Origin of the sequence: Amycolatopsis taiwanensis DSM 45107 (assembly GCF_000519205.1) — a bacterium.
Classification (GTDB): Bacteria; Actinomycetota; Actinomycetes; order Mycobacteriales; family Pseudonocardiaceae; genus Amycolatopsis_E; species Amycolatopsis_E taiwanensis.
The window spans coordinates 115,344-346,029 of sequence record NZ_JAFB01000003.1; the positions used below are offsets into that span (position 1 = coordinate 115,344).

The 230,686-nt window shown below is 69.6% G+C and carries 213 protein-coding genes, 1 tRNA gene and 2 pseudogenes (1 of these 216 running past the window's edge); 81 read left to right on the forward strand and 135 right to left on the reverse strand.

From position 1 onward, the window contains the following. Positions 1–119: 119 nt before the first annotated feature. Positions 120–1,181 carry an AlbA family DNA-binding domain-containing protein gene (locus A3CU_RS52100; protein WP_156960178.1) on the forward strand — a complete coding sequence of 354 codons (1,062 nt, stop codon included), beginning with the start codon at positions 120–122 and terminating at the stop codon, positions 1,179–1,181. A 238-nt stretch (positions 1,182–1,419) separates the two neighbouring features. On the opposite strand, the gene A3CU_RS50785 is transcribed toward A3CU_RS52100, so the two are convergent. Beyond that, positions 1,420–2,739 (reverse strand): serine/threonine-protein kinase, encoded by a 1,320-nt coding sequence (locus tag A3CU_RS50785; RefSeq protein ID WP_084143014.1) that lies wholly within the window; start codon positions 2,737–2,739, stop codon positions 1,420–1,422. Between the two features lie 418 nt (positions 2,740–3,157). On the opposite strand from A3CU_RS50785, the gene A3CU_RS52105 reads away from it, so the two are divergent. After that, positions 3,158–4,096, forward strand: coding sequence for a hypothetical protein (locus A3CU_RS52105; RefSeq protein ID WP_156960179.1), 939 nt, complete (start codon positions 3,158–3,160; stop codon positions 4,094–4,096). 130 nt (positions 4,097–4,226) lie between these two features. On the opposite strand, the gene A3CU_RS55370 is transcribed toward A3CU_RS52105, so the two are convergent. Next, positions 4,227–4,886 (reverse strand): winged helix-turn-helix domain-containing protein, encoded by a 660-nt coding sequence (locus A3CU_RS55370; protein ID WP_342668876.1) that lies wholly within the window; start codon positions 4,884–4,886, stop codon positions 4,227–4,229. A gap of 425 nt (positions 4,887–5,311) precedes the next feature. Here A3CU_RS55370 and A3CU_RS42915 point away from each other — a divergent pair, with 425 nt between their 5' ends. Then, entirely contained in the window at positions 5,312–6,976 is a 1,665-nt protein-coding gene (locus A3CU_RS42915) for a transcriptional regulator (protein ID WP_156960180.1), read from the forward strand. Here the strand turns inward: A3CU_RS42915 and A3CU_RS0100555 are convergent. From A3CU_RS0100555 to A3CU_RS0100565, 3 genes are all read right to left on the reverse strand, one after another. Beyond that, on the reverse strand, positions 6,965–7,330 hold the full coding sequence (locus A3CU_RS0100555) for a signal peptidase I (RefSeq protein WP_084143015.1): 366 nt from the start codon (positions 7,328–7,330) through the stop codon (positions 6,965–6,967). The genes A3CU_RS42915 and A3CU_RS0100555 overlap by 12 nt on opposite strands. Then, complete coding sequence (locus tag A3CU_RS0100560; protein WP_425388207.1) at positions 7,315–8,781, reverse strand: transcriptional regulator; 1,467 nt, start codon at positions 8,779–8,781, stop codon at positions 7,315–7,317. Before A3CU_RS0100560 ends, A3CU_RS0100555 begins: the two co-directional genes overlap by 16 nt. 237 nt (positions 8,782–9,018) lie before the next feature. Then, positions 9,019–9,402: a major capsid protein gene (locus A3CU_RS0100565; RefSeq protein WP_027940608.1), complete on the reverse strand. Its 384-nt coding sequence runs from the start codon at positions 9,400–9,402 to the stop codon at positions 9,019–9,021. 158 nt (positions 9,403–9,560) lie between these two features. On the opposite strand from A3CU_RS0100565, the gene A3CU_RS42920 reads away from it, so the two are divergent. The 6 genes and pseudogenes from A3CU_RS42920 (at position 9,561) to A3CU_RS50795 (ending at position 15,162) form a co-directional block, all read left to right on the forward strand. Continuing rightward, the gene (locus A3CU_RS42920; RefSeq protein ID WP_169739572.1) at positions 9,561–9,776 is read left to right on the forward strand and encodes a MerR family transcriptional regulator; all 216 of its coding nucleotides are present in this window, start codon (positions 9,561–9,563) and stop codon (positions 9,774–9,776) included. After that, positions 9,773–10,120, forward strand: a complete 348-nt coding sequence (locus tag A3CU_RS0100575; protein WP_027940609.1) for a WhiB family transcriptional regulator — start codon at positions 9,773–9,775, stop codon at positions 10,118–10,120. Before A3CU_RS42920 ends, A3CU_RS0100575 begins: the two co-directional genes overlap by 4 nt. Then, positions 10,117–10,449: a hypothetical protein gene (locus A3CU_RS0100580; RefSeq protein ID WP_027940610.1), complete on the forward strand. Its 333-nt coding sequence runs from the start codon at positions 10,117–10,119 to the stop codon at positions 10,447–10,449. Before A3CU_RS0100575 ends, A3CU_RS0100580 begins: the two co-directional genes overlap by 4 nt. Continuing rightward, positions 10,446–11,084: a hypothetical protein gene (locus tag A3CU_RS42925; protein WP_245616834.1), complete on the forward strand. Its 639-nt coding sequence runs from the start codon at positions 10,446–10,448 to the stop codon at positions 11,082–11,084. The genes A3CU_RS0100580 and A3CU_RS42925 overlap by 4 nt, the downstream gene beginning before the upstream one ends. A 17-nt stretch (positions 11,085–11,101) precedes the next feature. After that, positions 11,102–13,251, forward strand: a pseudogene (locus A3CU_RS42930) (FtsK/SpoIIIE domain-containing protein). Between the two features lie 150 nt (positions 13,252–13,401). After that, positions 13,402–15,162 (forward strand): recombinase family protein, encoded by a 1,761-nt coding sequence (locus tag A3CU_RS50795; RefSeq protein ID WP_027940611.1) that lies wholly within the window; start codon positions 13,402–13,404, stop codon positions 15,160–15,162. On the opposite strand, the gene A3CU_RS0100605 is transcribed toward A3CU_RS50795, so the two are convergent. Further along, positions 15,144–15,227: transfer RNA gene (locus A3CU_RS0100605), tRNA-Leu, on the reverse strand. The genes A3CU_RS50795 and A3CU_RS0100605 overlap by 19 nt on opposite strands. Positions 15,228–15,503: 276 nt before the next feature. Between A3CU_RS0100605 and A3CU_RS0100610 the strand changes: the two genes are divergently transcribed. Both A3CU_RS0100610 and A3CU_RS42935 read left to right on the forward strand, forming a co-directional pair. Next, the gene (locus tag A3CU_RS0100610; RefSeq protein WP_027940612.1) at positions 15,504–16,037 is read left to right on the forward strand and encodes a potassium channel family protein; all 534 of its coding nucleotides are present in this window, start codon (positions 15,504–15,506) and stop codon (positions 16,035–16,037) included. A gap of 419 nt (positions 16,038–16,456) precedes the next feature. Beyond that, positions 16,457–17,107, forward strand: a complete 651-nt coding sequence (locus A3CU_RS42935) for a GNAT family N-acetyltransferase (RefSeq protein WP_052371346.1) — start codon at positions 16,457–16,459, stop codon at positions 17,105–17,107. A gap of 1 nt (position 17,108) precedes the next feature. Here A3CU_RS42935 and A3CU_RS42940 read toward each other — a convergent pair whose 3' ends face one another. Both A3CU_RS42940 and A3CU_RS0100625 read right to left on the reverse strand, forming a co-directional pair. Then, positions 17,109–17,825, reverse strand: a complete 717-nt coding sequence (locus tag A3CU_RS42940) for a helix-turn-helix transcriptional regulator (RefSeq protein WP_245616850.1) — start codon at positions 17,823–17,825, stop codon at positions 17,109–17,111. A 380-nt stretch (positions 17,826–18,205) separates the two neighbouring features. Then, positions 18,206–18,793: a maleylpyruvate isomerase N-terminal domain-containing protein gene (locus A3CU_RS0100625; protein ID WP_027940613.1), complete on the reverse strand. Its 588-nt coding sequence runs from the start codon at positions 18,791–18,793 to the stop codon at positions 18,206–18,208. 258 nt (positions 18,794–19,051) lie between these two features. On the opposite strand from A3CU_RS0100625, the gene A3CU_RS0100630 reads away from it, so the two are divergent. Beyond that, positions 19,052–19,462, forward strand: a complete 411-nt coding sequence (locus A3CU_RS0100630; protein WP_027940614.1) for a CBS domain-containing protein — start codon at positions 19,052–19,054, stop codon at positions 19,460–19,462. Between the two features lie 43 nt (positions 19,463–19,505). On the opposite strand, the gene A3CU_RS0100635 is transcribed toward A3CU_RS0100630, so the two are convergent. Together A3CU_RS0100635 and A3CU_RS42945 are read right to left on the reverse strand one after the other, a co-directional pair. Beyond that, positions 19,506–19,748, reverse strand: a complete 243-nt coding sequence (locus A3CU_RS0100635) for a DUF2630 family protein (protein ID WP_027940615.1) — start codon at positions 19,746–19,748, stop codon at positions 19,506–19,508. Next, a complete protein-coding gene (locus A3CU_RS42945) occupies positions 19,709–21,520 on the reverse strand; it encodes a putative bifunctional diguanylate cyclase/phosphodiesterase (protein WP_052371348.1) in 1,812 nt (603 codons plus the stop codon). Before A3CU_RS42945 ends, A3CU_RS0100635 begins: the two co-directional genes overlap by 40 nt. 266 nt (positions 21,521–21,786) lie before the next feature. Between A3CU_RS42945 and A3CU_RS0100645 the strand changes: the two genes are divergently transcribed. From A3CU_RS0100645 to aspS (A3CU_RS0100700), 13 genes are all read left to right on the forward strand, one after another. Then, positions 21,787–22,461, forward strand: a complete 675-nt coding sequence (locus A3CU_RS0100645) for a DUF998 domain-containing protein (RefSeq protein WP_043840456.1) — start codon at positions 21,787–21,789, stop codon at positions 22,459–22,461. Between the two features lie 82 nt (positions 22,462–22,543). Continuing rightward, complete coding sequence (gene fabG / locus A3CU_RS0100650; RefSeq protein WP_027940617.1) at positions 22,544–23,305, forward strand: 3-oxoacyl-ACP reductase FabG; 762 nt, start codon at positions 22,544–22,546, stop codon at positions 23,303–23,305. A gap of 5 nt (positions 23,306–23,310) precedes the next feature. Continuing rightward, positions 23,311–23,763, forward strand: coding sequence for a MaoC family dehydratase (locus A3CU_RS0100655; protein ID WP_027940618.1), 453 nt, complete (start codon positions 23,311–23,313; stop codon positions 23,761–23,763). 48 nt (positions 23,764–23,811) lie between these two features. After that, the gene (locus A3CU_RS0100660) at positions 23,812–24,906 is read left to right on the forward strand and encodes a phosphotransferase family protein (RefSeq protein WP_027940619.1); all 1,095 of its coding nucleotides are present in this window, start codon (positions 23,812–23,814) and stop codon (positions 24,904–24,906) included. An 11-nt stretch (positions 24,907–24,917) separates the two neighbouring features. Continuing rightward, positions 24,918–26,138, forward strand: coding sequence for an acyl-CoA dehydrogenase family protein (locus tag A3CU_RS0100665; protein ID WP_027940620.1), 1,221 nt, complete (start codon positions 24,918–24,920; stop codon positions 26,136–26,138). Next, on the forward strand, positions 26,135–27,325 hold the full coding sequence (locus A3CU_RS0100670) for an acyl-CoA dehydrogenase family protein (protein WP_027940621.1): 1,191 nt from the start codon (positions 26,135–26,137) through the stop codon (positions 27,323–27,325). Before A3CU_RS0100665 ends, A3CU_RS0100670 begins: the two co-directional genes overlap by 4 nt. Continuing rightward, on the forward strand, positions 27,322–28,416 hold the full coding sequence (locus A3CU_RS0100675; RefSeq protein WP_027940622.1) for an acyl-CoA dehydrogenase family protein: 1,095 nt from the start codon (positions 27,322–27,324) through the stop codon (positions 28,414–28,416). Before A3CU_RS0100670 ends, A3CU_RS0100675 begins: the two co-directional genes overlap by 4 nt. An 80-nt stretch (positions 28,417–28,496) precedes the next feature. After that, on the forward strand, positions 28,497–29,090 hold the full coding sequence (locus A3CU_RS0100680) for a YbaB/EbfC family nucleoid-associated protein (protein WP_027940623.1): 594 nt from the start codon (positions 28,497–28,499) through the stop codon (positions 29,088–29,090). Positions 29,091–29,108: 18 nt separating this feature from the next. Next, positions 29,109–29,438 (forward strand): type VII secretion target, encoded by a 330-nt coding sequence (locus A3CU_RS0100685; RefSeq protein WP_027940624.1) that lies wholly within the window; start codon positions 29,109–29,111, stop codon positions 29,436–29,438. Positions 29,439–30,336: 898 nt separating this feature from the next. Then, positions 30,337–33,048 (forward strand): DUF6531 domain-containing protein, encoded by a 2,712-nt coding sequence (locus A3CU_RS42950; RefSeq protein WP_425388212.1) that lies wholly within the window; start codon positions 30,337–30,339, stop codon positions 33,046–33,048. Between the two features lie 36 nt (positions 33,049–33,084). After that, positions 33,085–34,038 (forward strand): RHS repeat domain-containing protein, encoded by a 954-nt coding sequence (locus A3CU_RS49580; RefSeq protein ID WP_052371350.1) that lies wholly within the window; start codon positions 33,085–33,087, stop codon positions 34,036–34,038. A gap of 8 nt (positions 34,039–34,046) precedes the next feature. Continuing rightward, complete coding sequence (locus tag A3CU_RS0100695) at positions 34,047–34,460, forward strand: hypothetical protein (RefSeq protein ID WP_156960182.1); 414 nt, start codon at positions 34,047–34,049, stop codon at positions 34,458–34,460. Between the two features lie 906 nt (positions 34,461–35,366). Then, positions 35,367–36,671, forward strand: a complete 1,305-nt coding sequence (aspS, locus tag A3CU_RS0100700; RefSeq protein ID WP_027940626.1) for an aspartate--tRNA(Asn) ligase — start codon at positions 35,367–35,369, stop codon at positions 36,669–36,671. A gap of 129 nt (positions 36,672–36,800) precedes the next feature. On the opposite strand, the gene A3CU_RS0100705 is transcribed toward aspS (A3CU_RS0100700), so the two are convergent. Both A3CU_RS0100705 and A3CU_RS0100710 read right to left on the reverse strand, forming a co-directional pair. Next, complete coding sequence (locus A3CU_RS0100705; protein ID WP_027940627.1) at positions 36,801–37,577, reverse strand: SDR family oxidoreductase; 777 nt, start codon at positions 37,575–37,577, stop codon at positions 36,801–36,803. After that, complete coding sequence (locus tag A3CU_RS0100710; RefSeq protein ID WP_027940628.1) at positions 37,574–38,323, reverse strand: SDR family oxidoreductase; 750 nt, start codon at positions 38,321–38,323, stop codon at positions 37,574–37,576. The genes A3CU_RS0100705 and A3CU_RS0100710 overlap by 4 nt, the downstream gene beginning before the upstream one ends. A gap of 114 nt (positions 38,324–38,437) precedes the next feature. Here A3CU_RS0100710 and A3CU_RS0100715 point away from each other — a divergent pair, with 114 nt between their 5' ends. Continuing rightward, the gene (locus tag A3CU_RS0100715; protein WP_084143049.1) at positions 38,438–38,983 is read left to right on the forward strand and encodes a TetR/AcrR family transcriptional regulator; all 546 of its coding nucleotides are present in this window, start codon (positions 38,438–38,440) and stop codon (positions 38,981–38,983) included. Between the two features lie 41 nt (positions 38,984–39,024). Here A3CU_RS0100715 and A3CU_RS42955 read toward each other — a convergent pair whose 3' ends face one another. Next, positions 39,025–39,438 carry an ester cyclase gene (locus tag A3CU_RS42955; RefSeq protein WP_043840458.1) on the reverse strand — a complete coding sequence of 138 codons (414 nt, stop codon included), beginning with the start codon at positions 39,436–39,438 and terminating at the stop codon, positions 39,025–39,027. A 100-nt stretch (positions 39,439–39,538) separates the two neighbouring features. Here A3CU_RS42955 and A3CU_RS0100725 point away from each other — a divergent pair, with 100 nt between their 5' ends. Together A3CU_RS0100725 and A3CU_RS0100730 are read left to right on the forward strand one after the other, a co-directional pair. Further along, the gene (locus tag A3CU_RS0100725; RefSeq protein WP_052371351.1) at positions 39,539–40,129 is read left to right on the forward strand and encodes a TetR/AcrR family transcriptional regulator; all 591 of its coding nucleotides are present in this window, start codon (positions 39,539–39,541) and stop codon (positions 40,127–40,129) included. Between the two features lie 91 nt (positions 40,130–40,220). Further along, positions 40,221–40,676, forward strand: a complete 456-nt coding sequence (locus tag A3CU_RS0100730) for a nucleoside deaminase (RefSeq protein ID WP_027940630.1) — start codon at positions 40,221–40,223, stop codon at positions 40,674–40,676. A gap of 22 nt (positions 40,677–40,698) precedes the next feature. Here the strand turns inward: A3CU_RS0100730 and A3CU_RS0100735 are convergent, their stop codons facing one another. The 8 genes from A3CU_RS0100735 to A3CU_RS0100770 form a co-directional block, all read right to left on the reverse strand. Then, positions 40,699–40,950 (reverse strand): hypothetical protein, encoded by a 252-nt coding sequence (locus A3CU_RS0100735; protein ID WP_027940631.1) that lies wholly within the window; start codon positions 40,948–40,950, stop codon positions 40,699–40,701. A gap of 66 nt (positions 40,951–41,016) precedes the next feature. Further along, positions 41,017–41,685, reverse strand: coding sequence for a TetR/AcrR family transcriptional regulator (locus A3CU_RS42960; protein ID WP_052371387.1), 669 nt, complete (start codon positions 41,683–41,685; stop codon positions 41,017–41,019). A 14-nt stretch (positions 41,686–41,699) separates the two neighbouring features. Beyond that, on the reverse strand, positions 41,700–42,857 hold the full coding sequence (locus A3CU_RS0100745) for an acyl-CoA dehydrogenase family protein (protein ID WP_027940632.1): 1,158 nt from the start codon (positions 42,855–42,857) through the stop codon (positions 41,700–41,702). After that, a complete protein-coding gene (locus A3CU_RS0100750) occupies positions 42,854–44,767 on the reverse strand; it encodes an acetyl/propionyl/methylcrotonyl-CoA carboxylase subunit alpha (RefSeq protein WP_027940633.1) in 1,914 nt (637 codons plus the stop codon). Before A3CU_RS0100750 ends, A3CU_RS0100745 begins: the two co-directional genes overlap by 4 nt. Before the next feature lie 16 nt (positions 44,768–44,783). Then, complete coding sequence (locus A3CU_RS0100755; protein ID WP_211246311.1) at positions 44,784–46,319, reverse strand: acyl-CoA carboxylase subunit beta; 1,536 nt, start codon at positions 46,317–46,319, stop codon at positions 44,784–44,786. A gap of 53 nt (positions 46,320–46,372) precedes the next feature. Then, positions 46,373–47,512, reverse strand: a complete 1,140-nt coding sequence (locus A3CU_RS0100760) for an acyl-CoA dehydrogenase family protein (protein ID WP_027940635.1) — start codon at positions 47,510–47,512, stop codon at positions 46,373–46,375. Continuing rightward, positions 47,509–49,179, reverse strand: coding sequence for an acyclic terpene utilization AtuA family protein (locus A3CU_RS0100765; RefSeq protein WP_027940636.1), 1,671 nt, complete (start codon positions 49,177–49,179; stop codon positions 47,509–47,511). Before A3CU_RS0100765 ends, A3CU_RS0100760 begins: the two co-directional genes overlap by 4 nt. Then, positions 49,176–49,955: a TIGR03084 family metal-binding protein gene (locus A3CU_RS0100770; RefSeq protein ID WP_027940637.1), complete on the reverse strand. Its 780-nt coding sequence runs from the start codon at positions 49,953–49,955 to the stop codon at positions 49,176–49,178. Before A3CU_RS0100770 ends, A3CU_RS0100765 begins: the two co-directional genes overlap by 4 nt. Positions 49,956–50,225: 270 nt before the next feature. Between A3CU_RS0100770 and A3CU_RS0100775 the strand changes: the two genes are divergently transcribed. The 5 genes from A3CU_RS0100775 (at position 50,226) to A3CU_RS0100795 (ending at position 58,334) form a co-directional block, all read left to right on the forward strand. Beyond that, positions 50,226–53,135: a ribonucleoside-diphosphate reductase subunit alpha gene (locus tag A3CU_RS0100775; RefSeq protein WP_027940638.1), complete on the forward strand. Its 2,910-nt coding sequence runs from the start codon at positions 50,226–50,228 to the stop codon at positions 53,133–53,135. A 25-nt stretch (positions 53,136–53,160) separates the two neighbouring features. Further along, positions 53,161–54,234, forward strand: a complete 1,074-nt coding sequence (locus tag A3CU_RS0100780) for a ribonucleotide-diphosphate reductase subunit beta (protein ID WP_027940639.1) — start codon at positions 53,161–53,163, stop codon at positions 54,232–54,234. Between the two features lie 106 nt (positions 54,235–54,340). Next, complete coding sequence (locus A3CU_RS42965; RefSeq protein WP_052371352.1) at positions 54,341–55,786, forward strand: cytochrome P450; 1,446 nt, start codon at positions 54,341–54,343, stop codon at positions 55,784–55,786. Positions 55,787–55,944: 158 nt separating this feature from the next. Next, positions 55,945–57,783 (forward strand): EAL domain-containing protein, encoded by a 1,839-nt coding sequence (locus A3CU_RS0100790; RefSeq protein ID WP_245616835.1) that lies wholly within the window; start codon positions 55,945–55,947, stop codon positions 57,781–57,783. A 95-nt stretch (positions 57,784–57,878) separates the two neighbouring features. After that, positions 57,879–58,334, forward strand: a complete 456-nt coding sequence (locus tag A3CU_RS0100795) for a peroxiredoxin (protein ID WP_027940641.1) — start codon at positions 57,879–57,881, stop codon at positions 58,332–58,334. Between the two features lie 42 nt (positions 58,335–58,376). Here A3CU_RS0100795 and A3CU_RS0100800 read toward each other — a convergent pair whose 3' ends face one another. From A3CU_RS0100800 to A3CU_RS0100830, 7 genes are all read right to left on the reverse strand, one after another. Continuing rightward, entirely contained in the window at positions 58,377–59,006 is a 630-nt protein-coding gene (locus A3CU_RS0100800; RefSeq protein ID WP_027940642.1) for a LysE family translocator, read from the reverse strand. A gap of 182 nt (positions 59,007–59,188) precedes the next feature. Then, complete coding sequence (locus A3CU_RS0100805; RefSeq protein ID WP_027940643.1) at positions 59,189–60,385, reverse strand: LCP family protein; 1,197 nt, start codon at positions 60,383–60,385, stop codon at positions 59,189–59,191. Positions 60,386–60,531: 146 nt separating this feature from the next. Beyond that, positions 60,532–61,458, reverse strand: a complete 927-nt coding sequence (locus A3CU_RS0100810) for an aminoglycoside phosphotransferase family protein (protein ID WP_169739573.1) — start codon at positions 61,456–61,458, stop codon at positions 60,532–60,534. Between the two features lie 135 nt (positions 61,459–61,593). After that, on the reverse strand, positions 61,594–62,280 hold the full coding sequence (locus A3CU_RS0100815) for an MOSC domain-containing protein (protein ID WP_156960183.1): 687 nt from the start codon (positions 62,278–62,280) through the stop codon (positions 61,594–61,596). A gap of 110 nt (positions 62,281–62,390) precedes the next feature. After that, positions 62,391–63,311, reverse strand: coding sequence for a hypothetical protein (locus A3CU_RS0100820; protein WP_211246303.1), 921 nt, complete (start codon positions 63,309–63,311; stop codon positions 62,391–62,393). 415 nt (positions 63,312–63,726) lie between these two features. After that, entirely contained in the window at positions 63,727–64,419 is a 693-nt protein-coding gene (locus tag A3CU_RS0100825; RefSeq protein WP_027940647.1) for a serine aminopeptidase domain-containing protein, read from the reverse strand. A gap of 37 nt (positions 64,420–64,456) precedes the next feature. Continuing rightward, positions 64,457–66,322, reverse strand: a complete 1,866-nt coding sequence (locus A3CU_RS0100830) for an ABC transporter ATP-binding protein (protein ID WP_027940648.1) — start codon at positions 66,320–66,322, stop codon at positions 64,457–64,459. A gap of 147 nt (positions 66,323–66,469) precedes the next feature. Here A3CU_RS0100830 and A3CU_RS0100835 point away from each other — a divergent pair, with 147 nt between their 5' ends. Further along, complete coding sequence (locus A3CU_RS0100835) at positions 66,470–67,726, forward strand: glycosyltransferase 87 family protein (RefSeq protein WP_027940649.1); 1,257 nt, start codon at positions 66,470–66,472, stop codon at positions 67,724–67,726. On the opposite strand, the gene A3CU_RS0100840 is transcribed toward A3CU_RS0100835, so the two are convergent. From A3CU_RS0100840 to A3CU_RS42970, 5 genes are all read right to left on the reverse strand, one after another. After that, positions 67,704–67,913 carry a helix-turn-helix domain-containing protein gene (locus tag A3CU_RS0100840; RefSeq protein WP_005437638.1) on the reverse strand — a complete coding sequence of 70 codons (210 nt, stop codon included), beginning with the start codon at positions 67,911–67,913 and terminating at the stop codon, positions 67,704–67,706. The two genes, A3CU_RS0100835 and A3CU_RS0100840, sit on opposite strands and share 23 nt — an antisense overlap. 320 nt (positions 67,914–68,233) lie before the next feature. Then, positions 68,234–69,862, reverse strand: a complete 1,629-nt coding sequence (locus A3CU_RS0100845; RefSeq protein WP_027940650.1) for an ABC-F family ATP-binding cassette domain-containing protein — start codon at positions 69,860–69,862, stop codon at positions 68,234–68,236. Positions 69,863–70,026: 164 nt separating this feature from the next. After that, entirely contained in the window at positions 70,027–70,686 is a 660-nt protein-coding gene (locus A3CU_RS0100850) for an acVLRF1 family peptidyl-tRNA hydrolase (RefSeq protein ID WP_027940651.1), read from the reverse strand. A gap of 99 nt (positions 70,687–70,785) precedes the next feature. Next, complete coding sequence (locus tag A3CU_RS0100855) at positions 70,786–72,342, reverse strand: deoxyguanosinetriphosphate triphosphohydrolase family protein (protein WP_027940652.1); 1,557 nt, start codon at positions 72,340–72,342, stop codon at positions 70,786–70,788. Positions 72,343–72,469: 127 nt separating this feature from the next. After that, the gene (locus A3CU_RS42970; protein ID WP_084143050.1) at positions 72,470–73,489 is read right to left on the reverse strand and encodes an SDR family NAD(P)-dependent oxidoreductase; all 1,020 of its coding nucleotides are present in this window, start codon (positions 73,487–73,489) and stop codon (positions 72,470–72,472) included. Positions 73,490–73,644: 155 nt separating this feature from the next. Here A3CU_RS42970 and A3CU_RS0100865 point away from each other — a divergent pair, with 155 nt between their 5' ends. The 3 genes from A3CU_RS0100865 (at position 73,645) to A3CU_RS52110 (ending at position 75,403) form a co-directional block, all read left to right on the forward strand. Next, complete coding sequence (locus A3CU_RS0100865; RefSeq protein ID WP_027940653.1) at positions 73,645–74,481, forward strand: LLM class F420-dependent oxidoreductase; 837 nt, start codon at positions 73,645–73,647, stop codon at positions 74,479–74,481. A gap of 99 nt (positions 74,482–74,580) precedes the next feature. Further along, the gene (locus tag A3CU_RS0100870; RefSeq protein WP_027940654.1) at positions 74,581–75,198 is read left to right on the forward strand and encodes a LysE family translocator; all 618 of its coding nucleotides are present in this window, start codon (positions 74,581–74,583) and stop codon (positions 75,196–75,198) included. A gap of 40 nt (positions 75,199–75,238) precedes the next feature. Beyond that, positions 75,239–75,403, forward strand: a complete 165-nt coding sequence (locus A3CU_RS52110) for a hypothetical protein (RefSeq protein ID WP_169739569.1) — start codon at positions 75,239–75,241, stop codon at positions 75,401–75,403. Between the two features lie 143 nt (positions 75,404–75,546). Here the strand turns inward: A3CU_RS52110 and A3CU_RS0100880 are convergent, their stop codons facing one another. From A3CU_RS0100880 to A3CU_RS0100910, 7 genes are all read right to left on the reverse strand, one after another. Then, positions 75,547–75,933 (reverse strand): metal-sulfur cluster assembly factor, encoded by a 387-nt coding sequence (locus tag A3CU_RS0100880; protein WP_027940655.1) that lies wholly within the window; start codon positions 75,931–75,933, stop codon positions 75,547–75,549. A 35-nt stretch (positions 75,934–75,968) separates the two neighbouring features. Beyond that, a complete protein-coding gene (gene sufU / locus A3CU_RS0100885) occupies positions 75,969–76,424 on the reverse strand; it encodes a Fe-S cluster assembly sulfur transfer protein SufU (RefSeq protein ID WP_027940656.1) in 456 nt (151 codons plus the stop codon). After that, a complete protein-coding gene (locus A3CU_RS0100890; protein ID WP_043840460.1) occupies positions 76,421–77,719 on the reverse strand; it encodes a cysteine desulfurase in 1,299 nt (432 codons plus the stop codon). Before A3CU_RS0100890 ends, sufU begins: the two co-directional genes overlap by 4 nt. A 58-nt stretch (positions 77,720–77,777) precedes the next feature. Next, positions 77,778–78,548: a Fe-S cluster assembly ATPase SufC gene (gene sufC / locus A3CU_RS0100895; protein WP_027940658.1), complete on the reverse strand. Its 771-nt coding sequence runs from the start codon at positions 78,546–78,548 to the stop codon at positions 77,778–77,780. Between the two features lie 97 nt (positions 78,549–78,645). Then, complete coding sequence (sufD, locus tag A3CU_RS0100900; protein WP_027940659.1) at positions 78,646–79,812, reverse strand: Fe-S cluster assembly protein SufD; 1,167 nt, start codon at positions 79,810–79,812, stop codon at positions 78,646–78,648. Between the two features lies 1 nt (position 79,813). Beyond that, positions 79,814–81,274, reverse strand: coding sequence for a Fe-S cluster assembly protein SufB (gene sufB, locus A3CU_RS0100905; protein WP_027940660.1), 1,461 nt, complete (start codon positions 81,272–81,274; stop codon positions 79,814–79,816). Further along, a complete protein-coding gene (locus A3CU_RS0100910; protein WP_027940661.1) occupies positions 81,271–82,014 on the reverse strand; it encodes a helix-turn-helix transcriptional regulator in 744 nt (247 codons plus the stop codon). Before A3CU_RS0100910 ends, sufB begins: the two co-directional genes overlap by 4 nt. A 193-nt stretch (positions 82,015–82,207) precedes the next feature. Between A3CU_RS0100910 and mptB the strand changes: the two genes are divergently transcribed. From mptB to hepT, 6 genes are all read left to right on the forward strand, one after another. After that, positions 82,208–83,845, forward strand: coding sequence for a polyprenol phosphomannose-dependent alpha 1,6 mannosyltransferase MptB (mptB, locus tag A3CU_RS0100915; RefSeq protein WP_169739574.1), 1,638 nt, complete (start codon positions 82,208–82,210; stop codon positions 83,843–83,845). An 11-nt stretch (positions 83,846–83,856) separates the two neighbouring features. Continuing rightward, positions 83,857–84,783 (forward strand): ABC transporter ATP-binding protein, encoded by a 927-nt coding sequence (locus A3CU_RS0100920; protein ID WP_027940663.1) that lies wholly within the window; start codon positions 83,857–83,859, stop codon positions 84,781–84,783. A 77-nt stretch (positions 84,784–84,860) separates the two neighbouring features. Then, positions 84,861–85,586: an ABC transporter permease gene (locus A3CU_RS0100925; RefSeq protein WP_052371389.1), complete on the forward strand. Its 726-nt coding sequence runs from the start codon at positions 84,861–84,863 to the stop codon at positions 85,584–85,586. Positions 85,587–85,664: 78 nt separating this feature from the next. Continuing rightward, the gene (locus A3CU_RS0100930) at positions 85,665–86,657 is read left to right on the forward strand and encodes a COX15/CtaA family protein (RefSeq protein WP_027940665.1); all 993 of its coding nucleotides are present in this window, start codon (positions 85,665–85,667) and stop codon (positions 86,655–86,657) included. Between the two features lie 60 nt (positions 86,658–86,717). Then, complete coding sequence (locus A3CU_RS0100935; RefSeq protein WP_156960185.1) at positions 86,718–87,146, forward strand: hypothetical protein; 429 nt, start codon at positions 86,718–86,720, stop codon at positions 87,144–87,146. A 130-nt stretch (positions 87,147–87,276) separates the two neighbouring features. After that, positions 87,277–87,594, forward strand: coding sequence for a type VII toxin-antitoxin system HepT family RNase toxin (gene hepT / locus A3CU_RS49585; RefSeq protein ID WP_156960186.1), 318 nt, complete (start codon positions 87,277–87,279; stop codon positions 87,592–87,594). A 9-nt stretch (positions 87,595–87,603) separates the two neighbouring features. Here the strand turns inward: hepT and A3CU_RS0100945 are convergent, their stop codons facing one another. Next, a complete protein-coding gene (locus A3CU_RS0100945) occupies positions 87,604–87,921 on the reverse strand; it encodes a hypothetical protein (protein WP_027940668.1) in 318 nt (105 codons plus the stop codon). A gap of 171 nt (positions 87,922–88,092) precedes the next feature. On the opposite strand from A3CU_RS0100945, the gene A3CU_RS0100950 reads away from it, so the two are divergent. Together A3CU_RS0100950 and A3CU_RS0100955 are read left to right on the forward strand one after the other, a co-directional pair. Continuing rightward, positions 88,093–89,064 (forward strand): quinone oxidoreductase family protein, encoded by a 972-nt coding sequence (locus A3CU_RS0100950; RefSeq protein ID WP_027940669.1) that lies wholly within the window; start codon positions 88,093–88,095, stop codon positions 89,062–89,064. Between the two features lie 85 nt (positions 89,065–89,149). After that, the gene (locus A3CU_RS0100955; protein WP_027940670.1) at positions 89,150–90,532 is read left to right on the forward strand and encodes a hypothetical protein; all 1,383 of its coding nucleotides are present in this window, start codon (positions 89,150–89,152) and stop codon (positions 90,530–90,532) included. Between the two features lie 105 nt (positions 90,533–90,637). Here the strand turns inward: A3CU_RS0100955 and hpnH are convergent, their stop codons facing one another. The 7 genes from hpnH to A3CU_RS0100990 form a co-directional block, all read right to left on the reverse strand. Next, positions 90,638–91,642: an adenosyl-hopene transferase HpnH gene (gene hpnH, locus A3CU_RS0100960; protein WP_027940671.1), complete on the reverse strand. Its 1,005-nt coding sequence runs from the start codon at positions 91,640–91,642 to the stop codon at positions 90,638–90,640. A gap of 2 nt (positions 91,643–91,644) precedes the next feature. Then, positions 91,645–93,114, reverse strand: coding sequence for a 4-hydroxy-3-methylbut-2-enyl diphosphate reductase (gene ispH / locus A3CU_RS0100965; RefSeq protein ID WP_027940672.1), 1,470 nt, complete (start codon positions 93,112–93,114; stop codon positions 91,645–91,647). 48 nt (positions 93,115–93,162) lie between these two features. Further along, complete coding sequence (gene shc / locus A3CU_RS42980) at positions 93,163–95,085, reverse strand: squalene--hopene cyclase (RefSeq protein WP_043840461.1); 1,923 nt, start codon at positions 95,083–95,085, stop codon at positions 93,163–93,165. A gap of 148 nt (positions 95,086–95,233) precedes the next feature. Further along, positions 95,234–96,247 (reverse strand): polyprenyl synthetase family protein, encoded by a 1,014-nt coding sequence (locus A3CU_RS0100975; protein ID WP_027940673.1) that lies wholly within the window; start codon positions 96,245–96,247, stop codon positions 95,234–95,236. Between the two features lie 67 nt (positions 96,248–96,314). Further along, complete coding sequence (gene hpnE, locus A3CU_RS0100980; RefSeq protein ID WP_027940674.1) at positions 96,315–97,709, reverse strand: hydroxysqualene dehydroxylase HpnE; 1,395 nt, start codon at positions 97,707–97,709, stop codon at positions 96,315–96,317. After that, complete coding sequence (hpnD, locus tag A3CU_RS0100985; protein WP_027940675.1) at positions 97,706–98,572, reverse strand: presqualene diphosphate synthase HpnD; 867 nt, start codon at positions 98,570–98,572, stop codon at positions 97,706–97,708. Before hpnD ends, hpnE begins: the two co-directional genes overlap by 4 nt. After that, positions 98,569–99,411, reverse strand: a complete 843-nt coding sequence (locus tag A3CU_RS0100990; RefSeq protein WP_063628778.1) for a squalene/phytoene synthase family protein — start codon at positions 99,409–99,411, stop codon at positions 98,569–98,571. The genes hpnD and A3CU_RS0100990 overlap by 4 nt, the downstream gene beginning before the upstream one ends. A 137-nt stretch (positions 99,412–99,548) precedes the next feature. Between A3CU_RS0100990 and A3CU_RS0100995 the strand changes: the two genes are divergently transcribed. After that, a complete protein-coding gene (locus A3CU_RS0100995; protein ID WP_245616836.1) occupies positions 99,549–100,847 on the forward strand; it encodes a PucR family transcriptional regulator in 1,299 nt (432 codons plus the stop codon). A gap of 20 nt (positions 100,848–100,867) precedes the next feature. On the opposite strand, the gene A3CU_RS0101000 is transcribed toward A3CU_RS0100995, so the two are convergent. From A3CU_RS0101000 to A3CU_RS0101020, 5 genes are all read right to left on the reverse strand, one after another. Next, positions 100,868–102,133, reverse strand: coding sequence for a wax ester/triacylglycerol synthase domain-containing protein (locus tag A3CU_RS0101000; RefSeq protein ID WP_169739575.1), 1,266 nt, complete (start codon positions 102,131–102,133; stop codon positions 100,868–100,870). Between the two features lie 85 nt (positions 102,134–102,218). Further along, positions 102,219–102,971: an SDR family NAD(P)-dependent oxidoreductase gene (locus A3CU_RS0101005; protein WP_027940679.1), complete on the reverse strand. Its 753-nt coding sequence runs from the start codon at positions 102,969–102,971 to the stop codon at positions 102,219–102,221. 8 nt (positions 102,972–102,979) lie between these two features. Next, positions 102,980–103,564, reverse strand: a complete 585-nt coding sequence (locus A3CU_RS0101010; RefSeq protein ID WP_027940680.1) for an FKBP-type peptidyl-prolyl cis-trans isomerase — start codon at positions 103,562–103,564, stop codon at positions 102,980–102,982. Between the two features lie 32 nt (positions 103,565–103,596). Beyond that, positions 103,597–105,882 carry an ATP-binding domain-containing protein gene (locus A3CU_RS0101015; RefSeq protein ID WP_027940681.1) on the reverse strand — a complete coding sequence of 762 codons (2,286 nt, stop codon included), beginning with the start codon at positions 105,880–105,882 and terminating at the stop codon, positions 103,597–103,599. A gap of 121 nt (positions 105,883–106,003) precedes the next feature. Continuing rightward, entirely contained in the window at positions 106,004–106,966 is a 963-nt protein-coding gene (locus tag A3CU_RS0101020) for a heme o synthase (protein ID WP_027940682.1), read from the reverse strand. A gap of 275 nt (positions 106,967–107,241) precedes the next feature. On the opposite strand from A3CU_RS0101020, the gene tkt reads away from it, so the two are divergent. From tkt to A3CU_RS0101055, 7 genes are all read left to right on the forward strand, one after another. Further along, positions 107,242–109,344: a transketolase gene (gene tkt / locus A3CU_RS0101025; RefSeq protein WP_027940683.1), complete on the forward strand. Its 2,103-nt coding sequence runs from the start codon at positions 107,242–107,244 to the stop codon at positions 109,342–109,344. 14 nt (positions 109,345–109,358) lie between these two features. Beyond that, positions 109,359–110,468: a transaldolase gene (gene tal / locus A3CU_RS0101030; RefSeq protein ID WP_027940684.1), complete on the forward strand. Its 1,110-nt coding sequence runs from the start codon at positions 109,359–109,361 to the stop codon at positions 110,466–110,468. A gap of 5 nt (positions 110,469–110,473) precedes the next feature. Further along, positions 110,474–112,093 carry a glucose-6-phosphate isomerase gene (locus A3CU_RS0101035; protein WP_027940685.1) on the forward strand — a complete coding sequence of 540 codons (1,620 nt, stop codon included), beginning with the start codon at positions 110,474–110,476 and terminating at the stop codon, positions 112,091–112,093. Between the two features lie 34 nt (positions 112,094–112,127). After that, entirely contained in the window at positions 112,128–113,657 is a 1,530-nt protein-coding gene (gene zwf, locus A3CU_RS0101040; RefSeq protein ID WP_027940686.1) for a glucose-6-phosphate dehydrogenase, read from the forward strand. Positions 113,658–113,709: 52 nt separating this feature from the next. Beyond that, entirely contained in the window at positions 113,710–114,714 is a 1,005-nt protein-coding gene (gene opcA, locus A3CU_RS0101045; RefSeq protein ID WP_027940687.1) for a glucose-6-phosphate dehydrogenase assembly protein OpcA, read from the forward strand. A 40-nt stretch (positions 114,715–114,754) separates the two neighbouring features. Continuing rightward, positions 114,755–115,534 carry a 6-phosphogluconolactonase gene (gene pgl / locus A3CU_RS0101050; protein WP_027940688.1) on the forward strand — a complete coding sequence of 260 codons (780 nt, stop codon included), beginning with the start codon at positions 114,755–114,757 and terminating at the stop codon, positions 115,532–115,534. Between the two features lie 278 nt (positions 115,535–115,812). After that, positions 115,813–116,916, forward strand: coding sequence for a sensor histidine kinase (locus A3CU_RS0101055; protein ID WP_425388213.1), 1,104 nt, complete (start codon positions 115,813–115,815; stop codon positions 116,914–116,916). A gap of 196 nt (positions 116,917–117,112) precedes the next feature. Here A3CU_RS0101055 and A3CU_RS0101060 read toward each other — a convergent pair whose 3' ends face one another. The 5 genes from A3CU_RS0101060 to gap form a co-directional block, all read right to left on the reverse strand. Continuing rightward, positions 117,113–117,454 (reverse strand): RNA polymerase-binding protein RbpA, encoded by a 342-nt coding sequence (locus A3CU_RS0101060; RefSeq protein WP_027940690.1) that lies wholly within the window; start codon positions 117,452–117,454, stop codon positions 117,113–117,115. A gap of 53 nt (positions 117,455–117,507) precedes the next feature. Beyond that, positions 117,508–117,738 (reverse strand): preprotein translocase subunit SecG, encoded by a 231-nt coding sequence (gene secG, locus A3CU_RS0101065; protein ID WP_027940691.1) that lies wholly within the window; start codon positions 117,736–117,738, stop codon positions 117,508–117,510. Positions 117,739–117,868: 130 nt separating this feature from the next. Further along, positions 117,869–118,657, reverse strand: coding sequence for a triose-phosphate isomerase (gene tpiA, locus A3CU_RS0101070; protein ID WP_027940692.1), 789 nt, complete (start codon positions 118,655–118,657; stop codon positions 117,869–117,871). A gap of 80 nt (positions 118,658–118,737) precedes the next feature. After that, positions 118,738–119,961 (reverse strand): phosphoglycerate kinase, encoded by a 1,224-nt coding sequence (locus A3CU_RS0101075; RefSeq protein ID WP_027940693.1) that lies wholly within the window; start codon positions 119,959–119,961, stop codon positions 118,738–118,740. A 32-nt stretch (positions 119,962–119,993) separates the two neighbouring features. Continuing rightward, entirely contained in the window at positions 119,994–120,998 is a 1,005-nt protein-coding gene (gene gap / locus A3CU_RS0101080) for a type I glyceraldehyde-3-phosphate dehydrogenase (RefSeq protein WP_027940694.1), read from the reverse strand. Between the two features lie 218 nt (positions 120,999–121,216). On the opposite strand from gap, the gene A3CU_RS0101085 reads away from it, so the two are divergent. Then, a complete protein-coding gene (locus A3CU_RS0101085) occupies positions 121,217–121,861 on the forward strand; it encodes a LysE family translocator (RefSeq protein WP_027940695.1) in 645 nt (214 codons plus the stop codon). A gap of 9 nt (positions 121,862–121,870) precedes the next feature. Here A3CU_RS0101085 and A3CU_RS0101090 read toward each other — a convergent pair whose 3' ends face one another. Beyond that, complete coding sequence (locus A3CU_RS0101090; protein ID WP_027940696.1) at positions 121,871–122,416, reverse strand: dihydrofolate reductase family protein; 546 nt, start codon at positions 122,414–122,416, stop codon at positions 121,871–121,873. A 130-nt stretch (positions 122,417–122,546) separates the two neighbouring features. Continuing rightward, entirely contained in the window at positions 122,547–122,819 is a 273-nt protein-coding gene (locus tag A3CU_RS0101095) for an ArsR/SmtB family transcription factor (RefSeq protein ID WP_245616837.1), read from the reverse strand. A 138-nt stretch (positions 122,820–122,957) separates the two neighbouring features. On the opposite strand from A3CU_RS0101095, the gene A3CU_RS0101100 reads away from it, so the two are divergent. Next, positions 122,958–123,452, forward strand: a complete 495-nt coding sequence (locus A3CU_RS0101100) for a YybH family protein (protein ID WP_027940698.1) — start codon at positions 122,958–122,960, stop codon at positions 123,450–123,452. 161 nt (positions 123,453–123,613) lie between these two features. Beyond that, the gene (locus A3CU_RS50800) at positions 123,614–124,204 is read left to right on the forward strand and encodes a PadR family transcriptional regulator (protein ID WP_084143018.1); all 591 of its coding nucleotides are present in this window, start codon (positions 123,614–123,616) and stop codon (positions 124,202–124,204) included. On the opposite strand, the gene A3CU_RS0101110 is transcribed toward A3CU_RS50800, so the two are convergent. The 4 genes from A3CU_RS0101110 to A3CU_RS0101125 all read right to left on the reverse strand — a co-directional run bounded on the left by A3CU_RS0101110 (position 124,176) and on the right by A3CU_RS0101125 (position 131,717). Beyond that, a complete protein-coding gene (locus A3CU_RS0101110; protein WP_027940699.1) occupies positions 124,176–128,615 on the reverse strand; it encodes a hypothetical protein in 4,440 nt (1,479 codons plus the stop codon). The two genes, A3CU_RS50800 and A3CU_RS0101110, sit on opposite strands and share 29 nt — an antisense overlap. A gap of 24 nt (positions 128,616–128,639) precedes the next feature. Further along, complete coding sequence (locus A3CU_RS0101115; protein WP_027940700.1) at positions 128,640–129,440, reverse strand: hypothetical protein; 801 nt, start codon at positions 129,438–129,440, stop codon at positions 128,640–128,642. 234 nt (positions 129,441–129,674) lie between these two features. Next, a complete protein-coding gene (locus A3CU_RS0101120) occupies positions 129,675–131,150 on the reverse strand; it encodes a hypothetical protein (protein WP_027940701.1) in 1,476 nt (491 codons plus the stop codon). Between the two features lie 153 nt (positions 131,151–131,303). Beyond that, entirely contained in the window at positions 131,304–131,717 is a 414-nt protein-coding gene (locus A3CU_RS0101125) for an OsmC family protein (RefSeq protein WP_027940702.1), read from the reverse strand. Between the two features lie 71 nt (positions 131,718–131,788). Between A3CU_RS0101125 and A3CU_RS0101130 the strand changes: the two genes are divergently transcribed. Next, entirely contained in the window at positions 131,789–132,226 is a 438-nt protein-coding gene (locus A3CU_RS0101130; protein ID WP_027940703.1) for a PPOX class F420-dependent oxidoreductase, read from the forward strand. Positions 132,227–132,328: 102 nt separating this feature from the next. Here A3CU_RS0101130 and A3CU_RS0101135 read toward each other — a convergent pair whose 3' ends face one another. The 8 genes from A3CU_RS0101135 to A3CU_RS0101170 all read right to left on the reverse strand — a co-directional run bounded on the left by A3CU_RS0101135 (position 132,329) and on the right by A3CU_RS0101170 (position 140,648). Continuing rightward, on the reverse strand, positions 132,329–133,294 hold the full coding sequence (locus A3CU_RS0101135; RefSeq protein ID WP_027940704.1) for a glucosyl-3-phosphoglycerate synthase: 966 nt from the start codon (positions 133,292–133,294) through the stop codon (positions 132,329–132,331). 227 nt (positions 133,295–133,521) lie between these two features. Then, positions 133,522–134,508 (reverse strand): DNA-binding protein WhiA, encoded by a 987-nt coding sequence (gene whiA, locus A3CU_RS0101140; RefSeq protein ID WP_027940705.1) that lies wholly within the window; start codon positions 134,506–134,508, stop codon positions 133,522–133,524. Positions 134,509–134,518: 10 nt separating this feature from the next. Then, a complete protein-coding gene (locus A3CU_RS0101145) occupies positions 134,519–135,478 on the reverse strand; it encodes a gluconeogenesis factor YvcK family protein (RefSeq protein WP_027940706.1) in 960 nt (319 codons plus the stop codon). 14 nt (positions 135,479–135,492) lie between these two features. Beyond that, positions 135,493–136,350, reverse strand: coding sequence for an RNase adapter RapZ (rapZ, locus tag A3CU_RS0101150; RefSeq protein ID WP_052371392.1), 858 nt, complete (start codon positions 136,348–136,350; stop codon positions 135,493–135,495). Between the two features lie 182 nt (positions 136,351–136,532). Then, positions 136,533–138,473: an excinuclease ABC subunit UvrC gene (uvrC, locus tag A3CU_RS0101155; protein WP_027940708.1), complete on the reverse strand. Its 1,941-nt coding sequence runs from the start codon at positions 138,471–138,473 to the stop codon at positions 136,533–136,535. Positions 138,474–138,519: 46 nt separating this feature from the next. Then, positions 138,520–138,675, reverse strand: a complete 156-nt coding sequence (locus A3CU_RS52115) for a hypothetical protein (protein ID WP_211246305.1) — start codon at positions 138,673–138,675, stop codon at positions 138,520–138,522. Beyond that, positions 138,675–140,111, reverse strand: a complete 1,437-nt coding sequence (locus tag A3CU_RS42995) for an MFS transporter (RefSeq protein WP_245616838.1) — start codon at positions 140,109–140,111, stop codon at positions 138,675–138,677. The genes A3CU_RS52115 and A3CU_RS42995 overlap by 1 nt, the downstream gene beginning before the upstream one ends. 87 nt (positions 140,112–140,198) lie before the next feature. Continuing rightward, the gene (locus A3CU_RS0101170) at positions 140,199–140,648 is read right to left on the reverse strand and encodes an Rrf2 family transcriptional regulator (protein WP_043840463.1); all 450 of its coding nucleotides are present in this window, start codon (positions 140,646–140,648) and stop codon (positions 140,199–140,201) included. A gap of 203 nt (positions 140,649–140,851) precedes the next feature. Between A3CU_RS0101170 and A3CU_RS0101175 the strand changes: the two genes are divergently transcribed. Continuing rightward, positions 140,852–141,631, forward strand: coding sequence for an exodeoxyribonuclease III (locus A3CU_RS0101175; protein ID WP_027940710.1), 780 nt, complete (start codon positions 140,852–140,854; stop codon positions 141,629–141,631). A 62-nt stretch (positions 141,632–141,693) separates the two neighbouring features. Here the strand turns inward: A3CU_RS0101175 and A3CU_RS0101180 are convergent, their stop codons facing one another. The 8 genes from A3CU_RS0101180 to fmt all read right to left on the reverse strand — a co-directional run bounded on the left by A3CU_RS0101180 (position 141,694) and on the right by fmt (position 148,723). Then, the gene (locus tag A3CU_RS0101180) at positions 141,694–142,470 is read right to left on the reverse strand and encodes an SDR family NAD(P)-dependent oxidoreductase (protein ID WP_027940711.1); all 777 of its coding nucleotides are present in this window, start codon (positions 142,468–142,470) and stop codon (positions 141,694–141,696) included. Further along, positions 142,467–142,859: a PH domain-containing protein gene (locus A3CU_RS0101185; protein WP_084143054.1), complete on the reverse strand. Its 393-nt coding sequence runs from the start codon at positions 142,857–142,859 to the stop codon at positions 142,467–142,469. Before A3CU_RS0101185 ends, A3CU_RS0101180 begins: the two co-directional genes overlap by 4 nt. A 107-nt stretch (positions 142,860–142,966) precedes the next feature. Further along, positions 142,967–143,473: a 6,7-dimethyl-8-ribityllumazine synthase gene (ribH, locus tag A3CU_RS0101190; RefSeq protein ID WP_027940713.1), complete on the reverse strand. Its 507-nt coding sequence runs from the start codon at positions 143,471–143,473 to the stop codon at positions 142,967–142,969. After that, positions 143,470–144,741, reverse strand: coding sequence for a bifunctional 3,4-dihydroxy-2-butanone-4-phosphate synthase/GTP cyclohydrolase II (locus tag A3CU_RS0101195; protein ID WP_027940714.1), 1,272 nt, complete (start codon positions 144,739–144,741; stop codon positions 143,470–143,472). Before A3CU_RS0101195 ends, ribH begins: the two co-directional genes overlap by 4 nt. 91 nt (positions 144,742–144,832) lie before the next feature. Further along, positions 144,833–145,480: a riboflavin synthase gene (locus A3CU_RS0101200; protein WP_027940715.1), complete on the reverse strand. Its 648-nt coding sequence runs from the start codon at positions 145,478–145,480 to the stop codon at positions 144,833–144,835. A gap of 50 nt (positions 145,481–145,530) precedes the next feature. After that, the gene (rpe, locus tag A3CU_RS0101205; RefSeq protein WP_027940716.1) at positions 145,531–146,226 is read right to left on the reverse strand and encodes a ribulose-phosphate 3-epimerase; all 696 of its coding nucleotides are present in this window, start codon (positions 146,224–146,226) and stop codon (positions 145,531–145,533) included. Between the two features lie 149 nt (positions 146,227–146,375). Next, a complete protein-coding gene (locus tag A3CU_RS0101210) occupies positions 146,376–147,794 on the reverse strand; it encodes an RsmB/NOP family class I SAM-dependent RNA methyltransferase (protein WP_027940717.1) in 1,419 nt (472 codons plus the stop codon). After that, positions 147,791–148,723, reverse strand: a complete 933-nt coding sequence (fmt, locus tag A3CU_RS0101215) for a methionyl-tRNA formyltransferase (RefSeq protein WP_027940718.1) — start codon at positions 148,721–148,723, stop codon at positions 147,791–147,793. Before fmt ends, A3CU_RS0101210 begins: the two co-directional genes overlap by 4 nt. 124 nt (positions 148,724–148,847) lie before the next feature. On the opposite strand from fmt, the pseudogene A3CU_RS55525 reads away from it, so the two are divergent. The 6 genes and pseudogenes from A3CU_RS55525 to A3CU_RS0101250 form a co-directional block, all read left to right on the forward strand. After that, positions 148,848–149,436, forward strand: a pseudogene (locus A3CU_RS55525) (transposase family protein); the annotation flags it as partial. A 595-nt stretch (positions 149,437–150,031) separates the two neighbouring features. Continuing rightward, a complete protein-coding gene (locus tag A3CU_RS0101230) occupies positions 150,032–151,357 on the forward strand; it encodes an ABC transporter substrate-binding protein (protein WP_027940720.1) in 1,326 nt (441 codons plus the stop codon). Between the two features lie 18 nt (positions 151,358–151,375). After that, a complete protein-coding gene (locus A3CU_RS0101235) occupies positions 151,376–152,386 on the forward strand; it encodes a carbohydrate ABC transporter permease (RefSeq protein ID WP_027940721.1) in 1,011 nt (336 codons plus the stop codon). Continuing rightward, positions 152,383–153,213 carry a carbohydrate ABC transporter permease gene (locus tag A3CU_RS0101240; protein ID WP_027940722.1) on the forward strand — a complete coding sequence of 277 codons (831 nt, stop codon included), beginning with the start codon at positions 152,383–152,385 and terminating at the stop codon, positions 153,211–153,213. The genes A3CU_RS0101235 and A3CU_RS0101240 overlap by 4 nt, the downstream gene beginning before the upstream one ends. Beyond that, the gene (locus A3CU_RS0101245; RefSeq protein WP_027940723.1) at positions 153,210–154,664 is read left to right on the forward strand and encodes a GH1 family beta-glucosidase; all 1,455 of its coding nucleotides are present in this window, start codon (positions 153,210–153,212) and stop codon (positions 154,662–154,664) included. The genes A3CU_RS0101240 and A3CU_RS0101245 overlap by 4 nt, the downstream gene beginning before the upstream one ends. A gap of 14 nt (positions 154,665–154,678) precedes the next feature. Then, positions 154,679–155,686, forward strand: a complete 1,008-nt coding sequence (locus A3CU_RS0101250; protein WP_027940724.1) for a LacI family DNA-binding transcriptional regulator — start codon at positions 154,679–154,681, stop codon at positions 155,684–155,686. A gap of 148 nt (positions 155,687–155,834) precedes the next feature. Here A3CU_RS0101250 and A3CU_RS0101255 read toward each other — a convergent pair whose 3' ends face one another. The 13 genes from A3CU_RS0101255 to pyrR form a co-directional block, all read right to left on the reverse strand. After that, complete coding sequence (locus A3CU_RS0101255; RefSeq protein ID WP_027940725.1) at positions 155,835–157,919, reverse strand: primosomal protein N'; 2,085 nt, start codon at positions 157,917–157,919, stop codon at positions 155,835–155,837. 76 nt (positions 157,920–157,995) lie between these two features. Beyond that, positions 157,996–159,192, reverse strand: coding sequence for a methionine adenosyltransferase (gene metK, locus A3CU_RS0101260; RefSeq protein ID WP_027940726.1), 1,197 nt, complete (start codon positions 159,190–159,192; stop codon positions 157,996–157,998). 69 nt (positions 159,193–159,261) lie between these two features. Further along, entirely contained in the window at positions 159,262–160,512 is a 1,251-nt protein-coding gene (gene coaBC / locus A3CU_RS0101265) for a bifunctional phosphopantothenoylcysteine decarboxylase/phosphopantothenate--cysteine ligase CoaBC (RefSeq protein WP_245616839.1), read from the reverse strand. Further along, a complete protein-coding gene (gene rpoZ / locus A3CU_RS0101270; RefSeq protein WP_027940728.1) occupies positions 160,505–160,777 on the reverse strand; it encodes a DNA-directed RNA polymerase subunit omega in 273 nt (90 codons plus the stop codon). Before rpoZ ends, coaBC begins: the two co-directional genes overlap by 8 nt. A gap of 16 nt (positions 160,778–160,793) precedes the next feature. Further along, entirely contained in the window at positions 160,794–161,390 is a 597-nt protein-coding gene (gene gmk, locus A3CU_RS43005; RefSeq protein ID WP_043840522.1) for a guanylate kinase, read from the reverse strand. 11 nt (positions 161,391–161,401) lie between these two features. Further along, on the reverse strand, positions 161,402–161,719 hold the full coding sequence (gene mihF, locus A3CU_RS0101280) for an integration host factor, actinobacterial type (protein ID WP_017983071.1): 318 nt from the start codon (positions 161,717–161,719) through the stop codon (positions 161,402–161,404). A gap of 250 nt (positions 161,720–161,969) precedes the next feature. Further along, the gene (gene pyrF / locus A3CU_RS0101285) at positions 161,970–162,791 is read right to left on the reverse strand and encodes an orotidine-5'-phosphate decarboxylase (RefSeq protein WP_043840523.1); all 822 of its coding nucleotides are present in this window, start codon (positions 162,789–162,791) and stop codon (positions 161,970–161,972) included. An 8-nt stretch (positions 162,792–162,799) separates the two neighbouring features. Continuing rightward, a complete protein-coding gene (gene carB / locus A3CU_RS0101290; protein WP_027940730.1) occupies positions 162,800–166,129 on the reverse strand; it encodes a carbamoyl-phosphate synthase large subunit in 3,330 nt (1,109 codons plus the stop codon). After that, on the reverse strand, positions 166,129–167,244 hold the full coding sequence (gene carA, locus A3CU_RS0101295) for a glutamine-hydrolyzing carbamoyl-phosphate synthase small subunit (protein ID WP_027940731.1): 1,116 nt from the start codon (positions 167,242–167,244) through the stop codon (positions 166,129–166,131). Before carA ends, carB begins: the two co-directional genes overlap by 1 nt. Then, positions 167,241–167,735 carry a PH-like domain-containing protein gene (locus A3CU_RS0101300; protein WP_027940732.1) on the reverse strand — a complete coding sequence of 165 codons (495 nt, stop codon included), beginning with the start codon at positions 167,733–167,735 and terminating at the stop codon, positions 167,241–167,243. Before A3CU_RS0101300 ends, carA begins: the two co-directional genes overlap by 4 nt. Before the next feature lie 22 nt (positions 167,736–167,757). Next, entirely contained in the window at positions 167,758–169,056 is a 1,299-nt protein-coding gene (locus A3CU_RS0101305) for a dihydroorotase (RefSeq protein WP_027940733.1), read from the reverse strand. Between the two features lie 26 nt (positions 169,057–169,082). After that, positions 169,083–170,015, reverse strand: a complete 933-nt coding sequence (locus A3CU_RS0101310) for an aspartate carbamoyltransferase catalytic subunit (RefSeq protein WP_027940734.1) — start codon at positions 170,013–170,015, stop codon at positions 169,083–169,085. Further along, positions 170,012–170,599, reverse strand: coding sequence for a bifunctional pyr operon transcriptional regulator/uracil phosphoribosyltransferase PyrR (pyrR, locus tag A3CU_RS0101315; protein WP_027940735.1), 588 nt, complete (start codon positions 170,597–170,599; stop codon positions 170,012–170,014). Before pyrR ends, A3CU_RS0101310 begins: the two co-directional genes overlap by 4 nt. Before the next feature lie 243 nt (positions 170,600–170,842). Here pyrR and bldD point away from each other — a divergent pair, with 243 nt between their 5' ends. Beyond that, the gene (gene bldD, locus A3CU_RS0101320; RefSeq protein WP_020422358.1) at positions 170,843–171,331 is read left to right on the forward strand and encodes a transcriptional regulator BldD; all 489 of its coding nucleotides are present in this window, start codon (positions 170,843–170,845) and stop codon (positions 171,329–171,331) included. A gap of 45 nt (positions 171,332–171,376) precedes the next feature. On the opposite strand, the gene nusB is transcribed toward bldD, so the two are convergent. From nusB to A3CU_RS0101335, 3 genes are all read right to left on the reverse strand, one after another. Further along, positions 171,377–171,793, reverse strand: a complete 417-nt coding sequence (nusB, locus tag A3CU_RS43010) for a transcription antitermination factor NusB (protein ID WP_052371393.1) — start codon at positions 171,791–171,793, stop codon at positions 171,377–171,379. Positions 171,794–171,897: 104 nt separating this feature from the next. Continuing rightward, on the reverse strand, positions 171,898–172,461 hold the full coding sequence (gene efp, locus A3CU_RS0101330; RefSeq protein WP_027940736.1) for an elongation factor P: 564 nt from the start codon (positions 172,459–172,461) through the stop codon (positions 171,898–171,900). A 40-nt stretch (positions 172,462–172,501) separates the two neighbouring features. Next, positions 172,502–173,599: a M24 family metallopeptidase gene (locus tag A3CU_RS0101335; protein ID WP_027940737.1), complete on the reverse strand. Its 1,098-nt coding sequence runs from the start codon at positions 173,597–173,599 to the stop codon at positions 172,502–172,504. Between the two features lie 516 nt (positions 173,600–174,115). On the opposite strand from A3CU_RS0101335, the gene A3CU_RS0101350 reads away from it, so the two are divergent. Then, entirely contained in the window at positions 174,116–174,538 is a 423-nt protein-coding gene (locus A3CU_RS0101350) for a B-4DMT family transporter (protein WP_169739576.1), read from the forward strand. On the opposite strand, the gene A3CU_RS43015 is transcribed toward A3CU_RS0101350, so the two are convergent. Then, positions 174,524–175,573 carry a hypothetical protein gene (locus A3CU_RS43015; protein WP_052371354.1) on the reverse strand — a complete coding sequence of 350 codons (1,050 nt, stop codon included), beginning with the start codon at positions 175,571–175,573 and terminating at the stop codon, positions 174,524–174,526. The two genes, A3CU_RS0101350 and A3CU_RS43015, sit on opposite strands and share 15 nt — an antisense overlap. 77 nt (positions 175,574–175,650) lie before the next feature. Beyond that, positions 175,651–181,368: a WD40 domain-containing protein gene (locus tag A3CU_RS0101360; protein WP_043840465.1), complete on the reverse strand. Its 5,718-nt coding sequence runs from the start codon at positions 181,366–181,368 to the stop codon at positions 175,651–175,653. A gap of 143 nt (positions 181,369–181,511) precedes the next feature. Here A3CU_RS0101360 and A3CU_RS0101365 point away from each other — a divergent pair, with 143 nt between their 5' ends. Beyond that, the gene (locus A3CU_RS0101365) at positions 181,512–182,726 is read left to right on the forward strand and encodes an ArsB/NhaD family transporter (protein ID WP_027940740.1); all 1,215 of its coding nucleotides are present in this window, start codon (positions 181,512–181,514) and stop codon (positions 182,724–182,726) included. Here the strand turns inward: A3CU_RS0101365 and A3CU_RS0101370 are convergent. From A3CU_RS0101370 to A3CU_RS0101425, 12 genes are all read right to left on the reverse strand, one after another. Then, entirely contained in the window at positions 182,715–183,626 is a 912-nt protein-coding gene (locus A3CU_RS0101370) for an inositol monophosphatase family protein (RefSeq protein WP_211246306.1), read from the reverse strand. The two genes, A3CU_RS0101365 and A3CU_RS0101370, sit on opposite strands and share 12 nt — an antisense overlap. Beyond that, positions 183,605–184,288, reverse strand: a complete 684-nt coding sequence (locus A3CU_RS43020; RefSeq protein WP_052371395.1) for a hypothetical protein — start codon at positions 184,286–184,288, stop codon at positions 183,605–183,607. Before A3CU_RS43020 ends, A3CU_RS0101370 begins: the two co-directional genes overlap by 22 nt. Before the next feature lie 8 nt (positions 184,289–184,296). Next, complete coding sequence (locus A3CU_RS0101380) at positions 184,297–185,190, reverse strand: hypothetical protein (protein ID WP_027940742.1); 894 nt, start codon at positions 185,188–185,190, stop codon at positions 184,297–184,299. 109 nt (positions 185,191–185,299) lie between these two features. Beyond that, positions 185,300–186,811 carry a glycoside hydrolase family protein gene (locus A3CU_RS0101385; protein ID WP_245616840.1) on the reverse strand — a complete coding sequence of 504 codons (1,512 nt, stop codon included), beginning with the start codon at positions 186,809–186,811 and terminating at the stop codon, positions 185,300–185,302. A gap of 247 nt (positions 186,812–187,058) precedes the next feature. After that, entirely contained in the window at positions 187,059–187,490 is a 432-nt protein-coding gene (gene aroQ / locus A3CU_RS0101390; RefSeq protein ID WP_027940744.1) for a type II 3-dehydroquinate dehydratase, read from the reverse strand. Then, a complete protein-coding gene (gene aroB, locus A3CU_RS0101395; RefSeq protein ID WP_052371355.1) occupies positions 187,487–188,632 on the reverse strand; it encodes a 3-dehydroquinate synthase in 1,146 nt (381 codons plus the stop codon). Before aroB ends, aroQ begins: the two co-directional genes overlap by 4 nt. Continuing rightward, on the reverse strand, positions 188,629–189,138 hold the full coding sequence (locus A3CU_RS0101400; RefSeq protein WP_027940746.1) for a shikimate kinase: 510 nt from the start codon (positions 189,136–189,138) through the stop codon (positions 188,629–188,631). The genes aroB and A3CU_RS0101400 overlap by 4 nt, the downstream gene beginning before the upstream one ends. Before the next feature lie 92 nt (positions 189,139–189,230). Further along, entirely contained in the window at positions 189,231–190,418 is a 1,188-nt protein-coding gene (gene aroC, locus A3CU_RS0101405; RefSeq protein WP_027940747.1) for a chorismate synthase, read from the reverse strand. Between the two features lie 188 nt (positions 190,419–190,606). Then, a complete protein-coding gene (locus tag A3CU_RS0101410) occupies positions 190,607–191,251 on the reverse strand; it encodes a prepilin peptidase (protein ID WP_027940748.1) in 645 nt (214 codons plus the stop codon). A 179-nt stretch (positions 191,252–191,430) separates the two neighbouring features. Next, a complete protein-coding gene (locus A3CU_RS0101415) occupies positions 191,431–192,069 on the reverse strand; it encodes an anti-sigma factor family protein (protein WP_027940749.1) in 639 nt (212 codons plus the stop codon). Continuing rightward, on the reverse strand, positions 192,066–192,602 hold the full coding sequence (locus tag A3CU_RS0101420) for a sigma-70 family RNA polymerase sigma factor (protein WP_281174073.1): 537 nt from the start codon (positions 192,600–192,602) through the stop codon (positions 192,066–192,068). The genes A3CU_RS0101415 and A3CU_RS0101420 overlap by 4 nt, the downstream gene beginning before the upstream one ends. Before the next feature lie 50 nt (positions 192,603–192,652). After that, the gene (locus tag A3CU_RS0101425; RefSeq protein WP_027940751.1) at positions 192,653–193,054 is read right to left on the reverse strand and encodes a hypothetical protein; all 402 of its coding nucleotides are present in this window, start codon (positions 193,052–193,054) and stop codon (positions 192,653–192,655) included. Positions 193,055–193,171: 117 nt separating this feature from the next. Between A3CU_RS0101425 and A3CU_RS0101430 the strand changes: the two genes are divergently transcribed. Further along, the gene (locus tag A3CU_RS0101430; protein ID WP_027940752.1) at positions 193,172–193,612 is read left to right on the forward strand and encodes a QcrA and Rieske domain-containing protein; all 441 of its coding nucleotides are present in this window, start codon (positions 193,172–193,174) and stop codon (positions 193,610–193,612) included. Between the two features lie 33 nt (positions 193,613–193,645). Here A3CU_RS0101430 and A3CU_RS0101435 read toward each other — a convergent pair whose 3' ends face one another. Together A3CU_RS0101435 and A3CU_RS0101440 are read right to left on the reverse strand one after the other, a co-directional pair. Then, positions 193,646–194,098, reverse strand: a complete 453-nt coding sequence (locus A3CU_RS0101435) for a PTS sugar transporter subunit IIA (protein ID WP_027940753.1) — start codon at positions 194,096–194,098, stop codon at positions 193,646–193,648. Continuing rightward, positions 194,095–194,331, reverse strand: coding sequence for a PTS sugar transporter subunit IIB (locus A3CU_RS0101440; protein ID WP_027940754.1), 237 nt, complete (start codon positions 194,329–194,331; stop codon positions 194,095–194,097). The genes A3CU_RS0101435 and A3CU_RS0101440 overlap by 4 nt, the downstream gene beginning before the upstream one ends. 172 nt (positions 194,332–194,503) lie before the next feature. Here A3CU_RS0101440 and A3CU_RS0101445 point away from each other — a divergent pair, with 172 nt between their 5' ends. The 3 genes from A3CU_RS0101445 to A3CU_RS0101455 all read left to right on the forward strand — a co-directional run bounded on the left by A3CU_RS0101445 (position 194,504) and on the right by A3CU_RS0101455 (position 197,483). Continuing rightward, on the forward strand, positions 194,504–195,277 hold the full coding sequence (locus tag A3CU_RS0101445; RefSeq protein ID WP_027940755.1) for a GntR family transcriptional regulator: 774 nt from the start codon (positions 194,504–194,506) through the stop codon (positions 195,275–195,277). Further along, positions 195,274–196,494 (forward strand): PTS transporter subunit EIIC, encoded by a 1,221-nt coding sequence (locus A3CU_RS0101450; protein ID WP_027940756.1) that lies wholly within the window; start codon positions 195,274–195,276, stop codon positions 196,492–196,494. Before A3CU_RS0101445 ends, A3CU_RS0101450 begins: the two co-directional genes overlap by 4 nt. Before the next feature lie 170 nt (positions 196,495–196,664). After that, positions 196,665–197,483 (forward strand): serine hydrolase domain-containing protein, encoded by an 819-nt coding sequence (locus tag A3CU_RS0101455; RefSeq protein ID WP_027940757.1) that lies wholly within the window; start codon positions 196,665–196,667, stop codon positions 197,481–197,483. Positions 197,484–197,491: 8 nt separating this feature from the next. Here the strand turns inward: A3CU_RS0101455 and A3CU_RS0101460 are convergent, their stop codons facing one another. Further along, entirely contained in the window at positions 197,492–198,433 is a 942-nt protein-coding gene (locus tag A3CU_RS0101460) for a D-2-hydroxyacid dehydrogenase family protein (RefSeq protein WP_027940758.1), read from the reverse strand. A 127-nt stretch (positions 198,434–198,560) separates the two neighbouring features. Between A3CU_RS0101460 and A3CU_RS0101465 the strand changes: the two genes are divergently transcribed. Continuing rightward, the gene (locus tag A3CU_RS0101465) at positions 198,561–199,538 is read left to right on the forward strand and encodes a DUF3048 domain-containing protein (protein WP_027940759.1); all 978 of its coding nucleotides are present in this window, start codon (positions 198,561–198,563) and stop codon (positions 199,536–199,538) included. Between the two features lie 8 nt (positions 199,539–199,546). Here the strand turns inward: A3CU_RS0101465 and A3CU_RS0101470 are convergent, their stop codons facing one another. From A3CU_RS0101470 to fahA, 15 genes are all read right to left on the reverse strand, one after another. Beyond that, complete coding sequence (locus A3CU_RS0101470) at positions 199,547–200,392, reverse strand: shikimate dehydrogenase (protein WP_027940760.1); 846 nt, start codon at positions 200,390–200,392, stop codon at positions 199,547–199,549. Further along, positions 200,382–201,725, reverse strand: coding sequence for an endolytic transglycosylase MltG (gene mltG, locus A3CU_RS43025; protein WP_043840466.1), 1,344 nt, complete (start codon positions 201,723–201,725; stop codon positions 200,382–200,384). Before mltG ends, A3CU_RS0101470 begins: the two co-directional genes overlap by 11 nt. Positions 201,726–202,135: 410 nt before the next feature. Beyond that, entirely contained in the window at positions 202,136–202,630 is a 495-nt protein-coding gene (gene ruvX / locus A3CU_RS0101480) for a Holliday junction resolvase RuvX (protein WP_043840467.1), read from the reverse strand. Between the two features lie 46 nt (positions 202,631–202,676). Further along, positions 202,677–205,337, reverse strand: a complete 2,661-nt coding sequence (gene alaS / locus A3CU_RS0101485) for an alanine--tRNA ligase (RefSeq protein ID WP_027940762.1) — start codon at positions 205,335–205,337, stop codon at positions 202,677–202,679. Between the two features lie 93 nt (positions 205,338–205,430). Further along, positions 205,431–205,733: a hypothetical protein gene (locus A3CU_RS0101490; protein WP_027940763.1), complete on the reverse strand. Its 303-nt coding sequence runs from the start codon at positions 205,731–205,733 to the stop codon at positions 205,431–205,433. Next, positions 205,730–206,140 carry a DUF948 domain-containing protein gene (locus tag A3CU_RS0101495; RefSeq protein ID WP_027940764.1) on the reverse strand — a complete coding sequence of 137 codons (411 nt, stop codon included), beginning with the start codon at positions 206,138–206,140 and terminating at the stop codon, positions 205,730–205,732. Before A3CU_RS0101495 ends, A3CU_RS0101490 begins: the two co-directional genes overlap by 4 nt. A gap of 117 nt (positions 206,141–206,257) precedes the next feature. Beyond that, positions 206,258–207,100, reverse strand: a complete 843-nt coding sequence (locus A3CU_RS0101500) for an NAD(P)-dependent oxidoreductase (RefSeq protein WP_027940765.1) — start codon at positions 207,098–207,100, stop codon at positions 206,258–206,260. 130 nt (positions 207,101–207,230) lie between these two features. Continuing rightward, complete coding sequence (locus A3CU_RS0101505; RefSeq protein WP_027940766.1) at positions 207,231–208,592, reverse strand: replication-associated recombination protein A; 1,362 nt, start codon at positions 208,590–208,592, stop codon at positions 207,231–207,233. A 125-nt stretch (positions 208,593–208,717) separates the two neighbouring features. Next, the gene (locus A3CU_RS0101510; protein WP_027940767.1) at positions 208,718–209,878 is read right to left on the reverse strand and encodes a phosphotransferase; all 1,161 of its coding nucleotides are present in this window, start codon (positions 209,876–209,878) and stop codon (positions 208,718–208,720) included. 70 nt (positions 209,879–209,948) lie between these two features. Next, a complete protein-coding gene (locus A3CU_RS0101515; protein ID WP_027940768.1) occupies positions 209,949–210,890 on the reverse strand; it encodes a DUF389 domain-containing protein in 942 nt (313 codons plus the stop codon). 14 nt (positions 210,891–210,904) lie between these two features. Further along, positions 210,905–212,680, reverse strand: a complete 1,776-nt coding sequence (gene aspS / locus A3CU_RS0101520) for an aspartate--tRNA ligase (RefSeq protein ID WP_027940769.1) — start codon at positions 212,678–212,680, stop codon at positions 210,905–210,907. A gap of 215 nt (positions 212,681–212,895) precedes the next feature. Then, positions 212,896–213,936, reverse strand: coding sequence for an Rv2578c family radical SAM protein (locus A3CU_RS43030; RefSeq protein ID WP_052371356.1), 1,041 nt, complete (start codon positions 213,934–213,936; stop codon positions 212,896–212,898). A 131-nt stretch (positions 213,937–214,067) separates the two neighbouring features. Further along, positions 214,068–215,921, reverse strand: a complete 1,854-nt coding sequence (locus tag A3CU_RS0101530; protein WP_027940770.1) for a Na+/H+ antiporter — start codon at positions 215,919–215,921, stop codon at positions 214,068–214,070. 1 nt (position 215,922) lies between these two features. Beyond that, positions 215,923–216,174 carry a helix-turn-helix domain-containing protein gene (locus A3CU_RS0101535; protein ID WP_027940771.1) on the reverse strand — a complete coding sequence of 84 codons (252 nt, stop codon included), beginning with the start codon at positions 216,172–216,174 and terminating at the stop codon, positions 215,923–215,925. A 169-nt stretch (positions 216,175–216,343) separates the two neighbouring features. After that, positions 216,344–217,531, reverse strand: a complete 1,188-nt coding sequence (gene fahA, locus A3CU_RS0101540) for a fumarylacetoacetase (protein ID WP_027940772.1) — start codon at positions 217,529–217,531, stop codon at positions 216,344–216,346. Positions 217,532–217,836: 305 nt separating this feature from the next. On the opposite strand from fahA, the gene A3CU_RS0101545 reads away from it, so the two are divergent. Beyond that, complete coding sequence (locus A3CU_RS0101545) at positions 217,837–218,376, forward strand: MarR family winged helix-turn-helix transcriptional regulator (RefSeq protein WP_027940773.1); 540 nt, start codon at positions 217,837–217,839, stop codon at positions 218,374–218,376. A 79-nt stretch (positions 218,377–218,455) separates the two neighbouring features. Here A3CU_RS0101545 and A3CU_RS0101550 read toward each other — a convergent pair whose 3' ends face one another. Both A3CU_RS0101550 and A3CU_RS43035 read right to left on the reverse strand, forming a co-directional pair. Further along, a complete protein-coding gene (locus tag A3CU_RS0101550) occupies positions 218,456–218,956 on the reverse strand; it encodes a glutathione peroxidase (protein ID WP_027940774.1) in 501 nt (166 codons plus the stop codon). 125 nt (positions 218,957–219,081) lie between these two features. Next, positions 219,082–219,309, reverse strand: a complete 228-nt coding sequence (locus A3CU_RS43035; RefSeq protein ID WP_043840468.1) for a hypothetical protein — start codon at positions 219,307–219,309, stop codon at positions 219,082–219,084. Between the two features lie 62 nt (positions 219,310–219,371). On the opposite strand from A3CU_RS43035, the gene A3CU_RS0101560 reads away from it, so the two are divergent. Together A3CU_RS0101560 and A3CU_RS43040 are read left to right on the forward strand one after the other, a co-directional pair. After that, on the forward strand, positions 219,372–219,932 hold the full coding sequence (locus A3CU_RS0101560) for a hypothetical protein (protein WP_027940775.1): 561 nt from the start codon (positions 219,372–219,374) through the stop codon (positions 219,930–219,932). Positions 219,933–219,937: 5 nt separating this feature from the next. Next, a complete protein-coding gene (locus A3CU_RS43040) occupies positions 219,938–220,153 on the forward strand; it encodes a hypothetical protein (protein ID WP_156960189.1) in 216 nt (71 codons plus the stop codon). Positions 220,154–220,183: 30 nt separating this feature from the next. On the opposite strand, the gene A3CU_RS50810 is transcribed toward A3CU_RS43040, so the two are convergent. The 4 genes from A3CU_RS50810 to A3CU_RS0101585 all read right to left on the reverse strand — a co-directional run bounded on the left by A3CU_RS50810 (position 220,184) and on the right by A3CU_RS0101585 (position 222,492). Continuing rightward, on the reverse strand, positions 220,184–220,372 hold the full coding sequence (locus tag A3CU_RS50810; RefSeq protein ID WP_084143025.1) for a hypothetical protein: 189 nt from the start codon (positions 220,370–220,372) through the stop codon (positions 220,184–220,186). Positions 220,373–220,430: 58 nt separating this feature from the next. Beyond that, positions 220,431–220,904: a VOC family protein gene (locus tag A3CU_RS0101575; RefSeq protein ID WP_027940776.1), complete on the reverse strand. Its 474-nt coding sequence runs from the start codon at positions 220,902–220,904 to the stop codon at positions 220,431–220,433. Between the two features lie 167 nt (positions 220,905–221,071). Next, positions 221,072–221,830 carry an isocitrate lyase/PEP mutase family protein gene (locus tag A3CU_RS0101580; RefSeq protein ID WP_027940777.1) on the reverse strand — a complete coding sequence of 253 codons (759 nt, stop codon included), beginning with the start codon at positions 221,828–221,830 and terminating at the stop codon, positions 221,072–221,074. Positions 221,831–221,955: 125 nt separating this feature from the next. Further along, positions 221,956–222,492 carry a MarR family winged helix-turn-helix transcriptional regulator gene (locus tag A3CU_RS0101585; RefSeq protein WP_156960190.1) on the reverse strand — a complete coding sequence of 179 codons (537 nt, stop codon included), beginning with the start codon at positions 222,490–222,492 and terminating at the stop codon, positions 221,956–221,958. Between the two features lie 564 nt (positions 222,493–223,056). Here A3CU_RS0101585 and A3CU_RS43045 point away from each other — a divergent pair. The 5 genes from A3CU_RS43045 to A3CU_RS0101610 all read left to right on the forward strand — a co-directional run bounded on the left by A3CU_RS43045 (position 223,057) and on the right by A3CU_RS0101610 (position 228,993). Continuing rightward, positions 223,057–225,384: an MFS transporter gene (locus tag A3CU_RS43045; protein WP_156960200.1), complete on the forward strand. Its 2,328-nt coding sequence runs from the start codon at positions 223,057–223,059 to the stop codon at positions 225,382–225,384. Then, positions 225,381–226,121 carry an MSCRAMM family protein gene (locus A3CU_RS0101595; RefSeq protein ID WP_027940779.1) on the forward strand — a complete coding sequence of 247 codons (741 nt, stop codon included), beginning with the start codon at positions 225,381–225,383 and terminating at the stop codon, positions 226,119–226,121. Before A3CU_RS43045 ends, A3CU_RS0101595 begins: the two co-directional genes overlap by 4 nt. Positions 226,122–226,203: 82 nt before the next feature. Further along, entirely contained in the window at positions 226,204–227,442 is a 1,239-nt protein-coding gene (locus A3CU_RS0101600) for a S1C family serine protease (RefSeq protein ID WP_084143027.1), read from the forward strand. A 142-nt stretch (positions 227,443–227,584) separates the two neighbouring features. Further along, the gene (locus A3CU_RS0101605) at positions 227,585–228,700 is read left to right on the forward strand and encodes a WD40/YVTN/BNR-like repeat-containing protein (RefSeq protein ID WP_027940781.1); all 1,116 of its coding nucleotides are present in this window, start codon (positions 227,585–227,587) and stop codon (positions 228,698–228,700) included. Next, entirely contained in the window at positions 228,697–228,993 is a 297-nt protein-coding gene (locus A3CU_RS0101610; protein WP_027940782.1) for a MoaD/ThiS family protein, read from the forward strand. Before A3CU_RS0101605 ends, A3CU_RS0101610 begins: the two co-directional genes overlap by 4 nt. Before the next feature lie 57 nt (positions 228,994–229,050). Here the strand turns inward: A3CU_RS0101610 and A3CU_RS0101615 are convergent, their stop codons facing one another. Next, entirely contained in the window at positions 229,051–229,542 is a 492-nt protein-coding gene (locus A3CU_RS0101615) for a MarR family winged helix-turn-helix transcriptional regulator (protein WP_245616841.1), read from the reverse strand. 51 nt (positions 229,543–229,593) lie between these two features. On the opposite strand from A3CU_RS0101615, the gene A3CU_RS43050 reads away from it, so the two are divergent. Then, on the forward strand, positions 229,594–230,686 hold the 5' portion of the coding sequence (locus A3CU_RS43050; RefSeq protein WP_052371359.1) for an MFS transporter. It continues 326 nt past the right edge of the window; the window shows 1,093 of its 1,419 coding nt (coding positions 1–1,093); its start codon is at positions 229,594–229,596; its stop codon lies off the right edge, out of view.

Below are 230,686 nucleotides of genomic sequence, written 5' to 3' on the forward strand. Positions count from 1 at the left end.
CCCCTTGAAGCATGAGGGGCGAGCGGTCTTCTAAAGTCGAGCTAGTGGCAGGTAAACGAGTCAGATACAGCGGTCGCTACGCGTCTTTCCATGTCGAGGGCATAGGTGATGCACTCCTCATGGACCGTGGGCATGCGTTCGCTTCCCTTGAAGTTCTCGGCCCTGCAAGCGTTACTTCCTTGCATGCGGCGATGAAGGAGGTCTGTAAGGACTATGACTACAGCAACGATGACGCTCGGTTGCAGGACTTACCGCTATTTGCCGTTACCTGGTCGACTGATAGCACAGCGGAGTTTGACGACGACACGTCCCTGGCCGAACCTGTCAGCCTCTCGCTAATGCGTGACGGCAACTTGTTAGTTGAGTTGTGCGTCGGGGTCGGACCGGCCCCACGGACAGGAGAGGACCGCTGGTCGGAGGGGGCGCGTCTTCTCGACAGTTGGCTTCAGGCGCGTGGTGGGAAGCTGGTCAACTTCGAGCCGGGAGACTTCGGGTTTCGCTGGTACTGGAAGGTTTACTTCTCGGTCCCGCTCCGGGGAAAGACGGTTACCGACGTGCACCTCATTGGAGCTGATGCGATCCGCGTTCTAGAGACGCATGCTGAGGGAGAAGTAACACTGGATTCCCTCCGTGCCCTCCTTCGCAGTGGCCATGCGGAAGCGATCGTAGGTATGCCGGAGGGACAATTACTCGAAGCCAAGCGGCATCTTCACCTCGAAGATGAAAAGAGTCGACTCGAACTTGCCAAGGATGTCTCGGCCATCGCCAATTCGCCTACCGGCGGCCTTCTTGTCGTGGGGCTCGCGACCCGTCGCGAGTCGGGACGAGACGTTGTCTCTACTGTGCACCCGTTTCGCGATACGGGGCAGGCACGGCGGGTACGTTCCGTGCTTGATCGACTTATATACCCACCAATCGACCGTTTGGATGTTTCACTAGTCCCGGCAGGCGGTTCCTACTCGCCAGAAGAACACCTGCTGGTTGTCATCGTTCGGCCCCAGCCTCCCGAGTTGACCCCCTTCATTGTGACCGGCGTCGTAGTCGATCAACGCGTATTTGGTAGTTACATCGGGCTATTCGAAAGGCGAGGTGAAGACACGGTCGCTTCGACAGCGGCATCCATCCATGCAGGGCTGTCTGCTGGCCTCGCGCTACTTCGTGGCCGGCCAGCGCAGCAGTAGAGTCGCCTATTTTCTTGTTTGTGCCATGAGGTTGCTGCCAGGGCCGTCTCCGAAATTGGCGGCCCTGGTACAGTGTGGAGTGACGAGATCACCCATAGTTCCACTGACCTCAGCGAGCGTTGCCGCCGTCGGACCGACTACTGTGATCCATTGGCGATACACCTAACGTCGCGCGAGATCGGCGTGGTGTCCGATATGTTGCGCTCCGTGCCGCCTGTCCCGGAACGGTGGATCGTGGCTACTTATAGGCATTGATGGTATTTCGCACGGCTGGCGGCAACGAAACCGGGACGGCAGATCCAGCCAGAAATGGAATACAGCTAACGTTCTCCGCCATCACGTCAACGGCCGCAGCAACATCAGCGCCCGTCAGTTCAGAGAGCAGCCTCATCAACGCATCACGCACATAAAATCGGTTATGCGAGTTGCCAAGAACTAGCAGTTTTCTAACACACGTAGATTTAGCCTTCAGGTCCCGTAGATGAGGATAGGCGGCTACAAAGAAGTCTGCGATTACATCACAGAATGAGAAGGGGAAATTCCCTTCCGTTACATCGTCAAACAAGTACACCAGCTTGTCGACCGAGTCACTGGCATTGCGCTCCTTCACTGCCTGGAATACTCGACTATTGAAGAGGCTCATTAATTCAAGTAGCAGATGTTCGTCCGAGGAGTTTGCAAGCAAATCTGCATAGAGCTTACTTGCGTCGTCGGAGTGTACGCCCGACTTAATGTTCAGAATATATTGCTCACACGAAAATTTAACGTTTCTGAAGGGATCTGCGTCAACGCCAGACACAAGTGAATTCAACTCGGCCTTCATGCTAGAGACCGAGTAGAAACGTCGGGAGCGATCGTTGTCCGTGGCTTTATCAATAATGTATCTAAACCGCTCCGGGATCGTCATTAGATCTAGATTTGGGAACGGATCATCGCCCGTAAGACAGAAGTAGAATATCTTACCTAGTGCGAAGACATCGGCGGTTTCGCCGATTCGATGAGCGTCCTTAAATTGCTCTGGCGCGGTGTATGCGATCGAGCCAAGACCTGTTCGAGTTCGGGTAATAGTAGTACTCTGAGAGTATTTGTCGAGGCAAAGCCCGAAATCAGCAACTACCCACTGTCCCAGACTAAAAGGGTCGCTTTGCAGAAATAATACATTGGCGGGCTTCAGGTCACGATGGAGGATCCCTTCACTGTGTGCGTACTCGATTGCATCCATAACAGAAAGCATGACCTCGACAGCTACCGACTCTTCAAACTTTCCTATTTCTCGCACTCGCCGATCAAGGGAATATTGGGCCACCGGCATGACATACCACGGCGGCCTCACGGTGAAATTGAACCCAATGACTGGCATTATGCCGCTGTGGATCAGCCTACTTTGAGTCCTCACCTCACGCTCAAAGCGTGAGATATACTCAGCATCGACAGTCGAATTGCCAGTTAGTAGCAGCTTCTTGGCAATGAATAACTTTTGAGATTCTGTCTCTTGTACCCGCCACAGTTCCCCCTGTCCCTCAGTCGTCAAATGCTCGACAAATCGGTACCTCGTCATAGCCTCCCCTAGCAAGGTCGAGCGGTGTCATACCCACGTCGAACCACCGCGCTGGGTCGTTACAACTCACTGCCAGCGTTCGCCGTGCACGCTCGACGCTACCCGATGCCGCCGTGACTTCTCACGGTGCAGCGACTGAACCCGGAAAAGATCTAAAAGGCGAGGTCAGGGCAATTCTGCCGATCCGCTCACCGCCACAACCGAAGTTCGAACCCTCACCTACGACACAGGCGCACCCGAGCATGGGCCTGCGGGCACAGCTACCGTCGATCTGTGCGATGATCAAGGTTGCAAGGCTGGCTCGCGATGCAGGGATGCGCTGTCGCCCTAGTCAAGGTACGAATTTGCGCATAAAGTGCCAAAGCTGTCGACACGGTGGGGAGGCGAACTGATTCGTGTGGTCGGTATAATACGAAGTATGAACCAGTATAATAGCAGTGATGAGTTAGAGGATTTACCTCGATATCTTCAACGTTATCTGAAGACTCGGCATGCTCATATGGTGTTCCAGGGCGAGGAGGAAAAGGCATCGTTTTTGTCTTTTGCATTGGAGCAGCGCCAAGAGGTCGGCCTGCGATATCTTCGCGAAACTGCTGAACGTCTCAAGCTTCGCACCTTTCCCCTAGAAGAGTTACTTGAGACTCTGGGTCGCATTGAGCAGTGTAGCGAGCCGTCTCTTTTGGTTGGAGAGCTTGTCAAGCGAATAGAGGAATGTTCACAGGAAGAGGTTGACAAAATCGCAAATACGCTAATGATCTTGGATACGGGCGATTATACCCCTGCTGGACGGTTAGTGATTGATCGTGCAGTGCAGAGGATTGTCCCGAAGCTCAATTCAGTGTCCAGTCGTGAGCTTGCCGTGAAGCTTGTTGTTAGTAAACGGGTAAATCGCAGGCGGGCTGCGTACAAATTTTTCAGATTGCGGGGACTGGATGACAGATCACGCGCATTGCTTGTGAGTCAGTTAGACCACGATGCTCTGGAAGCCCCTGATCTCGTCGCGTGCGATACAGAATTGGTGCAACAGTTGGGACTGGGGCGAGTGTTGGATATGGCATCGAGTACCTACTACCGTATGCGAGCCATCCAATGCGCCATGGAGTTTCAGCCGCCGAGTGAGATTATGTTAGCTTGTAGTGAATATCCACAGGAGATTGTGTGGGCAGTCTTTGAAAAGCACCAAAAGGAGTATCTACCGTACATGATGAGGTTGCTTGATGAGTATAGATCGGATGCGTACCTTTTGAATAGAATTCTAGGCTGCATCGGTAAGATCGGTGGTAGTGATGAAATTATAGAAGCCCTCGAAACCGTTACTGGAAAGTTGGATAACGCGGTCGGTCTTGAGTGTTCTTAAAGTTCGTAGTGCGTTCTCTCGCTAGAACTAGACTCTGGGACTATGGGTTAGACGTGACCACTCCGGCAGGTGCCCTTACGGAGCATTTCGGCAGAAGTTGCCTCGTCGACGATTCGATTTCGTGGAAAAATCACCGCTCGTAAGGGTTGCGCGTACCTCGCTCGTGTATGGTGAGCACGAAGGTTCCTTTGGAACGAAGCGTGTAAACAAGTCCTTGTCGCCGTAGTTCCTCTGTTGCTCGTCGGGCGGTGGCAAGCGCAACACCATACTCGTCTGCGAGGCGGCGTTCTGCTGGTAGTGGTTTGTTCGGTGGGATTTCGCCTGTGATGATCATGCGCGCGAGGTGGTCGGCAAGCAGTTCGTATCGGTAGCGCAGAGGGTTGCCGTTGGGATCGAACTTGCGTGAGTTCCATCCCTGCGTTCCAGCGGTAGTCAAGTCCGTCGCGGACGCAACTTGACAGTTCGGCTCGGCGGGTGACGAACTGTTGTCGTGCGGCCTGACGTTTTTCGACGGATCGCCATCTTTAATTTGATGGAGAACAGGGCTGCTTTCGGGCTGCAAGAGTTCTTGGTAGTGGATTGGGCGGGACGCCCGGCTTACGCATACCTCGCATGGCATCCCGGTTATCTCGTTGAGGGCTTCGAGATCTATCGGGTTGAAGCGCTTGTTGCACAGGGCAATCACGTGGCCGTTCGCGGCTCGGTGGTGGTGTGCGTCGAAGAGGTGGACCATTCGCTCTCGTTCGCCGACCGTTCCTTGCCGGGGACGGGCCATCACAAGCGTCGTCATCGAAGAAGCTCCCGCGTCGTGGGTGGGTATGGGTGGTGAAGACGGAGATCAGCTTTCCGACGACCGACGGCAGTGGGGATGACATGAGTAGGCCATGGTCGGGCCGTATGGCGGCAGGCCGCGGTGAGGGACGAGACGCGACGGCAGGACCAGGTTCGGAGCGTTCAGCAGTGGGCCGGCGCTGTCCGGCCCGTCCCGCTGTGGCTGATTCGGGACAGGTTGCTTGGGACGGATGAATAGACCACTGACCTGGGAGATCACGCCTCGGTAGAGCATGGGACGACCTACGGGAGGCTGTCCCGTGCGTCCCGTAAATGTGTCCAGGCACCTATACAGCGGACGCTCGTCAGGACGGACAGAGAGTTGGTGTTCTGTCTTTGTCCTCGGCCGCTGGTTCAGTAGGTGACGTGTGACACACTGAAATCATGTCCGTTTCAGCGCGTGAACAGCTCGACCGGCCGACGAGCCACTATCGCACCGTGCTTGAGCAAAAGATCAGGGAGCGGCGGCTGACGCTCGAAGAGTTCGTCGAGTTCGCCGAGGTCTTCGCACGTGAGCATGGGGAGCGCGGCACCTTGAGCCTTCGCCACCTGAAACGGTTGGTTGCGGCTCGCGGGGAGAACGGTGCGCCGTTGGGTCCGCTTCGCCCGGCGACTGCGCGACTGCTCGAAAAGATCTTCGGTCTCGCCGTAGACGATCTTTTGAAGCCTCCTGAGGAGTCCGCCGGGGGGCAGGTCGAGGCCGGGCGAGCTTCGGTAGCACGTCCTGTAGGCCGGTCGAGGGAGGTGGAGAGGGCTCAGCCTGCCGTGGCGCTGGCGTCCGCTTTCGAGTGGTTGGACAAGCGTGCGGGGTGGATTCCGGACACCGCTCGGCGGAAGGTCAGCGCGCGGGCGGCGAAGCTGGACACGGGTAACACGCTCGATCGGCGGGCTCGGCGTGCCCGCGTCGACCGTGGTCAGGTTGCGCGTGCCCTGCTGAACTACTACGGCGATCGGTTACCAGGACACGACCCGTATCGCGTGCGGTGCGACGGTCGACTGATGTCGATGAGTGTGGTCACCCGGCGCGGCTGGCTCGATGTAGCGAGCCCGCTTGATGCCGAGCATGAGCGGTTGGAGTTGGTCAGCACGGAGCACGGTGGCGAGGTGCTTGACGACATCGGGGCGCGGCGGGCCGTGGACCGGCTTGCCGAGGCGGTCGCATTGGGCGTGCGGGTGACCGACTCCCAGGTCTACCGGCTGCTGGAAGTCGGTGTGGAGCATGGCTCACTGTCGGGGGCGCTCGGCGTCGCGCCGTTCATCGAGTACGCGCTGACGGCCGACCTGCTCGAAGGCGAGTTGGTCGATGCATTGGCCACGGTCGGCGAGGCTCGGCGTGACGAGTTGCCGCTACGCGGGCGGTACCTGCCGGATCTGAAGTCGGTTTTCGACGTCTCGGGACGGTTGTGCGCCGGGGGCGCGCTGGCCCTGTGTGCGGTTGCCCGGCCGACTGACCCGTACCGGGGCAAGGCCGATTACGCGATTCTGGTGCAAGAGCGGTCCGGGAGCGTGCTGAACTCGGCGGGGCGGTTGTCGGTGATTCCGAAGGCGTTCCATCAGCCGTTGAAGGATGTTCGCGCGGACGTGTCGATCCGGTCGACGTTGCTGCGGGAGATGGAAGAGGAGTTGTTCGGCCGTAGCGAGGTGGACAGCACGCTCGGCGGGCAGCGCGCGGCGGCGCCGATGCATCCGCATCGATTGTCCGAACCGATGCGGTGGCTGATGGAAGAGCCCGACCGGCTGAGGATCGAGTGCACGGGGTTCGGGCTCAATCTGGTCAGCGGAAACTACGAGTTCGCCGGGCTCATCGTGATCGAGGACGAGGAGTTTTGGCCGCTCTACGGCGGCCACGTCGAGGCCAACTGGGAGTCAGCCGGACTGCGGGTTTACTCCAGTTTGGATCGTGAGCTGACAAACCAGACGATCACGGATGAAACCTGGAGTAACGAAGGGCTTTTCGCGTTGTTGCAAGGGTTTCGACGACTCGCGGAGATCGGCGGGGAGCGCGTTAACCTGCCGGTCGTCGAACTGGATGCCGAGTCATGCCGATGACGGCCACCGGACGGTGATCACGACGGCATCCGTGATCGCTTCCCATGAGTGGTCGATGCCCGGCCCCCACATGACGTAATCGCCTTGCCGCTGCATGGTGACGCTGCCCTCGGTGAGGTCGATCCGGAACGTGCCTTCGACGAGCAGGACGAGAGTCGTCCGCTGGTCGTCGGACGTCCAGTCGGGGCGCTTGTCTCCGGCCGGATGGATGCCCCACTTGACCTCAACATCCTTCGTAGAGCGGACATCCTCGGGCGGGTTGATGAAGTGGCCGACGAGCCACCCGCGCGTGTCTAGGCCGTCGTCTGCGGCGTTGCCGCTGTGCCACTGGGCACCCACTACGAAATCTCCCATTCGATCGAAGGCAGGTTCACCCGGTCCCCGCCGATCCGTTCGAGCCGCCGCAAGCCCTGGAGCAGCGCGAACAGTCCTTCGTTGCTCCACGCTACATCGCTGATCAACTCGGTCAGCAGAGGCCGGTCAAGGGTCGAGTACTGGCGAAGCGTTGAGGACTCCCAGTTGGCCTCGATCACGCCGCCGTACCGCGTCCAGAACTGGTCATCGTCAATGACGATGAGCCCGGGGAACTCGTAGTTGCCGCTGACCAGATTCAGTCCGAACCCTGTGCACTCGATCCTCAGCTGGCCGGGCTCCTCCATGAGCCATCGCATCGGCTCGGACAGGCGGCTCGGGTGCATCGGGTCGGCAACGCGCTGGTCGGACACGGTGTTGTCGATGTCGTCGCGGCCAAACAGCTCTTCTTCCATCTCGCGCCGGAGCGTCGCGCCGATCCGGGCATCCGCGCGATAGTCGGTCAGCGGTTGGTGGAAGCCCTTCGGGATGACGGCCAGTTGGCGCGCGGCGTTGACGACGTGGGCGGAGCGTTCCTGCACCAGGAGCACGTAATCGGCCGGTCCGCGGAACGGGTCGGCCGGGCGGGCGATGGCGCAGAGGGCGAGGGTTCCCCCGGCACAGAGTCGGTTGGAGACGTCGAGGACGGCCGAGACGTCGGGTAAGTGCCGGTCGCGGAGCGGGGACGAGCCGGGTTCGGGGAGCTGGCCGGCGGCGAGGGCGTCGACCAACTCTCCTTCGAGCAGGTCCATGGTCAGCGCGTACGTGATGAAGCGGCTGATGCCGAGGGAACCGCTGATCGTGCCGTGGCCGACGTCGATACCGGTGAGCCGGTACAGCGGCATGTCCACAAGCCGGGTTCCCAGGGCGAGAGTTTCGGCGAGGCGCTGAGCAGCGCGTCCGGCGGCTTGCTCGTCGAGGGTGCGGTCTTGCTCTACGGCGCCAGAAAGCGTGAGGCCGTCGTGACCGGCGATCAGCGGGCAGTCGAGGTCCAGCCATTCGGGCCGCGTGAGGATGCTGGTTACGGTGTCGGGTCCGACGTGGCGGGCGGTGTAGTAGCCGAAACCGTCCGGGCGGTCTGAGTAGTACTGCCGGAGAGCGTCCGCGACTTGGCGTTGATTGACTCGGCTTCGGCGGGCTGCGCGGTCCTTGAGTGCATGCACGTCGAGGCTGGCGAGCCTTGAGGCAACGTCGCGCCGGGCGGTTCCGGCGGGCCAGCCGGTGTGTTTGTCGATCCAATCAAGCGCGGCGCTGATGTTCGGATCAGCGCTGAGCCGCTGTTCGGCGTCGATGGCCTTGGCGTCCTGCGCTGGAGGTTCGGCGTTACCGACGAGCGCGGCGAAACGCTCTTTCACGGCGGCTGGAGCCTGCTCGAAAGTGGTGTCGAGAAGCTGTTGCATCTCGGATTTCGGGCGCAGCGTCGGCTTTTGGTGCCACGCGGCGACGGTGCGCACGCCGATTCCCAGGCGTTCGGCGAAGGATTCGTTACTCAGGCGCAAAGCGGCTTGCAGCGCGCATGCCGTTTCGCCAGTCCAGCCAGTTACCGGATTCATCTCGTCATGGCCTCCGAAACGGCGTTATGCATTGGACCTGCACTAGTCATGCACGCGATGCGCACTGATGATGCATGGGTTCCGACCGGAATTCGCAGTGGAATTGTCGGTATGGAAAAGCTCGGAAAGCACGAGGCGCTACCGCTTCCGGCGGACATGCTCGATCACCGTCGCGAGGTCGGCTTTCAGGTCGTCGAGGCGGTCGGTGATCTCGTCCATGCGGCGTTCGAGAGCGTCCAGCCTGGACCACAGCGTGTCGCCGCGGTCAGTCACTGGCTCGTCCGGCGCCGGCGGCTTACGGCCGTGCAGGACGGCGTCGAGGTGCTGCGGATGCCAACCGAGGGCGACGGACAGGGATTCCAGGGTTCGGGGGCTGCGGCGCCGCTCGATGACGTGGTGCTGGATTTCGCGGACGACGGCCTGCGAGACATTCGAACGCTTGGCAAGCTCGCGCTGAAGCCATCCAAGCTCGTTCACGCGCTCGTTGATGGCCTTGGCGACTGCCGCCCAATCCTCCGACATCCATTCCTCCGCGCTCCGCCTCGCCGACGAGGTTAGCGGTTCCGCTCCATAGCGCGGCACGACGCGGCGGCTTAGCCCTCGCGCTCGACCAAACACCCCCTTCTCGAAGCTGAAATCAACAACCTCTTATTGAAATCAACAAACAAGGGACTTTCACCATGAGTACATCCATGTCCAAAAACAGGCGACCCGCGTACTACACGGTTCGGGAAACGGCCTGGATTCTCGGCATCGAACAGTCGCGCGTCTCCCGCGCGATCCGGCTCGGCGAGCTGCGCGCCGTAGCGCGCAACGGGCGTGTTCTGGTGTCGGGCAACGTGCTTGCGCGGCTTCTCGGCGAGCCGGGCGACAGCGGTTCCGGGGGTGCGCAGTGACCTCGGAAGACATTCGTTTGATCGGCATTGCGTGGCGGTTGGACCGGCTGCGGTGGGTGCCGACCAGAGTGCTCGACCAGATCGTCAAGCGCGACGGGTCGTGCTTCTGGATGTGCTGCGACGGCGAGCCGCCGCAACTGGTCGGCATCGACACGCCGGACCGGGAGTTGGCCGCTCGGTTGTGCGCGGGGTGCCGAGTGCCGGAAGAGTGTCTGGAGCTGGAGTTGCGCACGGCCGGCGAACTGACGGTGGGCGTGTGGGGCGCAATGCCGGAGGACGACCGCCGGGCGCTTTATCCGCACTGGCTGAGGCGTGGCGAGCGCGCTGGAGGGCCGAGGCCATGACCGCAATCAGTTTGACGCCGGTTCAGGTCATGGCTGGTGTGGGTGTGCTGTTCGTCCTGGCGTCCGTGTGGCGGGCCGGTGCTCGTCGGGCAAAGGCGACGGCCGAGGCGGCTCGGTCCGGGGCGCGGATGGTGTCGCTGGCGGGGCGTGTGCTGTTCACGGCGGGACTGATCGTCGGCGTTCAGTGGGTGGTGATCACTCGTGCGGGTGGCGGCTGGCTGCTGCTGGCGGTGCTCGGCGTGCCAGCGCTGTTCGCCTCCTACACCTTGACCCGCGCGTTGACGGTGACCACGTACGACGCGCCCCGTCGCCGGGGTGGTCGCCGATGACCGGGCGAGCTAAGAGCGCGCGGCCGGGTGGGGCCGAGCCCATCGAGCGGGTCGCGGTACAGGTGGATCGGTTGTGCTGGACTGGGATTCTGCTCGGGCTGGCGTTCACGATGACCAATGTCCAGCAGTTCGCGGCGGCTGGCTCCCGACCGTGGTCGCTGCCGTGGTGGGGGGCGTGGCTGCTCGACCCGATGGTGTCGCTGGTGCTGCTGGCGATCCTGCGGGCCGAACAGGTCACCGCCCGGCACGGCGTACGGACCGGCGGGTGGGTGCGTGGCGCGAAGTGGTTCACGCTCGGAGCCACGTACGTCATGAACACATGGGAGGCATACGCCAACCGCTCCCCCGCACTGGTCGTTCTTCACTCGGTGCCGCCGCTGGTCGTGTTTGTCGCTGCCGAGGCGGTGACCGATCTTCGAGACAAACTCGGGGAGGCTGTCTCGGCGGCGTTCACGAACGCACCCGAGACAACTCGGCGAACGTCCTTTTCGGACTACCTCGCCGTGGCGCGTGCGGCCTACACACAGGGCACGACGGTGACGCCGGCTTGGGTGCGTGAGGTGACCGGCTGCTCGCGTGGTTTGTCATCTCGATTGGCCGCTGAGCTGCGGGCCGAGACGGAGGTGCGGCCGTGAACGCTTCTGAAGACGGTGTGAACCCTGCCGTGAACGGTGCGCTTCCGGTAACCGCAACGAGTCGGGATGTCGAGCCAGCCGAACCTGTGTATGACGCCGAACTGGTCGACGATTGGCCGGTGGCTCGGCGGCGGACGTTCCGTCAGAGGCTGGCGCGGTCTTGGCAGCGTTCGAAGTTCGTGCCGGTCGCGTTCAAGACGCGGCAGGCGCTGGAGCAAAGCGTCCGGGATGCGCTCGCGTGGTTGCTGCGGTCACCGTTCGGGTTCATGGGTGCGGTTGGCCGGGGAGTCGTTGTCATGGTTCGCGCGTGGCGTCGGTGGGTGCGAGTGCATGACTACCGGGAGGCGGCCGAGCAGTCCGAGAAACTGGCCGACAAGTTCGTCGAGATTCGCGCCTTGACGCTGTTCCGGTGGAAGGTCAGCGGGGCCGTTGTCGTGACCGTGGCCGCTGTGTTGCTGGTCGCGGATCTCGTGTACGGCGATCTCGTCTTGTGGATCACGGCGGGTGTCGGCTCGGTGGTCCTGGCGGTGGCTGGTCGACGGAAGGACGGCGCACCAGGGCGTAAGGCGGTGCTGGCCGGTCCACGGACACTCACCTGGACCATGGACCCGCAGGTGCTGGTGGACGCGTTCCGGGACGCGAAGCTGATCGGCAAGGACGAAACGCTGCGCCTGGTCGAGCGAGCGGCGCGGATCGGCGACGGGTGGGCGGTCACGGTCGACCTACCGGCGACGCGCAAGGCGGCGGACGTGATCAAGCATCGGGACGCGCTTGCGTCGGCGCTGGCGGTCGGCAACTGATCGTCGAGCGTGTACGCGGCCGAGGCGGTCATGCCGGGCGGGTGTTCCTGTGGGTGGCCGATGAGGACCCGTACGCCGGTCCGCCGTTGCGGACGCCGCTGCTCGATGTCGAGTGGTGGGACGCGTGGCGGCCGGTGCCGTTCGGCCGGGACGCGCGTCAGCGCCGGATCGACCTGCCATTGGTGTGGACCTCACTGCTCGTGGGTGCGATTCCTCGCCAGGGGAAGACGATGGCGGCTCGGCTTGCGGCGGGCGGGCTGATCCTCGATCCACACACGCGGCTGTATGTGTTCGATGGCAAGGGCGGTAAGGACTGGAAGGCCGTCGAGGACGTGGCTCACCGGTTCGTCTGCGGTGACGGCGTGGAGCACGCCGAGGCTGTACGTGACTACCTGGTCGAGTTGGTCGCGGAAGTTCAGGCGCGATACGCGCGCATGGCTGAGCTGGATGACGAAGTGTGTCCGGAGTCGAAGATCACGCCGGCCATCTCGCGCGATCCTGTACTGAACATGCCGATTACGGCAGTGATCATCGACGAGGTTCAGGTCTTTCTGGAGAACCCGACCAAGGTGTTGGTGGGCGGGAAAAAGACCACGCTCGGCGAGTACATTGTGGACCTGCTCGCGTACCTCGCTCGGAAGGGGCCGGCGGCCGGGATAGTGGTCATTCTGGCCACACAACGGCCGGACTCGCAGACGATCCCCTCGCGTCTGCGGTCGGTGCTGGGGTCGCGGTTCGCGTTGCGGGTGATGGACTGGCGGGACTCGAACATCGTGCTCGGCGAGCAGATGAACACCCGGGGATTCGACGCGTCGGCGTTGCTGCCGAACCACAAGGGCGTAGGCATCCTCCGACCGGACGGTGACACGGACGCCGGGGCCGAGTCGCTGGCCATGACGGTGTGGACCTACTACATGGCCAACCCCGATTGGCAAGCGATCTGTGCGCGAGGCCGCGCGCTGCGGGAGGCGGCCGGAACCCTGTCCGGTCACGCGGCCGGCGATGACACGACACGCGCGATCGACTCGGCGGCCGTCGTGAAGGCACTCGGCCCGGGCAGCGGCGACGCTCGGCAGGTGGAACTGCCGGAACCATTGGCGGCCGTGGTGCGGCATCTCGGCGACGGGATCGGCGAACGGGAGTTCGTGCCCACAGCCGAACTGGTCGAGACGCTGGAGATCGAACCGAGCACGTTCGCGCGGCAGATGGGCGAGTTGGGATGTCGCCCGGTCCGCCAATATGTCCCGACCGAGGACGGCGAGGCCCGGCGAGTACGCGGCTACCTCACGGCCGACCTTCGGGCCGCGATCAAGCAGGTAGATGACGAAATCAACAGCACGGCGGACGCGGAGGCCGACCAGCCGTGAGCAGCCAAGACAAGGCAGGCGAGAACATCACCGTTCGCGTCCCGGACGAACTTCCTGTGCTGACAAGGCGCGCGGCCCGCATACTGCTTGACATACTGGTGGAGCTGACCGAGGTCGAGGTCCTGGACGGACCTCAGGAAAGGGGGTCCGATGACTGCTGAAATCAACCGCGATCCGTGGGCGACGCTGGACGATCTGCTCGGCGTCGAGGTGGTCGAGACCGTCGACGCGGGCATCGGGCCGGTCGCGTTCTACGGCCGGTGCTCGACCGAGGACAACCAAGACCCCGAGACCTCGCACGGCTGGCAACTCGGCAACGCGCGCAAGTTCATCGAACCGCTCGGCGGAACAGTCGCGGCCGACTTCTTCGACATCGGTCAGTCCCGCTCGGTGCCGTGGGAACGTCGCTCGGAAGCCTCCCGGCTGCTGGCGGCATTGAAGGACCCGCACCGGGGATGGGATGCCGTCGTGGTCGGTGAGGGGACGCGGTGCTGGTTCGGCAACCAGTTCTCGCTCATCGCGCCGAGGTTCGCAGCGTTCGGGGTGGATCTGTGGGTGCCGGAACTCGGCGGGAAGTTTGACTCGCGGAATCCGTCGCACAAGATGCTGATGAGCGTGCTCGGCGGTATGAGCGAATCGGAGCGTCAGCACGTTCAGGCGCGGGTGCGCGCGGCGATGGATTCGCAGGTGGTGAACGAGGGGCGGCACCAGGGCGGCCGGGCGCCGTACGGCTACAAGGTGGTGGACGGCGGGCCGCACCCGAACCCGCGCAAGGCGGCCGAGGGCTACCGGCTGCGGGTGCTGGCGATCGACGAGCCATCCGCCGAGGTGGTCCGGCGGATCTTCGCCGAGTATCTGACCGGTATGGGTGACCGGGCCATTGCTAACGGGCTGAACCTCGACGGCATTCCGTGCCCGTCGGCTCGACGGCCGGATCAGAATCGGCACCGACTGGCGGACGGGTGGCAGGGCAGCACGGTCCGGGCGATCCTGGACAACCCGCGCTATACCGGCTATGCGATCTTCGGACGATGGACCAAACATGAGACGCTGCTCGACCCCGAGGACGTGGCGGCCGGTCACGTGGTCCGGTTCCGGCGGTCGGCCCCTGACCGGGTGGTGCGGTCGAGGACACAGGCGCATCCCGAAATCATTTCCGTCGAGGACTTCACCGAAGCTCAGTTGCTTCGCCGGTCGAAGGCGGCAGGCGGACTCCGCACGGCGCGCAAGACCGAACGTGGGCGACGGCCGACGAAGCGGACCTACCTCTTTCGAGGTCGCATCCGGTGCGTGGCGTGCGGACGAAAGATGGAGGGCAGCCCACGGGCGCACGGCATGTACTACCGGTGCCCTGCGCGCACTCTCGCTCCCGGATCGGCCGCCCTGGCGGACCATCCGCCCACGGTCTACCTGCGAGAGGACCCGCTGATGGAGGCCGTCAACGCATGGCTCGGTCGGTTGTTCGCTCGCGAGAACGTGGACCAGACGGTGGCCGAACTCGTCGCCTCGCAGGAGGGCGGCCGGATGCCGAGCGGACGCGAGGCCGCGAGAGACCGGCTCGACGCTGCCGAGGCGAAGCTACGACGGTTCCAAGCCGCCATCGAGGCCGGGGTTGATCCGGCGGCACTCGTCGAGGCGATCAACGAGGCACAGGCGCAGCGGGCCGCCGCGCGAGCCGAACTGGACAACGCACCCACACCGAACACAATCAGCGACGCCGAGGTGTACGCCATGATCGACTCGCTCGGTAACGTTGCAGAGGCGCTGGCGAACCCGAAGCGAGAGAGCCTGGAGAACCTCTACACAGCAGTTGACCTGCAAGTTCGCTACGAACACGAAACCCGCGCGGCCGACGTTGTGATCCGTCCGCCAGCGCGGGTGAATAGTGCGCGTGTCCGAGGGGGGACTTGAACCCCCACGCCCTTTACGGGCACTAGCACCTCAAGCTAGCGCGTCTGCCATTCCGCCACTCGGACTTGCTGGGAAACAGGTTAACCCATGCCACCACGCGCCTGCACCGGGGGCCATGATCTGATCGTCACGAGGTTGCGATATAAGACCGCCTTCGGCTGTAGATGACACCCGCCCGGGTCCTCGCTGGCTGACTGAAGCAGCACGGCCGAATTCGGTCACGCTCCGTTACATCAGCAGGTCCGGGCAAGTGAGCACCGCACGACGAGCGAGGCTCGCCCGCCGGCCACTCATCCTGCGTGGGTGGTGCCGGGGAGGACGTCGGCTTCGAACCTGTCCCTGTGGCATCAGGCCCGGACAAGCTCACACCACCACCGGGTGGGCAATTCTTCCTCCTCGCGGTGGTACGGCCACTGGCGACCGTCACCGTCCTGCTCGTGATCTACTACGTGCTGCCGGCCGACCGCCGGCTCGACACGTGGACGCTGGTCCAACTGGTGCTGGAACTCGTGCTGGTGGTGGCGGTCATCGGGTGGCAGGTCCGGCGGATCATGCGGTCCCCCTACCCCGCGATCCAGGGAATCCAGGCCCTTGCCTTCGTGATCCCGCTGTTCCTGGTGATATTCGCCTACGCCTACTACGTCTTGGAACACGAACTGGCGCAGAGCTTCACGAAACCGCTCACCCGGACCGACGCCCTGTACTTCGTCGTGGCCGTGTTCGCCACGGTCGGGTTCGGCGACATCGCCGCGGTGAGCCAGGCCGCGCGCCTCCTGGTGATCATTCAGATGGTCGGTGACCTGCTGCTTCTCGGCGGGGTCCTCCGCGTCATCGTGACCGCGGTGCAGCGCAGCCGGGCGGGGCGGCGTGATTGAGTCCGAGTTTCCTCAGTCGAGTCACACTGGCACCGCGGGCCCAGCATCGTCGTGGAGCCGATGGCCGAGTGCGGTTTGAGTAGATCGAAATGGTCTCGGGGATGAAATCGAGCACCTCGCGAATTTCTCGAACGATTTGGTCACGTCGCGAAAGGTGACTTCGTACACATACCTGAGCAGTGCGGGCGCGGCGGAGCGCGACGATCAACCGGGCGGCACACTGTCTGTCCAATTCGGACGACCTTGACCCGGGTGTTGCCGTCAGTGAGGCGGATCTCACGCTCACCGTGCCACCGCGGCTGCAGCGGCCGAGGCGCACTCGCCACGGATTATGCAGGCTTGCGTCGCCGCGCCCGTCACTCCCCCGCGCGGAGGATTGGGCTGGGCATGCGGAAGCATGCCAACTCATAATCGAACATGTGAGCGGTAATGACGGGCTGTCGGGTTCCCAAGGCGAGTTCGGGCATGCGGTGCCGGTCCGGCCCGCGAGCGGCGACGGAAGTGCCCGGGTCCCCGGCCGGTGCCTGCGCGGGCACCACCTCAGCGTCAGCGGCGCCGGCAACGGCTGGTCCCACTTCTACGATCTGCCCGACGTCACCTGCCGGGTCTGCGCCGCCCTCGGCGACCCCGCAGCGACCTGGTGCCTGATCGATCCGGCCCGGCAGTTCGTCTCGCCGTCCGCACCCGAGCGCGGGCTGGTGCTCGCGGTGATCCCACCGGTCGAGCGCGGCGAACCGGGCCGCATCGAACTCCGCCTGAACGGGCAGGCGGTCGGCGAAGTGCGCCTCGCGGCCTGTGGCCCCTGCCGCCGGGCCGTCATCACCGGGGTCGGCGTCGAGGTCGCCCTTCGCCGGTTGGGCTATGGCCGGGTCCTGGTCGCCGCCGCGCTCGCTCGCGCGCCGCAGGCCCGCTACCGGTGGTCGACCGCCGTCCTGCCCGACACGGTCGAGGCCTGCGCGTTCTGGTCCGCGATCGGGTTTCCCGGCACCGTCGGCAAGCCGCACTTCTGCTCCGACATGCGCCTTCTACAGGGCGATTCCGGCCCGGAGACCGGGATACGCCGTGATTGAGTTACTCACCGTGGCGCGCGAGGCCAACCTCGAAGTCGTCACGGCCCGGGGTGTCCTCGTCGCCCTTGTGCTCGGCTGCAGTGCCAGACGCCGAAGCCTGACGCAGTTCGACACAGCACTCGCCCACCGCCGGGACGAGACACGCATGAACGCTCGACGCCTGAAGGCCGGTCAGCACTCCTCGCAGGAACGCCTGGTTGAGGGCGCACACCAGGTCGGGAGCGCGCTCGGCGAGCGGATGGAACGGGCAGTTACGCAGCCGCAGGCACGTGGAACTCGTGCGGCTGGGTTCGAAGCCGTAGCGGGCCAGGAGCCCTTCCGCGAGGGTGAGTGCGCGTTCGGCGCCGAGCCGTCCCGGCCGGATCCGGTCGCGTTCGGCCTCGCCGGCCAGCGCACCCCGTTCGGTGGCGATGCGGATGGCCGCCGCACGGGCGCTTTCGCTCTGGGCTTCGGCCGCCACGGCATCGACGAGAATCTCGGCCAGCACGTCGTGACGGCGCGCCGGTATCGCCACCTGGATCCCGGCGCCGACCGGCTCGTAGACCTTCGGCCGGCGCCCGACCTTGCGCGGGCCTTCGACGCCGAAGTGACATCGCAGCAACCCGGCGTCGACCAGCTTGTCCAGGTGAAACGCGGCGAGCTTGCGGGAGATCCCCACGGCCGCGGCCGCTTCATCCCGGGTGATCGGCCGCCGGACCGTTCTGGCGAAGCTGTACATCCCCCGCCGGAGCTCATCGTCCAGCACGGCGACGGCCTTGATCGCGTCATCCGGTTCGGCCCCGATGGTCACGGCATCCAGACTATCGCCTGGCGGAATAAGACCAAACTTCGTGAGTCAAATTGATTTCAGGCCCCGGCGCCAGGGTGATGGCCCTGCGCAACCGCCGTAGCCGCGGGCTGTTCGACCGGTTCCCACCCGGCCGACAAAGCCGAGGCGCTGCACCGCTGTGTCCATCCGCTCCGAGCGATCATGCGACTGGTGGCGGAACGCCCCGACGTCTTGGCCGTCCCCAGCACAGCCGCGCCACACTGCCGTCAGCTTGCACCACCTCAGGTTCCGCTAACCGCACCGCAACGCAAGCCACTTCAAGACGGTCTTCAGAGCCAGGGGCCCAGTTCGGGAGCGTGAGCGGCCCGGCCGGTGAGCCAGCGGGCCAGGGCGGGTCCTTCACCGGCGTCCACCCGGCGGGCGACCACGTCCTCGACGAGCGCGTGGAGGAGGTCGCCGGGCAGGTCGCCGAAGTCCACGCCGGCCGCCAGGTCGACGGCATGGACGGCGACCTCGCGGGTACGCATCCACGGGATCTCGGTCGCGGGCACCATCCGGCCCTGCGCGGTCTCCACCTCATGGCGCCATGCCTCGTCCGGCAGGGCGTCGAGGTCACGGGCGAGCGCTTCGGCCGACTCGCGCACCATCGTGCGCAACTCGCTCACCGGCAGCCGGGAGCCCTCCTCGATCTCGGCATTGCGGCGCTCCCGACTCGCGTACATCGGGGTTTTCTCACCGGTCGCGGCCCAGCGGAGGAGCCGCCGCAACGCCTCGGCGTTGTAGTGCACGTGCGCGACCACGTGCCGGCGGGTCCAGCCGGGCAGCGCGCTCGCGGCATCGAAATCCGCGTCGGACAGCCCGTCGACGGTCGCCAGCAGCAGCCGCGTGCCCTGGTCCATCCAGTCTCGGGTTTTCATTTCGCACGCACCCGGTGGTCGACCTTGCCAATACCACCTATCTCGGTGACGGGCCGGAGAGTGAGCACCGTGGAAACATAACGCACCGGGATCGACCGGCCCAACCACGAGATCACTGGTGATCGCCTTCTGCACGAGTTCGCCGCCGCCGAGATCGGCCACGACTTGGCTGCGTCGGGGTAACGGCCGGGTCCTTGGTCCAACTGCCGGAGTCCTTCGGCTCTCGTCCCCCACGATCCGGACCGCGACCATGGAGCGATGCGAGTACGGGACATCATGAGTACCCCGGTCGTCGGCGTCACGGGAGACGCCACGATCGAGGAGGCGGCCGCGCTGATGCTCGGCCGTGGCTTCACCACGGTCCCGGTCTTCAGCGAATCGGGCACGGTGATCGGCATGCTCACCGAGGCCGACCTCGGCCGGTCACGCTTCACCGTCACCCGGGCCGAGGACAGCCCGGACAGCGGGGCGATGTCGGGTGTCACCGCCCGCGCGGTGCGGCAGATCATGCGGCCCTCGACCGTCGTGGTAACCGCCGACTCGGACCTGACGGAGCTGGCCACGATCATGGTCGACGCGCACTTGCGGAGCGTGCCGGTGGTGGACGGTGATCACGTGGTCGGCATCGTGACCTGGCGCGACCTGCTCGCCAGCCTCATGCTCCACTGACCAGGACACCGGCCGAGAGCCGGTGTCCCTACGCTGACGGGCGTCACTGTTGGTAGGACTCGACCTCACGCACCGGACGCGCCTGGGCGGCGGCGGGGTCCTCGCCGAACTCCCGCCGGGCCCGCCGCTGCCGGAGCAGGTCCCAGCACTGGTCGAGATGCTCCTCCAGTTGCCGCATCCGCTCTCGTTCGGTGTCGTCGAGCCCGTCACTGTGCGCGCGCGACCGCAGCCGGTGTTCCTCCGCGATCAACTCGTCGATGTTGGCGATGATGTCGTTGTCGGCCATGCCCCGAATGTAGCTGGCGCGCGACGCGCGCGGTCGCGACTGCGGGTGTCGCCGAACATGCCGCCCAGTGCGTAGTCGACGCCGGCCGCACGCCAGAACCCGGCCTGCTCCTCGGTGTCCACCCCGTCGACGCTCACCCGCATCCCGGCCTGGTGCGCGAGTTCGATCGTCGTCGCCAGCACGCGCATCGTCGCCGATTCCGACGCCGCCTGCCGGGCCGCGATCCGCCGGTCCACCCGGATCCCGTGCACCGGCAGGTCCTCCAGGAACAGCACGTCGCCGACCGCGCCGAAGCCGTGCACGATGGTGCGGACGCCGATTTCGGACAGGACGGTCAGGTTCTCGGCCGTCTCGCCACCCTCCGCCAGCGCCCGGCCGGGGAATCCGAGCACCAGCCGGTTCGGCCGCAGTCCCGAGGAGTCGAGCACGCGCCGGACCAGGCCGACCAGATCCGGATCGGCCGCCTGGCTCCGGGTGAGCGCGACCGACAGGAGCAGCTCGTCGCGCTCGCCCTGGAACCGCTTGCAGGCCGAGGACAGCAGCCAACTGCCCAGGTCGAGGATCAGCCCGGTCGGCTCGGCGAGCGTCAGGCACTCCTCGTGCGACAACCGGCCGCAGCGGGCGTGGTCCCAGGACACCAGGGCCTCGACCGCGGCCCGCCGCCCATCCGCCAGCCACACCACGGGGCGGTAGCCCACCCGGATCTCGCCGGTCTCCAGCGCGCCCGGCATGGACGCCGCGAGCGCGGCCGTCTCGCGGTCCCGCGTGTCCAGTTCCGGATCGGCCAGCAACCACTGCCCGCGCCCCGCGGACTTCGCGCGGCGCAACGTCAATTCGGCGGCGCTCAGCAGTTCGGAGGTGCGGATGCCGGGATCGGGCTGGTGCACGACGCCGACGCTGGCCGAAGTCGCCAGGCCGTGCTCGCCGTCGAGATAGACCGGTTCGGACAGCGCTTCGGTGAGCCGCTCGATCATGGTGGGAACGGCGGGGGTGGCCGGCGTGTTCTCCACCAGGATGCCGAACTCGTCCGCGCCGAGCCGCGCCACGGTCGCTTTCTCTTGCGCCACACCGTTTTTGAGCGCTCGCGCCACATGCTCCAGCAGCCGGTCGCCCAGTTCGTCGCCGTGGCCGCCGGTGATCAGCGAGAAGCCGTCGAGATCGAGTTGGTACAGCGTGATCCCGGTGGTGGGGTCCGCCCGGCGGAGGGCCTTCGCCAGCTCGGCGCGGAACGACAGCCGGTTGGGCAGGCCGGTCAGCGAGTCGTGCAGCGCCTGGTCCGTCAGTTTCCGCCGCAAGAGCGCGACGTCGTTGCCCTCCTCGATGACCGTGCCGACGTGCTCCTCCTCGTGCTGCGCGCCGCCCCGGAGCGCCTCGCTGTACCCGGCCATCATCTCCCCGAGCACCGCGATCACCCGCTCGGCGAGCCGCTCGACGTCGTGCAACTCGTCCTGGTTCAACAGCGCCTTGCCGAGCACCTCCGCCGAGCGGCGGATGCTGTCCCGGCCGACACAGTGCATTTCCACGAGCCTGGCGCCGACGCCCGCCGCGGGCGTGGGGTCGAACGGCTCGCTGCGCACCGCGTCGAACAACCGGTTGACCAGGTGGAGCATGTGCTGTTCGACTTCGGCGTGGGTGAGGGGGAGGTAGGCGGTCGCGTTGATCACGTACGCCCACTCACGAGCGAGGACGAAGCGGCCCCGGCCGGCCTCCGCGGCGGGCGCTGCGACAGCGCACGGGGGCAGCGAGCCGTCGTCCGGTACGGAGGCGGTCATAGCGGAATATCCAGGATCGGGAAAACGGGGCGGGGTCCATTGCCAGAAGCATGGCGTGTTCGCTGCGTAGTCTAATCGTTACAGACGACGGAGCACCATACCTCGGCACGCCGCGTTCTGGCGCATCCCCCACAAGGATTGACGGAGTGTCACCTGTTCGGGTAGACGACGGCCGAGGACGGAAGTTTCGCGCCATGTCCGATCCAATTCGGCCCGGCCTCCCGTTCTTGACGCGGGCCACAAGATCGATCCGTAGGCTCGATCCCATGAACGCGACCGGCACGACCCTCGCTCCGCAGTCCCGATCCCTGAGCGTGCCGGGCGTGATCGGGCTTGGCGCGGTCGGCGCGCTGGCCACCGGGACCGTGCTCATCCTCCTGCTGCACTTCATCCCGCCCACCGACGAGATCAGCCCGGTGCGCCGCACCATCAGCGAGTACGGGCTCACCTCCAGCAAAGGAATCTTCGACACGGCGGTGCTGCTGGTCGCGGTCGGCTCGGCCGTGCTGTTCGCGATGCACCTGGCGCGCCGGGCGCTGTCGGCGATCCCGGCCGTCGCCGGTGGCCTGTGGACGCTCAGCCTGCTGGTGATCGTGGCCTTCCCCAAGACCGACTGGACGGTCGGGCCGAGCGCGGGCGGCACCGTGCACCGGATCGCCAGCATCATCGGGTTCGTGTGCCTGCCCGCCGGGGTCCTGATCGCGTCGAACCGGCTGTTCGCGGGGGCCCCGGCCTGGCGCCGGGCCGCGCGGTCGCTCGGCGGCGTCTCACTGCTGTGGTTCGTGGTCATCGTCGGCGCCATCGTCGCCGCGCTCTTCACCGGCGGGCGGTGGTGGCTGATGATCCCGCTGGGGCTCATCGAGCGGTTGATGGCGCTCACCGAGGTCCTCGCGATCGCGACCCTGGCGGTGCCGTTACTGCGCCGGAATGACCTCCGATGACCTAGCTCACAGCGCGGGGTAGGCTGTTGCCGGTAACTTCCTAAGCGCTCGCTTAGCGCACTCATCGCCGAGGAGGAAGCACGTGACCGACTCCCACTCCCGCGTAGCGATCGTCACCGGTGCCGGCCGGGGCATCGGCGCCGCGATCGCCCGCCGGCTCGCCGGCGACGGGTTCGCCATCGGCCTGCTCGACCTGGACGAGGCGGCCGTCAAACAGGGCGCGGAGGCCATCGTCGCCGGCGGAGGCAAGGCCATCGGGGTCGGCGTGGACGTCAGCAGCACCGAACAGGCCGAAGCCGCGGTGGCCCGGGTGGCCGGCGAACTGGGCCCGCCCACCGTGCTGGTCAACAACGCCGGCATCACCCGGGACAACCTGTTGTTCAAGATGTCCGACCAGGACTGGGACGCGGTGCTGGGGGTGCACCTGCGCGGCTCCTTCGTGATGACCCGCGCGGCCCAGAAGCACATGACCGAGCAGGGCTGGGGCCGCATCGTCAACCTCTCCAGCGTCTCCGCCCTCGGCAACCGCGGCCAGGTCAACTACTCCACCGCGAAGGCCGGCCTGCAGGGCTTCACCAAGACCCTGGCGATCGAGCTGGGCAAGTTCGGGGTGACCGCCAACGCGATCGCGCCGGGCTTCATCGCCACCGACATGACCGCGGCCACGGCCGAACGGATCGGCCTGTCCTTCGAGGACTTCCAGGCCGCCGCCGCCAAGGAGATCCCGGTGCGGCGCGTAGGGCAGCCCGACGACATCGCACACGTGGTGTCGTTCCTGGTGAGCGAGGGCGCCGGGTTCGTCTCCGGCCAGGTCATCTACGTCGCCGGCGGACCGAAGGACTGACCACCATGCGCGTTTTCCCAAGTCTGGACGCCTTCGCCGCCGCGGTGGGGGAACACCTCGGCTACAGCGACTGGCACACGGTCACCCAGGACCAGGTGAACCTCTTCGCCGACGCCACCAACGACCACCAATGGATCCACGTGGACGTGGCGAAGGCCGAGCAGGGTCCCTTCGGCGGGCCGATCGCCCACGGCTTCCTGACCCTGTCGCTGATCCCGGCGCTCGGTATGGAGACCTACCGGGTCGAAGGGCTGTCCATGGGCATCAACTACGGCCTCAACAAGGTGCGCTTCCCGCAGCCGGTGAAGGTCGGCGCGAAGATCCGCGGTGGCGCCCAACTGCTGGAAGTGACCGACGTGCCGGGCGGCAAGCAGAGCGTGGTGCGCTGGACGATCGAGATCGACGGAACGGCGAAGCCGGCCTGCGTGGCGGAGTTCGTCGGCCGCCTGCTCGTCTGAGGCCTCCCATCCCGGCTTCGGGTGTCCCGCAATGATCAGGAGGCCCATGTGAGTTCCGCGGATCCGCCCGGGTTGGACACGGCGCGGCTGCGCGCCTACCTGGACGAGCACGTGCCCGGCCTGGTCGCGGGCCCGCTGGCCGCCGAGGTGGTGGCGGGTGGCCGGTCGAACCTGACCTATCTGGTGCGGGACCCGCACTCGCGGTGGGTCGTGCGCCGCCCGCCGCTGGGGCACGTCCTGCCCACCGCGCACGACATGGCCCGCGAGTACCGGGTGATCAGCGCGCTGGGCCCGACCGCGGTCCCGGTGCCGAAGACCATCCTGCTGTGCCAGGACCCGGACGTGCTCGGCGGTCCGTTCTACGTGATGGAGCACGTGCCGGGCACGCCCTACCGCTCCGAAACCGAGCTCGCCGAGCTGGGTCCGGCGCGGACGAGAGCGATCGCCGAAGCACTCGTCGACACCCTGGTCGAACTGCACGCGGTGGACCCCGGCTCGGTCGGCCTGGCCGATTTCGGGCGCCCGCAAGGGTTTCTGGAGCGGCAGCTGCGCCGGTGGAAGAAGCAGCTGGACGCCTCCCGCAGCCGTGACCTGCCGGGCATCGAGCGGTTGCACGAGCGGCTGGCGGCGGCCCTGCCCGTCTCGGCCGAGGCGACGATCGTGCACGGCGACTACCGCTTGGACAACGTGTTGGTACAGGCCGCCGCTTCACCAGACCAAGCGGCGGCGGATGGCGCAACCACCGAGCGCGCCGGCGCGAAGCCGGCCAAAAGTGAAGTCGAGATCATGGCGGTGCTGGACTGGGAGATGTCCACGCTCGGCGACCCGCTCACCGACCTCGCGCTGCTCATCGCCTACGCCGAGCGCGAACGGATCGACACCGGCGTCTTGCCGAAGGTCAGCTCGGCGCCCGGGTACCCCGGCACGGACGAAGTGATCGACCGCTATGCCCGCGTCTCCGGGCGCGACGTGTCGGCGCTGGCCTGGTACGTCGGGTTCGCGTTCTTCAAGATGGCGGTCATCCTCGAAGGCATCTACTACCGGTTCAGCCAGGGCCAGACCGTCGGCGCCGGTTTCGAAAGAATCGGCGCCGCCGTCGTCCCGATCGTGCGGTTGGGCAACCAGACCCTCAACAACCTCTAACGGAGACGGTTATGGACTTCGCTTTCGACGCTCGCACCGAGGAGCTGCGCGGGCAGCTGCTGGATTTCATGGACGAGCACGTCTACCCGGCCGAACCGGTCTTCGAAGAACAGCTCGCCGAGCGACAGAACCCGTGGACGAGCGTGCCGGTGGTCGAGGAGCTCAAAGCCGAAGCGCGCAAGCGCGGCCTGTGGAACTTCTTCCTTCCGGGCGCCGACGGCGCCGGGCTGACCAACCTCCAGTACGCGCCGCTGGCGGAGATCACCGGCCGCAGCCCCCATCTCGCGCCGGTCGCGCTGAACTGCGCGGCACCGGACACCGGCAACATGGAAGTGCTCGCGATGTTCGGCACCGAGAACCAGCGCAAGCAGTGGCTGAAACCGTTGCTGGACGGGGAGATCCGCTCGGCGTTCGCCATGACCGAGCCCGACGTCGCCTCTTCCGACGCACGCAACATCGCCACCAGCATCCGCCGCGACGGCGACTCATACGTGATCAACGGCCGGAAGTGGTTCATCACCGGCGCGATGAACCCGGACTGCCGGATCTTCATCGTGATGGGCAAGACCGACCCGGACGCCGAGCCGCACCGCCAGCAGAGCATGATCCTGGTACCCCGCGACACGCCCGGCCTCGAGATCAAGCGGGGCATGCGGGTGTTCGGCTACGACGACGGCTTCCACGGCGGCCACGCGGAAGTGATCTTCCACGACGTGCGGGTGCCCGCGGAGAACCTGCTGGCCGAGGAGGGCGCCGGGTTCGCGATCGCACAGGCGCGGCTGGGCCCGGGCCGGATCCACCACTGCATGCGGTTGATCGGCACGGCCGAGCGGGCGATCGAGTTGATGTGCCGCCGGACGCTGGGCCGCAGCACCTTCGGCACGCCGATCGCCGAGCAGGGCGTGGTGCAGGACTGGATCGCCGAGTCGCGGGTGCGTGTCGAACAGCTCCGGCTGCTGGTGCTCAAGACGGCCTGGCTCATGGACACCGTCGGGAACAAGGGCGCACACACCGAGATCCAGGCGATCAAGATCGCCACCCCGGCCGCGGTCGAGTGGATCCTGGACAAGGCGATCCAGGCGCACGGCGCGGGCGGGCTGTCCCAGGACTTCCCGCTGGCGCAGCTGTGGGCGAAGGCGCGCACGCTCCGGTTCGCCGATGGTCCGGACGAGGTGCACAAGCGCTCGCTGGCCCGCCGCGAGCTGAAGAAGTACCGGACGGAGGCCCGATGAACGACACCCTCAGCGAACAAGATCTGCGCGAACGGGTCGCCGCGCTGCTGGCCGCCCACGATCCGGCGGCCACCGACCGGCTGGAGTTCCTGCGCGCCCAGTTCGACGCGGGTCTGGCCTGGGTGCACTATCCGGTCGGGCTCGGCGGGCTCGACGCGCCGCGCGAGCTTCAGTCCGTGGTGAACGCGGCCCTCGCCGCGGCCGGCGCACCGGACAACAACCCGCGCCGGATCGGCATCGGGCTCGGCATGGCCGCGCCCACCATCCTGCGGTTCGGGACGCCGGAACAGCGAAAGCGCTTTCTGCGTCCACTGTGGACCGGCGAGGAGGTGTGGTGTCAGCTGTTCAGTGAGCCGGGTGCCGGATCCGATCTGGCGGCGCTGGGCACGCGGGCGGTGCGTGACGGTGACAGCTGGGTGGTGACCGGGCAAAAGGTGTGGACCTCGGTCGCGCACATCGCGCGGTTCGGCATCCTCGTCACCCGCACCGATCCGGACGTCCCCAAACACCGGGGCATGACCTACTTCATCTGCGACCTGACCGATCCCGGTGTCGAGGTGCGCCCGTTGCGGCAGCTCACCGGCGAGGCGGAGTTCAACGAGGTGTTCCTCAACCAGGCGCGGATACCCGACGCCTACCGGCTCGGCGAGGTCGGGGACGGCTGGCAGGTCGCGCGGACGACGCTGATGAACGAGCGCGTCGCCATCGGCGGCAACGCGATGCCCCGCGAGGGCGGGCTGCTCGGGATCGTCGCGAAGACCTGGCGCGACCATCCCGAACTGCGCACGCCGGACCTGCACGAACGGCTGCTGCAGCAGTGGGTGGAGGCCGAGGCCATGCGCTTGGCCGCGACGCGCCTGCGCCAGCAGCTCGCGGTGGGGCAGCCCGGCCCGGAGGGCTCGGTGATGAAGCTGGCGTTCGCACGGTTGCAGCAGGCGCTGTCCGGGCTGGAGGTCGAACTGGCCGGTGAGGGCGGGTTGCGTTACGACGATTGGACCATGCGCCGCCCGGAAAAGGTCGACATGATCGGCCGCGGGCCCGGATACCGGTACCTGCGGGCGAGGGGCAACTCGATCGAGGGGGGCACGTCCGAGGTGCTGCGGAACATCATCGCCGAGCGGGTGCTCGGGCTGCCCTCGGAACCACGGGTGGACAAGGACATTGCCTGGAAGGACCTCCCAAGATGAGCGATCTGCTGTACTCCGAGGTCGAGGAGGACCTGCGGGCCAGTGTTCGTGACCTCTTCGCCGACCAGGCGCCCGCGGCGGCGGTGCTGGCCCGCACGGAAAGCGACGAACCCTACGACCTGAAGCTGTGGCGCACCCTGGTGGGCGAGCTGGGTGCGGCCGGGCTGGCGGTGCCCGAGCGGCTCGGCGGGCAAGGGGCCTCGGCCCGCGAGGTCGCCGTGGTGATGGAGGAACTGGGGCGTGCCGTGGTCCCCGTGCCGTTTCTCGGCAGCGCGGTGCTGGCCACCTCGGCGTTGCTCGGGGCGGGCGAGGCGGAACTGCTCCCCCGGCTCGCCGCCGGTGAGCTGATCGGCGCGCTGGCGGTGCCGCTGACCACGTCACCCGGCACGGCGTTCGCGTCTTCGGTGCGCGCCAACGACGGTGTCCTCAATGGACGGATCAGCACCGTCGCCGACGCAGCGGTCGCGGACGTTCTGGTGGTTCCCGCATCGGGACCGAACGGTCTTGAACTGTACACAGTGGACGGCGAGGCCGCGGTGGTCACCGAGGTCACTCCGCTGGATCTGACCCGCAGGCTCGCCGACGTCGTGCTCGACGACGTGCCCGCGCGCCTGGTCGCCGGGCCGGACCGCGCGCCCGCCGCACTGGAGGGAGCGCTGACCTTCGGCGCGGGCATGCTCGCTTCGGAGCAACTCGGCGTGGCGCAGTGGTGCCTGGACGAGACCGTCTCCTACGTCAGGCAGCGCTACCAGTTCGGGCGGCCGGTCGGTTCCTTCCAGGCACTCAAGCACCGCCTCGCCGACGTGTACCTGGAATTGGTGGGAGCCCGTGCGGCGGCGCGCTACGCGGCCGACACCCTGGCCACCGGCGACCCCGACGTCCAGATCGCGGTGGCGGTGGCGCAGTCGTCGTGCGCCTCGGTCGCCGTGCACGCGGCCGAGGAGGCGATCCAGCTGCACGGCGGGATCGGCATGACCTGGGAGCATCCCGCGCATCTCTACCTGAAGCGGGCCAAGTCCGGCGAGCTCGCGCTCGGCACCCCCGGGCGGCACCGCGCCCACCTGGCCACGCTGATCGATCTGGCGCCCTGAATCTTGGGGAACCGGAGCGCCTCGCGGTAACGTCTCATTCCTCGAAGTGGTCTGGAAGAGACACGTGAGGACGGCGAACGATGACCGAACCGACGCCCGGCAACGGTGATGACCCGACCGCTCGCGTGGACCGCTGGATGGCCGAGGCGCGCGCGAAGGCCGAGCGGTACCGGTCGATGCAGAGCGCGGTCGGCGGGGTCTCGGTGACCGAGTCGTCGAAGGACGGGCTGGTCTCGGTGACCGTGGATTCGGCGGGGAACGTGACCGACCTGAAGCTTTCTGATCGGGTCCGCGAAATGTCCGGGGCACAGGTCTCCTCGGCGGTGTTGCTGACCCTGCGGCGGGCCCAATCGCGGTTGCCCGAGCAACTGGGCGAAATCATGGCCGCCACGATCGGCGAGGACCAGCAGACGGTCGAGACGATCGTGGGCAACTACCGCGCGAAGTTCCCCGAGCCGGAGGACCCCGACGAGGCGCCGGAGCAGGCCGCCTCGGGCGAGGTGCGGCGGATCGGCGAACTGGAGGAGGCGGAAGAAGCCCCGGCTCCGCCACCGGCGCGGCCCGCTCGCCCGCCGCAACCCGCGCCGCCGGCGGCGTCTTCCCGGCCGGCGCGGCCTCAGCAGGACGATGACGATGACGACTGGGGTGACCAGTCGTTCCTGGTCCGTAAGTAACGCGAGGAGGGGGTCGTCATGACCAGCGCCGGTGGTGGTTACGGGGTTCGTCCCGACGAGTTGGCGACGCACGCGAAGGCGGTGCAGCAGGTCGGGTCCCAGTTGGGGCAGGCCATGTCGGCGGCGAAGCAGGTCACAATGGGGGTGGAGGCTTACGGGTTGATCTGTGGGCCGCTGTTCGTGCCGATGGTGTTGGCGGTGAGCGCGCCGGGCCTGGTGACTCTCGGTCTGGCAGAGCAGGCGATCAACTCGGTCTCGGACGCAGTGACCAAGGCCGCATCCAGCTACGAGCAGGCTGAGCAGGCGCACGCGAAGACGTTGAAGTCGTTCGGCGACGCCCTGGCATGACGCCTCTTGAGTCAACCCGCGGCCATCAAGGTGACCACGGGGCTCGCGCCTCTGTCTCGCTATTGGGGCGGCGGGGCGCCCTTCTCGCAGACCTGACGCGATTCTCTATGCAGCGCCCCATCGACACGATCGCGATCGCGCGCGGACTCGCGAAGGAGCGAGCATGAGCAATCCGTTGGTTGCACAGAAGCAGGACTCGACCACCTGGCATTCGGGCATCAACATTCTCGACGACGCCGCCGGGGTGTATGACGGGGTGCAGTCCGGGTCTTGGATCGAGGGCGGGATCTCGGCCATCGGCGCCGGTATGGACCTGTTGACCATGGCGATGAACCCGGTCGGCACGCTGATCTCCTACGGCCTGAACTGGCTCATCGAACACGTCAAACCGTTGAAAGACGCCCTCGACCACCTCGCCGGGGACGCCGACCAGATCGCCGCCTACTCCCAAACCTGGAAAAACGTCGCCCAAGCGGTCCAGAGCGCGGGCAAAGACCTCGCCGCCACCGTCGAAAAGGACACCGCCAACTGGACCGGCCCGGCCGCCGACACCTACCGCGCCAACCTCAAGAACAAAATCAACCACATCAACGCCGCCTCCACCTGCGCCGAAACCATCTCCACAGTCGTGGAGATCGTCGGCGTNATCACCGGCGCCGTCCGCGGCCTCGTCCGCGACATGGTCACCCAAGCCATCGGCGACTTCATCCAAGACGCCCTCGAAGAAGTCTTCTCCCTCGGCCTCGGCACCCCCGTCGTCGTCGCCCAAGTCGTCGAACAAGTCTCCGCCTGGATGGAAAAGATCGGCGCCACCATCAAAAAACTCATCAACTCGGTCGAAAAACTCCGCCCGATGATGAGCAAACTCGAAGAAATCTTCGCCGCCATCAAAAAAGTCATGAACACCCTCCACGGCCACGGCGGCGAAGAACCCCACCTCCCCGGCGAAAACACCCACGCCTCCTCCGCCCACGACACCCCGACCACGCACAACGGCGACCCCTCGACCTCCCCCGCCCATGACACCTCCACACCAACCGACACCGTCGACGGCCGGCCCGGATCTTCTACGCCGGATAGCGAAGGAAAACCGCTGCGTGACCAGGCGGACGATCCGCACCAGGCGGGTCGTGACCCGGCGGCCAAATCGGAATGTGGCGATCCGGTGGATCCGGCCACCGGCGAGATGTTCACCGTGCAGACCGATCTCGAGCTACCGGGAACGCTCCCCCTGGTGCTGACCCGCGGGCACACCTCGTCCTACCGTTCGGGCCGGTTGTTCGGCCGGTCGTGGGCGTCTACTTTGGACCAACGCGTGGAGGTCACTGGGGAGCGTGTCTACTACGCAGCGCCCGACGGTGTCATCCTGACCTACCCGCTCCCGCCGGCTCCGGACGTCTCGGTGATGCCGATCTCCGGTGCGCGGTGGCCACTGGAGAGAACGCCGGCCGGCGGATACACCATCACGCGACCGCAGGAAGGAATACGCCTTCATTTCGCCGGGGACGGGCCGGTGCTGCCGATCAGCGCGACGACGGACCGCAATGGCAACCGGATCGACTTCGACTACGACTCCGGCGAGCTGATCGGTCTCCGGCACAGCGGCGGTTACCAGGTCCGGGTGACCATGAGCGAGGGTCTGGTCTCCGCGCTGGTGCTGGTGAACCCGGATGGTCCAGATGTCCTGATCAAGAGCTACTCCTACGACGACGCCGGGCGCCTGATCGGGGTGGTGAACTCCTCGGGCCGGGCGACCCGGCTCGACTACGACCCGGCGGGCCGGATCGTCCGGTGGGAAGACCGCAACGGCGAGTGGTACGCCTACGACTACGACTCCGCCGGGCGCGTGGTGCGCACGACCGGCTCGGGCGGCTGTCTCGCCGGAACGTTCGCCTACGAGGAGGATCGCTTCATCACGCGATACACGAACTCGCTGGGCCACACCACGACCTACGAGTTCGACTCCGCCGGCGACCTCGTCCGCGAAACGGATCCGCTCGGCAACGTCGTGCGCCAGGAATGGAACGAGTTCCATCGGATCGTGCAACGCACGGACGCACTCGGCCAGACCGTGCGGATCGGCTATGACGATTTCGGCAACATCACCGAGCTGGTGAAGGCGGACGGTACCCGAATCACCGCCCGATACAACGAACTGCAGTTGCCCATCGTCATCACCGAGCCGGGCGGCGTCATCCGGCGCAACGAATACGACGACCGCGGCAATCTGGTGTCGGTCACCGATCCGCTCGGCGCCGTCACCCGGTTCGTCCGCGACGAGCGGGGCGCGCTGGTGGCGCAGACCGACGCGGCCGGGAACACGACCCGGATCACCCCGAACGCGGCGGGACTGCCGGTGCGGGTCGTCGAGCCTTCCGGTGCGGCCACGACCTACCTGCGCGACCTGTTCGGCAGGACGTCTGTGGTGACAACCGCGGCCGGCGCGACGAGCCGTCTCGAGTGGACGGTCGAAGGCAAGCTGGCGCGCCGGACGAACCCGGACGGCTCGACCGAGCGAGCGGTTTACGATCCCGAGGGCAACGAGGTCCGCCACGTGGATGCGCTCGGCAACGTGACAGTGGTCGAGACCACTCACTTCGACCTGCCCCGGGCCGAGATCCGGCCGGACGGCTCACGCACCGAGATCGTCTACGACACCGAGCTGCGGCCGGTGTCCGTCGTCGATTCGCGCGGGCAGTCCTGGACCTACGACTACGACGCCGCGGGCAGGCTCGTCCGCGAGCAGGACGTCAACGGCCGGACCGTGGAGTACGTCTACGACGCGGCCGGTCGGCCGGTGGAACGCCGAGACAGCGCAGGAGCCGTGAGCCGCTTCGAGTACGACGCGGTGGGCAACCTGGTGCGGCGAAGCTCCGGCGACGAGGTCGCCGAGTTCGCCTACGACCCGATGGGCCGGCTCGTCCGCGCGGCCAACCCGGACGCGGAGCTGACCTACGAGTTCGACGCCGCCGGGCGGGTGCTCGCCGAAACGGTCAACGGGCGCACCATCCATTCGCGCTACGACCTGCTGGGCCGGCGGATCGCACGGCGCACGCCGACCGGCGCCGAGACGGCCTGGACCTACGACGCGTCGCCGCGGCCGGTGTCGCTGCACACGGCCGGCCGGACGATCACCTTCGGCTATGACCCCACGGGCAACGAAACCGAGCGGCTCCTGGACAGCGGCGTCATTCTCGCGCAGGCGTGGGACCTCAACGGGCGACTGGTCTCGCAGACCCTGTCCCGGGTGGCCGGCGCGGGCACCGGCTGGCGGCGACGGATCGTCCAGGACCGCCGCTACCGCTACCGCCCGGACGGCCACGTCACGGCGATCGAGGACCGGCTCGGCGGAAACCAGTTGCTCAGCCTGGACGCGCTGGGCCGGATCACCGAGTCGCGTGGGCCGGCCGGGGTGGAGCGCTACGCCTACGATGCAAGGGGCGCGATCACCGCGGCGGTGTGGCCGGGAGCGGACACCGAGGTGCAGGGCGTGCGGGAGTACCAGGGGTCGCTGGTTCGGCGTGCGGGCAACGTGACCTACGACTACGACGAGCGTGGCCGGGTGGTGATGCGGCGGCGCAAGCGGCTGTCCGCAAAGCCGGATATCTAACGCTACGCCTGGAGCCCGGAGAACCGGCTGGTCGGTGTGGTCACGCCGGACGGGACCCGCTGGCGGTACCGGTACGACCCGCTGGGCCGGCGCATCGCCAAGGAGCGACTCGCCCCCGAGGGCAACGTGGTGGCCACGATCGACTTCGTGTGGGACGGCGCGCAGCTCGCCGAGCAGATCGAGTCGTCGGGCCGGGCGAAGACCTGGACGGCCGCCGGGCTCCAGCCACTCACCCAGACCGAACGGGTGCGAGCCGCTGAAGGTGACCAGGACTGGGTCGACGCGCAGTTCTACGCGATCGTCACCGATCTCGTCGGCACACCGAGGGAGCTCGTCGACTCTTCCGGCGAGCTCGCCTGGCGGGCGCAGCACAGCGTATGGGGCCGGGCGCTCGCCGAGCTGACCGCCACGGCGAACACTCCGCTGCGGGCGCCTGGACAGTATTTCGACGCCGAAACGGGGCTGCACTACAACCTCAACCGGTTCTACGACCCGGACACCGGGCGCTACGCCAGTCCGGACCCGCTCGGCGCCGCGCCCGGTCCGGACCCGCATGCCTACGTGCACAACCCCGTCATCGCGATGGACCCGGCCGGGCTCGCCGAAATGTGCCTCGACAAGTGGAAGGAAAAGGGCCCCGAGGTCGTCGAGGAGCTGGACTGGACGCACGGCGAGAAGGTCGCGAACGGGGTGAAATACAATTTCGAGCGGATGGACCCCGGCAGCAACGAAGCCGCGCACGTGGCCAGCCACAACTTACCCGGGATCGGGCGGGACCCGTACAAGATGGCGGACTACTTCAAGCAGATGGAGGGCCGCGGCCAATACGTCGAGTTCGACCACGCCGGGCAGAAGCCCGGGGTCCGGGTCCACTACGACAACGAAAAACAGGTGATCATCATCGAGAACGACCGGATGGTCCACGGTTACCGGATGAGCCCGGAGGAATGGGCACGGAAGGTCCAGCAAGGCAGGTACCGGGAAGGATGATCTCGCACGTGAGAGTGGTCCAGGCCGAAGTTCCCTCGCTGCAGTTCGTGCTCGGTCAGGCGAGGCTGGTCGGCTCGGCCCTGTCCTTCGTGATGTCCACTGTGGCCGCCAATCCCTCCACAGTGGAGCTCCTACTCGGCGCCGAGCCAGCGGCCGTGCGCGCGTTCGAAGACCGGCTCACCGAGGACATATCGGCCGCGCAACGAGCCCATGACGCCCGCGAATCACGCGAGGCCTCCCGAGTCCGCGTTCCCTTGGCGCAGGCGCATCTCGTGTACACGGCGCTCGTCGTCTCCACGCACCTGACACCGTCCGAGGAGGAGTACAACATCCAGGTCGGCGCCTTCAAGGAGAACGCGCTCGAACTCGCCGCGGGAATCCGGTCGGCCTACGAGAGCCACGGCACCGACTCGGTGACCTAGCGCCGGTATGAACGTCGATCAGAGTCGTTTGCTTGATCCCAGCGAGGTGGCTGGTGGCTTCGCAGCGTGTGGCAAGTGTGTCGTGGCGGGTGGCGACGGCGCCGAGTCCCCGCTCCAGACCGCCGAGTTCCCGCTCCAGACCGCCGTGTCCCCGCTCCAGACCGCTGTGTTCCTGCTCAGGAGCGCGTGTCCCCGGTTCAGGACACGAGTCCGTCGCGCCGTCGGGGGGTGTGACGGTCCTGGCGGCATGTCTCGCAACGTTGCCGGGGTAACCCTGCCTTCGGTACCTGTTGTTCCCAAGCCGGAACTCAAGTGCCTGAACCGGGGACACGCCCGGCTGAACCGAGAACTCGCGTGCCCGAACCGGGAACTCGCGTGCCCGAACCGGGAACTCGCGTGCCTGGACCGGGGACACGGCAGGTGCTGGCGTGTCCCCGGTTCGGGAGGGTGAGTTCTGGGTTTAGGAGGGTGAGTTCTGGGTTTAGGTGGATGAGTTCTGGGTTTGTGGCGAGTTCCGGGGTTCAGGCAAGGACGTCAAGATCAGGCCAGCCCAACCGACTTCGATACAGGCCCCGGCGCCTGTTGCAAACTCGCTTGCGTGGCGGTGCCGGGTCGCTATGCTGCTGGACAACGCGTTGACGGAGACGAGTAGCCGAGGATCGCGCGAGCCGGAGAGAGCCGCCGGCAGCTGAGAAGGCGGCCTCACGCCCTACGGTGAAGACCCTCCCGAGTGCGGGGAGGAACGGCGGCTGGTCCGCCCAATGCCCCGCCGGCCGGCCCCCGTCATCGGACCGTTCAACGAGGCTGCCGCCGGACCGCCCGGCGGCGGTGAAAGTGCGGTGGCACCGCGAGTTCCCCTTCTCGCCCGCACTCCCAAGGGATCGCGCATATCCATCGAGGAGTGTGATGATCTCTCGTGTTCTGGCTGCCGACCTGCCCAAGCATGTCGGCAGTCAGGTGAGAATCGCCGGCTGGGTCCACCGCCGGCGTCAGCTGAAATCCATCGGTTTCGTCGTCATCCGGGACCGTTCCGGGCTGGCCCAGGTCGTGGTGACCGGCCCAGCGTCCGGAACGACCACGGAGAACATGAGCGAGGAAACCGTCGTCGAAGTCCACGGCCTCGTGACCGCCAACGCCCAGGCCCCGGGCGGCGTCGAGATCACCGGGCCGACGTTCACCCCGCTGTCCGACCGGGCGGAGCCAACACCGTTCGGGCTCTACAAACCGCATGTCACCGCCACGCTGCCGACCATTCTCGACAACGCCGGTGTCGCGCTCCGGCATCCCCGGCTACGGGCGCCGTTCGAAGTCGCGGCGGCTTCCGTCGCCGGTTTTCGTCGCACCCTGGACAGGCTCGGCTTCACCGAAATCCACACCCCCAAGATCGTGGGATCGGCCACCGAATCCGGCGCAGGCGTCTTCGGCATCGACTATTTCGGTCAGCGCGCGTATCTGGCCCAGTCGCCACAGTTCTTCAAGCAGGCCCTGGTCGGCGTGTTCGAGCGGGTTTACGAGGTGGGGCCGGTGTTTCGCGCCGAACCACACGACACCGCCCGTCACCTGGCGCAGTACACCAGCTTGGATGCGGAACTCGGCTTCATCACCGACTACCGAGATGTCATGACCGTATTGCGCGAGACGCTCGCGGGCATGATCGCCACAGTCGTCGAACGTGCCGGTGACGTGGTTGATCTGCTCGAATTGGAACTGCCGGAGGTTCCCGCCGAGATTCCCGCGATCGATTTCGCCGAGGCTGGAGAACTTCTGGCCCGCCACACGGAACCGGACCCGCGTGGGGAACCCGATCTCGCACCCGCGCATGAGCGGTGGTTGTCCGCCTGGGCCGCCCGCACCCACGGCTCCGAGTTTCTGTTCGTTACCGGATATCCCATGGCCAAACGCCCGTTCTACACCCATCCGGACCCGGCGAGACCGGGCTGCTCGAACGGTTTCGATCTGCTGTTCCGCGGGTTGGAACTGGTGACCGGCGGGCAACGGTTGCATCGCTACCGCGACTATGTCACCGCTCTCGATGCGCGTGGCGAGCCTCTGGAGTCCTATCAGGACTATCTCTCCGTGTTCGCGCACGGGATGCCACCCCACGGCGGGTTCGCCATCGGCCTCGAACGGTGGACGGCCCGTCTGCTGGGCGTGCCCAACATTCGCCAGACCACACTGTTCCCCCGCGATCTGCACCGGCTCAACCCGTGATCGCTGCCGCACCGGCCGGATCACCGTTCAGGCGGACGTAGCGAGTCGAGGAACAGTTCGGTGTGCTGAGGCACCCGGCGCTGGGCCCGGACGTTCCTTTTGTCCGGGCCCAACTGGCGCCCGCGCCACTCACTCGGCAAGCTCGTCGACCTTGCGTTGCAGTTTGTTCATGCCCGCCAGCCAGCGGTCGGTGTCGGCCGCCCTGGCCGCGTAGTAGCCGGCCACCTCCGGGTGCGGCAGCACCAGGAAACGCCCGTCCGACAGGGCTTTCCACACCTCGTCGGCCACCTGCTCCGGTTCGATCGCGGAGGCGTCCATGATCAGGCGCCCGGCGGCACCGGCCTCGGTGAGCATCCGGGTGCGTACGCCCTGCGGGCAGACTGCCTGCACGGTGATCCCCCGGTGCCGGTAGGTGGCGCTGAGCCACTCCGCGAAGGCGAGCGCCCCGTGCTTGGTCACCGAGTAGGGCGCCGAGCCCAGCGCGGTCAGCAGGCCGGCCGCCGAAACGGTGGCGAGGAAGTGGCCCCGCCCGCGGGCGAGCCAGTCCGGCAGCAGTAGCTTCGCCGCACGCACGTGCGCCATCACGTTGACGTCCCACGCCAGTTCCCAGGCGTCTTCGGCAGCACCCTCGGACGGCGCGACCCCGGCGTTGGCGCAAAACAGGTCGATGGCGCCCAACTCGTCCTTGGCGGTGGCGATCAGCCGCCGCACCCCGGGCTCGGCTGCCGCGTCCCCCACGACCGCCACCCCACCGGTCTCCTCAGCGACCGCGGTGACCGCTTCGGCGTCGAGATCGGCCAGCACCAGCCGAGCTCCCGCTGCCGCGAAGCGGCGGGCCAGTGCGGCGCCGATCCCGCCCCCGCCGCCGGTGATCACCACGCCGGCGCCGGAGGCGTCGAAGCTCACAGGCCACCTCCCAGTGTCGCGCCCCCGTCGAGCACCAGCGTCTGGCCGGTGATCCAGGCGGCATCGCCGGAAAGCAGGAACGCCACCGCACCGGCGACGTCCTCGGGCACGCCGAGCCGCTTGAGCGCGTACCCGGCCGCCACTTCTTCCTCACGGCCCTCGTACAGGGCGGTGGCGAACTTCGTCTTGACCACGGCCGGCGCCACCGCGTTCACCCTGATCTTCGGGCCCAGTTCCGCCGCCAGCTCCTGGGTCAGCCGGATCATCGCGGCCTTGCTGACGCCGTACATGCCGATGCCCGGCGACGCACGCAATCCCGCGACCGACGCCACGTTGACCACCGCGCCGCCGTGCTCGCCCATCCAGGCGTCGCGGGCGAGCCGGGTCCAGGCCAGGGGCGCGAGCACGTTGACCGCGATGATCTTGGCCGCGGCGCCGGGGTCGACGTCGGCGATCGGGCCGTAGACCGGATTGATGCCGGCATTGTTGACGAGCAGGTCCAGGCGGCCGAAGGCCTCCACGGTCCGGGCAACGGCCTCCTGCTGGTGGCCGGGGTCGTCGGCCTTTCCGGCCACCCCGATCACGTCCCCGCCACCCAACTCGTCGACCGCCTCCGCCAGCGGCTCGGGTTTGCGAGCGGTGAGACACACCTTCGCGCCGCGCCGCACCAGCTCACGGGCGATGCTCAGCCCTATGCCCCGGCTCGCCCCGGTGACGATCGCGGCCTGACCCTTCAGCGAGTTCACCCGTTTCTCCTCCTTCGTTGCGCCCGCGGGCTGAGCGCCCGCTTACACTTCGCTCCTGTGACACTGTCCGCCGAACTCTGGCCCGACGTCCAGCCCGACGCCGCCCGGCGGCTGATGCTCGCCGCCGTCGAATCCTTCGCCGAACGGGGCTACCACGCCACCACGACCCGAGACATCGCCAGCGCCGCGGGCATGAGCCCGGCCGCGCTGTACGTCCACTTCCCGTCCAAGGCGGCGCTGCTGTTCGCGATCAGCGAGAGCGGTCACCAGCAGACGTTGACCCTGGTCGAGTCGGTGGCCAAGCGGGACCAGAGCCCGCTGGTGAAGATGCGCAAGATCGTCGAGGACTTCGTCTCCTGGCATGCGCGGCGGCACACCGTGGCACGGGTCGTCCAGTACGAGCTGAAGGCCTTGCCGGAGAAGGAATACGAGGTGATCGCGGGGCTGCGGCGCCGCATCGAGCAGACGGTCCGGGACGTGATCGCCGAGGGTACCGAGCAGGGCGTCTTCACCGTCAGCGACGTCCGCACGGCCGCGCGGGCGGTGCTGTCGCTCGGTGTGGACGTCGCGCGGTGGTACACCGAGCGCAGCGGCAAGACCCCGAAGGCGCTCGGCCACGACTACGCGGAGTTGACCTTGCGCATGCTCGGTGCGGGCTGACTCCACCCGCACAAGCTATCGCCCGCTGGAAACCAGCGCTGTCAGGCGTTTTCACAGACGCCCAACTGGTGCCCAATCGCGGGCGAGTCGACCAAAGCCCAGTGTTCGACGATCTTGCCCTCCCACACGCGGACCATGTCGATGCCGGTGACCTCATAACTCCGCCCGGACGCCGGGTGAGTGCCGCGAACGGTGTAGCGGTTGACGGAGAAATCACCGGAAGCAACGTTGTGCTCGATCGTCGACCGGACGCTGTCATCCAGGTATTCCCACTTCTGTTTCCAGGCAGCCACCCCCTTGTGATCGCCGGAAGTGCCTCCGCGGTGGTCGACGACGTCCGGATCGATGAGCGCCAGCGCCTCCTCCCGCCTGCCTGCACTGAACAACTCGACAACGCGCCGGTGGACCTCGGCCGCACCGGCGACCGACGTGGCAGCTTTCGTCTGTTCTAACATGTGGTGTCTCCGCTATCGACCGGGAACATAACCGGGGAACTCCCCAGTTAACTTGCTCCGGTAGCTTAAACGGGGATGTCCCCGATTACCCAGGAGGGCCATGTCATCGGCCGGTGCCGAGCCCGCACCACACCAAGAACAGCCGCGGCGACCCCGCCGGGCCGACGCGCAGCGCAACTACGAGCGGCTGCTGGCCACCGCCAGGAAGGTCTTCAGCGAGCATGGCGTCGACGCACCTCTCGACGACATCGCCCGCCAGGCCGGGATCGGCAACGCCACGATGTACCGGCATTTCCCGACGCGCCGAGACCTGATCATCGCGGTTTACGCCGATGAGGTGGCCGCGCTCTGCGCCCGGGGCGAAGCCCTGCTCGAAGATGGGTCGCCCGCTGACGCGCTCTTCAGCTGGCTACGTGACTTCATCGCGCACGTGGCCACAAAACGAGCATTGGCGCTGGCCATCCCCAACGATCAGGGCGGGCAGCGCTCGGCTCTGTTCGATCGCTGGCACAGGGCCATGCACACGACCGCGTCAACCTTGCTGACGCGCGCCCGAAGCCGCGGCGCCGTCGATCCCGATCTCGAGGTATCCGACCTGCTCACACTGGCCAACGGCCTCGCCGTGACCAGCAGCGACCCCGATCAAGCCGAGCGCTGCCTGGGAATCCTCCGTCGCGGCATCGCGCCGTGACCAGGGGCATCGTGCCCACGGAGTCCGGCGTCAGCTCACACACGCTTCGGGGAGAACTCACGCGAGGTGCTTCCTGTGACACTGTAGGCGCATGACGAACTTCGACCCCGGCGAGATGCTCGCCGTCGCGCGCGAAGAGGCGCTGACCGGAAAGGCCGAGGGTGGCGTGCCGATCGGCGCGGCACTGTTCACTGTGGACGGCGAACTGCTCGGCCGTGGGCACAACCGGCGGGTGCAGGACGGCGACCCGTCGATGCACGCCGAGACCGCGGCCTTCCGCAACGCCGGGCGGCGACGGCACTATCGGGACACGATCATGGTGACCACACTGTCGCCGTGCTGGTACTGCAGCGGGCTGGTCCGGCAGTTCGGCATCTCGCATGTGGTGATCGGCGAGGCCCGCACCTTCTCCGGCGGCCACGACTGGCTCGCCGAGCACGGGACCGGGATCACCATCGTCGACGACCCGGCCTGCCTTTCGCTCATGACGGAGTTCGTCCGCGAGCACCCCGAACTGTGGTTCGAGGACATCGGCGAAGAGGCGTGACCGGCCGGCTCAGCGGACGGGGCTATGCGGCGGTGACGACCATTAACGCAGCGCGGCCGGCTTCGGTGAGTTCGGCGGGGGCGCGGTCGCCGGGCCGGGACGGACGGATGTAGCCGTCGCGAGCGAGGGCGCGCGCGGTCACCTGATCGCAGCAGGCGACGCCATCGACGAACAGGTCGGGCTCGCAACTGCGAGACATCTGCGCGCGGCCTGCCGCGACCGCCCGGAGCATCGCCATCGCGCGATACGAGAGTTCTTCGTTCGCACCGGACACCGGAATCATCCCCTCGGGAAGAGCTAAAGAGCGTGCACTCTGTTATCGCGCGCTACTCCGTTGGTGTTAACAAACGACGTCGCCGGCTGGTTCCGGTGACTTCGCGTTCATAGGACGCACCGCCCCTCGCCCAGGTTCCGGCAGCGTCGCGCCCAGCACTCGCGCCCACTGCCGGGCGATCCTCCTCCGCCGTCGCGTGTCGTCGGCGAGGAGGTTCGCCAATCCCAGTCCGCGAGCGAGGTCCAATGTGGACTGAACCAGTTCTCGCACTCCGGGATGCGACTCGTCCACGCCGAGCAGGTCGAGCGCGAGCCGGTGCGCCTCGCGGCCCACCCGCGCCTGCAGCGGCATCAGGGTGGCCCGCAGCGCCTCGTCGGTCGAGGCCACCACCCACAGCTGCAGCGCGGCCCGGAACGCCGGACCGGTGTAAAGGTCGAGCAGCATGTCGACCACGTGCTGGATGCGTGTCTCGCCGGGCGGCAGGCCCTCGGCCTGCCGGCGCAACTCGGCCACCTGGAACTCGCCGATGTACTCCACCGCCGCCATCACCAGGTCTTCCCGGGTGCGGAAATGGTGCTGTGCGGCACCTCGCGAAACCCCCGCCCGTTGTGCGACCACCGCGACCGTCGTCCCGTTCCAGCCGAGCTCGCCCAGGGACTCGACGGACGCTTCGACGAGCCGCCGCCGCGTCGTGCGGCTGCGCTCCTGTTGCGGATCGCCGGCCTTGACCGCCATGATCATTCTCCAACTCAGTAAGACTTCGGCAGGCCGAGGGTGTGCTGTGCGACGAAGTTGAGCACCATCTCGCGGCTCACCGGCGCGATCCGGCCCACCCGCACCGCGCCCAGCAGCGCGCCGAGCCCGTACTCGGTGGCCAGCCCGTTCCCACCGTGCACCTGCACCGCCTGGTCGACCGCCCGGATGGCGACCTCGCCTGCCGCGTACTTCGCCATGTTGGCCGCCTCCCCGGCGCCGGCGTCGTCACCGGAGTCGTAGCACGCGGCGGCCTTCTGGGTCATCAGCTTCGCCAGCTCCAGCTCGATCTTCACCTGCGCCAGCGGGTGCGCGAGGCCCTGGTGAGCACCGATCGGCACGCCCCACACGCTGCGCTGCTTGGCGTAGCCGACGGCCTTGTCCAGGGCATAGCGGGCGATACCGAGCGAGAACGAGGCGCCCATGATCCGCTCCGGGTTGAGCCCGGCGAACAGTTGCGCCAGCGCGGCATCCTCCGCACCCACCAGCGCTTCGGCCGGCAGCCGCACATCGTCGAGGAACAGCCCGAACTGCTTGTCCGCCGAGACCAGGTCCATCTCGATCGGCCGGTAGGAGAAACCCGGCGCGTCCGTCGGCACGATGAACAGCGCGGGCTTGAGCCGGCCGGTCCTGGCATCCGTGGTGCGCCCGACGACGAGCACGGCCTCGGCCTGGTCGACGCCCGAGATGAACACCTTGCGCCCGTTGAGGATCCAGTCTCCCCCGTCGCGCGCCGCGGTGGTGGTCAACCGGTGCGAGTTCGATCCCGCGTCGGGTTCGGTGATGGCGAAGGACATCTTCACCTCACCGGTGGCGAACCGGGGCAGCCACCGCTGTTTCTGTTCCGTGGTACCGAACCGCGCGATCACGGTCGCGCAGATCGCCGGGGACACGACCATGAGCAGCATCGGCGTGCCGGCCGCGCAGAACTCCTCACACACCGCCGCCAGGTCGCCGATGCCACCGCCCCCGCCGCCGTACTCCTCCGGCACCGACACACCGAGGTAACCCAGCCGCCCGGCCTCCTGCCACAACTGCGAAGTGTGCCCGCCGCTGCGGGCGACCTTCGCGTAGTACGCGTGACCGTACTTGCGCGCGAGATCGCCGACCGCCGCGCGCAGCGCCACCCGCTCTTCGGGCTCGGTGAAATTCACGGCCGTTCCTCGCTTTCCTCCACCGGACGCACCACGGCGAGCACCGCGCCCACGTCGACCTGCTGCCCCACGGTGACCGGCAGTTCCGCGACCACGCCCCCGGCGGGCGCGGAGACCTTGTGTTCCATCTTCATCGCTTCCAGCCACAGCAACGTGTCCCCGGCCTCGACGCGGTCACCGGCCGCCACCGCCACGCGCAGCACCGTGCCCGGCATGGGCGCGACGAGCGAGCCCGCCGCGAGCGCCGCGCCGGGTTCGGTGAACCGCGGCACCGGAGTCAGCGCGACCGGCCCGACGCACACCAGGCCCGGATAGCGGCCGACTTCGAAGGTGCGACGGACGCCTGCCACCTCCAACACCACTTGGCCGGGACTCGTCTGCACTACCTGGACTTCCGCGTCGAGATCGGGTGCGTTCACCACGACGCCGGAACGCTGGTAGGTGTAGGCGACTTCGTGCTCGACACCGTCCACTGTGTACATTCTGCGCTGCGGCGCCGACCACACGTTGCGCCAGGCCCCCGGGCCGGAACCCCGGTCTGCCGCCGCGTCCGCCAGCGCGGCGACGATCGCGGCCAGCCGCGGATCGCCCAGCGGGCGGGCAAGCGTGTCCAGCCCATGCCGCTCGAAGAACCCGGTGTGGATCTCTCCGGCGCGGAACGCCTTGTGCCGCAACACGTTCACCAGCAGGTCACGGTTGGTGCGCGGGCCATGGATGGTGGCCCCGGCCAGCGCCGTGGCGAGCTTGCGGGCCGCCGTGGCGCGATCCGGCGCCCACGCGATCACCTTGGCCAGCATCGGGTCGTAGTGCACCCCGATCACCGACCCGTCGACGACGCCGCTGTCGACCCGCACGTCACCGGGTACGGAAAACCGGTGCAGCGTCCCGGTCTGCGGCTGCCAGCCGGCGGCCGGGTCCTCGGCGTAGAGGCGCACCTCGATGGCGTGCCCGTTGCTCGCGGGCGGTTCGAGCGGCAGCCGGTTTCCTTCGGCGATCGCCAACTGCAACTCGACCAGATCGACCCCGGTCACGCACTCGGTGACCGGATGCTCGACCTGAAGCCGCGTGTTCATTTCCAGGAAGAAGAACCGGCCGTCGGAGGTGACGAGGAATTCCACGGTGCCCGCACCGACGTAGTCGATCGCCTTGGCCGCCTTGCGCGCCGCCTCGAACAGTTCCTCGCGCAGCCGATGTCCGACGGCCGGCGACGGCGCTTCCTCGATCACCTTCTGGTGCCGCCGCTGGATCGAGCACTCGCGCTCGCCGAGCGCCCACATCGTGCCGTGCCCGTCGGCGACGATCTGCACCTCGATGTGCCGTCCCGTTTCCAGATACCGTTCGCAGAACACGGTCTCGTCGCCGAATGCCGAGGCCGCCTCGGCCCGCGCGCTGTCGACCGCGGCGGCGAGTTCGTCGAACGAGCGGACCACGCGCATCCCGCGCCCGCCACCGCCCGCGGATGCCTTGACCAGCACCGGAAGATCGTCCTCGGTCACCTCGGCCGGGTCCAGTCCGGACAGCACCGGCACCCCGGCGCGGGAGGAGATCCGCTTGGCGGTCACCTTCGACCCCATCGCCTCGATCGACTCCGGCGACGGGCCGACCCAGGTCAGGCCGGCGTCGAGCACCGCGCGGGCGAAGGCCGCGTTCTCGGAGAGGAAGCCGTATCCGGGATGCACGGCGTCCGCCCCGGCCGCGGTGGCCGCCGCGATCAGCGCTTCGATACGCAGGTAGGTCTCGGCCGGGGTGTTCCCCGGCAGCCGGACCGCCGCGTCCGACTCCGCCACGTGGGGCGCCGAGGAGTCCGCGTCCGAGAAGACCGCTACCCGCTCGATGCCCAGCCGCGCGCAGGTCCGGAACACCCGGCGGGCGATCTCGCCCCGGTTCGCCACGAGCAACGTGGAAATCATCGCGTCCCTTCTCCCGTCACGGCCGGAACACGCCGAAGCCGTCGGCGCCCCGTACCGGTCCATTGTGGATCGCGGACAGGCACAGTCCGAGCACCGTCCGGGTGTCACGCGGGTCGATGATGCCGTCGTCGTAGAGCATCCCGGACAGGAACATCGGCATCGACTCGGCCTCGATCTGCTGCTCGACCATGGTCCGCATCGCCGCGTCGGTCTCGTCGTCGTAGGGCTGCCCACGCCCCTCGGCCGCGGCACGGGCCACAATGGACAGCACCCCGGCGAGCTGCTGTGGCCCCATCACCGCCGACTTGGCACTGGGCCAGGAAAACAGGAACCGTGGGCCGTAGGCACGCCCGCACATGCCGTAGTGCCCGGCGCCGTAGGAGGCGCCCATCAGCACCGAGAGGTGCGGCACCTTCGAGTTGGACACCGCGTTGATCATCATGGCCCCGTGCTTGATGATGCCGCCCTGCTCGTACTCCCTGCCCACCATGTAGCCGGTGGTGTTGTGCAAAAACAGCAGCGGCGTGTCGGTGGTGTTGGCCAGCTGGATGAACTGCGTGGCCTTCTGCGACTCCTCACTGAACAGCACGCCGCGCGCGTTGGCGAGGATGCCGATCGGGTAGCCGTGCAGGCTCGCCCAGCCGGTCACCAGGCTCGTGCCGTACAGCGGCTTGAACTCGTCGAATTCGGAGTCGTCCACGATCCGCGCGATCACCTCACGAGGGTCGAACGGGACCTTCAGGTCGCCGGAGACGATGCCGAGCAGGTCCTCGGCGTCGTAGTGCGGTTCGCGGTAGTCCGGCGCCGGGGACGGACCGAGCTTGCGCCAGTTCAGGCGCCGGACGATGCCACGGCCGATCCGGATGGCGTCCGTCTCGTCCGCGGCGAGGTAGTCGGCGAGACCGGAGACCCGGGCGTGCATCTCGGCGCCGCCGAGCGACTCGTCGTCGGCTTCCTCGCCGGTGGCCATCTTCACCAGCGGTGGCCCGCCGAGGAACACCTTCGCCCGTTCCTTGACCATCACCACGTAGTCCGACATGCCCGGCAGGTAGGCGCCGCCGGCCGTCGAATTGCCGAAGACCAGCGCGATGGTGGGCCGCTTCGCCGCCGAGGCCGTGGTCAGGTTGCGGAAGGTCGCCCCGCCCGGGATGAAGATCTCCTTCTGGGTGGGCAGATCCGCCCCGCCCGACTCCACCAGGTTGATCGTCGGCAGGCGGTTCTCGGCGGCGATTTCGGCCGCCCGCAGACCCTTCTTCAGGCTCGACGGGTTGCTCGCGCCGCCCTTCACGGTCGGGTCGTTGGCGACGATCAGGCACTCCACGCCTTCGACCACGCCGATCCCGGTGATCAGGCTGCCGCCGACGTGGTAACCGGTCCCCCAGGCGGCCAGCGGGGACAGCTCCAGGAACGGCGTGTCGGGATCCAGCAGCAGTTCGATGCGCTCGCGGGCCAGAAGCTTGCCGCGCCGCCGGTGCCGCTCGACGTATTTCTCGCCGCCCCCGGCGACCGCCTTGGCCTGCTCGGCCGCCAGCTCGTCGAGCTTGGCCAGCATCGCCTCCCGGTTGGCCGCGAACTCCGGGCTTGCGGTGTCCACAATGGAACGAATCACGACGTGTACCCCAATCGTTTGGCGGCCAGACCGGTGAGGATCTCGTCGGTTCCGCCGCCGATGCCGAGAATCCGGACGTCCCGGTAATGACGCTCCACTTCGGACTCGCGCAGGTAGCCGAGCCCGCCGTGTAGCTGGACCGCCTCGTCGACCACGGTCTTCGCGGTCTCGACCGCGCTGTTCTTGGCAAAACACGCTTCGGTGACCACATCCTCGCCCGCGACGTACCGCTCGGCGACGTGCCTGGTGTACACCCGGACGACGTCGATCGCGCGGGCCAGGTCGGTGAGCTTGTGCTGGACGAGCTGCCGGGAGATCAGCGGGCGGCCGAAAGTGTGGCGCAGGCGGCACCAGGCGACCGCCAGGTCGAGCGCGCGCTGAGCGGTGGCGTAGCCCTGCACTGCCAGCGAGAGCCGTTCGGCGACGAACTGGGTGGCGAGCTGGGCGAATCCGGAATTCTCCGGGCCGACCAGGTTGGCCACCGGCACCCGGACGTCCACGAAGGACAGCTCGGCGGTGTCCGAGCACTGCCAGCCCATCTTCTCCAGCCGTCGGCCCACCGTGAAGCCCGGTGTCCCCCGCTCCACGACCAGCAGCGACAGGCCGTGCGCTCCCGGCCCACCGGTACGAACCGCGGTGGTCACGAAGTCCGCGCGGCTGCCGGAGGTGATGAAGGTCTTCGCGCCGTTGACCACGTAGTGGTCGCCGTCGCGCCGGGCAGTCGTGCTGATCGCGGCTACGTCGGACCCGCCGTCGGGCTCGGTGATCGCGAGCGCGCCGATGAGGTCCCCGTTCAGCGCCGGGCGCACCCACCGATCGATCTGTTCCCGCGCTCCCCCGGCGACGATGTGCGGCAGCGCGATTCCGCCGGTGAAGAGCGCGGCGATCAGACCACCGCTGCCGCCCGCGTGAAGAATTTCCTCGGTCACCGTGACCGCGTCGAGGAAATCGCCCCCGCCGCCGCCGACCTCCTCCGGCAGCGAGACGCCGAGCAGCCCGATCCGGCCCGCCACGCGGTGCAACTCGCGCGGCACGGCACCGGCCCGCTCCCAGTCGTCGAGGTGAGGCAACACCTCGGTCTCGACGAACTTTCGCACGGTCTTGCGCAACTGCCGCCGTTCGGCCGTCTCGATCATCGCGGCACCTCCGCATACCGGGCCCGCAGCCATTCGCCAAGGGCCTTGGCCTGCGGGTCGAACCGCACCTGTGCCGCGACCCCCTCACCCAGCAATCCGGTCACCACGAAGTTGAGCGCACACAGGTTCGGCAGCACGTACCGGGTGACGGGCAGGGACGCGGTTTCCGGCAGCAGGCGGCGGAATTCCACCACGGTCAACGCGTGCACCAGCCACGGCCAGTGCTCAGCGGCGGAGACCCACACCCCGAGGTTGGCGTCCCCGCCCTTGTCGCCGCTGCGCGCGCCGACGATCGTGCCGAGCGGGGCTCGCTGGGTGCGTACCTGCGGCGGCCCAGGCAGCTCCGGTTCGTCCACATCGGATAGTTCCCGGGTTTCCCCGGGCAGGGCGATCGCCACCCGCGAGCCATCCGGCAGCACCGCGACGTGCGGGACATCACGAGCGTCCACAAAGGATGCCGTGAACACGCCGTAGGGCGAAGCGTCCGAGGGTGGCGCGGTCACATGGAATCCGGGATAACTCGACAGCGCCAGCTCGATCGCGGCGCCGCTGAACGCCCGGCCGGCGATCTTCGGGTCGCTGTCCTTGACCGCACAATGGAGCAGCGCGCTGGCCCGCTGCTCGGTGTCGGCGTCCTCGTGGTCAGTGCGGGCCAGCGTCCAGCGGATCTCGGCGGGTGGCCGATCCTTCAGCGACCGTTCCAGTTGCGTCTTCACCAGCGCGGCCTTGGCGTCGATGTCCAGCCCGGTCAGCACGAACGTGGTGGAATTGCGGAACCCGCCGAGCGAGTTGAGGCCGACCTTCACCGCCGGCGGTGGCGGTTCGCCGCGAGTGCCGGTGATCCGGACCCGGTCCGGGCCGTCCTCGGTGAGCGTGATCGTGTCGAACCGCGTGGTGACATCGGGTCCGGCGTAGCGCGGGCCGCCGATTTCATACAGGAGCTGAGCGGTGACCGTGCCGATCGTGACCGCGCCCGCGGTGCCCTCGTGCTTGGTGATCACGCTCGATCCGTCGGCATGCATCTCGGCGATCGGAAACCCGGGAACGCCAACTTCGTGTTCGGTGAAAAACGCGTAATTCCCGCCGGTGGCCTGCGCTCCGCATTCGAGGACGTGCCCGGCCACCACCGCGCCGGCCAGCGCGTCATAGTCGTCCCGCCGCCAGCCGAAGTGCGCGGCGGCCGGTCCGACGACCAGTGAGGCGTCGGTGACCCGGCCGGTCACGACCACGTCGGCGCCCGCGTTCAGGCATTCGACGATGCCCCAGGCACCGAGATAAGCGTTGGCGGTCAACGGTTTTCCGAACCCGAGCTCACCGGCGCGGGGAAGCAGGTCGTCGCCCTCGACGTGCGCCACCGCGACATCGAGACCGAGCCGCTCCGCCAGCGCGCGGATGTCGCCGGCCAGCCCGGCCGGGTTCAGCCCGCCCGCGTTGGCGACGATCCGGACGCCCTTTTCCTTGGCCAGTCCAAGGTTTTCCTCCAGTTGCCGCAGAAACGTCCTGGCATAGCCGCGTTTCGGGTCCTTCAACCGGTCCCGCCCGAGAATCAGCATGGTCAGCTCGGCCAGATAGTCGCCGGTCAGCACGTCGAGCGCGCCGCCGGTCAGCATCTCCCGCACCGCCGAGAACCGGTCCCCATAGAACCCGGACGCATTGCCTATTCTCATGTGAACTGCCCCGGTGCCCGGCCCTTCCCGGGTGACCCGGCGAACGCCTGCGCGATGCCGAGCCATTCCCGCGCGTCCGCACCGGTCGCGGTCAGGTCGGTGTCGGCGAGGTTACGGCGCTGGGTGACCACGAAACAGAAGTCGAGCGCGCTGCCGGTTACCCGCTGCGCCGCGTCCGGCGGCCCCCAGGCCCACACCTCGCCGTCCGGCGCGACCAGTTCGACGCGGAACGGCTCCGGCGGCGGCGTGATCCCGTTGAGACTGAAGGCAAAGTCGCGAGTACGGACGCCGAGCCACGCGACGTGCCGGATGCGTCCAGTCGGGTGCTTGGCTCCGAGCGCGTCGAACACGTCCTGCGCGTGGGCCCAGGTTTCCATCAGCCGTGCGGTCGCCATGGTCACCGCGCCCATTGGGGGTCCATACCACGGAAACTTCTCCCCGGCCGGCGCCGCCGCGAGTGCCGCGGCCAATGCCGCCCGTCCGGCACGCCAGTCGTCCAGCAGTTGCGCACGCGGCTTCACGGCGCCTTCGGCAGCGCCGTTGTCGACGTACTGATCCCCTTCCGTCAGCGCGCGTTTCACCTCGGCGCCGAACTCGTCCGGGGTGCGCACGGCGATCAGCGCCTTCGAGTCGGTCCACGCCAGGTGCGCGATCTGGTGTGCGATCGTCCAGCCCGGTGCCGGGGTCGGCGTCGCCCAGTCAGCATCTGCCACCAACTCTTCGAGGTCCCGGCTCTCCGCCGCCAAGTCGGTCAGGATCGCTCCGACGTCCGCCAATGACATCGCCTCCTCACGCTCTTCGGCGAGCCTGGCACCCGCAGGTGGAAAAATCAAGCACGCTTGATTTTTTCTGTGCACCAAGCCCTAACACATCGACCCGACACGCGACGATATTGGGGTGTGTGCGGACAACGACCCCTAGATGTAGTCTCTGATCACCGGCGGCGCCCAGCGGTGGGAGACCTCGGGGGAGCCGGTGAAGCCTTGCTCCGCGCACGTCGACCAGGGTCGGCGTGCCGATTCAACGCGCCCTTTTTGGAGTGATGCATGTCTGTGCAAACAACGCAGCCGACGACGTCTTCACCACCGTCGGCCATGCGCGTGATCCGACGGGACGGCAGCGTGTCGGCGTTCGACGCCAACAAGATCTCGGTCGCCCTGGCCAAGGCGTTCCTCGCCGTCGAAGGGGACGGCGCCGCGGCGTCGTCGCGGATCCACCACGTGGTCGGCGAGCTGACCACGCAGGTCGAGGCGTCACTGCTGCGGCACGCGAGTGCCGAGGCGGCGTTGCACATCGAGCAGATCCAGGATCTGGTCGAACTGACCCTGATGCGCGGCGGCCATCACAAGGTCGCCCGCGCGTACGTGCTTTACCGGGAGGAACGGGCCAAAGCGCGCGAAGCCGCGCAACCGGCGAAGCGGGACGGCGTGATCCATGTCAAGGATTCCGACGGCACGCTCCAGCCCCTGGACTGGGACCGCGTCGCGCACGTCGTCGGCGAGGCCGTGGCCGGGATCGACGACACCTCGGCCGAGCCCGTGCTGGCCGAAGCCAGGCGCAACCTCTACGACGGCATCAGCTCCGACGAGCTGGCGCTGGCCCAGATCATGGCCGCCCGCACGCTGGTCGAGCAGGAGCCGAACTACTCCTACGTCAGCGCGCGGCTGCTGCTGGACAAGCTGCGCGGTGAGGCGCTGAGCTACCTGGCGGGTGCCCCGCGGCAGGCAAGCCACGACGAGATGTCCGCTGCCTACCCGACGTACTTCCGTACCTACCTCGCGCGGGCCATCGAACTGGAGCTGGTCGACCCCGAGCTGGCGACCTTCGACCTGGACCGGATCACCGCCGCCATCCGCGCCGAGCGCGACCTCGACTTCGGCTTCCTCGGCCTGCAAACCCTCTACGACCGCTACTTCCTGCACCACGAGGGGACCCGGTTCGAACTGCCGCAGGCGTTCTTCCTGCGCGTCGCGATGGGCCTGGCGGTCCGCGAGGACGACCGCGAAGCTCGTGCCATCGAGTTCTACGAGCTGCTGTCTTCGTTCCACTTCATGGCGTCCACGCCGACCCTGTTCAACTCCGGCACGACGCGTGCGCAGCTCTCGTCGTGCTTCCTGACCACGGTCTCCGACGACCTGGACTCGATCTTCCAGGCTTACAAGAACAACGCGCTGCTGGCCAAGTACTCCGGCGGCCTTGGCAACGACTGGACACCGGTGCGCGGGCTGGGCGCGCACATCAAGGGCACCAACGGCCGGTCCCAGGGCGTGGTGCCGTTCCTCAAGATCGCCAACGACACCGCGGTCGCGGTGAACCAGGGCGGCAAGCGCAAGGGCGCGGCCTGCGCCTACCTGGAGACCTGGCACATCGACGTCGAGGAGTTCCTCGACCTGCGCAAGAACACCGGTGACGACCGGCGCCGCACGCATGACATGAACACCGCCAACTGGGTGCCCGACGAGTTCCTGCGCCGGGTCGAGGCGGACGCGGAGTGGACGTTGTTCTCGCCGGACGAGACGCCGGACCTGCACGAGTTGTACGGCACCGCGTTCGCCGAGCGCTACCGCGCCTACGAGGCGGCGGCCGACCGTGGCGAGATCAAGGTGTTCCGCCGGCTGCGCGCGGTCGAACTGTGGCGGCGGATGCTGACCATGCTGTTCGAGACCGGTCACCCGTGGATCACCTTCAAGGACCCGTGCAACCTGCGCTCGCCGCAGCAGCACGTGGGCGTGGTGCACTCGTCCAACCTGTGCACCGAGATCACCCTGAACACCAGCGCCGACGAGGTCGCGGTGTGCAACCTGGGTTCGGTCAACCTGCTCAAGCACGTCACCAAGGACGGGCTGGACACCGAGCGGCTGGAACGCACCGTGACCACGGCGGTGCGGATGCTCGACAACGTGATCGACATCAACTTCTACACCATCCCCGAGGCGCGCCGGTCCAACCTGCGGCACCGCCCGGTCGGGCTGGGCCTGATGGGCTACCAGGACGCGCTGTTCGAGCTCGGCCTGCCGCTGGCCTCCGACGCCGCGGTGGAGTTCGCCGATCGCAGCATGGAGCACCTGTCGTACTACGCGATCGCGGCGTCGTCGGATCTCGCGGCCGAGCGTGGCACGTACGCCACGTTCGAGGGTTCCCTGTGGAGCAAGGGAATCCTGCCGCTCGACTCGCTCAAGCTGCTGGCCGAGGCACGCCGGGGCGACCGGCTGGACGTGGACACCTCGTCCACATTGGACTGGGAGACGCTGCGGCAGCGGGTGCGCACCAGCGGGATGCGCAACTCCAACGTGATGGCGATCGCACCGACCGCGACGATCTCCAACATCTGCGGGGTAGGACAGTCGATCGAGCCGCTGTTCCAGAACCTCTACGTCAAGTCGAACATGTCCGGCGACTTCACCGTGATCAACCCGCACCTGGTGCGCAGCCTCAAGGAACGCGGGCTGTGGGACGAGGTGATGGTGTCGGACCTGAAGTACTTCGACGGCAGCCTCGGCGAGATCGACCGGGTGCCGGAGGATCTCAAGCGGCTGTACGCGACGGCGTTCGAGATCGAAAGCCGGTGGCTGGTGGACGCGGCTTCGCGGCGCCAGAAGTGGCTCGACCAGGCGCAGTCGCTGAACCTGTACATCGCCTCCCCGAGCGGACGCAAGCTGGACGATCTGTACCGCTACGCGTGGCACAAGGGCCTCAAGACGACGTACTACCTGCGGGCGCGTTCGGCCACGCACGTGGAGAAGAGCACCCTCCGTGGCACCGACGGCAAGCTGACATCCGTGCCCGCCGGCACCGGAGGCACCGGCACTGTCACTCCCGCCGCTCCCCCGGCCGTGCCGAGCGTGGCGCCGAGCGCGCGGCCCGAGCCGATGCCGAGGGTCGACGACGTCGACTTCGTGGCGACCGACGGCGCCGCTTGCCGGATCGACGACCCCGACTGCGAAGCCTGCCAGTGACGCGGGCGAAGGGACTGGGAGAGAGATGACCAACCTGGAAAGCATGGACACCACCGGTCTCGGGGAGATCGACCGGGGCGCGGCACGGGTCAGCGTCGACGACAAGGCGATGATCAACGCCCGCGCCGACGTCAACCAGTTGCTGCCGATGAAGTACACCTGGGCCTGGGAGAAGTACCTCTCGGCCTGCAACAACCACTGGATGCCGACCGAAGTCGGCATGCAGGCCGACATCGCGCTGTGGAAGTCGCCGGACGGCCTCACCGAGGACGAGCGGCAGATGCTCAAGCGCAACCTCGGCTTCTTCGCGACCGCGGAGTCCTTGGTGGCCAACAACATCGTGCTCGCGGTCTACCGGCAGATCACCAACCCCGAGTGCCGGCAGTACCTGTTGCGGCAGGCGTTCGAGGAGGCCGTGCACACGCACACCTTCCAGTACATCTGCGAGAGCCTCGGCCTGGTCGAGGGCGAGCTGTTCAACATGTACCGCGAGGTGCCCTCGATCGCGGACAAGGACGCGTGGGCGCTGAAGTACACCCGGAACCTGGAGAACCGTGATTTCCGGACCGGCACCGCGGAGGCCGACCAGAACTTCCTGCGCGACCTGGTCGCCTTCTACGTGGTGTTCGAGGGCATGTGGTTCTACACCGGGTTCGCGCAGATCCTGTCGCTGGGCCGGCGCAACAAGATGGTCGGCATCGCCGAGCAGTACCAGTACATCCTGCGCGACGAGTCGATCCACCTGAACTTCGGCATCGACTGCATCAACCAGATCAAGATCGAGAATCCGCACCTGTGGACGCCGGAGTTCCAGCAGGAGGTCCGCGAAATGCTCACCGAGGCGTGTGAGCTGGAAGTGGCCTACGCGCGCGACACCATGCCGCGCGGGATCCTCGGCCTGTCGGCGCCGTTGTGCGAGCAGTACATGCACTTCATCACCGACCGGCGGGCCCAGCAGATCGGCCTGGCGCCGATCTTCGGTGAGACCGAGAACCCGTTCCCGTGGATGTCCGAGGCGATGGATTTGAAGAAGGAGAAGAACTTCTTCGAGACCCGCGTCATCGAATATCAGAGCGGCGCGGCACTGGAGTGGGACTGACCGCATCCGCGGGGGGACCCTCACGAGGTTGCGCGAGGGTCCCCCCGACGCCCTGACTGCCCGTATGGTGGCAAGCACGGCAGGTCCTCGATGAGGAGGCGGCGCGATGGTCAGGGAACGTATGCCACCGTTGACGGCGATCCCGTTGCCCAGGGCGGTGGACCGGCGGTTGCTCGACCAGCGGTGGCCGGTCCGTGAGCTGGCCACGCCCCCACCGGGCAGCGGGCTGAAACCTGTGCTGGGAGACGCCGGAGCCCCAGTGATCGGCCACGCGCTGGACTCGATGCGGTTCGGTGTGGACTTCGCGCTCACCCGGTACCGCCGGTACGGGCCCGTGTCGTGGATGGGCGCGTTCGGGCAGCGGATCGTGCTGCTCGCCGGCCCGGACGCGACGCAGGCCGCGCTGGTCAACAAGGACAAGGCCTTCTCGCAGGACGGCTGGCGTTTCTTCATCGATGCGTTCTTCCACCGCGGCCTGATGCTGCTCGACTTCGACGAACACCTCCTGCACCGCCGCATCATGCAGGAGGCGTTCACTCGCGACCGGCTCGCCGGCTACCTGCGCCAACTCGGCCCGGTGCTGCGGGAAGGCGTGGCCGCGTGGGACGCCCGGCCCCGGCTGTACTGGGCGCTCAAGCAGTTGACGCTGGACGTGGCGACCCAGGTGTTCATGGGGATGCGCAGCAGCGCCGGGGCAGCGGCGATCAACCGCGCGTTCGTCGCTTCGGTGCGCGCGCCGACGGCGATCGTCCGGTTCCCCGTGCCGGGTGGCCGGTGGGCGGCCGGGCTGGCCGGCCGCCGGCTGCTGGAACGCTACTTCCGGGCCACGCTTCCGGCGAAGCGGCAGGCCGGCGGGGACGACCTGTTCTCCGCGCTCTGCCACGCCCGCGGTGACGGCGGCGAGCGCTTCACCGACGACGACATCGTCAACCACATGATCTTCCTGATGATGGCCGCGCACGACACGACGACCATCACCAGCACCGCGGTCGCCTACCACCTGGCCAAGCATCCGGAATGGCAGGAGCGCGTCCGCGCGGAATCACTCGCGCTGGGCGACGAGCTGCCCGACCTCGACGCGCTGGACCAGTTGGAGGCCCTGGACCTGGTGATCAAGGAGTCGATGCGGCTCACCGCTCCCGTGCCATCGCTGGCCCGCCGCGCGGTGGCCGACACCGAGGTACTCGGGCACTACCTGCCGGCGGGCACGCTGGTCAGCGTCTCCCCCAACGTCAACCACTACTCCCCGGAACACTGGCGGGATCCGCACCGGTTCGATCCGGAGCGCTTCGCCGAGGGGCGTCGCGAGGACAAGTCGCACCGGTACGCGTGGATGCCCTTCGGCGGCGGCGCGCACAAATGCATCGGCCTGCATTTCGGGATGTACGAGATCAAGGCGTTGGTACACGAAATGGTGCGCAACTACCGGTGGTCTGTCCCCCGTTCGTATCACATCCATTGGGACTATGTGTCACTGCCGGTACCCGTCGATGGACTACCCGTTCAGCTGGCCGCGGCAGGAAGCGGTAGCCGGGGTTTTCACGGGCGGTGACCGACCTCTACACTCTTGATCACTCGTCCGGCCAGGTGCGGTAACGGGCGGACGCGAGGGGCGTAGCACGGCCGCGCGCGCCCCGGTTCGGCGCGGATTCGCAGGGGGATCCGCACAGGGCCGTTCTGCGGGGACGTCGGTTCGTAAAGGGGTGCAGTGTGGCCGAGCCTGGTCGAACACCGGGGTTGGCAGAGATCGTCGGCCGGTGGGTGGCGAGGTTGGCGCGCCCGGACGGAACGCGCCTTTCGCCGGGGGAACTCGAGGACGTGCTGACCAAGGTGGCCCAGGAAGCGGCCGGGGCGGCGCCGCGGGCGGCGGCGAGCCGGTTCGGCGCCCTGTTCTCCCGGTCGCCGATCGGCATGGTGCTGGCCGACCAGGACGGTGAGATCGTCGAGGTCAACGTCGCCATGACCAAGTTCCTCGGGCGGCCCGCCAACGACCTGCGCGGCCGGGAGATCGCCGACCTCGGGTTCGCCGAACGCGACGCGGAGACCCTGCGGGCGGGGCTCGCGGAGCTCGCCGAGACCGGCGCCGACCACTACCGCGAGCGGATCGAGCTGGCGCACTCCGACGGTGCTTCGGTCTGGGCCGAGGTCACGCTCACCTACCTGCCCGGCGACCGGCCCGGCTCGGTGTTCCCGATGCTGATGGCGGTGGACGAGAACGAGTTGCACGCGCTGCAAGAGACGTTCCGGCGCCAAAGTGTGGGCGATCCGCTGACCGGGCTGTCCAACGCGTTGAGCTTCCACACCAAGCTGGAGGCCGCGTTCGGCGCGGGTGCCCGCGACCAGGTCGCACTGATCTACCTCGACATCGACGGCTTCCGCGTGATCAACGACGGGCTCGGCCCCGGCGTCGCCGACCAGGTGCTGCGTGGCGTGGCCGGCAAACTCACCAACGCCTTCGCCGCCCACGACCCGCTGATCGCCCGGTTGTCCGGCGACGGGTTCGCGGTCCTGCTGCGCGGCGAACTCACCCGCGGCGAAGTGATCGGAATGGTCGAGGCCGCGATGGACGAACTCAACGAGCCGATCTATCTGGGTGAGCACGGGGTCGGGGTGAGTGTCAGCGCGGGCATCGTGGTCCAGGACGTGTCCGTGGGCGGGCACGAGGAGATCCAGCGTGCCGCCGAGCTCGCGCTACACCGGGCGAAGGAGGCCGGGCGCGCGCAGTGGATGCTGTTCGATCCCGAGGCCGACGCCCGCGACCGCGCCCGGTTCCGGCTCGGCGCGGAACTGGCGGGCGCGCTGGAGAACGGCCAGTTCAAGCTGCACTACTTCCCGGTAGTCCGGCTCGATGACCACAACGACGTCGCCGCGGTCGCCGCGCGCCTTCGCTGGCACCACCCCGAACTGGGTGCGCTGTCCACCCGCGACTTCGGGCCGCTCGCCGAAGCCACCGGCCTGATCCCGCAACTGGGCAAGTGGGTGGTGTCCGAAGTGATCGCGACGGCGGCCCGCTGGCGCGAGGCGTTCGGGTCCAGGGCGCCCGGGGTGTCCCTGCCGTTGCCGAGGCGAATGGCCGCCGATCCCGATCTGGTGCGGCTGGTGCGCACCCAACTGGACCGGCACGATCTCCCCGCCGAGGTGCTGAGCCTGCGCACCGATTCCGACACGATCGTCGACGAGGACGGCGATCTGCAGGAATCCCTTGCCGTGCTGGCGGAACTCGGCGCGAAACCGCTGCTCGCCGTGCGCGGCTCGGCGGATCTGGAGCTCATCGCGCGGCACGCTCTGCCGGTGCGGCAGGTCGTGCTCGGCCGCACGGTGGTGGCACCATTCGCCGAGGACAAGCCGGACGCCGCGGCGATCCGGCATCTGGACCACCTCATGACCCGGGCCGCCGAGCTGAACCTGCGCGTCGGCGCAGCAGGAATCCGCTCGGCCGAAGAAGCGGCACGGCTGCACGAATTCGGGGTACTCGCCGGATATGGCCCGTTCGCCGGGTCAGCCACCCAGGACGAGATCGAAGAGTTTCTCCGCAACCTACTGGGATAGCCAGGTTGTGTTTATAAGCGGCGTCAGCCGCTTGCGGTGAGGCACGCAACCGGCACCGCTACCCGCACCGCCACGCAAACTCTATGGTGGCTTTTATGAACAAGGGAGACCTGGCTCCGGATTTTACTCTGCCCGACGACCACGGCGAGCCACGCGCCCTGCACGACTTCCTGTCGGCGGGTCCCGTGGTGCTGTTCTTCTACCCGGCCGCGATGACGGCCGGGTGCACCGCGGAAAGCTGCCATTTCCGGGATCTGGCCAAGGAGTTCGCCGAGGTCGGCGCACAGCGCGTCGGCATCAGCCCGGACGCGGTGGAAAAGCAGCGCAAGTTCTCGGCCCAGCACGGCTTCGACTATCCGCTGCTGTCCGACCCGGATGGCGCGGTGGCCACCCAGTTCGGTGTGCGCCGTTCCTTCGGGCCGCTCCTCACCCGGCGGCAGACCTTCGTCATCGGTCCCGACCGCCGGGTGCTCGAAGTGATCAAAAGCGAGCTGCGCATGTCCGTGCATGCGGACAAGGCGCTGGCGGCCCTGCGCGCCTTGCGCACCTAGACGAGCAAGCCGGAACTGGTCAGCGGTCGATGCCGTCCCGATTCAGGTGAACAGCGGGATCGCCATCCAGATCCCGACTCCGATCAACGTGGCCGCGAACAGGTAGTCGATCCATCGCCGCGACCGCTCGCTGCGAAACAGCGCCGTCAACGCGCGTCCGCCGAGGGCCCAGACGATGAACGCGACGAGGTTGTTGAGTGTGAAGACAACCGTGATGGCCAGCACCGTGGACACGTCGTCGTTGGTGGGCGGCCGCAGGAATTGGGTGAACAGAACGGAGACGATGTAGTACGCCTTCGGGTTCAGCAAGAGCACGATCGCACCGGCCCACAAGCCGACGCTGTGCTCCCGGACGGAGGCCGTGCAGGCTTTCGGATCCCCGTTCGCGCGGGCGGCGCGGATGAAACTCAACGCGAGCCAGAGGATGTAGAGACTGCCGACCGCGCTGAGCACCTTCGCCAAGACCGGGTACTCGAGAATCGTGGCGCCCATCCCGAGCCCGATCAGCGCTGTCACCACGAGGGTCGCGACGTGATAGCCAGCAAGGGCTGGCACTGCTGCGCGCAATCCCTTGGACGCGCCGACGGCGGCGAAAAACGTATTGCCGGGGCCGGGACTGTACGCGAGCGGGAACAGGAACAACAGCAGCGCTGTGAGCGTCTCCGCGCTCATGCAGCCATCAGACAAGTCGCAAGCCTCACGCGACCAGTCTTCGAGAAGTGCAGCACCCACGCTGGCGGAAATCGGCCGTTACGACTCAGCCGGCCGCCGGAAGGCAGCGGTGACAACCTCGCTAGACCAGGAAGCCAGGCCGTCGGCGAGAGCCTCGCCGACGGCCACGTTTCGTGCTCACCTCAGTTGTAGATCGCGCCCTGCGGGATATCCGTGTCGTTGCGCAGAGCGTCGAACAACTGCTTCGACTTGGTCTTGTCCCAGTTCTCCGCCGAGCCAGAGGTCACCGGGACGGTCGTGGTCACCACGCCGCCGGAGGACACACCGCGCAGTGCCCACGCCAGGCCGAGGAGATTCTGCAGGTGGTCGCCCGAGTCCATGGTGAGCGCGTCCGGCGCCGAGGACAGCAGCGGGAACAGGTCGAACGGGTTGAGCAGGGTGCCCGGGCTGGCGATCTCACCGGCCAGGGCGCCCATGAACTTCCGCTGGTTCTCCACCCGGTCGAGGTCGGACCGCGGCGTCGCGTCGCTGTGCCGCATGCGGACGAAGCCGAGTGCATGCGCGCCGTCGAGCTTCTGGCAGCCCGTCGGGATGCTGATGTTGGTGAAGTCGTCGTGCATCGGCTTGTCGATGCACATGTCCACACCGCCGATCGCGTCCACGATGTTGGCGAACCCGCCGAACCCGATCTCGGCGTAGTGGTCGATGTGCAGGCCGGTCGCCTGTTCCACGGTCTGCACCAGCAGCGGCGGACCGCCCAACGTGAACGCGGCGTTGATCTTGTTCTTGCCGTGCCCGGGAATCGTCACCTGCGAGTCACGCGGCAGGCTGAGCAGTGTCGGCTTCGTGCTGTTGTCCGGCAGATGCGCGATCATGATCGTGTCGGTGCGCTTGCCACTCGCGGCCTTCGCGTCGCCGGTGGCGAGCTGCTTCTCCTGCTCCGGGGTCAACCCCTCCCGGCTGTCCGAGCCGACGATCAGCCAGTTGGTGCCGGAGGCCGCGGCGGGCCGGTCGGACACGTTGGCGAACGCCTCAACGCGGTTGATCGACGTGTCCAGGTAGATCCACACCCCGGCGAGGAACACCACCAGCAGCACCAACAGCGACAGCAGGATCTTGCCGATGCCGAACCGGCGCTTACGCCGCGGGCGTGGCCCTGGTGGTTGTGGCGGCTCCTGCCCTCCCGGTTGGGGCTCGTAGCCAGGTGGGGTGGGCATTGCCCTGGTCGCGGGCGGCCCGACCGGTGGGCGCGCCCGGTTCGGGTAGCCGGCCTCGCGACCGGGCAGCGGCAGCGCCTGCGCCGACTGGTGCTGTCTCGGCCCTCTCGGTTGTTGCCGCCCGCGCGCTTGGTAGCCCCCGTAGTCACCGCCGTAGCTCATCCTGCGCTCACCTGTCCCCGATCGATCATTTGCGGTGCACAGTGAACCGCACGCGTTGTCCAGACAGACGCCTGGCTCCCCGAAAGGTTGCCGGACCTGCTCGATTTCCTGATTGTCGGTGAGTTCGGCGTTCTGCGTGGTCGCTCTCAGCCCAGCAGGGCGATCCAGCGATCGGTCGAGGTGACGATGGTGATGATCGCGCGGCTCGCGTCCTGCACGACGCCGGCGGCGATGACCCGGCGCGAGGCTGAGCAGGGGCGCAGGCCGGTGGCCAGCCAGAGGTTGTAGGCCAGCCATGCGAGGTTGGCGGCGAGCATGCCGGTGAACGCCGCCGCCGACGCCCGTCCGGGGGTGCCGCCCGCGTCGAGGTAGCCCTCCAACGCCGCACGCACGATGTGGGGCGCAGGCTGCGGACGGCCGAGGTCCCAGGCCAGGTTGAACACCTGGTGAACCACCTCCCACCAGGGAACTTCGGGTCCGGCGTGATCGAAGTCCACCAGGACGGGGCCGTGGCTGGTGAGCAGGATGTTGGTGCGACTGACGTCACGGTGGGCGAGGTGGAAGCGGGGACCGGCGGCCAACTCCGCGTGGACCCGCCTACTCGCCTCGGTCACGACCCGCAGCAGGGCGCGCGCCTGTCGATCGGTCAGCACACCAGCGGCAGTGGCCGTGGCCAGCCAGTCCGACCAGTCCGGGACGGGGTGGACCGGATAGGCCGCCTCGGCCGCGGGATCGCCGGGAAGCTCGAGACGGTTGATCGCCGCCAGCGTCGCGCCTGCCCAGGTTGCCAGTTCGGGGTCGACGACGGTCGGCCCGGCGACGTCCACCCAGGTGCAGACCCGCGCGAACACGTCCTCATCGAGGCGGGCCCAGTAGCCGACCGCGTCGCCACGAGGTTCGACGGGCACGGCCATTGACACGCCCGCCGTCGCGGCGGCACGTTCCAGCGTCCCGGACACCCGCATGGCGCAGAGTTGCCAGTCCGCGGGAGAGCGCAGTGTTTTCACCAACCAGCGACCGCGGTCGGTGTCCAGCTTCCACCGGCCGGCCGAACTTCCACCCCGCAACGGCACCAGCGGCGACCGTGGTCGCCCCAACACGAAAGCCCCGGTAACGGAACGACCGTCAACGCCCATGCGCCAAGACTTCCTCGGGACCGGCCCTGACGCACTGGCTACGGCGTCTGGTCGAACTGACGGTCGTGCCCACTACCACGGCTGCACCCGCACGGAATCGTCCAACTCGATCGGTGCACGTTTGCGGGCTCGCTCCTGGGCCTCTTCCGGGAGTGCGTCGGCGACGAGCAAGCGTGGCAGCAGCGCACTTTCATTTGTCAGCGCGCGGAAGACAAGGTTGATCGTGACTTCGTGGTCTGGACGGTGCACCACCGTTATCCCATCCCCGCTCCGGATAACACCCGGTTCGATCACCCGCAGGTAGGCCCCCGGGGCTGCCCTGGCGGTGAAGGTCTTGACCCAGCCACGCTCACCAAGCCATCCAGCGAAGACACGGCAAGGAATCCGAGGAACCGCGACCTCGAGAACAACGTCGGCACCGATCTGCCAGCGCTCGCCGATCAATGCACCAGTGACATCGATTCCGCTGGTGGTCAGGTTCTCTCCGAAGGCCCCGCACGGCAGGGGCCGAGCCAACTCCACCGCCCACGTATCCAAGTCTTCGCGCGCGTAGGCATAAACGGCCTGGTCGTTCCCACCGTGATGCCGCAGGTCGCAGACTCGATCATCGACCAGCCCGCTACCACCAACGCCCTTGAGACCAGGCGCACGCACCTCGACAGGGCCCGCCACGGGCTTCTTGTCGATACCCGTCACGCCAAGATCCGAATACCCGGTCGTGGTAGCAGCGCCGAGGTTCAGCGACAGCAGGAACGGCACGACCGGACACTAGCCCGCAGTGCTCCGCCCCCAGAAACTGTTTTCCGCTCACCGACAGCATCGCGCCCCTGCTCCGGTACGTCTCGGGCGGTCGCTCTCCAGTCCACAACTCAAGCCGGATGGGCTACCGGGGAGGCAATGGTGGTTGCGTAGGTTCGCACGAGTACCCGGAGCATCGCCGCGCCGGTGACCAAGGCAATCACCTGGATCGCTGCCGCCACGCCCAGATTCTGCGGCATCGCCGAATCGGCAACGGGACCCACGAAGGCTCCGTACGCGGTGAACGGCAGCCTCCATGCGTTCCAGGCGAACAAGGAGCCGGATCCCAGCCAGAGCGCCACCGTCGGCAACCACCGTGGCAGCCGCGCCGGGCGCCTGTTAGCCGTTGTCCAGGCACCCGCGGAGCCAACCAGTGCCCAAACGGCCGACACAGCCATAAGCAGTCGCCCGTCGGTATCGGGCTCGGCTGGCGACGCGAGCCCCGCGGTGCCGCCGGCCGCCCAGTAAAGCCAGCAGGCGCTCAGCACGGCCCCGGCGACCAAGAGCCAGGCACTCGCCCTGGCGAGGCCGTCCTGCCTCTCGTCCACGGCTACGCGGTCGCCGATCCTGCCGGTCAGGGTCCGCGGCCACCGGCGGCGCAGGTACGCCGGCAGCGCGACGGCGAGCCCGAGCCCCATTCCCACGAAGCTGACCTGGATGAACACCGCCTCCCAGCCAGGAGCGGAGGCGCCCTGTTCGACCTGTGTGCCGTCGGACGGGTCCGTTAGGGAATCCAGCGCCGCGTACGGCAGCATGGAGACGAGGAAACCGCTGGCGATCCAGCCACAGAAGAGCAGGGGCGCCGCCGGCAGGCGCATGCCCCAGGGACGGACCAGGGCCAGCGCCAGGAGGATGCCGATCACGGCCATGCCGACGGTTACCGTGTTGAGCAACACCCACTGGGTCACGCCCATGCCCTGTGGGGGTATCAGCCCGAGGAGCACTCCGGCGACCCAGAACACCTTGATCAGCAAGTATGGCGCCATCGCCACCGCAGCACCGTAGGCCGCACCGCGTCCGACGCGGTCGAACCGATCCACCAGTAAGCCCCTCTCGTTGTTCCCTGCGGACATCCTCTGGGAGCAAGGCTGAGAAATCTGAGGATCGGCCGGGGAGAACGCATCTTCCCGGTGAGCAAATGAAGGTTCCAAGTCAGCGGCGCGCCAACCCACCTGACCTGTCCGGTCCGCCCGCCCCAACCGGGAACTCGGCCGCCCAAACCCGAAACTCGGCCGCCCCAACCGGGAACTCGCGCGCCCAAACCCGAAACTCGGCCGCCCCAACCGGGAAACTCGGCCGCCCAAACCCGAAACTCGCGCGCCCTAACCGGGAACTCGGCCGCCTGAACCCGGAACTCAGGCGCCCGAGCCGGGAACTCGGTGTCCTGGACCGGGGACACGCCGGGAGCTAGAGCGGGAGGCGTAGCCGACGGTCCGGGTCGGCCGACCACGCGAGCCCAGGTGCGACGCCGGCGGCGTCCAGGGCGAACTCGCCCACCAGCCGGTCCCACACGCGCGGCCGGCACAGCATCGCGTGCCCCTCCGCGAGCACCTCGAACCGCGCGACCCGCGCAGCCTGCGCACGGGCCCGCCACGCGAACGTGTAGGACTCGGCCGGTTTCGTCGTGCGGTCCAGGGTGCCGTGCGCGATCACCACGTCCCGACCGGCCACTCCGTCCACCGGCTCACCGTCCGGCGTCCACGGCGCCAGCGCGCACACCGCGGTGACGGCCGGGTCATCGGCCACTCTCAGCGCCACCCGGCCACCCATGGAATGCCCGAGGAGGAACACCGGTATGCCGGGGTGTTCCGCCCGGATGCGCGCGAGTGCCCAGCGCGCGTCGACGACCGGATGCAGGTCCGGCTCGTTCCAGCCGCGGACCCGGTTACGCAGCACCCGCACCTCGACCCCGTGCCCGGCCGCGGCCCAGCGGACCGCCCTGGCCAGCGGGAGCATGCGCAGGTAGGCGGGCCCCCACGGGTAGGTGCGGCGCAGGCCGGCCTCGGCACCGCCGTGCAAAACCAGCGTCACCGCGCGCACCGGGCCGCGCGCCCGCAAGACCGACATGCTGGGCGCGTCGCCGACCGGGCGATCGGCCATAAGCCTGTCCACCACAGTCATCAGTGTTGTCACGTGATCACGCCGCGGCGGGCTCGTCGGCGAACTGCGTCTGGTAGAACTCGGCGTATCGCCCGCCCGCCGCGAGCAGGGCCTCGTGTGTACCGCGTTCGACGATGCGGCCGGCCTCGACGACCAGGATCTCGTCCGCGGCGCGGACGGTGGACAGCCGGTGCGCGATGACCAGCGCCGTGCGGCCGGCCAGTGCCTGCGTCAGGGCTTCGCCCACGGCAGCCTCGGATTCGGAATCGAGATGCGCGGTGGCCTCGTCAAGGACGATGACGCGGGGTTGCGCCAGCAGCAGGCGGGCAATGGTCAGCCGCTGCCGCTCGCCGCCGGAGAGCCGGTAGCCGCGCTCCCCCACCACGGTGTCGAGGCCGTCCGGCAGTGCGCGCACCAACTCGGCGAGCCGTGCCCGCGCCAGCGCGTCCCAGATCTCGTCCTCACCGGCGCCGGGCCGCGCGTACTCCAGGTTCGCGCGGATCGTGTCGTGGAACAGGTGGCCGTCCTGGGTCACCACGCCCACCGTGTCCCGGATCGCCGCGAACCCCAGGTCCCGAACGTCCACACCGGACAGCCGGACCGCGCCGGAATCGACGTCGTAGAGCCGGGGCAACAGCGACGCGATGGTGGACTTGCCGGCGCCGGACGAGCCGACCAGCGCGACCATCTGACCCGGCTCCGCCCGGAAGCTGATGCCGTGCAGCACCTCGTCTCCACCTCGTCCATCCACTGTGGACACATCTTCGAGCGAGGCGAGCGAGTACTGGTTCGCGGCCGGATAGCTGAACCGCACGTCGTCGAATTCGACCGACACGCCCCCGCCGGGAACGGTGCGAGCGTCCGGCTTCTCGGTGATCATCGGCTTCAGGTCGAGCACCTCGAAGATCCGCTCGAACGAGACCAGCGCCGTCATCACGTCCACCCGCACGTTGGCCAGCGCCGTCAGCGGGCTGTAGAGCCGGGTCAGCAGCAGCGCCAGCGCCACCACGGTGCCCGGTGCCAGTTGCCCCTGGATCGCCAGCCACCCGCCAAGGCCGTACACCAGCGCCTGCGCCAGTGCGGACACCAGGGTCAGGCTGGTCATGAACCACCGGGTGAGCATCGCGGTGCGCACCCCGATGTCGCGGACCCGCCCGGCCCGGCTCCCGAACTCCTCGGCCTCCAGCCGCGGGCGGCCGAACAGCTTGACCAGCGTCGCGCCGGGCGCGGAGAAGCGCTCGGTCATCTGCGTGGTCATTCCGGCGTTGAGCTGCGCCGACTCCCGCTGCAGGTCGGCCATCCGGCGGCCCATCCGGCGGGCCGGCAGCACGAACACCGGCAGCAGCACCAGCGCCAGCACGGTCACCTGCCAGGACAGCGTCATCATCACCGCGAGCGAGAGCACGAGCTGGATCACATTGGTGACCAGCCCGGACAGGGTGGCGGTGAAGGTCCGCTGCGCCCCGATCACGTCGTTGTTGAGCCGGCTGACCAGCGCTCCGGTGCGGGTGCGGGTGAAGAACGCGATCGGCATCCGCTGCACGTGTTCGAACACCGCGCGCCGCAGGTCGAGGATCAGGCCCTCCCCGATCCGCGCGGACTGCCAGCGTTCCACCAGTCCGAACCCGGCGTCGGCGATGGCGAGCACGGCGACCAGCACGGCCAGGGTGATCACCGTGTTGGCGCCGTGACGGCCGACAATGCTGTCGACGACCTTGCCGGCCAGCACCGGCGTGGTCACCGCGATGACCGCGGAAATCACCGTCAGCACCAGGAAGACCGACAGGTTCAGCCAGTACGGTCTGGCGAACCGCGCCACCCGCCGGATGGTGCCCGGGGTAAGCCCCCGGGGCGCGTCGGCGCCGTGCATCGCCGATCTCAGCAACGACCAGGTGTTGTCCACGTCAATCCTCCAGTCCCTCCACCGTTACCCTAAAACCTCGACCTTACTCAAGGTCCACTCCGCGTATGCCCTGGACAACACGCCGCTGGAAGCTATTCTTCCCAGCCGGCGCCAGCCGGTCTCACTACGCAGGTAATCTTGCCGGTCATGGGCGTTGAAGTGCAGGCGGCTCCCCGTCCGCGTACGCGCTCACCATTGGCCGGCGACCTCGTCTTCTACCTCGGCTGCCTGATCTACGCGATCGCGACCGCCCGTACCTCGGAGTTCTACGGCTTCCGGATCTGGGGTGCCTTCGCCCTCATCGGTTACGGGCTCGCGGCCGCCTACACCCTGTGGCTGCTGCGGCAGTCCGGGCGGGTTTCCCGCTGGCCCGGCCTCGCGGCGATCGGCCTGTTCGCCATGGTGGTGCCGCTCGGGGTGCTCGTGGTCCGCCGATTGACCGGCGTGGACTGGCTGAACACCCCGTTCTCCTGGAGTGCGCAGCCCGAGGTGTGGGTGATCGAGCGCTCGGCGAACCTGCTGTTGACGCACGGCACGCCGTACGTGGACGTCACGGCGTTGGGCCGGGCGCCGGAGGTCAACGACTACACGCCCTACGGCCCGGTGATGGCCCTGTTCGGCCTGCCACGCGCGCTCTTCGGCGGCACGCCGGTGACCGACGCGCTCACCGACGCACGGCTGGTCTTCGCGCTCACCGCGTGCGTGTGTGCCTGGGGCACCCTCAAGCTGATCGGCTTCCCGCGGGTGCCCGTCCGCGCGGCACAGCTCGCCGTCGCCTGCCCGCTGACCGCCCTGACCTGGGCCGTGGCCGGCCCGGACCTTGCCATACTCGGCATGCTCGTGGTGGCCGGCGCGCTGGCGGTACGAGACCGCCCGATCGCCTCCGGGATCGTGCTCGCGCTGGTGATCAGCGCGAAAATCATCGTGCTGCCGGCCTTCGTCGTGCTGGCAGTGCTGGTGTTCGCCCGGCTCGGCAAACTCGCGGCGTGCCGGTTCGCCGGTGCCGCCCTGGCCGTGCTGGCACTGGTCAACGTGCCGGTGCTACTGGTGGATCCACCGGCGTTCGTCGAGCACGTGATCCGGTTTCCGGCCGGGCTCGGCGCGGTCGCCTCGCCCGCCGCGAGCCCGCTGCCCGGTCATCTGATCGCCAGCACGGGCGCGGCCGGGCGAGTCGCCGCCTTCGTGCTGCTCGGCGCGGCCGCGCTCGCGATCATGGTCTGGCTGCTGCGCCGCCCGCCCATCACGGGTTCGGACGCCATGCTGCGCATCGCCGTCGGCCTGGGATCGTTCACGCTCCTCACGCCGGCCACACGATTCGGTTACCTGGTTTACCCGCTCGTGCTGCTGGGTGCGATGTTGTGCTTCGGCAGAGCCGAGCCGCTCACTTCTTCTTCACGCGAGTAGCGCCGCCCCGTCCCCGCAACTGAACGCCCGATTCCGAAAGAACCCGGTGCACGAAACCGTACGAACGTCCCGTTGACTCGGCCAACGCACGAATACTGGCGCCCTTCTCGTATTTCTTCTTCAGGTCAGCGGCCAGCTTGTCGCGCGTGTTGCCGGTGATGCGCGCACCCTTCTTCAGGTCAGCCACGTCGATCCGCCTTCCTCCACACAGTGTCGTTCAGAGCCGTCCGGCCCTACTCTCGCAATGATCGAACACCTGGGGCCGGAATGCCAGCCAAGCGGGGAAAATAGTGCCTGCCGGAGGTGATATTGGGCCGTTCCGGGGTGGTTGCCTACTTCAACTAACAAAGATCTTGTTTGGTTTCCGTTTGTTGGCGCTTTGCCCGGTGACGCCCTGGTCACGACCGAACGGCCCAACCGCCGTCAGGCCGGGCCGTTCGGTAGCGCTGGAAAGCATGCTCGATAACCGTCCGCAATCGCGTTTAGCGGAATACCGGACTGTTTACTTCACGCCAACTGGACGAGTTCCAAGTAATCCGGCGACCAATGGTCCTCGGTGCCGTCCGGCAGCAGGATGACCCGTTCCGGTTCGAGCGCCTCGACCGCCCCGGGATCGTGCGTCACCAACACCACGGAACCGGTGTAACTGCGCAACGCCGCCAGCACCTGCTCTCGGCTGGCCGGGTCGAGGTTGTTGGTCGGCTCGTCCAGCAGCAGCACGTTCGCCGCGCTCGACACCAGCCCGGCCAGCGCGAGCCGGGTCTTTTCGCCGCCGGACAGCGTCCCCGCCTGCTGGTCCAGCTGCTCGCCGGTGAACAGGAACGAGCCGAGCAAATTCCGCAGTTCCTGCGCGCCGGTGTCCGGCGCGAGATGCCGGATGTTCTCCCACACCGTTGCGCCGTGGTCGAGCGTCTCGTGCTCCTGCGCGTAGTAGCCGAGCCGCAGCCCGTGCCCGGGCACCACGGAGCCGGTGTCCGGCGTTTCCATCCCGCCGAGCAGGCGCAGCAGGGTGGTCTTGCCCGCGCCGTTCAGCCCGAGCACCACGACCTTGGAGCCCCGGTCGATCGCGAGGTCGACGCCGGTGAAGACCTCCAGCGAACCGTAGATCTTGGACAGTCCCTCGGCGGTCAGCGGGGTGCGTCCGCACGGGGCCGGGGCCGGGAACTTGATGTTGGCGACCTTGTCCGCCTGGCGGGTTTCGTCGAGGTTCGCCAGCATCTGCTCGGCCCGGCGCGCCATGTTCTTCGCCGCGACGGCCTTGGTCGCCTTGGCACCGAGTTTCGCGGCCTGCTGGCGCAACGCCGCGGCCTTCTTCTCGGCGTTGGCCCGCTCGCGGCGGCGGCGCTTCTCGTCGGTCGCGCGCGCCTCGAGGTAACGCTGCCAGGTCATGTTGTAGAGGTCGAGCTCGGCCCGCGTGGCATCCAGGAACCAAACCTTGTTGACGACCTCGGCAAGCAGCTCGACATCGTGGCTGATCACCACCAGGCCACCGTCGTGGGCCTTGAGGAACCCGCGCAACCAGTTGATGGAGTCGGCGTCGAGATGGTTCGTCGGCTCGTCGAGCAGGAGGATGGTGTCCGAGCGCCCGGAGGCGCCCACGTCCGAGGCGGCGAAGAGGATGCGCGCCAGTTCCACCCGCCGCCGCTGGCCGCCGGAGAGGGTCAGCAGCGGTTGGGCCAGCACCCGCTCGGGCAGGCCCAGGTTCGTGCAGATCCGCGCCGCCTCGCTTTCCGCCGCGTATCCGCCGAGCGACGCGAACCGCTCCTCCAGCCGCCCGTACCGCCGGATCGCCCGGTCGCGCGCGGTGTCGTCGGCCATCTCTGACATCTCGGTCTGGGCCTTTTCCATCTCGCGCAGGAGGGTGTCGAGGCCGCGGGCCGAGAGCACCCGGTCCTTCGCGGTGACGGACAGGTCGCCCTCCCGCGGATCCTGCGGCAGGTAGCCGAGTTCGCTCGCGCGGCGGATCTCGCCCGCGTATGGCTCGCCCTCACCCGCGAGCACCTTCAGCGTGGTGGTCTTGCCGGCGCCGTTGCGGCCCACCAGGCCGATACGGTCGCCCGGCTGGATGCGGACAGTGGTGTCGGACAGCAGGATGCGCGAGCCGGCGCGCATTTCCAGGCCGGTGGCCGTGATCAAGGAAACTCCCGTGGACGGGGGTGAACGTGGACGGCGAAACGGGACAGCTCTCCCCAAAGAGCTGCACCGGCACTACTCCAGCTGAACATCCACGTAAGCCAGTCTACGGATCACTGTCCAGCGGATTTTCCGGCGGTGACCCGGCTCACCAACGCTCCCCCTCCTCAGGTGCGGTCGCGCAGGTGGATCTCCACCGCCCGGGCCCGCTGCGCGGCCTCGTCCAGCACCGACCGGCGCGGCTCCCGCAGCTCCAGGATCCTCGGCCCGGCCAGGGCGAAGACCGGTTCCAGGCGGCGATCGGCGCGAAGCTCGTCCAGGGCGCGGCGGTCACCGCCGAGCACCACCGCGTCCAGTTCGGCCAGGCGCGGGCCCAGCACCTCCAGCGCGTCGTCGGCCGCCTCCCGCAACGCCTGGCGAGCCTGGCCCTCCCGCCGGCGGGCGAACCGCTGCTGGGACCAGCCGCCCGCGGACGACCGGCCGTGCACGAGATGGCGGTCCGTCCGCGACAGCACGACCTTGCCGTTCTCCGCGACCCCCACGCTGTGCGCGCCCAGGCGCACCAGCAGCAGCCCGATCCGGCGCGAGCGGCGGGCGTGCACGACCAGCCGCACGGTCGGCGGGCCCGTTCCGCCCAGCGGCGGAAAGGGCACACCCGCGGTGGCGGTCGTGCCGTTGCGAGCCGTCACCACGATCTCGGTGTCGGTCGCCGTGGTGTCTCCGATGCCGTCGTTGCGCTCGGCGAACCCGTCGAACCAGCCGGCCAGGCGCTCCGGCGACACCTCGACCACCCGTCCTCCCTCGGCGGCCTGCCGGACCCGGCTCATGCCTTCTCCTCCGCGAGTTTGCGCGCGACCGCGATGGTGTTCGCCAGGGTTTGGGAGCCGCGGCTTGACACAGGGCTACTCATGCCCTGCCCCGCAGGCTTACAGGACGAAGGAATCCGACCAGGGCTGCGAGGACCGTCCCGACAGCGCGTCGAGCAACGTCACCGCCTGCTTGTCCGTCAAGGAAGCCACGAAGTCGATGACGGCCCGGCCGCGCGCCAGCCCCCGCACCGCATCCGCACCGGCCACCGGTTCCCCGGTAGCGCCGATGAGCAGTTCCGGATCGCGCGTGGCGATCTCGTCGAACTCGGCGTGCGCCAACTCGACCAGATCGCGCAGCCTGCGCGGCAGGCGTGAGACCTCGTCACGGTCACTTAGCCAGGCGTCGAGCGCGTCCACCAGGGTGGTCACCAGGCTCGCCTGCCCCCGCTGGTGCAGCGCCAGGTCCGGCCGCAACAAAACGAACTGCCGGTGCACGAACTTGAGCACCTGCACCTCGTGCCACTGGGCCGGCCGCAGCGCCACGTGACCGGACCGGGTCGTCGGCGACGACAGCACCACCACCCCGCCGACCAGGCGGGACGTCCACCGCGCGGAAAACGCCGCCATCGCCTGCTCGGCCTCGATCGACCCGTCGAAGGCCGCGGCCAGCAACCCGTCGACCAGTTCGGCACGCACCCGCGCCACCGCGTCGGCGAAGGCGTCATCGTCGGCGATCCACGAGTCCTTCGCGTGCATCCGACGCCGCAGCAACTCCAGCGAGTATCCCGGGCGGCGCCCCTGCGCCGTGAGCACCGCGTCGTCCTGCCCGGCGAAGTCGAGCGCACGCGCCAGCCACTCGCCGAGTTCGGCGGCGACCGGAGCGTGCTGGAGAACCCCGATGCGGTGGAAGTCCTGGAGATCGTGGATCGCATAGGCGATGTCGTCAGCGGTGTCCATGACCGATGCCTCGACGGTCTGCTGCCACGGCTCGATACGCCCGATGAACGGTGCCCGCGCCTGCTCAACGTCGTCGAGTTCCGTCGCGTACGCGGAAAACTTGCTCGAACCGGTGCCCGGCGCGTCCTCGGGCTCGGCCGCCCCGCGCGGCGGGACCCGCATGGCCGACGGGTGCGGATCGGGCCGGTGCAGGCGCGCCCACGGGTACTTCAGGATCGCCGCGCGGACCGCGGCCGTGAGATCGAGGCCGACCCGCGCCGGGCCGCGCACGTCGGTGGTGGTGAGGATCCGGAAGGTCTGCGCGTTGCCCTCGAACCCGTCGGCCAGGCCGAACCGGTGCCGCGCCACCCGGTCCAGCACCTGCTCGCCAAGATGCCCGAACGGTGGATGCCCCAGGTCGTGCGCGAGCGCGGCCGCCTCGGCGACGTCGGGGTGGAGACCGCCGAGTTTGCCGACGAGTTCGGCCGAGTCGGACGAGGCCAGCAGGCGCTCGGCGATCGCCCTGGCGACCTGCGCGACCTTGAGGCTGTGCGTGAGCCGGTTGTGCAGCAGGCCCGAGCCCGCCGCGCTGACCACCTGCGTGACGCCGCCGAGGCGGGCGAAGAACGGGGAACCGACGATCCGGTCCCGGTCCGCCCGGAACGGCTTGTTCACCAGGTCCGGCCACGCGGCTTCGGCCGCATCGTCCCGGCGGGCGGCCCGGAGATCGCTGTCCATGCCTCCACCGTAGATCCTGTCGGCCGGATCGGATTAACGCCTCGCGCGTACGCGATGTCCCCACGGGTTAGGGCCGGTGGGCGGCAGCCCAGGCGTGCCCACCGACCGGCCGGCCCGCCCGGGCGGGTCAGCTTGCGAAGGCGGTCATACCACCGTCGACGGTCAACTGGGCGGCGGTCATGAACGGCAGGTCATCGGAAGCGAGGATGAGTGCCGCAGCGGCGATCTCCTCGGGCTGGGCCATCCGGGGCACGTCGGGGATGTGCTGTTTGGCGAAGACCGCCTTCATGGGCTGCCAGACGGACGCGGGGAGGTTCTCCACCCCGGCGACCCGGCGGACCAGTTCGGTGTCGGTGGTCCCGGGCAGCAGGGCGTTCACCCGGATGTTGTGGTCCTTGCCGTAGTCATGAGCGGCGGACTGCACCAGCCCGATGATGCCGTGTTTGGAGGCCGCGTAGGCGCCTTTGCCCGGTCCGGTGATCACGGCGTTGGTGGACGCCGTCACGACGATGACGCCACCGCCCCGCGCGATCAGGTGCGGGATCTCGTACTTCAACGCGAAGAAATTGCCCCGGAGGTTGGTGTTGTTGACGTCCTCCCACTCCTGTGCGGTGTAGTCGGCGACCGGCTTCTGGATCGTGATGCCGGCGTTGTTGAAGCAGACGTCCAGCCCGCCGTACCGGTCGGCGACGGTGTCGACGAACCGTTGCACGTCGGATTCGGCACGCACATCCGCCGGGATGTAGGTCGCCTCCCCGCCGGATTGCCGGATATGTTGCTCGACCTGCCTGCCGAGTTCCTGGCGTCGGCCGCAGAACCCGACCTTGCCGCCCTCCGCGGCGAACTGGATCGCGGCCGCCCGTCCGATGCCGGAGGTCGCACCCGTGACGAGCACGACCTTGTCCCGGAACCGCATCCGGCCGGACGGCGCGATCGTCGGGGTCGGCGCGGTGCCCTGGGTCAATGCGACGCCCGCGACGCCTCCGGTGAGAACGGCGACGCCGGCCGACGCGGCGCTGGTGGCCAGCAGTCTGCGCCGACTGTAGCGACGCGGCTCACTTCTCCGCACTTCAGCACCCGCCGGATCCGTGGTGCCGTCGCCGGCCCTGGCGCGGTTCCGGTTCTGGTCACCCTCGTGGCCTGTCATGACGCTCCCGTTCATATCGATAGTTACGCTATCCGTAACGGAAAGTTAGACTATCTACTCTGAGATCGGTCTCAGGAGGCGACGGTGCACGGAGCCTGGCGCGGCCCGACCATTCACTTCGTAACGGCGAACTTCCGGGTTGCGATCATGGCGGTATGGATTTCGGCGTCGCGGTCTTCAACGGTTCGGCAACCAACGCGGCCGATGTCGGGCGTGCGGTTGAGCAACGTGGTTTTGAATCGCTGTTCTACCCAGAACATACGCATATTCCGGTGGCGAGCCGACGTTCCGACGGCCGGCCGGTGGAAGGCTACGGCGACACGTACGACCCGTTCGTTGCGCTGGCCGCAGCGGCCGCGACGACCAGCACGATTCGGTTGGGCACTGCGGTCTGCCTTGTGCCACAACGGGATCCGTTCACCGTCGCGAAGGCGGTAGCCAGCGTCGACCGAATCTCGGGCGGCCGGTTCGAGTTCGGTGTCGGGTCCGGGTGGAACCACGCGGAGATGGCCAACCACGGCGTGAATCCGCGCACCAGGACAGCGCGGATGATTGACCACGTGCGGGCAATGCGGACCATCTGGGCCGACGACGAAGCCGAGTACCACGGTGAGTACGTCGATTTCGCACCGTTGTGGTCGTGGCCGAAGCCGGTACAACGGCCCGGCCCGCCGGTCTTGGTCGGCGGCAACGGGCCAGGCACCGAAGATCGGGTGCTCGAATTCGGGGATGGCTGGCTGCCCCAAGCCGGGCCGCTGGCCAGCGTAGCCGAGCTGCGAACCCGGGTATCGGCACTGCGACAACGCGCCGCGGAGGCCGGGCGCGCCCGGATTCCGGTCACCCTGTTCGGCACGCCCTACGACCGCGAGTTGGTCGCCCAACTCGCCGACGCCGGCGTGGACCGCTGCTTGTTCCCGGTCCGCGACGACACCACCGACAACCTCATGCGCACCCTCGACGAACTAGCCACGCTGATCGACGGGCTCGCCTAGAAACTCGGCGCCGAGCGATCCGACGCGGAAGGAGACAACTCGCGGACGCTGGCGCACGGGACGTGGCATGAGTCGACGAACCGGTGCAAGACTGCCGACATGATCGACTGGCAGCGCTTTCTCCCGGCGTCCTTCCTGATGGCGATGATTCCGGGCGCCAATCAACTGCTCGGCCTGCGCAACGCCGCGCTGGTCGGCGTCCGGCACGCGCTGATAGGAATCGTTGGACGGTTCACTGCCTTCGCCTTGCTTGTCTCCATGGTCGTCGTCGGTCTCGGAACGGTTCTGACCCAATCGGCTGTCGCGTTCGAGGTCTTGAGGTGGCTCGGCGTCGGCTATCTGATCTGGCTGGGCGGTACTGCCCTGTGGAATGCCGGGAAGGGTGGCCGTTACGTGACCGGCGAAGCAGATGTGCGCCTTGTTGTTGCCGCACGTCAGGAACTCGTCACTGCCCTGACCAACCCCAAGGCTCTGCTGCTGTTCGTGTCCTTCCTGCCGCAGTTTCTCTCCGCCAGTGCCCCACCCTCCTCCCTCATCTCGCTCGCCGCCGCCTACATCGGCATCGAATGGCTGGCCGCCATGGTGTACATCGCGGTAGGACGAGCCTTGCGGCACGAGGAAAACCGCCTGCGTGTGTCGCGCCGCCGGCTAGATCAGGTTGCAGGTATCGGCTTTCTCGGCTTCGGGGGCTACCTCGTTTTCGCGCAGCGTCCATGAACTGGTGCGTTCGCCCGAATCATTTCGCACCGTTGTGGCCGTGGCCGAGACGGCTCGATCCAAGCTGGGTACGGCAACCATCAAGGACACCGTCAACGCCGCCTTGCGACTGGCAGCAAGTAGTCCTGACCATGACGAGATCGAGGCCGCCTTGAACACGCTGGAGTCGATCGAGCTCGATGATCGGCAGCACGCATGCCGCTGACGTACCTGGCAGACACCAGCGTCCTCGCGACTTGCTCGCAAGGAAGTCCGGAAGCACATTTAAGACCGGGCCGTATAGGTCGTTATACGGCCCGGGTGCGGCGTCGAGCTGATCGCTTCAGCGCCGTGCCGAGGCGGGGACGATCAGACCGTGAAGCCGAGGGCGCGCAGCTGTTCCCGGCCATCCTCGGTGATCTTCTCCGGGCCCCACGGCGGCATCCACACCCAGTTGATCCGGAAGTCCTTCACCAGCCCCGCGGCCCCCACCAGCACCGAGGCCGTCTGGTCCTCGATGACGTCGGTCAGCGGGCAGGCCGCGGACGTCAGGGTCATGTCCAGGGTCGCCGTGTTGTCGTCCTCCACCCGGATGTCGTAGACCAGGCCGAGGTCGACCACGTTGATGCCCAGTTCGGGGTCGACCACGTCCCGCATGGCCTCCTCGACGTCCTCGACCTTGGCCAGCTCGGCCGACGGCGCCGCCTGCTCGGGCAGGTCCGCGGCGGTCCGGCCCTCACGTGCTTCCTCACCCATGTCTGTTCCCCGTTCCGCGAGTTTGAGCTGCTGCGTCAGTTGACAGTGTCGGTCGCGCTGTCCACCGTGCGCACCAGCGCGTCCTTGAACGCCATCCAGCCGAGCAGCGCGCACTTGACCCGCGCCGGGTACTTCGCGACACCGGCGAAGGCGATCCCGTCCTCCAGCACGTCCTCGTCCGGCTCCACCTGGCCGCGACCCTGCATCAGCTCCACGAAGGCATCCATCGTCGACAGCGCCTCGTCCACGGTGTGCCCGATGACCAGGTCGGTGAGCACCGAGGCAGAGGCCTGGCTGATGGAACAGCCCTGCCCGTCGTAGGAAACGTCGGCCACCTTCTCGCCGTCCAGCTTGAGCCGCAACGTGATCTCATCGCCACACGTCGGGTTGATCTGGAACGACTCGGCGTCGAACGGGTCACGAAGGCCGCGGCCGTGCGGGTTCTTGTAGTGGTCCAGGATGATGTCCTGGTACATCGAATCCAGGTTCATCGGGCCACCCCGAAGAACCGCTGTGCCTCACGGACCCCACGCACCAGAGCATCCACTTCGGACAGTTCGTTGTAGAGGTAGAAGCTGGCTCGCACGGTGGCCGGGACCTGGCACGCGCGGTGCAGCGGCCACGCGCAGTGGTGCCCGACCCGGACGGCGATGCCCAGGCTGTCCAGCACCTGCCCCGCGTCGTGCGGATGGATCTCGTCGATCACGAACGAGATCGTGGCGCCACGGCCGGCCGCATCGGCCGGGCCGATGATGCGGACACCCGGGATTTCGGACAGCCCGGCCAGCGCGGCCTCCGCGAGCCGGTGCTCGTGCGCGGCGATCCGGTCCATCCCGACGGCGGTCAGGTAGTCCACCGCGGCGCCGAGACCCACCGCCTGCGACGTCATCGGCACGCCGGCCTCGAACCGCTGCGGCGGCGCCGCGAACGTCGTCCGTTCCAGCGTGACCAGTTCGATCATCGATCCACCGGTCAGGAACGGCGGCATGGCCTCCAGCAGTTCGCGGCGACCGTAGAGCACGCCGATGCCCGACGGGGCCAGCATCTTGTGCCCGGAGAACGCCGCGAAGTCCACCCCGAGCTCGTGGAAGTTCACCGGGAAGTGCGGCACCGACTGGCAGGCGTCCAGGAGAGTCAGCGCGCCGACCTCACGCGCCCTGGCCACGATCTGTTCGACCGGGTTGATCGTGCCGAGCACATTGGACTGGTGCACGAACGCGACCAGCTTCGTCCGCGGGGTGATCATATCGTCCATATTGGACAGATCGAGGCGGAAGTCGTCGGTCAGGCCGAACCACCGCAACGTCGCCCCGGTGCGCTGGCACAGCTGCTGCCAGGGCACCAGGTTCGCGTGGTGCTCCATCGCCGTGATGACGATCTCGTCGCCAGGACCGACAGCAAAAGACGCAGCACCGGTGCCGACATCGGCCGTGGCCGAGTTGCTCATCGCGTAGGCGACCAGGTTGATGCCCTCGGTGGCGTTCTTGGTGAACACCAGCTCACCCGCGTCCGCGCCGACGAACTCCGCGACCCGCTCACGAGCGTGCTCGTAGGCGTCCGTGGCCTCCTCGGCGAGCTGGTGCGCGCCGCGGTGCACGGCCGCGTTCGCGGTCTCCAGGAAGGCACGCTCGGCGTCCAGCACCTGCCTCGGCCGCTGCGAAGTGGCGCCGGAATCCAGGTACACCAAGGGCTTCCCGTCCCGCACGGTGCGCGACAGGATGGGGAAGTCGGCGCGCAACGCGGCGACGTCCAAGGGCGTGTTGGCCGCAGTAGTAGTCGTGGTCACCGCGCCAGCTCCTTTCCTGATCGTCTTCTGCTCGTCTTCCGCCCGCCGGCCAGAGCCCTCAGGCCGAGGCGGCCTCGGCCCTGCCCGCGTACTTGACGTAACCGTGCTCTTCCAGCTCCTCGGCCAGCTCCCGGCCACCGGACTCGACGATCCGGCCGTCGGCGAAGACGTGCACGAAATCCGGGCTGATGTGGCGCAGGATCCGGGTGTAGTGCGTGATCAGCATGACGCCGACGTCGTTGCTCGCCTTGTAGTCGTTCACGCCCTCCGACACCACGCGCAGCGCGTCCACGTCCAGGCCGGAGTCGGTCTCGTCCAGGATCGCGATCCGCGGCTTGAGCAGGGCCAGCTGGAGGATCTCGTGGCGCTTCTTCTCACCGCCGGAGAAGCCCTCGTTCACGCTACGCTCGGCGAACTCCGGCGAGATCTCCAGCTTGGCCATCTCGTCCTTGACTTCCTTGACCCAGTGCCGCACCTTCGGCGCCTCACCGCGCACGGCGGTCGCCGCGGTGCGCAGGAAGTTCGACATCGACACCCCGGGCACCTCGACCGGGTACTGCATCGCCAGGAACAGGCCGGCGCGCGCCCGCTCGTCGACAGTCATGTCGAGCACGTTCTCGCCGTCCAGCAACACCTCGCCGGAAGTCACCTCATACTTGGGGTGCCCGGCGATGGCGTAGGACAGCGTCGACTTGCCCGAGCCGTTCGGGCCCATGATCGCGTGCGTCTCGCCCGAGGAGATCGTCAGGTTGACACCCTTGAGGATCTCCTTGGTTCCCTCGTCGGTGGTGACGCCGGCGTGCAGGTCCTTGATTTCCAGTGTGGCCATGTCTCGTTTCTTCGTCCTTCTCGTGGAGCTCGTGGAGGTTCGTCGCGGCCCGGCCACCGCCCGTACACAATGGACGGCCCGGCCCGCGCCGGGCGGCTCAGCCGCCGACGGCTTCCAGTTCCCGTTCGATCGCCGCTCGCAGGCGCTCCCGCACCTCCGGGATGTCGATCTTCATCAGGATCTCGTGGAAGAACCCGCGGACCACCAGCCGCCGCGCCGACTCCTCCTCGATTCCGCGCGACTGCAGGTAGAACAACTGCTCGTCGTCGAATCTTCCCGTCGCGCTCGCATGCCCGGCGCCGACGATCTCACCGGTCTCGATCTCCAGGTTCGGCACCGAGTCGGCGCGCGCGCCCTCGGTCAGCACGAGGTTGCGGTTGAGCTCGTAGGTGTCGGTGGCCTCGGCCTCGGCGCGGATCAGCACGTCGCCGATCCACACCGCGTGAGCACCGTCGCCCTGCAGCGCGCCCTTGTACATCACCCTGGACTTGCAGTGGGACACTCCGTGGTCGACGAACAGGCGGTGTTCCTGATGCTGCCCGGCGTCGGCGAAGTACAGGCCGAGCATCTCCACATCGCCGCCCTTGTCGGCGAAGGTCGCCGTCGGCGAGATGCGAACCAGGTCGCCACCGAGGGTGACCACGATGTGCTTCAGCGTCGCGTCCTTGCCGAGCTTGAGGTGTTGCTCGCTCACGTGGACGGCGTCATCCGCCCAGTCCTGCACGCTCACCACGGTCAGCTTGGCGCCCTCGCCGAGGACGAACTCCACGTTGTCGGCGTAGGTGCCCGAGCCGGCATGGTCGAGCACGACCGCGGCCTCGGCGTACGGCTCCGCACGCACCTGGAGGTGCCCGTAGGCGACCTCTCCCTCACCCGGCCCGGTCACGCGCAGCACGGTCGGCTTCGACGTCTTGGTCTCCTTCGGCACCGTCACCACGGTCGCCGAGGTGAACGCCGAATACGCCTGCGCGGCGACCCGGTCGCCCGGGACACCGGCCTGGCCGAGGCGCTCGTCCTCCCGGCCGACCGTTTCGACCCGCACCTCGGCGGCGGCGTCGGCCTCGACCTTGGCCTCGCCGGTGGACACCGCGGAACCGTCGTGCAGCCCGTGCAGGCGCTTCAGCGGGGTGAACCGCCAGTTCTCCTCGCGGCCGCCCGGCACCTCGAAGGCTTCGACGTCGTAGGCGGTGAACCGCTCGCCACGGGACGACTGCGGCACAACGGCTTCCGCCGCGGCAGCGACATTCTTTTCGGCCACCGTCATGTCAGCCGACGGCTCCTTCCATCTGCAGTTCGATCAGGCGGTTCAGCTCGAGCGCGTACTCCATCGGCAGCTCGCGGGCGATCGGCTCGACGAACCCGCGCACCACCATGGCCATCGCCTCGTCCTCGGTGAGGCCGCGCGACATCAGGTAGAACAGCTGGTCCTCGCTTACCTTGGACACCGTCGCCTCGTGCCCCATCGACACGTCGTCGTTGCGGATGTCCACATACGGGTAGGTGTCCGACCGCGAGATGTTGTCCACCAGCAGCGCGTCACACTTCACCGTCGAGCGCGAGTGGTGCGCCCGCTTGGCCACCCGGACCAGGCCGCGGTAGGAGGTACGCCCGCCGCCTCGCGCGACCGACTTCGACACGATCGTCGAGGACGTGTGCGGCGCCAAGTGCTCCATCTTCGCGCCGGCGTCCTGGTGCTGGCCCTCGCCCGCGAACGCCACCGAGAGCACCTCGCCCTTGGCGTGCTCGCCCATCAGGAAGACCGACGGGTACTTCATGGTGACCTTGGAGCCGATGTTGCCGTCGATCCATTCCATGGTCGCGCCCTCTTCGGCCTTGGCGCGCTTGGTCACCAGGTTGTAGACGTTGTTCGACCAGTTCTGGATCGTCGTGTAGCGGCAGCGGGCGCCCTTCTTCACGATGATCTCCACCACCGCCGAGTGCAGCGAGTCCGACTTGTAGATCGGCGCCGTGCAGCCCTCGACGTAGTGGACGTAGGCGTCCTCGTCGACGATGATCAGGGTCCGCTCGAACTGGCCCATGTTCTCGGTGTTGATCCGGAAGTACGCCTGCAGCGGGATGTCCACGTGCACGCCCTTCGGCACGTAGATGAAGGAGCCACCGGACCACACCGCGGTGTTCAACGCGGAGAACTTGTTGTCACCGGCGGGAATCACCGAACCGAAGTACTCCCGGAACAGCTCCGGATGCTCGCGCAGACCGGTGTCGGTGTCCAGGAAGATCACGCCCTGGGACTCCAGGTCCTCGCGGATCTTGTGGTACACGACCTCGGACTCGTACTGTGCGGCCACCCCGGCGATCAGGCGCTGCTTCTCCGCCTCCGGGATGCCCAGCTTGTCGTAGGTGTTCCGGATGTCCTCGGGCAGCTCGTCCCAGCTCGCCGCCTGCTTCTCCGTCGAGCGGACGAAGTACTTGATGTTGTCGAAGTCGATGCCGGACAGGTCGGCACCCCAGTTCGGCATCGGCTTGCGCTGGAACAGCTTCAGCGCCTTCAGGCGCGCCTCGCGCATCCACTCCGGCTCCGACTTCTTGGCGGAGATGTCGGTCACGACGTCCTCGTCGAGCCCGCGCCGGGCGCTGGCGCCCGCGGCGTCCGAGTCGGCCCAGCCGAACGCGTAGTTGCCAAGGGACTCGATGGTCTCTTCCTGGCTCAGTGGCGTCGGAGATGGCGCCGTGGTGGGAGTGCGCTGCTCGGCAGCGGCAGTCATTCGTTCCCTCCATCCGGAGTCTTGCTCGGTTTTTCAGCGAGCTGACCCTGCGGGCTCTCCGCGGGGACGTGAGTGGTGCAGGCGGCGTCACCGCGCGCGATGGTCGCCAGCCGCTGCACGTGGATGCCCAGCAGGTGGGCGAATGCCTCGGTCTCCGCCTCGCACAGCTGCGGGAACTCCGCCGCGACGTGGGCGACCGGGCAGTGGTGCTGGCACAGCTGCTCACCGGTGCCCACCCGGCGGGTCGACGCAGCGTAACCTTCCTTGGTCAGCGCGTCGGCCAGTGCCTCGGCGCGCTGCGCCGCCCCCACCGGGGCGGTCACCTGCGCCTTGTGCGGTTCGACGAGCTTGGCCACCCGCGCCTGGGCGAAGGCCCGCACGGCGTCCTCGCCCGCGTGCTCGGCGAGGAAACGGATCGCCGACACGGCCAGGTCGTCGTAGGCGTGGCCGAACCGGGCCCGGCCCTGCTCGGTGAGCAGGAACAGCTTCGCCGGGCGCCCGCGCCCGCGCGGTCCGCGCCGGGGCGCGTCCCGGGTATCGGCCTCGCCGTCGGCGACCAGGGCGTCGAGGTGGCGACGCACCGCTGTCGGGCTGATGCCAAGGCGGTCGGCGACGACCGCTGCGGTCATCGGGCCCTCCTCCAGCAGCAACCTGGCCACCTCGTGCCTGGTCCGCCCCTCGGCGGTGACCTGCACGGGCACAGCGATCCCCGCTTGCTGAGGAGTCTCGCTGTTTTTCACAACACAAGTGTGTCGTATTTCAGGTCCGAGGGCAAAGCTGAGAGATCTTCGAGTGACCGGAGTCACGGACCGCGGCTCTCGATAGGCTGCCGGGGTGACTGCGTTCCTGGCGAACCTGCGTGCGATCGCTCTCACCTCGCCAGTGCGCCGTCTGGGCGCGTCGTTACGTGATGGGAGCGGGATCATCGGCCGGATGAGCGTGCCGTCCACGGAAGAGGAGCCGCAGCCGGCCACCACTGAGCCCGCCGCGAGTCCCACGGCGTCAGGCACCATCCCGTCCCCGGTACGCCCGCCGCAGGTCGACCCCCTGAACGACACGGAACTGCGCGCGCTCGACGTCGTCCGCCGGTTCGGCACGGTCGGCGCGCTGTTCCTCGCGCTGGGCTCGCTCGGCGCGGGCGCCGCCCCGGTGCTCAACCCGGTGCAGGAAATCCCCGTGCTTCGGCTGTTCGCCCGCATCCCCACGGTGTCGCTGGCGATGGTCTTCACGGGCATGGGCATGCTCGTCATCGGCTGGCTGATGCTGGGTCGCTTCACCCGGCCCCGCCGCACGCGCCTGGCCACCCGCGCCCAGGTGACCCGGACGCTGATCATGTGGCTGACGCCGCTGATGGTCATCCCGCCGCTGTTCTCCCGGGACGTCTACAGCTACCTGGCGCAGAGCGAGATCGTGCACCGCGGGATGGACCCCTACTCGCTGGGCCCGGCGCAGGCGCTGGGTGTCGCCGACCCGCTGACCAGCGGGGTGTCGAACATGTGGCGGGAAACGCCGGCACCCTACGGGCCGCTGTTCCTCAAGCTGGGCAGCTGGATCTCCGGGTTCGTCGGTGACAACGTCGTGGCCGGCGTGCTGCTGCAGCGGGCGCTCGCGCTGGCCGGCGTGGTGCTGATCATCTGGGCCCTGCCCCGGCTCGCCCGGCGGTTCGGCGTGGAGCCCGCGACCGCGCTGTGGCTGGGCGCGGCCAACCCGCTGGTGCTGTTCCACCTGGTCGCCGGCGCCCACAACGAGGCGCTCGGCATCGGCCTGATGGTGGCCGGGCTGGAACTGGGCATCCGGCGCCTGCCGGTGCGGGTCGCCGGGGACACGGTGCCTCCGCTGGCGCGCGGCGAGCTCCTGTTCCTCGTCCTGGGCGCCACGGTGATCACGCTCGGCGCCGCGGTGAAGATCAACGCGATCATCGCGCTCGGGTTCTTCGGCGTGATGATCGCCCGCCGCTGGCACGGCCGCATCGTCGACCTGCTGCGCGCCACCGCGCTGATGACGGTCGTGTTCGCGGTCGTCATGGTGGTCCTGTGCTACGGGACCGGGCTCGGCTTCGGCTGGGTCGGCGCGCTCGGCACGCCGGGTCTGGTGCGCAGCTGGATCTCCCCCACCGCCGAGTTCGCCAACCTCGGCGGGGTGCTCGGCATCACGCTCGGCCTCGGCAACCACACCGACGCGCTGGTGTCGATCCTCCAGTTGGCCGGCACCGTGGTGGCCGGGCTGATCACGGCGAAGTTCCTGTGGGACAGCTTCCGCTGGCGTTACCGGCCCATCATCGGGCTCGGCGTTTCGCTGGGCGCCTTCATGATGCTGCATGTGGCGATGCAGCCGTGGTGGCTGCTGTGGGCGGTGATCCCCCTGGCCGCCGCGGCCGGCACCTCCCGGTTCCGGGTCGCCGCCACCGTCGTCAGTGCCGTGCTCGCGTTCCTGGCGTCGCCATCGGGCAGCACCTTCGACGGCCGCTCCTTCGTTCCGCTCCAGGCATACATCGCCGGAATTGTCCTGATCGCGATCGGCCTGGTCGTGGTACGCCGGACCGCGCCGGTGTTGCTCAGCAGGGCGTCGTAGTCTTGGGGGTCGTGAGCACGCCTGCCGTCGAGATCATCGGACTGGTGAAGCGCTACGGCGCCAAGACCGCGGTCGACGGCCTGAGCCTGAAGATGGACCGCGGGCGGCTGCTCGCCCTCCTCGGGCCGAACGGCGCCGGCAAGACCACCACCGTCGAAGTCTGCGAGGGCTTCCTTCGCGCGGACGCCGGAACGGTGCGCGTACTGGGCCTCGACCCCGTCCGGGACAACGCTGCGCTGCGCCCCCGCGTGGGCGTCATGCCGCAGGGCGGCGGAGCGTACCCGGGCGTGCACGCCGGGGAGATGCTCCGCCTGGTCGCCGCGTGCGCCGCCCAGCCACTGGACCCGGACTGGCTGCTGGACGTGCTGGGCCTGACCGCCGCGCGGCGGACCCCGTTCAAGCGGCTCTCCGGCGGCCAGCAGCAACGACTTTCGCTGGCCTGCGCGCTGGTCGGCCGCCCGGAGCTGGTATTCCTCGACGAGCCGACCGCGGGCATGGACCCCCAGGCGCGGCGGCTGGTGTGGGAGATGCTGAGCGCACTGCGCACCGACGGGGTGAGCGTCCTCCTCACCACGCACCTCATGGAGGAGGCCGAGGCGCTGGCCGACGACGTCGTGATCGTCGACAACGGCCAGGTGATCGCCGAGGGGACGCCCAGCGCGCTGACCGCGGAAGACGGCGAGTCCGCACAGCTTCGCTTCAAGGCACGCGCGGGGCTCAACACCGACCTGCTGACCGCCGCACTGCCCGAGGGCTACCACGTGCACGAGTCCTCCCCCGGCAGCTACCGGGTGACCGGCCAGGTCAACCCGCAGGTGGTGTCCACGGTCACCGCGTGGTGTGCGCAACAGGGCGTCCTTGCCGAGGAACTGCACATCGGCAAGCGCGACCTCGAAGAGGTCTTCCTCGAACTGACCGGACGGGAGCTGCGCTCGTGAACACGCCGTCGCCGGGTACGACCGCGTTTCCCCCCGGCACCTTCACCCCCGCGCCCGGCGCCGGCCGCCGCGGGCGGATGCTGCTCACCCACGCCCGGATCGAAACCAGCCTGACGCTGCGCAACGGCGAGCAGATCCTGCTGACCCTGCTCATCCCGCTGGCGCTGCTCATCGGGTTGACCCTGCTGGACGTCCTGCCCACCGGCGAAATCGGCACACTGCCCAAAGTGGACTGGGTGACGCCGCGCATCTTCGCGCTCGCGGTGATGTCGTCGGCCTTCACCGGGCAGGCGATCGCACTCGGTTTCGACCGCCGCTACGGCGTGCTCAAACGACTTTCGGCGACCGCGCTGCCCCGCTGGCTGCTGGTCGCGGGGCGAATGGTGGCCGCGCTGGTCGTGGTGCTGATCCAGGTCATCGTGCTCGGGATCGTCGCGGCGCTGCTCGGCTGGTCCCCCACCGGCGCCGGGCTGGCCGAAGCGGTGCTGCTGCTGGTCCTGGGCACGCTCAGCTTCGGCGCGCTGGGCGTGCTCCTCGGCGGTTGGCTGCGCGCCGAGATCGTGCTGGCGCTGGCCAACATCGTCTGGTTCGTGCTGTTGCTGGCCGGCGGCATCCTGCTCGCGCCGTCGGCGCTGCCCTCCGGCGCCGCCGCGATCGTCGAACTGCTGCCCTCGGGCGCCCTCGCCGAGGGCCTGCGCGAGGCGCTGGTGAACGGGGTACTCACCGCGAAGCCGATCGCCGTCCTCGCCGTCTGGGGCGCGGTCGCGGGCGCCGTCGCCACCCGCACCACCCGCCTGACCTGACGCGCGGCTCTACTGGCCAGCCCGTCGCTCATCACCACCCTCAACGGACGCGCTGACGCACGGCTCTACTATCAAGGGGTGCTCTTGAAGTCGCTGATCGCTCGGCTGCCGTACCCCTCCCGGCCCCTGCAACGGGTAATCGGCGTGGCCGCGGTGGTCACGCAGGCCGGGATCGCGGTGACCGGCTCGGTGGTGCGCGTGACCGGCTCCGGCCTCGGCTGCCCCACCTGGCCCCAGTGCGTGCCGGGCAGCCTGGTGCCGGTCGACCACCCGGAGTATCACGCCCTGAACCAGTGGATCGAGTTCGGCAACCGGCTGTTCACCGGCGGGGTGTTCGTGGTCGCGATCCTGGCCATGCTGGCGGCTTGGCGGATCAAGCTCGCCCAGCCGCACCGCCGGCGGCTCGTCGCCCTGGCGTGGACCCTGCCCGGTGGCGTGGTGCTTCAGGCCGTGATCGGCGGCATCACGGTGCTGGCGAAGCTGGAATGGTGGACGGTGGCGATCCACTTCCTCGCCACCACCCCGCTCATCTGGCTCGCGGTGCTGCTGCTCCAAGCGTTCGGCGAGGGCGAGGAAAAGCCGCGCCTGCTGGTTTCGCCACCCGCGCACAAGACGCTGATCGCGCTGGTCGTGGCGATGTGGGCGGTTCTCGCCGCCGGCACCGTGGTGACCGGCGCCGGCCCGCACGGCGGCGATCCGAGTACCCACCGCCTCAACGCACCCATCGACGTCCTCGCCCAGGCGCACGGCTCGCTGCTGGTGGCCTATCTGCTGATACTGGCGGTCTTCGGGCTAATGCTGTTCCGTGCCGGCGCGCCGACGCGGCTGTGGCGCACCTACGGCGTCGTCTGGGCGGTCGCGGTGGCGCAGGGGATGCTCGGTTCCGCGCAGTACGCACTGGGCGTGCCGGAGGCGCTGGTGTCGTTCCACGTCCTCGGCTCGGCGGTGGTACTCATCGCCACCGCGGCACTGTGGTGCGCCGCCCGGGACCGCGGCCTCGCCGCCGAGCCCGAGTCGGGCCGGCTTCCCGAACCGGCTGCGAGCGGCTCTCGTGAGGTCACTCCGGCTTGACCGTCTCGCGGCCAAGCCAGTCCAGCCCGCCTGATCACGACGTCCGCCGTATGCTTGATCGTGACGACCCGAACCCCTTACGACGCCCTCGACTCCCTGCTCGCGATGGCGGCGAGCGGAGATCTCGGGGCGCTCTGCGCCCGGCACGGCGTCGAACTGCTCGTCGCCCACGGCAGCGTGGTCGATCCCGAACCATTGCGCCCACCACGCGATCTCGATCTGGCGTTTCGTACCCGGCATGACGTCGAACCGGACCTTCTCGACCTGACGAACGACCTTCTCGACGCCACTCGGTTCGACGGCCTGGACCTCATGAACCTCAATCGCGCAGGCGTTGTCGCTCGTGCGCACGCTCTCTCGCCACAGTCCCGTGTGCTTTACGAAGCCGCACGGGGAATTTTCGCAACGGCGCAGATGGCGGCGATCACCATGGCGATGGAGACGCGCCGTCTCCGTCTGCTGGATCTCGAGCTCATGGCGGAACGATGACCGAACGCCGAATGGACGCCGAGGTCGTCCGCAACAAACTCGACGCCATCGGCCGGGCGCGGGCAACCTTGGCACGGATCGACCCGCTCGATGCGTCGCGGCTGGAAGAGGACGGAGTGATCGCTGCACGGTGGAGCGGCTGTTGTGCCGCATGGTGGACCTTGCCGTGGAGACCAACACGCACCTAAGCGGAGCTCTGCTCAACCGGGCACCCAGCGACTACCGCAACAGTTTCGAACTCGCTCACGAAGCCGGTGCCTTGACGAAAGAGCTCGTCGAACGGATCAAACCCTCCGTTGGGCTGCGCAACACCATCGTCCATGAATACATCAAGGTCGACTATTCGATCGTGGCAGCGGCCGTTCCCCTGGCACTCGAGACCTACTCCGAGTACCAGCGGCAGCTGGCTCGCTTCGTCCTGGACCAGGCAAAAGCGAGCGCGCGCTGACGCGGATGCTCAGTTACGGGCTCGTGGGCCCGCCATGCGGCGGCGGTGCTCGGCGCCGATGACGGTGGCGCCGACGGTTTCGGCATCCCACTGCGCGGGTTCGAGACCGGCGACGGCGTCGACGAGCGCCGAACCGGCCGCGGGGCCGGCCACCACGACATCGCCCATCGCGCCGTCCGCGCCGACGAGGACCACGCGCGCCCCGGCACGGCCCAGGTTCTCCACGATGGCTTTCGACGATTCGCCGTGTGCGCCGACGAACTTCCGCGCCGCGGTGAGCTGCCGCGAGGTCGGCTGGTCAGTGGGCTGTTCGTTGGGTTCTGCCACGACCGGGAGTCTACGGGGCCGGATCGAAGCTCCGCCCGGCCAGTTCCACCGCGTCCGCACGGACCAAGCGCGAACAGCATCCGCACCACCGGAGCCTGCGACGACCGCGACGATCGGTGCACGACTATCTTCAAACCCGTAGCTGAAGCCAGCGCGACGCGAGGAGGACATATGCCCACCGCAGTGCAGATCCGGCGGACCGGCGGGCCGGAGGTGCTGGAGGTCACCGAGGTCGAGATCGGCGAGCCCGGGCCGGGACAGCTCCTGGTCGACGTCGCGGCCGCGGGCGTGAACTACATCGACACCTACCAGCGCAGCGGCATCTACCCGCTCGAGCTGCCGGTGACGCTGGGCATGGAGGGAGCAGGCACGGTCGCGGCGGTCGGCGCGGACGTGACCGGGTTCGCGCCGGGTGACCGGGTCGCCTGGCAGGGCCAGCTCGGCAGTTACGCGCAGCGCGCGCTGATCTCCGCCGCCGCTGCCGTCCACGTGCCGGAGGACGTCTCCGACCGCACCGCCGCCGCCATGATGTTGCAGGGGGTCACGGCGCATTACCTCGTCCGCTCGACGTATGAGGTGAAGCCGGGCGACACCGTCCTGGTGCATGCCGCGGCCGGCGGGGTCGGCCTGCTGCTCGTCCAGCTGGCCAAGGCACAGGGCGCGCGGGTGATCGGCACGACGTCCACCGAGGAGAAGGCGCAGCTGGCCCGCCAGGCCGGTGCCGACGAAATCATTCGGTACGACCGGGAGGACTTCGCCGAGGCCACCCGCAAGCTCACCGGCGGCGAGGGCGTGGCCGCCGTCTACGACGGGGTCGGCAAGACCACTGTGGACGGAAGCCTGGCCAGCCTGCGCGTCCGGGGCACGCTCGCGCTGTTCGGCGCGGCGAGCGGCCCGGTTCCGCCGATCGACCCGCAGCGGCTCAACGCGGCCGGTTCGGTGTATCTCACCCGGCCCACCAGCGCCCACTATGTCCGGACGCGCGAGGAACTGGACTGGCGCGTGGACGAACTGTTCGCCGCGGTGCGCGGCGGAAAGCTCGACATCCGCATCGGCGGCACCTACCCGCTCGCCGACGCCCGGCGGGCTCATGAGGACCTCCAGGGCCGCCGCACCACCGGAAAGCTCCTGCTCATCCCCTGAAATACCGGTTCTCCCAGTTTGTCCCGCCCGTGGTTGTTACCCTGCCCACGTTGATCAACGGGTTTGCGGACCGACTGGGAGCGGCATGGGGTATCTGTCAGGACGTGCGATCGTGCGGTGTGCCATCGTAGTCGGGTGTGTCGGGCTGGCGGTCGCCGGCTGCGATTCGCCGGGCGGACCGCCGGCCGGCCCCGCCTCCGGGCAGCAGAGGACGACCGCGGCCGGCGACGGCGCGGTGTACCAGGGGCCGTCGCTGCCCGGGCTGGAGGCCCAGCCCTTGGCCCACCTGAAGAGCGCCGGCACGAACAAGCCGTACGTGGTCGGCGACGCGTTCGCCTTCGTGGATTTCCGGGTCGGTGACAAAGAGGAACCGTCCGGATCGGAACCGGCCACGGTCACGTTCTACGACGCGGCCACGGGGCAGAAGAGGGCGACCGCCGACGTGCCGTTGTGGGACCTGGAATCGGCACAGGTAGGTGAGTTCGGCGGCGGCCCGGCCATCTTCCTGCACGGGGTCGAAACGGTGGAGTCGGACGGCCTGAGCCGGACGAGGAGAGTCGAACACCAGGTCGGCTTCGACCCGGCCGGGCGTAAGGTGGCCGACGCGACGTGGGACGAGGACGACGACCGGATCCCCGTACTGGGGTGGAGCGCCACCAAGGCGACCAACAACCATCTCACCCGTACCGACCTGGTCGTGCATGCCGCGGACGGCAGCGCGCGCCTGACGCTGCCGGCCGACCACGGTTCCATCTCGGACAAAGCGCCGGTGCTCGTCACGATCGACGCGGACATCGCGCTGGTGCGGCACACTCGAGGGAGCGAAAACTACCTCGCCGCCTACGATCTGGCCCGTCCTGGCGCTCCACTTTGGACATCGGAGGCCAGCCGCCCCCCGGCCGCGAACACCTCCGACGCGAACGTCGTCTTCATCTCCGACGGCAAGCTCGGCCTGGTCTGCCCGGCCGGTTCGGGCAAGGTGATCGTTGCCCTGCAGGATATGCGCACCGGAGCGATGGCGGGCGCGACGCCCGCCATCGACAAGTATCCCGGTATCAGCGCGGAATCAGCGATCAGCGAAGCGGACAATGTCCAGTCCGGCAGCGCTGTCCTCGCGCTGACCCACGCTTCCTCGAACCTCGGCAGCGTCGCGGTGAGCCTCGCCGACGGCCACATTCTGTGGCAGCAGACCGGTGATCAGGAAGGGTTCCGGCCTCAGGTCGTCGTCGGCGGCGCGGTCTACGGGAGTTCGTCCGCCAGTCCGCAGTTGGGCAGGGGCAACGCGGCACGCCCGAGCCTCGCCCTCAACCTCGCGACCGGCCAAGTAATGGCCAAATCCCTGACAACGGCGCCCATCGCGGCCACCGACCAGGGCTACGCCATCGTTCCGGAGATCGGCGAAGACACCTCCGGCGATGACGCCGGCGCCACCGGCGGCTACTGGATCTTCCGGGCCGCCGGCACCTGACTTCGGCCCCTCCTCGCGCGGAACCGCCACCGCGACGCGGTGGCGGTTCCGCGGACAAGGCCGCTTGCCCGGTGGGCAGGCGGCCTTGTCCGCGGAAAACTCGTGTCAGGCGCCGACGGCGGCGCGGATCGTCTCCTTCAACGACGACGTGGTGGCGATGACCGCGGTGGGCTCGTAGCCGCAGTGCGCCATGCAGTTGGCGCAGCGCGGATCCTTGCCGCGGCCGAACTTGTCCCACTCGGTCTCCTCGATCAGCTCGCGCCAGGTCTTGGCGTAGCCGTCGTCGAGCAGATAACAGGGCCGCTGCCAGCCCAGCAGCGAGTACGACGGGATGCCCCACGGGGTGCACTGCAGATCCCGCTTGCCCTCCAGGAAGTCCAGGAACACCGGCGAGTGGTTCAACCGCCACTTCTTCCGCCGGCCACCGGCGAAGGCCTTGGAGAACAGCTCACGGGTCTGCTGGACGCCGAGCCAGTGCTCCTGGTCCGGCGCCTTCTCGTAGGCGTACCCGGGCGAAAGCTGCATGTTGTCCACGCCGACCTCGTCATTGAGGTAATCGAGCACGTCGATGACGTCCTGCGGCGCGTCGGTGTTGAAGAACGTGGTGTTGGTCATCACCCGGAAACCGGCCGCCTTGGCCATCTTGATGGCGTCGACGGCCGCCTGGAAGCCGCCTTCCTTGCGCACCGAGGCGTCGTGCTTCTCCTCGAGGCCGTCGATGTGCACCATCCACGCGAAATTGCGGTGCGGCTTGAACTTGTGCATGTGCTTGGGCAGCAGCAGCGCGTTCGTGCACAGGAACACGATCTTGTTGCGCTCCAGCAGGATCCGCGTGATCTCGTCGATCTGCGGGTGCATGAGCGGCTCGCCACCGGCGATGGACACCATCGGCGCCCCGCTCTCCTCGACCGCGCCGACCGCCTGCTGCACCGGCATCCGTTGTTTGAGCAGGTGCGCGGGCTGGGCGATCTTGCCACAGCCGCCGCACTTGAGGTTGCAGGCGAACAGCGGCTCCAGTTCGACCAGGATCGCGTACTTCTCGCGGCGCATCAGCTTCTGCTTGGCCATGAACGCACCCAGCCGGATCGACTGCCGCAACGGCATTGCCATGACTATCCCACCTCCCGAGGTAACGTGAATTGGACGTCCTCATCGGCCACCTGACTCTCGCGCAGGCGGTCGCGCCCGAGCCCTCCCAGGCACCGGGTCAGTTCCTCCACCAGCTGCGGCGGCGCCGATGCCCCCGCGGTGATCCCGATCCGCCGCGCCCCGGCCAGCCAGCGAAGGTCCACTTCGGACACGTCGTCGACCAGGTACGCACGCGTGCCCTGCCGCCGGGCGACCTCGACCAGCCGCTGGGAGTTGGACGAGTTGGTCGAACCGACCACGAGCACCAGATCCGCGTGCTCGGCGACCGCCCGCACCGCGCGCTGACGGTTCGTCGTCGCATAGCAGATATCGTCCCGCCGTGGGGCCGACATCGCCGGGAACCGTTCGCGCAACACGCTCGCGATCTCGTCGGCCTCGTCGACGGCGAGCGTGGTCTGCATGACGTAGGCGACCCGCTCCGGGTCACGGGCCCGCACCTGGGCCGCCGCGGCGGCGTCCTCCACCACCACGACGTGGTCCGGGGCCTCACCGAAGGTGCCCTCGACCTCCTCGTGGTCGGCGTGCCCGATCAGGAAGATCGTGTCATCGCGCGAACGGTAGCGCCGCACCTCGTTGTGCACCTTGGTGACCAGCGGGCAGGTCGCGTCGATCACCTTCAGGCCCCGGTCCGCCGCGGCCTCGCGCACCGATGGAGCCACCCCGTGCGCGGCGAGCACGGTGGTCGCGCCGGCCGGGATCTCCGCGATCTCCTGCACGAACACCGCACCCAGGCTCTCCAGCCGCCGCACGACGTGTGCATTGTGGACGATCTGCCGCCGCACGTACACCGGCGAGCCGTAGCGTTCGAGCGCGCGTTCCACGATTTCGATGGCCCGTTCCACCCCGGCGCAGAACGACCGCGGGCTGGCGAGCAGAATCTCCCCGCCGGCCGCCGCGTCGCACCACTGCGCGAGCACCGGCGCCGCCGCCCGCAGCGAGCGCAGGCCGGAGATCCCGCGCCACACCGTGCCGGGCCGCCACAGCGGATGGCCCGGAGTGTCCACAACGGACCGGACCACGGCCAGCGGGCCCGGCCGGGCCGCGAACTGCGCGGACTCCATGTCCACCGCGAGTGCGCCGCGCTCGGCCAGACGTGCCCGCTCGGCTCCCTCGACGAGCCCGTCCGACGAGGTGATGGGTCCGGTGTGGACGGTCAGCCCGTGCCGCCGCAACGCCGCCGCGAGCAGCGGCGCCGAGGGTAGCGGCACCGGGCCCTCCGGCGTGTCGATCTCCGTCGCCACCACCAGGTCCCCGGGACGTACCCGGTCGGTCACCCCGCCGGACACGCCCGAGACCACCACCGGTGTGTCCTCCAGGCGTGCCGCGGACTCCGCCGCCCGCCGTGGCCCCATGCCGGTGTGCAGTACCCGGGCGCCCGGGACCCGCAACGCGGCGGCCTCCATGCGTAACGGGGCACAGATGATTCCGGTCACGACTGTCCCTCCGCGGGTCTCATCCTGTTTCCTCCGCGAGCTTGCGTGTCATGCCTCCTCCGCCCGCACCGTTGGAATCCCGCTGCCCTGTGCCAGGTACCGGCCGAGCGCCGAGACCGGGAACACGATCCGGTACAGGTGGTAGTTGATGTAGAAGTCGCCGGGGAAGCCGGTGCCGGTGTACTGCGGCTCGTCCCAGCCGCCGTCGCTCCGCTGGGTTTCCACCAGCCATCGCACACCACGTTCCACAGTGGACGATTCGCGCTCGCCCGCGGCCAGCAACGCCAGCAGTGCCCACGCCGTCTGGGAAGCCGTCGATTCGCCCTTGCCGATCCAGTCCGGATCGCGGTAGGAACGCAGGTCCTCGCCCCAGCCCCCGTCCGGGTTCTGATGCGCGGCCAGCCACTCCACGGCCCGCCGGATCTCCGGTGCGGAGGCGGGCGTGCCGGCCGCGACGAGTGCGGGCACCACCGCCCCGGTGCCGTAGACGTGGTTGGCGCCCCACCGGCCGAACCAGGACCCGTCGGCCTCCTGCGCCCGCAGCAGCCACTCGATGCCCTGCCGGCACTCCGGTGTACCGGCGAGGCCGACCGCGGCGAGCATTTCCACCACGTGCGCGGTGACGTCGGCCGACGGCGGGTCGATCACCGCGCCGAAGTCGCAGAACGGCAGGTTCAGTGCCAGCGTCCGGGTGTTGTCGGCGTCGAAGGCGCCCCAGCCGCCGTCCGAGGACTGCATTCCCTGCAGCCACGCGACCGCCCGGTCCACCGCTTCCTTCACCCGCCTAGGTTCCGGATGCGCCACCCGCCGCAGCGCGAGGACCACCTCGGCGGTGTCGTCGGTGTCGGGGTAGACGTCGTTGGCGAACTCGAACGCCCAGCCGCCCGGCGGCGTGGCGGGACGTCTCACCGCCCAGTCGCCCCGGTGCTGGATCTCCTCGCCCAGCAGCCAGTCCGTGGCCTTGAGCACCAACGGATCGTCGGCGGGCACCCCGGCGTCACGCAGCGCGGTCAGCGCCAGGCCGGTGTCCCACACCGGCGACTGACACGCCTCCAGCCGACGCACGCGGCCCTCGGCGGTGTCCTCGCGGATGATGAACCCGTCCAGACCTTCCAGTCCCGCCTTCATCGCGGGATGCTCCAGCGGGTAGCCGAGCAGGTGCAGCGCCAGCAGCGAATACACCCACGGCGGCTGGATTCCGCCCCACGAGCCGTCGGCCTCCTGGCGGGCGAGAATCCATTCGGCCGCCTCCCGCATGGCGCGCCGCCGGATCGGCTTCACCGGGCTCTTGGCGTAGAGGTGCAGCGCCTTGTCCAGGTAGTGGAAGGCACCCCGCCAGGTCCACGGCGCGACCAGCCGGCGGGACGGCTTACCGCCCGTGCGCAGCTCGTCGATGCCGAAGGGCAGTGGCCGGACCGGGCGCAGTGTCGCGACGATGGTCAGCGGCACCACCGTCTGCCGTGCCCAGCAAGCCCAGTCGTAGACGTTGAGCGGGAACCACGACGGCAGGTAGATCAGCTCGGGCGGCATGTTGGGCAGTTCGTCCCAGGACCACAACCCGAACAGCGCGAGCCAGATGCGGGTGAACACCCGGCTGGCCTCGATGCCGCCGCCGGCCAGGACGAACTCCGCCGCGGCCCGCATGTGCGGCTCGTCCGGATCATCACCCGCCAGCCTCAGCGCCACCCACGCCTCGGCGGTGGTCGACAGATCGCCTGGGCCGTTGTAGAAGGTCGCCCAGGTGCCGTCGGCACGCTGCTGGGAACGGATCCAGCGGGCCGCCTCCTCGGTGTCCGACTTGGTGCGGATGCCGAGGAACTCCCGCAGCAGCAGGTCCTCGGCGTCCATGGTGACGTTGGTCTCGAGCTCGCCTTTCCACCAGCCACCGGCGGTTTGCAGGCTCTTGAGGTGCGCCACCGCGCGCTCCAGCGCGAGGCTGTCCACGGCCACCTGCGGAGCAGTTCGCGTCATCAGTGTTCCTCCGCGAGTTTGCGCGCGACCGTGTCCGGTAAGGGCTCAGCCCCCACACCCCGACTGGGGGCAAGCCGCCCCGATAGCGGGACAAAGGCGCGCGCGTGGTGGCCACCCTGATTGCCGCGACTCGATACCGGGGGTGTCATCAGGACTCCCTCGTGACGATGAACCGGGCGAGGGAGAGCAGGTCCTCGCGTACCCGGTCCGGAACCTCGGCATCGGTGAGCTTCTGCTGTCCCGCCGCCATGCGGCGGTGCGCCTCGTCCAGCGCCCAGCGGCGCCCACCCGCCTGTTCGATGAGATCCGCGGCGTGCCGCACGCCGTCCTCGCCCGGCTCTTCGGGCGCGGCCAGCCACTCGGCGAGCTCTCGGCCGATCGCGCCGCCGTGCGTGATCGAATAGGTGACCGGCAGGCTCTTCTTGCGGGCGCGCAGGTCCGAGTACACCGGCTTCCCGGTGGTCGCCGGCTCTCCCCAGATGCCGAGCAGGTCGTCCACGAGCTGGAAGGCGAGCCCGAGGTCGGCGCCGAACCCGGCCAGCGCGTCGACGGTTTCGCGGGGCGCGCCGGCCAGCACGGCGCCGATCGCCGAGCTGGCCGAAAGCAGCGCACCGGTCTTACCCGCCGCCATGTCCAGACATTCGTCCAGGGTGACGTCGTTGCGCTGCTCGAACGCGACATCGAGCACCTGGCCCCGGATCAGCTCGTTCACCGCCTCCGACAGCAGCCGTGCGGCGGCGATCGCGCCTGGGCCATCGCCGTCGAGCAGCACTTCCTGGGCGAGGGAAAGCATCGCGTCCCCGGTGAGGATGGCACTGGCCGCGCCGTGGACCGCCCAGACCGTGGGGCGATGCCGGCGCTCGGTGTCGCCGTCCATCAGATCGTCGTGCAGCAAGGAGAAGTTGTGCACCAGCTCCACGGCGACCGCCCCGGGCAGGCCGGCCGAGGGCTGCGCCCCGGCGGCCTCCGCCGACAGCAGCGCCAGCGCCGGGCGCACCGCCTTGCCCCCGCCGGCGGAGGCCGGATTCCCGTCGAGGTCGGTCCAGCCGAAGTGGTAGTAGGCGATCGAGCGGCTGGTGGGGTCGAGCCGGTCCAGCGCCGCCCTCAGCGCGGGCTGGACCGCCTGGCGTCCTTGCTGCAACGAATCGAGTACCGCGGTCATGTGAACTCCCCTGGTCGAAACCCCTAACGGAACAGAGCACGAATGGCCGGCCCGGCCGGACGCGACGTCAACTCCCACCCCCCGCATGGGTAGGCAGCTCCTCAGCTGCCGGCACCCGGGCGCCGGTGCCGTCGAGCACGACGCGGGCGGCGGCCTCTCCGCTGCGGACGGCGCCCTCCATCGTCGCGGGCCACCCGGTGGCCGTCCACGCGCCCGCGAGCACGAGCCCGGCGAGCGCGGTCCTCGCCGGCGGGCGCAACGCGGCACATCCCGGCGCAGGCCGGAAAGTGGCGTGGCGCTCACGGGTGACGAAGAAGTCACGCACCTGGGCGCTCGTGCCCAGCACCTGGCGCAGCTCGGGCAGCAGCCGCTCGCGGATCGTGGCCACCGGCGCCTCGATCTCCTCGTCGGCGGCGGACATCGAGACCGCCACGTACTGCCCACCATCCACATCGGACTGTCCGGTCCGGTCGAACACCCACTGCACCGGGGAATCCACCGCGGCGAAGAACGGCACGTCCATCACCTTGCGGTCGAACACCGCGTGCACGTTGACGATCGGCGAGCTGCCCAGCTCCTCGGCCCACCCAGGAGGAAGGTCGACCGCGCCCGGCGGCAGCAGCCGGGCCGCGGCCGTGGGTGGCACGGCGAGCACCACGTTGTCGGCCACGAACTCGTCCGCGCCCGTCACCACGCGCCAGGCACCGCCATTCGGGCCGTCCGGACGCAGCGCGGTCACCTTGGCGCCGAGCACGACCCGGGCGCCGGCCTCGGTCAGCCGGGCCTGCGCAGGGTCGCCGTGCAGTTCCCGCAACGGCACCCTTGCCCAGCCGATGTCGGCCGCCGCCGGGTCGGTGAGCAGCCCGATCTGGAACACGGTGGCGGCCAGCCCGAGCGAGGCGTCGGCCGCGCGCGCGTTCAGGGTCGCGACCCCCACCAGGTCCCACAGCTTGGTCACCGCGGCGGCGCTCTGGCCGTGCGCGGCCAGCCAGGTGGCGAAGGACTGCGCGTCGGAGGCGGGCGCGTCCGGATCCACCCGGCGCAGCGCGAGCGCGGCCCCGGCGAAACGCAGCCGCTCGGTGCGGGTGAGCGGCCGGTAGCGCAACACGGAATCGGCCAGATGCAGCGGCGCGGGCAGGGCGTTGCGGCGCAGCCGGACCGGCTCGGCCAGCCGCGGCGACCGGACCTCGATGTCCAGCCGCGGCTGCAGGAACACCTTGTCCGCCACGCCAAGCCGCCGCAGGAGCTCCACATAGGAGGTACAGCAGCGGAGGAACACGTGCTGGCCGTTGTCCACTTCGAGGTCGCCGCGCCGGAAGGAGTGGGTCAGGCCACCCAGGTGCCGGCGCGACTCCAGCAGGGTCACCGCCCAGCCGGCGTCCGCGCAGCGCAGCGCCGCGGTGATGCCGGCCAGCCCGCCGCCAACGACCACGACCCGGCCGTCCGGCCGTGGCTGGGTCACCTCAGCCGCTCCGTCAGTGCCCGCGCCGCGACGCCCAGCTTTTCCCGGCCCGACAGGGAAAGCCGCCGGTCGAACACGGCGGAGGGCCGTTCGGCGATGCGGTCGGTCAACTGCCGGTAGATGCCCGCCATGGCCAGGCAGCAGGCCCCGCTGCGGCGGTCGAGCAGCGGCGTCAACCGCAGGCCGTCGGCATACCACTCGCGGGCCCGCGCGGCGCTGTGACGGATCAGCGCCGACAGCCCGCCATCGGCGTCGATGAGCACGTTCCGCTCGTCGACGGCCAGCTCGACGCCGAACGAGTCGAGATCCTCCTTGGGCAGGTACACGCGGCCGTTGAGGAGATCCTCGCGAATGTCGCGCAGGATGTTCGTCTGCTGCAACGCGATGCCGAGCGCGTCGGCGTAGGCGGACGCGTCCGGATGCGGCTTGCTCCCGAACACCCCGAGGCACAGCCGCCCGATCGAGCCGGCCACGCACCGGCAGTAGGAGACGAGTTCGTCGAAGGTCGCGTAACGGCGGCCCTCGATGTCCATCCACACGCCGTCGAGGAGTTCGTCGAACGCCTCCAGCGGCACCGGAAACCGGCGTGCGGCGTCCGCCACCGCGACGAGCACCGGGTCTTGGGCGCCGTCCAGGGACTTCAGGGAGGTGCGGACCTCGTCCAGCCGCGTGGCCTTCTCCTCGACCGGCAGGTCCCCGTCACCGATGTCGTCGATCCGGCGGGCAAGGGCGTAGACCGCGCACAAGGCCGCCCGGCGCGGTGGGGTGAGCAACCGGATTCCGTAGTAGAAGTTGCGCGCCTCGGTCTTGGTGATCGTTTCGCACGCCACATACGCGTGCCTGACGTCCGTCGAAGTAGTCACCTGCCGCCTCCCAGCAGTCTGATCAGGTGGACGAGCAGGTCGCGCTTGCCCGGCCGCGGAGTGCCGGCGAGCACCCGGTAGTCCGCCCGGCGCAACGCGTCCGCGGTCGCCAGCCCGCCCGCGAGGTAGCCGGCGATGGCCAGCCGTGCCCAGCCATGCAGGTGGTTCAGCAGCGCGCGCCCCCCGGCCAGCAGGTCCAGCGCCCGCCGGACCTGTTTGGCCACCACCGGCTCGACCCCGGCGAGGTCCCGCTCGTCGACGCCGAAGGCCGCCAGATCCCACTGGGGCAGGTAGATCCGGCCGGCCCGGTGGTCCTCGGCGACGTCCTGGCAGTGCTCCAGCAGTTGCAGCGCGGTACAGACCAGATCGGAGAGCCGATCCGCCTCCGCCGAGCGCACCCCGAAGATCCGCAGCACGATCCGGCCGACCGGATTGGCCGACAGCACGCAGTAGCCCTCGAGGTCCTCCTGGGTCGCGTACCGGGTGACCAGCTGGTCGGCCAGGTTGGCCTGAACCAGGCGGTCGAACGGTTCGAGCTCCAGCCCACGAGCGCGGATCACCGGCACCAGTGCGCGCAACACGGGTTCCTCCGGTACTCCGTCCCACGCGCGCACCAGATCCTCACGAAACCGTGACAGCGCCTCAGTACGGTCACCGGCCGATTCGTCACCGAGGTCGTCAATCACCCGGGCGACGTCGTAGAGTGCGCCGAGGTCGGTCCGCAGCTCCTTCGGAAGTATCCGCAGCGCCACCGGAAAGTTCTCGGCACGTTTCTTCTCGAGCAACCTCCGTCGTTCACTGTCGCCGACCGTGTCGCGACCTGTCGGTGCCGGTCCCATCTGCCCATAATCTATCCACGAGGCTGGTCGCTTCTTCGCACGGGAAACAAATTTCGAGATGCCCCGGTTGTCACGAGCGAACAGTATTGAACCGGCAAGACCAGCGTGGCGACGAACGAGGAGGGTAGCCGGGGATAGTGGACAGCAAGCCGGAGGCCGGCCATAAAGCGCCGAGTAACGCTGACGTCACCACCCGATCCGAGAACGCGCAGTCCGGAACAGACAGTGCCTACCCGAAAGCCGAAACAGACCTCGAACAACTGGCCGGGGCGGTCGCGGACCGGTTGCCACGCGTGCTCGAGGATGTGACCCGGCTGCTGAGCGAGCAATGGCCGGACTACGCCGCGTTCATCGTCAGCGAGCAGGACGAGGTACTGGTCTCGGCCAGGATGTTCGTGCACCGGCTGGTCGGCATGGCCAGGTGGGACCTGTCCGAGCTGTCCGGCGCCACCGACCGTCACGCGGACCAGTTGGGCGAGCAGCCGCTGTTCGAGGAAATCGGCCGGGCCCAGTGGCAACAGGGCCGGGAGCTGACCAGCCTGCTGTCGGCGTACCAGATCGGGGCCAGGGTGGCCTGGCACCACGTCGCGGAGGTCGCGCTGGAAGTCGGGGTGCCGTCGGACGTGTTCGCGTCACTGGCCGAGGCCGTGTTCATCTTCGTCGACCAGTTGTCGTCCGCCTCTGCCCGCGGCTACGTGCTCGAACAGTCCGAGGCCGCCGCGGAACGGCAACGGCTTCGTGACGAGCTGGGCAACATGCTGCTGTCCGACCGGTCCGATTCGGCGGCGATCCAGGCCACCGCGGCCAGGGTGGACTGGCCCATCCCGCGCCACGCCGCGGTGATCCTGGTGGAACCGGACAACCCGGTCGGCAGCGCGCTGCTGGCGCGACTGGACCACTCGTGCCTGCGCGTGCGGCGTCAGCGGATGGTGTGCGCGATCATTCCCGACCCCGACGGCCCCCAGCGGCGCGAACGACTGGTTTCGGCGCTGCACGGCGCGGGTGCCGTGGTCGGGCATGCGGTGCCGGTCGAGCATCTACCGGCCAGCATGCGGGTGGTCGAGGTGGCCGCGCAGCTGCGCCGGGCGGGCGTGCTGCGTGACGATCCCGTGTTCGTCGACGAGCACCTGGACTCGATCATCGTGCACCGCGACCCGCGGCTGCTGGAAGCCTTTCGCGCCCAGTGCCTGGCGCCGCTGGACAGCGCCGGCCCGGTCACCCGTGAGCGACTGTGCGAGACGCTCGCGTCCTGGCTGCGCCATCTCGGTGATCGTCGCGCGGTCGCCGAGGAGCTGCACATTCACCCGCAGACGGTCCGCTACCGGCTCAGCCAGCTACGCGAGTTGTTCGGTGACGCGCTCGACGATCCGGACAACCGCCGCCGCCTCACCCTGGCCCTGGCCTGGGGTTGCCCCGGGCCCGACGGCCTCACGTAGATGACGCGCTCCGCGAGGAGCTAAAGCTCGTCGAGGACCTTCTGGAACTCGTCGACGAACCGCTCCGCATCGTCGACGAAGGCGGGGTCCGTGGCCACGGTCAGCGAGAACACCCCGTACCAGCCGAGCACGCCGACGACGAACGGCGTGCCGGGCGCGATCGGGATGATCGGGTACGCGGTGATCAGCGGGTACTCCCGCAGCGCGGTCGCCTGCCAGGTCGCGCCCGGCATGTTGGACACCGTGCCGCCGAAGAACCTCCCGCCGTAGACGGCGCGCGCGAACCAGGCATGCAGGACCGGCGGCATCAGCCCGGCGAGGGTGGTCATCACGAACCGCGAGGCGATCACGCGCGTGCCGGTGCGCAACCGCTTGGTGGCCTTCACGATCGCGGCGAGCCGGTCGCTCTCCGGCATCGCGCCCAGCGGCACCTCGACCATCACGCCAGCCGTCACGTTGCCCTCGCGGCCCGGCCGGACCTCCGCGGCCAGCAACGGCACGTTGACCAGCAACGTCGACGGCAGCGGGCAGTCCGCGACCCGCTGGATCGCCCCGGCCGTCCCGCACAGCAGCAGGTCGGTCACCCGCGCGCCGCGGGAGCGGGCCAGCGCGCGCACCGAGTCCAGGTCCAGCGGCAGGGTGGCGAAGCGCCGTCGCGCCGTGTCGCTCACCGGCAGCCGCGTCTTCGGACGTCGGTCGGTGGCCAGCTGGGCCAGACCGGCCACCCCACCGAGGATCCGGCGCGCCCGGCCCGGAAACGCGCTGCCGTCCATGCCGGCCGTGAGATCCGGCGAGTCGAACAGGTTGAGCATCAGGTTGACCGTGCCGATCCCGTCGGCGACCGCGTGGTGCACCAGGTTGATGACCGCGCCCACGTGCTCCTCCACGCCGGTCACCACGAAGATCCGCCACAGCGGGCGGTCACGCGGCAGCAGCTGCGCGGACAGCTCGGCCACCAGCTCGTGCAGGGCCGCCATGCCACCGGGACGGCCGTCGGGCCCGCTCAGGTCGATCTCGCGGACGTGCCACGACCAGTCCAGCTCCTCGTGCGGCACCCACCGCGGCCGGCGCCACCGTGACGGCTCCGACAGGCGCTGGCGGAACCGGGGCAGCTCGCCCAGCTTTTCCCGGATCTGCTCGACCGCGCGCTCCCGCGTCGGCGGACCGGCCGCACGCGAGGTGTCGATCATGATCAGCCCGCCCACGTGGTGCGGTGCCGCGGCCGACTCGACGTGCAGGAAGAACGCGTCCGAGGCGGGCACCCGATCCCCTCGTTGTCCAGCCACGCCCCCGATCATGGCAGAAACCCGGCCTCGAGGAGATCCGAAGTGGCTTGCGTGGCGGTGCGGGCAGCGGCACCCGAGGCAGCTGCTAGGAACCGCCGAACCGGCCGGCGAGCCGGCGGTAGACGCCGGGCAACACGGCGCGGACCGCGACCGGCAGGCGCAGCCAGCCCGGGACGTAGGTCTCGGCGCGCCCATCACGCACGGCGCGCACCACCGCGGCAGCCACCCGGTCGGCCGGAATGGGCCGGGGCGAGCGCCGCTCGTACGGGCGGCCGCGGCGAGCGAAGAACTCGGTGTCCACCACGCCCGGCACCACCACACCGATCCCGACCCCGGTGCCGGACAGCTCGAACCGCAGGCTTTCGGCGAACCCGTCGAGGCCCGCCTTGACCGCGCAGTAGACCGACTCGCCCGCCACCCCGGTGCGGCCGGCGATGGATGTGACGAACACGATACGGCCGGGTGAGCGCAGCACCGGCAGCAGCGCGCGGGTCAGCTCGATCGGTGCGGTGAGGTTCACCGCGACCAACCGGCGCACTTCGTCGCCGGTCATCTCGGTGAACGGGCCCGCCCAGCCGATCCCGGCGTTGTTGACCAGCACGTCCACCGCGCCGAACCGCCCGATGATCTCCTCGGCGGCGGAGGTCACCGCGCGGGCGTCGAAGAAGTCCGCCGGCAGCACGGCCCCCGAGGTCCGCTCGGCCAGCGCCGCGAGACGCGCGGGGTCGCGGCCGTGCAGCACCAGCCGGGCGCCCGCCCGGTGCAGCCTCAGCGCGGTGGCCGCGCCGATCCCCGAGGAGGCGCCGGTCACCACCACGACCGCCCCGTGCAGGTCCACGGCGGGACTCAGCCGGTGACCTGCACGGCGTCGACCACGAAGACCAGAGTCTCGTTCGGCTTGATCGGGCCGTTGCCGGTGGCGCCGTAGCCCAGCTCCGGCGGGATGACCAGCAGGCGCCGGCCGCCCTGCTTCATGCCGTCCAGGCCCTGCTCCCAGCCCGGGATGACCTTGCCCTGCCCCACCGTCACGGGGTAGGGCTGGGCGCCGAAGGTGTTCTGCTGGTCCACCCTGTCCGACCAGGTGAACAGGTCGTAGTTGGTCTCCACGGTGCTGCCGGCGGCGACCGTCGCGCCCGTGCCCGCCTTCAGATCCTTGGTGAGCAGGCTGGTCGGCGCGCTGCAGGTGTCCGGGATAGTGACCGATGGCTTGCTGCCGAAGTCACCGCTGACCTTGATGTCGTCGGCTGTGCATGCGCGTGCCTGGGTGCTGGTCTGCGGCGCACCCGACGTCCCCGACACACCGGCCGGGCTCGGCGCCGGGTACGTGGGACCGTCACCCGCCGGGTAATTCGAAGCCACTTGGCTGTTGGCGCAGGCGGCGAGGCTCAGCGCCGCGGCCACCACGATCATCATCTTGCCAGCGTTACGCATGGCGCTCACCTTAACCGGGCGCTGACCAGTCCTTATCCGGTACCCACGAGTGGCGCCAACTCCGCGCGGGTGTAGACGATCCCGAGGCGGCGGGTCGCGCGGGTGAGCGCCACGTACAGGTCGTTCCATCCGCGTGGCGAGGAGGCCACGATCTCCTCCGGTGCCACGACGACCACCCCGTCGAACTCCAGCCCCTTGGCCTCGCCGACGGTGAGCAAGGACACGCGGTCGTCGTCCGGGACTGCTTCACGCAGCTCGGCGAGCCGGCTCGCCGGACCGATCACGGCCACCGTGCCGCCGTCCACCGCGCTCATCTCGCGGTCCACGAGAGACAGTATGGGCTCCGTGGAAATCCTTTGTTGCCAAGGGGAAACGCCGGTTTCCCGGACCGATGTCGGCACCCGCAGGGCCGGATCCACCCGGGCGAGGGCGGCCGCGGCCAGGCCCATGATCTCCGCCGGGGTGCGGTAGTTGACGGTCAGCTCGCGCAGCCGCCACCGGTCGGCCACGTACGGGCCGAGCACGTCCTGCCAGGACGAGCTGCCCGCGGGCGCGCCGGTCTGCGCGATGTCGCCGACCAGGGTCATCGACCGGCTCGGGCACCGGCGCATCAGCAGCCGCCAGTCCATCGGGGACAGTTCCTGCGCCTCGTCGACGATCACGTGCCCGAACGTCCACCGGCGATCCCGGCGGGCCCGCTCGGCGGCGGTCAGCTCGCTGCGGCGTTGCTGCCGTTCGGCGAACAGCTCGGCGTCGAGGACGTCGGCGACCCGCAGCACTTCCTCGTCGATGATCTCCTCGTCCTGCTCGAGGATGTGCAGCACGCCCTCGGCATAGGCACGCTCCTCGCGTTCGCGCCGCTCCCGCGCGGCCCGCTGCTCGATGTCGTCCACGCCGAGCAGCTCGGCGAGCTCGTCGAGCAGCGGCACGTCGGCCGGCGTCCACCTCGACTGGGCCGGCCGTAGCAGGTGGGCGCGCTCGGACTCGGTGAGCGCCTGCCCGGAGGCGGCGGCGAGGCGCTCCGGCGAGGCGAACAGCTCACGCAGCAGCCGTTGCGGGGTCAGCTTGGGCCACAGGGAATCCAGCGCGGCCTGGACGGTCTCCGAGGCGGCCAGCTCGGCGTGGATCTCCGCGTGGTCCCTCGCGTCGAGCACCTCGGCGTCGGGCTTTTCCCCCTCCTGGAGGGGAATGTCGGGCACCCCTTCGAACAGGTCCACCTCGAACCGGCGCGCGGCCTGCTCGCCCAGGTCCGCGAAGACCTCCTCGACGAACACCCGGCGGGCGAGGTTGTGCGGGCGGAGGGTGCCGCGCGCCTTGGCGCGAGCCCGTTCGCAAGTGGCGGGGTCGAGGCTGAGCACACCGCCGTCGAACGGGACTTCCAGCACGCCCTCGGGCACCTGCTGCCGGTCACGGACCGCCTCGGCGAGCACGTCGGCCAGCACCGCACGGCCCTTGATCTCCGCCGCCTCCCGGGTGTCCACGCCGGTGGCAAGCACGCCCGGGAACAGCTGACCGACCGTGGACAGCAGCACGTCGGTCTCGCCCAGCGAGGGCAGCACCTGCCCGATGTAGCGCAGGAACGTGCTGTTCGGCCCGACCACGAGCACTCCGCGGCCGGACAACTGCTCGCGGTAGGTGTAGAGCAGATAGGCGGCGCGGTGCAGGGCCACGGCGGTCTTCCCGGTGCCGGGACCACCCTGCACGACGAGCACGCCGCCCAGGCCGTCGGTGATGATCCGGTCCTGCTCGGCCTGGATGGTGGCGACGATGTCGCTCATCTCCCCGGTCCGGCGCCGTTCCAGCGCGGCGAGCAGCGCCGCTTCACCGGCCAGGCCGAGGTTGTCGCCGCTCTCGGCGGAGGACAGGTCGAGGATCTCGTCGTCGAGCTCGACCACCTTGCGGCTCAGCGTGCGGATGTGGCGGCGCCGCCGCACGCCCTCCGGGGAAGCGGCCGTGGCCAGGTAGAACGGCCGCGCGGCGGGCGCGCGCCAATCGAGCAGCAGCGGCTCGTAGTCGTTGTCGGCGTCGAACAGGCCGAGCCGGCCGACGTAGGTGGTCTGGCCGTCGTGGAAGTCGAGTCGGCCGAAGCACAGGCCCTGCTCCACGGAGGTGAGCTGGGCGAGTCGCTCGGAATACATGGTGGCCGAGACGTCGCGCTCGGTCCGTGCCTGCGGCGTGCCGCCGGTCTGGTTCAGTGTGCCGGTGAGCCCCAGCTGGGCGGTCTCCCGTTCATCGTCGAGCTTGCGGTAGAGCATCGACACGTAGTCCTGCTCCCCCGCGAGATCGGTCGTGTTCTCCGGTTCCCGTTCTGGCGACAGGGACACGAGCAACCCACTTTCGCATCAGGATTTCGTGGCCCGAGGTTCGTGACCCGAGCCCTCGATCATACCGGCGAACGCGGCGGCTACTCGCGAACGCGGGGCTACCGGCGAAGCGACGTCAGAACGGCAGGCCGAGCGCGGGCATCCCGATCGCGGAGTCGACGGCCAGCGCGCAGAACACGACCATCAGATAGGTGTTCGAGCGGTGGAACAGCGCCATCGGCTTGGTCTTCGCGCCCTGGCGCACCTGACGGAACAGGCCGTGCGCGTAGCAGAGGAACCAGGTGCCGGCGGCGAGCGCGAAGACCGCGTAAAGCCAGCTCGTCGCGGGCACCAGCAGCAGCGTCCAGCCGACCATCACCCACGAGTAGATGACGATCTGCCGCGCGACGTGCTCCGGGGTGGCGACCACGGGCAGCATCGGCACGCCCGCACGCTCGTAGTCCTCGCGGTACTTCATCGCCAGCGCCCAGGTGTGCGGCGGGGTCCAGAAGAAGATCACCGCGAACATCACGAACGCCGGCCACTGCACCGTGCCGGTCACGGCGGCCCAGCCGATCACCACGGGCATGCAGCCGGCCGCCCCGCCCCACACGACGTTCTGCGCCGTACGCCGCTTCAACACCAGCGTGTAGACGAAGATGTAGAAGAGGATGGTGGCCACGGCCAGCACCGCGGCGAGCGGGTTGACTGTGAAATACAGCATCACGAACGAACCCGCGCCCAGCACGAGGCCGAACAGCAGCGCGTTGCGGCGGGGCACCGAGTCGCGCACCAGCGGACGGCGCTTCGTGCGGTTCATCACTTTGTCGATGTCCGCGTCGATCACGCAGTTCAGCGCGTTCGCGCTGCCCGCTGCCATGCTGCCGCCGACCAGCGTGGCCAGCATCAGCCAGGGCGAGGGAATCGCCCGCCCGGCGAGGAACATCGCCGGGATGGTGGTGACCAGCAGCAGCTCGATGACCTGCGGCTTGGTCAGCGCAAGGTAAGCACCGGCGAGCTGGCGGACGCGGCGAAGCCCGGTGGGCTGCACACCGATGGTGCGCTCACTGCGTCGGCGCGCAGCGTTCACCAACGACATTTTGCTCCCTGGGTCGAGTTCGGCCGGCGCCCGCACGGAACCGCCTTCGCGACCGATCGTAATCACGTCCGATTCCTGACGGCGGACAGGGGTGACGCTGTGTGTGAGGCGTGTCCGGGTTGGCACCACTGGGTAGCCGACCTACTAGGCTGGCGCCGGAGGCCGGGGTGCCCGGCCGCCGGCAGGAATAACCTCCCTTCGGAATCGATTGGGATGAGTGGGCCTGCGCGAGAGACATCGACCGTTACGACAACAGCACGGGGAGCCCGAGTTCAGTGTCCGAAACCGCCCCTATCAGCGAGAACAACCCTCTGCTCCGGCGGAACGTGCCGGCCGACTGGACCGATCTCGACACCCGCGCCGTGGACACCGTCCGAGTGCTCGCGGCCGATGCCGTCGAGAACGCCGGTAACGGCCATCCCGGCACCGCGATGAGCCTGGCGCCGCTGGCGTACACGCTCTTCCAGCGCGTGATGCGGCACGACCCCGAGGACCCCGAGTGGCCGGCCCGCGACCGGTTCGTCCTCTCCGCCGGCCACAGCAGTGTGACCCTCTACATCCAGTTGTTCCTCGCCGGATACGGGCTCGAACTGGCCGACCTCAAGCAGTTGCGCAAGTGGGGCTCGAAGACCCCTGGCCACCCCGAGCACGGGCACACCGCGGGTGTGGAGACGACCACCGGCCCGCTCGGCCAGGGCCTGGCCAACGCGGTCGGCATGGCCATGGCCGCACGGCGTGAGCGGGGCCTGCTCGACCCCGACCCGGCCCCCGGCGAGAGCCTGTTCGACCACCACATCTACGTGATCGCCTCCGACGGTGACATCGAGGAAGGCGTCACCTCCGAAGCCTCCTCGCTGGCCGGGCGGCAGGAACTGGGCAACCTGATCGTCTTCTACGACGACAACAAGATCTCCATCGAGGACGACACCACCATCGCGCTGTCCGAGGACACCGCCAAGCGCTACGAGTCCTACGGCTGGCACGTGCAGGTCGTCGAGGGCGGCGAGGACGTCGTGGCGATCGAGGAGGCGATCAGGGCGGCCAAGGCCGACCCGCGGCCGTCGTTCATCGCGCTGCGCACCATCATCGGCTATCCCGCGCCGACCAAGATGAACACCGGCAAATCGCACGGTGCCGCGCTCGGCGCTGAGGAGGTCGCCGCGGTCAAGCGGATCCTCGGCTTCGACCCCGACCAGAACTTCGAGGTCGCCGAGGAGGTGCTGGCCGCCACCCGTAAGGCCGTCGACCGCGGCAAGAAGTGGCGCGCCGAGTGGCAGGAGCGCTTCGACGCCTGGGCCGCGGCGAACCCGGAGCGCAAGGCCCTCGCCGACCGGCTGGCCACCCGGAGCCTGCCCGCGGGCTGGGAGCAGAAGCTGCCCACCTGGGAGCCCGACGCCAAGGGCGTCGCCACCCGCAAGGCCAGCGGTGAGGTCCTCTCCGCGCTCGCCGACGTGCTGCCCGAACTGTGGGGCGGGTCGGCGGACCTGGCCGAGAGCAACAACACCACGATGAAGGGCGCCGACTCCTTCGGTCCGGAGAAGGCCGCCACCGGGATGTGGCGCGCGCACCCCTACGGCCGCACCCTGCACTTCGGGGTCCGTGAGCACGCCATGGGCTCGATCCTCAACGGCATCGCGCTGCACGGCGGGACCCGGCCCTACGGCGCCACGTTCCTCGTGTTCAGCGACTACATGCGCCCGCCGGTGCGGCTGGCCGCGCTGATGAACCTGCCGGTGACCTACGTGTGGACGCACGACTCGATCGGCCTCGGCGAGGACGGCCCGACGCACCAGCCGATCGAGCACCTCGCGACGCTGCGCGCCATCCCCGGACTGAACGTGGTCCGGCCCGCCGACGCGAACGAGACCGCGGCCGCCTGGAAGGCGATCCTGGAGGACGTCGGCCACCCGTCGGGCCTGGCGCTGACCCGCCAGAACGTTCCGGTGCTGGAAGGCACCTCCGCCGAGGGCGTGGCCAAGGGCGGGTACGTGCTCGCCGAGGCGTCGAACGGCTCGCCCGAGGTGGTGCTGATCGGCACCGGTTCCGAGGTGCAGCTTGCCGTCGAGGCCCGGGAGGCTCTGGAGGCCGCGGGTGTGCCCACCCGGGTCGTGTCCATGCCGTGCGTCGAGTGGTTCGACGCGCAGGACGAGGAGTACCGCGAGTCGGTGCTGCCGTCGGGCGTCAGGGCCCGGGTGGCCGTGGAGGCGGGTCTGGCGCAGCCGTGGTACCGCTACGTCGGTGACGCCGGCGAGATCGTGTCGATCGAGCACTTCGGTGCCTCGGCCGACTTCAAGACCCTGTTCCGCGAGTTCGGGTTCACCGCCGACGCCGTCGCCGACGCCGCGCGCCGCTCGCTGGCCAAGACCAGGAAATCGTGAAAGGGATGACACTCATGACCGACCGACTTGCTCAGCTCTCCCAGGCCGGCGTGTCCATCTGGCTCGACGACCTGTCCCGGGAACGGCTCGACACCGGCAACCTCGCCGAGCTGATCCGCGACAAGCACGTTGTCGGGGTCACCACCAACCCGACCATCTTCGCCAACGCCCTGTCCCGGGGCGATGCCTACGACGAACAGGTCCGTGAGCTGGCCGCCCGCGGAGCCGACCTGGCCGCCGCGGTCCGGGAGCTGACCACCACCGACGTGCGCAACGCCGCGGACCTCTTCCGCGACGTCTACCGCGCGACCGGCGGCACCGACGGCCGGGTGTCCATCGAGGTGGACCCGTCGCTGGCCAGGGACACCGAGCAGACGGTGGCCGAGGCCAAGGAGCTGTGGAAGGCCGTCGACCGGCCGAACATCTTCGTGAAGATCCCGGCCACCGAGGAAGGACTGCCGGCGATCACCCGGACCCTGGGCGAGGGCATCAGCGTCAACGTCACGCTGATCTTCTCGGTCGAGCGCTACCGCAAGGTGATCGACGCCTTCTTCGCCGGCCTGGAGTTGGCCAAGGCAAACGGCCACGACCTGCGCGCGATCGAGTCGGTGGCGTCGTTCTTCGTGTCCCGGGTGGACACCGAGGTCGACAAGCGGCTCGACGCGATCGGTTCCGAGGAGGCGAAGGCGGCGCGCGGTGAGGCGGCCATCGCCAACGCCCGGCTCGCCTACGCCGCCTACGAGGAGCTGTTCGCCACCGACCGCTGGCAGGCGCTGAAGGCGGCCGGCGCCAACCCGCAGCGCCCGCTGTGGGCGTCCACCGGGGTGAAGGATCCGTCCTATTCGGACACCCGCTACGTGGACGACCTGGTGGTCGCCGGCATCGTCAACACCATGCCGGAGAAGACCCTCTTCGCGGTGGCCGACCACGCCGAGATCGACGGTGACCGGGTCACCGGCACCGCCGAGCAGGCCCAGCAGGTGTTTGACAGGCTAGCCACGCTGGGTATCGACATGGCGGACGTCTTCCGCACCCTGGAGGACGAGGGTGTGGACAAGTTCGACAAGTCGTGGGCCGAGCTGCTGGACACGGTCGCCGGCCAGCTGGGCAAGACGAAGGGCTGACCATGATGCCGGGGGAAGAGACGAAGGTCACCATCACCGACGGCGAGCTGGCCGCGAAGTCGGCGCCGTTGGTGGACAAGCTGATCGCCGACCAGGTCGCCGGCAAGCTCGCCGCCGGTGACCCGACGCTGTGGGGTCCGGCGGCCGAGTCCGAGGCCGCCATCCGCCTGTCCTGGACGGCTTTGCACCGGAGTTCGCGCCCGCTGATCGGTGAGATCGAGGCGCTGCGCGCCGAGTTGCACCGCGAGGGCATCGACCGCGTGGTCCTCGCCGGGATGGGCGGGTCGTCGCTGGCGCCCGAGGTGATCACGCGCACCGAGGGCGTGCCGCTGACGGTGCTGGACACCACCGATCCCGGGCAGGTCGCCGACGCGCTCGCCGGTGACCTGAACCGGACGGTGATCGTCGTGTCGTCGAAGTCGGGCGGCACGGTGGAGACCGACAGCCACCGGCGGATCTTCGCCAAGGCGTTCGCGGACGCCGGGATCGACGCGGCGAGCCGCATAGTGGTGGTCACCGACCCCGGCTCACCGCTGGCCGAGCTCGCCGAGGCCGAGGGGTACCGCAAGGTGTTCCTGGCCGACCCGCACGTGGGCGGCCGCTACTCCGCGCTCACCGCGTTCGGGCTCGTCCCGGCCGGCCTGGCCGGGGCCGATGTGGCGCGCCTGCTCGACCAGGCCGCCGGCGTTGCGGAGAAGCTGGCCGCCGACGGCGCGGGCAATCCCGCGCTGACGCTGGCGGCCGCCTGGGGCGCCGCCCACGCCGACGGCGCCGAGAAGGTCGTCCTGGCCGACACCGGTTCCGGCATCACGGGCTTCGCCGACTGGGCCGAGCAGCTGATCGCCGAGTCGACCGGCAAGCAGGGCACCGGCCTGCTGCCGGTCGCCGTCGACAGCCCGGGCGCGCCCGGGTTCGCCGACGCCGGCCCGGACGCCACCCCGGTCGCCATCGGCCCCGGTACCGACGCGGCGCCGGTCGCGACCGCGGGCCCGCTGGGCGCGCAGTTCCTGCTGTGGGAGTTCGCCACCGCGATCGTGGGCCGGCTCCTGGAGATCAACCCGTTCGACCAGCCCGACGTGGAGGCCGCCAAGCAGGCCGCGCGGGACCTGCTCGACGACCCCGCCCGGCTCGAGGGCGGCGCGCAGCCGTCCGCTGCGGACGGTCCCGTGGAGATCTTCGCGCCGGCCGGAGTGTCCACGGACGGCACGCTGGCCGAGGTCCTCCGCGCGTTCCTGGCGCTCGCGCCGGAACACGGCTACCTGTCCGTGCAGGCCTACCTCGACCGGCTCGACGACGCCTCGGCCGCGCTGCTGCGCGGAGAACTGGCACGGCGGAGCGGGTTGCAGACCACCTTCGGCTGGGGCCCGCGCTTCCTGCACTCGACCGGCCAGTACCACAAGGGCGGTCACCAGAACGGGATCTTCCTGCAGCTGACCGGCGCTCCGGAAACCGACCTCGAGGTGCCGGGCCGGCCCTACACGCTGGGCAAGCTGCAGCACGCGCAGGCGCTCGGGGACGGCCAGGTGCTCACCCAGCACGGCCGCCCGGTGCTGCGCCTGCACCTGACCGACCGGGCCGCGGGCCTGGCGCACCTGATGCGTGCGGTCGAGGAGGTCGCCGAGTGAGGGTGTCAGCGCGCGAACCAGGGAAGGAGACAGTGTGACCGAGCGGTGGACGAACCCGCTACGCGATCCCCGGGACAAGCGGCTGCCCCGGATCGCCGGACCGTCCAGCCTGGTGATCTTCGGGGTGACCGGGGACCTGTCCCGCAAGAAGCTCATGCCGGCGATCTACGACCTGGCCAACCGTGGCCTGCTGCCGGCCGGCTTCTCCCTGGTCGGGTTCGCGCGCCGGGACTGGGCGAACGAGGACTTCGGGCAACTGGTCCACGACTCGGTGGCGGAGCACGCACGCACGCCGTTCCGGGAATCGGTGTGGCAGCGGCTGGCCGAGGGAATCCGGTTCGTGCAGGGAAGCTTCGACGACGACGCGAGCTTCGACCGGCTGGCCGACACCGTGCGTGAGCTCAACACCGAGCGCGGCACCGGCGGCAACACGGCGTTCTACCTGTCGATCCCGCCGAGCGCGTTCCCGGTGGTGACCAAGCAGTTGGCCCGCTCGGGCCTGGCCACGGCGGACGAGCACAGCTGGCGCCGGGTCGTCATCGAGAAGCCGTTCGGGCACGACCTGGCCAGTGCCAAGGAACTCAACGCGATCGTCAACGACGTCTTCCCCGAGGAATCGGTGTTCCGCATCGACCACTACCTCGGCAAGGAGACGGTGCAGAACATCCTGGCCCTGCGCTTCGCCAACCAGCTGTTCGAGCCGATCTGGAACGCCCACTACGTCGACCACGTGCAGATCACCATGGCCGAGGACATCGGCCTCGGTGGCCGCGCCGGCTACTACGACGGCATCGGCGCCGCCCGGGACGTGATCCAGAACCACCTCCTGCAGTTGCTGGCGTTCACCGCGATGGAGGAGCCGGTCTCCTTCGAACCGCGCGCCCTGCGCTCCGAGAAGATCAAGGTGCTCTCGGCGACCAAGCCGGTGCAGCCGTTCGACGAGACCACCGCGCGCGGCCAGTACGCGGGTGGCTGGCAGGGCGGCAAGAAGGTGCCGGGCCTGTTGCAGGAAGCGGGGTTCGCGAAGGACTCGACGACCGAGACCTACGCCGCGGTCACCCTCGCAGTGGAGAACCGCCGGTGGGCCGGGGTGCCGTTCTACCTGCGTACCGGCAAGCGGCTGGGCCGGCGGGTGACCGAGATCGCGGTGGTGTTCAAGCGCGCCCCGCACCTGCCCTTCGACCGCACCGACACCGAGGAGCTGGGGCAGAACGCCCTGGTCATCCGGGTGCAGCCGGACGAGGGCGTGACGCTGCGGTTCGGGTCGAAGGTGCCCGGCACCACGATGGAGGTCCGCGACGTCACCATGGACTTCGGCTACGGCCACGCCTTCACCGAGTCCTCGCCGGAGGCCTACGAGCGGCTGATCCTGGACGTGCTGCTGGGTGAGCCGTCGCTGTTCCCGGTGAACGACGAGGTCGAGCTGTCCTGGGAGATCCTGGACCCGATCCTGGAGCACTGGGCCAAGCACGGCGCGCCGGAGTCCTACGCGCCGGGCAGCTGGGGGCCGCCCTCGGCGGACGCCCTGCTCGCCCGCTCCGGCCGGAACTGGAGAAGGCCGTGACACCGGCCATCCCGATCGATTGCGCGCAGTCGCGGAAAGGACAGCGGCGAGGATGATCATCGACCTGCCATCCACGACGACTTCACAGGTCAATCGCAAGCTCGTCGAGATCCGCGAGCGCGGTGGGGCGGTCGCCCTCGGCCGGGTGCTCACCCTGCTGATCGTCGACGACGACGGCGCGCACCTGGAGGAGCACATCGACGCGGCCAACGAGGCCAGCCGTGAGCACCCGTGCCGGGTGATCGTGGTCGCGCGCGGCTCGCGCACGGCGGCGCCCCGCATCGACGGCCAGATCCGGGTCGGCGGTGACGCCGGCGCCAGCGAAGTGATCGTCCTGCGGCTCTACGGGCCCCTGGCGAGCCAGGGCCAGAGCGCGGTCATCCCGCTGCTGCTGTCCGACGCGCCGATCGTGACCTGGTGGCCGGGCGCGGGCCCGAAGGCCCCGGCGCAGGACCCGCTGGGCCAGATCGCGCAGCGCCGGATCACCGACTCCGCCGCCGAGCGGAACCCGGTCCGGGCACTGGCCGGCCGGCGCAAGACCTATGTGGAGGGTGACAGCGACCTGGCCTGGACCCGGCTGACCAACTGGCGTGCGCAGCTGGTCGCGGCGCTGGACCTGCCGCCGCACGAGGAGGTCACGGCCGCCGCGGTCACCGGCGAGGCGGACTCGCCCTCGACGGAGCTGCTTGCGGGCTGGCTGGCCGAGTACCTCGACATACCGGTGAAGCGGATCAAGTCGACCACCGCCCAGGGCATCGAGGCGGTGTCGCTGGAGCGCCGGTCAGGGCCGGTCAAGCTGTACCGCCCGGACGGCAAGGTGGGCACGCTGACCCAGCCCGGCCAGCCGGCCCGCCGGATCGCGCTGCACCGCCGCAACACCAAGGACTGTCTCATCGAGGAGCTGCGGCGGCTGGACCCGGACGAGGTGTACGAGGCCGCCCTGCACGGTCTGGACAAGCTCGCGGCTTCCTCGGGCGCCGGTGCCAGGGCAGCGCGCAAGCCCGGCGGTGCCCGCAAGACTGCCGGTCAGGCGAAGGCGAAGGCCCCCGCGAAATGAGGCCGGCGCCCAGGGTGGCGGCCGGCGAAGGGAGAGTTCGGTGAGCAAGACCGAAGTAGTGGTCTACGCCAATTCCGACCTGTTGGCGGCCGCCGCCGCGGCCCGGCTGGTGACCCGGCTGGTCGACCTGCAGGCGGCCAAGGGATCGGCGTCCCTCGTGCTCACCGGCGGCGGCACCGGGATCGCCGTGCTGGAGCAGCTGCGCCGGTCCCCGGCCCGGGACGCGGTGGACTGGTCACGGCTGGACCTGTACTGGGGCGACGAGCGGTTCGTACCCGCGGACGACGACGAACGCAACGAAAGGCAGGCCCGCCGGGCGCTGCTCGACCACGTACCGGTCGACGAGAAGCGGGTGCACCCGATGGCCGCCTCGGACGGCGAGTTCGGCGACGACCCCGACGCGGCGGCCGAGGCGTACGCGCGGGTGCTTGCCGCCAATGCCCGGCCGGAGGACCACGGCGACGTACCTGGCTTCGACATCATGCTGCTCGGGCTGGGCGGCGAGGGGCACACGGCGTCGGTGTTCCCGGAGTCGCCGGCGGTGTACGAGACCGAGCGGTCGGTGATCGCGGTGCGCAACAGCCCCAAGCCGCCGCCCACGCGGATTTCCCTTACCCTGCCGGCGATCCGGCAGGCTCGCGACGTCTGGCTGATGACCACCGGAGGGGCCAAGGCGGACGCCGTCGCGCTGGCCCTCTCCGGCGCGGGCGAGGTGCAGCTGCCGGTCGCCGGAGCGCGCGGCACGCACCGGACCCTGTGGCTCATCGACCGGACCGCCGCCGCGAAGCTGTCACACGTCTACCTGCCGCCCACCGCCTGATCGGCCGCATCCGGGGGGAACGCCTGACGATTGCCGGTTACCGTGCGTGAGAAATCCGGGACCATGACCCGACCGCGTTAGCATCCGCACATTTCTTTGTAACGGCGCGTCCCATTGGCGGGTCTCGACAGTCTCATGGTCCGAGTCGAGAAGACGAATGAGGTCCGAGCATGGGCACTGAGGGGCTCCCCATTCCGATCACGGTCGGCGGCCCGGGCGCGGGGGCCACCGACCGCACGCGGGAGCGGACCACCGCACGGCCCGTCTTCCCGTTCAAGATGCCGCTCAAACGGGAAATGTGGTCTTCCGTGGCCATGGACGCCGCCGCGGTCGTGCTGGCGGCGCTCGACGTCTGGCTGGTCATTCCGGACAAGGCGCCGTCGTATTCGCTGTACCTTTCGGCGCTGGCCTGCCTGTCGCTGGTATTCCGCCGGTGGCTGCCGTTCGTCGTCGTGCTGGGCACCGTGCCGGGGTTCCTGACCGGCTGGTCGCAACTGGCCGCGATGATCGCCCTCGGCATGCTGGCCACCCGCAAGCAGATGCACTGGAAGGTGTGGGCCGGCGCGACGCTGGTGTGGGCGTGCCGGTTCATCCAGTGGCCGCTGTCCGACTTCGCCGAGCTGAGCTGGCGGGAACACGCCATCGACGCGATCTACGCGGTGCTGGTCGCCGGCATGCCGATCGCGATCGGGCTGCTGATCGGGGCACGGGCCGAGCTCGCGCAGCGGCTCGGCGAACTCGCGGCGAGCCGCGACCGGGAACGCAAGCTCCGGGACGACGCGGTCCGGGCCGAGGAACGGGCCCGGCTGGCCCGGGAGATGCACGACGTCGTCTCCCACGACATCACGCTGATCGCCATGCAGGCCGGAGCACTGACCGCCGCGCCCGGCTCGGCCAACGCACTGGAAACCGCGCAAACGATCCGGACGCTGTCCACGCGCACCCTCGAAGAGCTCCGGTCGTTGGTCGGTGTGCTGCGCTCCGGCGCCCACGACGACGGCCCGCAACCCGGAATCGGCGAACTGGACCAGCTGGTGCAGGGCAGCGAGGTGCCGGTGCAGCTGAGCGTGGACAGGGTTCCCGAGCAACTGCCGGCCAAGGTGTCCGCGGCCGCCTACCGCACCGTGCAGGAATGCCTGACCAATGTCCGCAAGCACGCGCCGGGTGCGGCCGCGACCGTGGTCGTCGTAGGCAAGGAAGAGACGCTGACCGTCGAGGTCAGCAACGACCGGCCGCGCCGGCCGGCCACCCCGCTGCCCTCGGGCGGCCACGGCCTCACCGGGCTGGCCGAACGGGCCAGGCTGCTCGGTGGCAGCTTCGAGACCGAGCCGACCGAGGACGGCGGATTCCGAGTACGCGCCAGCTACCCAGTGGACCCCTGAACCCCTGGACGCCTACCACGTGGTGTTTCAAAGCGCGGAGCCGCTTGCGGTGGGCCGTCCACTTGCACCGCCGCGGGTTCTGAGGCGGTTCCTGGCGAGGACAGCGCCGACGTGGTGAATTGGCCACTCATGAGGAGGCGATCCCGGAGCCAGGGACCGCCTCACGCACCGCCACGCAAGCCACTTCGAAACACCCTTAGATCTGGCGGCGGAGGCGGAGGCGCTCTAGCGCCTCGGCGAGAATGGCCTCGCCGTCGGCGTCGCTACGCCGTTCCTTCACATAGGCCAGGTGGGTCTTGTACGGCTCGGTCCGCGGAGCGGCCGGAGGGTTCTTTTCGTCCTGACCGCCCGGCAGGCCGCACCGTGGGCAGTCCCATTCCTCCGGAATCTCGGCGTCCATCGCGAACGAGGGACGCGACTCGTGCCCGTTGGCACACCAGTAAGACACCCGGCGACGGGGCGCGGACTCACCGCGCTCGGACTCACCGGAAGGACCGGCACCGACCCTGGTGCCGCGAATCGCATTACCGCCAACCATGAATCCTCACAGTGTTGTCTGGCGGCGCACCCCCCATAGGCACGCCCGTGCTCTCAGACCTTCATCAACAGGCCGAGTCCCACGATGCTGATCAGCCAGATCGCACCGAGCAGCAGGGTGATGCGGTCGAGGTTCTTCTCGGCCACGCTCGACCCGGCCAGGCTCGACTGCATCCCGCCCCCGAACAACGACGACAGCCCGCCCCCGCGGCCGCGGTGCAGCAAGACCGCGACACACAGCAGCACGCTGGACGCGATCAACAGGATTTGCAGGAACAGTTTCATCTCTTCCTCTGTCGTTGTCCGAAGGTGAAGCGGGACCTCATGGTGGTACCCCGATCCTACGTCACCTGCCACGGGCGAGCCCGACCGTGTGACGGTCTGAGGTTGACAGACTACTCGTCGCCCGCGGCGGTCAGGGCAGCGGTCCCCCGGCGGCCAGGGCACACAGCTTGGTGAACTCGTCGGCCTGCAGGCTCGCACCGCCGACCAGGGCGCCGTCGATGTTGTCGCACGCGACCAGTTCACCGATGTTGTTCGACTTGACCGAGCCGCCGTAGAGAATCCGGACGGCCTCGGCCACCTCACCGCCGTACTTGTCGGCGAGGGTCTCCCGGAGTGCCTTGCAGACCTCCTCCGCGTCGGCGGCGGTGGCCACCCGGCCGGTGCCGATCGCCCAGACCGGCTCGTAGGCGACCACCACCTTCTCCTTGACCTGCTCGGCTTTCAGGCCCTTGAGCCCGGCGATCAGCTGCTGGCACCCGTGCTCGACGTGGCCGCCGGCCTCGCGGACCTCGAGCCGCTCGCCCACGCACAGGATCGGGCTGAGCCCGTGCTTGATCGCGGCGCGAACCTTGCGGTTGACCAGCTCGTCGTTCTCGCCGTGGTACTCGCGGCGCTCCGAGTGCCCCACGGTCACGTAGGTGCAGCCGAGCTTGGCCAGCATCGGCCCGGACACCTCACCGGTGTAGGCACCGGAATCGTGCGCGGACAGATCCTGCGCACCGTAGGTGAGCAGCAACTTGTCCCCGTCGACGAGGGTCTGGATGCTGCGGATGTCGGTAAAAGGTGGAAGTACGGCGACATCCACCTTGGCGTAATACTTCTCCGGCAACGAGAACGCGATCTTCTGGACCAGCGCGATGGCCTCGAGGTGGTTGAGGTTCATCTTCCAGTTGCCGGCGACGAACGTCTTGCGCGCCATCAGTCTTCTCCGGTCTCTGCTTCGGGAAAGGAACATGCGGCGAGCGGCGGCGCCGCCGCCGCTCGCCTTCGCTCGTCGGCCTACCGCCCGGCCAGCACCGCCACGCCCGGAAGCTCCTTGCCCTCCAGGAACTCCAGGGACGCGCCGCCGCCGGTGGAGATGTGCGAGAACCCGTCCTCCGGCAGCCCGAGCAGGCGCACCGCGGCGGCCGAGTCTCCGCCGCCGACCACGCTGTAGGCATCGCCGTCGACGATGGCCTGGGCCACGCCGCGGGTGCCGGCCGCGAACGGTGCGAGCTCGAACACCCCGGCCGGGCCGTTCCAGAACACCGTCTTCGCCCCGGCGATCGCCCCGGCGAACAGCTCGACCGTGCGCGGCCCGATGTCCAGGCCCTTCCAGGAGGCGGGAATCGCGTTGGCGGGAACCGTGCGAACCTCGACATCGGCGGCGAGCGCCTCGGCGATCACCACGTCGACCGGCAGCACGATCTTGTCGCCGTGCTCGTCGAGCAGCTTCCCGGCGGTGGCGACGAAATCGGTCTCCAGCAGGGAACCGCCGACGTCGTGCCCCTGCGCGGCGAGGAAGGTGAAGGCCATCCCGCCGCCGATGAGGAGCTTGTCGACCTTCGGCAGCAGCGCCTCGATGACGGCGAGCTTGTCCGACACCTTCGACCCGCCCAGCACGACCACGTACGGGCGCGCCGGGTCGCCGGTGAGCCTGGTCAGCACCGCCAGCTCGGCGAGCACGAGGCCACCCGCGTAGGCGGGCAGCACCCGTGCGACGTCGTAGACGGAGGCTTGTTTCCGGTGCACCACACCGAACCCGTCGGACACGAACGCCTCGGCCAGGCTCGCGAACTCAGCCGCGAGCTCGGCCCGCTCGGCATCGTTCTTGCTGGTCTCGCGGGGGTCGAACCGGACGTTCTCCAGCAGGCCCACCGAACCGTCGGCCAGCAATGCCGCGAGCGACTTCGCCTCCGGGCCGACCACGTCACCGGCCAGCCTGACCTCGGCGCCGAGCAGCTCGCCGAGCCGGTCGGCGACCGGGCGCAGCGAGAACTCCGGATCCGGCGTCCCCTTGGGCCGGCCAAGGTGGGCCGCCACGATCACCTTCGCGCCGGCCTCGGCCAGCCGCCGGATCGTGGGCAGCGCCGCCCGGACCCGCCCGTCGTCGGTGATGGTGGCGCCGTCGAGCGGGACGTTCAGGTCGGAACGCACCAGGACGCGCCGGCCCGCAACCCCCTCCTTCAGCAGGTCGTCCACGGTCTTGACAGCGCTCGCGTCGAAACGCGCGGTCGAGTTCACAGGCCGTTACCTTCCTCGTCCCTCCGGCCGGCTCAGGCGAGCTTCGACCCGACGAGCTTCACCAGGTCGGCGAGGCGGTTGGAGTAGCCCCACTCGTTGTCGTACCAGCCGAACACCTTGACCTGGTCGTCGATCACCTTGGTCAGCGGTGCGTCGTAGATGCACGACGCCGGGTCGGTGACGATGTCGCTGGAGACGATCGGGTCCTCGCTGTAGCGCAGGATGCCCTTGAGCGGGCCGTCCGCCGCCGCCTTGTAGGCCGCGTTGATCTCCTCGACGGTCGCCTTCTTCGTCAGGTTGACCGTCAGGTCGGTGATCGAGCCGGTGGGCACCGGAACGCGCAGCGAGTAGCCGTCGAGCTTGCCGTTGAGCTCGGGCAGCACGAGGCCGATCGCCTTCGCCGCACCAGTGGAGGTGGGCACGACGTTCACCGCGGCGGCGCGGGCGCGGCGCGGGTCCTTGTGCGGGCCGTCCTGCAGGTTCTGGTCCTGCGTGTAGGCGTGGATGGTGGTCATCAAGCCCTTTTCGATACCGAATGCCTCGTGCAGGACCTTGGCAAGCGGGCCGAGGCAGTTGGTGGTGCAGGACGCGTTGGAGATGATGGTCTGCGAACCGTCGTAGAGCTTGTCATTGACGCCCAGCACGACGGTCAGGTCCTCGCCCTTGGCGGGCGCGGAGATGACGACCTTCTTGGCGCCGCCGGCGATGTGCGCCTTGGCGGCGTCGGCGTTGGTGAAGAAACCGGTGGACTCGAGAACGACGTCCACCCCCAACTCGCCCCAGGGAAGGTTCGCGGGATCGCGCTCGGCAAGGGCCTTGATGGTCTTGCCGTCCACCACGATGCCGTCGTCGGCAACGGTCACTTCCCCGGGGAACCGGCCGAGGATGCTGTCGTACTTGAGCAGGTGCGCCATGGTCGCGACGTCACCGAGGTCGTTGAAGGCAACGACCTCGATGTCGTGGCCGCTGGCCACCACGGCGCGGAAGAAGTTGCGGCCGATCCGGCCGAAGCCGTTCACACCTACGCGAACAGTCACTGCTCTTCTCTCCTCGGGATAGAACCCGGATGAACCGGGCAACATATCTTCGGGCTCAAGGCAACCCTAGCGTGCGGGCTCGTACCGTCTGACATGGGCCAACGAGAGATTGCCCACCTGGCGAATCGATCAAGAAGAGGGCCCGCGGCGAGTTCGCGCCTGGCGGGTCGCCGGATCTTCCTCGCACACGGTCCGTGCCCGGGCCTAAGCTTGGGGTCGTGGTCTCCCCCGGGCAGTTCGCCGCGTTCGCGGCATTGGTTTTCGTGATGGTCGTCGTACCAGGACCGAGCGTGCTGTTCACCGTCAGCCGGGCGCTCACCGTCGGCCGGCGTGACGCGCTGCTGACCGTGCTCGGCAACTCCGCCGGTGTCTACACACAGGTGGTCGCGGTGGCGTTCGGTCTTGGCGCGCTGGTCGAGCGCTCGGCCACGGTGTTCACCGTGATCAAGCTGGCCGGCGCCGGTTACCTGGTCTACCTGGGCGTGCAGGCGGTCCGACACCGGCGCAGGCTGTCCGAGGCGTTCTCCGCCGCGGTCCGGACGACCCCCGCGCGCACCCTGACGGTGCTGCGCGACGGTTTCGTGGTCGGGTTCGCCAACCCCAAGTCGATCGTGTTCCTGGCCGCCGTGCTGCCCCAGTTCGTGAGCTACCCGGTGGGGCACGTGCCGACTCAGATCATGCTGCTGGGCATCAGCCTGCCCATGATCGCGATCTGCACGGACTCCGCGTGGGCACTGGCGGCGGGGAGCGCACGCACCTGGTTCGCGCGCTCCCCCCGCCGGCTGGAACTGATCGGCGGCACCGGCGGACTGGTCATGATCGGCCTCGGCGCCGGCCTGGCCCTGAACGGCCGTAAGGACTGAACCGGGCGGTCAGCGCGCCCGGTAGGTCAGCAGGACGTTGCCGGAGGAGAACGGCCGGGCTCCGGTGAGGGTCAGGCCCGCCCGGTCGGCGCCGTGGAGCGCGGGATGGCCGTCGCCGAGCAGGACCGGCATCACCATCAGGCGCAGTTCGTCGAGCACGCCGGCCCGCAGCAGGTCGACGGTCAGCGTGGAACTGCCGAAGATCCCGATGTCCTTACCCGGCTGGGCCTTCAGCGCGGTGAGTTCGCCGGCCGCATCGCCGGTGACCGGGCCGGCCCAGCCGGCCTCGCGCAGGGTCCGCGACGCGACCACCTTGGGCACGGCGTTCATCAGCGCGGCCACCTCGGGGTCGTCCCGCTTCGCCTCCGCGGTGGGCCAGTACGACGCCATCATCTGGTAGGTGGCCCGCCCGAACACCAGTGTGCCCGTCTCGTGCAGTTGCTTGATCGCGAACTCGTTGAACTCCTCGTCCACGACGTGCCAGTCGAGCTCGCGGTCCGGGCCCTCGTGGTACCCGTCCGCGCTTACCGCGATGAATGCGTAGATCTTCCTCATGACGGCTCCTCTCATCTCGTCAGATGGTCGGAACGCTCACGTGGTTCTCGACATCGGAAGGCACCGTAAATCGGGCCGGCCCATGAATGAGGAGTTCATGCCGGTTTTCGGGAGTAACGGGTCACTCATGTCAGCGCTCGGCGAGCACCAGGTCGAGCAGGCCGGGGAAGGCTTCGTCGAACTCCGGGCGGCGCAGCCGGTTGAGCCGGCGGGGGCCGGAGTCCCGCTGCTCGATCAGGCCTGCCGCGCGCAGTACGGCGAAGTGATGGCTGCGGGTCGCCTTGGTCACCGGCAGGTCGAAGGTCCCGCACGCCTTGGTCCAGTCCGGTATGCCGTCGAGTTCGCGCAGGATGGCGCGCCGCACCGGGTCGACGAGCGCCGCCAGGGCGTCCTGTAGCGACACGTCCCGCGGATGTGTGTGCGTCAGGCCACGGGCCCTGGCCGTGTCCAACGACACGGAATCCGATGGCGCTGTGTTCGATTGCTGTCGTACACTCATGTGGTCGACCTCCATCAAACACTGTATCCGAAGGGACCCCCGATGACCCGACACCTCGACCTCTCCTTCGGCCCGGAGTCACGCAACCGTCTCGATGCGGCCGGCGAACCCGGGATCGACGGCGCGCTGGCCGCACTCGAGTCGTTCTACTTCGCGTTCAACAACGCCGACCTCGACGCTTTCGGGCGGGTCTGGACAACTCACCCGCTGGCCCAGCTGAACAACCCGCTCGGCGGCATCCTGCGCGGAGGCAGCGCGATCACCGCGCTCTACGACCGCGTGTTCCACGGCCCTGCCCGGGTCACCGTCACCTTCGGCGACATCGTCGAATACGCCAGCGAGGGGCACGCCATCTTCGCAGGCCGCGAAACCGGCGGCTACTCGGTGGACGGGTCCGAGACCGTGCCACTGTCCATCCGCACCACGCGCTACTTCCGGTACGAGGACGGGCGCTGGTCGCAGTTCCATCACCACGGCAGCATCGACGACGCGGCCGCCCTCGCCGCCTATCAGTCGGCGATCAGCGGACGGTCGTGACCTACGCGCCCTGGATGCCGCCGCTTGGCTGAGGTTCAGCCAAGCCGGCCAGGTCGCGTTGTTCCGCTGCGCTGGTACCTGCCACCCCTCCAAGTCAAGAAACAGAGTAATCGTTATTTTGACTATGACCGCTCCGACGAGCACATGAAGGGGTTGCGACGATGACCCTGCGGCATGCGGTACTGGCCTCACTGCTTGACGAGGAGCGCAGCGGCTACCAACTGGCCAAGGCATTCGACGTGGGCGTGGCGAACTTCTGGCACGCCCTGCCCCAGCAGCTGTACGCCGAGCTGTCCAAACTGGAGAAAGATGGCCTGATCACCGGCCGTGACGTACGACAGGCCAACCGGCCGGCCAAGCGCCTGTTCCGGCCGACCCGAGCCGGGCTGGACGAGCTGCAACGCTTCGTCGCGGCCGAGTCCAGGCCGTCGGTGATCCGCGACGATCTGCTGGTCAAGGTCCAGGCCGCCGACCACGTCGACCCCGATCCGCTGATCGAGCGATCGGCCCCTGGCTCGCCCGGCGCATCCGCGGCGAATCCACGGGGACGGCCGCACCGCCAAACGCCCCCGACTCCTGCCGGTGCAGTCGCCCGAACCGACATAACGGCTCACGACAACACGACAGGCACTAAGTGCGTTTCAACGCGGCGGAGCCGTTTGCTGTGGGCCGTCCACTTGCACTGCTACCCGCACCGCCACGCAAGCCACTTCGAAACGGTCTCTAGGACCTGGCTGTGGACGGCTTCGTGAAGAGGCGGGTGGCGGACAGGCGGGCGGTGCCGTCCTCCTCGGCCAACTCGTCGAGGTGGCTCCGGATGGTCTCCTCGACCGACAGGTACTTGCGGCCCGCCCGCAGGTCCGCGTCGTTGCGCAGACGGATGATCAGCGGGAACTCCGACAGGGCGCCGGCGTCGAACAGGCCGGTGGTGTAAACGAGCTGCACGCCCAGCGCCTCGGCCACCACCCGCTGTAGTTCCAGCAGGTAGCCCGCGGACGCCCGCCCGATGGGGTTGTCCAGGAACAGCACCCCGGAGTGCCGGTTGGCCAGGCGGCCGCGATTGTTGGCGCGCAGCGCGGCCAGGGTGCAGTACAGGATGATCGCGGCGGTGAGCTGCTGCCCGCCGGAGAACACGTCCCGGATCTCGGAAACCCGCTGGCGTTGCGTGCGCAGCACCGAGTCGGGCTTGAGCAGGTCGACGCGGAAGCCCTTCGGCACGGCGGCCCGGACCCCGCGCAGCACCAGCGACATCCCGTCCCGGGGCAGCTCCCGGCCGTCGCCGGTCCGGCCGGCGGCGGCCTCGTCGACGACCTGGCCGAGTGCCTCGGTCAGCGCGGGCTCCTCGGGCTCGGCGAAGGAGATCCGCAGGAACTCCTGGCCCGACCAGTCACCCAGCCCCTCCGGCAGGCGCGAGAGCCGCTGCGCGGACTTCAGCGTCCGCAGGGCGCCTTCGACCATGCCCTGCAGGCGGGCCACGATCCCGGACCGGTGCCGGTCGATCTGCGCGAGGTCGCCGGTGAGCGTCCGCAGCCGCGGGCGCAGCGCGGCGGCCCACTCCCCCGCGTTGGCCGGCAGGCTGTCCCGGCGCACCGAGACGATCTGGTGCCGGACCGGGCTGGACAGCTTCTCGAAGCGCCTTTCGGTCGCGTACTGGGCGAGCGCGTCCGCTGCCGCGCGGACGCGCTTTTCGGCCTGCTCCACCGCGGAATCGGCCTCGGCCAGTGTCGCGTTGAGCTTCCGGAAACGCTCGTGTGCGGACTCGACGGCACCGTCGAACACGGGCCCGTCCGAAGTGGTGTCCGGCGTGAGGTGCGACAGGGACTCGGCGAGCAGCCGGAACCCGGCGGCCGAGTCGTTCGCGCTCGCCAGGACCCGCTCGGCCTCGGCTCGCCGAGCCTGTGCTCGTTCCCAGGCCCGCGCGGCGGCGCCGGCTTCCTCCGCGGCCCCGGCGATCAGCTCGCGGCCGTGCTCGGCGTCGCGCGGGTGGATCTCCAGCGAGACCGGCTGTCCCGGTAGCCGGTCCAGTTCGGCCCTGGCGGTGGCGACCAGGCCGACCACCTCGGTGTGCTCGGCTTCCAGGGCCACGACCGCCCGCCCGGCGCGCGCCTGCGCCGCGGCCCGGGTCGCGGCGTCCGAGCCGTCCGGGGTCTCCAGCAGCCGGCCGGCGAGTTCCCGGACGCGCGCGTCCAGTGCCTCCAGCGCCGCCCGTGCCGCGGACTCGGCCGACTCCGCCTGCTCGAGCTCGGCCCTCAGATCGCTGCCGACCGCTACCTTCGCGTAGGCGTCGCCGGCCGACGCGAAGGCCCGCCGCAGCGCGTCCACCGGCTCTGACGGTGCGGGGTCCGCTTCGGACACCGCACCGCCCCCGGGCACCTCGGCGAGCTCGGCACGCGCGGTGCTGACCGTGCGCCGGTGCCCGTCCGCGGTCCGCTGCTCCTCCGCGGCCTCCTCGCGCAGCCGGGCGGCCCTGGCCGCGGCCTGCCCGGCGGTGGCCTCGGCCTGGGCCACGCTCTCCCGCGCCCGCTCCGCCTCCTGCGTCCACTGAGGAATCCGCGCCACTCGCCGGGCCAGCTCGCCGAGCCGGCGAGAGCGTTCCTCCGCCAGCCTCACGGCCGTGCGCAACGGCGGGATCAGCTCGCGAAGGCGAGTGCGCCGGGCGGAGAGCTCGGCCAGTTTCCCTTCCGCGGCGACGGCCTCGGCCTGGCGACCGGCCAGTTCGCGCGCCGCCGCCTCGGCGTTCTCGGCCAGGGTGGCCAGCGCGCCGGGCGGATAGTCCTCGCGCCACGCAGCGAGCCGCCACTCCAGCGCGGCGTCGTCGTTGATCGCGACGGCGAGGGCTTCGAGGTGTTTGCGTCGCCGAGCATGCCGGGCAAGGATCGCCCGCCGTTCGGTGTCGGCTGCCTCCTCGTCGTACATGGCCGGATTGGGCGGGACGATGAACTCGGTGCCGGGCAGGGGCCCCTCGCCGTGCACCGCCTCCTTGGTGCCGATTGGCACCACGACGTTCGGCAGCAACTTGGCATCGGCCAGTACCTCGGCCGCACGGGGCAGCTGTGCGGCGTCGTTGACCAGCACGCCGCCGGCCAGGTGCGGCAGCCGCGCCAGGACCCGCTCCCGGCCCCCGGCATCCATTGTGGACAGATAGCGCCAGCCGGAGGACGCGGTGATTCCCGCCCGCTCCAACACCTCGAGCGCGGCCTGCACCTCGGGCGGCGCGGGGAGCAGACCCCCACTGCCCAGCGCCGCCAGCGCTCGCTCGTCGGCGGAATCCTCCATACGCAGACCGGTCTGCTCGCGTTCGGCGCTCGTTCTGGCTTCCCGCAACCGGTTCAGCAGTGCGGGCGCGTCGGTCTCGAGCTGGACGGTGTCCCCGCCGAGCAGTTCGAGCAGCCGGGGATGGGCGGCCAGGCCGGCCGTGCGCCGCTGGGCGCCGGCCAGTTCGGCCGCGGTCTGATCGGCCCGGCCTTGCGCGATCGCGACCTGGTGCCGAGCCGAATGCGCGGCAGCCTGCGCATCGACGTGTTCCTCGGCAACGGCTTCCAGCTCGGTTTCGCGTGCGGCCAAGTCCCGCACGGCGTTCTCCGCACGCATGCGGGCGTCTTCCGCGGTCTCCGCAACCCGAGTGCCGTCGTCGAGCAGGCCATCGCGGACGGCTTGGGAGATCTCCGCTCTGAGGTCGCCGATCCGCGCCGTCAGTTGGGCCTCCTCGGCGCGATGCTTCGCCGCGAGACCGGTCGCCTCGTCGCGACGGCCCTGCGCGAGCGCGGCCTCGTCGTGCGCCTTCGCCGCCCGCTGCTCCGCGGCCTGCGCCTGCTCCCCCGCCTGTTTCGCGAGCGCCAGCAGGCCACGCGCGAGCGCGTTCGCGGCCGCGTTCTTCGCCTCCAACGCGGGCTTCGCGGTCTGTTCCCGCTCTCCCACCAGTTGCCGGATGTCGGCCGCCTTGCGCACCGCGTTGACGTGGTTGAGGACCGTCGCGGTCTCGCGCCATGCTTCGGCGGTGGCGCGCGCCTCGGCCAGGTCGGTGTCGATGCGCTCCTTGCCGGCCAAGGTCTCGCCGAGCCGCAGTTCGGCCACCACCCGGCGGAGCTCGGTGACCACGGCGCCGCGGCGGCGGTGATCGCCCTCGGCCAGCTTCTCCTCGTCCCGTGCCCGGTCCACCTCCTCGCTCAGGCCGGCGAGCCGGGCTGCCTCCAGCCTGTGCCGGGCGACGACCGAAGCGGCGAACTCGCCCGCGTCTGCCCGCGCGACCCGGGCGAGCTTGCGGGACGCGGCCGCCAGCGACTCCTCGTCGACCAGGGGCGCGAGCAGATCCAGGGCCCCGGCCACGAACTCACGCTCCGCCGTCAGCTCGCCGCGCTGACCGAGGTTGTGCGCATAGGTCTGTACCACGTCGGCGAGGTCGCGCGGGTCGTCCTCGGCGATCACGGCCTTGAGCAGGAACTCGACGAACGCCTCGTCGGAAGCGAAGGAGAACGCGTCGGCGGCCTCGCCCTCCCCGGCGTTCATCGCGCGCTGGTAGCGGAACAGCTCGGTGTCCAGCCCCAGCCCGTCGAGATGTTCGGTCCACTCGTGGTGCCGTCGGGTCCAGAACAGCGCCAGCTCCGGCTCCGCCCGGTGCGCCGCCTCCAGCTGTTCGGCGTACGCCGACATGGTCAGCAGCCGGCCGTCGGCGGTCAACGGCAGCGATTGGAGGTTCAGGCCGGCACTCGGGCGGAAGCAGTACCACGAGTCGACCAGGTTCGCCGGATCGTTGGACACCACGTGCCCGCGCCACTGGGACACCTTGCCGGTGACGATCCGCTGCCCGGTCTCGGTGTGCTGCCACTCCAGCGCCACCTGCGCCACGTCCTTGGCGCCCACGAACTTCTCCAGCACCCGGGTGCTCGTGGTGCCCACCACCTGCCGCCGGCCGGGCAGCATCACCGAGAAGATCAGCTTGATCAGCACCGACTTGCCGCCGCCGTTTTCCAGGAACAGCACGCTCGCCGGCGACGGGCGCCGGGGCAGCGCCGGCTCGGCGTCATGGATCCCAGCGCTGAACAACGCATCCTGCGTCGGCGTGGAGACCAACTCGCCCACGCCGCTGAAGTCCAGCAGCACGTCCTGGTACCGCGCACCGGCCGGGCCGACCGAGTGCAGCCGGGCCCGGGAAAGCTCATACATCCTGCCCCCTCAAACAGTGTCCCCTCAAAGAGTGTCCGAAATGGACGGCCGGAGGGTGCCCGCGGCGTCGCCGACCGCCACCACGCCCAGCTCCAGCAGCTCCGCGAAAGCCCGGTCGGCGGCCAGCTCCCGCACCTGCACCTGGTAGCGCGGCGTCGTCCGGTAAGTGCCCCCCTGCTCGCCGTTCACCGGCACCAGGAAGCCCTGGTCGGCCAGGAACCGCAGGGCACGCGAGACCATGCCACGGGTGGTGTCGGAGGCGAGACGACCGTCCTTGGTCGCGGCGGTGGCCGGCCGGCGCGCGTAGACCCGCCACGCCTGCTCCAGCTCCGGCGCGTCCGAGAGCGGGTCGTTGTTCCGGTCCGCCTTCGCCGCCCGTTCGTCGAGAATCCGGCATGCCTCCCGCACGACCCCGTCGACCTGCTCGACGCTCACCCGCCCGATGTAGGTGTCGTTGGCCAGGTCGTCGGGACGCGGGTACCCCAGCGCCGCGGTGGCCAGGTGCACCAGGCCGTGCAGCACCTTCTCGGTGTCCCGGCGTTCCCGGATCTTGCTCTGCCGGGCGTAGCTGTCCATCCTGATCTCGAACACCGACTCGTCGGTCGCGGCCAGCACCGCGCCCGCCTGGGTGCTGACGTCCAGCACCATCAACCCCAGGCCCGCGGCCACCGCGTTGGTCAACTGCTTGAAAGCGTTGTCCTCGGTGTAGCGGCGCACCAGGTCCGCGTAGACCACGTCGCGCCCGGGCAGCTGTTTCGGCCGCATCCCAAAGGAAATCAGCCGAGCCGCCGCCTCCGCGTCCCCGGCGGTGACCGGCCCGCTCATGCCTATTCCTCCGCGGGTTTGCGCGCGACCGCGATCGTGTCGACGGGGCGCTCCACCCGAAATCGAGTCACCTTCTCGACATAGGCGCCCCGCCGCCCCGATAGCGGGCCTTCGGGGCGCGCGCAGTGGCCACCTTGATTGCCGCGCCTTGGCACAGAGCTACTCATGCCGTCCTCTCCGCTTTCGCCGTCTTCTGCGCGAGTTCGCGCACTGTTCTCTCCGCGAATTTGCGCGTCATGCCGTGCCCGCCACCGTGGCGGTGCGCGCGATCCGGGCCGTGGCCAGGAGCAGGTCCGCACCGCCGAACTCGTCGTCGGCCAGGACCGTGCCGTCGTCCACGGCGACCAGGGTGCGCTCGTCCCCCTGCCGGACGGCGGCGCCGACCTCCGGACTGTACGAGTGCAGCGCGCGCAACGCGACCAGCCTCGCCAGGTCCGGATCCGATTCGCGGGCTTCGGCCAGCAGGCCGGACAGCCTCCGCGGCACCTCCGGCAGATCCAGCAGCTCGTCCGCCCGCCGCCACTGCTCGTCGCTGTAGGAGCCGGCCGTCTCCGCCGGGACCAACTCGGGCTGCGGAACCTCGCCGACCAGCCGGTCGCGCTCCGGGGCCGGCCGCAGCAACAGCGAGACCAGCGACGAGAGCGCAGGCACGGTCGGCACGTCGAGACCCGCGGCGGCGCCGAAGAACCGTTCCACCGGAGCCATCGCGTCGGCGAGCGGCAGGCCGAGGCTGGGCATCAGCAGCTGGCCGAACAGGTCGACGCCTGCCCGCCTCGGCGGTCCCGAGAACTGCTGGCGATCCTGCTCGGCCCGGAAGACCGCACCCGCCGCCTGGAGCCGCGCCTGCAACTGCGTGTGGCGGCTGACGCAGTCGGCGACGATGTCGACCAGTTCGGCGGCGCGGCGCTTGTGGACCGGGTCCTCCGCCTCGTCACGGGCCTTGGTGATGTTGCGCAGGATCGCGTTCTCCGCCCGGAACCTCGCCTCGATGTGAGACAGCGCCGAGTCCAGCAGCTCCGGCATTTCCTCCGTCCAGTCCACCGCCCGGACGTCCCGGCGGGTCGCGTCCAGCTTCGCGCGCAGCGTTTCGCCGTACTGCACGGTGCGGTAACGGGCCTGCTCCGCGGCGAGCTTCGCGTCGGCGAGGCGCCCACGGCTGATCAGGTTCTCCAGCTTGACCTCGGCCGCGATCTGAGCCGATTCGACGTCCGTGTCCAGCGCCCCGACCAGCACGTTGATCGCCTCGTCACTGGCCCGCAGATACACCTCGCCGTCGGGCGAGACCAGCTCGACGAGCAGCTTGAAGTCGAACGCGCGACGCCGATAGGCGCCGGCCTCGTCGATACTGCCGTAGACCCGGCGGAACCCCCGATCGGCGGTGCCGACGTTGATCAGGTTGTCCAGCACCCAGCGGGCCACCCGCCGATGCTCGGCGGCCGGGCGGCCCGGCGCCTGCGCGGCGATGAACGGCTGCAGGCGGCGCACCACATCCTCGTGGCCGGCACCGGTGTCGAAGTCCATCGCGATGGTGACCTGGTCGATGGTGTGCAGCGCGATCTCGGCCATCTGGTAGACGCCTGCGTCGGCCCAGTCGAGCTTGGCCTTGCGCGCGTCCAGGTCGTGCAGCGGCGCGGTGCAGGCGAGCGCCTTGAGCCGCCGGGCCAAGGCCTCGTCGGCCAGGCCGGAATTGATCAACTCCGCTTCTCGCACAGCGGTCCAGACTAGTCCACCCCTCGCCCTCGACCCTGGACCGACGCGCTCCGCGCCGGCGCCGATCCAGCGTCACCTTCCAAACTGGACCGACGCGCTCCCCGGTGTGCCGAGCTGCCCGGCCGGTTCACCGAGCCGACCGGGCCCCAGGCACTACTCGATGACCGGCCGGACCGGGGTGCCGAGCTCGACCGTCCGGCTCACCGTGCAAAGCTTGTCGTGCGACAGCGCAACCGTGCGCGGGAGCATCGCGCGGGCCGCGTCGCCCTGCTCACCCTCGGGAAACCGCAGGGCGAACGACACCGTGAGGTTCTCCATGCGGTTGCCGGTCTCCCGGTCGGACACCTTGTCGCCGCTGACCGTCACGGTGAATTCGGTGGGCTCGGTGCGCCGGCTGGTCGCGACATCGGTATCAATGGCGGTGCAACCGCCGATCGCGGCCAGCAGCAACTCGACCGGGCTGAAGTCGTCACCGCCGATGGGAATCGTGCCGCCACGTTCGTTGCGCACGACGTACCGCCCCGCCGCGACCCGCTCGATACGCACCTGCCGCTTCTCTGTCGTCATAGGACCGACGGTACCGGTGCACCGGCGCCATGCGCAGGCACCGGAGTCGGGGGTCCGCTAGCGTCGTTTACATGCGCGAGATGAGCAGAGACGAGTGGTGGTACTTCGCCAGCGAGGGCACCCGGACCGGGAAGGCCGCGGTGACCCGCGCGGACGGCTCCCCGCACGTGACGCCGATCTGGTTCATCCTCAACGAGACGGCCGACGGCGACGAACTCGTCTTCAACACGGGCATGGAATCGGTCAAGGGCCGGGCGCTGCGGCGAGATCCACGGCTGTCGGTGACCGTCGACGACCAGGAACCGCCGTACTCGTACGTGCAGTTCACCGCGGAAGTGACGCTGGAGACCGACGTCGACGAGATGCTCCCGTATTCGACCGCGATCGGCGCCCGCTACATGGGCGAGGACAAGGCCGAAGCGTTCGGCAAGCGCAACGCCGTTGAAGGGGAATACCTGGTGCGGGCCCGGATCACCAAGGTCGTCGCCCTCGCCGACATCGCGGAGTGACCGGCCTGTTTCTCCGCGAGTTTGCGCGCGGACCTTCGGGGCGCGCGTGCTGGTCACCTTGATTGCCGCGGCTTACACAGGATTGCTCGCGACCGGCGGTGATCACGCGTTCTCGCGCAGGCTGGCCAGCGGCGGGCGCTGGCGGCAGGTGAGGTCGGTCAGCACCATCTCGCGCGCCACCCCGTGGCCCGACTCGCCGCGCCCGAACTGGGCCAGCGACGTGGCGGGCGGCCGGGCGGAGACCAGGCGCCCGTAGCGCTCCAGCCGGTCGAACACGGTGAGCATGATCTGCCCGGACATCCGCCCGAGCGCGTGCATGTCCTGGTGACGGTGCGTGCGCACACCCAGATCCACCTGCGCCAGCGCGTCGAGGCCGCGCGAGGACACGATGTCGATCAGGTGCCCGATCTCGACGCCGTAGTTCACCACGAACGGGATGCTCTCCAGCACCTCCCGCCGGCCGGCGTACTCGCCGGCCAGCGGCTGCACGAACCCGGCGAGCTCCGGCCAGTACATGTTGATCAGTGGCCGGGCGACCAGCTCGGTCACCCGGCCACCACCGTCGACCTCGATCGGGCCCCCGCCCACCAGCGGCCGGTGGTAGAAGCCCTTGACGTAGGCCACCGTCCGGTCCGCCAGCAGCGGGCCGAGCAGCCCGGTCACGTACGAGCTGGTGAAGTCGTAGAGATCACCGTCGACGAACACCACGAGGTCGCCGGTGGTCGCCGCGACCCCCTTCCACAACGCCTCGCCCTTGCCGGTCAGGTTGGGCAGCGTCGGCAGGACCGCGTCCTGCGCCACGACCTTCGCCCCGGCCTCCGCGGCGACCCGGGCGGTCGCGTCCCGGGAGCGCGAGTCGACCACGACGACCTCGTCCACCAGGGGGTGCGTTCGCACCAGATCGCGCCGGATGGTGCGCACGATGTCGCCGACGGTCTCCTCCTCGTCGCGTGCCGGGATCACGACGCTGACGGTCGTGGTCCCCTTCGCGGCCAGCAGGTCCGCCAGCGGCCAGTCCCCGGCCAGGCTGCTGCGCCGCCGGAGCCAGCCGGCCACCGCGGCGGGCAGCTCGGCTTCGGCGGCACCGGCCCTCCGGTGATCGGCCGCACGGTCTGGCACGACAATTCCCCTTCCCCGAAGAAGGACTCGGCTCCGGCCCAGGCTGGGTGGTTCGGTCACCTTCGACCGCGCCCGGGTAAGACGGTGCGTCACGAGCCGGCCCGTCACCACGCCGGCCGCACAGCGCCAGCCTATCGAGCCTCAGCCGGTGCGGATGCTCGCCGGATCGGAGCAGGTCAGGGCGCTTCCTCGAGCATTTCGGCGGTGACCACGGACTCGGTGTCGGGAACGCCGAGCTCCTTGGCCCGCCGGTCGGCCATGGCGAGCAGGCGGCGGATGCGGCCGGCGACGGCGTCCTTGGTCATCGGCGGATCGGACAGCTGGCCCAGCTCCTCCAGCGACGCCTGCCGGTTGGACAGGCGCAGCTTCCCGGCCGCCAGCAGGTGGTCGGGCGCGGTGTCGCCGAGCACCTCCATGGCCCGCTCGACCCGGGCGGCCGCCGCCACCGCGGCCCGTGCCGACCGGCGCAGGTTCGCGTCGTCGAAGTTGGCCAGCCGGTTCGCCGTCGCGCGCACCTCGCGGCGCATGCGACGTTCCTCCCACTGCAGCACGCTCGCGTGCGCGCCGAGCCGGGTCAGCAGCGCGCCGATCGCGTCGCCATCGCGCACCACCACCCGGTCCGCGCCGCGCACCTCGCGGGACTTCGCCTGGATGCCCAGCCTGCGGGCCGCGCCGACCAGCGCCAGCGCCGCTTCCGGACCGGGGCAGGTGACCTCCAGCGAGGAGGACCGGCCCGGCTCGGTGAGCGAACCGTGCGCCAGGAATGCGCCCCGCCACGCCGCCTCGGCGTCGGCGATGCCCCCGGAAACCACCGCGGCGGGCAGGCCACGCACCGGGCGGCCGCGCTGGTCGATCAGGCCGGTCTGGCGCGCCAGCCCCTCGCCGTCCTTGACCACCCGGACCAGGTAGCGCGTGGTCTTGCGCAGGCCACCGGCGGACAGCACGTGCACGTCCGAGTGATGCCCGTACAGCTCCTGGATCTCCTTGCGCAGCCGGCGCGCGACCGAACCGGTGTCCAACTCGGCCTCCACCACGACCCGGCCGCCCACGATGTGCAGTCCCCCCGCGAACCGCAGCATCGACGCGACCTCCGCACGGCGCGGCCCGATCTTGGTGATCTGCAGCCGGCTGAGCTCGTCCTTCACCGCAGCGGTCATCGCCATAACGCCCCTCCTAACCTTTCCGGCGCCCGACCAGATCGAGAGCCTCCCGCACACAGCCCGCGAGCGCATCCGGATCGTGCAGACCCGCCACCTTCGGGTCGGCCACCTCCGCGAACAACGCACGCGCCCCCAGGTTCGCCGCCGCGTCCCGCAGGCGCGCCGGCACCGCCACCGAGCCGCGATCGGCGATCACCGCGTCCACCCGCAGATCGGGAGCGTGCTGGAAGAGTACGTCGAGGTGACGTTCGGGCGAGAACCCTGCCGTCTCCCCCGGCTGGGGGACAAGGTTGAGAATCACGATCTTGGTCGCCTCGCTGCGCACCAGCGCGTCGTGCAGTTCCGGCACCAGGAGATGGGGCAGCACGCTGGTGAACCACGACCCCGGACCCAGGAACACCGCCTCCGCGTCCAGCACGGCCTCGAGTGCCTCGCGGCACGCGGTGGGCGCCCCGCCGGGCCGCCGCGGCGTCCGCAGGTCGATCCGCTGCACCTGGCCGGGTGTGGTCGCGACCGCGACCTGCCCGCGGATCGTCCGCGGGCCGTTCTCGTCGCTCAGCCCGGTCACCTCGGCCTCGATCTCCAGCGGTTCGAGCGACATCGGCAACACCCGTCCGGAGACGCCGATCAGCCGGCGCGCCTCGTCCAGCGCGGCGACCGGATCACCCAGCACCTCGAACAGGCCGGCCAGCAGCAGGTTGCCGACCGCGTGCCCGGTCAGCGCCCCGTTGCCGCCGAACCGGTGCTGGAACACCTCCACCCACAGCGAACCGCCGTCCTCGGCCGCCGCGAGCGCGGCCAGGGCCTGCCGGAGGTCGCCCGGCGGCAGCAGGCCGAGCTCACGCCGCAGGCGCCCGGACGACCCGCCGTCGTCGGCGACCGTGACGACCGCCGTGACGTCCGGTGTGATGCGGCGGAGCGCGGTGAGCGTCGTGTGCAACCCGTGGCCACCACCCAGAGCGACGGCGCGCAGTGGATCCGTTCCCCTCACTCGCGGCCCAGATCGCGGTGGATCACCTTGACCGCCACACCGTCTTCATTGGACAACAACCGGGCGAGCTCCTCCGAGAGGGCCACGCTGCGGTGCTTCCCGCCGGTGCAGCCCACCGCCATCGTGAGGTAGCGCTTGCCCTCCCGCTTGTAGCCGGCGCCGATCAGCCGGAGCAGCTGGTGGTACCGGTCGAGGAACTCCTCGGCACCCTCCTGGGACAACACGTAGTTGCGCACCTCGGCGTCGAGGCCGGTGTGGTCGCGCAGTTCCGGGATCCAGAACGGGTTGGGCAAAAACCGCACGTCCATCACCAGATCGGCGTCCATCGGCAGGCCGTACTTGTAGCCGAACGAAAGCACGGTCACGCGGGTCTGGGTGGCCGAGTCCGAGCCGAACGCGTCCTCGATCTTCGCGCGCAGGTCGTGCACCGACAGGGCCGAGGTCTCCAGGACCAGGTCGGCCTCCTCGCGCAGCGGTGCCAGCAGTTCGCGCTCGGCGGTGATGCCGTCGGCGAGCCGGCCGTCGCCCTGCATCGGGTGGCCGCGCCGGACCTGCTCGAACCGGCGCACCAGCACCGCGTCGGTGGCCTCCAGGAACAGCACCCGCGGCTTGTAGCCCCGGGCGTCGAGATCCTTGATCACCGAGGCGAGGTCGTCGGTGAAGGCCCGCGAGCGGACATCCATCACCACGGCCACCTTCGTGATCGCCCCCCGCGCCTGCGCGCCGAGCTCGACCATGGTCGCGATCAGCTCCGGCGGCAGGTTGTCCACCACGAACCAGCCGAGGTCCTCCAGGCACTTGGCGGCCGTGCTGCGGCCGGCCCCGGACAGCCCCGTGACGACCGCGACCTCCATCCCGGAACTTCGCTCGTCCTTGTTCATCTGTTCTCTCCCCTGCTACTCGTTTCGCCGCGAGTTCGCGCGCGACCGCGATCGTGTCGCCAGTGCGCTCCCACGCGTCCTGCCGCCCCGATGCGGGGCCTGTCGGCGGCGCGCTCTCGGGTCGGCACGGGAGCCGCGGTTCGGCACTGGGCTACTCACGTCGCCGCACCCCCGCCGGACAGCGCCGCGTGAATCACCTCGGCGGTGCGCCGGCCGATCCCGGGCACCTGCGCGATCTCGTCCACCTCGGCCTGCTTCAGCTTCTTCACCGAACCGAAGTGCTTGATCAGCGCGGTCTTGCGGGCCTGCCCGAGCCCGGGCACCCCGTCCAGGGCGGAGGCCTGAATCCGCTTCGACCGCTTCTGCCGGTGATACGTGATCGCGAACCGGTGCGCCTCATCGCGCACGCGCTGGAGAAGGTACAGCGCCTCGGAGGTGCGCGGCAGAATGACCGGGTCCTTCTCGGCCGGCAGCCACACCTCCTCCAGCCGCTTGGCCAGCCCCACCACCGCGATGTCGGTGATGCCCAGCTCCGCCAGCACGTCCGCGGCCGCGGTCGCCTGCGGGCCGGCGCCGTCCACGACGAGCAGGTTGGGCGGGTAGGCGAACTTGCGCGGGCGCCCGGTCTCCGGGTCGATCCCCGGCCGTTCGCCATCGGACGCTTCCGCGGGGCCTTCCTTGAGGTAGCGGGCGAACCGCCGCCGCACCACCTCGGCGATCGACGCCACGTCGCCCTCGTCGGCCGCCTCACGCAGGGCGAACCGGCGGTAGTCGGCCTTGCGGGGCACGCCGTCTTCGAACACCACCAGGGAAGCGACCACGTCACTGCCCTGGATGTGGCTGATGTCGACGCACTCGATGCGCAGCGGCGCGGTGTCCAGGCCAAGCTGCTCCTGCAACTCGGCCAGCGCGGCCGAACGCGCGGTGAGATCCCCGGCGCGGCGCAGCTTGTGCTGGGCGAACGCTTCTTCGGCGTTGCGTTGCACGGTTTCGGCCAGCGCCCGCTTGTCGCCGCGCTGCGCAACCCGGAGTTGCACCCGCGAGCCGCGCAGCCCGGAAAGCCATTCGGTGAGCGCGTCGGCGTCGGCCGGCAGCTCGGGCACCAGCACCTCACGCGGCACCGGGGAGCCGCTGTCCGGGCTCTGCTCGGCCACCTCCACCTGCTCGCCGTAGAACTGGGTGAGGAACTGCGCCACCAGCGCCGGCACGTCCATCTCGTCGACCTTGTCGATCACCCAGCCCCGCTGGCCGCGCACCCGGCCGCCCCGCACATGAAACACCTGCACCGCGGCTTCGAGCTCGTCGTGGGCGAAGGCCACGAGATCGGCGTCGGTCCCGTCGCCCAGCACCACGGCCTGCTTCTCCATGGCCCGCCGGAGCGCGCCGATGTCGTCCCGCAGCCGGGCCGCCTTCTCGAACTCCAACTGCTCGGCGGCCTCGGCCATCTCGTGTTCGAGCCGGCGGACCATGGCGTCGGTGCGCCCGGCGAGGAAGTCGCAGAAGTCGTCGACGATCTGGCGGTGCTCCGCCGCGCTCACCTTGCCCACGCACGGCGCCGAGCACTTGTCGATGTAGCCCAGCAGGCACGGGCGGCCGATCTGGGTGTGGCGGCGGAACACGCCGTTGGAGCAGGTGCGTGCGGGGAACACCCGCAGCAGCAGATCCAGCGTCTCGCGGATCGCCCACGCATGCGCGTACGGCCCGAAGTACCGGACGCCCTTCTTGCGCGGGCCGCGGTAGACGTGCAGCCGCGGGAACTCCTCGTTGAGCGTCACCGCGAGCACCGGGTACGACTTGTCGTCGCGGTATCGAACGTTGAACCGCGGGTCGAACTCCTTGATCCAGTTGTACTCCAACTGGAGCGCCTCGACCTCGGTCGAGACCACCGTCCACTCCACACTCGCGGCGGTGGTCACCATCTGCCGGGTGCGCGGATGCAGGCCGGCGAGATCGGCGAAGTAGGAGTTCAGGCGACTGCGCAGGCTCTTGGCCTTGCCGACGTAGATGACCCGCTTCGTGGCGTCGCGGAACTTGTACACGCCGGGCGCGTCCGGGATGCTCCCCGGCGAGGGACGGTAGGTGGACGGATCAGCCACATTCCCACCCTATGGCCCACCCCCGACAGTTCCGCACGCCCCTGGCTCAGCCGGCCAGTACCCGCGCCTCGACGCCGGGAAGATCACCGAACCGGGCCCGGGCGTCGGTCGTGACCAGCGCCCGGCCGGTCGCCCGGGCGGTCGCCGCGATGATCAGGTCGAGCGTGCCGCGCGGCGTACCGAGGCGGGTCACCTCGGCCATTAATGCGGTGTCAACGCGCGCGGCGGTGTCGCTCGCGCTTTCCTCAACCGGAGCGCCGCGATCATGGCAGGCAGAAGCACCACCGTGAGCGCGAGAAAGATGTCGGAGTACGCCGGTGCCTGGTTGGTGTAGAGGGGATTGACCGCATCCGGCCCGCCGGTTTGCCGGGCCGAGAGCAGGGCGGAAAAGAGCGCCGGTCCCGCACCCGCACCCAGGAACTGGGCACCTTGGAAGATGCCCACGCCGGCTCCGACCTGCTCAGGCGGCAGGAGGTGACTCACCGCGCTGGTGACGAGGGTGACGAGCACACCGAAACCAGCGCCGAGTCCGAGGACAGCCAGCCCGGCCAGCACCGGGGACGCACCCACCGCGATCGTGGACAGGAACAACGTCGACAGACCAATTGCCGTCAACCCGAGGAATGCCGCGGTGCCCTCGTTGGCGCCACGGGCGCCGATCCGGCCGGCTACCGGTGACACCATCGCAAGGGCGAGCCCTCCGGGAATCATGACCAGACTTCCCTGGGCGGACGTGAGGCCATTGACGTCGATGACGAGGATCGACACCAAGACCAGCGTCGCCATGTTCACGAACATCGCCAAGAAGATCACCACGATCGCCATGACGTAACCACGGTTGGTGAACAGCGACGGTGGCACGAACGGATGCGTGGCGGCACGGGTTCGCCAGGCGAACAGTGCCGCCAGCGTCACGCCGGCCAACATGGCGCCCCAGGAGGACGGCGAGCCGATTCCCGCGCCCTCGGCCCGCGTGACACCGAACAGCAGCAGACCGGCGCCAAGCCCGAGCAGGGCGCCGCCGAGCAGGTCGAGGGGACGCCGGTCATCGGGCGAGTCGTCAGTGATGACGCGCCGAACGGCGGGGATCAGGACCAGCACGGCGATCGTCATGAGCCAGAACAGCGCCGGCCATCCCAGCAGCTGCCCGAGTAGCCCACCCACCGCAGGTCCGCCCGCCGTGCCGACGCCTGCGGCGGCACCGATGACCCCCACCCCGACTGCCGTCTTCTGGCGGGGAAGCAGTCGTGTGGCGGCCACGATCGCGAGCACCGGTATAGCTGCTCCGCCGGCCCCCATGACGATCCTGCCGAGCACGAGGATCAACAGACCTGGCGCCAGGGCGCAGATCAAGCTGCCGGCCCCGAAGACCGCCAGCGCGCTCGTGAACAACCGGCGCAAACCGAAGCGGTCCGCGACCCGGCCGTACACCGGGATACCGATGGAGCACACCAGCAGAAATCCGGTCACGACCCAGGCCACCTGAGCCGTTGATGCCGTGAACTGCTCGGCGATGACGGGAAGGACGAGCGAAACCATGTCAGCGGCGATGGGGATCAACATCATCGCGGGAGCGAGCACGAGCAGCAGCCGACGCATCGGGACTGCGGTACTCACGAACTCTGGCGCTGAGCTCACGGGAATCTCCCTTCGTACTGCAACCAGACTGGTTACAGTTATGGGCAAAGATTCGGGCGGAGGTGTTCCTCCGCCCGGCAGGTCTTCCTAGCGACTTCTGGACGCGATGCGCTCGCGCTGATGCATGTGGCGGAGCATGTCGGCAATACTCGTCTGCGCGAGGCGATCTTCCATCGCATGCTGAGCCGCCGCGAATTCGGTCTCCAACACCGACTGCATGTGCCGGCCGATCATGCAGCCCTGGTTTGGCGGATGGGCGTGTACCGGCAACACCGATGCGCCGTCCTCGGCGGCAGCGTAGGCGTCGTAGAGGCTGATCTCCTCGGCCGGCTTCGCGAGCCGCCAGCCGCCGCCACTGCCTTCGGCCGCCGCGACCAAGCCGTTGTCCCGCAGCAGTCCGAGGATGCGACGCACCAGCACCGGGTTGCTGTCCAGACTCTCGGCGATCTTCGCCGACGACTGGAGGCCGTCCTGCTCCCATCGAGCCAGAAACGTCAAGGCGTGAACCGCCACCGCGGTTCGGCTGCTGACACCCATCGCCGTCCTTCGATCGACAAACTGAAACTACTTTAGTTACAGTTCTGTCGAGGAGTCAACCGGAAATTGACGACTCCCCTGCGCAAGGCGATTTGTAAGCGCCGAAGGCAGAGCCACGTGCCGCTAACGTCTTGGCCCGGCAGCACTGCGCCATCGGACGCCCATGCGCGGGCACGGCGGTGCGGTGTGCGATTCTCAGCCCTATGCGGATCGCGACCTGGAACGTGAACTCGATCGTCGCCCGGCTTCCTCGCCTGCTGGGGTGGCTCGAGTCGGCCCAGCCGGACGTGCTGTGTCTCCAGGAGCTCAAGACCACCACCGATGCCTTCCCCCACGACGAGGTGTCCGCGCTCGGCTACGAGGTCGCCGCCTACGGGCTGGGCCGCTGGAACGGCGTGGCCATCCTGTCGCGGGTCGGCCTGGAGGACGTGCGCCGCGGGATCGTTGACCAACCGGCCTACGAGGACGCGGTGGAACCACGCGCGATCGGCGCGACCTGCCGCGGACTACGGATCTGGTCGGTGTACGTGCCCAACGGGCGCGAGCCGGGGCATCCGCACTACGCGTACAAGCTGCGCTGGCTGGAAGCCTTGCACGCCACCGTGGTCGCCGAGTCTTCGGCGGACCGGCCGCTGGCCGTGCTGGGTGACTTCAACATCGCACCCACCGACGGCGACGTGTGGGACATCGGCGCCTTCGAGGGCGCCACCCACGTCACCGACGCGGAGCGAAAGGCCTTGGCGATGCTCCGCGACGCCGGACTGTCCGACATCGTTCCGCGTGCGCTGAAGTACGACCGTCCCTACACGTACTGGGACTATCGACAGCTCGCCTTCCCCAAAAACAACGGCATGCGCATCGACCTGGTCTACGGTGACGCGAAGTTCGCGAGCGCGGTCAGCGACGCATACGTCGACCGCGAGGCGCGCAAAGGCAAAGGTCCCTCCGACCACGCCCCCGTCGTGGTCGACGTCACCCTCTAGCGAACCTGTGCTTGGCCGATGGCGTTGCCACATCATCTGACGCCCACCTGCGGGCGAAGCGCTCAGAAGATGTGCAGGCCGCCATCGACGTTGTAGGTGGCGCCGGTGACGAAACCGGCTTCCTCGCTCAGCAGGAAGGCGATCGTCGCCGCGACGTCACGCGGGGTGCCGACCCGGCCGACCGGCAGGTCGCGGACCAGTTCGCGCTTGCGCTCCTCGCTGAGCGTGCCGCCCATGATGTCGGTGTCGATCGGTCCGGGCGAAACCGCGTTCACGGTCACACCGTGCCCGGAGATCTCGCGCGCCAGCGCACGCGTGAAGCCGAGCACGGCGGCCTTGGCGGCCGAATACGAAACCCTGCTGTAGGTGCCACCGCCGCGCTGCGCCGACACCGACGAAACGCTGACCACGCGGCCGATCCCGTTCGCCACCATGGTCTTCGCCACCCGCTGCGTGAGCACGAACAGGCCGCGGATGTTGATCCCGAAGACCCGGTCCCATTCGGGCAGATCCAGCTCGAAGAACGGCACCGGCGACGCGACACCCGCGATGTTGGCCAGCCCGACGACCTGCGGCAGTTCGGCTTCGACCCGCGCGACGGCGGAGAGGACCTGGTCAGGCTGCGAGACGTCCATGCCGACGCCGAGCGTCTTCACGCCGTACCGCCCGGCCAGCATGTCCGCGACCTCTTCGGCACCGGCGGCGTCCACGTCGAGCACCGCGACATGCCAGCCCCGCGCGGCGAGCAGTTCCGCGGTGACCCGCCCGATCCCGCGCCGTGACGCGCCGCCGGTCACGATCACCGTGCGCTCGGCGGGGAAGCCCGGGAGGAAATTCATGACCACGCTTGTCGGTGCAGCGCCCGCAACTTCCGCACCGACTGGACGGCCCGCTCCCGGTCCACCGCCTGGATCGCCAGGACGCCGTAGTACTCGTCTTCCGGTAGCTCCAGACGCGCGAACGAAGCGCCGTCCGGGAAACTCACCGAAAGCACCTCATCCCAGGCGAACTTCCGGCCCACCAGCACGTTGCGCACCTCGATGCCCGAGGCGTCGGCGCGCACCCGCGGGGTCGCGAACAGCATCGACCCGGCGGCGAGGATCACGCCGACGCCCATCATCGCGATCTGATCCGAGAGCCCGAAGATGGCGCCGGTGTTGGAATGCCGCAGCAGCAAGGAAACCACCACGAAGACGCCCAGCAGCACCACGGCCAGCAGGACGGACATCCAGATCGCCCGGTATGGCCGGATCACCACGACCTGGTCGCCCCTCCTCGGCGTGCCGCCATCCGTGTGGTGGTCACCTCGAGCGCTGCGCTCTGACACCGTTCCGCTCACCCGAAATCTCGTTCCGTCGACGGCCGGCGAAGCGAGCGCAGCACGTGCGCCGTGTCCAGCGCGGCCAGCGTCGCCTCCCGCCCCTTGTCCTCCTTGGACTCCGGCAGCCCGGCCCGGTCCAGCGCTTGCTGCTCGGTATCACAGGTGAGCACCCCGTTGCCGACCGGAGTGCCCTCGTCCAGCGCGACCCGGGTCAGCCCGGCGGTCACCGCGTCGCACACGTACTCGAAATGCGGCGTCCCACCGCGGATGACCACACCGAGCGCCACCACCGCGTCGTGGTCCCGGGCCAGCGCCTGCGCCACCACCGGCAGCTCGACCGCACCGGCGACCCGCACGACGGTGGGCTCCTCGGCGAGCTTCGCCGCACGCGCCGTGGCCACCGCGGAGGCCAGCAACGCCTCGGTGATCGTGGCATGCCAGCGGGTCGCGACGATCGCGAGCTTGAGGTCCTTGCAGTCGGCGAGGTCGAGTTCGACCTCGGGACGGCCTTGTCCGCTCACTGCGCACCGTCCCCGTTGCCCCGCACATCGGCGCCCACCTGGTCGAAGTCCTCCAGCTGGGTCAGGTCGTGCCCCATCCGATCCCGCTTCGTCCGCAGGTAGCGCAGGTTCTCCGGGTTGGGCGAGATGGGCAGCGGCACCCGCCCGACCACGCGCAGGCCGTAGCCTTCCAGGCCGACCCGCTTGGCCGGGTTGTTGGTGAGCAGCCGCATCGAGCGCACCCCGAGGTCGCACAGGATCTGCGCGCCCGTGCCGTAGTCCCGCGCGTCGGCGGGCACGCCCAGGGCGAGATTGGCGTCCACCGTGTCCGCGCCGTTGTCCTGCAACTGGTACGCCTGCAGCTTGTGCAGCAGGCCGATGCCGCGTCCCTCGTGCCCTCGGATGTAGAGCACGATCCCGCGGCCCTCCATCGCCACCGCCTGCAGCGCCGCATCGAGCTGCGGTCCGCAGTCGCAGCGCAGCGACCCGAACACGTCGCCGGTCAGGCATTCCGAATGCACCCGGACCAGGATGTCCTCACCGTCGCCGATCTCGCCGTACACGAACGCGATGTGCTCGATACCGTCCAGCAGGCTGTCGTAGCCGACCGCGCGGAAGGTCCCCGACGCCAGCGGAATCCGCGCCTGGGCCACCCGCTCGACCTGCTTCTCGGTGCGCCGCCGGTAGGCGATCAGGTCCGCGATGGTGATCATCTGGAGGTCGTGCTCGGAGGCGAACACCTCCAGTTCGTCGCGCCGGGCCATGTCGCCCTCGTCCTTCTGCGAGACGATCTCGCAGAGCACGCCCGCCGGCTGCAGCCCCGCCATCCGCGCCAGATCGACCGCGGCCTCGGTGTGCCCGGGCCGGCGCAGCACCCCGCCCGCCTTGGCGCGCAACGGGACCACGTGCCCCGGCCGCCGGAAGTCCGCCGGCAGCGTCTTCGGGTCGGCGAGCAAGCGGATCGTGTGCGCCCGGTCGGCCGCGGAGATCCCGGTGCTGACGCCCTCCGAGGCGTCCACCGTCACGGTGTAGGCGGTGCCGCGCACGTCCTGGTTCGTGTGGTACATCGGCGGCAGGTCCAGCCGGTCACAGTCGCGCTCGGTCAACGGGACACAGATGTAGCCCGAGGTGTAGCGCACCATGAAGGCGACCAGCTCCGGAGTGGCCTTCTCCGCCGCGAAGATCAGGTCGCCCTCGTTCTCGCGGTCCTCGTCGTCGACCACGATCACGGGGCGGCCGGCCGCGATGTCCGCGATGGCTCGCTCGATCCCCGCGGTGTCCAGCGGCACCCCGGCGCCACACGGTGTCCCTGTCGTCACGCGTCCTCCTGAGTAGTGCAGGACGCCTCCGCCCGGTCGGCACCGCGAGAACGATCGCCGCTCATGCGTCCTCCTGGGTGGTGGCAGCCCTGCCTCCATTGTGCTCCGCAACGCGAGCGAGGTCTGCCAGATACGGCCCGGCCAGCTTCTCGAGATGCTTGGCGATGACGTCCACCTCGAGGTTGACCGGGTCGCCCGGCGTCACGCGGCCCAGCGTCGTCATCTCCAGTGTGGTCGGGATCAGCGCCACGGTGAACTCGTCGTTGGTCACACTCACAACGGTCAGGGAAACACCGTCGACGGCGATCGAGCCCTTCTCGACCACGTACCGGGACAGACCCTCGGGCAGCGAGAAGCGGGTCAGGCCCTCGGCGTCGCGGGACAGGAACACCCCGGTGCCATCGACATGGCCCTGCATGATGTGGCCGCCCAGCCGGGCGCCTGCCGCGGTGGCGCGCTCCAGGTTGACCTGGTCGCCCGCCGCGATCTTGGCCAGCCGCGACCGCTGCAACGTCTCGTTGACCACGTCCACGGTGAACTCGTCGCCACGCACCTCGACCACCGTGAGGCACACGCCGCTGACCGCGATCGAATCGCCGTGCCGGGCGTCCGAGGCCACCAGCGGGCCCCGCACGCTCAGCCGGGCGGCCATGGGCACCTGCTCGACTGCGGTGACCTCACCGAGCTCCTCGACAATGCCGGTGAACACGCTCGCCGTCTCCTCCTCGGTTGTTCCCTGCCCGACCGCCCCGCAGGCGGTCACGAACCGTTCCGGGCACCCGCGCCCGCACCGGCCGCACTGGCGGCCCGCTCCCGCAGCGCCTCGACGGCCTTGCCCGGGTCGTCGGCGCTGTACACGGCCGAGCCCGCGACGAAGCAGTCCACGCCCGCCTCGGCGGCCTGCTCGATGGTGTCGGCGTTGATCCCGCCGTCGATCTCCACGATCAGCTTCAAATGCCCGGTGTCGACCAGCCGGCGCGCGGTACGCACCTTGTCGAGGACATCCGGGATGAAGGACTGGCCGCCGAACCCGGGCTCGACCGACATCACCAGCAGTGTGTCGTAATGCTTCAGCGTCTCGACATGGTCTTCCAGCGGCGTGCCCGGCTTGATGGACAGGCCCGCCCTGGCGCCGGCCGCGCGGAGGTTCTTGGCGAGCATCACCGGGTCATGGGCGGCTTCGACGTGCACCGTGACGTTGTACGCGCCTGCCTCGGCGTAGCCGATCGCCCAACGGTCGGGGTTCTCGATCATGAGATGGCAGTCCAGCGGCAGGTCGGTGACCTTCAACAGGGACTCGACGACGGGCAGCCCGATGGTCAGGTTCGGCACGAAATGGGCGTCCATGACGTCCACGTGCACCCAGTCGGCACCGGCCACCGCGTGAATCTCGTCCCCCAGCCGGGCGAAGTCGGCGGAAAGGATGCTGGGTGCGATGAGTGGTCGATGAGCCATGATTACGCAGTGTAGGAGAGCTCTCGGACTCCGCCCTCGCCGCACCCGGCTACGAGTCGGCTCATCGCTGTCCCTCCGCGATCCCGCGCGTGACCCAGGCGCGCCACGTACTGGTCACCTTGAGTGCCGCGACTTTGAGACAGAGCCGCTCACTGCTTGCGTGCCATCGCGCAGAACATCGCGTCCGTGCCGTGCCGGTGCGGCCACAGCTGCGTGTACGGGCCGTCGCCGAGGTGAGGGACGCCCGGGAAGAACTCCCGGCTGTCCAGGATCTCCGCGTTCGCGCGGCGGGCCGCCTGGCCGAACACGCCCTCCGTCTCGGCCAGGTGCGGCGAGCAGACCACGTACGCGAGCACCCCACCAGGGCGGAGGAGCTCGAACGCCGAGGCCACCAGCTCGCTCTGCAGCCTCGTCAGGTCCGCGACGTCGGAGGGCCGGCGCCGCCAGCGCGCCTCGGGCCGCCGGCGCAAGGCCCCCAGCCCGGTACACGGGGCGTCGACCAGCACCCGGTCGAAGCCCGGTTCGAGGCCGGGCTCGCGCCCGTCGGCGACGTGCACGGTGACCGGGAGACCTTCGGTGGCCCGTTCCACCAGCCGCGCCCGGTGCGGCGCCTGCTCCACCGCGTCGACCCGGGCGCCCGTGGTGGCCGCCAGCGCGCCGAGCAGCGCCGCCTTGCCGCCCGGCCCGGCGCACAGGTCGAGCCAGCGCTCGTCCGGCCCACTCAGTCCGGCCCGGGTGAGCGCGACCGCGCACAACTGGCTGCCCTCGTCCTGGACGGCGGCCAGCCGCTCCCGGATCGGCTCCGAGTCCGCGGGATCGCCCCCGCCGGGCGGCAGGTGCACGCCGTAGGGCGAGTAGGGCGCCACGTCGCCGCCGGTGATCGCGGCCAGCTCCTCGGCGCTGATCTCGCCGGGGCGGGCGACCAGGTGCACCTCCGGGCGGGCGTCGTCGGCGGCCAGCGCCGCTTCGAGCTCGGTCCCCTTGTCCCCCAGGGCTTCCGCGAATGCCCTGGCGACCCAGCGAGGGTGCGCGTACCGCAGGGCGAGGTATCCGATCGGGTCGGCGTCACGGTCCGGCGCCACCTGGGCCATCCAGCCCTCTTCGTCCTTTTCGGACACCTTGCGCAGCACCGCGTTGACGAATCCGGAAGCCGGCGACCCGGCGTCGGCCCTGGCCAGGTCGACCGTCGAGCCGACCGCCGCATGCTCGGGAATCCTGGTGCGCAGCAACTGATAGGTGCCGAGCCGTAGGCAGTCCAGCACCACGCCATCCACTTTGGACAGCGGCCGGTCGAGGCAGGCCACGATCACCTCGTCGAGCAGCCCCTGGGCGCGGGCCGCGCCGTAGGCGAGTTCGGTGGCCAGCGCGGCGTCACGCCCGGTCACCCGGGTGCGGCGCAGCAGCTCCGGAAGCACCAGGTTCGCGTAGGCGTCCCGCTCGCGGACCGCGCGCAGCACGTCGAGCGCGACCCGGCGCGCCGGGTCTTCCACCGGCGGGCGGCGCGGTCCCTGCTTGCGTGGTGCGGGCCTGCCCCGGTCCGGCCGGGACGGCCGTCGCTGGCCGGTCATGAGAGCCGCTCCCCTGATTCGATGCGCGTGCCGCGGGCCCAGTCCGGGGCGCTCATCCGTTTCTTGCCCTGCGCCTGGACCTCGCCGAGCCGCACCGGCCGGGTGGCGGTGCCGGCCAGCACCCGCCGGCGCTCGACCTTCAGCTCCCCTGGCGCCAGCGTCAGCTCCGGTTCGTCCACAACGGACACCGGGCCCAGCTTCAGCCGCTCGCCGCGGAACAGTGCCCAGGCACCGGGCTCCGGGGTGACCGCACGCACCAGCCGGTCCACGGCGGCGGCCGGCTCGGTGAAGGACACCCTGGCGTCCTCCACGGTCACCTTGGGCGCGTATGTCACGCCGTCGGCGGGCTGCGGTTCAGCGCGCAGGGAACCTTCCTCGATGCCATCCATTGTGGACACCAGCAGCCGGGCACCGGAGACGGCGAGGCGGCCCAGCAGCTCACCGGCGGTGTCCGCCGCACCGACCTTCTCGGTCACCACGCCGTAGACCGGGCCTGCGTCCAGCTCCCGCACGATCTGGAAGGTCGACGCGCCGGTGATCTCGTCGCCCGCCCGGATGGCGGCCTGCACGGGGGCGGCGCCGCGCCACGCGGGCAGCAGCGAGAAGTGGAGGTTGATCCAGCCGTGCCGGGGGATCTCCAGCGCCCGCTGGGGAAGCAACGCCCCGTAGGCGACCACCGCGCAGGCATCCGGCGCCAGCTCGCGCAACCGGTCGAGAAAGTCGTCGTCGCCGGCCTTGGCCGGGGTGAGCACCTCGATGCCGCGCTCGTCGGCGAGCCGGCCGACCGGCGAGCGCACGAGGGAGCGCCCGCGCCCGGCGGGCGCGTCGGGGCGGGTCACCACCGCGACCACGTCGTGCCGGGGAGAGTCCAGCAGGGTACGCAGGGAAGGCACCGCGGGTTCCGGGGTACCGGCGAACACCAGGCGCATCAGCGGGCCCCGCCGGTTTCAGGGTGAACGAACATCCCGACCAGTCTAGATGATTGATTCCGCGAGGATCATGTGAAGTGAGGGAAGTGGGCGGAGGTGGGATGAGGGTACCCAAGATCAAGGTGTGAGCAAAGACCTAAACACCCTCCTGACAGCACTCTACGTGCTGATCGACGACCATGTTGTACCGCCCCGCACCGGTCGTGGGCGCCGAGCCGGGCTGACCGACAGTGAACTGCTCTGGCTGGCTGTAGCCCAGGTGCTGCTGGGCTACCACAGCGACCCGCAGTGGCGGAACATGTTCCCTGCCTGCCGAAACAACCCGGCTACCACAAGCGGTTGAAGAACGCCGAAGCGTTGCTGTGCAAGACAATCCTGATCTTGGCCGTATGCCGCCCGTCCTGGTTCGACGACCTGTGGATCACCGACGCCACACCCGTGCCCCGCGGCATGTCCCGGGAAACGGTGAAACGCTCCGACCTGGCCGGCAACGCCAACTACGGTTACTGTGCGTCACACTCCCGGTGGCACTGGGGCCTGAAGCTCTACCTGGTGTGTGCACCGGGGACGGGGTGCCGGTCATGTGGTGCCTGGCCGACCCCAAGATCCGCGAACGCGAGGTGCTGGCAACAATACTCGACAACAACCACCACCTGATCCGCAACGGTCAGATCCTGTTGGCCGACAAGGGGTTTCCGGCGAGCCGTTTTAGAAACTCACCGAGTCGCCGCCCTCCAGCACCAGGTCGGCCCGCTTCGCGTTGACCATGAGCTCAGCCCCACGCCTTCGCAGTTGTCCGTGGACTTCACGATGCCCAGGACACAAGGCGCAATAATGCTCTAAGGGTCCGATGTGGATATTCCCGGCGCACTGCCGGTGACCCTGCGACAACGTCATCACGGCGTACCCGTTCACCTCCCGCGTCGATGACCCGGTCCAAACAACCCGCGATCAGGATTCGTTGAGAACGACGAACGCTAACGAGCACGTCGACCGGCCACCACCGGTGACCTGGCAGGGCTGCGCTCGCTGCTCGTGCCGGACGCCACCCGGACCGCCGACAGTGGCGCCAAGACCACCGCGGCGCGCCACCGCCCGAGCAAAAGCGCGGACTTTATTTCAAATTCGTCGGTTACCGGGCCATCAGCCGCAGGTTTCGGCCAGGCAACGGGTAGTTGACACCAAGAAGCGAACGGGGGCATAGTTGCGGCGCCGTGAGAGTGAGAGCGCTCTCACACGCAAGGCGGGTTCACCGTCACAACCGTCGGCGCCCGCTCCATAACTGCTAAATGGCGGGAGTATTACAACGTGCGTAAGTTCTCCCGAGGGTGGAGCCGCAGGCTCGCCCTCTCCTGGCGCAAGGGCCTGGTCTTGGGCGCTGTCGCGACCTTCGTCGCCGCAACCTCGGCCGCATGCGGCGGCAGTGGCAGCGCCGGCGGCAGCGGCGCACAGACGCCGCTCGGCAAGGACGACACACTGACGATCACGACGTTCAGCGACTTCGGCTACGCCGACCTGATCGAAAAGTGGAATGCCGATCCCAACAGGCCATTCAAGGTCCAGCCCACCGTGATCGCGGACTGGGACCCTTGGAAGGCGACGCTGAACTCGGACCTGCAGGCAGGCACCGGTCTCACCGACATCGTCGCGATCGAGGGCGACGCGATGCCGCAGTTCCTCGCCCCGGGCGCGTCCGACCAGTTCGTCGACATCAGCGACCCGTCGCTCAACGGCCGCTGGATCGAGTACAAGTACAAGGCCGGCCAGACCGCCGACGGCAAGCAGATCGGCTACCCGACGGACGCCGGCCCGGAGGGCATCTGCTACCGCGCCGACCTGCTCGCAAGGGCTGGGCTCCCGACCAACCGGGATGACGTCGCCAAGCTGTTTTCCAGCTGGGACAGCTATTTCCAGGCGGGCCAGACGTTCGTCAGCAAGGTCCCCGGGGTCCACTGGTACGACGCGAGCAACACGATCTCCCAGGCGATGTTGAACCAGACGAAGTATCCCTTCCAGACCGCCGACAACAAGGTCAACGTCGACAATCCCGAATTGAAGAACGTTTACGACACCGTCACCAAGTACGTCCCGACGCTGTCGACGAAGGTCGAGCAGTGGGGTGACGACTGGAAGGCCGGCTTCGCCAACAGCACCGTCGCGACGATTCCTTGCCCCGGCTGGATGTTCGCCAACATCAAGGAGGCGGCGCCGAACGTCACGGGCTGGGACTTCGCCGACGTTTTCCCGGGTGGCGGCGGTAACTGGGGCGGTTCCTTCCTCGCCGTTCCGCAACAGTCGAAGCACCAGGCCGAGGCCAAGCGGTTCGCCAACTGGCTGACCGACGCCGCGCAGGAGAGCGCCGCGTTCGAGAAGGCGGGCAACTACCCGGCCAACATCGCGGCCGAGCAGGAACTGGTGTCGAAGAACGCCACGGACTCGTACTTCAACAACGCACCGACGGCGAGCATCCTCGCTAACCGCGCGAAGGCGGTGCAGCCGGGTCTGCCGTACAAGGGTGACAAGTATTCCGACATCCTCGGCCTCTTCCAGTCCGCGATCCAGCGGGTGGACCAGGGCACGGATCCGGCAGCGTCCTGGCAGACGTTCGTTCAGGCCGTCGGCCAGCTGTCCTGACCCAAGGTGCCATCTGTCATGAATGACAACGTGCCAGCCACCGTCGGGGTCGCCGAAAAACCGGCGACCCCGGGGGTGGCCCCCACCCCGCGGCCCACCGCACCACCGCTCACGTTCCGCCAGCGGCTCGACCGCTGGGACCTGAAGGCCTCGCCGTACCTCTACGTGCTCCCGTTCTTCCTCGTGTTCGCAATCATCGGGTTCTTCCCGATGGTGTTCAGTGGTTATCTCTCGTTCTTTTCCTGGCCGCGCTTCTCCGCCAGCCCGGGTAAGGTGGTCGGCTTCGCGAACTACGCGCATGTGCTGGGAGACCCGGTCTTCCTCAAGGCGCTCGTGAACACGATCGCGATCTTCCTGCTGTCTTCGGTGTCCCAGACCATCGTGGCGACGATCATCGCCGCGCTGCTGGACAACAACCTGCGCGCCAAGTCGTGGTGGCGGATCGGCGTCATTCTGCCGTTCGTCGTCGCCCCCGCGGCCACCGCGTTGATCTTCGGCTCCCTCTTCTCCGACCAGACCGGCCTGATCAACGACATCCTGAACGGGATCGGGCTCTCCCCCGTCCAGTGGCACGCCAACCGGCCGGCGAGCTGGCTGGCCATCGCCACCATGGTCAACTGGCGCTGGACCGGTTACAACACGCTGATCCTGCTCGCCGCGATGGTCGCCGTCCCGCGCAACCTCTACGAGGCCGCGTCGATCGACGGCGCCGGCAAGATCCGCCAGTTCTTCTCGGTCACGCTGCCGTCGATCCGACCGACCATGCTGTTCGTCATCATCACCTCGACGATCGGCGGGCTGCACATCTTCACCGAGCCTCGGCTCTTCGACACCAACCTGCAGCATCAGGGCGGCGCGGACTACCAGTACCAGACCCTCACGATGTATGTGTTCAACACGGCCAACAGCGCCACCGACCCTTACCCGAGGGCCGCGGCCGCCGCCTGGCTCCTGTTCCTCATCATCGTGGTGTTCGCGCTGGCCAACTATCTCATCACCCGCGCCGTCCAGCGGAGGAGCAGCATATGAGCCGCCGACCCGGGTTCGTCGTCTACGGCCTGCTCGCCGCCTTCCTGCTCGGTTCGGCCTTCCCGCTCTACTGGTCGTTCGTGCTCGGCTCGGTGACCAAGGAAGAGACGATCCAGACCCCGCCGCCGTTGATCCCCGGAGGTCACTTCTTCGAGAACGCCACCAAGGTGTTCCACTCGATCGACTTCTGGTCCGCACTGCTGAACTCGATCATCATCTCGGGCATCTCGGCGCTCTCGGTGGTGCTTTTCTGCACGCTCGCCGGGTACTCCTTCGCCAAGCTGAAGTTCCGCGGCAGCAATGGGCTGATGGTGGTCGTGATCATCACCATGGCGGTGCCGCCGCAGCTCGCGCTGATTCCGTTGCTGCGGGAGTTCACCAACATCGGCCTGAGCGGGACCCGGTTCGCGGTCGCGCTGCCGTGGCTGGTGACGGCCTTCGGGGTGTTCTTCATGCGGCAGTACCTCGTCGACGCGATCCCCGACGAGCTGATCGAAGCCGCCCGCGTCGACGGCGCGTCGATGCTCCGTACCTTCTGGACGGTGGCCGTTCCCGCGGCACGCCCGGCGATGGCGATCCTCGCCCTGTTCACCTTCATGCAGGCGTGGACCGACTTCATGTGGCCACTGGTGATCCTGCAGGGTTCCGATGTCCAGACCCTGCAGACCGCTCTCGACCAGCTCAAGGTCGCGTCGGGCGGCGGCTACACAGACATGGCGCTGCTGCAGGCCGGGACTATCTTGGCCACCGTGCCCCTGCTTCTTCTGTTCATCGCTACCGGCCGGCAACTCGTCGCCGGCATCATGCAAGGAGCCGTCAAGGGATGACCGATTTCCCGAACCAGTCCCAGACCGTCGAGTTCCCGCAGGGCTTCCTGTGGGGTGCCGCCACGGCCTCGTACCAGATCGAAGGCGCGGTGGACGAGGACGGCCGGACACCGTCCATCTGGGACACCTACTCCCGGATCCCGGGCGCCATCCTGGGCGGCGACACCGGCGACGTGGCCTGCGATCACTACCACCGGATGCCCGAGGACGTCGCGATCATCAAGCGGCTCAACCTGGCGTCGTACCGGTTCTCCACCGCCTGGCCGCGGGTGCGTCCCGACGGTGGCGCGGTGAACCAGAAGGGCATCGATTTCTACCGCCGGCTGGTCGACGAACTGCTCGACGCCGGTATCGCGCCATGGGTGACGCTCTACCACTGGGATCTCCCGCAGGCGCTGGAGGACCAGGGCGGGTGGCTCAACCGCGACACCGCGCACCGCTTCGTCGAGTACGCCAACACCGTGTACGACGCGCTGTCCGACCGTGTCCAGTACTGGACCACGCTCAACGAGCCGTACTGCTCCTCGCTGCTGGGCTATACCAGCGGCGGGAAAGCACCCGGCCGTCAGGAGGGTGTGGCGGGTCTCGTCGCCCAGCACCATCTGCTGCTTGCGCACGGGATGGCGGCCGATGAGCTGCGGCGCCGTGGTGCCACTCCGGACAACGGCAGGCAGGTCGGCATCACGCTGAACCTGACCACCGTGGACCCGTTCGACCCGGCCGATCCGGCCGACGTCGACGCGGCACGACGGGTGGACAACTTCTTCAACCGGGGCTTCCTCGACCCGGTCTTCAAGGGTGAATACCCCGAAGACCTGTTCACCTACACCGAGGGCCTGACCTATCAGGGCCGGCCGTGGCAGGACTGGGTGCAGGACGGCGACCTCAAGGTGATCAGTGCGCCGCTGGACACGCTCGGCGTGAACTACTACCGCGGGCATGGTGCGTCCGGGCGTCCCCACGACGACCTCCTTGAGGACAACGTCCCGCATGCGCCGCGCCCGACCGTGTCGCCGTACCCGGGCAGCGACAACATCGTGTACCCGCGCCGCGGGTTGCCGACGACGGCGATGGACTGGGAAGTGCAGCCGGAGGCGCTCACCCGGCTTCTGGTGCGGCTGCGCGACGAGTACGCCGCGCCGCCGATCTACATCACCGAAAACGGCGCTGCCTATGACGACGAGGTGACGCCGGACGGCGCAGTCCACGACACCGACCGGATCCGCTTCATCGACGTGCACCTGCGCGCGGTGCACGACGCGATCACCAGCGGCGTCAACGTTCAGGGCTACTTCGTCTGGTCGCTGCTCGACAACTTCGAGTGGGCATTCGGCTACCTGCGCCGGTTCGGTATCGTGCACGTCGACTACGACACCCAGGTTCGCACCGTAAAGGATAGTGGTCACTGGTACGCCGAAGTCGCCTCGACCAACCGAATTCTCGGGACCTGACGATCGACGAGCGCATGACGGACTCACCCACGCTCGAGGAGGTGGCCAGGCTGGCGGGAGTCAGCCGGGCCACCGCCTCGCGCGCCATCAACGGAGGCGCCCGGGTGAGCGCGCGCGCCCAACGGGCGGTCGAAGACGCCATCCGCAGGCTGGGCTACACACCCAACACCGCGGCGCGTTCGCTGGTCACCCGGCGTACCGACTCGGTCGCGCTCGTCGTGCCCGAGCCGGACGAACTGGTCTTTTCCGACCCGTTCTTCGCCCGCACCCTGCATGTCGTCACCAATGTGCTGTCGGCCCGCGATCTGCAAGTGGTGCTGCTGATCGCTCGGCCGGACGACGACAAACAGCGGATGCTGCGCTACCTGCGCGGGCGCCATATCGACGGCGCCATCGTGGTCTCGCACCACGCCGGCGACGCCCTGCCGGACCACATTGCCGCGCTCGGGCTGCCGAACGCATTCATCGGACGCCCGTGGACGAAGGAAGACCAGGTGTCCTACGTGAGCACCGACAACACCGACGGCGCACGCCAGGCCACCCAGTTGCTGATCGACCGCGGCTGCCGCCGCATCGGCACGATCGCGGGCCCGGCCGACATGACGGTGGGCCGTGATCGCCTCGAAGGCTGGCGGCAGACGGTCAACGAGGCCGGACTCTCCGACGAAGCGGTCGTCCGCGGAGACTTCACCGAGGCCGGTGGGGCCGAGGCCTGCGAAGCCCTGCTGGACGCCCACCCCGATCTGGACGGCCTCGTCGTCGCCTCGGACCTGATGGCGTCCGGCTCACTGCGCGTACTCGCCGCCCGGGGCCGCCGCGTACCCGACGACATCGCCGTAACCGGCTACGACGACCTCGGCATCGCCGAGCACACCAACCCGCCGCTGACGACACTGCGCAACCCGATTTCCGAGATGGCGGACCAGGCCGCGCAGCTGTTGATCGAGCAACTCGAAGGAGGCTCCGTCCCTCCACGCCGCGTCAACTTCGCGCCCACCCTCATCCGGCGGCAGAGCGCGTAGCGGTTGTGCCGCCGGATGACCACTCACGACGACTTCGTCGCGGTGGACGATTCGGGCGAGAAAATGTTCCCGATCGCGAAAACGTGCGTGTGGCTGGGTGTGTCAAAACAAATTCCGAGGTTCCGCCACCCGCACCGCCACGCAAGCCCTAGATCAGCTGCAAGGGGTCGAGTTGGATGCGGACGGGTGAGGTCTCCTTGCGGGCGACGCGGCCGGCCTGGGCGGCGGCGAGCGCCGCGGCGAGTGCTTTGCCGTCCTCCCGCGGGACGCGGATCAGCGCACGTTCACGCTCCGTGCGGCCTTCGGCGTCCGGCTCGCCGAGCGGGACCGGGCCCAGGATCTCGCCCGAGGCGGGTAGTGACAGCTCCGCCAGCAGCGCGGCCACCGCATCGGGCGCGCCTTCCACGCCCGCCATCCGGACCGCGGGCGGGAAGCCCAGCTCGCGGCGCTCGGCGAGTTCCCGTCCGGCGTGCCAGGCCGGGTCCCAGCGCACGAGCGCCTGCACCGGCGTCAGCGCGGCTTCGGCGCCGACCACGATCCGCCCGCCCGCCGACGCCGGCCGCACCAGCGCTGCCGCGGCCATCCACCGCCGCAGCGTCTCCTCGGCCGCGCGCAGGTCCTGGCGGCCCAGCAACGCCCACCCGTCGAGCAGCAGAGCGGCGCCGTACCCGCCCTCGGCGACCGGCTCGGCGCCCGGGGTGCAGACCACGAGGGCCGGCCGGGCGGGCACGGTGGCGAGCACCTCCTGTGCGCCGGAGGTCCGCACGGTCACGCCGGGGAAGGCGCGGCCGAGCTCCTCGGCCGTCCGCTTCGATCCCACGACCATGGCCCGCAAGCGGTTCGAACCGCAGGCCGGGCACCGAGGCGACGCCTCGGGCACGCCACACCACCGACAACTCGGCGGCCCCTTCGCGTCGCCGCGCAGGCCGAGCGGACCCGCACACCGGCGGCAGTGCGCGGGCGTCCGGCACCGCGCGCAGGCCAGTGCCGGGACATAACCGCGCCGGGGCACCTGCACCAGAACCGGCGCGTCCGCGGCCAGCGCCTGCCGAGCCGCCTCGAAGGCCACCGAGGGCAGCCGCGCCGCCCGCGCCGCCTCGTCACGGGCGACGTCGAAGTCCTCGCCGATGGGCGTGACCCGCGGCGCCGCGCGGCGCAGTTCCTCGCGCGTGGCGACCACCGGGTGCGCCCACCCCGATTCGACCAGCAGCTGTGCCTCGGCCGTGCGGGTGAAGCCGCCGACGACCAGCGACGCCCCCTCGGCGTGAGCCCGCACCATCAGCACATCCCGCACCTGCGGATAAGGCATGTGGGGGTCGACGTGGAGATCGTCGCCGTCGTCCCAGACCACGAACAGGCCCGGGTCGGTGACCGGCGCGAACATCGCCGCGCGGGTGCCCACCACCACCCGCACCGTGCTGCGCGAGACGGCGAGCCAGCGGCGGTAGCGCTCGGCGGGACCGAGGTCGGCGAACAACGAGACCACGGCGTCGGGCCCGACCAGCCGTGCGCAGGCGTCGTGCAGGCGCGTGAGGTCGCGCTGGTCGGGCACCACGAGCAGCGCACTCCGGCCCTCGGCCGCCACGGTCGCGGCCAGCTCGGCCAGCCGCGCCGGCCAGTCCTCACCGGGCAGTGCCTGCCACACCGCGTGCGCCCGCCGGTTTCCCCGCAGTGCCTCGACGAACGCTTCGCCGCGCTGGTAACGGCCCCAACCGGTGGTCTCCGGCGGGACCGGGACCGCCGCGGCCGGGCGAGCGGGCTCGCCCTCGGCCCGAGCGTGCCGTGGCGGAATCGCCAGCCGCAGTACGTCGATCATGGTGCCGGCGTAGCGCTGCGCGACCGCGCGCGCCAGGGCGGCCAGGCGGCCGGTGAGCACCGGCTCGCTGGAGGTGACCCGTTCCAGGAAGGCGAGCCGGCCGGTGTGCTCGGTGGTCTCCGCACGTTCCAGGACGAAGCCGTCGACCAACTGCCCGGCGAAGCGCACCCGCACCCGCGCGCCGGGCACCGCCGCGTCGTCCAGCCGGTCGGGAACCTGGTAGTCGAAGGTGCGGTCCAGGTGAGCCAGCGGCACGTCCACCACGACCCGCGCGATCGGGTCCTTCGCGGCCGGCTGCTGCTGCCCCTTGCGCCGGCCCTTGGGCGCCGAGCGCCGCGCGGCGGGCTTCGCCGCGGGTTTCGCTGCGGGTTCCGCGCTGGGAAGCTCCCACAGGGCGCTGGGTTCGGGCCGGCTCACACCAGCTTCTCTACCAGACGCCACCGACACCCAATGCTTTGCCGTTTGCTTGCTTGGCGGTGCGGGCTCCGGGAACCTAAACGACCGAGCGCAGGGCCTCGGCGCGGCCGGTCGACTCCCAGGGCAGGTTCAGTTCGGGGCGGCCGAAGTGGCCGTAGGCCGAGGTCTGGGTGTAGATCGGGCGCAGCAGGTCCAGGTCGCGGATGATCGCGGCCGGGCGCAGGTCGAACACTTCGGCGATGGCGCCCTGGATCTTGGCCGGGTCCACCGTCTCGGTGCCGAACGTCTCCACGAACAGCCCCACCGGAGAGGCCTTGCCGATCGCATAGGCCACCTGCACCTCGACCCGGCTGGCCAGGCCCGCGGCCACCACGTTCTTGGCCACCCACCGCATCGCGTACGCAGCCGAGCGGTCCACCTTGGACGGGTCCTTGCCCGAGAACGCCCCGCCGCCGTGGCGTGCCATGCCGCCGTAGGTGTCCACGATGATCTTGCGGCCGGTCAGGCCCGCGTCGCCCATCGGGCCGCCGACGACGAACCGGCCGGTGGGGTTGACCAGCAACCGGACCTCCGCCGTGTCCAGGCTCAGCGCGTCCAGCTCCGGCTTCACCACCTGCTCGCGGACATCCACGCCGAGCATGGTCTCCAGGTCGATGCCCTCGGCGTGCTGCGTGGACACCACCACGGTGTCCAGCCGCACCGGCTGGTCCCCCGCGTACTCGATCGTGACCTGGGTCTTGCCGTCCGGGCGCAGGTAGGGCAGCACACCGTCCTTGCGCACCCGGGTCAGCCGCTGCGACAACCGGTGGGCCAGCGCGATCGGCAACGGCATCAGCTCCGGCGTGTCCGAGCAGGCGTAACCGAACATCAGGCCCTGGTCGCCCGCGCCCTGCCGGGCGATCTCGTCCAGGGCGTTCTCCAACCGCGCCTCGTACGCCGCGTCCACGCCCTGCGCGATGTCCGGCGACTGCGAGCCGATCGCCACGTTGACGCCGCAGGAATTGCCGTCGAAGCCCTTCGCCGAGGAGTCGTATCCGATCTCGAGGATCTTCTCCCGCACGATCGTCGGAATGTCCGCGTACGCCTCGGTGGTCACCTCTCCCGCGACGTGCACCTGCCCGGTGGTGATCAACGTCTCCACCGCGACCCGTGACCGAGGGTCCTTGGCCAGCAACGCATCCAGGATCGAGTCGCTGATCGCGTCACAGATCTTGTCCGGATGTCCCTCCGTCACGGACTCTGAGGTGAACAATCTGCGGGTCGACTCCGTCATGGCGCTGTCACTTCCCGTCTCGAACTCTGCCGGTGTCCTCAGCCTACTTAAGGATGTCCGGGGTTTCGCTCAACGATGGATCACTGCAGTCACGGCGTCCCACACCGCGGCCGCCAGTTGCGCCTTGGAACCCAGTGGGATGGGGCGCTCGGTGCCGTCCGCGGCCAGCAGCCAGCCCGCGTTCTCCTCCACCTCGAACGCCCTGCCCTCGCTCACGGCATTGACCACCAGCAGATCGCAGCCCTTGCGCCGCAGCTTCGCGCGGCCGTGGTCGAGGACCGAGCCGTGCTCGTCCCCGGTCTCCGCGGCGAACCCCACCACGATCTGGCCGCCCGCCCGTTTCTTCACCAGTTCGGCGAGAATGTCGGCGTTGCGGGTCAGTTCGATGACCGGGTCCGGATGGTCGTCGGTTTTCTTGATCTTGAACTCGGCCTGGCTCGCCGGACGGAAGTCGGCCACCGCGGCGGACATCACCACGACGTCGGCGCCCGCGGCGGCCTCATGCGTCGCCACGCGCAGTTCCTCGGCCGTGGACACGCGCCGCACGACGGTACCGGCCGGATCGGGCAGGTCCGCGGTGTGCGCGGCGATCAACGTGACATCCGCACCACGCTGGGCGGCCACCCGGGCGAGCGCGTAACCCTGCTTGCCGGACGACCGGTTGCCCAGGAAGCGCACCGGGTCCAGCGGCTCCCTGGTGCCGCCGGCGGTGATCACCACCCGCAGGCCCGCCAGGTCCCGCGGCAGCGCGCCGGGCGCGGCCAGCAGCAGCCGGGCCAGCTCGACGATCTCGGCCGGGTCGGCCAGCCGCCCCTTGCCGGTGTCCACGCCGGTCAGCCGCCCGGAGGCGGGTTCGGCGACGACCACGCCCCGCGAGCGCAGCAGAGCCACGTTGTCGCGGGTCGCGGGGTGCTCCCACATCTCGGTGTGCATGGCCGGGAAGAACGCGACCGGGCAGCGGGCGGTGAGCAGGGTGCCGGTGAGCAGGTCGTCGGCCAGCCCATGCGCCGCACGGGCCAGCAGGTCGGCGGTCGCCGGGACGACCAGCACGAGGTCGGCCTCCTTGCCGATGCGCACGTGCTGCACATCGGGCACCTCGCTGAACACGCCGGTGTGCACCGGGTGCCCGGACAGTGCCTCGAAGGTGGCCGCGCCGACGAAGTTCAGCGCGGCCTCGGTGGGCACCACGCGGACGTCGTGACCGGTCTCGGTCAGCCCGCGCAGCACCTCGCATGCCTTGTAGGCGGCAATCCCGGCGCCCACGCCCAGGACGATCCGGGGACGGCCACCACCGAGGGCGCCTCCCGCCCGGTCACTCACCCTCGGTGTGTTCGAGCAGGCCGGCGTGGATCTCCCGCAGGGCGATCGACAGCGGCTTCTCACGGGGGCCCGGCTCGACCAGCGGGCCGACGTATTCCAGCAGGCCCTCGCCGAGCTGGGCGTAGTAGTCGTTGATCTGGCGGGCACGCTTGGCCGAATAGATCACCAGCGCGTACTTCGAGCTGACCTTGCTCAGCAGGTCGTCGATCGGCGGGTTGGTGATGCCTTCCAGTTCCTCGCCGTGGATACCCAGCGCTGCGCTCACTCGCGTTGCTCCCGAATCACTTGAAATCCTGATCCATCAAGTCTAACAACTGCTCGGCGGCCTCCCGCACGTCGGCGTTCACCACGCGCGCGTCGAACTCGCCCGCGGCGGCCAGCTCGCGTTCCGCCTCGGCCAGCCGGGCCTCCACGGCGTCCTGCTGCTCGGTGCCGCGCGCGGTGAGCCGGCCCACGAGCTCGTCCCACGACGGCGGCATCAACATCACCAGGCAGGCCTCGGGCATCGCCGCGCGGACCTGTCGCGCCCCCTGCAGCTCGATCTCCAGCACGGCCGGCCTGCCTTCGGCCAGCGCCCGCTCGACGGGCTGGCGCGGGGTGCCGTACCAGTTACCCGCGAACTGCGCGTGCTCGAGCAGTTCGCCACCGGCCACCATGCGGTCGAACGTGGCACGGTCGATGAAGTGGTAGTGCTCGCCGTCCACCTCCCCGGGCCGCGGTGGCCGGGTGGTGACCGAGACACTGAAGTAGATGTCGGGGTTCAGCTTCCGCAGCTGCCCGACGACGCTCGACTTTCCGACGCCCGAAGGCCCGGAGACGACGGTGAGCCGGCGCCGGGGCGTACCACGCCTCGAATCCGGCCCACCTGCCGCTGCCATCCTGACGTCGCTCACTCGCCGCTGAACTCGGCGAGCAGCGCCTTGCGCTGCCGGTCACCGAGGCCGCGCAGCCGCCGGCTCGGCGCGATCTCCAGGCGCTCCATGGTCTGCTGGGCGCGCACCTTGCCGACGCCGGGCAGAGCTTCGAGCAAAGCGGAGACCTTCATCTTGCCGAGCACCTCGTCCTCGTCCGCCTGCTTCAGCACGTCGGTCAGGGTGGTACCACCCCGCTTGAGGCGCTCCTTGAGCTCGGCACGGGCACGACGAGCGGCAGCGGCCTTCTCCAGCGCTGCCTTGCGCTGTTCCTCGGTCAGCTGGGGAAGTGCCACGTTTTCCTCCGTAGTACTCAAAAATTCTGGGTGGGTGACGCGACGGTACCCACCCCCGCCCACCGGCCACAATGCGGGGGTGGCAGGTCGCGCACGGTTGCGGGGCCTGATATTAGACCCAAACGCCGGGCAAAAGTCCGTGTTCTGCAAGACGCGGCCGCGGACGGCCGAACTGCTCGGCCGACTGCGTGTTGCCAGGTCACGGCCAGTAGACGTGTTCGCCGATCGCGCGTTCTGAACAACACAGCTCTCATCCGGCCAGTGTCGCCGCGATTCGGCGCGCCCCCTCGCGCAGGGCCGCGGGGTCTGGACCATGCCGCAGGATGTCCCGGGAAGACGCCGCTAGCACGCCGCGCAGCGGGCTCCCGAACAGCTTGTGCAGCTCCGCCACACCCGCTCCCTGCGCACCGAAACCGGGGGCCAGCACGGGCCCGTTGAGCTCGTCCAGCCGGAGCTCCCCGGGGGCGATCGTGGCACCCACGACCACCCCCACGTCACCGAGCGGCCGGGCACCCGCGTTACACTCCGCAGCATGATCCACAATGGACTGCGCCACGGTCTTTCCGTTGTCCAGCAAAGCGTTCTGTAATCGCGCGGCCTCCGGGTTGGAGGTGCGGGCGAGCACGAACACACCCTTCCCCGCCGCCTTGAGCGCGGGCCCGAGAGAGCCGAATCCGAGGTAGGGCGAGACCGTGATGGCGTCGGCGTCCAGCCGGGTTTCGCCGCCCAGGTACGCCGCCGCGTACGCAGCCATGGTGGAGCCGATGTCGCCGCGCTTGACGTCCAGCAGGACGAGCGCACCGGCCTCTTTCGCCTGCGCGATGACCCGTTCCAGAACCGCGATCCCCGCCGCCCCGTAGGCCTCGAAAAAGGCCGACTGCGGCTTCACCACGGCCACCTCGGGGGCGAGCGCGTCCACCGCTTTCAACGCGAAATTTTCCATTCCCGACACATCCCGCGGGAGTCCCCACGAGTCGAGCAGCCCGGGATGCGGGTCGATGCCGGCACACAGCGGACCCCGTGCGGCAACCGCCTCGGCCAGCCTTGCGCCGAACGGGGCAGTCCCTTCCACCGTCCGGTTCACGGCGCTCCCCTCAGGCTGGCCTGCAGGTGCTGCAGCGAGCGGACGCCGATGTCACCCCGGATGAGCGCCTCGATGCCGTGCACGGCGGCCGCCGCGCCCTGCACCGTGGTGATGCACGGGATATCGCGCGAGACCGCGGCGGTGCGGATCTCGTAGCCGTCCACCCGTGGCCCGCTGTTGCCGTAAGGTGTGTTGATCACCATGTCCACCCCGCCACCGAGGATCACCTCGACGATGTTCGGCCCGCCGATCTCCGGTGCACCGGACGGGTCGTCGGTGGCCTTGCGCACGACGGTGCACGGCACCCCGTTGCGGCGCAGCACCTCCGCGGTGCCCGAGGTGGCGAGGATCTCGAAGCCGAGGTCGGCCAGCCGCTTCACCGGGAACACCATCGCCCGCTTGTCCCGGTTGGCCACGGACACGAAGACCCGGCCGGCGGTGGGCAGCGATCCGTAGGCGGCGGACTGCGACTTCGCGAACGCCTCGCCGAAGGAGGTGTCCACGCCCATCACCTCGCCGGTGGACTTCATCTCCGGGCCGAGCAACGAGTCCACGCCCAGGCCCTCCGGCGTGCGGAACCGGTGGAAGGGCAGCACGGCCTCCTTCACCGCCACCGCGGAGTCCTCGGGCAGCCGGCCCCCGTCGCCATCGGCCGGCAGCACGCCGCGGGCCCGCAGGTCCTTGATCGACGCCCCGGTCATGACCAGCGAGGCCGCCTTGGCCAGCGCCACCCCGGTCGCCTTGGACACGAAGGGCACGGTCCGCGAGGCCCGCGGATTGGCTTCCAGGACATAGAGCACGTCGTCCTTGAGCGCGTACTGGACGTTCAGCAAGCCCCGCACTCCGACACCGCGGGCGATCGCCTCGGTGGAGGCCCGCACGGCGTCCACGTCCGAGCGGCCCAGGGTGATCGGCGGGAGCGCGCACGAGGAGTCGCCGGAGTGGATCCCGGCCTCCTCGATGTGTTCCATGACGCCGCCCAGGTACAGCTCCTCACCGTCGAACAGCGCGTCCACGTCGATCTCGATCGCGTCGTCGAGGAAACGGTCCACCAGCACCGGATGCTCGGGCGTCACCTCGGTGGCGCGCTGGATGTAGCCGGCCAGGGAATCCTCGTCGTAGACGATCTCCATACCGCGCCCGCCGAGCACGTACGACGGCCGCACGAGCACCGGGTAGCCGATCTCGTCGGCGATCCGCTTGGCGCCCTCGAACGAGGTCGCGGTGCCGTACCGGGGCGCGGGCAGCCCGGCGTCGCCGAGCACCTCGCCGAACGAGCCGCGGTCCTCGGCCAGGTGGATCGCCTCCGGCGGGGTGCCGACGATCGGCACCCCAGCGTCGGCCAGCCGCTTGGCCAGCCCGAGCGGGGTCTGGCCGCCCAGCTGCACGATCACCCCGGCCACGGTCCCGGACTGCCGCTCGGCGTTGACCACCTCGAGCACGTCCTCGAAGGTGAGCGGCTCGAAGTACAGGCGGTCGGAGGTGTCGTAGTCGGTCGAGACGGTCTCCGGGTTGCAGTTGACCATCACGGCCTCGAACCCGGCCTCCCGCAAGGCGATCGCGGCGTGCACGCACGAGTAGTCGAACTCGATGCCCTGCCCGATGCGGTTCGGCCCCGAACCGAGGATGAGCACCTTCGGTTTGTCCGGCTGGGGCGCGACCTCCGATTCCGAACCTTGCCAGTCGGACTCGTAAGCCGAGTAGTGGTAAGGCGTCTTCGCGGCGAACTCCGCCGCACAGGTGTCCACGGTCTTGAACACCGGCCGCACGTTGAGCCGGTGGCGCAGCGCGCGCACACCGTCCTCCCCGGCCAGCTCCGGCCGCAACGCCGCGATCTGCCGGTCCGACAGCCCGGTGCGCTTGGCTTCCCGCAGCAGGTCGGCGTCGAGCACCGGCGCGTCACGGACCTGGGCGCCCACCTCGCCGATCAGCGCGATCTGGTCGATGAACCACGGGTCGATGCCGCTGGCCTCGTGCACCTGCAGAGGCGTGGCGCCCAGCCGCAGCGCCCGCTCGACCCCGTAGAGGCGGCCGTCGTGCGGCGTCCGCAGTTCCGCGAGCGTGGACTCGAGCGTCGCCCCGTCCGGGTCCGGCCGCGTCCAGAACCCGGCCGCCTTGGTGTCGATCGAGCGCATCGCCTTGCCCAGCGCCTCGGGGAAGCTGCGGCCCAGCGCCATGGCCTCGCCGACGCTCTTCATCGTCGTGGTCAACATCGGATCCGCGCCGGGGAACTTCTCGAACGCGAACCGCGGCACCTTCACCACCACATAGTCCAGCGTCGGTTCGAACGAGGCGGGGGTTTCGCCGGTGATGTCGTTGCGGATCTCATCGAGCGTGTAGCCGATCGCGAGCTTCGCGGCGATCTTGGCGATCGGGAACCCGGTCGCCTTGGACGCCAGCGCGGACGAGCGCGACACCCGTGGGTTCATCTCGATCACGACCATGCGCCCGTCGCGCGGGTTGATCGCGAACTGGATGTTGCAGCCTCCGGTGTCCACCCCGACTTCGCGTAGCACGGCGATGCCCACGTTGCGCATGTGCTGGTATTCGCGGTCGGTCAGGGTCATCGCGGGCGCCACCGTCACCGAGTCGCCGGTGTGCACGCCCATCGCGTCGATGTTCTCGATGGAGCAGACCACCACGACGTTGTCGCGCCGGTCGCGCATCAGCTCGAGCTCGAATTCCTTCCAGCCGAGCACGCTCTCCTCGATGAGCACCTCGGTGACCGGCGACTCCGCCAGCCCCACCGACGCCAGCCGCTCCAGTTCCTCAGGGGTGTGCGCCATGCCGGAGCCGAGCCCGCCCATGGTGAACGACGGGCGGATCACCACCGGCAGCCCGAGCTCGGCCACGGTCTCGCGCACCTCGGTCATGGAGTGGCAGACCCGGCTCCGCGGCACCTCGGCGCCGACCGCGCGCACGATGTCCTTGAACTTCTGCCGGTCCTCACCGCGCTGGATCGCGTCGATGTCCGCGCCGATCAGCTCGACGCCGTACTTCTCCAGTACGCCACGCTCGTGCAGCGCGACCGCACAGTTGAGCGCCGTTTGACCGCCCAGCGTCGCCAGCAGCGCGTCCGGACGTTCGGCGGCGATGACCTTCTCCACGAAGTCCGGGTTCACCGGCTCGATGTAGGTGGCGTCGGCGAACTCCGGGTCGGTCATGATGGTCGCCGGGTTGGAGTTGACCAGGCTCACCCGGAGCCCTTCGGCGCGCAGCACCCGGCATGCCTGCGTGCCCGAGTAGTCGAACTCGGCGGCCTGGCCGATCACGATCGGCCCGGATCCGATCACGAGCACGTGCTCGATGTCAGTACGTTTCGGCATTACCGGTTTTTCTCCATCAACGTTACGAATTCGTCGAACAGCGGGGCGGCGTCGTGCGGACCCGCGGCCGCCTCGGGGTGGTACTGCACGGAAAACGCGGGCACGTCGACACACCGCAGGCCCTCCACCGTGCCGTCGTTGGCGCAGTAGTGGCTGACCCTGGCCGTGCCGAACGGCGAGTCGAACCGCGCACCCGGCTCGCCCTCCAGAGCGAACCCGTGGTTCTGCGCGGTGATCGCCACCTGCCCGGTGTCGGCGTCGATCACCGGGATGTTGATCCCGCGGTGGCCGTAGCGCATCTTGTAGGTGCCCAGCCCCAGCGCGCGGCCGAGGATCTGGTTGCCGAAGCAGATGCCGAACAGCGGGATCTCGCGCCGCAGCACCTGGCTGGTCAGCTCGATCGCGTGCGCCTGGGTCTCCGGGTCGCCCGGCCCGTTGGACAGGAACACCCCGTCGGGCTCGACGGCCAGGAGGTCCTCGACTGTGCTGGTGGCCGGCAGAACGTGCACCTCGACGCCGCGGCGGCTCAGCTGCCGCGGCGTGTTCGCCTTGATGCCCAGGTCCAGTGCGGCCACCCGGAACCGGCGCTCTCCCGCCGCCGCGACCACGTACGGCCGGCCGGTGGTGACCTCGCCGGCCAGGTCGGCACCCTTCATGCGCGGGCCGGCCAGAACCTCCTCCAGCATGGCGCCGTCGGCGTCGAGCGCGTCACCGGAGAACACCCCGGCCCGCATCGCGCCGTGCTCACGCAGGTGCCGGGTCAGTGTGCGGGTGTCCACACCCGCGATACCGACCACGCCCTGCCTGACCAGCTCGTCGTCGAGACGACGGCGCGAGCGCCAGTTCGACGGGGCCCGGGCCGGGTCGCGCACCACGTAGCCGGCCACCCAGATCCGGGCCGACTCGTCGTCCTCGTCGTTCCACCCGGTGTTGCCGATCTGCGGCGCCGTCTGCACCACGATCTGCCGGTGGTAGGACGGGTCGGTCAGGGTCTCCTGGTAGCCGGTCATGCCGGTGCAGAACACCGCCTCGCCCAGCGTCCGTCCTTCCGCCCCGTAGGCCGAGCCGCGGAACACGCGGCCGTCCTCCAGCACCAATGCCGCCGGCGTCCTCACCGGGCACCTCCCCTGATCCTCAACTCTTCAATCCACTGTGGACAATCCGCCGGGTCGTCGGCGCGGAAACCCGTGTCCAGCGCGACGTCCCCGGCCTGCCAGGTGATCACCAGCAGGCTGTCGGTGCCCATCACCTTGCCCGCGATCGCGCTCGCGGCCCGCGCGCCGGTGACCGACTCGCGCGGAATCCAGAACCCCGGCGCGCCGGCCCGGTCCACCGCGATCCCGCCGGGGTGGAGCCGCAGCCACGCGCGCCCCCGCATGCCCACGCCGCGGGTGACGATCCGGTCCTGCCAGTTGCCCGCCGTCGTGGTGCTCACGTACAGGCCCTCGGTCTGCAGCTCCGGCTCGCCCGGATCGTCGGGCACCTGCGGGAACGGCGGCACCCAGGCGCTCTGTGACCGCGCCTTGCGCCGCCAGCCGGCTCGCATGCCCCACAGGAGGAGCAGGAAGACGGCCACGACGATCAGGGTCAGCAGCAAGCGTTCCACGAATGCCTCCCTTCCGGCGCGCTCACCGTAGTTTTCCTTCGCGTGCGGTGATGCGCCCGCGCAGCAGCGTCAGCGTCACCACGCCGGGCAGCCGCATTCCCTCGTACGGTGTGTTCTGCGCGAGGCTGGCCAGTTCGGCGCCGCGCACCGTCCAGTCCGCGTCGGGGTCGACCAGGACCAGGTTCGCCGGTTCGCCCGCGAGCAGCGGCCGGCCCTGGTCCGGCAGCCCGGCGATCTCGGCGGGCCGCTCGCTCATCACCCGCGCCACGCCGCGCCAGTCCAGCAGCCCGGTGCGGACCATCGTCTCCGTCACCACCGACAGCGCGGTCTGCAAGCCCAGCATGCCCGGCCGGGCCGCCGCCCACTCGCAGTCCTTGTCCTGCACCGCATGCGGCGCGTGATCGGTGGCCACGCAGTCGATCACGCCCTCGGCCAGCGCCTCGCGCAGCCGCGCCGTGTCGGCCATGGTGCGCAACGGCGGGTTGACCTTGTTGACCGGGTCGTACCCGGCCAGCCGCTCGTCGGTGAGCAGCAGGTGATGCGGGGTGACCTCGGCCGAAACCCGGGTGCCGCGTTCCTTGGCCCAACGCAGGATCTCGGCCGTGCCGGCGGTGGACACGTGGCAGACGTGCAGCCGGGCTCCCGCGTGCGCGGCGAGCAGGCAGTCCCGCGCCACGATCGATTCCTCCGCCGACGCCGGCCAGCCGGCGTAACCCAGCCGTGCGGCGGTCGCGCCCTCGTGCGCCTGTGCGCCGACGGTCAGCCGCGGCTCCTCGGCGTGCTGCGCGATCACCGCGTCCAGCGCGGTCGAATACTCCAGCGCACGCCGCATGAGCAACGGGTCGGCGACGCAGTGCCCGTCGTCGGAGAACACCCGTACCCCGGCCGCCGAGCGGGCCATCGTGCCCAGCTCGGCGAGCTTCTCACCGCGCAACCCGACGGTGACCGCGCCGACCGGATACACGTCCACCAGGCCGATCTCGCGGCCCTTCCGCCAGACGTGCTCGACCACCACCGCGTTGTCGGCGACGGGATCGGTGTTGGCCATCGCGAACACCGCGGTGTAGCCGCCGAGCGCCGCGGCCGCCGACCCGGTCTCGATCGTCTCGGCGTCCTCCCGGCCCGGCTCGCGCAGGTGGGTGTGCAGGTCGACGAACCCGGGCAGCAGTACCTGCCCGCCCGCGTCCACCACCTCGGTGTCCTCATCCGCGACGCGGATGCCGGGACCGATTTCGGTGATCACCCCGTCGGCGACGAGGACGTCCACCTCCTCGCCCTCCCCGTAGCATCGGACGTCCCTGATCAGGATTCGGTCACTCACACTTGTCCTTCCGACACCTCGATCAGTCACTGCTCACCTCCGTCGGTCGCCAGGAGGTGGTAGAGCACCGCCATCCGGACGTGCACGCCGTTGCGGACCTGCTCGGTGATCGCCGACACCGGCGCGTCGGCCACGGCCGAGGAGATCTCCATGCCGCGCATCATCGGCCCGGGGTGCAGCACGACGGCGTGCTCCGGCAGCAGGCGCAGGCGCGCCTCGTTCAGCCCGTACGCGATCGAGTATTCGCGCGCCGACGGGAAGAACCCGCCGTGCATCCGCTCGGCCTGCACGCGCAGCACCATCACCGCGTCCACCGCGGGCAGCTCCGCGTCGAGTTCGCTGGACACCGTCACCGGCAGTTCCGCCACCCTGGCCGGCAGCAGGGTCGGCGGCGCGACCAGCACCACCTCGGCACCGAGCGAGGCCAGCAGATGGATGTTGGAGCGCGCGACGCGACTGTGCAACACGTCGCCGACGATCGCCACGCGCCGGTCCTTCAGCCCGCCGAGCCGCTCCCGCAGGGTGGCCGCGTCGAGCAGGGCCTGGGTCGGATGCTCGTGGGTGCCGTCCCCCGCGTTGACCACGGCCGTGCCGGCCTCCGCCAGCCAGCCGGCCAGCCGGTGCGCCGCGCCCGAGGCGGAATGGCGGATGATCACGCAGTCCGCCCCCGCCGCGGCCAGGGTCAGCGCCGTGTCGCGCAGCGACTCGCCCTTGCCGACCGAGGAGCCCCCGGCGGAGACGTTGACCACGTCGGCGCTCATCCACTTGCCCGCGATCTCGAACGAAACCCTGGTCCGGGTGGAGTTCTCGTAGAACAAGGTGATGACGGTGCGGCCACGCAGCGTCGGCAGCTTGCGCACCTCACGGCCGAGCAGCGTCCTCTTGAGCTCGTCGGCGGTGTCCAGTACGGCCGTCGCGAGGTCCGGGTCCAGGCCCTCGGTCGCCAGCAGATGCCTCATGCCTTCTCCTCCGCGCGCAGAACCACCGCGTCGCGGCCGTCGACGTCGGCCAGCAGGACATGGACCTCCTCGGCCCGGGACGTCGGCACGTTCTTGCCCACGTAGTCGGCCCGGATCGGGAACTCGCGGTGCCCGCGGTCGACCAGCACGGCCAGTTGCACGGCACGCGGCCGCCCATGATCACGGAGCGCGTCGAGCGCGGCTCGAACGGTGCGGCCGGAGAACAGCACGTCGTCCACCAGCACGACCACCCGGTCGTCGATGCCGCTGTCCGGCAGGCGGGTCGACGCGAGCGGGCGGGTGGGCCGGCGCCGCAGGTCGTCGCGATAGAGCGTGATATCGAGGGCGCCGGTAGGCAGGTTGACCCCGGAAAACTCGGCGATCCGGGCGGTCAGCCGGACCGCCAGGGACGTCCCCCGAGTCGGGATACCCAACAGGACGGGTGTTTCGTCCGAATCGGCACTCAGCGCGGTCTTCTCGATGACCTGATGGGCCATTCGGGCGATAGTGCGTGCGACGTCACCGGCAGAGAGCAGCTCCCGCTCACCACTCGGCTCCGTCGCGCCACGAGGGCGTGACGACACAGCGGACTCCTTCCCCGCCTCACCGGACGGGTCCTTAAAGGATGTCGGTATTCCCTGGTCGACCAGGGCTTCCAGCCGACAGTACCAGGCGGTGGGTCACCTCCCACGGGTGGTATGACCGGCCCGAAACCCATCCTTTGCTTGACCTGGTGACGACAATGCGTAACCATTACTCTGAGTATTCAGCTTAGCAGTCCCCCGGCGGTCCTCGACCGACTGGGCGAGGAAACGGAGAACCACCAGATGGGCGATTACGCCAAAGCGCTCGGCGCCAAACTCCGCGGGATCCGCCAGCAGCAGGGACTGTCCCTGCACGGGGTCGAGCAGAAGTCGGGCGGACGCTGGAAGGCCGTCGTGGTCGGTTCGTACGAACGCGGCGACCGGGCGGTGACCGTTCAGAAACTGGCCGAACTGGCGGATTTCTACGGCGTACCCGTGGTCGAACTGCTGCCCGAGGGGCGGGTCCCCTCCGGCGCCGAGCCGGCCACCAAGATCGTGATCAACCTGGAGCGGTTGCAGCAGTTGCCGGCCGAGAAGGTCGGGCCGCTGGCCCGGTATGCGGCAACCATCCAGAGCCAGCGCGGCGACTACAACGGCAAGGTGCTGTCCATCCGCACCGAGGACCTGCGCTCGCTGGCGATCATCTACGACATGACCCCCGGCGAGCTCACCGAGCAGCTGATCGACTGGGGCGTCCTGCCGCCCGAGGCACGTCCCGCCAAGGAAGACTGATCACCCACCGCGGGATGGGGTTCCCGCCCTGTCCCGCGGCGGGGGTCACAGCACGGCGCGCAGCCGGTCGGCGATGGTACCGATGCGGCCCAGCACGCCGTTGACGAAACGCGGCGAGTCGTCGGTGGACAGCTCCCTGGCCAGGCCGACCGCCTCGTCGATGGCCACCGGGTCCGGCACGTCGGCGGCCCAGAGCAGCTCGTAGACGCCCACCCGCAGCACGGCCAGGTCGACCGGCGGCATGCGTTCCAGGGTCCAGCCCTGGGCGTGCTCCGACAGGAGTTCGTCGATCCGCTCGCGGTGTGCCGCCACGCCTTCGATCAGGCTGATCGTGTAGTCCCCGACGGGATCGACCTCGGTCCGGCCGACCCGCTCCGCGACCAGGCTCACCGGGTCGGCGGACCGCTGGGCGGCCTCGTAGAGGATCTCCACCGCGCGCCTGCGCAAAGCGCGGCGGCCCAGCGAGCCGCCGCGCTTCGGGGCACGGTGCTCGGTCTTGCGCCCACCGGCCGGCCGGGTGGGCTCCCCCGCCCGGTCGCCGTGGTTTCCGGGCGTGCCCTCGGAACTCAACTGGATACCCTGCCCAGGTACCGGCCGTCGCGGGTGTCCACCTTGACCTTCTCGCCGGTGGACACGAACAACGGCACCTGGATCTCGGCGCCGGTCTCCAGGGTGGCCGGCTTGGTGCCGCCGGTGGACCGGTCGCCCTGCAGGCCCGGGTCGGTGTGCTGGATGACCAGCTCGACCGAGGTGGGCAGCTCGACGTAGAGCGGCTCGCTCTCGTGCGTGGCGACCTGCACCTCGGTGTTCTCCAGGAGGAAGTTCGCCGACTCGCCGATGATGTCCCGGCCGACGGTGATCTGGTCGTAGGTCTCGCCGTCCATGAACACGAAGTCCGTGCCGTCGTTGTACAGGTAGGTCATGGTGCGGCGGTCGACGGTGGCGGTGTCCACCTTGGTGCCGGCGTTGAACGTCCTGTCCACCACCTTGCCGGAGAGCACGTGCTTGAGGGTGGTGCGCACGAAGGCGCCACCCTTGCCCGGCTTGACGTGCTGGAAGTTCACGACGGACCACAGCTGGCCGTCCAGGTTCAGCACCATGCCGTTCTTCAGGTCGTTGGTGGTGGCCACGGTTGTCCAGTTCTCCCGTAGTTGTCGTTCGCGGGCCGCGCTAGACGGCCACGAGTTCCTTGCTGCTCAGAGTGAGGATTTCGGGTGCGGATTCCCGCACGACCAGCGTGTCCTCGATGCGGACGCCACCGCGGCCGGCGAGGTAGACGCCTGGCTCCACGGTAACGGTCATACCGACGGAGAGTGTACCGGCGGCGTTGTACGCCAGGCGGGGCGCCTCGTGGATCTGCAACCCCACTCCGTGCCCGAGGGGGTGGGAGAACTCCTCACCGTGACCCGCCTGCTCGATCACCTGCCGCGCCGCCTTGTCGATCTCGGCCAGGTCACCGGCCGGCAGCACCGCCGCGACACCGCTGGCCTGCGCCTGGTGCACCAGCTCGTAAAGCTCTCGCTGCCAGTCCGCCGGCCGGCCGATCACCACGGTCCTGGTCATGTCGGAGTGATAGCCGTCCACGGTCGCCCCGAAGTCCAGCTTGACGAACTCACCCGGCCCCAGGACCTTGCCGGTGGGCGCGTGGTGCGGAATCGCCGAGTTGGCCCCCGCGGCCACGATCGAGTCGAAGGACGGGCCGGTGGAACCGTGGTCGAGCATCAGATTTTCCAGCTCGCGCGCCACCTCGCGCTCGGTGCGGCCGGGCCGGATCCCGCCGCGCTCCAGCAGATCGGCCAGCGCGCGGTCGGCCGCCGCGCAGGCCGCCCGCAGCGCGGAGATCTCGGTCTCGTCCTTGACCATCCGCAGCCGCTCGACCCGGCCCGGTGTGCGCGCGAGTTCGATCCCGCCGGCGATCGCGGCGTAGGTGTGGTAGCTCTCGACGCTCACGTGGTGGCTCTCGAAGCCCACGCGGCGGTAGCTTCCCACCTGCCCGGCGGCGCGTTTGAGTAGCGCGGCAGCGCTTTCGCGGTCCGTCACGCGTTCCAGGTCGGGCACCTCGGCGGCGGATTGGGTGGTGTAGCGGCCGTCGGTGCAGAAGACGGTGCGTTGCTCGTCTTCTGCATGCAGCAACAGGGCCGCGTTGGAACCGCTGAAACCCGTCAGGTAGCGGATGTTGACCAGGTCGGTGACGAGCAAGGCAGCTACGTCGGCTTCGCGGAGCTCGGCGCGCAGCGCATCGCGCCGGGCCAGCTGAAGTTCGGGCACCAAACCAGCTTAGGGCTTCGGCCACGACGCGGAACCCCGAGGCGGATGATCAAGCACGCACGCCGGGTGCGCACCAAGGTTGCTGCGCAGCTACGACGAAACTCTCGACGGCGGGCTCGTCCTGCCCCGGGGTCGGTCACGGCGCCAGGGCGAGGATTTCGTCGGTGTCATAGGCGAGGAAGCCGTCGAAGGGAACCGGTGTCGACAGTTCCGGCAAATTGTTTGTCCGTCTACAGCCAAGCCGAACTCGACACCGTAGCCGACGAACTCAACGACCGACCCCGCCAAACCCTCAACTGGCGCAATCCCACCGAAGTACTCGACAAACTCCTACTCGAAACTACCGGCGCACCCACCACTTGACATCGCCCAAGTATTCGGGGAAGGACATCTCCGGATGCGGTAAGCCCGGATTTTCGAGCTGATCCTCGCCCGGCCCGAGTCGATCCGGCCGCTTGGGCAACGGACTGGATGATCCGGCCATCGAGCGCCGGTGAGACCGGTTAGAGTGGCGCGATGCGGCCCTGGCTGACCCGAGCTCTCGGCATGGCACTGGCGCACGCGATCGCCGAAACCACGCTGGCGAAGGCGGCGGTGTACGAGCCGACCGGCCTGGCCGGCTACCGAATTCTGGCGATCGCGCTGCTCGTCGGCGCCGCGGCGTCGTGGGGCGCGATCGACGGCTGGCGCCGCCGCCCGGATCTCGGGCGGACCTGGCTGATCGCCGCGCTCGTCTCCGGCCCGGTGTCCGGGATCCTCTATGTGGTCGGCCGAGCCGTGTTCGTGGACCAGAGCGGGACCGGCGAACTGTGGCCGGCGCTGTCCGGCGGGGCCGCGTTCACCGCGCTGCTCGTCCTGATCCCGGCCGGGCTCGGCATGTTCGTCGGCCCTCGCCTGCAACCCCGGAAGGCGGCCGGCACGCCCTCAGCCGGCGAATGACCGAGCCGGCGTGCCGGTCAGGTTGTCGCCGGCTCCCCCGACGTAGGGGTCCCTGTCGTGAAGCGCTTTCTGGATGATGTCGGCGACGTCGGCGTCTTCGTAGTCGTCCGGCAGCGGGACGTTTCCCTGCTCGAACATCTTGCGCACCACCGGGATGCCGGGCTCACGGCCTAGCCTGATCCCACGCAGCGCGTCGTCGATCGGAACCTTGCGGGACTCGCCGAAGCTCGTCTTCAGTTCCACGTCCCAGCTGTTGTAGTGCGGCCGTCCCCGGTCGACGATCATCGCGGGGAACTGCGGCCCCCGCTGCGTGATGATCAGGCAGGTGGACGACAGGTCCCAGCGAAACGTCGACAGCGTCGACGACAGACCGACGTGGACGTCCAGCAGGTGGTCGTAGTTCTGCTTGTACCAGCAGGCGGCCAGGATCGTCGCGAACGACTCGATCTGGGTTCCCTTGCCGGTCCAGGTGAGGGCGTGGTCGTTGGCGTCCTCGGCGAGATTGCGGTAGAGCTCGGCATAACGCTCGCACAGGCCGGCGTCGGACGGGTCGATGATCTCCATCCGGATCGACAGGGTCCGGCTCTGCTCGTCCGCGGCTCGTGCGCAGGCCGGCAACGTGACCACCCGGGTGTGGGTGCCCGTGCCGCCCTTGAAGATCCAGCGGTCGGTTTCCGCGCGCGCCTTGGCCAGCGCCTCGGTAGCCTCGATCCCCGCGGCGATCCGCACCCCGGCCACCATCGACAGCCGTTCGGAGATCGTGCGATGCAGTTCGGCGTTCGAGGACGTGATCGAGCGGTGCAGATCCGCGTTCGAGGACAGCAGCGAGCGGTGCAGATCGGCATTCGACGTCTCCTGCCGCCACCGCTCCCGCAGCATCGCGAACGCGATCACGCCCAGGGTCAACGGGATGACCTTGGCGATCAGGTCGGACGGAACCAGGTCCACCACGCCCAGCACGCTGATGAAGATCGCGAGCAGCAGCGCGACCGCGCTTTCCGCATTGGTCTTGACCCAGGTCATGAACTGCCTCATCGACCCTCACTCCTCGACAGGTGACTGATCGTAAGACAACGCTCACCGTCGCGGGCCGAGAACGTGGGAAACAGTTTTCAGAACGGGACGTCGATGGGGAGGCGGCGGATGCCCGGCAGGCTGGCGTCCAGCTCACCGGTCTCGAACCGGCACATCCCGATCACGTGCCAGAACTGGCCGCCGGGATCGCCGTCGAGCTTGTACCGGCCGTCCGGGGCCAGCGCCGCCCACCCCTCCGGCAGGCCGAGCAGGGTCAGCCGGGCATGGGCCTCGCGCCCCGTCACCGACCACAGGCGCACGGTCCCGTCGTCACCGGCGCTGGCCAGCAGGTCGCCGGACGGGCTGAACTGGACGGACAGCACGTCCCGGTTGTGCCCGACGAGGGTATGCAGGTGCGCCCCGGTCTCCGGATCCCACAGGTGGATCACCAGGTCGTTGCCGGCGGTGGCGAGCAGGCCCCCGGACGGGCTGAACGCCAGCGTGCGCAGGCGGTCGATGTGCCGGGTGAGCACCTGCCGCACCCGCCCGGTCTCCAGGTCCCAGACCCGGGCCGTGGTGTCCCACGAGGCGCTGGCCAGCACGCCGTTGCCGAAGGCCACCGAGTACACCCGGTCGGTGTGCCCGGACAGGACACGCACCAGCCGGCCGGTGCCGGCCTCCCACAGCCGCACCTTCGAGTCGTCGCACCCGGTGGCGAGCCACTTCCCGTCCGGGCTGAACGCGATCGAGCGGACCCGGCCGTGGTGGTCGGCCAGCGTCTGCAGGAGCCGCCCGGTGATCCGGTACCAGATCCGGACCGTGTCGTCGTCGTTCGCGGTCGCCAGCTCGTCGCCGGACGGGCTGAACGCCACCGTCCACACCGGCGCGGACTCCACGTTGAGATGCCGCTCGTAGCCCCCGGTGTCCACGTTGAACAGGTTGATCCGGCCGTCGTTGGTGACCGTGGCCAGCCGGGGCGCGGCCGGGCTGAACGCGGTGTCCTCCACGGTGAGCAGGCGGTCCGGCGAGCCGAACAGCTCTTCCACCTGCCGGCCGGTGACCGGGTCCCACAGCCGCGCGACACCGTCGTTGCCGGTGGTGGCCAGCAGGGAGCCGTCGGCGGAGAACCGCACCCCGGTGACCCGCCGTCCATGCCCGGTCAGGGTGTGCCGGCACTGGCCGGTCTCCGGGTCCCACAGGCGCGTGGTGAACTGGTCGTCGCCGATCGCGAGTTGCCCGCCGTCGGGCCGGAACGCGAACGGCCACACCGAGCCGAGGTGGCCGGTCAGCCGGTGCCGGACCTGGCCGGTCTCGCCGTCCCACAGGATGACCGTGCCCGCGCTGTCGCCGGTGGCCACCAGAGCGCCGGAGGGACTGAAGGTGACCCAGTAGATCGCCGCCGGGTGCCCTGCCAGAATCCGCGCGCACTGCTTTTCGTCCAGGTCCCAGACCCGGACTCCGCCGTCGGTGTCGCCGCTGACCAGCCGTCGCCCCGCCGGATGGAAGGCCAGCGTGTAGACCCCGCCGGTGTGCCCCGGCAGGTCGGCCAGTCCGCGGCCGGTCCGCGGGTCCCAGAGCCGGACCGCCCCGTCCTGGCCCCCGGTGGCCAGCAGGTCCCCGGACGGGCTGAACGCCACCCGGTACACCGAGCCCTCCGCACCGGTCAGTTCGCCCAGCGACGCGCCGCTCGCGGTGTCCCACAACCGGACGCTGCCGTCGGAGTACGAGGTCGCCAGCTTCTCGCCGTGGAACGCCATGCTGAAGATGAAGCCACGCCCGCCGGGCAGCTCGTGGCGGAGCCGACCGCTCGGCAGGTCCCACAGCCGCAGCACGCCGTCGGCGTCGCCGGTGGCCAGCCGTTCGCCCGACGGGTCGAGCACCACCGGCCACGGCCACTCGTGGTGCCCCTCCAAGATCAGCAGTGGGTCGCCGGTGGCCGCGTCCCACACCCGCACGTTGCCGTCGGCGGACCCGGTGACCAGGAAGTTCTCGCCGTAGGTGACGGAATACACGCGGTCCCGGTGGCCCTGCAGGGTCCGCAGGGGCAGGCCGCTCGCGGTGTCGCAGATCAGCACCCCGCCGTCGTCGCTGCCGATCGCCAGCGTGCCGCCGTCCGGACTGTAGGCGAGTACCTGCGGCAGCCGGCCGAACTCCGCGTGAAAGCCGTGCCGCACGCCGATCGACGACGGGGCCAGCTCCGTGTCCACCTGCTGCCCGGGCGCGATCGCCGCCCCGTGCAGCTCGCGGGCGTCCGGAAGGCCAGTCGCGGCGATGAGGGCGGCGCGGCGCCAGCGGGCCCCGGTCACCGCCGCACCGGTCAGGTCGGCCCCGCGCAACCGGGCTCCGGTCAGGTCGGCGCCGCGCAGGTCCGCCCCGGCCAGCTGTGCCTCGTCCAGTCGCGCCCGGACCAGGCAGGCGTCGCGCAGCACGGCACGGGTCAGGTTGGTCCCGACCAGCCGGGCCCGGCTCAGGTCGGCGCCGGTGAGGTCGACCTCCTGCAGATCGCGGTAGGACAGGTCCTCGCCCTGCAGCGAAGCGCCCCGCAGATCGGCGCTGGCCGGGGTGCGCAGGCGGGTGGTCACCTTGATCGCGTTGGTCCGGGCCGCGTCGCTCGCTCGCCGGTCGGCCAGCACGCCATCGGCCCACGCCTGGCACGCCCGGGTATCCGCGATGTCGCACAGGAAATCGATGGTCAGCTGCGAAAGCGGCCGCCGGGCGAGCTCCCGCGGCGCCGTGACACCGCTGAAGAACTGGCCCGCGATGGCGTTGGCCACCAGCCATTCCATCACCGAAACGTGGATGAACCCGAAGAGCCCGTCGTCGGTGCGCACGAGCAGGCTGCCCGCGCCGACCGCGTGCGCGGTCTGCGACCGCGAAAGGCGCCCACCGGCCAGGCCGGACAGCGTGTCCGCGACCTCGTGCAGCTCGGCGAGACCGATGAAGGACTCGCCGGCCTCCCACAGCCGCAGCGCCAGCGTGGTCACCGCCAGCCAGAGATCGTCCAGATCGAGACCGTGCACCGAACCGGGTCCGCCTTCGGCGCGGCGTGCCTCGAACGTCAACCAGTTCTGGAGGATCTCGCGGTACAGGCCCGCCGCCGAGAGGGTGTGCCGGGCGCGCACCGCCGCCTGCACGCGTTCGGAGTCGAGGTCGGCGATGAAGCTCAGCATGCGCGGGTTCCGGGACAGGCCGAGCAAATCCTGGATACCGCTGATCAGCGCCAGCCTCGCCTCGGCCTTCTCCTCGTCACCTTCGTAGCGGTTGACCAGATAACTGCGGATCTGCTCGGGCGTGAAGTCCTCGATGCCGAAGATCCGCCGGTGCGGCATCAGCCCCACCCGTTCGCCGAGCGCGGTGAACACCTGGGCGTGCGACTTGAAATGCTGGGTGCGGCTGGCGATGATGATCTTCGCCTTGTCCCGCGCCGCCTGCAGCAGGGTATCCAGATGGTCCGCCGCGCGCTCGTAGGTGACCCGGGTGACCAGCTCGTCGAAACCGTCGAACAGCAGCACGATCCGGCCCTCGCGCAGCATGTAGTGCAGGGCCTTGAGGTCGATCAGCTCCTCGCCGTGGTTGGCCAGGTGCGCCGCGACCAGCCCGTCCACCGTGTGCGCCTTGTCCAGCTCGCGCAGCTCGATCAGCAGTGGGATCACCGCCGGCACGGTCTCGGCGATCCGCCGGGCCACCTCCCGCAGCACGAACGTCTTGCCCCGGCCGAAGTCGCCCAGCACCAGCACGAACCGCCCGTAATCGCCGGTGACCAGGCGCACCAGCTCGTCGGCGAGGTCGTCGCGCACGTCGTTGTCCGGGCGATCCAGCTCGCGGAACCGTTGCGGCACATAGAGATCCGGCGGGTAGCGGCGGTCGGTGCGCAGCCGCATGGTCTGCTCGGCGACGTACTCGTCCAGGTCGAGCAGGCCCTGGAACTCGGTGAAGCTGCGCAGCCGGACGCCCCGGCGCGCGGTCTCGTCCCGCAGGCTCCGGGCCGGTGCCGGGCCCTGGAACACGAGCTCGGAACCGGGCGGCGGATCATGCCGGAGGAAGTCGTCGACCACCTCCCGGGTCACCTCGCCGGCGTGCGCGCCGACCCGCCACTGGGCGGTGATGCGTTCGTTCTGGCGGGTCACGAGCAGGTGCGGCGGCTTCGCATCGATCCGCCGGATCTTGGCGTTCTCGTAACGGGCCGCGCAGACCTCGGCGACCCGGTCGAGGAGCCGGCCGTGCGGATCCGTCGCCGGGAGAAGCTCGGGTTCCGGCCCGGGCACCTGCCCGCCCAACTCGGCGACGCCGGTGGCGGGCGCGGTGAACGCGGCACCGACCGCCTGCCACTTCCGCGCCAGCCGCTCGGCCCGCTCCCCGACGCGGTCCTCCTGGACCGAGAACCGCCGCAGGCCCTCGGCCGTCACCTGGATGATCTCGTCGCGGCCGGGACCCGCGCCGGACACCGCGGGCAGGCCGGAGTCGAGGAAGTCGATACGCGTGCCACCGGGTCCGGGACCGTGCAACACCAGGTTGAGGCGGCCGCCGAGCAGGCGGTCGAGCAGGTCGGCATCGGCCAGCAGCACCGGGTCGGGGCCCGGCAGCCGCCCGCCGGGCGTGGGATCGTGGCAGAGCACGCCGAGGCGCAGCCAGCCCGAGCTCTCGAAGGGCCGCAGGCGTTCGGCGAACCACGCGGCCTGCGCCTCGCCGAGCTGGCCGTAGTCGTCCTCCGGGCGGTGGCTGGCCGCCATGGTCGAGTTCATGCCGGCGACGGCGACCCGCAGCTCGGGAATCGCGAACAACGTCCAGGGCTGGGCGATGTCGAACACCGGGCCGTCGAGTCCCTGGTAAAGCTCGCCGAACAGCTCGGCGAACTGCTCCAGCTTCGGGAAATAGGGCTCCTGCGGCTGCCGGTCCCGGGACTCGCACTGCAGGAAATACGCGTGGCAGGCGGCCTTCGACACGTCACGCCGGCCCGGCACGACGATCATCCGGTGCGGTTCCAGGCCGAGCAGGACGCGCAGCCCGGCGAGGAAGTTCAACGCCTCGTCCACCTGGGCGGGCCGGGCCGACTCGGTCAGGTCCCCGCTGACCACGATCAGGTCCGGTTCCGGCACGCCGGAGTCGGTGAGCCGGCTGACGTTGGCCCGGATGCGGGACTGCAGCTCGCTCGCGGTCAGCGGCTCCCCGGCGCCGACGGTGCCGCGCCCGAACCGGGGACCGGGCACGTGCAGCACGGTCACGCTGTCGCGCCCCGCCGGGGCAGACAGCCCGGCGGGCGGGTAGGCCGGCTCGGCCAGCGGCGTGCGGCGCGTGCGCGACGGCTCGGCGGCCGACGGCACTCGCGGCGGTTCGGGCAGCTGCGGCGAGCCGGTCGGGAACCCCGGCTCCACGGCGGGTTTCGCCCGGCCGTCGAGCGTCTCCCGCAGGCGGCCGAGCAGCGTCTGGCGCGCCGCGTGCTCCTCGGCGAGGCCGGCCAGGTCCACCCAGGTGATGGTGGCGAGCAGCCCGTCCACCGGGCAGTCCTCGATCCGGACGGTGACCAGCTTTCCCGGGTCGGTGCGCAGGGTCGCCTGCCATTCCAGCGTCCCGTACCGCGACTTGAGATAGTTGCGCGACAGCACCGCGACGACCACCGCGGCATCCCGGATCCCGCGGTGCATGAAGTCGATGAAGTTCGTGCCCGGCACGAAGTCCCACGCCTGGATCAGCGTGCGATGCCCGGCCGCCTCCAGCTGCCAGGCGATCCACGACGCCCAGCGTTCGTCGGCCGGCGAATAGCTGATGAAGAAATCGATCGGGCGTTCGGGATCCACCCGCTCCCCGTGCCCGACCATAGCGGCAGTATCGCCGCACTGGTGGACGATTGCCCATCGGCCATTCGGGTTGCGATCATGCGAGCGTGCTCTCTCGCCGAAGCCCGGGCGCGTCCGGTGACCTCGCTGAACGCGGCGGACCGCCACCCGGCAGACTCGCGCGCGTGACCACCGGAGTACGCCAGGCGCTGGCGAAACCGAGCGCGCTGACCTGGGTCAGGATCGGGCTGCTGGCCGCCGGGCTGCTGTGCGTGGCGACCGGGCTGCTGCCCAGGGACGAGGCGGCCGCCAACATGCGGCGGATCGCCCCCCTGCTGCTGTTCCTCGGCAGTGTCATCGTGCTCGCCAAGCTCGCCAGGCAGGCGCTGGTCTTCGACGTGATCGCCACCCGGGTGGCGATCTTCGGCCGGGGCAACTACCTGGTGCTGTTCGTGCTCTGCGTGGTGTTCGCGACCCTCACGACCGTGGTGCTCAACCTCGACACCACCGCGGTGCTGCTCACCCCGGTCTTCCTCGCACTGGCGCCGAGAGCACGGATCGCCGCGCTGCCGCTGGCCATGACCACCATCTGGCTGGCCAACACGGCGAGCCTGCTGCTGCCGGTGTCCAACCTGACGAACCTGCTGGCCGCCAACCGGGTCGCGCTCGCCGCACCCGATTTCGCCGCCCGCATGTGGGCGCCCCAGCTGGCCTCGCTCGCCGCCACCATGCTGTTCCTCTGGCTGTGTTACTGGCGGCGCGACCGGCGCGGTGAGGACCGCTACCTGCCCCCACCACCGGTCAAGCTCACCGAGCCGCGGCAGCGCGCGCTGCTGTGGATCAGCGGCGGCGCCTGCCTGCTGTTCATCGCGGCGATCCCGTTGATCCGCGACGAGATCGGTTACGCCGCCGCCGGCGCCGCGGCGGTCGTGGTCCTCGCGTACGCCTTCCTCGACCGCGAAAAGCTGCGGTGGCAGCTGATCCCGTGGGAGCTGCTGATCTTCGTGACCGGGCTGTTCCTGGTGGTGCCCACGCTCAGCCGGTTCGGGCTCAGCGAGGTCATGACCGCGCTGATCGGCACCGACGGCAGTGCGCTCGACGCGTTCCGCGCCGGTGCGGCGGGCGCCGGACTGTCCAACGTGGTCAACAACCTGCCCGCCTACACCGCGGGCGAGGCGGTGGTTCCGGCGGCGAACCACGACCAGCTGCTGGCCCTGCTGATCGGCACCAACGTCGGGCCGATCGTCACCCCGTGGGCGTCGCTGGCAACCCTGCTGTGCCTGGAATCCTGCCGGCACCACGGCCTGCGTGTATCGATGGGCCGGTTCATGCGCACCGGTCTCGGCCTGGCCGTGGTGGCGCTGGCCGCGAGCATCGCCGCGCTGTGGTCAACGCGGTAGCCCGGCGATGGTGATCCTCTCGGCGGAGCGAACCAGCTCCAGCAGGCCGGGAATGGCCTCCGGATGCCCCGCCACGAAGCTGCGGTCGTGGCCGAGGTCGATGCGCTCGTCGAACGGTTCGCCGTCGAAGCCGCACACCGAGATGCCGGCCTCGCGGGCGATCAGGCTCCCCGCCGGGAAATCGATCGCCTCGGCCCGGTAGCCGACGAAACCGTCGATGTCGCCCCTGGCCAGCATCACCCACGCCAGCAGCGGCGCCCACAGCTGCAGCACCCGGCGCGAACTCGACTCCAGCACCACCCGCAGGGCACGGGCCGCCTCGTTGTCCCGGCCGACCTCATAGCCCTGCGCCCAGGCCAGCACGGGATGTTCCGCCATCCGGTACCCGGGCCGGACCGTCCCGCCCGGTCCCCGCGTGCCGTGCCCGCCGATCGCCGACCAGCTCTCGCCGCGCACCGGATCGTGCACGACACCCAACACCGGCAGCCCATCGCGACACAGCGCCACACCGACCACGTAATTGCTCAGACCGATCGCGACGTTGTTCGTACCGTCCAACGGATCCACCAGCCACACCCACGAGTCGTCGGCCGCGTCCAGCAGGCCCGATTCCTCGGCGACGATCCGGTGCCGCGGGAAGGCGGCGCGGATCCGGTCCACGATGATCCGTTCGGCGGCCAGGTCGAGGTCGGTGACGATGTCCCCGGTCGCGCTCTTGGTGCGCACCCCCAGCGACCCGGTCACCCGGGCGAGAAGCAGCTGTCCCGCCTCTTCCACCGCCTCCACCGCGACCGATCTGGCCCGCTCCAGCTCGGCCAGATCCTCCGGACCGTCCTGATCGGACGGTGCCATCGCCCCGGTGCGGCGTGACCCCCGCGTCAGCGTTTCGTGCACCCGCATGGGTCCTCCGCTCGAGGTTGTCCGACCTGTCCGATCCGTTCGAGGACCACCGTGGCCGCGTGGGCCGTCTCGTGCCGGTCGCACAGCTGCCGCCTGACCCGATGTGTTCCAGTGTGCAGTCCACCGAGAGCGAGGTCCACCGCTCCCGGCCGGCCACTACCGAGCGCGACGGTCGCCGTCTCCCCTTCCGGTACGGTCTCATGAAACACGCCGGCCGGCAGCCCGTAAACGTCGCCCCGCTGGTGCACTTCGCTCACACTGCCGCCCCGGCGGACCAGCCGGCCGGTGCGCCTGATCTCGTCTCCCGCCGCGTCACTGCTGACCTCGCACAGCCGGTGCGTGGGCGCTTCCAGGTCGTCGGCCACGTCGACGAGTTCGTTGCGCAACCTTCCATAAAGGACATAGCTGACCAGGTCCCAGCTGTGTGCGTGCACCGTCGAGGTCGTTGCCTGGCCGGCGCGCAACTGCGCGCTCCACACGTGTACGCAGACGCCCCGCTCGCCCGCCCGTTCCAGCGGGAGGCACACGAAACCCAGCGGATGCCGGACCGCGCGGACGTCACTACGCCCGGCCGCCACTTCGCGCATCGTTTCGATCGTCCACTGTGGAACGTTCATGCCCGCCGCGGTTCCGGCCAGGGCCCCGTAAATCGTCTCGTACATGGCGCGGTTCACCAGTAGGGGTTCTTCGGTTGAATGGCCCGGCGCACGATGTCCGCGACGTCCCGGTCGGTGAACGATCCCGGCAACTCCAGGTCAAGCACGGCGAACAGCTTGCGCGCCTCCTCCACCGACGGCTCGTCGGACAGCTGCAGGTCCCTGGCCCGGCCGACGTCGATCTGCCGGGTCTGCTCGAAGCTCGCCATCAGCTCCCGGCTGTAGGCGCGGTAGTGCGGCTTGCCCTTCTCGAACAGCAGCGCCGGCGCGGCCGGATCCTCCTGAGTCATGATCACCCAGCTTGACGAGATGTCCCACCGGAAGGTGGTCATCACCTTCGACAGCCCCACTTCGATCTTGAGGAAGGTGAACCGCTGCCGGTACCAGCAGGCCGCCAGGATCGTCGCGAACGCCTCCTTGCGAGTGCGGTCGAGAGTCCACGTGTCACCGGTGCGGTCCGGGCCCGGCGTCAGCGAAAGGCGGTATTGGGAGTATTCGTGACACAGCGCCTGGTCTGCGGGGTCGATGATCTCCACCTGCACGCGCAACGGACGCTTGGCGCGCCGCGCGTTTTCCACGCATTCCGGCAGCGTCACCGCCCTCAGGTAGGTTCCGGTGCCGCCCTTGAACATCCACTGCTCGGTCTCGTGGTGCGCGTCCGCGTGCACGCGGCCGACCTCCGGGCCGGTGACCAACCGGACCGCAGTGGTCTGGGCCAAGGCGCGGGCGGCGAACCAGCGGTCCCGCAGCAGGGTCGTCGCGAGCAGCGCGAGGGTCAGCAGGATGGCGGCGTTGACCTGTTCGGTGCCGAACACGTCCAGCACGCCGAGCAGCGCGACCACCGCCGCGATCACCAGGGCAAGAAAACCGTCGGCGTTGCCCCTCAACCACGCCACGAGCCGTGCCATTGACCGCATCTTTCGGTAGCCGGTTTTCGTCCGAGGGTAACAAGAAGATCCCACGACGGAGAAGAAAAGACGGGCTTTCAGTGTTTCACGGCGGTTTTCACCGCGGTTTTCACAGCGCTGGGCCCATCGGGTAACCGAGCCATTGAGCCGCGGTGATGGGTTCGACCGTCGAGCCGTTGAGCGCGACCACGTCGGCCGAGCCGACCGGCCACAGCCGGCCGTCGACGATCAGGCCGACCCCGTAGCCGGGAGCCTCGACCGCCGGGGTGCCCGAGGAGATGTGCCCGGCCACCGGAACCTCGTCGAGCACGTCGATCCGGCGGTCCAGCACTTTCCGGGCGAGCCGCTCGGCGACCGAACGGCGGTCGAACCGGACGAGCCTGCCCTCCACGACGAGATCCATCGTGCGCACCGGCGACGGCATCGCGAACCCGTTCAGCACGGCCAGCGCCTGCGCCCGCGTGGCACAACCACTCACTCCCGTGATGTCCACCCCGAAGTGGCGCAGGTCGGTCGGCGCGTTCGCCTGCCCGATCACGGTCGCGCGCAGGATGTCCACCGGCACCCGGCCGCACGGGTCGGCGACCGAGACCGGCGCGTGCCCGGCGGGTCCGCGCGCCAGGCCCGGGCCTTCCTCCCACGGACCGGGAACGACCACCGGGCGGTAGGGGGTGAAGGTGAAAGCGCGGTTGTAGAACGTGATCGTGGTGCCGTCCTGGGTCTCGTGCGCGATGGCGAAGGCGTTGAGCGCGTCGACCCACATCAGGTCCGCGCTGAACGCGTCCACGACGGACCGGGTGCGCGGGGTCGCGGTCGAGGGCACGGGGGTGAAACCGTTGTCCCCCAAGGACTGCACGCCGGTGGCGAACGCGGGATCCTTGGAGCGCACCAGAAACTGACCGGCACCGTTCCAGCCCGCGGCGCCGCCGGTGGTGTCGGTGAACATCAGGTAGAACCAGCCGTCGAGGTACACCACCGCCGGTTGTCCCGCGCCGTAAGTGTTGTCGCGGTGCACGTCCCCGGCTGGGGCGACGATCGGGTTCCCGCCGTCCGCACGCGTCCACGTGATGCCGTCGCGGCTGGTGGCCAGCCCGATCGAATTGCCCAGCGCGTGATCGCCGGCCGCCCCCGTGTAGTACAGGTAGTAGGTGCCGTCGACCCGGATGACCGACGGGTCACAGGTATGCTGGCCGTCGAAATGCCCGGGATTTCCGGACAACACGGCCACCGGGGCGGCCCCGCCGGGACCGGTGAACGGCCCGTCCAGGGCGGCCGACTCGCCGTAGAGGATGTCGTCGCCGGGTGGCGGGGCCGACGGGTACTGGCTGCACCACCACACTCGCGTCCGGTCGCCGTCGACCATCACCGTCGGGCCGTAGTTGTACGGGGCGCCGGGCGCGCCCGCCGCGACCACGCCGCCGCTGGCCCGGCCGGCGTCGGTGGTGAGTGGGATGTCCACCGGTTGCGGGGGAACCGGATCGCCACGATCGCCGCCGATGCCGCCGGCGTGGCCTGCTCCCTCCGCCTCGGGTAGCGCGTCACCAGAGCAGCCGGCGAGCCCGGCCACGGCGAGTACCGCCGTGAACAGGACACCGACCAGCCGCCACCGACCACCGCGCATCGCCAACCGTAGCCTCCGCTTTCCACACAGTCACTGGACAAACCACGGCCGATGGCCTGGACAGTCCAAAAGATCCGCTGCCCCGCTCGGGTGACAGCGGCGCCGGACATCGCTCACCGTAGCGGTCGCAGCGTCACAAAAACGTTTCCGTGACGGGCGCCATGCATGGAACGGGAGCCGCCGCCATGCGGCCACCCTGCGGGCGCGCGGCGGTCGCCCTGATCGCGGCGGCCGGGCCGGGAACCGCTCACGCCGCGTTGGACGCCAGCCACCGCACGGCCAGCGGGTACCCGTCGACGCCGAGGCCGGCGACAACCCCGGTCGCGACGTCCGAGAGGACGCTGTGGTGCCGGAAGGGCTCCCGCTTGTGGACGTTCGAGATGTGCAGCTCGATCAGCGGGGCGGTCAGCTGCGTCGCCGCGTCCCGCACCGCGATCGAGTAGTGCGTCCACGCGCCCGCGTTGAGGACGACGGGGTTTCCGCCGTCGGCCGCCTCGTGCAGCCACCCGACCAGCTCGCCTTCGTGGTCGGTCTGCCGGACCTCGACCTCGACGCCGAGTTGGGCGCCGGTCCGCACGCACAGTTCGGCGAGGTCGGCGTGCGTGGTGGAGCCGTAGACGGCCGGTTCGCGTTTACCCAGCCGGCCGAGGTTCGGCCCGTTGAACACGAAGATCTTCACAGCAGCACCGTCCCCGTGCCGGACGGCCCCTCGGCCGCCACCGCGGAGTAGGCCGCGGCCAGCAGGGCCGGGTCCGGGCCTTCCAGCCGGCCTGGCTTGGCCAGCCCGTCGAGCACCACGAACCGAAGGACCCCCGACCGGGTCTTCTTGTCGCTGCGCATGGTTTCCAGCAGTTGGGGCAGGGCGTCCGGGTCGTAGGTGGTCGGCAGGCCGAGTAGTTTCAGCACGGCGGCGTGCCGGTCCGCGGTGGCGTCGTCGAGCCGGCCGGCCAGCCGGGCCAGTTCCGCGGCGAACACCAGCCCCACGCTCACCGCGGCGCCGTGGCGCCACCGGTAGCGTTCGCGCCGCTCGATCGCATGCCCGAGGGTGTGCCCGTAGTTGAGGATCTCCCGCAGGTCCGACTCGCGCAGGTCGGCGGCGACCACGTCGGCCTTGACCTGGATCGAGCGCCGGACGAGTTCCCCGAGCACCGTGCCGGCGGGATCCACCGCGGCGGCCGGGTCGCGCTCGATCTCCTCGAGGATGCGCGGGTCGGCGATGAAGCCGGCCTTGACGACCTCGGCCATCCCGGCGATCAGCTCGTTGCGCGGCAGGGTCTCCAGGGTGGTCAGGTCGGCCAGCACCACGCTCGGCTCGTGGAACACGCCGACCAGGTTCTTGCCCGCGTCGGTGTTGATCCCGGTCTTGCCGCCGACCGCCGCGTCGACCATGCCCAGCAGGGTGGTGGGCACGTTCACCAGGCGGACGCCGCGCATCCAGGTGGCGGCCACGAACCCGGCGAGGTCGGTCACCGCGCCACCGCCGAGCCCGACCACCACGCCGCGCCGGTCGAGCCCGATCTGGCCGAGCACGTCCCAGCAGAAGCCGGCGACCCGCAGTGCCTTGCCATCCTCGGCGTCGGGGATCTCGACGCGATGCGCGTCCAGCCCGCGGCCGGCGAGCTCGCCACGGATCGCCTCGGCGGTCGTGGTGAGCGTCGGCGGATGGATCAGCGCGACCCGCGACGCGTCCCGGACCGCCTCGCCGAGCTCGTCCAGCAGCCCACGGCCGATCACCACGTCGTAGGGCCGCGCGGTCTTCACCGTGATCCGCACCGGCTCGGCCGCCGACTGGTCGCCGCGGCTCGGCACCGGGCCACTCATCGCGCTTTCTCCAACCTGTCGTCGAGTTCGTGCATGATCGCGGCCACGACCTCGTCCGGGCTGCGCTCGTCCGTGTCGATCTCGATCGTGGCCACCTCGCGGTAGACCGGCAGCCTGGCTTCCAGCAGCGATCGGTAGGTGGCGCGCGGGTTCACCCCGGCCAGCAGCGGCCGGGCCGTGGACAGGCCGACCCGCCGGAGCCCAGCCGCGAACCCCACGTTGAGGAACACGACCCGGTGCGCGCGCAGCCGTTCCCGGGTGCCGGGCCGGAGCACCGCTCCCCCGCCCACGGACAGCACGCCGTCGTGCTCGGCGAGCGCGGCCGCGATGACCTCCTCCTCGAGCCCGCGGAAGGCTTCTTCGCCGTCCTCGGCGAAGATGTCCGAAATGGACCGTCCGGCGCGGGCGACGATTTCCTCGTCGCTGTCCCGGAAGCTCACGCCGAGGCGCTCGGCCAGCAGCGAACCCACGGTGCTCTTGCCGGAACCGGGTGGTCCGGCGATCACCAGGCAGGACTTGGGGCGCACCGGCCCGTCCGCCCGTGGCCGCGGCCCAGCCGATTCCGCGGGGGCACCGGCGTCGTCGCCGGTCGGCTCGTTCACCACCGTTCCTCCAGCGCCTTCAGGTAGCCCTCGGCGTTGCGCTTCGACTCGGCCAGCGAGTCGCCGCCGAACTTCTCCAGCGCGGCGTCGGCGAGCACCAGGGCGACCACGGACTCCAGCACCACTCCGGCCCTCGGCACGGCGCACACGTCCGAGCGCTGGTGAATGGCCACCGCCGGCTCGCCCGTGGCGACGTCCACCGTCGCCAGCGCCCGGGGCACGGTCGAGATCGGCTTCATCGCCACCCGCGCCCGCAACGGCTCGCCGTTGGTGATGCCGCCTTCCAGGCCTCCGGCCCGGTTGGAACGGCGGGTGACCCCGGCCGGGCCGGAGCCGCGGTCGATCTCGTCGTGTGCCCGGCTCCCCCACCGCCGCGCGGTCGTGAAGCCGTCGCCGATCTCGACGCCCTTCATGGCCTGCACGCCCATCAGTCCCCCGGCCAGCCTGGAGTCGAGCCGCCGGTCCCAGTGCACGTGCGAGCCGAGCCCCGGTGGCAGCCCGTACGCGATCACCTCGATCACCCCGCCCACGGTGTCGCCGGCCTTCCGCACGGCGTCCACCTCGGCCACCATCGCCTCGGTGCTCTCCGGCCCGAACGCGCGGACCGGGCTTTCGTCGATCGCCGGGAGATCCTCGGGCCGCGGCAGCGGCCCGTCGGCCGCCGCCGCGCCGCCGATCGACACCACGTGGCTGAGAATCTCGATACCGAGGAGCTGGCGCAGGAACGCCCGCGCAACGGTGCCGAGCGCGGTGCGGGACGCGGTCTCCCGCGCACTGGCCCGTTCCAGGACCGGACGCGCCTCGTCGAAGCCGTACTTCTGCATACCGGGGAGGTCGGCGTGGCCGGGCCGAGGCCGGGTCAACGGCTCGTTCCGGGCGAGACCCGCGAGTTCGGCCGGGTCCACCGGGTCCGCGGCCATGACCTTCTCCCATTTGGGCCATTCCGCGTTGTCGATGTGCACCGCGATGGGCCCGCCCTGGGTGACACCGTGGCGGACCCCGCCGAGAAACTCGACGTGATCGGTCTCGAAGCCCATCCGCGGGCTGCGACCGAACCCGAGCCGCCTGCGCGCCAACTGCGCGCCCACCTCGGCGGTGGTGACCTCGACTCCGGCCACCATTCCTTCCAGCACGGCGGCCAAGGCCGGGCCGTGCGACTCACCAGCGGTCATCCAGCGCAACACTCAACGATCCTGTCACGCCACATCTCGGCGCCTTCAACTGCCCATACTCGCCTCGCGTGTTCCTCCGCGATCTTGCGCGCTACCTCCATCCGTCGACCGAGTACTCCGCAGGAAACCCGGTCAGGTCCTCACAGGAAACCTGGTCAGGTCCTTGAGAAGGGCCGCCGCCACCCTGACGTGCGAGCGGCTCAGGTCCAGCGGATCACCTCCGATCCGGCCCCGGGGAAGACCGTCACCAGCCAGGCGGCGCCCAGCAGTCCGGGCCCGTGCGGGACACCGTCGCGCCACCGGGGCCGGGTGGACAGCAGCACCGTGATGACCGCGGCGACGGCGGCCCCCACGAACACCGCGGGCCAGCCGACGGCACCGACGGCCATGCCAAGCGCGCCGGACAGCTTGACGTCGCCCGCGCCGAGTGATCGCCGAGACAAGACGTGCACCAGCAGGTGACAGCCGCCGAACACGAGCCCGGCCAGCAGGGCGCGCACAGCCAATCCGGAACCCGGCCCGGACAGGGCCGAGACCACGACCGCAACACCGAGCAGTGGGTAGGCCGGCAGCGTCAGGACATCCGGCAGGCGCCGATGCCGGAGATCCGCCACCGCCAGTGGCACCGCGAGCCCGGTGAGGACCAACGGCACGGGCAGCCACCACGACGGCCAGGCACCCGCGAGCCAGCGCCACCCCACGACAGCGGACAACGCGCCGGTGGCGGCCACCACCGGTGCGGCCGGAACCGGCGCGGGCGACCGCGCCCGGCGCAGTACCCGCCAGCCGAGCGCACCGACACCGGCACCGACGATCGCGAAAATGATGAGAAGTTCCTCGTTCACGAGAACCAGAATTCACCGCGGAAAGGCAGGCCGCAAGGATGGGGGCGAACGATGGGACCATTCGTGCGAAATCAGAATCGGAGATTACCCGAAAGGTATAACGCATCCGGTTCGTCGGCGACGAAAGGCTTGACCGGCAACGCGTTCCGCGTCGCCTGCCCTTCGTCGCCGGCACCGCCTCACGGGTTCCAGCGCAGTACCGTCCGGCCATTCTTGGTGCGGATCTCCAGGGCTTGGATCTGCCCCGGGGACAGGCTCGTGCCGATGGAGAGTTTCGCGGTCCGGTCGGGGTCGGCCCACCAGGTCGCCAACGGGGCCTCCGTGCCGTCCGCCCGCAGCGCCACCAGCAGGTAGTCCGCGCCCTGGGCGGCGCCGTGGTAGCTGCACGACATGGTGACCCTCGCGCCCGTTGGCATCGGTTCCACCGCGGCCACGGCCTGCACCGGGTAGGGCCCGAGCGGTGTCATCGCGGTGCCTGGCGGGCTCGCGTTCGAGGGCATCAGCACGGCGACCAGCGCCGCGGCCGCCGCCACGGAGGTGACCCAGCCCCCGGCCACGGCGAGTGCCCGGCGCCGCCGGGCTCGGCGGACCCGCGTAAGCGCCGACGGCAGCAGGTCCGCCGGTGCCTCCCGGTCGTCGAGCATTTCCGGCGTCACCCGCGACAACAGGCCCGGCAGGCCGGCCATCTCCTGCACCGCCCGGTCACATTCGGCGCACTCCTTCAGATGCTGCTCGAAGGCTTCCCTGTCCTCCGGCGAGAGCGCGCCGAGGACGTAGGCCGCGTCGAAGGTCTTGAAAGGATCGTCCGGCCTGCTCACTGGGTGACCCCCTTCTCCTCCAACGCGAGCCGCAGCGCCCGCAGCGCATAGTGCGTCCGTGACTTCACCGTGCCGGGTGCGATGCCCAGCCGCTGCGCCGCGTCGGCCACGGAATAGCCCTGGAAGAAGCACAGCACCAGCACTTCACGATGGGCCTGGGACAGTTCCGCCAGTGCCTCGGCGACCAGCCAGCCCTGCAACGCCCGCTCGGTATCGTCCGGCAACGGCCTTTCGGGCGGGGCGTCGGTGCTCACCTCGGAGCGAGCCGCCGCCGACCGCCACCCGTCGATGGCGATCCGGCGGGCCACGGTGAACAGCCAGGCCCGCGCCGACTGCTGGGACTGGTCCAGTGCCGGCAGGTTCCGCCAGGCACGCAGGAGGGTCTCCTGGACCACGTCTTCGGCACGGGTCCGGTCGCCGTTGGTCAGTCTCAGGGCATAGGAACAGAGCGCGGCCGCATGGTCGTCATGCAGCGCCCGCATCAGCTCGTCTTCCCCGGCGTCCCTCGTCCCTGTTTCTTCGCGATTTCGCACACGACCGCGGTCGCGGGGCGCGTGGTTGCCGCGAGTCGACACCGGTCTGTTCACACCCCGACAGTCTGCTTCGAACGAGCCTCCACCGACAGCAGCGCGATGCCGAAGACCACGCAACCAGCCTCCGTGACGACCGCCCACAACTCGGGCAGCCAGTTGGGTGACGACGGCGTGAACTCCTCCTGCACGCCGAAGAAGCCGCCCGCGCGCAGGGACAGCACGAACGCCACCATCGTCAACGCGCCGAACCCGATCGCCAGCAGCACCGGCAACCAGTGCCGCCAGGCCAGGATCGCGAACGCGATCACCACCCCCGACGCGGCGTTGACCAGGAACAACGGGCCGATCACGTCGACCTGGGAGAAGTACTGGAACTGCCACAGTTCATAGTGGATCCAGGCCGAACCGAGCAAGCCGAGAACCACCAGGGTGCGCAGGACCTTCGCAACCATCGCCTTTCGTCCCCCTCCTCTGGAAGGAACCTACGTCCCCTACACGGAGTGTCATCCGGCTCGGTTCAATGCCGGAACCCCTTGAACCCGAAGGGGGACAGTTTCGTGGGAAGGCGTATGAGTGATGAAACGACTACCCGCCGTATGGTCCTGACCACTGCTGTCGCCGCGGCCGGTGCCGCCGCCGGCACCGTCGCGCTCGCCGCCTGCGGCGATGGCGACGCCGGTTCTAAAGCCGCCGGGTCCCAACCCCCGTCCACCGCTCCCGGGACGGTGGTCGCCGCGCTGGCCGACGTCTCCGTGGGCCAGGCCAAGTCCGTCACGGTGAACGGCCACCCGGCGATCGTGACCCGGCGGTCCGACCACGACGCGGTCGCCTTCAGCGCGATCTGCACCCACGAGGGCTGCACCTTGGTGCCCAGCGGGGAAGATCTCAACTGTCCATGCCACCGCTCGCAGTTCAACGCGCTCACCGGCGCGGTCCAGCGGGGCCCGGCAAAGGCGCCGCTGTCCGCCATCCCGGTCAAGGTCGACAACGGGAAGATCGTCACCACGTGACTTCGTCACCGGTGGTGGCCCGCCTGTGCCGGGTCAGGTCCACACGAAGAGCGCCTCGCCGGTGGTCACCTCGCCCGCGGCCCGGAATCCGGACAGCATTCCGGGCTGCGCGTCGAGCGCGACCACCGGCACCACCGGTGAATATCCGGCCGCGCGCACCGCCTCCGGATCCCAGCCGATCAGCGGCTGCCCGGCGCGCACCGGCTCGCCCTTGACCACGTGCAGGGTGAAGCCATCGCCCTTCTGCTTCACCGTGTCGATGCCCAGATGCACCAGCACGCCCTTGCCGTCCTCGGTCGCGATGACAAAGGCGTGCGGATGGAGGGTGATCACCGTGCCGTCGACCGGGGCCACCGCGTCCTGCCGTCCGCCCGCGGGCTCGACCGCCAGCCCGGGGCCGACCATCGCCTCCGCGAACACCGGGTCGGGCACCTCGCTCATCGGCATCACCGTGCCCGCGATCGGGCTGGCCACCAGCAGGCTCACAGCAAGTCCTGAATGTCGCCGGCGATGGTGTCGGCCTCGGGCCCGACGATCACCTGGACCACCGAACCGACCTTCATCACGCCGTGGGCGCCGGCCCTTTTCAGCGCCGCCTCGTCGACCACCGAGCCGTCCTCCAGCTCGCAGCGCAGTCGCGTGATGCATCCCTCGATGTCGATGACGTTCTCCGCGCCGCCAAGCGCCGCGAGAATGCGTTCCGGCCTGTCGTCCGCCACGGCGGCCTCCTCATTTCTGGTTACGGGCACGAACCCGTAACGGCTGTTGACACCCCGGTGGGTCGCGGAGCATTCTGCCCCATCGAGAAATGGTCTAGACCGGAACGTACCAATCTCGGGCGTCCTGGGCGAGGGTGGGAAACCAAGCCGAGATCTGGGAGGAGGTGGCGAAGTGACCGCGTACCGCGCCACTCCCGGCGATGCCGACCGCGTTGTCGACGGCCCGGTGCCGAAACACGCTCAGCTCAGGGAAATCCTGCGCCGGGCAGTCGAGCGGGAGCTTCCGCCCGGCTCGCCGATCCCGTCCGAACGCGAACTCGCCACGCGCTATCGCGTGTCACGGCTGACCGTGCGCTCGGCGATCGGCCGGCTCGTCGACGAAGGGCTGCTCACCCGGGTCCGCGGGAAGGGCACCTTCACCGCGGCACAGCGCATGGAGTTGCAGCTGTACCTGATGTCGTTCACCGGTGACATGCGGCGGCGCGGACTGGTCCCGACCACCGAAGTGCTGCACAGCGGGGTCGAAAACCCGCCCCAGCAAACGGTGGACGCGCTCGGCCTGCGGGCCGGCGAGGCCGCCTACCGGCTGGTCCGGCTCCGGCTCGCCGACGGTGTCCCGCTGGCGGTCGAGCGTGGCTGGTACCACCCCGGGCAGGTGCCCGGGCTGCTCGAGGCGGACCTGACCCGGTCGCTCTACGAGCAACTCGCCCGCCACTACGGCATCCGGTTCACGCACGCCCGGCAAACCGTCTGGGCCGAGTCGGCCGACCGCGACACCGCGCGGCTGCTCGGCATCCGTGCCGGTGACCCGCTCCTGGTCTTCCACCGGGTCTCCGGCCATCGCGGCCGGCCCGTGGAGGACATGACGTCCTGGTACCGGGGGGACCGGTACCAGGTGACGACGCAGTTGGACCCAAGCCCGACCGAACAGGGAGGTATTCCGTGACGACAACCACGGCGGAAGGAACCCAAGGCAAAGGGCGGGGGCTTGCCGGGCTGCAACGCTTCGGCCGCAGCCTCATGCTGCCGATCGCCACCCTGCCCGCGGCCGGCCTGCTGAGCCGGCTCGGCCAGGAGGACCTGCTGGGGCGTTGGGACGCGACGAAGAAGGTCGCCGCCGTGCTCGCCGCCGCGGGTGGTGGCCTGTTCGACTGGCTGCCGCTGCTCTTCGCGGTCGGCATCGCGGTCGGCTTCGCCCGCCGGGGCGACGGGTCGACCGGCGTCGCCGCGGTCGTCGGCTTCGTCGTGTTCAACAAGGTCGTGCAGGTCTTCGCACCGATCAGCGAACTGGAGGGCTTCAAGGAAGGCTGGTACCTGCAGCCGATCAAATGGCCCTACAGCGTGCTCGGCGGGATCGTCGTCGGGCTGGTGACCGCGGCGCTGTGGCAGCGTTTCCACCGCGTCAAGCTGCCGCCGTACCTGGCCTTCTTCGGCGGGCGCCGGTTCGTGCCGATCATCAACTCCTTCGCGCTGCTGCTGCTCGGCGTGGTGTTCGGCCTGATCTTCCCGGCTGTCGACAGTGTGATGCAGCATCTCGGCAACGCGGTGACCAGCAACGATGTCGCCGGTGGCGGGGTATACGGGATGCTCAACCGGCTGCTCCTGCCGGTCGGTCTGCACCAGCTGATCAACGTGCCGGTGTGGTTCATCTTCAAGGGCGGCGACATCAACAACTTCTTCGCCGGCGACCCGCATGCGGGCTCGTTCACCACCGGCTTCTTCCCGATCTTCATGTTCGCGCTGCCCGCCGCGGCGCTGGCGATCTGGCGGACCGCGCGGCCGGAGCAGAAGAAGGTGGTCGGCGGCATCATGATCTCGGCGGCCCTGACCTCGTTCCTGACCGGCGTGACCGAACCGATCGAGTTCGCGTTCATGTTCGTCGCGTGGCCGCTGTACATCTTCCACGCGGTGTTCACCGGGGCGGCCCTGGCGCTGTGCAACGCGCTGGGCATCCATCTCGGGTTCTCCTTCTCGGCGGGCGCGATCGACTTCGCGCTCAACGCGGGAGCCGCCGCGGCCAGCAAGGCCTGGCTGCTGATCCCGATCGGGCTGGTCTATGCGGCGATCTACTACTTCGTCTTCACCTGGGTGATCAAGAAGTGGAACCTGCGTACTCCGGGCCGCGAGGACGAAGTCTCCGAAGGCGGGGACGTCCGGCCGTAGCAGGCTCGCCGGTCAGGGCCGCCGCACCCGCGCCGGTGCGGCGGCCCTGGGGCTTGCCGCCGGCCGGGGACTAGGCAGTGTCGTGCTGTGTCACCAAGTGTGCTCAACACACGTTCTGAATAACTCCGGCCTTGGCGCGGCACCCGAAGCCCGGTTCGTAGGCTGGGGGAATGGAAAGTGTGCGGGTGGTGGACCAGTGGCCGGTGGACAACGCCGCCACGGCGGTGGTGCGTGCTGGTGACGGCGCGGTACTCGGGCAGCACGGGGATGTCCGGATGCCGTTCCCGTTGGCGTCGGTGACCAAGCTGCTCACCGCGTACACCGCGCTGATCGCCATCGAGGAGGGTGTCGTCGAACTCGACACCCCGGCCGGGCCGGAGGGCTCCACCGTCCGGCATCTGCTGGCGCACACCTCGGGCCTGGCGTTCAGCGAACACAAGGCGATGGCCGCGCCGGGCACGCGGCGGCTGTACTCCAACTCCGGCTTCGAGCAGCTCGCGGATTCCCTCGCCGTCCATTCGGGCATCGACTTCGCCGAATACCAGGCCGAGGCACTGTTCGGGCCGCTGGGCATGGCCGCGACCAGGCTCGACGGCTCACCCGCCGCAGGTGCGGTCTCCACCGCGGCCGACCTGGCGTCCTTCGCCGCCGAACTCCAGCGGCCGAAGCTGCTCGACCCGGCGACCCTGGCGGAAGCGACGACCGTGGTGTTCCCCGGACTGAACGGCGTGCTGCCCGGGTTCGGCTACCAGAAGCCGAACGACTGGGGCCTGGGTTTGGAGATCCGCGCCCACAAGAGTCCACACTGGACGGGCACGCGCAGCTCGCCGCGCACCTTCGGCCACTTCGGCCAGTCCGGCACCTTCCTGTGGGTGGACCCGGACGCGGGCGTGGCGTGCGTGGCCCTGACCGATCGCGCGTTCGGTCCGTGGGCCGCCGAGGCGTGGCCGCGGTTCACCGACGCGGTACTCGCCGAACTCGCCGGGTAGCGACCTGGTCAGGTGATCACGCGGACCGGGGTTCCCGCGAGGTAGGCGGCGATGTCCTCGACAGCCTCGCGGAAGAAGACCTCGTAGGTTTCCCGCGTGACATAGCCAAGGTGCGGCGTGAGAACCACGTTGGGCAGGCCCCGCAAGGGATGGTCGGCGGGCAACGGCTCGACATCGAATACGTCGAGCGCGGCGCCGCCGATCCGCCTGCCCCGCAGGACGTCCAGCAGCGCGGCCTCATCGACGATCGGACCGCGCGAGGTGTTGACCAGCAACGCGTCCGGTTTCATCGCGGCCAGCTCGGCCGCCCCGACCAGGCCGCGGGTGCGCTCGCTGAGCACGAGATGGATCGACAGCACGTCGGCGCGGGCGAACAGGTCCTGTTTGGACACCACGGTCACGCCGTGCTCGGCCGCCCGTCCGGGAGTCAGGTGCCGGCTCCAGGCGATGGTTTCCATGCCGAACGCCTGACCGACCTTCGCCACCCGCGAGCCGAGCCGGCCGAGGCCGAGCAGCCCGAGCGTGCGGCCGCTCAACCCGGTGCCGACGGTGCTCTGCCAGCCGCCCGCCCGCATGGACGGCAGTTCGACCGCGAGGTTGCGGGCCGCGGCGAGGATGAGCGCCCAGGTCAGCTCGGCCGTCGGGGGCGCGACCGAAGCGGTGCCGCAGACCACGATGCCTTGTCGCCGCGCGGCATCGACGTCGATCGCGGCGTTGCGGCGACCGGTGGTGACCAGCAGCTTCAGGCGGGGCAGGCGGGCCAGTAGGTCCGCCGGAAACGGGGTGCGTTCACGCATGGCTACCACGACCTCGAACCCGGCCAGTCGTTCGACGAGTTCGTCGGGGTCGCCGAGATGCGTGGTGAACACCTCGATCTCGGCGTCCAGCGCGGCCCAGTCCGCGAAACCCAGTGCGACGTTCTGGTAGTCGTCGAGGATGGCGATCTTCACCGGCCCACGCTAGCGCGTGCTCCCCCGAAGGCGTCGTGGTCCGGGGGCGCACCTGGAGAAGATCGCAGAAGACACCGAAGACACGGCCGTGTTGTGGGTTCGCGCGATCCCGCCTTACGGTCGGCTTGTGCGCGGACGCCACCAGAGATGGTTGTGGGTTTCGGTCGCCGGGGCGGTACTCGTCGGGCTGGTCGTCGCTGGGATCCTGCTCTCCCGCATGCCGCCCGGCCCGCCGTCCTCGGCGCCGCGCCCGGTACCTTCGCCCGGCCCGGCACCTTCGCCCGGCCAGGCCCTCAGCCAGCCGGTGCTCGCCGTGAAGATCGACAACGTCGAGGACGCGCGCCCGCAGACCGGCCTGGGCTCCGCCAACGTTGTCTACGTGGAACCGGTCGAGGGTGGGCTGACCCGGCTGATGGCCGTGTACTTCGGGACTCCACCGCCGGTGATCGGGCCCGTGCGCAGCGCGCGGACCACGGATATCGGCGTGCTTGCCCAGTATGGCAAGCCGACGCTGGCCTATTCCGGCGCCGCACCGGAAATACTGCCCACCCTCCGCTCCGCGCCCGTGGTCAACGCCTCACCTGCCGAGGTCCCCGACGCCTACTTCCGTGCAGGGAGCAGACCGGCCCCGCACAACATGTTCGTGCGCCCGAGCCTGCTGCCCGTGGGAGAGGCACCGGCCACCAACCCGGTTCCGGAGTCCGGGAGCACTCCGGCGGGCGGTGTTCCGGCCACGAGTTTCCGGGTCGGCTACAGCGCGGCGTCCTTCGGCTTCACCTGGTCGGCGAACGCGCACCGGTGGTCGGTCGCGATGGACGGCACTCCGGTGACCTCCACCGACTCCGGGCCGGTCACCGCGGCCACCGTGGTGGAACAACGGGTCGACACCCGTCCCGGCGATCCGGGCGAGAGCGGGGTTGTCGCAGGCTCTCCCGTCGCGCGGACGGTCGGCACCGGGGCGGCGACCGTGCTACGCGACGGGCAGTCGTTCGCGGCCACCTGGACCCGTCCGGACCCCGGCTCGCCCATGCGCTTGACCACTCCGGCCGGCAATCCGCTCCCACTCGCGCCCGGCCCGGTGTGGATCCTGCTCACCCCACGGTGAGCCATGCCTCACTCCAGCGGCAGCGGCAACACGTTTTCGGTGGCGTCACGCAGGGCGTCCCGCATCGCTTCCCTCGGCGCCGCCAGCCCGGTGAACTGCTCCACCTGTCCGAAAGCCTGGTGCAACAACATGTCCAGTCCGGTGGCGATCCGCCCGCCCCGGGCCGCGACGGCCTCCGCGAGCGGGGTGGGCCACGGGTGGTAGATGACGTCGAGCACGCAGGGCACCCGGGTCAGCGTGTTCGCGTGCTCGGCCACGGCCTCCGGCGGCACGGTGCTCACCAGCACCGAGGCATCGCCGGCCAGTTCGGCGAAGTCCGCGCCGGACCAGGTGACCACCTCGACGTGCACGCCGGCACGGTCAGCCGCGGCGAGCGTTTCCGTGGCACGGGCCGGATCCCGCACCACCAGACGTGCGCGCGCCACGCCCAGTTGCGCCAAGGCGACCATGGTCGCCGCGGCGGTGCCGCCCGCGCCCAGCACCAGTCCCGACGCTGGAGGCGGGGCGGCGAAACCGCCCGCGGCACGCAGCGCCCCCACCACGCCGTCGACGTCGGTGCAGTCGGCCAACCAGCCGGATTCGGTGTGTACCAACGTGTTCGCCGCACCGGCCGCTCTCGCGCGGGGAGTCGCCGCCGTGGCGAACTCCAGCGCCGCCCGCTTGCCGGGCATGGTCACCGACACGCCGGCCCACTCCGGGCCGAGCCCGGCGACGAGGACCGGCAGGCCCGCCGCGTCGACCTCGATCCGCTCGTAGGTCCACGAGAGTCCCAGTTCCCGGTACGCGGCGTAGTGCAGCACCGGCGAAAGCGAGTGTCCGACGGGTTTTCCCAATACCGCAGCTTTAGTAGGCACCGTTCTGCCTTGCTATGTCCTTGTTGTGGTTGTGCTCCTCCAGGGTCGCCGCGAAGCACGACAGACCGTTCTTCTCACACTTCACGAAATAGAGCCAATCGCCGTCCGGCGGCTGCAACGCCGCCTGGATCGCGTCCGAGCTCGGCGAGCCGATCGGGGTCGGCGGCAGGCCGCGCGTGACGTAGGTGTTGTAGGGACCGGGCCTGGTCCGGTCGGCATCGGTGGTGGTGACGACCGGCTTGTCCAGCAGGTAGTTCACCGTCGAGTCCAACTGCAGTCGCTGCATGTCACGGCTGGCCAAGCGGTTGTAGATGACCCGGGAGATCTTCGGGAAGTCCTGCTTGACGGCTTCCCGTTCGATCAGGGATGCGATGGTCAGCACCTGGTAGGCGTTCTGGCCCTGCACGGTCGAGGTGCCGGCCAGCCCCGCGGACTGGATCTTCGACGCCGAACTCTTGAGCACGTCGCCCAGCAACTGTTCGGCGGTCCAGCCGGGCTTGACGTCATATACCCCGGGCGCAACCAGACCCTCGATCCGGCGGGCGTCGGTGCTCTGAGCGACCGCCGAGGCGGCCCAGTCCGGCACCCCCATGGCGGCCAGGTCCGCCGACTCCGCGGTCTTGCGCAGGTCGTCGGTGGACACGCAGGTGCTCTTGCCGTTGAGGTTCGCGCAGGACGCCTTGGACAACAGCGTGAACACGCCGGGCGTGACCGAGTTGTCGGGCTGGGTGATGTCGTCCAGTTGCGTGCCCGCCCGTATTTGCAGCATGCCCACGCGGGCGGCGGGTTCGGTCAGCATCGCCACCGCCGCGGCCCCGGACATCTTCGTCTTGACCACGTAGTAGCCGGGTTGCAGGGTCAGCACCTTCGAATTGTCCGCGCTGGCCTTGACGAACGCCTTCGCGCTGGCCACCACGCCCGCGTCGGCCAGCGTGCGACCGACCGCGTTGGTCGAGTCGCCCTCGCCGACCTGGACCAGCACGTCCGCCTCGCCGTCGCCCTGGTAGTCGTCGTAGCCGAAGATCTGGGTGACGCCGAACCAGGCACCCGCGCCGATCAGCGCGATGACCGCGAGCGCGGCCACCCAGCGCAGTGGCTTGCGGCGACGCCGGGGCGGGTCCTCCGGCTCTTCGGTGGGCTCGATGTACTCGGGCTCGGCGCGCTCGTCCTCCTGGTAGTCGTCTTCGAGGTAGTCGTCCGGATAATCGTCGTCGTAGACGTCATCGTCGACGAGATGGATGATCTCGGTGGGGCTCTCGTCACCCGGGTGCTGGCGGGCCGGGCCCGGCGGCGGTTGGAACAGGTCCAGGCCCTCGTCGGCGGGTTGTTCCACCGGCGGTTCGGCGGAACGCCGCCGGCGCGGCGCCGGGCCATCCGGCGGCTGGTACCCCGGCAGAGGCCGTTGTGGATCCAGCGACGGGTGCGGCTCCCGAGGAGGCTGCGCACGGGGAGGCTGCGGCTCAGGGGGTTGGCGAGGAGCCTGCGCCTCCCGAGGAGGCTGCTGCTCCCGCGGGAGCTGCAGCGGCTGCTCGGGGGGCATCGCCCGGCCCCGCCTCGGCGGCGCCGGGCGCTCCTGGGGAAGCCGCTCGGGCGGCGCGGGACGCGGCTGCCGGGACGGAGGTGGCGGCGGGGGCGTCCGGGGCGCCGGGGGACGGCCCGGCGCCGGCGGGCGGCCGGCCGGTGGCTGGTCTCGCCGGGCATGCCGCCCGCCTTGCTGCGGACGCCGGTGGGGAGGTTCGCCGTTCACGCGCCGCCCTCCCGTGCCAGGTGGGCAGCGCGGCCGTTCAGCCAGCTCTGCAGGATCTCCATCGCGGCGGCCTGGTCGACCACCGCGCGCTGCTTGCGCCCCTTGACCCCACGCTGAGACAGCGTCCGGGCAGCGCTGACCGTGGTCAGCCGCTCGTCGGCGAGCCTCACCGGGACGGGCGCGATCCGCTCGGCCAAGCGGCGCGCGTAGTCGACCGCGACCTCGGCGGCAGAGCCGTACCGGTCCGCGAGAGTTCTGGGCAGACCCACGATCACCTCCACCACCTCATGATCCGTGACGAGATGTGAAAGCTGAGCGAGGTCAGTGTCGCCGTTCGCATCACGCGAAAGGGTAACCAGCGGGCTGGCGAGCATCGGCGCGGGATCACTGAGCGCAACACCCACGCGGACGGAACCGACGTCGACGGCGAGACGCCGCCCGGGCCCGGGGTCGGCCACCCCGGGCCGGTCCGGCTTGCTGTTCCTGGTCAACGCGCGACCACGGGCGGCATGTCCGCCATCTCGTGCCTGCCCCGACTCACCCGGCGGCGACCGCGTCCCGCAGCGCCACGATCGCCCGATCGATACCGGTGGGCTCGCTCCCGCCGCCCTGGGCCAGGTCCGGCTTGCCGCCGCCCCGGCCGCCGACGGCGGGCGCGAAGGAGGGCACCAGCTTGCCCGCGGCCAGCCCCTTCTCCCGGGCCGCCGCCGTCGTGGCCACCACGAAGCTCACCTTCTCCCCTTGCGGGACGAACAGCGCCACTACGCCGGGCCGCGAACCGAGCCGGTTGCGCACCTCCATCGCCAGTGCCCGCGCGGCACCGGAGTCGATCTCGCCGTCGAGCTTCTCGGCCACCAGCGCGATGCCGTGCACGTCCTGCGCCTTGTCCGCGAGCGTCCCGGCCGAGCCGAGCACCTGCTGGGTGCGCAGCTGCTCGATCTCCTTCTCCGCGTTGCGCAGGCGGGTCAGCACGTCCTCGACGCGGGAGGGCAGCTGATCGGTGGGCACCTTGAAGGTGTTGGCCAGCTGCGAGACGAGCAGTTGCTCCTTGCGCACGTGACGCAGCGCGTCCGTGCCGACGAGAGCCTCGACGCGGTGCACACCGGAACCGATCGATGCGTCGGCGACCAGCTTGACCAGTCCCAACTCGCCGATCCGGCCGACGTGAGTGCCCCCGCACAGCTCGCGCGAGTACTCGCCCATGTCGACCACGCGGACCTCGTTGCCGTACTTCTCCCCAAACAGCGCGATCGCGCCGAGCTCCAGGGCCTTGTCCTTGCTAGTGACGTAGGACTGCACCTCGGCATCGGTCTGGAGGTAGTCGTTGACCTCCTCCTCGACCTCGGTGAGCACGCCCGCCGAAACCGCGCCCGGCGTGGTGAAGTCGAACCGGAGCCGTCCCGGCGAGTTGAGCGAGCCCGCCTGCGCCGCCCGGCGCCCGTAGGCGCCCCGCACCGCCGCGTGCACGAGGTGGGTTGCCGAATGCGACCGGGCGATCGCGGACCGGCGCGTGCCGTCGACCGACGCGGTCAGCTCGGTGTCGATCCCGACCTCGCCGGCGACCACCTCGACCCGGTGCACGAACAGACCCGGCACCACCTTCTGCACGTCGAGCACCTTCAGCTCGACACCCGCGCCGACCAGGAAACCGGTGTCGGCGACCTGACCACCGCTTTCGGCGTAGAACGGGGTGCGGTCGAGCACCAGCTCGGCCTTCGTGCCCTCGCTCGCGCTGCGCGCCGGCACGCCGTCCACGAGCAGGCCGATCACCTTCCCGGTGGCCTGCAGGTCGGTGTAGCCGAGGAAGCCGGTTTCACCGTGGCGTTCGAGCAGCTCGCGGTACACCGACAGGTCGCCGCGGCCCTGCTTACGGGCGGCCGCGTCGGCCTTCGCACGCTGCCGTTGCTCCTCCATGAGTGTCCGGAAGCCGTCCTCGTCCACCGACAGGCCCTGCTCCGCGGCCATCTCCAGGGTCAGGTCGATCGGGAAGCCGTAGGTGTCGTGCAGCTGGAACGCCTTGTCCCCGGCCAGGATCTCGCCCCCGGCACGCTTGGTCTCGTCGGCGGCCAGGTCGAAGATCCGGACACCGCTGGTGAGCGTGGCGAGGAACGCCTCCTCCTCCACGCGCATCACTTCGCTGATCCGGTCGAAGTCGCGGGCGATCTCCGGGTACGACGGGGACATCGTGTCGCGGACGACGGCGGCGAACTCGGTCAGCACCGGCTCGTGCACGCCGAGCAGGCGAATCGACCGCACGATGCGGCGCAGCAGCCGGCGCAGCACGTAGCCGCGAGCCTCGTTGCCGGGGGTCACGCCGTCACCGATCAGCATCACGCCGGAGCGCGCGTGGTCGGCGATCACCCGGAAACGCACGTCGTCGGCATGGTCGGCGCCGTAGCGGCGGCCGGAGAACTCCTCGGCCTTCGCGATCACCGGGCGGATCAGGTCGGTCTCGTAGACGTTCTCCACGCCCTGCAGCAGGTTCGCGACGCGCTCGACACCCATGCCGGTGTCGATGTTCTTCTTCGGCAGCTCACCGATCACCGGGTAGCCCTTCTTCGGGCTGCCCTCGCCCCGGATGTCCTGCATGAACACCAGGTTCCAGATCTCCAGATAGCGATCCTCGTCCACCGCTGGACCGCCCTCGCGGCCGTAGGCGGGCCCACGGTCGAAGTAGATCTCCGAACACGGCCCGCCCGGACCGGGGACCCCCATGTCCCAGTAGTTGTCCTCGGCCCCGCGGAACTGGATCCGCTCGCTGGAAATCCCGGTGACCTTGCGCCACAGGCCGGCCGTCTCGGCATCGTGCTCGTACACGGTCGCCCAGATCCGGTCCGGGTCGAAGCCGAGCCCGCCGTCGGAGACCGATCCGGTGATCAGCTCCCAGGCCAGGGAGATCGCGCCTTCCTTGAAGTAGTCGCCGAAGGAGAAGTTCCCGGCCATCTGGAAGAACGTGTTGTGCCGCGTGGTCTTGCCGACCTCGTCGATGTCACCGGTGCGGACACACTTCTGGATGCTGGTCGCGCGGGGGTAGGGCGGCGGGACCTCGCCGAGGAAGTACGGCTTGAACTGGACCATGCCCGCGTTGACGAACAGCAGGGTCGGATCGTCCAGGATCAGCGAGGCGCTGGGCACCCTGGTGTGGCCGTTGCGCTCGAAATGGCTGGTGAACCGCTTGTTGATCTCGTGTGTTTCCACTGGTCTTTCCTTGGGCCGGGGTGGCAGGCCGAAACGCCGTGCCGTGATCAGGAGGGCGGCAGCGGCGGAGGGCTGGGGGTGGTGAGCGTCTGCTCAGCCCTCCGCCCGGCGCGCTCGCGCCGGGCGCGTCCGGGCAGCGGGGCGGGCCGTTGCCTGATCCCCGGTGGCGATCCCGGACCGCTTCTCCACCATGTCGCGCAGCTCGTGCTCCCGCTCACTCATCCCGGCGCGCACATCCGCGCCGAACGAACCGATCGCGCCGGCCAGCTCGCCGACGGCGTCCCCCAGGTTCGAGGCTAACCCAGCCGGCGTGGCCTGACGAGCCGTTTGCGTCGCCTTGCGGGAAAGCGCGACCCCGGCCGCGACGCCCAACCCGAGCCAGAACAGGCGCTTCATGAGTTGTCGCTCCTCTTCCGACCGCCACGGCCACGCTTGCCGTCGGCGCCGGCCTTGGCCTTGCGCCGCGCACGGATCGCCTTGCTGACGCCGTAGGAGAACGCTGCGGTCTTCACCAGCGGGCTGCCCAGCGTCGCGGTGAACACCGAGGACAGCGCGGACACGTTGCCCGTGACCGCCTGTGCGTTCGCGGTGATCCCGTCGACCCGCTCCAGCTGGGTGTTGACGTGGGTGATCGTGTCGTTGGCGCTGATCAGGATCGGGTCGGTGTTCTGGTGCGCCTTACGGATCGCGATGGTCGCCTCGTCGAGGGTCCGGCCGAGCTTGATCAACGGGATCGCCAACAGCAGCACCAGCAGCACGAATGCACCTGCGGCGATCAGCGCGGCGATCTGCCCTCCCGACACGGGCCCTCCTTGGGAAACCAGCGATGTGAATGCCGGTCAGGCTACCGTGCGCCGCCTCCTCCAGCGGGTCCGGCCCACCCGATCCGGTCAACCCGCACCAAGATCACCAAGGCGCGGTCAGCGGACGCCGAAATACACGGCGGCCATGTCCTCTTCGCCGTGACCGGCCTTCGCCGCCTTCTCCAGGTGCGCCGAAGCGGCGCGGATACCCGCGAGGTCGGCGCCATCCGCCGCTTCCAGCACCAGCTTCGCGTCCTTCAGCGCGTGCTTGGTGGCGAAGCTCAGCGGGAACTCCCGGGAGATCATGGCGCCGCCCTTGAGGTGGGCGTACGGCACGTCGAGGGAACCGCCGCCGATCACGTCGAGGAACAGGCGTGGATCGAGGTCGAGTGTCTCGGCCAGCACGACGCTCTCCGCGGTCGCGTTGGTCAGCGCCAGTACCCATGCGTTGGCGACAAGCTTGAGCCGACTGCCCGCTCCGGCCGGGCCGACCCAGAGGGTGCGCCCGCCGATCGCGTCGAAAATCGGGGCGCACCGCTCGCGCAACTCCTCCGGGCCGGACGCGAGCACCACCAGCGTGCCCTGCTCGGCCGGCTGCTTCGTGCCCAGCACCGGTGCGTCGACGAAGGGCACGCCGGCCTCACCCGCGGCCTCGGCGAACCGGCCGGTCCACGGCACACCCACGGTGGACGACTGGATCCACACCGCGCCCGAGCCGAGCACCGCCTCGCGTACCTGGTCCACGGCGGGTCCGTCGGCGAGCATGGTGAGCACGAAGTCGGCCCCGGCGACCGCCTGCCCCGGCGAGTCGCAGACCTCGGCACCGTGCTCGGCCAGCGGGCGCGCCTTCTCCGTGGTGCGGTTCCACGCCCGGGCCCGCAGCCCGGCGCGCCGCAGGCTCACCGCCATCGGCAGCCCCATGATCCCGGTCCCCAGCACGGCTACGGTGACGTCGGCCATCTGCACTCCTTCCCCGCTGGGCTCAGCTGTGCCGAAGGGTTCGATGTCTCGATGATGGCTCCGGACACGCTTGCCCGCTCGGTGGCGGTGGCTGTCGAGGGTGCCGCCGTATAGATCGTTATACGGCGGATCAGCCGCCCCGGATGGTCCGGCGGAGCCGGGGAACCCGTTCGGCGAGCATGCGCTCGGCACCGCGCGAGGTCGGGTGGTAGTAGTCGGCACCGACGAGCTCGTCGGGCGGATACTGCTGCGGGAGCACGCCTTCGGGCACATTGTGCGGGTAGCGGTACCCCTGGGCGTTGCCCAGCCGCGTGGCCCCGGCGTAGTGACCGTCGCGCAGGTGGGGCGGCACCGTGCCGGCCCGCCCGGCCCGCACGTCCCCCAGCGCCGCGTCGATCGCGGTGATCACGGCGTTGGACTTCGGCGCGGTGGCCAGGTGCACGGTCGCCTGAGCGAGCGCGAGCCGGCCCTCGGGCATGCCGATGAACTGGACGGCATGCGCGGCGGCGACGGCCGACTGCAAGGCCGTCGGATCGGCCATCCCGACGTCCTCGCTGGCGTGCACGACCAGCCGGCGCGCGATGAACCGGGGATCCTCGCCCGCCTCGATCATCCGCGCCAGATAGTGCAGGGCGGCGTCCACATCGGATCCCCGGATCGACTTGATGAACGCGCTGATCACGTCGTAGTGCTGGTCGCCGTCCCGGTCGTAGCGGACCGCTGCCTTGTCCACAGTGGATTCCACGGTGGCCAGCGCGATGTCGGAGCGACCGGTGGCCGCGGCCGCGTCGGCGGCCGCTTCGAGCGCGGTGAGCGCCCGGCGGGCGTCTCCCCCGGCGAGCCGGACCAGATGGTCTTCGGCCTCGCTGGTGAGATCCAACTCGCCGCCAAGGCCGCGCTCGTCGGCGAGCGCGCGGCGGATCAGCCCACGCACGTCGTCGTCGGTCAGCGGCCTCAACTGCAGCACCAGTGACCGCGACAGCAGTGGCGACACCACGGAGAACGAGGGATTCTCCGTGGTCGCGGCGACCAGCAACACGATGCGGTCCTCGACCGCGCCGAGCAGCGCGTCCTGCTGCGTCTTGGAAAACCGGTGCACCTCGTCGATGAACAGCACGGTGTTCTCGTCGTTGTACCGGCGGCGGCGCCGGGCGTCCTCGATGACCCCGCGCACCTCCTTCACCCCGGCCGAAAGCGCGGACAATGCCACGAACCGGCGGCCGGTCGCGGTGGACACCAGGTTCGCCAGCGTGGTCTTGCCGGTGCCAGGCGGGCCGTAAAGCAGAACGGAAGCCGGTGCCGCGCCCTCGACCAGGCGGCGCAGTGGTGCGCCGTCGGCGAGCAGATGCTGCTGACCGACGACCTCGTCCAGCGAGCGCGGCCGCATCCGCACGGCCAGCGGTGCACCCGGCGGCACCACGATCTCCCGCACCGGCTCCGGCTGGTCTTCAGGCGCGAGATCGGGGTTCACCGTGAAGAGTTCGTCCTGCACGCCGTCCACGGTAATGGTGTCCACCGACATCCCGTGCGCAGGTCAGAACCTGCGTTGTCGAGGGTGCAACCCAGGCCTCGCCGTCGAGAGGCCAGGCGAAAGGCCCGAAATGCTCGTGTCGCCGTTCAGCGGAAGGCCGGGTACAGCGGCAGAGCCAGGCCGGGGCCGAACCTGGAGTCCAGCGCGGCGGCGACGTCGTCGGCGTAGCCGGCGAGCCGATGCTCGCCAGCGCGCGTAGCATCGGCGGCCAGATCCCGCCACCAGGTCACCAGCGCGGCGACCATCTCGCAGCCCGCGGCCAGGCAGTCCCAGGTACGCAGGCACACCAGCGTGAACTGGTGGTCCAGCAGCAACACGGAGAGCGTGTCGGTGTCGGCGAGCGCGGGCCAGATCGCGGACACCTCCGCACGCCACACCGCGATCATGGCTTCGCACATGCCCGCGGGCAGCGCCTGGGGATCCGCGCCGGACCCGAACGGCACCCGCAGGTGCGCGGCGTCGATCAGCGCGTCGCGGACCTGGCCCCGCTCGAAGTCCAGAAAGCGCACCCCGGAGTCGGTCACCAGGTTGTTGTCGGGGCTGAGGTCAACGGGGCTGAACGCGCGGTAGGTGCCCGCTGGCGCCTGCTCCCACGCGTGGTCGGCGAACTCCCGGACCTCGGCGGGCATGGCCACCCCGAGCTCGGCGAGCAGGTCCGGCAGCTCCCGGGGCGCGGCGGTCGTCTGCTTCTTCTGCTTGACCGGACCGCCCAGCCTCCGCAGCAACGCGTCGAAGTCCGCTTCCCGGCCGGCCGTGGTCGCGTGCATCCGTCCGAGCGAGCGCGCCCACGACAACAGCGAGCGTTCGGCGACCCGGGCGTCGGAGCCGCGCAGCTTGTCCTCGAGCGTTGGCGCACGGCCGAGGTCCTCGATGACGAGCACCCGCTCCGGGCCGTGGTGCGCCAGCAGTTCCGGGCACATCCGGTCCTCGGCCGACAACGCGGTGAACAGCTGGTAGCTGACCGCTTCCTGGGCGAACGGGTCCGGCAGTCCCGGCCGAGCAGCTGGATAGTGCTTGATCACCAGGGTGCGCGGCAGGCCGAAGGGAGACGAGGCGATCCGGGCGCGCACCACCGTCGCGGGTCCGCTGCCCGTCAGCACCTCTGGTTCGGCGAGCGTGATCGTGCTGCCGAAACGGTGAGCCAGCACCGCCTCGCCCGCAGCGACCGCCGCATCGACGGATCGTCCTGATCCCCCTGACCTGCCGGCCGGGGCATCGGGAGCTTCGCCGAACGTGTCCACGCTCATCGCTTCCGACCCTACTAGCTCCCACAACCGGCCCACCACAACGAATCAGCCAGCGCGCCTTGCGGGGCCATCAGCCCCGGGAAAGCGGCCGGCCGAGGCCGTTGAGACGCCGGCCGCGGTGCCGCACCGCGAGCACCACCGCCGCAGCGACCACGATGCCCAGCAGGTTGACCGCCAGCTGGCCGACCGACTCCCCGGCGCGGGACCAGTCACCCACCACCGCGGCGACCACCGCGTAACCCGCCGCGGGCACGGTGGTGACCGAGATGAACACGCCGACCAGCGCGGCGGATTTCGCCGAGGTCATGGCGAGCATGCCGGCCGCGCCCGCGAGCAACGCGACGATCAGCGAGTACCAGCCGACCTGGTAGACGAAGTCGACCTCGCGGCCGGCCCGGAACTGCGTCACGTCCAGCAGCCCGATCGCCTGTGACAGCAGCGTCACCCCCGCGGTGACCAGCACGGCCAGCGGGAACCCGACGCCCAGCGCCAGGGCCGCCCGGCGCAGCAGGTCCCAGCGGCGCAGCACCAGGCCCACCGAGATCGCGGCCAGCGGCCCGAACTCCGGCCCGACCACCATGGCGCCGACGATCGTCACCGGCGAGTCGGTGATCACGCCGACCGAGGCGAGCAGACAGGCGATGGTGAGAAACGCCTGGAACGTGACGTTCAGCCGCGACTCTTCACCGGTCCGGCTCAGCAGCTCCTGCCAGACGATCGCGTCCGCGCCTTCGCCGGGCGCCGCCGCCTCGGCCCGGTCGGCGGCGTCGGACAAGGCGGTGTCGAGCTCGGCCAGGGTGATCCCGCCCGCACGGTCGATGTCCAGCCCGCACAGCCGGTCCATCACGTCGTCGGCGGCTTCCCGCGCGATGTCGGCCTCGATGAGGTCGCCGGGTGGGGCGACGGCCGCGCCCCGGTGCACCACCAGATGCGCGACCCCCGGCTCCTGGCCCAGTACCTTCAGCGCCTCCTCGGTCCGCTCCGCCGGGCAGACCGCTCGCAGATGGAGCACCGCCTACGCGCGGCTCACTGCGCGGCCGCCGACTTCGGCGGTTTGGCGTCGACACCGGCTTCCCTGCGCTGCTGCGCGGTGATCGGCGCCGGGGCTCCGGTGAGCGGGTCGTAGCCGCCGCCGGTCTTCGGGAACGCGATCACGTCACGCAGCGAGTCGGCGCGCGCCAGCAGCATGACGATCCGGTCCCAGCCGAAGGCGATGCCTCCGTGCGGGGGCGGGCCGAACTGGAACGCATCGAGCAGGAAGCCGAACTTCTCCTGCGCCTCGGCCTCGGACAGGCCCATCAGCTCGAAGACCCGCTTCTGCACGTCGGCGCGGTGGATACGGATCGAGCCGCCGCCGATCTCGTTGCCGTTGCAGACGATGTCGTAGGCGTGGGCCAGCGCGTTCGCGGGGTCGGACTCGAACTTGTCGATCCACTCGGGGCTCGGCGCGGTGAAGGCGTGGTGCACGGCGGTCCACTTGCCGGAGCCGACCGCCACGTCGTCGGTCTCGTCGGTGGCCTCGAACAGCGGGGCGTCCACGACCCACACGAACGACCAGGCGTTCTCGTCGATCAGGCCGAGCCGCTGCCCGATCTCGACCCGGGCGGCGCCGAGCAGCTGCCGGGCGGCCTTCGGCTTGTCCGCGGCGAAGAACACGCAGTCGCCCGGCTTTGCGCCGACCGTGGCGGCGAGGTTCGCGCGCTCGTGCTCGGCGAGGTTCTTGGCGACCGGGCCGCCGAGGGTGCCGTCCTCGCCGACCGTGACGTAGGCCAGGCCCCTGGCGCCGCGCTGCTTGGCCCATTCCTGCCAGGCGTCGAACTGGCGCCGCGGCTGGCTCCCGCCGCCGGGCATGACGACGGCGCCGACGTAAGGCGCCTGGAACACACGGAACGGCGTGTCGGCGAAGAACTCGGTCAGCTCGGTCAGTTCCAGGCCGAACCGCAGGTCCGGCTTGTCGGTGCCGTACTTCGCCATCGCGTCGGCGTAGGTCATGCGCGGGATCGGGCGCGGCACCTCATAGCCGACGAGGCGCCACAGCGCGGTGACGATGTCCTCACCGACGGCGAGAACATCGTCTTGGTCGACGAAGCTCATCTCGATGTCGAGCTGGGTGAACTCGGGCTGGCGGTCGGCCCGGAAGTCCTCGTCCCGGTAGCAGCGCGCGATCTGGAAGTACCGCTCCAGGCCGCCGACCATCAGCAGTTGCTTGAACAGCTGGGGCGACTGCGGGAGGGCGTACCAGGAGCCGGGGCGCAGCCGTGCCGGGACCAGGAAGTCGCGCGCGCCTTCCGGCGTGGAACGGGTCATGGTCGGGGTCTCGACCTCGACGAAGTCCTGCGAGTGCAGCACCTCCCGCGCGACCCGGTTGACCTCGCTGCGCAACCGCATGGCGCGGGCCGGACCGCTACGGCGCAGGTCCAGGTAGCGGTACTTGAGCCGCACCTCCTCGCCGACGTCCACCCGGTCGTCGATCGGGAACGGCAGCGCGGCCGACTCCGACAGGACTTCGAGCCCGGTGGCCAGCACCTCGATCTGGCCGGTGGCGATCTCGGGGTTCTCGTTGCCCTCCGGGCGCCGGGCGATCTCACCGGTGACCTGGACGCAGAACTCGGACCGCAGCTGGTGCGCGCGCTCGGCCATCTCGCCCTCGCGGAAGACGACCTGGGCGAGGCCGCTGGCGTCGCGCAGATCGATGAAGATCACCCCGCCGTGATCGCGCCGCCGGGCCACCCACCCGGTGAGCGTGACGATCTGACCGGCCTGCTCGGCACGCAACGTGCCGGCTTGATGGGTGCGAAGCACTGCGGTTGCTCTCCTTGACACTGTGCGAACGGCGGCTCGGGCTGCTTTCCGAGTCGGGCTGCCAGGCATTTTGCCGACAGCCAAGGCTAACGAATGCACCCCCGGAGAGCGCCAGCAGGTTTCGCGAGCCACCGGACAGACCTGACTTGTGTTTCTTGATCGGCATCAGCCGCTTGCGGTGGGCCGGCAACCGCGCCGCCACGCGGGCCATCGACTTAGAGCAGCTTCAGTTGCTCGCCTCGCGTGACAGGTTGCCCGGATTCCTCCGTCGTGCGGGGAGCCGGCAGCCGCGACGAAGGTGCCTCCGCCGAGCCAACGCGATCGAAGCCGTGACGGCGCAGCAGAGGCGCCACCCGCGCGGCGAGCAGGCGGCGATAACGGCCGTCAGCGTAGCTGCCGGCGGCGTAGAGCTCCCGGTAGCGCGGAACGAGTTCGGGATGCTCGCGGGCCAGCCACTCCCCGTACCACTCGCGAGCGCCGGGACGCAGGTGCAGCGGCAGCACGGTGGCGCTGGTGGCGCCCGCGTCGGCGACCGCGGCGAGCAACTCGTCCAGGGCCTCGGAGGAATCGGTGAGGCAGGGCAGCACCGGCGCGATCATCACGCCGCACCGCAGCCCGGACTCCCGGGCCTTGCGCACCAGGTCGAGCCGGGCCGCCGGGCTCGGCGTGCCGGGTTCCACGCGGCGCTGGAGCCCGCGGTCGAGCAACGCGATCGACACCCCGAGCCCGACGTCTACCTCCGCCGACACCGCGCGCAGGAGCGGCAGGTCGCGGCTGGCCACGGTGCCCTTGGTGAGGATGGAGAACGGGGTGCCGGCTTCGGCGAGCGCGCGGATGATGCCGGGCATCAACTCGTAGCGGCCCTCCGCACGCTGGTAGGGATCGGTGTTGGTGCCCATGGCCACGTGCTCGCGGGTCCACCCCGGCCGGCGAAGCTGGGCAGCGAGCACCTCCGGCGCGTTGATCTTCACGACCACTTGCGTGTCGAAATCGCGGCCCGCGTCGAAGTCCAAATAGGTGTGCGTGTTGCGGGCGAAACAGTAAACGCAGGAATGAGAGCAGCCCCGGTACGGGTTGACCGTCCAGCGGAACGGCACGAGGGATTGACCGGGCACCCTGTTCAGCACGGACCGGGCGCGCACCTCGTGGTAGGTGACACCCCGGAATTCCGGCGACCGCACGGTACGCACGAGCCCGGGCAGGCCGGGGAGCGTCTGCTGCGCATCAGCGTCAGCTCGCTGGCTCTCCCATCGCATATGTCAAGTCGAACACCCGTTCGAGATCCTGTCAAGCGTTCCCGTACATGAGTGACCCGTTGCTCCCGAAAATCGGCATGAACGGGTCACTCGTGCACAGTGAACACGGGCGAGCGTGCGCCGCTCGACCGTCACGCGATGATGCTGTCCACAAAGCACCATCGCCAGTTCTCGCCCGGCTCGAAGCTGCGGATCACCGGGTGGCGTGTGTCGTGGAAATGGGCCGTGGCGTGCCGCCGGGGCGACGAGTCGCAGCACCCGACGTGCCCGCACTCCAGACACAGCCGCAGGTGCACCCAACTGGTGCCGTCCCGCAGGCATTCCTCGCAGCCGGCGGTGCCGGGTTGGGGGTTACCGGCGTGTTCCAGGTGCGCACAGGATCCCGCCGTCGCGGCGGGGGTGTGCAGTTCGCGTTCGGGCATGTAGTCAGGCTCCTCGGGTCGTTCGAACATGGCTTCCTCGATGTCGAGTGTGCTGAGCACCCGTCGTAGCACCTCGTCGTCGACCGAGCCACGGTCGCGGGCGTCGAGCAGCACCTCCCGTTCGGCATCGAGCATTTCCGCGCGCAGGCGGCGGTATACCTCACTGGGCGTCTCTTCGATCTGGCTCCCGCGGCCGAGTCGTTCCCACGCCGTGTCCGCCCGGTACGCCTGCTTGTCCCGCAACCGGTCGATCACCTCGGGCGGGTCGGCCTGGGTGCGGACCTCCTCGAGCCGGGCCAGCCCCGCGCGGGTCATCTCGTGCAGCAGCGCGGCTTCCTGCAGGTCGTCCTGGGCCGGGTCGGGCGCGGGCAGGCGGAGCAGGCGCACCAGCCGCGGCAGCGTGGTGCCCTGCAGCAACAGGGTGCCGGCCACCACGACGAACGCGGCGAGCACGAGCACCGCCCGCTGTGGTGTGTCGGCCGGCAGCACGAACGCCGCGGCGAGGGTGACCACACCGCGCATGCCCGCCCACGAGATCACCGTTGAATACGACCAGGGCCACCGTCGCACACCCACGATCCGCCGGATCCCCGCGACTGCGAACATCCACACGAACCGGCTCACGATCGTCGCGAAAAGCACGCCGAGACAGATGGTGGCCAGTTCGAGCGCTGACAGGTCGGCCTGCCCCACCTCGGTCACGATCCGCCGCAACTGCAACCCGATCAGCAGGAAGACGACGTTCTCGAGCAGGAACTGGATGGTGCGCCAGTTGAGCCGGCTGGTCAGCCGGGTCGGGCCGGAGACCATCCGCGGCGACTGGTGGCCGATGAAGATCCCGGCGACCACCACGGCGAGCACGCCCGAGCCGTGGATCGCCTCGGCGGGCAGGTAGGCCACGAACGGCACGACGAAGGACCACGCGGTGCCTACTACCGGGTCGGACACTCGCCGCAGCAGCAGGCTGGCGCCCCAGCCGACCAGCCCGCCGACCACTGCCCCACCGGCCGCGGCGAGCAGGAAGTCGCCGCCGACCTGCCAGGCGGCCACCGAGCCGGCGATCGCCGCGATCGCGGTGCGCAGCGAGACCAGCGCGACCGCGTCGTTGAGCAGGCTCTCGCCCTCCAGGATGCGCACGATCCGGCGCGGCATGCCCACCCGGCGGGCCACCGCGCTCGCCGCGACCGCGTCCGGCGGCGCGACCACCGCGCCGAGCGCGAAGCCCGCGGCCAGCGGCAGGCCGGGCACGACCGCCCAGGCGGCCAGGCCGACCGTGATCGTGGTGAAGGCGACCAGCCCGACGGACAGCGTGGCGATCGAGACGCGGTTGGCCCGGATGTCGATCAGCGAGGTCTGGAGGGCCGCGGAATACAGCAGCGGCGGCAGCAGCCCGACCAGCACCAGCTCGGGGTTCAGCTGGTACTCGGGCACGCCGGGGATGAACGAGACGGCCACCCCGGCCGTCACCAGGCACAGCGGCGGCGACCAGCCGAGCCGGCGAGCCAGCCCGGTCACGGCGAGCACCGCCACGATCAGGCCGAGCAGTTCGACAGCGAGTTCCATGTCAGTGGGCCAGGGGCGCGGCCAGCTCGTAGAGCCGGACCGTGGCACGCCAGAAGTGGCTGCGCCCCACCACGCGGCGGGAGGCGTAGCCACGCTGTTCGAGCGTGTAGACGATGGAGGCCGTAGTGGCCAGCGGTATCCCGGTGCCACGGGCCAGCGCGGACAGCGTCAGCCCGTCCCCGGCGGCGACGAGGGCCTCCAGCACGGTCAGGGCGCGGTCCACCGAGGGGGAGGCCGGAGCTTCCGCTGCCATGATCACCTTACTGTCACCCGTACGTGAATGGAGCATCGTTGAGAACGCGAGACGGGCGCTCACGGACGTCACGGAGTACCCACAAGCGTTTTGAACGACACTGACGAATGATATCCATTCAGCGCAGTCCGGTGCGCCATGCAGCGGACCCGGCTGGGCGTTTGGCGGGTCAGCGGGCGGGCAGGATGCGGCCGCTCACCTCGCCGAAGCCGACGCGGGTGCCGGCGGCGCCGGGCGCGGTGGCGGTGATGACGACCTCGTCGCGGTCTTCGAGGAAGGCGCGGGGCGCGCCGCCGGGCAGGCTGATCGGTTCGTGCCCGCCCCAGCTCAGCTCGAGCAGGCAACCTCGCTGGGCGGGCAGCGGCCCGCTCACCGTGCCCGAGGCGTAGAGATCGCCGGTGCGCACGGCCGCACCGTTGGCGGTCAACTGCGCGAGCATCTGCGCCGGGGTCCAGTACATCGTCGCGAACGGCGGATTCGACACCACGTGACCGTTGAGACGGACCTCCAGGGTGATGTCCAGGCCCCACTTCTCGGTGTCGGCGAGATACGGCAACGGTTCCGGGTCACGCGCCGGGGGCTCGACCCGGGCGTGCTCCAGCGCGTCGAGCGGCACCACCCAAGGCGAGACCGAGGTCGCGAACGCCTTGCTCAGCGACGGTCCGAGCGGGGTGGCGTCCCAGGCTTGCAGGTCACGGGCGGACCAGTCGTTGACCAGGCACACTCCGAAGACGTGGTCGGCGAACTCCCCCACCCCGACCGGCCGGCCCGGCCGCGACCCGCTGCCGATCACGAACCCGACCTCGGCCTCGAAGTCCAGATGCACGCAGGGGCCGAACTCCGGCGCGGCGGCGCCGGTTACGCGGCGCTGTCCGTGCGGGCGGGCCACCGGGGTACCCGAGATCATCACCGTGCCCGCCCGGCCCACGTATCCGAGCGGCAGGTGCTTCCAGTTGGGCGGCAACGGGTCCGCGCCGGGACGCAGCATCATGCCGACGTTGCCGGCATGGAACTCGTTGGCGAAGAAGTCCACGTAGTCGCCGATGAGGACCGGCAGGTGCACGGTCACCTCGGAGACCGGGAACAACGCCGGCTCGACCCGGGCGCGATGCTCCTCCTCGGTCAGCAGCGCGGTGATGCGGGCCCGCACCGCCGACCAGCGGGCCCGGCCCTGGGCGAGGAAGGCGTTCAGCGACGGCTCGGCGAACACCGAGTCGTCGAGGACCGCGGTGAGGTCGAGCACCCGCTCCCCGATCCGCACCCCCACCCGCGGCGACCCGTCTCCCCGGGAGAACACGCCGTAGGGCAGGTTCGCCGTCCCGTAAGGCGAATCCTCGCCAAGATCGAGCCACGTCATCGTCCATCTCCTTCGTGCCGGCGCCCTGCTTCGCTCCTGACGCGGGGGCCCACCTTCCCCCGCACGAGGATCACCCCGGCGCCGCGCCGCCCGCCGGGCCACGGCGGGCAAACCACGCCTCCGGTCGCCAAAATCACCCGATGCGGTCAGCTCGGCCCTCGACAGCGCCTGGCCCTCTCCGCCGGATCGGCCGAGCACGCGTAAGGCCGAGCACCGCCACGCGTTCCAGCCATAAAACCTTTTAGCACCCTTGGCGAATCACGAGTAATGCAGCTCACATCGAAGGAAAAGGCTAATCTTGCGACATGACCGCAGAACCTCTCGACCGGCCCGTGCTCGATTACCTCACCTTCGTGGATTACGCAATTCGGAAGACGAGCGACGAACTGCCCGAGGTCGACCCGGTCGCGATGCGCATGTGCCTCACGCTGCACCGGCTGACCAGCACGCTGGTCTACGACTGGGAGTCCACCGTGCACCGGCCGCGCGGCTTCAGCTGGGCCGGGTTCCGGGTCCTGTTCGCACTGTGGAATGCCGGGCCGCTGGAGGCAAAGCGCGTCGCGCAGTTGTCGGGGATGAGCCGGGCCGCGGTCTCGGCCCTGGTCAACACGCTGGAACGGGACGGGCTGGTCTCGCGACAGCAGGCCGAGCACGACCGGCGGGCGGTGCTGCTGGACCTGACCGAAGCCGGCCGCGAGGCGATCAGCAGCACTTTCACCGAGCACAACAAGCGCGAGCAGGCGTGGGCGAACGCACTCACCCCGACGGAGCGGAACGTCCTGATCGGCCTGCTCGAAAAGCTCGCCACCTCCCCGGCCGCGACCGAGGCCAAGCGGCGATTCTGATTCACCGGTGAGGCGGCGGCGTTTCCCGTTCTCTCAACGCCGGGAAACCCGGAATACCCCGCCGGCAAAACCGCCGGCGCTAACCGGCCAGGGCCGATTCGATCGCGGAGATCACCTCGGGCGCTTCCGGATCGGTACGCGGGCGGAAGCGGGCCACCACGTCCCCGCCGGCACCGTCTGCGAAGCGGACGAGGAACTTCTCGAAGTTCCACTGCACGTCTCCGGCCTGCCCCTCGACATCGGGCCGCTGGACAAGCTCGGCGTAGAGCGGGTGCCGGCCGGGGCCGTTCACCTCGATCTTCTCGAACAGCGGGAAACTCACCCCGTAGGTCGTGGAGCAGAAGGTGGTGATCTCCTCGGCCGTACCCGGCTCCTGCCCGGCGAACTGGTTGCACGGGAACCCGGCCACCGAGAACCCCTGGTCGCCGTAGCGCTCCTGGAGCCGCTCCAACCCCTCGTACTGGGGCGTCAAGCCACACCGCGAGGCCACATTCACCACCAGCAGGGTGCCGCGACCGAGACCACCGAGGGTCGCCGGATCGCCCGCAAGAGTGCGCAACGCGATGTCACCGAGGGCCATGGGACCGTCCTTTACCTGAGGCCTGTGTACAGCACGAACGGGATCAAAGGGGGTCTGGGGGTGCAACCCCCAGAAAACTCAAGCCCTGGATTGCTTCAATGTGATACTCGACACATTCAGTGGGTTCAATGTCCGGGGCGGGGCGCCGGCACCGAGGTCGTGCCCTCGGACGCCTGCAGGCCCAGCGCGTCGAGCAGCAAGGCGCAGTCGTCGGCGTCGGTCGCCGCGGACGCGATCGCCCGCACCGCGCGCCGCCGCTGTTCGGCGATGAGCGCGCTGTCGTCGGGGATCTCCGTCCGCTCGGTCACGGCCGGGAACCCGGCCGGCAACCCCGACAAACCGTTGTCTCGCATGGTTTTCTCCCCTCCCGGGCAGCAGTGTGTTAGTCCGGCGGGCTCCTGGGTAGCCGACGGTCATGAGCCATCCCGCTTCGTCCCCGGACCCCGTCCGCGCCGCGGGTCCGCCCGCCGTCACCGAAGGTACCCCGGACGGGCCGATCGTGCTGGTACTCGACCCGGCCGGAGCGGCCAAGCACGCCGAGCTCCCCGCGACCTGGCGGGAACTCGCCGAAGACTGGCAGATCACCTGGTGCCGCCTGCCCTCCCCCGGCGCGCTGACCGAGGCCGACGACCTCCTGGCCGATCCGCCGCGACCGGGCCGGTCGGTGCACGTCGTGGCCAGCGGCCCGTTCGCGGACGACGCGCTGAGCCTGGCGCAACGGCACACCGACACGGTGCGGTCCGTCCTGCTGATCGACCCGGCCGCCGACCGGTACATCTCGCCGGACCGTGGTGATGCCGAGACCCGACACTGGGAGGAGGACACGGCCGCCCGGCGCACGGCACTGGCCGACGCCGGGGTCGAGGTCAAGGTGGTCGCCTACAGCACCGGCGGTGAGCGGGACCGGGTGCCCGCCCCGATCCCGCTCGGCCACCCGGACGTGGCCGAGGCCGTGCGCCAAGCGATCGAGGAGTGATCAGGGTGACCGAACCGGACGAGTCCGCTGAGCAGCCCGAAGCCGGGGCCCCGTGGCCGGCCGACCCGGAAATGTCGGACGCCGACGTGGCCGAGCAGCAGCGGGAGGTCGTCGAGGAGCCGGCACCCGTGTTCACCCCGGAGTTCCCCTTCGAAGCGGACCCGGCCGACGCCGCCGACCAGCAGCGCATCGTCACCGGCCTCGACGACGAGTTCCGCTGAGCGTCCCGGCCCGCGTCCGGCGCGCTTTCCCTATCGCTTGTGCGCCCGGTAGCGCTTCATCAGCGCCGTAATCCGTGCCTGGTTCGCCCGACCGTTGAGCTCGGTCAAGAGCTCGTCAGGACACAGCTCGTAGAGATCGCCCCACCATCGACGTCCTCGGTTGTCCCAGATCCGGTAGCCACCCGGCACGCCCCTGGCAACGTAACGCCTCTTGCTCACCGTCGCCCTGCTCCCGGTACAGCCGGTGCAGACCTCGAGAAGGTGTCCTCTCGCGTGGCTAGAGGTACAAGGGCTTGGTCGGCGTGCCGATCGCCTCGGGGGTTTCCCAGTCGATACCGGGCACGTCCACGTAGAGCTCGATCTCGTTGCCGTCAGGATCGGCTATGTAGAGGCTGTGCGTGGCGTAGTGGTCGCTGGCGCCGAGGATCGTCGTGCCGGACTTCGCCAATTCGGCCAGCGCGGCGCGCAACTCGTCGTCGCTCGTGCCGATCTTCAGGCCGAAATGGTAGAGGCCGATTCGCTTTCCTTCGGGATGCCCGGCGGCGTCGGCGCCTACTTCGATCAGCAACAGTTCGTGGTGGGTACGCCCGGAAGGCGCGTTGAACACCGCGGCGCGACGCTCGCGCGGACCGGGGGCGTTGCCGGGCGCCGGCAGGATCTGCCGCCACCCCAGCACGTCCCGGTAGAACCGCGCGGACCGCTCGATGTCGCGGACATAGAGCACCACGTGCCCGAGTTCCTTGACCTCCATCACGTTTCCCTCACTGTGAATTTTCAACTGAGCATACGCCGTCGAGCGCGCACGGAAAACGCTTAGCGGCCCTCGAACTTCCCCGATTGCCGAGGTCGGCGACGGCAGGAAACCGGGTCGCCCGGTTCGTGGACGGGATCGTCGGCAACCCGGGCCCGGGGCACGGGTCACGCGAGGGATTGGACATCGCCGTAGCCGATGATCCCGGTGGCAACCGGCTCATCGTCGGCGATCGCGTCGACCGTGCGCAGCGCCGCGTCGAGCGCGGCACGGAACAGCAGCGAGCCGCAACTCACCCGGCGTACGCCCAGTTCGGCGAGCCGGCTGAGACTCGGCCCGCTGGGCGAAAACAGGATATTGACCGGCTTGTCTACTTCGGACACTAATGCCGAGATCGATTCCGCACCGGTCATTCCGGGCACGAAGATCCCGTCGGCGCCGGCCCGGACATAGGCCCGAGCGCGGGAAAGCGCTTCGTCATCGCCCGCGATGCCCAGCCAGTGTGTGTCGGTGCGGGCATTCACGAACATCCCGGGTACCGCGTTCTTGATCGCGGACACCAGTTCCTGCTGATGCCTGGTCTCCGCGAGCCGGTCACCACGACCGTCCTCGATGTTCACCCCCACCACACCCAGCCCGGCCAGTTCCCGGGCCAGCGCGGCGACCTGCGCGGGTTCCTCGCTGAACCCGCCCTCGATGTCGACCGTCACCAGGCAGGGCAGGCGGCACAGTTTCCCCGCCAGCGCCACGGTCTCGGCACGGGTGACGCCGGCACCGTCACGCAGCCCGGCCGCCGCGGCCACGCCCAGGCTGGTCGTGCCCACTGCCGGGAAGCCGCGCGCCGCCAGTGCGGCGCCGGACGCGTGGTCCCACGCGTTCGGCAACAGCAACGGCCGCTCGGTTCGGTGCAGCGCATGGAAGTCCATTTCGTCCTCCGGAGTCCGGCCATCCGCCCACAACGCTAATGCCGGATCTGTTCGGCCGCCGCCGAAACGTCCTCGCGTTCATTGCCGGTAACCGACCCGCAGCCGGCCGGGCTGACGGCGAGCTGCTATCGCCCACCGGCCCGAAGGCGGTCGACGAGCCGGGCGCAGATCCGCTCCAGGTCCTCGAGCTGGTCGTCGTCGAGCAGGTCGAAGAAATGCCTCCGCACGCACTCGACGTAATCCGGCGTGGTGTCCGCCAGCAGCCGCTCCCCATCCTCGGTGAGGACCGCCACCAGCCCGCGCGCGTCGTCCGGATGCGGCTCCCGGCGGACCAGGCCGCGTTTGACCAGCTGGTCGACCTGGTAGCTGACCCGGCTCTTCGGCGCGAGGAGCAGGTGCGCGATCTCGCCCATGCGCAGGCTTTTGCCCTCCGCCACGGAAAGCTCCCGCAGGAGGTGGTAGTCGCCCACCGAAAGCGCGGCGCCCACCCGGAACCAGTGCGCCATCGCGCCTTCGACGAGCCGGGCGGCGGTGAGGTAGGCCGCCCACGCGCTGGCCTGTTTCTCGGTCAGCCGGTGTCCTCGCTCCAACTCGGCACCCCAGGTTTGATGGCCGGAGCCCTCCTTGCCGGCGAGCAGGCACCACATCCGAAGCTCCGACACCCGCGCGCCGGACCTCCGGGCGGTCGGACCACCGTAGCCGACAACGGGCCGGTACCGACCGTCGGCGATGAGATCGTGATCGGTTCGAGTCGCGCGAAGGTCTCCTCCCGGCCCGCCTCGAACGGTTTTGTAAGCGCTTTCCCTGCTCCTACCTTGATCCGGCGAGCGGCGTGGTCAGCGGTGAAGAACGAGTCCGGCTCCCGAAGCCGGAACTCGGGCGCCCAAAGCCAGAACTCAGGTGCCCAAAGCCAGAACTCAGGTGCCCGAACCCGGAACTCAGGCGCCTGAAGCCGGAACTCGGGTGCCCGAAGCCGCAACTCGGGTGCCTGAAGGCGGAACTCGGGTGCCTGAAGGCGGAACTCGGGTGCCTGAAGCCGGAACTCGGGTGCCTGAAGCGGGGACACGGGGTCCGGCGATCAACATCACGGTGCCGGTCCCGTGGGCACCTCGCCCGGCCCGGCTGAAATCAGTTAGCATAGGACAACTAAGTTTTCCTGGCCGGTCAACGGTGACGCATCCCTTCTGGTTGGAGTGATGGACGTGGAGGCTGCCGTGCAGGCACCGATGCAACCGCATCGCCGGCATCGGCGTACGTACTCGATCGAGGAACTCGGCCCGCGTTACAAGTGGATCGCGCTGTCGAACACGACGCTGGGCATGCTGATGGCCACCATCAACTCCTCGATCGTGCTGATCGCGCTGCCGGACATCTTCCGCGGCATCCACGTCAACCCGCTGGAGCCCGCCAACACCAGCTACCTGCTGTGGATGATGATGGGCTTCATCGTGGTGACCGCGGTGCTGGTGGTCGGGTTCGGGCGCCTCGGCGACATGTACGGCCGGGTACGGATGTACAACCTCGGTTTCGCGGTGTTCTCCGTCTCGTCGGTGTTGCTCGCGGTGACGTGGATGGACGGCAGCGCCGCGGCGATCTGGATGATCGCGTGGCGGGTGGTGCAGGGCATCGGCGGCGCGTTCCTGATGGCCAACTCCAGCGCCATCCTCACCGACGCCTTCCCGCTCCGCCAGCGCGGCACGGCGCTGGGCATCAACGGGGTCGCGGCGATCGCCGGGTCGTTCCTCGGCCTGGTCATCGGCGGCGTGCTCGGCCCCCTCGACTGGCGGCTGGTGTTCCTGGTGTCGGTGCCCTTCGGCATCTTCGGCACCATCTGGGCCTACCTCAAACTGCACGACACCAGCGAGCGGCAACCCGCGAAAATGGACTGGTGGGGCAACCTGACCTTCGCGGTCGGCCTGATCGCGGTGCTGGTCGGCATCACCTACGGCCTGCAGCCCTACGGCGGCCGCACCATGGGCTGGACGAGCCCGTTCGTGCTGTCCTGCATCATCGGCGGCCTGGTCGTGCTGGTGATCTTCGGGATCATCGAGACCAGGGTGGCCAACCCGCTGTTCCATCTCGGCCTGTTCAAGATCCGCGCGTTCGCCCTCGGCAACGTGGCGAACCTGCTCGCCTCGCTCGGCCGCGGCGGGTTGCAGTTCATCCTGATCATCTGGCTGCAGGGGATCTGGCTGCCCCAGCACGGCTACAGCTTCGAGCAGACTCCCCTGTGGGCCGGCATCTACATGCTGCCGATGACGATCGGATTCCTGATCTCCGCGCCCACCTCCGGCGTGATCACCGACCGGATCGGCGGCCGGGCGCTGGCGGGGGGCGGCATGCTGCTCACCGCGGTCAGCTTCCTGCTGCTGGAGATGCTGCCGGTCAACTTCAGCTACTGGCCGTTCGCGGTGATCCTGCTGCTCAACGGGCTCGGCATGGGCCTGTTCGTGTCCCCGAACCGGGCCGACATCATGAACAGCCTGCCGGCCGGCGCGCGCGGCGCCGGGGCCGGGATGACCGCGACCTTCCAGAACTCGGCGATGGTGCTGTCGATCGGCTTCTTCTTCAGCCTCATGATCGCCGGGCTGGCCAACCACCTGCCGACGACGATGGCGCAGGGCCTGGTCACCCATGGGGTTTCGGCCACCGACGCCGACCACATCGCGCACCTGCCCCCGGTGGGTGTGCTGTTCGCGGCCTTCCTCGGCTACAACCCGATCCAGCAGTTGCTCGGCCCGACCGTCGCGCAGCTACCCGCCGACCAGGCGTCGTTCCTGACCGGCCGCAGCTTCTTCCCCGAGCTGATCTCCGGGCCGTTCTCCGACGGGCTGACGGCCGCGTTCTGGTTCGCCATCGTGGTGTGCCTGGTCGCCGCGATCGCCTCCTGGCTCGTCGGAAAGCCGAAGCTCACTCCGGTACCGGCGCCCGCCGGAGGGCCGCGTGAGTCCGCGGGTTCGGAACTGGCCGCCGCGGCCGGGGAACTGGTCGGCGCGGCGGTCGAGGAAGCCGTCCCGGAGCCGGTGCACGCGGTCAGCGGGCGGCTGCGCACCCCCGACGGACACAGCGTGCCAGGCGTGATCACCGTGACCGGGCTCGACGGCAGGCAGGTGGCCCGGGCGAAGACCGATCCGAACGGCGGCTACCGGGTCACCGGCCTGGAGTCGGGCGTCTACACGCTCATCGTCACCGCACCCGGTTTCCAGCCGGAGGCGGCTTCGGTGACCGTGAACGGCTTCGGCGCGGTGCACGACTTCGTGCTCGCCGGCGGCGCGCCTGAGACGGTGGTCCTGCACGGCACCGTTTCCGGCCCGGACGGACAACCGCTGGCGGGCGCGACGGTGACGGTGAACGACGCCGACGGGCGCCCGGTCGGCGAGGCGGTCTCGGGGCCGGACGGGCAGTACCGGATACCGGACCTGACGGCGGGGGAATACACCGTGGTCACCAGCCTCTTCGAGCCGGCGCTGCGCCAGGTCGAGCTCGGCGCGGGCGAATCGGTCACGGTGGATCTGGACCTGGCCACGCGAACGCGAGAAGATGCCCAGCCATGATCGAGGTTTCCGGCCGGGTGACCGACCCGGGCGACACGCCGGTTCCGCAGGCGGCGGTCACGCTCGTCGACGCCAGTGGATTGCAGATAGCCCGCAACGCCGCCGACCACACCGGAGCCTTCACCCTGTGGGCGCCCGGCGCCGGCAGCTATGTGCTGATCGCGTCGGCGCCCGCGCACCGGCCCGAGGCGGCGACGGTGAACGTCGCCGCCGAGACGGTCCGGCTGGATCTGGTGCTGCACGGCGCCAGCGGGCTGAGCGGCGTGGTGCGGGCCGAGCGCACCGGCGTGCCGATCATGGACGCCGTGGTGACGCTGACCGACCTGCGCGGTGACGTCTTCGACTCGCGGATTTCCGGCAGTGGCGGCGAATACGCGTTCCCGTCGCTGGCTCCGGGCACCTACACGCTGGCGGTCAACGCGCGGTCCTACCGGCCCACCGCGCTCGCCGTGAAGGTCAGCGATTTCGTGGCCACCAAGCAGGACGTGGAACTGGTCGACGGGGCGACGATCGCCGGTTCGGTGGGGCTGCCGGACCCCCGGCCCGAAGTCACCGTGACGCTGCTGGACGAAGCCGGTCACGTGGTGCGCAGCGGCACCGTGGACGCGAACGGGCGCTACGCCTTCCACGATCTCGACGCCGGCACCTACACCGTGGTGGCCACCAGCTACCCACCCGTCCGCCAGCCCGTCCAGGTCGGCGGCGAACGCACCCGGCACGATGTCCGCCTGTCCTGATCCCAAGCGTCACACCCGGTTCTTAACAGATTCACGGGTTGTGCCGTAGGCACTTCTCAGCACAACGAGTTGTACTGGAAACATGAGCGACCAGTTTCCGCCGTACCACGAGCGCAACCGGGGGCAGTACCCGCACGGTCAGCAGCCATACGGACACGATCCGTACGCGTATTCGCCGTACGACCCGCGTTACCGGGCTCCCTACCCGCCGCCGCGGAGGTCTTCTCACCGGCTCAGTGCGCTGCTGGCCGTGATCGCGCTGGCCGCGCTCGCCGGTCTCGGTGTCATGCTCTTCAGCGCCCGGCACGGGCCGCTCAACCAGTCTCGCGCCTGGGCTCCGTGGAGCCAGCAGAGCCAGAGCCCGGCCCAGCCGCTGGACCCCCAAGGCGTCGCGGCGAAGGTCGATCCCGGGCTGGTGGACATCAACACCGTGCTCGGCTACCAGGGTGGCGAGGCCGCCGGGACCGGGATGGTGCTCACCCCGGACGGCGAGGTGCTGACCAACAACCACGTCGTGGAGGGCGCGACCCGCATCCAGGTCACCGACGTGGGCAACGGGCAGACCTACAGCGCCAGCGTCGTCGGTTACGACCGGTCCGAGGACGTCGCCGTGCTGAAGCTGCAGGGCGCGTCGAACCTCGCCACGGTCACCACCGGCGACTCGTCGAAGGTGGCGGTCGGCGACCAGGTCGCCGGCATCGGCAACGCGGGCGGCACCGGTGGCACGCCGAGCGTCGCGCCCGGCACGGTCACCGCGCTCGGCCAGGAGATCACCGCCTCCGACGAGTCCAGCGGCAGCTCCGAGCAGCTCACCGGGCTGATCCAGGTGAACGCGAACATCCAGTCCGGTGACTCGGGCGGCCCGCTGGTGAACAGCGCGGGCCAGGTGATCGGTATGGACACCGCCGCGTCCACCGGCTACCAGTTCGGGCCCCGTGGCAGCGCGCACGGCACGGGCCGGGGCGCCGGCTTCGCGATCCCGATCAACCAGGCGCTGGATATCGCCAAACAGATCGAATCCGGCTCCGCGTCGCAGAACGTCCACATCGGCGCCACCGCGTTCCTCGGCGTCTCGGTCACCGACGCGAACGAAGGTGCGTCCCTCGCGCAGGTCGTCACCGGAGGACCCGCCGAGCAGGCCGGATTGGCCAGGGGCGACGTGATCACCGCGATCAACGGCCGGCCCATCGACTCGGCGACGACGCTCACCACGCTGCTGGACGGGCAGCACCCCGGCGACAAGATCACGCTCACCTGGCTCGACCCGACCGGCGCACAGCAGAGCACCCAGGTCACGCTCGCCGAAGGCCCGATCGGCTAGAGACCGGTTCGCCGCGGCTTGCGTGGCGGCGCCGACCGGCGTCACCCGGCTGGGTGGAGCACTGCGCAAGATTGGAGAAGACGTCCGTACCGCTCCGGCTTAGGTTGATGGGCATTCCACCGTTCTCCGACAGGGAGTAGCCATGAGCCGGGTACGGGTTCTGGTCGGCACGCGAAAGGGTGCCTTCGTGCTGACCTCCGATGGCAAACGTGCCGAGTGGGACGTCAGCGGCCCGCACTTCGCGGGCTGGGAGATCTACCATCTAGCCGGCTCGCCGGCCGATCCGGACCGCCTGTACGTCTCCCAGTCGACGAGCTGGTTCGGGCAACTGGTCCAGCGTTCCGACGACGGAGGCGAAACCTGGCGGCCGGTCGGCAACCAGTTCACCTACGACGGCACGCCCGGCACCCACCAGTGGTACGACGGGACCCCGCACCCGTGGGAGTTCGCCCGGGTGTGGCACCTGGAGCCGTCGCTGACCGACCCCGACACCGTCTACGCCGGCGTCGAGGACGCGGCCCTGTTCCGGTCCGGCGACGGCGGACAGACCTGGCAGGAGCTGCCGGGACTGCGTACGCACGAGTCGGGGCCGCGGTGGCAGCCGGGTGCGGGCGGGATGTGCCTGCACACGATCGTGCTCGACCCGCGTGACCCGGGCCGGATCTACACCGCCATCTCCGCCGCCGGAGCGTTCCGCAGCGACGACGCGGGCAAGACGTGGCGGCCGATCAACCGCGGCCTGCGTTCGGAGGGCATCCCGAATCCCGAGGCCGAGGTCGGGCACTGTGTGCATCACCTGGCCAGCCACCCGTCCCGGCCGGACGTGCTGTTCATGCAGAAGCACTGGGACGTGATGCGCACCGACGACGCGGGCGAGACCTGGCGCGAGATCAGCGGCAACCTGCCCACCGACTTCGGGTTCGTCATCGACGTGCATGCGCACGAGCCGGACACCCTCTATGTGGTGCCGATCAAGAGCGACTCGGAGCACTTCCCGCTCGACGGGCAGTTGCAGGTGTACCGCAGCCGCTCCGGCGGCGACGAGTGGGAGCCGCTGACCAAGGGCCTGCCGCAGCGCAACTGCTATGTGAACGTGCTGCGCGACGCGATGGCGGTCGACTCGCTCGACGACTGCGGTGTCTACTTCGGAACCACCGGCGGTCAGGTGTACGCCTCGCCGGACGGCGGGGACAGCTGGGCGCCGATCGTGCGGGACCTGCCTGCCGTGCTGTCCGTGGAAGTGCAGACGCTGCCATGATCCGCGTTGTCCTGCCGGCGCACCTGCGCACCCTCGCGCACATCTCCGGCGAGGTGCTGCTCGAAGTCGATGGCGCGATCACGCAACGTTCCATCCTTGACGCACTCGAAGCGCGCTTTCCCATGCTGCGCGGGACGATTCGCGACCAGGTCTCTCACCAGCGGCGGGCGTTCGTGCGGTTCTTCGCCTGCGAGGAGGACCTCTCGCACGAGGCGCCCGACTCTCCGCTGCCCGAGGAGGTGGCTCTGGGAAAGGAGCCCTTCCTCGTCGTCGGAGCGATGGCCGGGGGATAGTCCGGGACTCACGGTGCCCGCCACCGCGGTGGCGGGCACCGTGAGTTTCCCGCCGCGTCAGCGGTGCTCGTGGTCGAGGCCGAGCTGACTCGCCAGGCGGGTCAGGTAGCCGGCGAAGCGCTGGCGGTCGCCGGGAGGCCACGTGGCGGTGAGGTCGTCGAAGGTCTGGCGTTGCCACCGGTGGGACCCGGCGAGCAGGTCACGCCCGGCCTCGGTGAGTTGGAGTGAGGCGCGCCTGCGGTCCTCACCGGATATGCCGCGGGTGAGGTAGCCGGCCGCGGTGGCGTCGCGGACCATGCGGCTCGCGCCGGAGTGGTCCAGGCCGAGGTGGTTCGCCACCGTGGTGACGGTGATCTCGCCGGTGTCCGCGACGGCGCTGTCGACGGCTTCGACCGCGAGGATGTGCTGGACGTGGCGCATCTCGCCGGTGAGTTCGACCGAGGTACGAGTGATCCACCGCCGGGACCAGAACCGCACCAGCCGGAACAAGGCGGGCCCGGCTTCGGTCAGTTCCTGTTCTGCCGGCACCTGTTTCGCACGTGATCCCACGACACGACCCTACCTTGACTGCGTGCGATTCGCATAGATAACGTCTGCGATATGCATACAACTGGCAGGGTGCTCCCGCTGCCCCGAGCCCGCAACGCGGCGTTCGCTGCGTTGCTGATCGGCATGTTCATGGCGGCGTTGGACACGAACGTCGTCGTGGCGGCCCTACCGTCGCTCGCCGTTGACCTCGGTATCGAGGCCGCGGGCGGGGTCACCGCCGCTTACCTGCTGGCGGTCGCGGTCACCACCCCGTTGCACGGAAACCTCGGCGACCGATGGGGCCGGCGCCGGATGTTCGCCGCATCGGTGGTGGTGTTCGCGGCCGGGTCGCTGGCCTGCGCGGTGGCACCGACGATGACCGTCCTCATCGGTGCCCGTGCCGTGCAGGGGGTCGGTGGCGGTGGGTTGATCGTGGCCGCGGTGTCGGCGATGGCGGAACTGTTCAGCCGTGCGGAGATGCTGCGGCGGCAGGGCTGGCTGACGGCGATGTTCGCGATGTCGTCGATCGGCGGCGCGCCGCTGGGCGGTCTGCTGACCGCCGCCGCGGGCTGGCGCGCGATCTTCCTGCTCAACCTGCCGTGCTGCGTCGTGGCTCTGGCGCTCGGGCTGGGGTCCGTTCCCGGCCGGAAGGCCGCTCGCCTGCCGTTCGACGTGACCGGCGCCGTTCTCATCGCGATCGCCGGCAGCGCGATCGTCGTGCTCGGCAGCAATGGCGCGCTGGCCTCGAGTCCGTTGTGGACACTGCTGCTGGTCGCCGTGGCCGCCGGGGCGGCCCTGGCCTTCGTCCGGGTCGAACGCCGCGCGCCCGCACCGCTGGTGCCCCCGCGACTGTTCGTCGACGCGGGCTTGGCGCGGGCAGTCGTCGTCACGCTGCTCAGTGGCGTCGCTCTGTTCGGCGGTTTCACCTATGTGTCATTGGCCATCACCGGCGGCAGCGGCGGGAATCCGGCGGCCACCGGACTGTTGTTGCTGCCCATGAGCATCGGTCAGGTGTTCTCCGGCAGCGGGTTCGCGGCACTCGCCCGCCGGTGGCCCCGCATCGCCGCCTGGGGACGGGCCGGGCTGGCGCTGGGTGTGGCCGGGTCGTTGGGCATGGCCGCGATCCCCCTCCTCTCCCCCAGCCCAGTCCGCATCGCGCTGACGG

Excerpts from the sequence above, each read along its gene's own strand:
- A3CU_RS0101100 (WP_027940698.1), top strand. The coding sequence starts at position 122,958 with ATGACCCGACACCTCGACCTCTCCTTCGGCCCGGAGTCACGCAACCGT.
- A3CU_RS0101090 (WP_027940696.1), bottom strand. The coding sequence starts at position 122,416 with ATGAGGAAGATCTACGCATTCATCGCGGTAAGCGCGGACGGGTACCAC.
- A3CU_RS0100950 (WP_027940669.1), top strand. The coding sequence starts at position 88,093 with ATGCCCACCGCAGTGCAGATCCGGCGGACCGGCGGGCCGGAGGTGCTG.
- A3CU_RS0100855 (WP_027940652.1), bottom strand. The coding sequence starts at position 72,342 with ATGGACAGCGATCTCCGGGCCGCCCGCCGGGACGATGCGGCCGAAGCC.
- A3CU_RS0100865 (WP_027940653.1), top strand. The coding sequence starts at position 73,645 with ATGGATTTCGGCGTCGCGGTCTTCAACGGTTCGGCAACCAACGCGGCC.
- A3CU_RS42925 (WP_245616834.1), top strand. The coding sequence starts at position 10,446 with ATGACCGGGCGAGCTAAGAGCGCGCGGCCGGGTGGGGCCGAGCCCATC.
- A3CU_RS0101245 (WP_027940723.1), top strand. The coding sequence starts at position 153,210 with ATGACCGATTTCCCGAACCAGTCCCAGACCGTCGAGTTCCCGCAGGGC.
- A3CU_RS0100835 (WP_027940649.1), top strand. The coding sequence starts at position 66,470 with ATGGGCGTTGAAGTGCAGGCGGCTCCCCGTCCGCGTACGCGCTCACCA.
- A3CU_RS0100780 (WP_027940639.1), top strand. The coding sequence starts at position 53,161 with ATGACCAACCTGGAAAGCATGGACACCACCGGTCTCGGGGAGATCGAC.
- A3CU_RS0101185 (WP_084143054.1), bottom strand. The coding sequence starts at position 142,859 with ATGTCCGTCCTGCTGGCCGTGGTGCTGCTGGGCGTCTTCGTGGTGGTT.
- A3CU_RS0100975 (WP_027940673.1), bottom strand. The coding sequence starts at position 96,247 with ATGACCGCGGTACTCGATTCGTTGCAGCAAGGACGCCAGGCGGTCCAG.
- whiA (WP_027940705.1), bottom strand. The coding sequence starts at position 134,508 with ATGGCGATGACCGCTGCGGTGAAGGACGAGCTCAGCCGGCTGCAGATC.
- A3CU_RS0101610 (WP_027940782.1), top strand. The coding sequence starts at position 228,697 with ATGATCCGCGTTGTCCTGCCGGCGCACCTGCGCACCCTCGCGCACATC.
- A3CU_RS0101550 (WP_027940774.1), bottom strand. The coding sequence starts at position 218,956 with ATGGCCCTCGGTGACATCGCGTTGCGCACTCTTGCGGGCGATCCGGCG.
- A3CU_RS0100880 (WP_027940655.1), bottom strand. The coding sequence starts at position 75,933 with ATGGGTGAGGAAGCACGTGAGGGCCGGACCGCCGCGGACCTGCCCGAG.
- A3CU_RS0100775 (WP_027940638.1), top strand. The coding sequence starts at position 50,226 with ATGTCTGTGCAAACAACGCAGCCGACGACGTCTTCACCACCGTCGGCC.
- shc (WP_043840461.1), bottom strand. The coding sequence starts at position 95,085 with ATGACGCGAACTGCTCCGCAGGTGGCCGTGGACAGCCTCGCGCTGGAG.
- A3CU_RS0101360 (WP_043840465.1), bottom strand. The coding sequence starts at position 181,368 with ATGGTCGGGCACGGGGAGCGGGTGGATCCCGAACGCCCGATCGATTTC.
- A3CU_RS0101170 (WP_043840463.1), bottom strand. The coding sequence starts at position 140,648 with ATGGGTGTCAGCAGCCGAACCGCGGTGGCGGTTCACGCCTTGACGTTT.
- A3CU_RS50800 (WP_084143018.1), top strand. The coding sequence starts at position 123,614 with ATGACCCTGCGGCATGCGGTACTGGCCTCACTGCTTGACGAGGAGCGC.
- A3CU_RS0100635 (WP_027940615.1), bottom strand. The coding sequence starts at position 19,748 with ATGGCCGACAACGACATCATCGCCAACATCGACGAGTTGATCGCGGAG.
- A3CU_RS0101600 (WP_084143027.1), top strand. The coding sequence starts at position 226,204 with ATGAGCGACCAGTTTCCGCCGTACCACGAGCGCAACCGGGGGCAGTAC.
- A3CU_RS0101175 (WP_027940710.1), top strand. The coding sequence starts at position 140,852 with ATGCGGATCGCGACCTGGAACGTGAACTCGATCGTCGCCCGGCTTCCT.
- rapZ (WP_052371392.1), bottom strand. The coding sequence starts at position 136,350 with ATGGAGGTCGCGGTCGTCACGGGGCTGTCCGGGGCCGGCCGCAGCACG.
- A3CU_RS0101125 (WP_027940702.1), bottom strand. The coding sequence starts at position 131,717 with ATGACGACAGAGAAGCGGCAGGTGCGTATCGAGCGGGTCGCGGCGGGG.
- A3CU_RS0101210 (WP_027940717.1), bottom strand. The coding sequence starts at position 147,794 with ATGACCGGCCAGCGACGGCCGTCCCGGCCGGACCGGGGCAGGCCCGCA.
- fmt (WP_027940718.1), bottom strand. The coding sequence starts at position 148,723 with ATGCGCCTGGTGTTCGCCGGTACCCCGGAACCCGCGGTGCCTTCCCTG.
- A3CU_RS43035 (WP_043840468.1), bottom strand. The coding sequence starts at position 219,309 with ATGCGAGACAACGGTTTGTCGGGGTTGCCGGCCGGGTTCCCGGCCGTG.
- A3CU_RS42970 (WP_084143050.1), bottom strand. The coding sequence starts at position 73,489 with ATGACAGGCCACGAGGGTGACCAGAACCGGAACCGCGCCAGGGCCGGC.
- A3CU_RS0101385 (WP_245616840.1), bottom strand. The coding sequence starts at position 186,811 with ATGCGCGGTGGTCGGTGGCGGCTGGTCGGTGTCCTGTTCACGGCGGTA.
- A3CU_RS0100800 (WP_027940642.1), bottom strand. The coding sequence starts at position 59,006 with ATGAGCGCGGAGACGCTCACAGCGCTGCTGTTGTTCCTGTTCCCGCTC.
- A3CU_RS0100555 (WP_084143015.1), bottom strand. The coding sequence starts at position 7,330 with ATGGGAGATTTCGTAGTGGGTGCCCAGTGGCACAGCGGCAACGCCGCA.
- A3CU_RS0100755 (WP_211246311.1), bottom strand. The coding sequence starts at position 46,319 with ATGCTGGCCAAGCTCGACGAGCTGGCGGCCGAGCAGGCCAAGGCGGTC.
- A3CU_RS0100680 (WP_027940623.1), top strand. The coding sequence starts at position 28,497 with ATGACCGAACCGACGCCCGGCAACGGTGATGACCCGACCGCTCGCGTG.
- A3CU_RS0101130 (WP_027940703.1), top strand. The coding sequence starts at position 131,789 with ATGCGCGAGATGAGCAGAGACGAGTGGTGGTACTTCGCCAGCGAGGGC.
- A3CU_RS0100715 (WP_084143049.1), top strand. The coding sequence starts at position 38,438 with ATGCTCGCCGCCGTCGAATCCTTCGCCGAACGGGGCTACCACGCCACC.
- A3CU_RS0101560 (WP_027940775.1), top strand. The coding sequence starts at position 219,372 with ATGAGCCATCCCGCTTCGTCCCCGGACCCCGTCCGCGCCGCGGGTCCG.
- A3CU_RS0100645 (WP_043840456.1), top strand. The coding sequence starts at position 21,787 with ATGAACGCGACCGGCACGACCCTCGCTCCGCAGTCCCGATCCCTGAGC.
- A3CU_RS0101115 (WP_027940700.1), bottom strand. The coding sequence starts at position 129,440 with ATGAGCGGGCCGGTCACCGCCGGGGACGCGGAGGCGGCGGCTCGGCTG.
- A3CU_RS0100630 (WP_027940614.1), top strand. The coding sequence starts at position 19,052 with ATGCGAGTACGGGACATCATGAGTACCCCGGTCGTCGGCGTCACGGGA.
- A3CU_RS42940 (WP_245616850.1), bottom strand. The coding sequence starts at position 17,825 with ATGTACAGCTTCGCCAGAACGGTCCGGCGGCCGATCACCCGGGATGAA.
- A3CU_RS42915 (WP_156960180.1), top strand. The coding sequence starts at position 5,312 with ATGTCCGTTTCAGCGCGTGAACAGCTCGACCGGCCGACGAGCCACTAT.
- A3CU_RS0100805 (WP_027940643.1), bottom strand. The coding sequence starts at position 60,385 with ATGAGCTACGGCGGTGACTACGGGGGCTACCAAGCGCGCGGGCGGCAA.
- A3CU_RS0100990 (WP_063628778.1), bottom strand. The coding sequence starts at position 99,411 with ATGGGACCGGCACCGACAGGTCGCGACACGGTCGGCGACAGTGAACGA.
- A3CU_RS43045 (WP_156960200.1), top strand. The coding sequence starts at position 223,057 with ATGCAACCGCATCGCCGGCATCGGCGTACGTACTCGATCGAGGAACTC.
- A3CU_RS0101545 (WP_027940773.1), top strand. The coding sequence starts at position 217,837 with ATGACCGCAGAACCTCTCGACCGGCCCGTGCTCGATTACCTCACCTTC.
- A3CU_RS0100925 (WP_052371389.1), top strand. The coding sequence starts at position 84,861 with ATGCTGCTCACCCACGCCCGGATCGAAACCAGCCTGACGCTGCGCAAC.
- A3CU_RS0100730 (WP_027940630.1), top strand. The coding sequence starts at position 40,221 with ATGACGAACTTCGACCCCGGCGAGATGCTCGCCGTCGCGCGCGAAGAG.
- A3CU_RS42950 (WP_425388212.1), top strand. The coding sequence starts at position 30,337 with ATGAACACCCTCCACGGCCACGGCGGCGAAGAACCCCACCTCCCCGGC.
- A3CU_RS0101240 (WP_027940722.1), top strand. The coding sequence starts at position 152,383 with ATGAGCCGCCGACCCGGGTTCGTCGTCTACGGCCTGCTCGCCGCCTTC.
- A3CU_RS0101510 (WP_027940767.1), bottom strand. The coding sequence starts at position 209,878 with ATGAGCGTGGACACGTTCGGCGAAGCTCCCGATGCCCCGGCCGGCAGG.
- A3CU_RS0101310 (WP_027940734.1), bottom strand. The coding sequence starts at position 170,015 with ATGAGGCATCTGCTGGCGACCGAGGGCCTGGACCCGGACCTCGCGACG.
- sufD (WP_027940659.1), bottom strand. The coding sequence starts at position 79,812 with ATGACGGTGGCCGAAAAGAATGTCGCTGCCGCGGCGGAAGCCGTTGTG.
- A3CU_RS0100685 (WP_027940624.1), top strand. The coding sequence starts at position 29,109 with ATGACCAGCGCCGGTGGTGGTTACGGGGTTCGTCCCGACGAGTTGGCG.
- A3CU_RS0100850 (WP_027940651.1), bottom strand. The coding sequence starts at position 70,686 with ATGAGCCGGGTCCGGCAGGCCGCCGAGGGAGGACGGGTGGTCGAGGTG.
- aroB (WP_052371355.1), bottom strand. The coding sequence starts at position 188,632 with ATGAGTGGCCCGGTGCCGAGCCGCGGCGACCAGTCGGCGGCCGAGCCG.
- A3CU_RS52105 (WP_156960179.1), top strand. The coding sequence starts at position 3,158 with ATGAACCAGTATAATAGCAGTGATGAGTTAGAGGATTTACCTCGATAT.
- opcA (WP_027940687.1), top strand. The coding sequence starts at position 113,710 with ATGATCATCGACCTGCCATCCACGACGACTTCACAGGTCAATCGCAAG.
- A3CU_RS0101530 (WP_027940770.1), bottom strand. The coding sequence starts at position 215,921 with ATGGAACTCGCTGTCGAACTGCTCGGCCTGATCGTGGCGGTGCTCGCC.
- A3CU_RS0101455 (WP_027940757.1), top strand. The coding sequence starts at position 196,665 with ATGGAAAGTGTGCGGGTGGTGGACCAGTGGCCGGTGGACAACGCCGCC.
- A3CU_RS0100870 (WP_027940654.1), top strand. The coding sequence starts at position 74,581 with ATGATCGACTGGCAGCGCTTTCTCCCGGCGTCCTTCCTGATGGCGATG.
- A3CU_RS0100760 (WP_027940635.1), bottom strand. The coding sequence starts at position 47,512 with ATGATCGAGACGGCCGAACGGCGGCAGTTGCGCAAGACCGTGCGAAAG.
- A3CU_RS0101235 (WP_027940721.1), top strand. The coding sequence starts at position 151,376 with ATGAATGACAACGTGCCAGCCACCGTCGGGGTCGCCGAAAAACCGGCG.
- metK (WP_027940726.1), bottom strand. The coding sequence starts at position 159,192 with ATGACGGAGTCGACCCGCAGATTGTTCACCTCAGAGTCCGTGACGGAG.
- A3CU_RS0100670 (WP_027940621.1), top strand. The coding sequence starts at position 26,135 with ATGAACGACACCCTCAGCGAACAAGATCTGCGCGAACGGGTCGCCGCG.
- tpiA (WP_027940692.1), bottom strand. The coding sequence starts at position 118,657 with ATGGCGCGCAAGACGTTCGTCGCCGGCAACTGGAAGATGAACCTCAAC.
- A3CU_RS55370 (WP_342668876.1), bottom strand. The coding sequence starts at position 4,886 with ATGACGACGCTTGTGATGGCCCGTCCCCGGCAAGGAACGGTCGGCGAA.
- A3CU_RS0100580 (WP_027940610.1), top strand. The coding sequence starts at position 10,117 with ATGACCGCAATCAGTTTGACGCCGGTTCAGGTCATGGCTGGTGTGGGT.
- A3CU_RS0101605 (WP_027940781.1), top strand. The coding sequence starts at position 227,585 with ATGAGCCGGGTACGGGTTCTGGTCGGCACGCGAAAGGGTGCCTTCGTG.
- A3CU_RS0100655 (WP_027940618.1), top strand. The coding sequence starts at position 23,311 with ATGCGCGTTTTCCCAAGTCTGGACGCCTTCGCCGCCGCGGTGGGGGAA.
- A3CU_RS0101430 (WP_027940752.1), top strand. The coding sequence starts at position 193,172 with ATGAGTGATGAAACGACTACCCGCCGTATGGTCCTGACCACTGCTGTC.
- A3CU_RS0101380 (WP_027940742.1), bottom strand. The coding sequence starts at position 185,190 with ATGGCACGGCTCGTGGCGTGGTTGAGGGGCAACGCCGACGGTTTTCTT.
- A3CU_RS0101490 (WP_027940763.1), bottom strand. The coding sequence starts at position 205,733 with ATGAAGCGCCTGTTCTGGCTCGGGTTGGGCGTCGCGGCCGGGGTCGCG.
- aspS (WP_027940626.1), top strand. The coding sequence starts at position 35,367 with ATGATCTCTCGTGTTCTGGCTGCCGACCTGCCCAAGCATGTCGGCAGT.
- A3CU_RS52100 (WP_156960178.1), top strand. The coding sequence starts at position 120 with ATGGACCGTGGGCATGCGTTCGCTTCCCTTGAAGTTCTCGGCCCTGCA.
- A3CU_RS0101055 (WP_425388213.1), top strand. The coding sequence starts at position 115,813 with ATGCCGCTCAAACGGGAAATGTGGTCTTCCGTGGCCATGGACGCCGCC.
- A3CU_RS0101535 (WP_027940771.1), bottom strand. The coding sequence starts at position 216,174 with ATGGCAGCGGAAGCTCCGGCCTCCCCCTCGGTGGACCGCGCCCTGACC.
- A3CU_RS0101595 (WP_027940779.1), top strand. The coding sequence starts at position 225,381 with ATGATCGAGGTTTCCGGCCGGGTGACCGACCCGGGCGACACGCCGGTT.
- sufC (WP_027940658.1), bottom strand. The coding sequence starts at position 78,548 with ATGGCCACACTGGAAATCAAGGACCTGCACGCCGGCGTCACCACCGAC.
- A3CU_RS0100565 (WP_027940608.1), bottom strand. The coding sequence starts at position 9,402 with ATGTCGGAGGATTGGGCGGCAGTCGCCAAGGCCATCAACGAGCGCGTG.
- A3CU_RS0100675 (WP_027940622.1), top strand. The coding sequence starts at position 27,322 with ATGAGCGATCTGCTGTACTCCGAGGTCGAGGAGGACCTGCGGGCCAGT.
- fahA (WP_027940772.1), bottom strand. The coding sequence starts at position 217,531 with ATGACGTGGCTCGATCTTGGCGAGGATTCGCCTTACGGGACGGCGAAC.
- A3CU_RS0101020 (WP_027940682.1), bottom strand. The coding sequence starts at position 106,966 with ATGTCGTTGGTGAACGCTGCGCGCCGACGCAGTGAGCGCACCATCGGT.
- sufB (WP_027940660.1), bottom strand. The coding sequence starts at position 81,274 with ATGACTGCCGCTGCCGAGCAGCGCACTCCCACCACGGCGCCATCTCCG.
- A3CU_RS0101425 (WP_027940751.1), bottom strand. The coding sequence starts at position 193,054 with ATGGTTGCGAAGGTCCTGCGCACCCTGGTGGTTCTCGGCTTGCTCGGT.
- A3CU_RS42960 (WP_052371387.1), bottom strand. The coding sequence starts at position 41,685 with ATGGCGGTCAAGGCCGGCGATCCGCAACAGGAGCGCAGCCGCACGACG.
- carB (WP_027940730.1), bottom strand. The coding sequence starts at position 166,129 with ATGCCGAAACGTACTGACATCGAGCACGTGCTCGTGATCGGATCCGGG.
- A3CU_RS0100725 (WP_052371351.1), top strand. The coding sequence starts at position 39,539 with ATGTCATCGGCCGGTGCCGAGCCCGCACCACACCAAGAACAGCCGCGG.
- A3CU_RS0100765 (WP_027940636.1), bottom strand. The coding sequence starts at position 49,179 with ATGAGAATAGGCAATGCGTCCGGGTTCTATGGGGACCGGTTCTCGGCG.
- mptB (WP_169739574.1), top strand. The coding sequence starts at position 82,208 with ATGAGCGTGCCGTCCACGGAAGAGGAGCCGCAGCCGGCCACCACTGAG.
- hpnH (WP_027940671.1), bottom strand. The coding sequence starts at position 91,642 with ATGGCAATGCCGTTGCGGCAGTCGATCCGGCTGGGTGCGTTCATGGCC.
- A3CU_RS0101350 (WP_169739576.1), top strand. The coding sequence starts at position 174,116 with ATGCGGCCCTGGCTGACCCGAGCTCTCGGCATGGCACTGGCGCACGCG.
- secG (WP_027940691.1), bottom strand. The coding sequence starts at position 117,738 with ATGAAACTGTTCCTGCAAATCCTGTTGATCGCGTCCAGCGTGCTGCTG.
- A3CU_RS43030 (WP_052371356.1), bottom strand. The coding sequence starts at position 213,936 with ATGCGATGGGAGAGCCAGCGAGCTGACGCTGATGCGCAGCAGACGCTC.
- A3CU_RS0100825 (WP_027940647.1), bottom strand. The coding sequence starts at position 64,419 with ATGGCCGATCGCCCGGTCGGCGACGCGCCCAGCATGTCGGTCTTGCGG.
- A3CU_RS42965 (WP_052371352.1), top strand. The coding sequence starts at position 54,341 with ATGGTCAGGGAACGTATGCCACCGTTGACGGCGATCCCGTTGCCCAGG.
- A3CU_RS0100795 (WP_027940641.1), top strand. The coding sequence starts at position 57,879 with ATGAACAAGGGAGACCTGGCTCCGGATTTTACTCTGCCCGACGACCAC.
- rpe (WP_027940716.1), bottom strand. The coding sequence starts at position 146,226 with ATGGCTCATCGACCACTCATCGCACCCAGCATCCTTTCCGCCGACTTC.
- A3CU_RS0100665 (WP_027940620.1), top strand. The coding sequence starts at position 24,918 with ATGGACTTCGCTTTCGACGCTCGCACCGAGGAGCTGCGCGGGCAGCTG.
- A3CU_RS0101010 (WP_027940680.1), bottom strand. The coding sequence starts at position 103,564 with ATGCGTAACGCTGGCAAGATGATGATCGTGGTGGCCGCGGCGCTGAGC.
- A3CU_RS50795 (WP_027940611.1), top strand. The coding sequence starts at position 13,402 with ATGACTGCTGAAATCAACCGCGATCCGTGGGCGACGCTGGACGATCTG.
- A3CU_RS0101370 (WP_211246306.1), bottom strand. The coding sequence starts at position 183,626 with ATGCGGGTGCACGAAACGCTGACGCGGGGGTCACGCCGCACCGGGGCG.
- gmk (WP_043840522.1), bottom strand. The coding sequence starts at position 161,390 with ATGGCAGCGGCAGGTGGGCCGGATTCGAGGCGTGGTACGCCCCGGCGC.
- A3CU_RS43020 (WP_052371395.1), bottom strand. The coding sequence starts at position 184,288 with ATGTACGAGACGATTTACGGGGCCCTGGCCGGAACCGCGGCGGGCATG.
- A3CU_RS0101575 (WP_027940776.1), bottom strand. The coding sequence starts at position 220,904 with ATGGAGGTCAAGGAACTCGGGCACGTGGTGCTCTATGTCCGCGACATC.
- A3CU_RS0101060 (WP_027940690.1), bottom strand. The coding sequence starts at position 117,454 with ATGGTTGGCGGTAATGCGATTCGCGGCACCAGGGTCGGTGCCGGTCCT.
- A3CU_RS0101180 (WP_027940711.1), bottom strand. The coding sequence starts at position 142,470 with ATGAATTTCCTCCCGGGCTTCCCCGCCGAGCGCACGGTGATCGTGACC.
- A3CU_RS0101580 (WP_027940777.1), bottom strand. The coding sequence starts at position 221,830 with ATGGACTTCCATGCGCTGCACCGAACCGAGCGGCCGTTGCTGTTGCCG.
- A3CU_RS43015 (WP_052371354.1), bottom strand. The coding sequence starts at position 175,573 with ATGAGGCAGTTCATGACCTGGGTCAAGACCAATGCGGAAAGCGCGGTC.
- A3CU_RS42945 (WP_052371348.1), bottom strand. The coding sequence starts at position 21,520 with ATGACCGCCTCCGTACCGGACGACGGCTCGCTGCCCCCGTGCGCTGTC.
- A3CU_RS50785 (WP_084143014.1), bottom strand. The coding sequence starts at position 2,739 with ATGACGAGGTACCGATTTGTCGAGCATTTGACGACTGAGGGACAGGGG.
- A3CU_RS0101250 (WP_027940724.1), top strand. The coding sequence starts at position 154,679 with ATGACGGACTCACCCACGCTCGAGGAGGTGGCCAGGCTGGCGGGAGTC.
- A3CU_RS0101035 (WP_027940685.1), top strand. The coding sequence starts at position 110,474 with ATGCCGGGGGAAGAGACGAAGGTCACCATCACCGACGGCGAGCTGGCC.
- A3CU_RS0100750 (WP_027940633.1), bottom strand. The coding sequence starts at position 44,767 with ATGATTTCCACGTTGCTCGTGGCGAACCGGGGCGAGATCGCCCGCCGG.
- A3CU_RS42920 (WP_169739572.1), top strand. The coding sequence starts at position 9,561 with ATGAGTACATCCATGTCCAAAAACAGGCGACCCGCGTACTACACGGTT.
- A3CU_RS52115 (WP_211246305.1), bottom strand. The coding sequence starts at position 138,675 with ATGGCCGAGGTGACCCGCCTCGGTACGCCGCGCGGCACGCTCGACCTG.
- A3CU_RS0101500 (WP_027940765.1), bottom strand. The coding sequence starts at position 207,100 with ATGGCCGACGTCACCGTAGCCGTGCTGGGGACCGGGATCATGGGGCTG.
- A3CU_RS0100955 (WP_027940670.1), top strand. The coding sequence starts at position 89,150 with ATGGGGTATCTGTCAGGACGTGCGATCGTGCGGTGTGCCATCGTAGTC.
- A3CU_RS42955 (WP_043840458.1), bottom strand. The coding sequence starts at position 39,438 with ATGTTAGAACAGACGAAAGCTGCCACGTCGGTCGCCGGTGCGGCCGAG.
- A3CU_RS0101110 (WP_027940699.1), bottom strand. The coding sequence starts at position 128,615 with ATGTATGAGCTTTCCCGGGCCCGGCTGCACTCGGTCGGCCCGGCCGGT.
- A3CU_RS0100625 (WP_027940613.1), bottom strand. The coding sequence starts at position 18,793 with ATGAAAACCCGAGACTGGATGGACCAGGGCACGCGGCTGCTGCTGGCG.
- bldD (WP_020422358.1), top strand. The coding sequence starts at position 170,843 with ATGGGCGATTACGCCAAAGCGCTCGGCGCCAAACTCCGCGGGATCCGC.
- sufU (WP_027940656.1), bottom strand. The coding sequence starts at position 76,424 with ATGAACCTGGATTCGATGTACCAGGACATCATCCTGGACCACTACAAG.
- tal (WP_027940684.1), top strand. The coding sequence starts at position 109,359 with ATGACCGACCGACTTGCTCAGCTCTCCCAGGCCGGCGTGTCCATCTGG.